The sequence below is a fragment of the Streptomyces fradiae genome, from assembly GCF_041270065.1.
GTDB lineage: Bacteria > Actinomycetota > Actinomycetes > Streptomycetales > Streptomycetaceae > Streptomyces.
Genome location: NZ_CP065958.1, coordinates 5,796,335 through 6,027,020, shown reverse-complemented (window position 1 = coordinate 6,027,020; position 230,686 = coordinate 5,796,335). Strand labels below are relative to the sequence as shown.

185 protein-coding genes, 2 tRNA genes, 3 rRNA genes, 3 pseudogenes and 1 riboswitch (2 of these 194 cut by a window edge) are annotated in these 230,686 nt (G+C 71.8%); of the genes and pseudogenes, 66 read left to right on the top strand and 127 right to left on the bottom strand.

Annotation, left to right across the window (positions count from 1 at the left end; translation table 11 throughout):
• Together JAO84_RS27565 and JAO84_RS27560 are read right to left on the bottom strand one after the other, a co-directional pair.
• Positions 1-498: the 5' portion of a DUF6215 domain-containing protein gene (locus JAO84_RS27565; RefSeq protein ID WP_370415235.1), read on the bottom strand. 195 nt of this gene lie to the left of the window's left edge; the window shows 498 of its 693 coding nt (coding positions 1-498); its start codon is at positions 496-498; its stop codon lies beyond the left edge, outside the window.
• 63 nt (positions 499-561) lie between these two features.
• Positions 562-1,104, bottom strand: a complete 543-nt coding sequence (locus JAO84_RS27560; RefSeq protein WP_370415234.1) for a hypothetical protein — start codon at positions 1,102-1,104, stop codon at positions 562-564.
• A gap of 136 nt (positions 1,105-1,240) precedes the next feature.
• On the opposite strand from JAO84_RS27560, the gene JAO84_RS27555 reads away from it, so the two are divergent.
• Positions 1,241-2,638, top strand: a complete 1,398-nt coding sequence (locus tag JAO84_RS27555) for a hypothetical protein (protein ID WP_370415233.1) — start codon at positions 1,241-1,243, stop codon at positions 2,636-2,638.
• A 73-nt stretch (positions 2,639-2,711) separates the two neighbouring features.
• Positions 2,712-2,784 (top strand) — tRNA-Gln (locus tag JAO84_RS27550).
• An 82-nt stretch (positions 2,785-2,866) separates the two neighbouring features.
• On the opposite strand, the gene JAO84_RS27545 is transcribed toward JAO84_RS27550, so the two are convergent.
• Both JAO84_RS27545 and nrdR read right to left on the bottom strand, forming a co-directional pair.
• A complete protein-coding gene (locus JAO84_RS27545; protein ID WP_370415232.1) occupies positions 2,867-5,761 on the bottom strand; it encodes a vitamin B12-dependent ribonucleotide reductase in 2,895 nt (964 codons plus the stop codon).
• A 177-nt stretch (positions 5,762-5,938) separates the two neighbouring features.
• A complete protein-coding gene (gene nrdR / locus JAO84_RS27540) occupies positions 5,939-6,448 on the bottom strand; it encodes a transcriptional regulator NrdR (RefSeq protein ID WP_265864879.1) in 510 nt (169 codons plus the stop codon).
• Positions 6,449-6,937: 489 nt separating this feature from the next.
• Between nrdR and lexA the strand changes: the two genes are divergently transcribed.
• Positions 6,938-7,726: a transcriptional repressor LexA gene (gene lexA / locus JAO84_RS27535; protein ID WP_265864878.1), complete on the top strand. Its 789-nt coding sequence runs from the start codon at positions 6,938-6,940 to the stop codon at positions 7,724-7,726.
• A 95-nt stretch (positions 7,727-7,821) separates the two neighbouring features.
• On the opposite strand, the gene JAO84_RS27530 is transcribed toward lexA, so the two are convergent.
• Genes JAO84_RS27530 through JAO84_RS27510 form a run of 5 tightly spaced genes read right to left on the bottom strand, consistent with a single transcriptional unit; the run spans position 7,822 to position 16,075 of the window.
• Complete coding sequence (locus JAO84_RS27530) at positions 7,822-9,801, bottom strand: ATP-dependent DNA helicase (protein WP_370415231.1); 1,980 nt, start codon at positions 9,799-9,801, stop codon at positions 7,822-7,824.
• A 50-nt stretch (positions 9,802-9,851) separates the two neighbouring features.
• Positions 9,852-11,651: an IucA/IucC family siderophore biosynthesis protein gene (locus tag JAO84_RS27525; protein WP_370415230.1), complete on the bottom strand. Its 1,800-nt coding sequence runs from the start codon at positions 11,649-11,651 to the stop codon at positions 9,852-9,854.
• A gap of 59 nt (positions 11,652-11,710) precedes the next feature.
• The gene (locus tag JAO84_RS27520; protein WP_370415229.1) at positions 11,711-12,448 is read right to left on the bottom strand and encodes a GNAT family N-acetyltransferase; all 738 of its coding nucleotides are present in this window, start codon (positions 12,446-12,448) and stop codon (positions 11,711-11,713) included.
• Positions 12,449-12,500: 52 nt separating this feature from the next.
• Entirely contained in the window at positions 12,501-14,408 is a 1,908-nt protein-coding gene (locus JAO84_RS27515) for an IucA/IucC family siderophore biosynthesis protein (RefSeq protein ID WP_370415228.1), read from the bottom strand.
• A gap of 50 nt (positions 14,409-14,458) precedes the next feature.
• Entirely contained in the window at positions 14,459-16,075 is a 1,617-nt protein-coding gene (locus JAO84_RS27510; protein WP_370415227.1) for a diaminobutyrate--2-oxoglutarate transaminase family protein, read from the bottom strand.
• A 336-nt stretch (positions 16,076-16,411) separates the two neighbouring features.
• Between JAO84_RS27510 and JAO84_RS27505 the strand changes: the two genes are divergently transcribed.
• Positions 16,412-17,587: a serine protease gene (locus tag JAO84_RS27505; protein WP_370415226.1), complete on the top strand. Its 1,176-nt coding sequence runs from the start codon at positions 16,412-16,414 to the stop codon at positions 17,585-17,587.
• A 168-nt stretch (positions 17,588-17,755) separates the two neighbouring features.
• Positions 17,756-18,931, top strand: a complete 1,176-nt coding sequence (locus JAO84_RS27500; RefSeq protein WP_370415225.1) for a serine protease — start codon at positions 17,756-17,758, stop codon at positions 18,929-18,931.
• A 101-nt stretch (positions 18,932-19,032) separates the two neighbouring features.
• Here JAO84_RS27500 and hflX read toward each other — a convergent pair whose 3' ends face one another.
• The 6 genes from hflX to miaA all read right to left on the bottom strand — a co-directional run bounded on the left by hflX (position 19,033) and on the right by miaA (position 27,278).
• A complete protein-coding gene (gene hflX, locus JAO84_RS27495; protein WP_265864871.1) occupies positions 19,033-20,526 on the bottom strand; it encodes a GTPase HflX in 1,494 nt (497 codons plus the stop codon).
• A gap of 122 nt (positions 20,527-20,648) precedes the next feature.
• Positions 20,649-22,232, bottom strand: coding sequence for a M1 family metallopeptidase (locus JAO84_RS27490; RefSeq protein WP_370415224.1), 1,584 nt, complete (start codon positions 22,230-22,232; stop codon positions 20,649-20,651).
• An 87-nt stretch (positions 22,233-22,319) separates the two neighbouring features.
• Positions 22,320-24,473 carry a bifunctional (p)ppGpp synthetase/guanosine-3',5'-bis(diphosphate) 3'-pyrophosphohydrolase gene (locus JAO84_RS27485; RefSeq protein ID WP_370415223.1) on the bottom strand — a complete coding sequence of 718 codons (2,154 nt, stop codon included), beginning with the start codon at positions 24,471-24,473 and terminating at the stop codon, positions 22,320-22,322.
• 228 nt (positions 24,474-24,701) lie between these two features.
• Positions 24,702-25,577, bottom strand: coding sequence for a diaminopimelate epimerase (gene dapF / locus JAO84_RS27480; protein WP_370415222.1), 876 nt, complete (start codon positions 25,575-25,577; stop codon positions 24,702-24,704).
• A 189-nt stretch (positions 25,578-25,766) separates the two neighbouring features.
• On the bottom strand, positions 25,767-26,231 hold the full coding sequence (locus tag JAO84_RS27475; protein ID WP_370416883.1) for a hypothetical protein: 465 nt from the start codon (positions 26,229-26,231) through the stop codon (positions 25,767-25,769).
• A gap of 108 nt (positions 26,232-26,339) precedes the next feature.
• Positions 26,340-27,278, bottom strand: coding sequence for a tRNA (adenosine(37)-N6)-dimethylallyltransferase MiaA (miaA, locus tag JAO84_RS27470; RefSeq protein WP_370415221.1), 939 nt, complete (start codon positions 27,276-27,278; stop codon positions 26,340-26,342).
• Between the two features lie 170 nt (positions 27,279-27,448).
• Between miaA and JAO84_RS27465 the strand changes: the two genes are divergently transcribed.
• On the top strand, positions 27,449-27,670 hold the full coding sequence (locus JAO84_RS27465; protein WP_370415220.1) for a gliding motility protein: 222 nt from the start codon (positions 27,449-27,451) through the stop codon (positions 27,668-27,670).
• A gap of 53 nt (positions 27,671-27,723) precedes the next feature.
• Positions 27,724-27,984 carry an antitoxin gene (locus JAO84_RS27460; RefSeq protein WP_370415219.1) on the top strand — a complete coding sequence of 87 codons (261 nt, stop codon included), beginning with the start codon at positions 27,724-27,726 and terminating at the stop codon, positions 27,982-27,984.
• Between the two features lie 85 nt (positions 27,985-28,069).
• Here JAO84_RS27460 and JAO84_RS27455 read toward each other — a convergent pair whose 3' ends face one another.
• The 5 genes from JAO84_RS27455 to JAO84_RS27435 form a co-directional block, all read right to left on the bottom strand.
• Positions 28,070-28,777: a class III extradiol dioxygenase subunit B-like domain-containing protein gene (locus JAO84_RS27455; protein ID WP_370415218.1), complete on the bottom strand. Its 708-nt coding sequence runs from the start codon at positions 28,775-28,777 to the stop codon at positions 28,070-28,072.
• Between the two features lie 148 nt (positions 28,778-28,925).
• Positions 28,926-30,458 (bottom strand): tRNA (N6-isopentenyl adenosine(37)-C2)-methylthiotransferase MiaB, encoded by a 1,533-nt coding sequence (gene miaB / locus JAO84_RS27450; protein ID WP_370415217.1) that lies wholly within the window; start codon positions 30,456-30,458, stop codon positions 28,926-28,928.
• Positions 30,455-31,201, bottom strand: coding sequence for a HisA/HisF-related TIM barrel protein (locus tag JAO84_RS27445; protein ID WP_370415216.1), 747 nt, complete (start codon positions 31,199-31,201; stop codon positions 30,455-30,457). Before JAO84_RS27445 ends, miaB begins: the two co-directional genes overlap by 4 nt.
• 11 nt (positions 31,202-31,212) lie before the next feature.
• Complete coding sequence (gene pdxA, locus JAO84_RS27440; protein ID WP_370415215.1) at positions 31,213-32,223, bottom strand: 4-hydroxythreonine-4-phosphate dehydrogenase PdxA; 1,011 nt, start codon at positions 32,221-32,223, stop codon at positions 31,213-31,215.
• On the bottom strand, positions 32,220-33,422 hold the full coding sequence (locus tag JAO84_RS27435) for a four-carbon acid sugar kinase family protein (RefSeq protein ID WP_370415214.1): 1,203 nt from the start codon (positions 33,420-33,422) through the stop codon (positions 32,220-32,222). Before JAO84_RS27435 ends, pdxA begins: the two co-directional genes overlap by 4 nt.
• Positions 33,423-33,682: 260 nt before the next feature.
• Here JAO84_RS27435 and JAO84_RS27430 point away from each other — a divergent pair, with 260 nt between their 5' ends.
• Together JAO84_RS27430 and JAO84_RS27425 are read left to right on the top strand one after the other, a co-directional pair.
• The gene (locus JAO84_RS27430; RefSeq protein ID WP_370415213.1) at positions 33,683-34,585 is read left to right on the top strand and encodes a LysR substrate-binding domain-containing protein; all 903 of its coding nucleotides are present in this window, start codon (positions 33,683-33,685) and stop codon (positions 34,583-34,585) included.
• A 306-nt stretch (positions 34,586-34,891) separates the two neighbouring features.
• Positions 34,892-35,890, top strand: a complete 999-nt coding sequence (locus JAO84_RS27425; RefSeq protein WP_370415212.1) for a TAXI family TRAP transporter solute-binding subunit — start codon at positions 34,892-34,894, stop codon at positions 35,888-35,890.
• A 14-nt stretch (positions 35,891-35,904) separates the two neighbouring features.
• Here the strand turns inward: JAO84_RS27425 and JAO84_RS27420 are convergent, their stop codons facing one another.
• Both JAO84_RS27420 and JAO84_RS27415 read right to left on the bottom strand, forming a co-directional pair.
• Entirely contained in the window at positions 35,905-37,341 is a 1,437-nt protein-coding gene (locus JAO84_RS27420) for an ATP-binding protein (RefSeq protein WP_370415211.1), read from the bottom strand.
• Positions 37,342-37,359: 18 nt separating this feature from the next.
• Positions 37,360-38,064 (bottom strand): response regulator transcription factor, encoded by a 705-nt coding sequence (locus tag JAO84_RS27415; protein ID WP_370415210.1) that lies wholly within the window; start codon positions 38,062-38,064, stop codon positions 37,360-37,362.
• A gap of 217 nt (positions 38,065-38,281) precedes the next feature.
• Between JAO84_RS27415 and JAO84_RS27410 the strand changes: the two genes are divergently transcribed.
• The 6 genes from JAO84_RS27410 (at position 38,282) to JAO84_RS27385 (ending at position 45,153) form a co-directional block, all read left to right on the top strand.
• Positions 38,282-39,079 carry an amino acid ABC transporter ATP-binding protein gene (locus JAO84_RS27410; protein WP_370415209.1) on the top strand — a complete coding sequence of 266 codons (798 nt, stop codon included), beginning with the start codon at positions 38,282-38,284 and terminating at the stop codon, positions 39,077-39,079.
• Between the two features lie 142 nt (positions 39,080-39,221).
• Positions 39,222-40,139 carry a glutamate ABC transporter substrate-binding protein gene (locus tag JAO84_RS27405; protein WP_370415208.1) on the top strand — a complete coding sequence of 306 codons (918 nt, stop codon included), beginning with the start codon at positions 39,222-39,224 and terminating at the stop codon, positions 40,137-40,139.
• Positions 40,140-40,290: 151 nt separating this feature from the next.
• A complete protein-coding gene (locus JAO84_RS27400; RefSeq protein ID WP_265864854.1) occupies positions 40,291-40,938 on the top strand; it encodes an amino acid ABC transporter permease in 648 nt (215 codons plus the stop codon).
• Positions 40,935-41,888: an amino acid ABC transporter permease gene (locus JAO84_RS27395; RefSeq protein WP_370415207.1), complete on the top strand. Its 954-nt coding sequence runs from the start codon at positions 40,935-40,937 to the stop codon at positions 41,886-41,888. Before JAO84_RS27400 ends, JAO84_RS27395 begins: the two co-directional genes overlap by 4 nt.
• A 170-nt stretch (positions 41,889-42,058) precedes the next feature.
• Positions 42,059-43,735: an FAD-dependent monooxygenase gene (locus JAO84_RS27390; protein WP_370415206.1), complete on the top strand. Its 1,677-nt coding sequence runs from the start codon at positions 42,059-42,061 to the stop codon at positions 43,733-43,735.
• Positions 43,736-43,821: 86 nt separating this feature from the next.
• Positions 43,822-45,153 carry a hypothetical protein gene (locus tag JAO84_RS27385; RefSeq protein WP_370415205.1) on the top strand — a complete coding sequence of 444 codons (1,332 nt, stop codon included), beginning with the start codon at positions 43,822-43,824 and terminating at the stop codon, positions 45,151-45,153.
• Positions 45,154-45,250: 97 nt separating this feature from the next.
• Here JAO84_RS27385 and recX read toward each other — a convergent pair whose 3' ends face one another.
• Complete coding sequence (gene recX, locus JAO84_RS27380) at positions 45,251-45,817, bottom strand: recombination regulator RecX (protein WP_370415204.1); 567 nt, start codon at positions 45,815-45,817, stop codon at positions 45,251-45,253.
• Between the two features lie 4 nt (positions 45,818-45,821).
• Positions 45,822-46,949: a recombinase RecA gene (recA, locus tag JAO84_RS27375; protein WP_265864849.1), complete on the bottom strand. Its 1,128-nt coding sequence runs from the start codon at positions 46,947-46,949 to the stop codon at positions 45,822-45,824.
• A 223-nt stretch (positions 46,950-47,172) separates the two neighbouring features.
• Between recA and JAO84_RS27370 the strand changes: the two genes are divergently transcribed.
• From JAO84_RS27370 to JAO84_RS27355, 4 genes are all read left to right on the top strand, one after another.
• On the top strand, positions 47,173-48,402 hold the full coding sequence (locus JAO84_RS27370) for a sensor histidine kinase (RefSeq protein ID WP_370415203.1): 1,230 nt from the start codon (positions 47,173-47,175) through the stop codon (positions 48,400-48,402).
• A complete protein-coding gene (locus JAO84_RS27365) occupies positions 48,399-49,064 on the top strand; it encodes a response regulator (RefSeq protein WP_370415202.1) in 666 nt (221 codons plus the stop codon). Before JAO84_RS27370 ends, JAO84_RS27365 begins: the two co-directional genes overlap by 4 nt.
• 136 nt (positions 49,065-49,200) lie before the next feature.
• Positions 49,201-50,490: a cytochrome ubiquinol oxidase subunit I gene (locus JAO84_RS27360; RefSeq protein WP_370415201.1), complete on the top strand. Its 1,290-nt coding sequence runs from the start codon at positions 49,201-49,203 to the stop codon at positions 50,488-50,490.
• A 35-nt stretch (positions 50,491-50,525) separates the two neighbouring features.
• A complete protein-coding gene (locus JAO84_RS27355; protein ID WP_370415200.1) occupies positions 50,526-51,305 on the top strand; it encodes a cytochrome d ubiquinol oxidase subunit II in 780 nt (259 codons plus the stop codon).
• Here JAO84_RS27355 and JAO84_RS27350 read toward each other — a convergent pair.
• Both JAO84_RS27350 and JAO84_RS27345 read right to left on the bottom strand, forming a co-directional pair.
• The gene (locus JAO84_RS27350; protein WP_370416882.1) at positions 51,296-52,471 is read right to left on the bottom strand and encodes an AI-2E family transporter; all 1,176 of its coding nucleotides are present in this window, start codon (positions 52,469-52,471) and stop codon (positions 51,296-51,298) included. The two genes, JAO84_RS27355 and JAO84_RS27350, sit on opposite strands and share 10 nt — an antisense overlap.
• 232 nt (positions 52,472-52,703) lie before the next feature.
• Complete coding sequence (locus tag JAO84_RS27345) at positions 52,704-52,898, bottom strand: DUF3046 domain-containing protein (RefSeq protein ID WP_265864843.1); 195 nt, start codon at positions 52,896-52,898, stop codon at positions 52,704-52,706.
• Between the two features lie 78 nt (positions 52,899-52,976).
• On the opposite strand from JAO84_RS27345, the gene JAO84_RS27340 reads away from it, so the two are divergent.
• Entirely contained in the window at positions 52,977-53,921 is a 945-nt protein-coding gene (locus JAO84_RS27340) for a hypothetical protein (RefSeq protein WP_370415199.1), read from the top strand.
• 39 nt (positions 53,922-53,960) lie between these two features.
• Here the strand turns inward: JAO84_RS27340 and JAO84_RS27335 are convergent, their stop codons facing one another.
• From JAO84_RS27335 to JAO84_RS27325, 3 genes and pseudogenes are all read right to left on the bottom strand, one after another.
• A complete protein-coding gene (locus JAO84_RS27335; protein ID WP_265864841.1) occupies positions 53,961-54,269 on the bottom strand; it encodes an AzlD domain-containing protein in 309 nt (102 codons plus the stop codon).
• Positions 54,266-55,036, bottom strand: coding sequence for an AzlC family ABC transporter permease (locus JAO84_RS27330; protein WP_370415198.1), 771 nt, complete (start codon positions 55,034-55,036; stop codon positions 54,266-54,268). The genes JAO84_RS27335 and JAO84_RS27330 overlap by 4 nt, the downstream gene beginning before the upstream one ends.
• Positions 55,037-55,113: 77 nt before the next feature.
• Positions 55,114-55,884: pseudogene (locus tag JAO84_RS27325) on the bottom strand (AraC family transcriptional regulator); the annotation flags it as partial.
• A gap of 352 nt (positions 55,885-56,236) precedes the next feature.
• On the opposite strand from JAO84_RS27325, the gene JAO84_RS27320 reads away from it, so the two are divergent.
• The 3 genes from JAO84_RS27320 (at position 56,237) to JAO84_RS27310 (ending at position 62,562) form a co-directional block, all read left to right on the top strand.
• Positions 56,237-60,874 (top strand): ATP-dependent helicase, encoded by a 4,638-nt coding sequence (locus JAO84_RS27320; RefSeq protein ID WP_370415197.1) that lies wholly within the window; start codon positions 56,237-56,239, stop codon positions 60,872-60,874.
• 72 nt (positions 60,875-60,946) lie between these two features.
• Entirely contained in the window at positions 60,947-61,756 is an 810-nt protein-coding gene (locus JAO84_RS27315) for a DNA-formamidopyrimidine glycosylase family protein (protein WP_370415196.1), read from the top strand.
• Positions 61,757-61,788: 32 nt separating this feature from the next.
• Complete coding sequence (locus JAO84_RS27310; RefSeq protein ID WP_370415195.1) at positions 61,789-62,562, top strand: SDR family NAD(P)-dependent oxidoreductase; 774 nt, start codon at positions 61,789-61,791, stop codon at positions 62,560-62,562.
• On the opposite strand, the gene JAO84_RS27305 is transcribed toward JAO84_RS27310, so the two are convergent.
• The 9 genes from JAO84_RS27305 to JAO84_RS27265 form a co-directional block, all read right to left on the bottom strand.
• Positions 62,510-62,779, bottom strand: a complete 270-nt coding sequence (locus JAO84_RS27305) for a hypothetical protein (protein ID WP_370415194.1) — start codon at positions 62,777-62,779, stop codon at positions 62,510-62,512. The two genes, JAO84_RS27310 and JAO84_RS27305, sit on opposite strands and share 53 nt — an antisense overlap.
• 292 nt (positions 62,780-63,071) lie before the next feature.
• Positions 63,072-63,455 (bottom strand): helix-turn-helix domain-containing protein, encoded by a 384-nt coding sequence (locus JAO84_RS27300; RefSeq protein ID WP_265864835.1) that lies wholly within the window; start codon positions 63,453-63,455, stop codon positions 63,072-63,074.
• 109 nt (positions 63,456-63,564) lie between these two features.
• Positions 63,565-64,107: a CinA family protein gene (locus tag JAO84_RS27295; protein ID WP_370415193.1), complete on the bottom strand. Its 543-nt coding sequence runs from the start codon at positions 64,105-64,107 to the stop codon at positions 63,565-63,567.
• Complete coding sequence (gene pgsA / locus JAO84_RS27290; RefSeq protein ID WP_370415192.1) at positions 64,104-64,805, bottom strand: CDP-diacylglycerol--glycerol-3-phosphate 3-phosphatidyltransferase; 702 nt, start codon at positions 64,803-64,805, stop codon at positions 64,104-64,106. The genes JAO84_RS27295 and pgsA overlap by 4 nt, the downstream gene beginning before the upstream one ends.
• Complete coding sequence (rimO, locus tag JAO84_RS27285; protein ID WP_370415191.1) at positions 64,802-66,313, bottom strand: 30S ribosomal protein S12 methylthiotransferase RimO; 1,512 nt, start codon at positions 66,311-66,313, stop codon at positions 64,802-64,804. Before rimO ends, pgsA begins: the two co-directional genes overlap by 4 nt.
• Before the next feature lie 124 nt (positions 66,314-66,437).
• Positions 66,438-67,274: a helix-turn-helix domain-containing protein gene (locus JAO84_RS27280; protein WP_370415190.1), complete on the bottom strand. Its 837-nt coding sequence runs from the start codon at positions 67,272-67,274 to the stop codon at positions 66,438-66,440.
• 267 nt (positions 67,275-67,541) lie between these two features.
• Positions 67,542-70,364 carry a DNA translocase FtsK gene (locus JAO84_RS27275; RefSeq protein ID WP_370415189.1) on the bottom strand — a complete coding sequence of 941 codons (2,823 nt, stop codon included), beginning with the start codon at positions 70,362-70,364 and terminating at the stop codon, positions 67,542-67,544.
• Positions 70,365-70,512: 148 nt separating this feature from the next.
• On the bottom strand, positions 70,513-71,181 hold the full coding sequence (locus JAO84_RS27270; protein ID WP_265864829.1) for a two-component system response regulator: 669 nt from the start codon (positions 71,179-71,181) through the stop codon (positions 70,513-70,515).
• Between the two features lie 318 nt (positions 71,182-71,499).
• Entirely contained in the window at positions 71,500-76,965 is a 5,466-nt protein-coding gene (locus tag JAO84_RS27265) for a HAMP domain-containing protein (RefSeq protein ID WP_370415188.1), read from the bottom strand.
• Positions 76,966-77,245: 280 nt separating this feature from the next.
• Between JAO84_RS27265 and JAO84_RS27260 the strand changes: the two genes are divergently transcribed.
• On the top strand, positions 77,246-79,897 hold the full coding sequence (locus JAO84_RS27260) for a SpoIIE family protein phosphatase (RefSeq protein ID WP_370415187.1): 2,652 nt from the start codon (positions 77,246-77,248) through the stop codon (positions 79,895-79,897).
• 98 nt (positions 79,898-79,995) lie between these two features.
• On the opposite strand, the gene JAO84_RS27255 is transcribed toward JAO84_RS27260, so the two are convergent.
• From JAO84_RS27255 to thyX, 7 genes are all read right to left on the bottom strand, one after another.
• Positions 79,996-80,068, bottom strand: a tRNA-Thr gene (locus JAO84_RS27255).
• A 5-nt stretch (positions 80,069-80,073) separates the two neighbouring features.
• Positions 80,074-80,190 (bottom strand): 5S ribosomal RNA (gene rrf, locus JAO84_RS27250).
• A gap of 73 nt (positions 80,191-80,263) precedes the next feature.
• A 23S ribosomal RNA gene (locus tag JAO84_RS27245) occupies positions 80,264-83,384 on the bottom strand.
• 285 nt (positions 83,385-83,669) lie between these two features.
• Positions 83,670-85,195, bottom strand: a 16S ribosomal RNA gene (locus tag JAO84_RS27240).
• Together the 16S, 23S and 5S rRNA genes with 1 tRNA gene alongside form the textbook arrangement of a ribosomal RNA operon.
• A 503-nt stretch (positions 85,196-85,698) precedes the next feature.
• Positions 85,699-87,384, bottom strand: a complete 1,686-nt coding sequence (locus tag JAO84_RS27235) for a ribonuclease J (RefSeq protein ID WP_370415186.1) — start codon at positions 87,382-87,384, stop codon at positions 85,699-85,701.
• Between the two features lie 141 nt (positions 87,385-87,525).
• Positions 87,526-88,425 (bottom strand): 4-hydroxy-tetrahydrodipicolinate synthase, encoded by a 900-nt coding sequence (gene dapA / locus JAO84_RS27230; RefSeq protein ID WP_370415185.1) that lies wholly within the window; start codon positions 88,423-88,425, stop codon positions 87,526-87,528.
• A gap of 206 nt (positions 88,426-88,631) precedes the next feature.
• Entirely contained in the window at positions 88,632-89,375 is a 744-nt protein-coding gene (gene thyX / locus JAO84_RS27225; RefSeq protein WP_370415184.1) for an FAD-dependent thymidylate synthase, read from the bottom strand.
• A 165-nt stretch (positions 89,376-89,540) separates the two neighbouring features.
• Between thyX and JAO84_RS27220 the strand changes: the two genes are divergently transcribed.
• Both JAO84_RS27220 and JAO84_RS27215 read left to right on the top strand, forming a co-directional pair.
• On the top strand, positions 89,541-89,780 hold the full coding sequence (locus tag JAO84_RS27220) for a hypothetical protein (protein WP_370415183.1): 240 nt from the start codon (positions 89,541-89,543) through the stop codon (positions 89,778-89,780).
• Between the two features lie 52 nt (positions 89,781-89,832).
• Positions 89,833-90,381, top strand: coding sequence for a hypothetical protein (locus JAO84_RS27215; RefSeq protein ID WP_370415182.1), 549 nt, complete (start codon positions 89,833-89,835; stop codon positions 90,379-90,381).
• Here JAO84_RS27215 and JAO84_RS27210 read toward each other — a convergent pair.
• The 6 genes from JAO84_RS27210 to eccD all read right to left on the bottom strand — a co-directional run bounded on the left by JAO84_RS27210 (position 90,378) and on the right by eccD (position 97,443).
• On the bottom strand, positions 90,378-90,830 hold the full coding sequence (locus JAO84_RS27210; RefSeq protein WP_370415181.1) for a hypothetical protein: 453 nt from the start codon (positions 90,828-90,830) through the stop codon (positions 90,378-90,380). The two genes, JAO84_RS27215 and JAO84_RS27210, sit on opposite strands and share 4 nt — an antisense overlap.
• A 5-nt stretch (positions 90,831-90,835) precedes the next feature.
• On the bottom strand, positions 90,836-91,588 hold the full coding sequence (gene dapB / locus JAO84_RS27205) for a 4-hydroxy-tetrahydrodipicolinate reductase (RefSeq protein WP_370415180.1): 753 nt from the start codon (positions 91,586-91,588) through the stop codon (positions 90,836-90,838).
• Between the two features lie 50 nt (positions 91,589-91,638).
• Positions 91,639-93,018, bottom strand: a complete 1,380-nt coding sequence (locus JAO84_RS27200; protein ID WP_370415179.1) for a M16 family metallopeptidase — start codon at positions 93,016-93,018, stop codon at positions 91,639-91,641.
• Positions 93,015-95,225, bottom strand: coding sequence for a polyribonucleotide nucleotidyltransferase (locus JAO84_RS27195; RefSeq protein ID WP_370415178.1), 2,211 nt, complete (start codon positions 95,223-95,225; stop codon positions 93,015-93,017). Before JAO84_RS27195 ends, JAO84_RS27200 begins: the two co-directional genes overlap by 4 nt.
• A gap of 271 nt (positions 95,226-95,496) precedes the next feature.
• Positions 95,497-95,784, bottom strand: a complete 288-nt coding sequence (gene rpsO / locus JAO84_RS27190) for a 30S ribosomal protein S15 (RefSeq protein WP_265864476.1) — start codon at positions 95,782-95,784, stop codon at positions 95,497-95,499.
• A gap of 183 nt (positions 95,785-95,967) precedes the next feature.
• On the bottom strand, positions 95,968-97,443 hold the full coding sequence (gene eccD / locus JAO84_RS27185; protein WP_370415177.1) for a type VII secretion integral membrane protein EccD: 1,476 nt from the start codon (positions 97,441-97,443) through the stop codon (positions 95,968-95,970).
• A 182-nt stretch (positions 97,444-97,625) separates the two neighbouring features.
• Between eccD and eccCa the strand changes: the two genes are divergently transcribed.
• The 9 genes from eccCa to JAO84_RS27140 all read left to right on the top strand — a co-directional run bounded on the left by eccCa (position 97,626) and on the right by JAO84_RS27140 (position 109,003).
• Positions 97,626-101,576 carry a type VII secretion protein EccCa gene (gene eccCa, locus JAO84_RS27180; RefSeq protein ID WP_370415176.1) on the top strand — a complete coding sequence of 1,317 codons (3,951 nt, stop codon included), beginning with the start codon at positions 97,626-97,628 and terminating at the stop codon, positions 101,574-101,576.
• Positions 101,577-101,686: 110 nt separating this feature from the next.
• Positions 101,687-102,370 carry a hypothetical protein gene (locus JAO84_RS27175; protein WP_370415175.1) on the top strand — a complete coding sequence of 228 codons (684 nt, stop codon included), beginning with the start codon at positions 101,687-101,689 and terminating at the stop codon, positions 102,368-102,370.
• Positions 102,371-102,447: 77 nt separating this feature from the next.
• The gene (locus tag JAO84_RS27170; protein ID WP_370415174.1) at positions 102,448-102,900 is read left to right on the top strand and encodes a hypothetical protein; all 453 of its coding nucleotides are present in this window, start codon (positions 102,448-102,450) and stop codon (positions 102,898-102,900) included.
• A gap of 52 nt (positions 102,901-102,952) precedes the next feature.
• Positions 102,953-105,220, top strand: coding sequence for a hypothetical protein (locus JAO84_RS27165; protein WP_370415173.1), 2,268 nt, complete (start codon positions 102,953-102,955; stop codon positions 105,218-105,220).
• 27 nt (positions 105,221-105,247) lie between these two features.
• Complete coding sequence (locus JAO84_RS27160; protein ID WP_370415172.1) at positions 105,248-106,231, top strand: hypothetical protein; 984 nt, start codon at positions 105,248-105,250, stop codon at positions 106,229-106,231.
• A gap of 119 nt (positions 106,232-106,350) precedes the next feature.
• The gene (locus JAO84_RS27155) at positions 106,351-107,004 is read left to right on the top strand and encodes a hypothetical protein (protein ID WP_370415171.1); all 654 of its coding nucleotides are present in this window, start codon (positions 106,351-106,353) and stop codon (positions 107,002-107,004) included.
• A 95-nt stretch (positions 107,005-107,099) separates the two neighbouring features.
• Entirely contained in the window at positions 107,100-107,612 is a 513-nt protein-coding gene (locus JAO84_RS27150; RefSeq protein ID WP_370415170.1) for a hypothetical protein, read from the top strand.
• A gap of 188 nt (positions 107,613-107,800) precedes the next feature.
• Positions 107,801-108,454, top strand: a complete 654-nt coding sequence (locus JAO84_RS27145; RefSeq protein ID WP_370415169.1) for a DUF5753 domain-containing protein — start codon at positions 107,801-107,803, stop codon at positions 108,452-108,454.
• Between the two features lie 315 nt (positions 108,455-108,769).
• Positions 108,770-109,003, top strand: a complete 234-nt coding sequence (locus tag JAO84_RS27140; protein ID WP_265864482.1) for a DUF397 domain-containing protein — start codon at positions 108,770-108,772, stop codon at positions 109,001-109,003.
• A 67-nt stretch (positions 109,004-109,070) separates the two neighbouring features.
• Here the strand turns inward: JAO84_RS27140 and JAO84_RS27135 are convergent, their stop codons facing one another.
• The 7 genes from JAO84_RS27135 to eccB all read right to left on the bottom strand — a co-directional run bounded on the left by JAO84_RS27135 (position 109,071) and on the right by eccB (position 115,813).
• Positions 109,071-109,379, bottom strand: a complete 309-nt coding sequence (locus JAO84_RS27135) for a WXG100 family type VII secretion target (RefSeq protein ID WP_370415168.1) — start codon at positions 109,377-109,379, stop codon at positions 109,071-109,073.
• Between the two features lie 17 nt (positions 109,380-109,396).
• Complete coding sequence (locus JAO84_RS27130) at positions 109,397-109,726, bottom strand: hypothetical protein (protein WP_370415167.1); 330 nt, start codon at positions 109,724-109,726, stop codon at positions 109,397-109,399.
• 34 nt (positions 109,727-109,760) lie between these two features.
• Positions 109,761-111,002: a S8 family serine peptidase gene (locus JAO84_RS27125; protein ID WP_370415166.1), complete on the bottom strand. Its 1,242-nt coding sequence runs from the start codon at positions 111,000-111,002 to the stop codon at positions 109,761-109,763.
• A 13-nt stretch (positions 111,003-111,015) separates the two neighbouring features.
• On the bottom strand, positions 111,016-112,395 hold the full coding sequence (locus JAO84_RS27120; protein ID WP_370415165.1) for a hypothetical protein: 1,380 nt from the start codon (positions 112,393-112,395) through the stop codon (positions 111,016-111,018).
• An 18-nt stretch (positions 112,396-112,413) separates the two neighbouring features.
• A complete protein-coding gene (locus JAO84_RS27115) occupies positions 112,414-112,857 on the bottom strand; it encodes a hypothetical protein (protein WP_370415164.1) in 444 nt (147 codons plus the stop codon).
• Positions 112,858-112,994: 137 nt separating this feature from the next.
• Positions 112,995-114,257: a type VII secretion-associated serine protease mycosin gene (gene mycP, locus JAO84_RS27110; RefSeq protein WP_370415163.1), complete on the bottom strand. Its 1,263-nt coding sequence runs from the start codon at positions 114,255-114,257 to the stop codon at positions 112,995-112,997.
• A 14-nt stretch (positions 114,258-114,271) separates the two neighbouring features.
• Positions 114,272-115,813, bottom strand: a complete 1,542-nt coding sequence (gene eccB / locus JAO84_RS27105) for a type VII secretion protein EccB (RefSeq protein WP_370415162.1) — start codon at positions 115,811-115,813, stop codon at positions 114,272-114,274.
• Positions 115,814-116,004: 191 nt separating this feature from the next.
• On the opposite strand from eccB, the gene eccE reads away from it, so the two are divergent.
• From eccE to JAO84_RS27065, 8 genes are all read left to right on the top strand, one after another.
• Positions 116,005-117,330: a type VII secretion protein EccE gene (gene eccE / locus JAO84_RS27100; RefSeq protein WP_370415161.1), complete on the top strand. Its 1,326-nt coding sequence runs from the start codon at positions 116,005-116,007 to the stop codon at positions 117,328-117,330.
• 200 nt (positions 117,331-117,530) lie between these two features.
• Positions 117,531-118,355 (top strand): hypothetical protein, encoded by an 825-nt coding sequence (locus JAO84_RS27095; RefSeq protein WP_370416881.1) that lies wholly within the window; start codon positions 117,531-117,533, stop codon positions 118,353-118,355.
• Between the two features lie 226 nt (positions 118,356-118,581).
• The gene (locus JAO84_RS27090; protein ID WP_370415160.1) at positions 118,582-121,407 is read left to right on the top strand and encodes an SCO5717 family growth-regulating ATPase; all 2,826 of its coding nucleotides are present in this window, start codon (positions 118,582-118,584) and stop codon (positions 121,405-121,407) included.
• A gap of 206 nt (positions 121,408-121,613) precedes the next feature.
• Positions 121,614-123,479 (top strand): ABC transporter substrate-binding protein, encoded by a 1,866-nt coding sequence (locus JAO84_RS27085; protein WP_370416880.1) that lies wholly within the window; start codon positions 121,614-121,616, stop codon positions 123,477-123,479.
• 3 nt (positions 123,480-123,482) lie between these two features.
• Positions 123,483-124,556: an ABC transporter permease gene (locus JAO84_RS27080; protein ID WP_370415159.1), complete on the top strand. Its 1,074-nt coding sequence runs from the start codon at positions 123,483-123,485 to the stop codon at positions 124,554-124,556.
• On the top strand, positions 124,553-125,455 hold the full coding sequence (locus JAO84_RS27075) for an ABC transporter permease (protein ID WP_370415158.1): 903 nt from the start codon (positions 124,553-124,555) through the stop codon (positions 125,453-125,455). The genes JAO84_RS27080 and JAO84_RS27075 overlap by 4 nt, the downstream gene beginning before the upstream one ends.
• Positions 125,452-126,426, top strand: a complete 975-nt coding sequence (locus JAO84_RS27070; RefSeq protein WP_370415157.1) for an ABC transporter ATP-binding protein — start codon at positions 125,452-125,454, stop codon at positions 126,424-126,426. The genes JAO84_RS27075 and JAO84_RS27070 overlap by 4 nt, the downstream gene beginning before the upstream one ends.
• Positions 126,423-127,439: an oligopeptide/dipeptide ABC transporter ATP-binding protein gene (locus JAO84_RS27065; protein ID WP_370415156.1), complete on the top strand. Its 1,017-nt coding sequence runs from the start codon at positions 126,423-126,425 to the stop codon at positions 127,437-127,439. Before JAO84_RS27070 ends, JAO84_RS27065 begins: the two co-directional genes overlap by 4 nt.
• 106 nt (positions 127,440-127,545) lie before the next feature.
• On the opposite strand, the gene JAO84_RS27060 is transcribed toward JAO84_RS27065, so the two are convergent.
• Entirely contained in the window at positions 127,546-128,448 is a 903-nt protein-coding gene (locus JAO84_RS27060; RefSeq protein WP_370415155.1) for a hypothetical protein, read from the bottom strand.
• Positions 128,449-128,608: 160 nt separating this feature from the next.
• Positions 128,609-129,742, bottom strand: coding sequence for a type III polyketide synthase (locus JAO84_RS27055; protein ID WP_370415154.1), 1,134 nt, complete (start codon positions 129,740-129,742; stop codon positions 128,609-128,611).
• Positions 129,743-129,931: 189 nt separating this feature from the next.
• Between JAO84_RS27055 and JAO84_RS27050 the strand changes: the two genes are divergently transcribed.
• Positions 129,932-131,173, top strand: coding sequence for a cytochrome P450 (locus tag JAO84_RS27050; RefSeq protein WP_370415153.1), 1,242 nt, complete (start codon positions 129,932-129,934; stop codon positions 131,171-131,173).
• A 71-nt stretch (positions 131,174-131,244) separates the two neighbouring features.
• Here JAO84_RS27050 and JAO84_RS27045 read toward each other — a convergent pair whose 3' ends face one another.
• The 9 genes and pseudogenes from JAO84_RS27045 to rimP form a co-directional block, all read right to left on the bottom strand.
• Positions 131,245-132,198 carry a bifunctional riboflavin kinase/FAD synthetase gene (locus JAO84_RS27045; protein ID WP_370416879.1) on the bottom strand — a complete coding sequence of 318 codons (954 nt, stop codon included), beginning with the start codon at positions 132,196-132,198 and terminating at the stop codon, positions 131,245-131,247.
• A 2,715-nt stretch (positions 132,199-134,913) separates the two neighbouring features.
• A pseudogene (locus JAO84_RS27040) lies at positions 134,914-135,309 on the bottom strand (trypsin-like peptidase domain-containing protein); the annotation flags it as partial.
• Positions 135,310-135,467: 158 nt separating this feature from the next.
• A complete protein-coding gene (gene truB / locus JAO84_RS27035) occupies positions 135,468-136,367 on the bottom strand; it encodes a tRNA pseudouridine(55) synthase TruB (protein WP_370415152.1) in 900 nt (299 codons plus the stop codon).
• Positions 136,364-136,804: a 30S ribosome-binding factor RbfA gene (gene rbfA, locus JAO84_RS27030; protein ID WP_265864508.1), complete on the bottom strand. Its 441-nt coding sequence runs from the start codon at positions 136,802-136,804 to the stop codon at positions 136,364-136,366. Before rbfA ends, truB begins: the two co-directional genes overlap by 4 nt.
• Before the next feature lie 29 nt (positions 136,805-136,833).
• Positions 136,834-137,127, bottom strand: coding sequence for a DUF503 domain-containing protein (locus JAO84_RS27025; protein ID WP_265864509.1), 294 nt, complete (start codon positions 137,125-137,127; stop codon positions 136,834-136,836).
• 157 nt (positions 137,128-137,284) lie between these two features.
• Positions 137,285-140,366, bottom strand: a pseudogene (gene infB, locus JAO84_RS27020) (translation initiation factor IF-2).
• Positions 140,367-140,536: 170 nt separating this feature from the next.
• Positions 140,537-140,815: a YlxR family protein gene (locus JAO84_RS27015; RefSeq protein WP_370415151.1), complete on the bottom strand. Its 279-nt coding sequence runs from the start codon at positions 140,813-140,815 to the stop codon at positions 140,537-140,539.
• Between the two features lie 101 nt (positions 140,816-140,916).
• Positions 140,917-141,918: a transcription termination factor NusA gene (gene nusA / locus JAO84_RS27010; RefSeq protein WP_370415150.1), complete on the bottom strand. Its 1,002-nt coding sequence runs from the start codon at positions 141,916-141,918 to the stop codon at positions 140,917-140,919.
• Positions 141,919-141,920: 2 nt separating this feature from the next.
• The gene (rimP, locus tag JAO84_RS27005) at positions 141,921-142,427 is read right to left on the bottom strand and encodes a ribosome maturation factor RimP (RefSeq protein ID WP_370415149.1); all 507 of its coding nucleotides are present in this window, start codon (positions 142,425-142,427) and stop codon (positions 141,921-141,923) included.
• Positions 142,428-142,588: 161 nt separating this feature from the next.
• On the opposite strand from rimP, the gene JAO84_RS27000 reads away from it, so the two are divergent.
• From JAO84_RS27000 to JAO84_RS26985, 4 genes are all read left to right on the top strand, one after another.
• Positions 142,589-143,149, top strand: coding sequence for a hypothetical protein (locus tag JAO84_RS27000; RefSeq protein ID WP_370415148.1), 561 nt, complete (start codon positions 142,589-142,591; stop codon positions 143,147-143,149).
• Positions 143,146-143,562 (top strand): ferritin-like domain-containing protein, encoded by a 417-nt coding sequence (locus JAO84_RS26995; RefSeq protein WP_370415147.1) that lies wholly within the window; start codon positions 143,146-143,148, stop codon positions 143,560-143,562. The genes JAO84_RS27000 and JAO84_RS26995 overlap by 4 nt, the downstream gene beginning before the upstream one ends.
• A gap of 74 nt (positions 143,563-143,636) precedes the next feature.
• The gene (locus JAO84_RS26990) at positions 143,637-144,521 is read left to right on the top strand and encodes an aminoglycoside phosphotransferase family protein (RefSeq protein ID WP_370415146.1); all 885 of its coding nucleotides are present in this window, start codon (positions 143,637-143,639) and stop codon (positions 144,519-144,521) included.
• A gap of 56 nt (positions 144,522-144,577) precedes the next feature.
• Entirely contained in the window at positions 144,578-145,558 is a 981-nt protein-coding gene (locus JAO84_RS26985) for a slipin family protein (RefSeq protein WP_370415145.1), read from the top strand.
• 55 nt (positions 145,559-145,613) lie between these two features.
• Here the strand turns inward: JAO84_RS26985 and JAO84_RS26980 are convergent, their stop codons facing one another.
• From JAO84_RS26980 to JAO84_RS26925, 12 genes are all read right to left on the bottom strand, one after another.
• Positions 145,614-147,317 (bottom strand): proline--tRNA ligase, encoded by a 1,704-nt coding sequence (locus JAO84_RS26980; RefSeq protein ID WP_370415144.1) that lies wholly within the window; start codon positions 147,315-147,317, stop codon positions 145,614-145,616.
• A 97-nt stretch (positions 147,318-147,414) separates the two neighbouring features.
• The gene (locus JAO84_RS26975; protein ID WP_370415143.1) at positions 147,415-147,957 is read right to left on the bottom strand and encodes a GNAT family N-acetyltransferase; all 543 of its coding nucleotides are present in this window, start codon (positions 147,955-147,957) and stop codon (positions 147,415-147,417) included.
• Positions 147,958-148,007: 50 nt separating this feature from the next.
• Positions 148,008-148,853, bottom strand: coding sequence for a GNAT family N-acetyltransferase (locus JAO84_RS26970; RefSeq protein ID WP_370415142.1), 846 nt, complete (start codon positions 148,851-148,853; stop codon positions 148,008-148,010).
• Between the two features lie 130 nt (positions 148,854-148,983).
• A complete protein-coding gene (gene ispG, locus JAO84_RS26965; protein WP_370415141.1) occupies positions 148,984-150,141 on the bottom strand; it encodes a flavodoxin-dependent (E)-4-hydroxy-3-methylbut-2-enyl-diphosphate synthase in 1,158 nt (385 codons plus the stop codon).
• Positions 150,142-150,278: 137 nt separating this feature from the next.
• The gene (locus JAO84_RS26960) at positions 150,279-151,583 is read right to left on the bottom strand and encodes an RIP metalloprotease (protein WP_370415140.1); all 1,305 of its coding nucleotides are present in this window, start codon (positions 151,581-151,583) and stop codon (positions 150,279-150,281) included.
• Positions 151,580-152,830 carry a 1-deoxy-D-xylulose-5-phosphate reductoisomerase gene (gene dxr / locus JAO84_RS26955; RefSeq protein ID WP_370415139.1) on the bottom strand — a complete coding sequence of 417 codons (1,251 nt, stop codon included), beginning with the start codon at positions 152,828-152,830 and terminating at the stop codon, positions 151,580-151,582. The genes JAO84_RS26960 and dxr overlap by 4 nt, the downstream gene beginning before the upstream one ends.
• A gap of 34 nt (positions 152,831-152,864) precedes the next feature.
• Entirely contained in the window at positions 152,865-154,118 is a 1,254-nt protein-coding gene (gene aroA / locus JAO84_RS26950) for a 3-phosphoshikimate 1-carboxyvinyltransferase (RefSeq protein ID WP_370415138.1), read from the bottom strand.
• Positions 154,119-154,209: 91 nt separating this feature from the next.
• Positions 154,210-156,138 (bottom strand): acyl-CoA dehydrogenase family protein, encoded by a 1,929-nt coding sequence (locus JAO84_RS26945; RefSeq protein WP_370415137.1) that lies wholly within the window; start codon positions 156,136-156,138, stop codon positions 154,210-154,212.
• A 143-nt stretch (positions 156,139-156,281) separates the two neighbouring features.
• A complete protein-coding gene (locus tag JAO84_RS26940; RefSeq protein ID WP_370415136.1) occupies positions 156,282-157,727 on the bottom strand; it encodes an aldehyde dehydrogenase family protein in 1,446 nt (481 codons plus the stop codon).
• Between the two features lie 222 nt (positions 157,728-157,949).
• The gene (locus tag JAO84_RS26935; protein WP_370415135.1) at positions 157,950-158,921 is read right to left on the bottom strand and encodes an EamA family transporter; all 972 of its coding nucleotides are present in this window, start codon (positions 158,919-158,921) and stop codon (positions 157,950-157,952) included.
• 106 nt (positions 158,922-159,027) lie between these two features.
• Positions 159,028-160,635: a PucR family transcriptional regulator gene (locus JAO84_RS26930; protein ID WP_370415134.1), complete on the bottom strand. Its 1,608-nt coding sequence runs from the start codon at positions 160,633-160,635 to the stop codon at positions 159,028-159,030.
• A gap of 284 nt (positions 160,636-160,919) precedes the next feature.
• A complete protein-coding gene (locus tag JAO84_RS26925; RefSeq protein ID WP_370415133.1) occupies positions 160,920-163,388 on the bottom strand; it encodes an ATP/GTP-binding protein in 2,469 nt (822 codons plus the stop codon).
• 255 nt (positions 163,389-163,643) lie between these two features.
• Between JAO84_RS26925 and gabT the strand changes: the two genes are divergently transcribed.
• On the top strand, positions 163,644-164,978 hold the full coding sequence (gabT, locus tag JAO84_RS26920; RefSeq protein WP_265864541.1) for a 4-aminobutyrate--2-oxoglutarate transaminase: 1,335 nt from the start codon (positions 163,644-163,646) through the stop codon (positions 164,976-164,978).
• Positions 164,979-165,104: 126 nt separating this feature from the next.
• On the top strand, positions 165,105-165,857 hold the full coding sequence (locus JAO84_RS26915) for a phosphatase PAP2 family protein (protein ID WP_370415132.1): 753 nt from the start codon (positions 165,105-165,107) through the stop codon (positions 165,855-165,857).
• Here JAO84_RS26915 and JAO84_RS26910 read toward each other — a convergent pair.
• The 8 genes from JAO84_RS26910 to JAO84_RS26875 form a co-directional block, all read right to left on the bottom strand.
• On the bottom strand, positions 165,826-167,637 hold the full coding sequence (locus JAO84_RS26910; RefSeq protein WP_370415131.1) for a chitinase: 1,812 nt from the start codon (positions 167,635-167,637) through the stop codon (positions 165,826-165,828). The two genes, JAO84_RS26915 and JAO84_RS26910, sit on opposite strands and share 32 nt — an antisense overlap.
• A 90-nt stretch (positions 167,638-167,727) precedes the next feature.
• Positions 167,728-168,246, bottom strand: a complete 519-nt coding sequence (locus JAO84_RS26905) for a hypothetical protein (RefSeq protein ID WP_370416878.1) — start codon at positions 168,244-168,246, stop codon at positions 167,728-167,730.
• 131 nt (positions 168,247-168,377) lie between these two features.
• The gene (locus tag JAO84_RS26900; RefSeq protein WP_370415130.1) at positions 168,378-169,796 is read right to left on the bottom strand and encodes an NAD(P)/FAD-dependent oxidoreductase; all 1,419 of its coding nucleotides are present in this window, start codon (positions 169,794-169,796) and stop codon (positions 168,378-168,380) included.
• Between the two features lie 53 nt (positions 169,797-169,849).
• Complete coding sequence (locus JAO84_RS26895; RefSeq protein ID WP_370415129.1) at positions 169,850-170,644, bottom strand: ABC transporter permease; 795 nt, start codon at positions 170,642-170,644, stop codon at positions 169,850-169,852.
• Complete coding sequence (locus JAO84_RS26890; RefSeq protein ID WP_370415128.1) at positions 170,644-171,570, bottom strand: ABC transporter permease; 927 nt, start codon at positions 171,568-171,570, stop codon at positions 170,644-170,646. The genes JAO84_RS26895 and JAO84_RS26890 overlap by 1 nt, the downstream gene beginning before the upstream one ends.
• Positions 171,567-172,715: an ABC transporter ATP-binding protein gene (locus JAO84_RS26885; RefSeq protein WP_370415127.1), complete on the bottom strand. Its 1,149-nt coding sequence runs from the start codon at positions 172,713-172,715 to the stop codon at positions 171,567-171,569. The genes JAO84_RS26890 and JAO84_RS26885 overlap by 4 nt, the downstream gene beginning before the upstream one ends.
• A gap of 49 nt (positions 172,716-172,764) precedes the next feature.
• Positions 172,765-174,012, bottom strand: coding sequence for a PotD/PotF family extracellular solute-binding protein (locus JAO84_RS26880; protein WP_370415126.1), 1,248 nt, complete (start codon positions 174,010-174,012; stop codon positions 172,765-172,767).
• A 76-nt stretch (positions 174,013-174,088) separates the two neighbouring features.
• The gene (locus tag JAO84_RS26875) at positions 174,089-175,606 is read right to left on the bottom strand and encodes a gamma-aminobutyraldehyde dehydrogenase (protein ID WP_370415125.1); all 1,518 of its coding nucleotides are present in this window, start codon (positions 175,604-175,606) and stop codon (positions 174,089-174,091) included.
• Between the two features lie 176 nt (positions 175,607-175,782).
• Here JAO84_RS26875 and JAO84_RS26870 point away from each other — a divergent pair, with 176 nt between their 5' ends.
• Positions 175,783-176,325 (top strand): NADAR family protein, encoded by a 543-nt coding sequence (locus JAO84_RS26870; protein ID WP_370415124.1) that lies wholly within the window; start codon positions 175,783-175,785, stop codon positions 176,323-176,325.
• An 89-nt stretch (positions 176,326-176,414) separates the two neighbouring features.
• Here the strand turns inward: JAO84_RS26870 and JAO84_RS26865 are convergent, their stop codons facing one another.
• On the bottom strand, positions 176,415-177,041 hold the full coding sequence (locus tag JAO84_RS26865) for a DUF4190 domain-containing protein (protein ID WP_370415123.1): 627 nt from the start codon (positions 177,039-177,041) through the stop codon (positions 176,415-176,417).
• Positions 177,042-177,123: 82 nt separating this feature from the next.
• On the opposite strand from JAO84_RS26865, the gene JAO84_RS26860 reads away from it, so the two are divergent.
• The 6 genes from JAO84_RS26860 to JAO84_RS26835 all read left to right on the top strand — a co-directional run bounded on the left by JAO84_RS26860 (position 177,124) and on the right by JAO84_RS26835 (position 182,803).
• Positions 177,124-178,149, top strand: coding sequence for an adenosine deaminase (locus JAO84_RS26860; protein ID WP_370415122.1), 1,026 nt, complete (start codon positions 177,124-177,126; stop codon positions 178,147-178,149).
• A 19-nt stretch (positions 178,150-178,168) separates the two neighbouring features.
• Complete coding sequence (locus tag JAO84_RS26855) at positions 178,169-178,861, top strand: glycerophosphodiester phosphodiesterase (RefSeq protein WP_370415121.1); 693 nt, start codon at positions 178,169-178,171, stop codon at positions 178,859-178,861.
• Positions 178,858-179,637, top strand: a complete 780-nt coding sequence (locus JAO84_RS26850) for an SAM-dependent methyltransferase (protein ID WP_370415120.1) — start codon at positions 178,858-178,860, stop codon at positions 179,635-179,637. The genes JAO84_RS26855 and JAO84_RS26850 overlap by 4 nt, the downstream gene beginning before the upstream one ends.
• A gap of 134 nt (positions 179,638-179,771) precedes the next feature.
• Positions 179,772-180,818: a sensor histidine kinase gene (locus JAO84_RS26845; RefSeq protein WP_370416877.1), complete on the top strand. Its 1,047-nt coding sequence runs from the start codon at positions 179,772-179,774 to the stop codon at positions 180,816-180,818.
• Entirely contained in the window at positions 180,815-181,537 is a 723-nt protein-coding gene (locus JAO84_RS26840; protein WP_370415119.1) for a response regulator, read from the top strand. Before JAO84_RS26845 ends, JAO84_RS26840 begins: the two co-directional genes overlap by 4 nt.
• Before the next feature lie 96 nt (positions 181,538-181,633).
• The gene (locus JAO84_RS26835) at positions 181,634-182,803 is read left to right on the top strand and encodes a serine hydrolase domain-containing protein (RefSeq protein WP_370415118.1); all 1,170 of its coding nucleotides are present in this window, start codon (positions 181,634-181,636) and stop codon (positions 182,801-182,803) included.
• Here the strand turns inward: JAO84_RS26835 and JAO84_RS26830 are convergent.
• The 3 genes from JAO84_RS26830 to JAO84_RS26820 form a co-directional block, all read right to left on the bottom strand.
• Positions 182,769-183,341, bottom strand: coding sequence for a hypothetical protein (locus JAO84_RS26830; RefSeq protein ID WP_370415117.1), 573 nt, complete (start codon positions 183,339-183,341; stop codon positions 182,769-182,771). The genes JAO84_RS26835 and JAO84_RS26830 overlap by 35 nt on opposite strands.
• A 31-nt stretch (positions 183,342-183,372) precedes the next feature.
• A complete protein-coding gene (locus JAO84_RS26825) occupies positions 183,373-183,921 on the bottom strand; it encodes an HXXEE domain-containing protein (RefSeq protein WP_370415116.1) in 549 nt (182 codons plus the stop codon).
• A gap of 97 nt (positions 183,922-184,018) precedes the next feature.
• On the bottom strand, positions 184,019-185,455 hold the full coding sequence (locus tag JAO84_RS26820) for a gamma-aminobutyraldehyde dehydrogenase (RefSeq protein WP_370415115.1): 1,437 nt from the start codon (positions 185,453-185,455) through the stop codon (positions 184,019-184,021).
• Positions 185,456-185,645: 190 nt separating this feature from the next.
• Between JAO84_RS26820 and JAO84_RS26815 the strand changes: the two genes are divergently transcribed.
• The 5 genes from JAO84_RS26815 to JAO84_RS26795 all read left to right on the top strand — a co-directional run bounded on the left by JAO84_RS26815 (position 185,646) and on the right by JAO84_RS26795 (position 190,720).
• Positions 185,646-186,152, top strand: a complete 507-nt coding sequence (locus tag JAO84_RS26815; RefSeq protein WP_265864573.1) for an Lrp/AsnC family transcriptional regulator — start codon at positions 185,646-185,648, stop codon at positions 186,150-186,152.
• The gene (locus tag JAO84_RS26810) at positions 186,137-187,516 is read left to right on the top strand and encodes an aspartate aminotransferase family protein (RefSeq protein WP_370415114.1); all 1,380 of its coding nucleotides are present in this window, start codon (positions 186,137-186,139) and stop codon (positions 187,514-187,516) included. The genes JAO84_RS26815 and JAO84_RS26810 overlap by 16 nt, the downstream gene beginning before the upstream one ends.
• A 207-nt stretch (positions 187,517-187,723) precedes the next feature.
• Positions 187,724-188,455 (top strand): ABC transporter ATP-binding protein, encoded by a 732-nt coding sequence (locus JAO84_RS26805; protein WP_370415113.1) that lies wholly within the window; start codon positions 187,724-187,726, stop codon positions 188,453-188,455.
• The gene (locus JAO84_RS26800) at positions 188,437-189,528 is read left to right on the top strand and encodes a hypothetical protein (protein WP_370415112.1); all 1,092 of its coding nucleotides are present in this window, start codon (positions 188,437-188,439) and stop codon (positions 189,526-189,528) included. The genes JAO84_RS26805 and JAO84_RS26800 overlap by 19 nt, the downstream gene beginning before the upstream one ends.
• A 55-nt stretch (positions 189,529-189,583) precedes the next feature.
• Positions 189,584-190,720, top strand: coding sequence for an LOG family protein (locus tag JAO84_RS26795; protein ID WP_370415111.1), 1,137 nt, complete (start codon positions 189,584-189,586; stop codon positions 190,718-190,720).
• Here the strand turns inward: JAO84_RS26795 and JAO84_RS26790 are convergent.
• The 10 genes from JAO84_RS26790 to rpsB form a co-directional block, all read right to left on the bottom strand.
• Positions 190,687-191,097, bottom strand: a complete 411-nt coding sequence (locus JAO84_RS26790; RefSeq protein WP_370415110.1) for a hypothetical protein — start codon at positions 191,095-191,097, stop codon at positions 190,687-190,689. The genes JAO84_RS26795 and JAO84_RS26790 overlap by 34 nt on opposite strands.
• 49 nt (positions 191,098-191,146) lie before the next feature.
• Positions 191,147-192,169 (bottom strand): ABC transporter ATP-binding protein, encoded by a 1,023-nt coding sequence (locus JAO84_RS26785; RefSeq protein ID WP_370415109.1) that lies wholly within the window; start codon positions 192,167-192,169, stop codon positions 191,147-191,149.
• Complete coding sequence (locus tag JAO84_RS26780) at positions 192,169-193,782, bottom strand: ABC transporter permease (protein WP_370415108.1); 1,614 nt, start codon at positions 193,780-193,782, stop codon at positions 192,169-192,171. Before JAO84_RS26780 ends, JAO84_RS26785 begins: the two co-directional genes overlap by 1 nt.
• 56 nt (positions 193,783-193,838) lie before the next feature.
• Positions 193,839-194,936, bottom strand: coding sequence for a thiamine ABC transporter substrate binding subunit (locus JAO84_RS26775; RefSeq protein WP_370415107.1), 1,098 nt, complete (start codon positions 194,934-194,936; stop codon positions 193,839-193,841).
• Between the two features lie 83 nt (positions 194,937-195,019).
• Positions 195,020-195,129, bottom strand: a riboswitch (TPP riboswitch).
• Positions 195,130-195,158: 29 nt separating this feature from the next.
• On the bottom strand, positions 195,159-196,271 hold the full coding sequence (gene rlmN / locus JAO84_RS26770; protein ID WP_265864591.1) for a 23S rRNA (adenine(2503)-C(2))-methyltransferase RlmN: 1,113 nt from the start codon (positions 196,269-196,271) through the stop codon (positions 195,159-195,161).
• Between the two features lie 215 nt (positions 196,272-196,486).
• The gene (locus tag JAO84_RS26765; protein WP_370415106.1) at positions 196,487-197,683 is read right to left on the bottom strand and encodes a phosphatidate cytidylyltransferase; all 1,197 of its coding nucleotides are present in this window, start codon (positions 197,681-197,683) and stop codon (positions 196,487-196,489) included.
• Positions 197,683-198,240 (bottom strand): ribosome recycling factor, encoded by a 558-nt coding sequence (gene frr, locus JAO84_RS26760; RefSeq protein WP_370415105.1) that lies wholly within the window; start codon positions 198,238-198,240, stop codon positions 197,683-197,685. The genes JAO84_RS26765 and frr overlap by 1 nt, the downstream gene beginning before the upstream one ends.
• Positions 198,241-198,371: 131 nt before the next feature.
• Positions 198,372-199,136, bottom strand: coding sequence for a UMP kinase (gene pyrH / locus JAO84_RS26755; RefSeq protein WP_265864596.1), 765 nt, complete (start codon positions 199,134-199,136; stop codon positions 198,372-198,374).
• A gap of 158 nt (positions 199,137-199,294) precedes the next feature.
• Positions 199,295-200,131, bottom strand: a complete 837-nt coding sequence (gene tsf, locus JAO84_RS26750; protein ID WP_265864597.1) for a translation elongation factor Ts — start codon at positions 200,129-200,131, stop codon at positions 199,295-199,297.
• Positions 200,132-200,241: 110 nt separating this feature from the next.
• Positions 200,242-201,123, bottom strand: coding sequence for a 30S ribosomal protein S2 (gene rpsB, locus JAO84_RS26745; RefSeq protein ID WP_265864599.1), 882 nt, complete (start codon positions 201,121-201,123; stop codon positions 200,242-200,244).
• Between the two features lie 253 nt (positions 201,124-201,376).
• Between rpsB and JAO84_RS26740 the strand changes: the two genes are divergently transcribed.
• Positions 201,377-201,871, top strand: a complete 495-nt coding sequence (locus tag JAO84_RS26740) for a M23 family metallopeptidase (protein WP_370415104.1) — start codon at positions 201,377-201,379, stop codon at positions 201,869-201,871.
• 862 nt (positions 201,872-202,733) lie between these two features.
• Here the strand turns inward: JAO84_RS26740 and JAO84_RS26735 are convergent.
• From JAO84_RS26735 to JAO84_RS26655, 17 genes are all read right to left on the bottom strand, one after another.
• Complete coding sequence (locus JAO84_RS26735; protein ID WP_370416876.1) at positions 202,734-203,294, bottom strand: TetR/AcrR family transcriptional regulator; 561 nt, start codon at positions 203,292-203,294, stop codon at positions 202,734-202,736.
• 57 nt (positions 203,295-203,351) lie between these two features.
• A complete protein-coding gene (gene whiG, locus JAO84_RS26730) occupies positions 203,352-204,194 on the bottom strand; it encodes an RNA polymerase sigma factor WhiG (protein WP_370415103.1) in 843 nt (280 codons plus the stop codon).
• Between the two features lie 254 nt (positions 204,195-204,448).
• The gene (dprA, locus tag JAO84_RS26725) at positions 204,449-205,696 is read right to left on the bottom strand and encodes a DNA-processing protein DprA (protein WP_370415102.1); all 1,248 of its coding nucleotides are present in this window, start codon (positions 205,694-205,696) and stop codon (positions 204,449-204,451) included.
• Positions 205,693-207,312, bottom strand: coding sequence for a YifB family Mg chelatase-like AAA ATPase (locus tag JAO84_RS26720; protein ID WP_370415101.1), 1,620 nt, complete (start codon positions 207,310-207,312; stop codon positions 205,693-205,695). Before JAO84_RS26720 ends, dprA begins: the two co-directional genes overlap by 4 nt.
• Positions 207,312-207,698: a YraN family protein gene (locus JAO84_RS26715; protein ID WP_370415100.1), complete on the bottom strand. Its 387-nt coding sequence runs from the start codon at positions 207,696-207,698 to the stop codon at positions 207,312-207,314. The genes JAO84_RS26720 and JAO84_RS26715 overlap by 1 nt, the downstream gene beginning before the upstream one ends.
• 120 nt (positions 207,699-207,818) lie before the next feature.
• Positions 207,819-208,127: a DUF2469 domain-containing protein gene (locus tag JAO84_RS26710; protein ID WP_008737534.1), complete on the bottom strand. Its 309-nt coding sequence runs from the start codon at positions 208,125-208,127 to the stop codon at positions 207,819-207,821.
• Positions 208,128-208,182: 55 nt separating this feature from the next.
• Positions 208,183-208,806 carry an NUDIX hydrolase gene (locus tag JAO84_RS26705; RefSeq protein WP_370415099.1) on the bottom strand — a complete coding sequence of 208 codons (624 nt, stop codon included), beginning with the start codon at positions 208,804-208,806 and terminating at the stop codon, positions 208,183-208,185.
• Positions 208,803-209,600: a signal peptidase I gene (gene lepB / locus JAO84_RS26700; protein WP_370415098.1), complete on the bottom strand. Its 798-nt coding sequence runs from the start codon at positions 209,598-209,600 to the stop codon at positions 208,803-208,805. Before lepB (JAO84_RS26700) ends, JAO84_RS26705 begins: the two co-directional genes overlap by 4 nt.
• Positions 209,601-209,663: 63 nt before the next feature.
• Complete coding sequence (gene lepB / locus JAO84_RS26695; protein WP_370416875.1) at positions 209,664-210,707, bottom strand: signal peptidase I; 1,044 nt, start codon at positions 210,705-210,707, stop codon at positions 209,664-209,666.
• The gene (gene lepB, locus JAO84_RS26690) at positions 210,619-211,737 is read right to left on the bottom strand and encodes a signal peptidase I (RefSeq protein ID WP_370415097.1); all 1,119 of its coding nucleotides are present in this window, start codon (positions 211,735-211,737) and stop codon (positions 210,619-210,621) included. The genes lepB (JAO84_RS26695) and lepB (JAO84_RS26690) overlap by 89 nt, the downstream gene beginning before the upstream one ends.
• Positions 211,730-212,596: a signal peptidase I gene (gene lepB, locus JAO84_RS26685; protein ID WP_370415096.1), complete on the bottom strand. Its 867-nt coding sequence runs from the start codon at positions 212,594-212,596 to the stop codon at positions 211,730-211,732. The genes lepB (JAO84_RS26690) and lepB (JAO84_RS26685) overlap by 8 nt, the downstream gene beginning before the upstream one ends.
• 38 nt (positions 212,597-212,634) lie before the next feature.
• On the bottom strand, positions 212,635-212,985 hold the full coding sequence (gene rplS / locus JAO84_RS26680) for a 50S ribosomal protein L19 (protein ID WP_265864619.1): 351 nt from the start codon (positions 212,983-212,985) through the stop codon (positions 212,635-212,637).
• Between the two features lie 129 nt (positions 212,986-213,114).
• Positions 213,115-213,936, bottom strand: coding sequence for a tRNA (guanosine(37)-N1)-methyltransferase TrmD (gene trmD, locus JAO84_RS26675; protein ID WP_370415095.1), 822 nt, complete (start codon positions 213,934-213,936; stop codon positions 213,115-213,117).
• Positions 213,936-214,538, bottom strand: a complete 603-nt coding sequence (rimM, locus tag JAO84_RS26670) for a ribosome maturation factor RimM (protein ID WP_370415094.1) — start codon at positions 214,536-214,538, stop codon at positions 213,936-213,938. Before rimM ends, trmD begins: the two co-directional genes overlap by 1 nt.
• Positions 214,539-214,616: 78 nt before the next feature.
• Positions 214,617-214,856, bottom strand: coding sequence for an RNA-binding protein (locus tag JAO84_RS26665; RefSeq protein ID WP_056566048.1), 240 nt, complete (start codon positions 214,854-214,856; stop codon positions 214,617-214,619).
• A 2-nt stretch (positions 214,857-214,858) separates the two neighbouring features.
• The gene (rpsP, locus tag JAO84_RS26660; protein ID WP_265864622.1) at positions 214,859-215,302 is read right to left on the bottom strand and encodes a 30S ribosomal protein S16; all 444 of its coding nucleotides are present in this window, start codon (positions 215,300-215,302) and stop codon (positions 214,859-214,861) included.
• A 154-nt stretch (positions 215,303-215,456) separates the two neighbouring features.
• Positions 215,457-216,062: a hypothetical protein gene (locus JAO84_RS26655; protein ID WP_265864623.1), complete on the bottom strand. Its 606-nt coding sequence runs from the start codon at positions 216,060-216,062 to the stop codon at positions 215,457-215,459.
• 335 nt (positions 216,063-216,397) lie between these two features.
• On the opposite strand from JAO84_RS26655, the gene JAO84_RS26650 reads away from it, so the two are divergent.
• On the top strand, positions 216,398-217,123 hold the full coding sequence (locus JAO84_RS26650) for a class I SAM-dependent methyltransferase (RefSeq protein WP_370415093.1): 726 nt from the start codon (positions 216,398-216,400) through the stop codon (positions 217,121-217,123).
• Between the two features lie 72 nt (positions 217,124-217,195).
• Here JAO84_RS26650 and ftsH read toward each other — a convergent pair whose 3' ends face one another.
• From ftsH to JAO84_RS26620, 6 genes are all read right to left on the bottom strand, one after another.
• Positions 217,196-219,127: an ATP-dependent zinc metalloprotease FtsH gene (ftsH, locus tag JAO84_RS26645; RefSeq protein WP_370415092.1), complete on the bottom strand. Its 1,932-nt coding sequence runs from the start codon at positions 219,125-219,127 to the stop codon at positions 217,196-217,198.
• A gap of 181 nt (positions 219,128-219,308) precedes the next feature.
• Positions 219,309-220,862: a signal recognition particle protein gene (ffh, locus tag JAO84_RS26640; RefSeq protein ID WP_370415091.1), complete on the bottom strand. Its 1,554-nt coding sequence runs from the start codon at positions 220,860-220,862 to the stop codon at positions 219,309-219,311.
• A gap of 90 nt (positions 220,863-220,952) precedes the next feature.
• Positions 220,953-223,460, bottom strand: coding sequence for a [protein-PII] uridylyltransferase (locus tag JAO84_RS26635; RefSeq protein ID WP_370416874.1), 2,508 nt, complete (start codon positions 223,458-223,460; stop codon positions 220,953-220,955).
• A 65-nt stretch (positions 223,461-223,525) separates the two neighbouring features.
• Positions 223,526-223,864, bottom strand: a complete 339-nt coding sequence (locus JAO84_RS26630) for a P-II family nitrogen regulator (protein ID WP_128977495.1) — start codon at positions 223,862-223,864, stop codon at positions 223,526-223,528.
• Complete coding sequence (locus JAO84_RS26625; RefSeq protein ID WP_370415090.1) at positions 223,861-225,207, bottom strand: ammonium transporter; 1,347 nt, start codon at positions 225,205-225,207, stop codon at positions 223,861-223,863. The genes JAO84_RS26630 and JAO84_RS26625 overlap by 4 nt, the downstream gene beginning before the upstream one ends.
• Positions 225,208-225,510: 303 nt before the next feature.
• Positions 225,511-226,986, bottom strand: a complete 1,476-nt coding sequence (locus tag JAO84_RS26620; RefSeq protein WP_370415089.1) for a hypothetical protein — start codon at positions 226,984-226,986, stop codon at positions 225,511-225,513.
• Between the two features lie 433 nt (positions 226,987-227,419).
• On the opposite strand from JAO84_RS26620, the gene JAO84_RS26615 reads away from it, so the two are divergent.
• A complete protein-coding gene (locus tag JAO84_RS26615) occupies positions 227,420-228,073 on the top strand; it encodes a bifunctional DNA primase/polymerase (RefSeq protein WP_370415088.1) in 654 nt (217 codons plus the stop codon).
• A gap of 105 nt (positions 228,074-228,178) precedes the next feature.
• On the opposite strand, the gene ftsY is transcribed toward JAO84_RS26615, so the two are convergent.
• On the bottom strand, positions 228,179-229,405 hold the full coding sequence (gene ftsY, locus JAO84_RS26610; protein ID WP_370415087.1) for a signal recognition particle-docking protein FtsY: 1,227 nt from the start codon (positions 229,403-229,405) through the stop codon (positions 228,179-228,181).
• A gap of 306 nt (positions 229,406-229,711) precedes the next feature.
• On the opposite strand from ftsY, the gene JAO84_RS26605 reads away from it, so the two are divergent.
• Positions 229,712-230,686, top strand: the 5' portion of a protein-coding gene (locus tag JAO84_RS26605; protein WP_370415086.1) for an LLM class flavin-dependent oxidoreductase. 3 nt of this gene lie beyond the right edge of the window; the window shows 975 of its 978 coding nt (coding positions 1-975); it begins with the start codon at positions 229,712-229,714; its stop codon lies off the right edge, out of view.

Here is a 230,686-nt window from a genome sequence, read left to right as displayed (position 1 = left end):
CGGGATCCGCAGCGCGATGGTGCGGTCCGAGTAGAGCACCGCCGGGCGCCCCTGGAAGGTCGTGGGCTCCGCGGTGTTGCCGAGCAGCGCGCCGAACTGCGCCACCCGGAGGCGGTCGTACGAGACCGAGAGCTCCACCTCGTACGTGGGCAGGGTGACGGTCCCCGACGGCGTCGGGGTCCGGTCGGCGCCCTCGGGGCCCTTCAGGGTGCCGTCGCTGCCCCAGGCGGTCTGCGCCTGCTGCCCGGGCGTTCCGAGCAGGGCGGGCAGGTCCGGCCGGTTCAGCGCCTCGCACAGCCGCGTCCCCGAGACGTACCGCGCGGGCAGCGTCCCGCTCGACGCCCTGCAGACGGCCGGCCGCGCTGCGGCCGCACCCTCCTGCGAGGTCTTCGCCATGTACCAGAAGCCGCCCGCGAGCCCCGCCCCGAGCACCAGCGCCAGGGCCACCTGCGCACCCGCGCTCGGCCCCTGGGCCGCTCCGGCCGTCCGTTCCGTCATCGTTCCCCCCTGCGGTGCGCGCCGATCGCGCGACCGCAGAGCCTACTCATGGGTAGTGCGCCGTTACGAGGGGATTCCCGCCTCCTTCTCCTGACCCGAGGCAGCCGCAGCGGCTGCCCGCAGCCGTGCCTCCGCCTCGGCCGGGGTGTCGTAATAGCCGGGGCGGGCCAGGAGCACGGAGCTGAAGAAGTGGCCGGGCTCGTCGTCCGGTTCGTCCTCCTCGGCCGCGTACGGCCGCCAGAATCCGAGCAGCAGGTCAGGCGCGCGGAAGCAGTCGGGATCGTCCGCGTCCTCCACCACCGGCGTGTACGCCCGTATCCGCCGGACCACCTCGCGCGCGGGCAGCCCGAACACGTCCACGTCACGGAAGAGGACCCGGTCGGCGGCCGTCGCCGGCCGCCCGAGCTCGACCGCGAGGAGCTCCCCGCGCATGCTGTGGATGCTCACCATCAGCCCGCTGGGCCGGAAGACGTGCTGCCCCGGCTGGTCGGAAGCCGACACCGCCGACGGCTCCCGCAGCGAGAGCAGCGCGCCGTCGGCCTCGTCGCGGGGCATGCCGATGCGCAGCGGGCCGACGCCGTGGGGCGGTTCGAGGAGGAAGTCCATACCGGCATGGTGGCAGGCCCCACTGACACTCCCCACGGGCATTCCCCACTGCCGCCTCTCGCCAGCACGCCCCTGGAACGCCCGGCGGCCGGATAACCGGTGGAGCCGTGGTCGCGCCGGTGACAAGGTGAGCCGTATGTCGTCGCCCGTGGTCGAACAACTGCTCCGTGAACTGCACGCCACACTCGTCCTCCGCAAGCGCCCCGAGGACGTGGCCCGACTCGTCCAGGATCTGTACGCCGCGCAGGGCACCGCCCTCGACCCGGCCACCGAGACGGCGCTCGCCAAGGCCGCCGAGAACTCCCTGCGCAGTCTCTGGCACGGATACACCTCCATGCGGGAGGAGTTCGCCCGCCCCGTCGGCGCGCAGCGCCAGCTCGCCCGGGCGGCGGACCTGTTCCCCGGTCTGCTCACCGGCCTCTTCCCCGGCCTGCCGGAGCTGCCGGACGACGCCGGGGACGATCCGGCGCGGATCCAGGCGGTGATCCGGCGCGCGGGCGAGGAGATCGGCAGGGCGTACGGGCAGAACGACTTCGGCCGGGACCGGCTCGACCGGGCGGAGCGCGCGGAGGCGGGGCTCGGTTCGCTGTCGAAGCGTCAGTACAACAAGCGGTTCCGGCTGCTGCGCCGGATGGAGGCCAAGCTGGCCCGGATCGTCCACGAGCAGCGGCGCCGCGAGGTGACGATGACCGGCAAGGGCGCGCTCGCCCATGCCCTTCCGTACGAGCTGTTCGCCGCCGACGCGGACACGGCGGCCTTCGTCGCGTACGTCACGGCGCGCGGCTACATGCGCAGCGTCTTCACCAACGGCCGGCAGCGGCAGGTCTACGACGAGGTCGCTGAGGCCCTGTTCCAGCGGCTGCGGGAGGCTCCCGAGCGGACGTGCTGGTACGCGGTCGCGCATGTCCACCCCACCGCCGAGGTGCTGGCGCACGTGTCGGACGAGGACCTCACGGGGCTGCTCGTCCGGTGGGGCCGCTTCCTGCGGCAGGTCGCCGACCTCCTTGAGGACGCCTGGAACCGGCATCCGCTGGAGCGCGACACGATGATCGTGCGCCGCGGCGACGACTCGTCCACGTGGAACCAGGCGGCCCAGGCGTGGAACACGGCGCGGGCCCATTGGTTCGCGCTGCTCGGCGAGTTGGGCCGGGACGAGATCCTGGACCGGGTCTGCCCGGGCAAGGTGCCGCGCCTCATGGCCGCCGACGTCGCGTACTGGCACCGGATGAGCGGCGGCGGACTCCACCCCGACACCTATGTGTGGGCCGAGCTTCCGCTGCCCTGGGAGGTCCTCCGGGGCGAGCAGGAATGCCCGCGCTCCCTCGTCGAGGCGGTCTGCGCCCGGCACCGGGTGGACCCGGTGGCCGGTGCCTGGACCGCCGCCCGGCCGGCCGCCGAGGCCGTGCCCTTCCGGCGTACCCCCGAGCTGGTGCACGGGGTCGCCGTGGCGGACCCCCTCATGGCGAGTGCGCTGCGGTCGGCGGGGGTCTTCTCCGGCAAGGGCAAACGTGCCGCCGCCCAGGAGTGGACGTGACCGGCGACGCCCGCCGCGCGCCGCGGCAATTCGGTTGACCCCTCCCCCGGCCCACCGCGATGATCGCCAAGGCGACGAGGAAGCTCTGCGGAGGAGCGCCCGGCTCTGATCCCGGGTGGACGCAGGTTCGAATCCTGCCCTCGTCGCCTTCCTTGCGTCGCACACCACGAAGGGGATCGACCTCCACGGTCGATCCCCTTCGCGTACTACCGGTCAGCCATCAGTGCGTCAGCTGCAGCCGCTGGTCGAGCCGCAGCCCTCGCAGATGTAGCAGGAGCCGGCGCGCTGCATCTTGGTGCCGCAGGAGAAGCAGAGCGGGGCGTCCGCGCTGATGCCGAGCTGCATCTCGACGAGCTCCGCGGAGGTGTGCGCCTGCTTCGGGGCCGGGACCTCGGCCTTGACGGCGGCGGGGGCGGCGACGGCCTTCAGCTCCTGGGCGCGCGGGGCCGACTGGGCCAGGCCCTCGACGTCGACCTCGTCGTCGGCCGCCTCGTACGAGCCGGTCTCCAGGTGGCGCTGGCGCTCCTCGGCGGAGTGGATGCCGAGGGCGGAGCGGGTCTCGAAGGGCAGGAAGTCGAGCGCCAGGCGGCGGAAGATGTAGTCGACGATCGACTGCGCCATCCGCACGTCCGGGTCGTCCGTCATGCCGGCCGGCTCGAAGCGCATGTTGGTGAACTTCGAGACGTACGTCTCCAGCGGCACGCCGTACTGCAGACCCACCGAGACGGCGATGGAGAACGCGTCCATCATGCCCGCGAGGGTCGAGCCCTGCTTCGACATCTTCAGGAAGACCTCGCCGAGACCGTCGTCCGGGTAGGAGTTGGCGGTCATGTAGCCCTCGGCGCCACCGACGGTGAAGGAGGTGGTGATCCCCGGGCGGCCCTTCGGGAGGCGCTTGCGGACCGGGCGGTACTCGACGACCTTCTCGACGGCCTCGCGGATCGTCGCCTCGGACTTCGCGGTGACCTCGGCCTTCTCGTCCTCCTTCTTCTTGGCGGAGAGCGGCTGGCCGACCTTGCAGTTGTCGCGGTAGATGGCGAGCGCCTTGACGCCCATCTTCCAGGCCTCGAAGTAGACCTCCTCGACGTCCTCGACCGTGGCCGTCTCCGGCAGGTTGACGGTCTTGGAGAGGGCGCCGGAGATCCACGGCTGGATGGCGGCCATCATGCGGACGTGGCCCATCGCGGAGATGGAGCGCTCACCCATGGCGCAGTCGAAGACCTCGTAGTGCTCGGTCTTCAGGCCGGGGGCGTCGATCACATTGCCGTGCTCGGCGATGTGGGCGACGATCGCCTCGATCTGCTCCTCCTGGTAGCCCAGGCGGCGCAGGGCCTGCGGGACGGTGCCGTTGACGATCTGCATCGAGCCGCCGCCGACCAGCTTCTTGAACTTGACCAGGGCGAGGTCGGGCTCGAGGCCGGTGGTGTCGCAGGACATCGCGAGACCGATGGTGCCGGTGGGGGCGATGACCGAGGCCTGCGCGTTGCGGAAGCCGTTCTTGGCGCCGAGGCGGATCACGTCCTGCCAGGCCTCCGTGGCGGCGGCCCAGATCGGCGAGTCCAGGTCGTCCATGCGGACGGCCTTGTCGTTGGCGTCGGCGTGCTGCTTCATGACGCGCTGGTGCGGGTCGGCGTTGCGGGCGTAGCCGTCGTAGGCGCCGACGACCGCGGCGAGCTCGGCGGAGCGCTTGTACGAGGTGCCGGTCATCAGGGAGGTGATGGCACCGGCGAGGGCACGGCCGCCGTCGGAGTCGTACGCGTGGCCGGTCGCCATCAGCAGGGCGCCGAGGTTGGCGTAGCCGATGCCGAGCTGGCGGAAGGCGCGGGTGTTCTCGCCGATCTTCTGGGTGGGGAAGTCGGCGAAGCAGATGGAGATGTCCATCGCGGTGATGACGAGCTCGACGACCTGGGCGAAGCGCTCGACGTCGAAGGACTGGTTGCCCTTGCCGTCGTCCTTGAGGAACTTCATCAGGTTCAGCGAGGCGAGGTTGCAGGACGTGTTGTCCAGGTGCATGTACTCGCTGCACGGGTTCGAGCCGTTGATGCGGCCGGACTCGGGGCAGGTGTGCCAGTTGTTGATCGTGTCGTCGTACTGGATGCCCGGGTCGGCGCAGGCCCACGCGGCCTCGGCCATCTTGCGGAAGAGCGCCTTGGCGTCGACCTCCTCGATGACCTCGCCGGTCATGCGGGCGCGCAGGCCGAACTTGCCGCCGGCCTCGACGGCCTTCATGAACTCGTCGTTCACGCGGACGGAGTTGTTGGCGTTCTGGTACTGGACGGACGTGATGTCGTCGCCGCCCAGGTCCATGTCGAAGCCCGCGTCGCGGAGGGCGCGGATCTTCTCCTCCTCCTTGACCTTGGTCTCGATGAAGTCCTCGATGTCGGGGTGGTCGACGTCGAGGATGACCATCTTGGCGGCGCGGCGGGTGGCGCCACCGGACTTGATCGTTCCTGCGGAGGCGTCGGCGCCGCGCATGAAGGAGACCGGGCCGGAGGCGTTGCCGCCGGAGGAGAGGAGCTCCTTGGAGGAGCGGATGCGGGAGAGGTTCAGGCCGGCGCCGGAGCCGCCCTTGAAGATCATGCCCTCTTCCTTGTACCAGTCGAGGATCGACTCCATGGAGTCGTCGACGGACAGGATGAAGCAGGCGGAGACCTGCTGGGGCTGCGGGGTGCCGACGTTGAACCACACCGGGCTGTTGAAGCTGAAGATCTGGTGCAGGAGCGCGTAGGCCAGCTCGTGCTCGAAGATCTCGGCGTCGGCGGGCGAGGCGAAGTAGCCGTGGTCCTCGCCGGCCTTGGTGTAGGTCTTCACGATCCGGTCGATGAGCTGCTTGAGACCGGTCTCGCGCTGCGGGGTGCCGACGGCCCCGCGGAAGTACTTGCTGGTGACGATGTTGACCGCGTTCACCGACCAGAAGTCGGGGAACTCGACGCCGCGCTGCTCGAAGTTGATCGAGCCGTCGCGCCAGTTGGTCATGACGACGTCACGGCGCTCCCAGTTCACCTCGTCGTACGGATGCACGCCGGGGGTGGTGTGGATGCGCTCGATACGCAGGCCCTTGCTCGCCGCCTTGGCTCCCTTGGTGCGGGAACCACGTGCCGGACCGCTCGCCGTCTCTGTCATGCCGCCTCCCATATACGGGCAAAACACCCTGGAGCGCCCAGAAAATTCCAGGGCGCCGTCTTCTGTACTGCGTTATGTAGTGCAATTGCCACGAGCGCCTCACGGACCGCTCGGGGCAGGTCTTCCGTCCGGCCGCGCGGCGGCCGGCAGCCGGACCGTGACGGTCCGGCGCGCCGCTCAGTCGGCGGCGTGGGCGGGAACGGGGACCGCGGGGGCTGCCCCGGGCTCGCCGTTCCCGGCGGGAGGCCGCTCGCGGAGTTCCGCGATGGCGGCCTCGAAGTCTTCGAGGCTGTCGAAAGCCTTGTACACGGATGCGAAGCGCAGGTACGCGACGAGGTCGAGCTCCTGCAGCGGGCCGAGGATGGCCAGGCCCACGTCGTGGGTGGTCAGCTCGGCGCTCCCGGTGGCGCGCACCGCCTCCTCGACCCGCTGGCCGAGCTTGGCGAGGGCGTCTTCGGTGACGGGCCGCCCCTGGCACGCCTTGCGCACGCCGGAGATGACCTTGGTACGGCTGAAGGGTTCGGTGACCCCGGACCGCTTGACCACCATGAGCGAACAGGTCTCCACCGTCGTGAAACGACGGGAGCAGTCCGGGCACTGGCGACGGCGGCGGATCGACGTCCCGTCGTCGGTGGTGCGACTGTCGACGACGCGGCTGTCGGGGTGCCTGCAGAAGGGGCAGTGCATGTGGTTCCGACCCTCCCTCAAGGCACGACTGAATAGCCCCGCCCGGCCCGTCAAGGCCCCGCGAAGCGACCACCAGCATAGGCGATCCGAGCTGCCCCGGAAGACCGGGACCACTACTTGTGGGTGGCTGATGCCATCCAACCACTAGATCTTGGGTCGGTCGGCATTTCGGCGCCCTGCGCGTGTCGCGCGTCCAGGGGCTCCGCGAGCTCTCCCGCGACCGGCCAAGAGGGTACGGGAAGGGCGCGGCGGCACCGCTGCCGGGGTCGCCGGTGCCAGACTGTGCAGCCGGCGCCCGCCCTTCCGGTCCGACAGCGAACGCTACCGTAATGACCGATTTGAGAAGGCATCCGGGTCTGCGTATACACCGACGCTCGTACATACGTAAGGCGAACTGCGAATTTTCACTCGAACGTGTGTTTGGCGCAACCTTTCGAAAGCAACTACCGTTGTGCCAGCCAGGGAGAACATTCGAGAGGGGCCGACGACGTGACCACCACCGCAGACAGTGCCACCATCACTGCCCAGGGCCGCTCCCAGGGCCGACTCGAGACGGTGCATGCGATGAATGACGCCGCCATGAGCGGGGAGGAGCCCGGCCGACCCGCGCGCTCGCTCCCCGGACGACCTCCAGGCATCCGGGCCGACAGCTCCGGCCTCACCGACCGCCAGCGCCGGGTGATCGAGGTCATCCGCGACTCCGTCCAGCGCCGCGGCTACCCGCCGTCGATGCGCGAGATCGGCCAGGCCGTCGGCCTCTCCAGCACCTCCTCCGTGGCACACCAGCTGATGGCTCTGGAGCGCAAGGGCTTCCTGCGCCGCGACCCGCACCGCCCCCGTGCGTACGAGGTGCGCGGCTCCGACCAGCCCAGCACCCAGCCCACCGACACCACCGGCAAGCCCGCCGCCTCCTACGTCCCTCTGGTCGGCCGGATCGCCGCCGGTGGGCCGATCCTGGCCGAGGAGTCCGTCGAGGACGTCTTCCCGCTCCCCCGGCAGCTGGTCGGCGACGGTGAGCTGTTCGTCCTCAAGGTGGTCGGCGACTCCATGATCGAGGCCGCGATCTGTGACGGCGACTGGGTCACGGTCCGCCGCCAGCCCGTCGCCGAGAACGGCGACATCGTCGCCGCCATGCTCGACGGCGAGGCCACCGTCAAGCGCTTCAAGCGCGAGGACGGGCACGTCTGGCTGCTGCCCCACAACTCGGCGTACCAGCCGATCCCCGGCGACGAGGCCACCATCCTCGGCAAGGTCGTCGCCGTGCTGCGACGGGTGTGACCCCACCTCGCCGGCCCTGAACCGGGCCCCGGGACCCACTGCGCCGGTCCCGGGGCCCTGCTGTGTCCGCAGAGCCCCCAGACCTTCCCCTACGGCTACGCCTCCGCGGCCGCCTTGGTGGCCGCCGCGTCAATGGCCGCCAGGCTCTTACGGACCTGGTTGCGGTCCGTCGTGTACCAGAAGTCCGGCAGCGAGGCCTTCAGGTAGCTGCCGTAGCGGGCGGTCGCGAGGCGCGGGTCCAGGACCGCGACGACGCCCCGGTCGCCCGTCGCCCGTACGAGACGGCCGGCGCCCTGGGCCATGAGCAGGGCCGCGTGGGTCGCCGCGACGGCCATGAACCCGTTGCCCCCGGCGTCCTCGACCGCCTTCTGCCGGGCGCTCATCAGCGGGTCGTCCGGGCGCGGGAAGGGGATCTTGTCCATGACGACCAGCTGGCAGTTCGGCCCCGGCACGTCCACGCCCTGCCAGAGGGAGAGCGTGCCGAAGAGACAGGTCTTCGGGTCCGCCGAGAAGTTCTTGATCAGCTCGCCGAGGGTGTCCTCGCCCTGGAGCAGGATCGGCAGCTCGGGGATCCGGGTGCGCAGCTCCTCCGCCGCCTGCTGGGCCGCCCGCATCGAGGAGAACAGGCCGAGCGTGCGCCCGCCGGCGGCCTGCATCAGCTCGGTCAGCTCGTCCAGCATGTCGCCGCGCTCCCCGTCCCGGGCGGGCCGGTTCAGATGCTTGGCGACATAGAGGATGCCCTGCTTGGGATAGTCGAACGGCGAGCCGACGTCGATGCCCTTCCACACCGGCACGTCCTCGCCCTGGGTGCCCTCGGGGGCGAGGCCCAGCGAGGCGCCCACCCCGTTGAAGTCGCCGCCCAGCTTGAGGGTGGCGGAGGTCAGCACCACCGAGCGGTCCGCGAAGAGCTTCTCCCGCAGCAGCCCGGAGACGCTCAGCGGCGCGACCCGCAGCGAGGCGCCGAAGCGGTCGTGCCGCTCGTACCAGACGACGTCCCACTCCGAGCCCTGGGTGATCCGCTCCGCGACCCCGTGCACGGTCTCCACGGAGGCGAGGGCCTGCTTGCGCACGGCGTCCTCGTCCTGCACGGAGCGGTCGCGGGTGGAGCCGAGCGCGGTGATCACCGCGCGGGAGGCGTCGCGCAGTGCCATCAGCGCGTAGCCCAGGTCCTCCGGGATCTCCTCGAGCCGGCCCGGCAGCGCCAGCTCCATCAGCTTCTCGAAGCCCTCGGCGGCGGTCTGCAGCTGGTCGGCGACCTTCTCGTCGACCAGCTTGGCCGCCCGGCGCACCGCCCGGTTCACCTGGCCCGGGGTGAGCTCGCCGGTGGCCACCCCGGTCACCCGGGAGACCAGCTCGTGCGCCTCGTCGACGATCAGCACCTCGTGCTGCGGCAGCACCGGGGCGCCCTCGATGGCGTCGATGGCGAGCAGCGCGTGATTGGTGACGACCACCTCGGCGAGCTTGGCGCGCTCGCGGGCGGCCTCGGCGAAGCACTCCGCCCCGTACGCGCACTTGCTCGCACCCAGGCATTCCCGCGAGGAGACCGAGACCTGGCCCCACGCCCGGTCGGAAACGCCCGGCGTCAGATCGTCCCGGTCACCGGTCTCCGTCTCGTCCGACCAGTCGCGCAGCCGCAGCAGGTCCTGGCCGAGCTTGCTGGTGGGGGCCGCCGCCTCGAAAGGATCGAAGAGGCCCTCCTCCTCGTCCTGCGGCACGCCCTCGTGGAGCCGGTGCAGACACAGATAGTTCGACCGGCCCTTGAGCATGGCGAACTCCGGGCGGCGGCGCAGCTGCGGGTGCAGCGAGTCCACCGTGCGCGGCAGGTCGCGCTCGACCAGCTGGCGCTGCAGTGCCAGCGTGGCCGTGGCGACCACCACGCGCTCCCCGTGGGCGAGGGCCGGCACGAGATAGCCGAGGGACTTGCCGGTGCCGGTGCCGGCCTGGACGAGAAGGTGGGAACCGTCGTCGATGGCCTCGGCCACGGCCTCGGCCATGGTGACCTGGCCGGGGCGCTCCACACCGCCGACGGCGGAGACGGCGGCGTGGAGGAGATCGGGGAGGGATGGCTTCGTCATAGCCCTTCCACCCTACGGGGCGGCACTGACACCGCGGTCCCTCCCCGCGCTCACGCGAGCGGGTTCGGGACGGTGCCGTCGACGGCCGCGTGCGGCCGCTCGGGGCGGTCGCGGTAGCCGTCGAGGTGGAGCCGGTTGCGGTTGAGACAGAGCCGCTCGATCCGCGGCACCAGCAGGTCGAACAGCTCGAAGCGTTCCTTCAGCTCCGGGAAGCGGCTCTGGTGGCGCAGGATCTCGGCGCGTACCAGGGTCCAGAACTCCTCCTCCGGGACGTCGAGTTGCTCCTCGCACAGCGGTGCCAGGTAGCGGAAGACGCCCACGAAAAGGCCCGAATGGATGAACTGGGTGAGGAAGTCGGGCTCCTCCGTGAGCAGCACGGCCCGTACGTCGTCGGGCATCGTGGCGTGCTCGGGGAGCGGCACGGCGCTGATGTTGACGTCGTCGACGAAGTCCTTGATCGCGAGGCGGACCGGCACGTCCTGCTCGTCGTAGACCACGATCGCGTTCTCGCCGTGCGGGGAGAAGACCGTGCCGTACCGGTAGAGGAAGTGGAGCAGCGGCGGCAGCAGGGCGGCGAAGAGGCGCTGCAGCCAGGCCCGCGGGGCGAGGCCGGAGCGCTCGACGAGCTCGGCGGCGAAGGCCCGGCCGTCGGGGTCGGTGTGCAGGAGCGAGGCGAGGGTGCGGGCGCGCTCGCCCGGGGGCAGCCTGAGGGGTTCGCGCCAGATCGCGCCGAGGAGTTCCTTGTACTGGTACGGCACTTCCGGCAGCCGGTCGTAGAGCGGGTGCTCGACGGTGACGGAGGCGACCTCGCCGAGGAGGATCACCCCGCACTCCTCGCGCAGGAAGGGGTCGGCGTCGCGCAGTCCGTGCACCCAGGCGGTGACGGCGGGAGCGGCGAGAGTGCGCTCGGTGGGCAGTCCGCGCCAGACCAGGGTGTTGAGGACGGAGAGCGGCAGTTTGACCGTGTGCCGGTCGGGGCGACTGGTGTTGAGGAAGGTACGGATGGACTGCTGCGGCAGCCGGAGGTCGCCGTCGGCGGGGAGCGGGACGACCGCTCCGGAGGCGATGGCGGGGGCGTACAGCGGCAGCAGGATCTCGTCCCACTGCCAGGGGTGGACGGGCAGCAGCAGATAGGCGTCGGGGTCGAGGCCCCGCTCGCGCAGCACGCCGTCGAAGGCGGCGCGGACCTCGGGGTCGAGCTCCCGCTCGTACAGCCGGTCGGGGGTGTCGAGGCCGGTCACACCCCGGTAGGCGGCCAGCCGGCTGCTGACGGCGATCCACGGCAGCCGGGTGGGGCGGCGGGCCTCGGGGGCCCAGCGGGCGGCGTCGGCGGCGGAGAAGCCGACCCGGCCCTTGTTGAGGACGAGCCAGGGGTGGCCGGTCTGGTGGCCCTCCAGTTCCGCGTAGCCGAGCTCGGCGAGCCGGGCGGCGGGCAGCGCGGTGCGGTCGAGCCGGACGTCGGCGGCGAGGGTGGTGGTGAGTTCGCGGATGAGGTGGCCGAGGGTGGCGCCGTCGAGGTCGAGCAGCCGGCGGGCGCGGACCAGGAAGTCGAGCGGGTCGCCGGCCGGCTTGCCGTCGAGGGTGAGCGAGCCGGGGTTGATCCGCCAGCTGTCGTACGCGCCGCGGCGGGCCGTGAAGGCGAGCACGCCGCCGTCGTCGAGGGCGAAGGCGTAGTGGCCGTCCGGTCCCGGCCGTACCGGACGGGGCTGGACGATGCCCTCGTACGCGAACTCGGCGACGGTCTTGGCGAGCAGCCGGGCGCCGGCCCGTGCCCAGGCCCCGGCGGTCAGTTCCGGGGGGCTGTGCAGGGTCGGCGGGGCGGAGTCGTGGGGTGCAGGGGACGTCGACACGGGGACTCCTCGGGGTGGGCACCGCGGTGGGTCGCGCGGTGGAGCTGAGTCGTGGGTGGTCAGAGCACGTGGCGCAGATCCCGGTCGCGGACCATGAGCGCGGCGCGCTTGTCGGGCAGGTCGACCTCCGCGGACAGCCGGAATCCGGCGCCGAGGAAGGCGGCGACGGACGGGGTGTTGCGCAGGTCGGGTTCGGCGAGGACCCGGGTGCACCGGGGCCGGTGGTCGAGGACGAGCTCGGCGACGGCGCGCAGCAGGGTGGTGCCGAGGCCGCGGCCGCGGTCGCGGGCGCCGCCGATGAGCAGGTGGACGCCGGTGTCGTGCGGGCGCGCCGGGTAGTGGCGGGCGAGCGGGTCGAGGTCGGCGCGGTAGATCTCGAAGTAGCTCATGGGGGTGCCGTCGAGGACGCCGAGGCAGGGCACGCTGCGTCCGTCGCCGTCGAGTTGGGCGCGGATGTGGTCGGCGGTGACGCTCTCGGGGCCCTGGAGCTCCCAGAAGGCGGCCACGGCCGGGTCGTTCATCCAGCCCGCGACGAGCGGCAGGTCGTGGTCGAGGCGTACGGGGACGAGCGCGAAGCGCCCGGCCGGGGTGTCGGCGGGCCGCCAGTCGGCGACGTGGTCGAGCAGGTCGTCGTCGGCACGGTCGGTGGCGGCCGGGGACCGTTCGCCGGGGGCGAGGAGGGCGAGGAACTCCTCGGGCAGGTGCAGGTCGAGGGTGTCGTCCGGGCTCGGCCCGGTGCCGGGCGGCGGCGCGGCACCAGGGCGGAGTGCTTCGGGGCGTGCTTCGGTGGGAGGCACGGGGCGCTCTCCTCTCGGCGGTCGGGGTGGGCTGGGCGGCGAGGGGGACCGGTCAGGCGCGCAGCGGGTTGGTCACGGTGACGTACACGGACTGGGTGTCGACGGGGCCGACGAGCTCGTCGAGGCCGTGCAGCCGGGTGAGCAGGTTGGCCTTGCAGCGCAGGGTGGCGGCCTCCAGGAGGCGGTGCGGCAGCGGGGAGCCGAGGCCGGTGGCGCCGGTGAGGAAGCGGCGCAGGGCGGCGAGCAGCACGCGTTCGTCGGCGAGGTGCTGGGAGCCGAAGGCGCCGATCAGGCCGAGGACGTTGTTGATGCCGAGGTAGTAGGCGAAGCGCTCGTCGGTGACCTGGTCGGAGACGAAGGTGTCGCTGACGGAGCCGATGCCGGGCAGCCGGCTCTCCAGTTCGTCGCGGCGGGACTCGCGGAAGTAGTAGCCCTGGTTGTCGCGGTAGCGGCCGCCGGTGGGCCAGCCCTCGGGGTCGAGGAGGACCAGGGTGTTCTGCTGGTGGGCCTCCAGGGCGACGCCGGCGTGGCCGTCCAGCCACAGGATCGGGCGGACCACGAGGTCGAGGTAGCGCAGGAACCACTCGGTGGCGACGGCCGTGGTGGGCCGGCCGGTGCGGGCGGCGAGCCGCAGGACGAGGTCGGCGAGACGGGAGCGCATCCGGGTCGAGCCGGGCCAGGGCCTCGGGGCGGTGAGCCCGGCGAGGCAGACGGCGTCGTCGGAGGGGCCGAAGGGGTTGTGCCGGATCATCACGTCGAGGCCGGGCAGCGGCTGTCCGTCGGGGGTGTCGACGGCGAGCCAGGCCGGGTCGCGGACGATGTCGAAGCCGGGGTGGGCGGCCTGCCACTGGTCGACGAGACCGGTGCGGAGGAGGCGGTGCACCTCGACGCCGCGGTGGAGTTCCTTGCGGAGGTTCTCCCGGCGGGAGTTGGTGATCCGGACGCCGAGGGAGAGCTTGAGCATGGCGCGGGCGCCGGGGCGGTGCACGGTGCGGACCGAGGAGGTGGGGTGCCAGGGGTCGCCGTACGGGCCGAGGTCGTGGAGGAGTCCGGCGTCGAGGAGGGCGGCGACGGCGGGGCGGTGCCGCAGCTCGCGGGCCTGCCAGGGGTGCAGGGGCAGGGCGACGGTGCCGGCCGGGAGGTCGAGCCCCTCGGCGAGTCCTGCGGTGAGCTGGGCTGCGGCGACCGGGCGGCCCTGTTCGGTCCAGGCGGAGTCGGTGGCGAGGACGGCGGTGTCGACGGCCATCCAGTGCAGCGGGAAGGAGCCGTGCAGTTCGGGTGAGTAGAGCCGGGCCTCGGCCTCGGAGAGTCCTTCGCGGCTCTTGGGGGTGGGGTGGAGGGGGTGGCCGAGCAGCAGGGACTGCTCGGCGCTGAGGAAGAGGTCGGCGCCGGGGGCGGGGCGCGGGTCGCGGCGGCGTTCGGCGATGAACTCGGCGGTGCGGCGGGCCGAGTCGGCGACCCGGCCGACGAGTTCGGTGGCCTCGGTGCCGCCCGAGCCGCCGGTCTCGCGGCCGAGCAGGGCGGCGAGGGTAACGGCGTCGACGGCGGGCGCCGTGCCGGGGAGCCCTTCGAGGGCGGGCGCACCGAAGCGGTGCCAGCCGGTGGGCGACCAGTGGCGGACCGGGACGAGGAGGGCGGTGCCGCTGGCGTCGAGCGGGACGCGCAGGGTGTCGCCCGCGCCGGTGGCGCCGGGCTCGGGCGCCGGCAGGTTCTTCTCCCGTACCCAGCAGCGCAGCAGGTTCTCGACAGCGGCGGCGTCGGCGGCGCGCGCGGGGTCGGCGTCGTCCAGCGGGTCGGTCTGCGCGTCCCTGACCGGGTCGCTCTGCCCGCCGGTGTACGGGCCGGGGTGCGGGCCCGGGAACTGGCGCGGGATCGGCGCGGTGGCGGTGGCGGTGCTCGTGGCCGTGGCCGGGGCCGGGGCCGCGGGGTCGGTCGTGGGGGTGGTCGTGGTGGGGTTCACGGGACTTCCTCGGGAGGGGGGAGGGGACCGGGCGGGAATCGGTCCGGGGTTCAGCGGGACGGCCCGGACGGGCGGGACCGGTGGGCGCGTTCGGCCGCGGCCAGGGCGTCGGCGAAGCGGTCGAGGACGGCTTCCGCCTGCTCGTCGGTGAGGGTGAGCGGGGGAAGCAGCCGGACGACGGCGTTGTGCCGGCCGCCGAGTTCGACGATCAGGCCCCGGTCGAGGCACTGGCGCTGCACCTCGGCGGCGAGCTCCGGGTCGGGCGGCGGGGTGAGGCCGGAGAGACCGGAGAGGTCGTCGGTACCGGGTCCGGTGGCCCAGGCGGCTCCGGACCCCGGACCGTCGGTCCCAGGACCCGCGCTCCGCGGACCGTCGAGCCCGGGACCCGCGCCTCGCGGACCGTCGAGCCCGGAGCCGTACCGCCCGGGACCGGACGTTCCGGATCCGGCGGCGCCCACGGTCCCGGGACCGCCGCCGCCAGGCCCCGTCCCGTACTCCGGGTCGACGAGCTCGACCCCCAGCATCAGCCCGCGGCCCCGGACGTCCCCGACGCACGGGTGGGCGGCGGCGAGGCCCTGGAGGCGGCCGATCAGGCGGGCGCCGAGCAGGCCGGCGCGCTCGGCGAGGCCGTTCTCCCTGACGTACGCGAGGGTGGCGGCGCCCGCGGCCATGGCGAGCTGGTTGCCGCGGAAGGTGCCGGCGTGGGCGCCCGGCTCCCAGGCGTCGAGCCCTGCCTTGTAGACGACGACGGCGAGCGGGAGGGAGCCGCCGATGGCCTTGGAGAGGACCATCACGTCGGGGACGACGCCGGCGTGGTCGACCGCCCAGAAGGCGCCGGTGCGGCCGACGCCGGTCTGGATCTCGTCGGCGATCAGCGGGATGGAGCGGGCCTCGGTGAGCGCGCGCATGCGGCGCAGCCAGCTGTCCGGGGCGGGGATGACGCCGCCCTCGCCCTGGACGGGTTCGAGGATCATCCCGGCGGGGTCGGGGATGCCGCTCTTGGGGTCGTCGAGGACGGTCTCGGTCCAGCGGGCGGCGAGTTCGGCGCCGCGCTCGCCGCCGACGCCGAACGGGCAGCGGTAGTCGCGCGGATAGGGCAGCCGGGCGACCCGGACGTCCTCGGCGCCGCCGGAGACGTCGAGGGCACCGGCCGTCATGCCGTGGTAGGCGCCGCTGAAGGCGAGGACGCCGCGCCGGCCGGTGGCGGTGCGGACGAGTTTGAGGGCGGCCTCGACGGCGTCGGTGCCGGCAGGGCCGCAGAACTGGATGCGGGCGTCGGCGGCGAGTTCGGCCGGCAGGGTGGCGAACAGCTCGGTGACGAAGGCGTCCTTGACCGGGGTGGCGAGGTCCAGGACGTGCAGCGGGGCGCCCGAGTCGAGGACCTTGCGGACGGCCTCCAGGACCACCGGGTGGTTGTGCCCGAGTGCGAGGGTGCCCGCGCCGGACAGGCAGTCGAGGTAACGGCGCCCGTCGGCGCCCTCGATGGTGAGTCCCCGGGCCCGGACCGGGACGATCGGCAGCGAGCGCGCGTAGGTGCGCGCGGCGGATTCGCGCTGCGCCTGGCGGCGCAGGATGCCCTCGTGGGCGCCCCCCTCGCCGGTCGCGCGCTGCTCCTCGCGGCTCCGCGCGCCCGGTGGTACGGCCGGAGCTGGTTCGGTCACGGCCACGGCTCGGCGTCCTCCCGCTGTAACGGTTGCGTTGCACATCGGTACGTTGCAGGGCGGCCCGGGAAGGGCGTCCTGAAGGCTGCCGGTGTGTCCCCCGTACGTACCAACGACGGTGTCTGCCGGGGATCACGGGCCGGAGCCAAGTTCCTTGGCGTGTCCCGGATCACGGCACGGCAACGGCCGTGCCGGGGGCGGAACCGCGGACCTGCGTCGTACCGTCCCCTCCGGCACCGGCATAGTGGGGGCTTCACGCGGCACGGTGCGCCGTGCCGCAGCTGTTCACTGATGCACAAGTAACTGATGCACAAGTTGACGTAGTCCCAGGGGGATCACGAGATGCGATCGATTCGTCCGCTGCTGGCCGCAGCGTCCGCCGTCGCGGCGCTGACGCTGACGGCGACTGCCTGCGGTCCGACCGAGGACAACGCGGGGGGTGACAAGCCCACCGCCGTGACGCCTTCCGCCGACGGCAAGATCACGATTCCGGACGACCTGAAGGACCGTCTGAAGGAGCACGGGATCGACGTCGACAAGTGGCGCGGCGGCGAGTGGAAGAACTGGGACCGCGACAAGTGGCTGCGCGAGGCGAAGGACTTCGTCAACCCGATCATCGAGGACCTCTGGGACCCGGACCGGATGCGGGACGCCGAGCGCCCCGACAAGCCGGTCGAGGAGGAGGACATCTCGGGTGACAAGGGCGTGACCGACCCGACGCCGGCCAAGGTGCCGGCGAAGGCCGTGCAGGCGCCGTACCACGAGAACTCCCCCGCTTCCGGCAAGGTGTTCTTCGACGGGCCCGAGGGTTCGATGGTCTGCTCGGCGACGGTCGTGCAGGACCCGGCACACCCGGGCAAGTCCAACATGGTCTGGACGGCCGGGCACTGTGTGCACGCCGGTCAGAAGGGCGGCTGGTACCGCAACATCGCCTTCGTCCCCTCGTACAACAACGACGGCAAGCCGACCTCCGCGCTTGAGAACGCCACCCGCGAGCAGATCGCTCCTTACGGCGTGTGGTGGAGCGACTGGGCGCAGACCTCGCAGCAGTGGATCGACGAGGGCGGCCAGACCGGCGGCAAGGGCGCGCCGTACGACTTCGCGGTGCTGCACGTGACGCCGGAGAAGGGCGGGAACGGCAAGTCTCTTGAGGAGACGGTCGGTTCGGCGCTCCCGGTGGAGTTCAACGCGCCGGCGGTGCCGAAGATCGCGAGCATGACGGCGACCGGCTACCCGGCGGGCAAGCCCTTCGACGGGCAGAAGATGTTCCAGTGCGCGGACAAGCCGGGCCGGCTGTCCATCAAGGCCGAGCAGCCGACGATGTACCGCATCGGCTGCACCATGACGGGCGGTTCGTCCGGCGGCGGCTGGGTGGCCGCCGGCCAGGACGGCAAGCCGGCGCTGGTGTCGAACACCTCGATCGGTCCGGTGACGGCGGGCTGGCTGGCCGGTCCGCGGCTCGGTGCCGAGGCGAAGGCGCTGTACGACGGTGTGAGCAAGAAGTACGCGAACCAGTAAGACCTTGTACGAAGTCGGGCGGGGCCCCCGGTCCCGCCCGGCTCCAAGGGCATTCCGCGGGCATACTGTGCACCGCAATGTGACGCGTCCATGGCGACAGGGCGGCAGCGGCGACGTGCCGTGTCCTCCCGGCCGGGCGCGCCGGACATCCCAGGGGGACACCACTTCATGCGTTCGATACGACTCCTGCCCGCCGCCGGCGGCGTCGCGGCCGCGCTCGCGCTGGCGCTGACCGCCACGGCCTGCGGCCCGACGGAGACTCCGGCGGCCGACAAGCCCGCCGATCAGACGGCGACCGCGAGCCCGTCCGAGGGCGGCTCCGGTGCCGATGCCGGCCTTCCGAAGGACCTCGCCGACAAGCTCAAGAAGCACGGCGTCGACCTGGACAAGTGGAAGGACGGCGAGTGGAAGAACTGGAACAAGGACACCTGGCTCCGTGAGGCCGAGGACTTCGTCAACCCGGTGATCGACGGTCTCTGGGACGGCGAGCGGATGCAGTCCGCGAAGAGCCCGGACCAGACGGTCGAGACCCAGGCGACCGCCGGGGGCAGCGACCCGACGCCGCGGCCGGTGACGGCGCAGCGCGAGAAGACCCCGTACCACCGCTACGCGGCGCCCGTCGGCAAGATCTTCTTCGACGCGCCCGAGGGCTCCATGGCCTGCTCGGGCACGATCGTGAAGGACCCGCGCCACCCCGGCAAGTCCAACCTCGTGTGGACCGCCGGCCACTGTGTGCACGCGGGCCAGCGCGGCGGCTGGTACCGCAACATCATGTTCGCGCCGGCCTTCAACGACAAGGGCAAGTCCCCGGCCTCGCTGCGCAACGCGCAGGGGTACGAGATCTACCCCTACGGCCAGTACTGGGCCGACTGGGCCGTGACCTCCGGCGAGTGGATCCAGCGCGGCGGCACCAACCAGGCCTGGCCGTACGACTACGCGGTGCTGCACGTGCAGCCGCAGAACGGCCGCAAGTCCCTGGAGGAGACCGTCGGCGCGGCCCTGCCGATCGACTTCTCGGCACCGCAGCCCGCGCAGGCCGGCACCATCGGCGCCTGGGGCTACCCGGGAGCGGCGCCGTACAACGGCGTGATCATGCACAAGTGCCTGGACCGGGCCACGCGCCTCAGCACGGCGCCGGCCACTCCGGTGATGTACCGGATCGGCTGCACGATGACCGCCGGTTCGTCGGGCGGCGGCTGGTTCCGGGTGCTGCCCAACGGCACCACGGCGCTGGTGTCGAACACCTCGATCGGCCCGGCCGGGAGCAACGGCTGGCTGGCCGGACCGCAGCTGGGCCAGGGCGCCAAGGCGGCCCACGAGATGATCAGCAAGAAGTTCCGCTGACCCGCTCGGGCAGCTCCGGCAGCTCGTAGAGAACGAAAGGCGCCGGCCGTCTCCCTCGCGGGAGGCGGCCGGCGCCTTCGTCGTGCCTGTCGCCTGTCGGCTCAGTGCGCGGCGGGGACGTACGACGCGAGGTGCGCCGCCAGTTCCTCGTGCACGCGGGCCTTGATCAGGGTGCCCTCCGCGGTGTGCTCCTCGGAGATCACCTCGCCCTCGCTGTGCACGCGGGAGACCAGACCACCCTGCGTGTACGGCACGAGGGCCTCGATCTCGATCTGCGGGCGCGGCAGCTCGGCGTCGATCAGCGCGAGCAGCTCGGCGATGCCCTCGCCCGTGCGGGCGGAGACGGCCATCGAGTGCTTCTCGATCCGGAGGAGCCGCTGGAGCACCAGCGGGTCCGCCGCGTCCGCCTTGTTGATCACCACGATCTCCGGCACGTCGACCGCGCCGACCTCGCGGAACACCTCGCGCACGGCGGCGAGCTGCTCCTCGGGGGCCGGGTGCGAGCCGTCCACCACGTGCACGATGAGGTCGGAGTCGGCGACCTCCTCCATGGTGGAGCGGAAGGCCTCGACCAGGTGATGGGGCAGGTGCCGGACGAAGCCGACGGTGTCGGCCAGGGTGTAGACCCGGCCGGTCGGCGTCTCGGCCCGGCGCACGGTCGGGTCGAGGGTGGCGAACAGCGCGTTCTCCACCAGCACGCCCGCGCCCGTGAGGCGGTTGAGCAGGGACGACTTTCCGGCGTTGGTGTAACCGGCGATGGCGACCGAGGGCACCTTGTGGCGCCGGCGCTCCTGGCGCTTGATGTCGCGGCCGGTCTTCATCTCCGCGATCTCCCGGCGCATCTTCGCCATCTTCTCGCGGATCCGTCGCCGGTCCGTCTCGATCTTGGTCTCACCGGGACCACGGGTGGCCATGCCGCCACCGCCGCCGCCACCCATCTGACGGGACAGCGACTGACCCCAGCCGCGCAGGCGCGGCAGCATGTACTGCATCTGCGCGAGGGCGACCTGTGCCTTGCCCTCTCGCGACTTGGCGTGCTGGGCGAAGATGTCGAGGATGAGGGCGGTCCGGTCGACCACCTTCACCTTGACGACGTCCTCGAGGGCGATGAGCTGGCCGGGGCTGAGCTCGCCGTCGCAGACGACGGTGTCGGCGCCGGTCTCGAGCACGATGTCCCGCAGCTCCTGGGCCTTGCCCGAGCCGATGAAGGTGGCCGGGTCCGGCTTGTCGCGGCGCTGGATGACGCCGTCGAGCACGAGGGCGCCCGCCGTCTCGGCGAGGGCCGCGAGCTCGGCGAGCGAGTTCTCCGCGTCCTGCACCGTCCCCGAGGTCCATACGCCGACCAGCACGACGCGCTCCAGGCGCAGCTGCCGGTACTCGACCTCGGTGACGTCCTCGAGCTCGGTGGAGAGGCCCACGACACGGCGCAGGGCCGCACGCTCGGAGCGGTCGAACTGCTCGCCGTCCCGCTCTCCGTCGATCTCGTGGCTCCAGGCGACGTCCTCTTCCATCAGGGCATCGGCCCGAAGGCTCTCGGTGCGGCGGGTGTCCGCGAAGCTCTGCTTGTCCTGGGAAGGGGATGAAGAGGAGGTCATTTGATCCTTACGTCGAAGAGAAATCCGTTGTGCCGGTCACAACGCGTGACGCGGCGGAAGAATTCCCGCCCGTCCGGCCGCGTCGCCGACCCGACGATGGTGACACGGCCGGAGGGGGCCCGTCACCCCGGTTTCGCGGCCTTCGGCGGCCGCTCGGCGACCGGCTGCCGCGCCTTCCAGTCGGGGTGCCCGGGCATGGGCGGGGTCTTCGCCCCGTACAGCCAGGCGTGCAGGAAGGCGCTCAGGTCGCGCCCGGCGATCTCGCCGGCCAGCGCGGTGAAGTCGGCGGTGGTGGCGGTGCCGTCCTTGTGCTGGGCCACCCAGCGGCGTTCCAGGAGGCCGAAGGCCTCGGTGCCGATCTCCTCGCGCAGCGCGTAGAGGGCCAGGGCGGCGCCGTCGTAGACGACGGGCCGGAAGAGGCTGATCTTCTCGCCGGGGGCGGGCGGCTTCGGCGCGGCGGGCGGGCCGCCGTCGGCGCGCCACCGGTCGGAGGCGGCGTAGGCGGCCTTCATGCGCCGCTCCAGGGTGGGCCCGCCGTTCTCCTCCGCGTACAGCGCCTCGTACCAGGTGGCGTGCCCCTCGTTGAGCCACAGGTCGGACCACGCGCGCGGGGAGACGCTGTCGCCGAACCACTGGTGGGCGAGCTCGTGGACCATGACGGACTCGACGTACCACTCGGGGAAGCCGGGCTCGGTGAAGAGCCGGCGCTCGAAGAGCGAGAGGGTCTGGGTCTCCAGCTCGAAGCCGGTGTCGGCGTCGGCGATCAGCACCCCGTAGTTCTCGAAGGGGTACGGGCCGACCCGCTGCTCCAGCCACTCCAGGTGTCCGGGGGTGCGCGCCAGCCAGGGTTCCAGGCGCTCCTTGTCGGCGGCGGGGATCACGTCGCGGACGGACAGGCCGTGCGGGCCGCTGCGGTGCACGACGGCGGACTCGCCGATGGAGACCTGGGCGAGCTCGGTGGCCATGGGGTGGACGGTGCGGTAGGTCCAGGTGGTGCTGCCGTCGTGCTGTTCCCGGCTCTGGGGCAGGCCGTTGGCGACGGCGGTGAAGCGGTCGGGGACGGTGATCCGGAAGGTGAAGTACGCCTTGTCGGAGGGGTGGTCGTTGGACGGGAAGACCCGGTGGGCGGCGTCGGCCTGGTTGGCCATGGCGAGGCCGTCGCCGGTGCGGACCCAGCCTCCGGAGTCGGCCGGGCCCCGGGGGTCGCTGGTGTGGGTGACGGCGATCTCGACGTCCTCGCCGGCCTCGACCGGGCGGGCCGGGGTGATCACCAGGTCCTCGCCGCTGCTCGCGAACTCGGCGGGCTCGCCGGCCACGGTGACGGCGGAGACGGTGCCGTGGGTGAAGTCGAGGTTGATCCGCTCCAGATCGTCGGTGGCCAGCGCCTCGATGGTGGTGGTGCCGGAGAGCGGTGTCGTGTTCTTGCCCGGGTAGGTGAGCGCGATGTCGTACGAGAGGACGTCGTAGCCGGGATTGCCGAGCTGCGGGAAGAGCGGGTCGCCGATCCCGAGGGGCGCGGGGGCGGGCAGCGCGGCGGCGACCAGGCCCGCGGAGAGGGCGACGAGCACGGCGGAGCGCAGCGCACGGGCACGCGCGCGTGGCGCCGGCCGGGACGCCGGTCGTGGGGTCGGTGGGGGGACCGGTCGTGGCGCACGCGCGCGTGGGGGCGGCTGCGGGGCGGGGACGGCACGGGAGGGGAGCGACATGCGCTACCGCTACCAGGGCCCGGGCCGCTCCCCGGGGCGACTCGCGCGGGCGCCACCCGAAGGTGTCACGCCCGGCGGGCCGCCCCCCTAGATCTGGGGCGTGGCGGGGTGCCGGGCGCGGCTCACGTCGTAGACGCCGGGCACGTCGCGCATGGCCCGCATGAGGGCGGGCAGCCCGGCGGCGTCGGGGAGCTGGAGGGTGTAGGTGTGGCGGACCCGCTGCTCGGTGGGCGGTTCGACGGTGGCGGAGACGACGGCGACACCCTCGGCCGCGATGGCCTCGGTGAGGTCGGCGAGCAGCCGGGGGCGGCCGAAGGACTCCGCGACCAGGGTGACCCGGCATTCGGCGGTGTCGCCCCAGTGCACGGTGACGGGGTCCCGGCCGAGCCGCTTCATCGAGTCGGCGGAGGCGCAGCCGGTGCGGTGCACGGTGACGGCGCCGCCGCGGACCACGAAGCCGGTGATCTCGTCGGGGGGTACGGGGGTGCAGCAGCCGGCGGGGCGTACGGCGGGGGGCGCGGCGCCGTCCGGTCCGCCGGGCAGTTCGGCGCGCAGCCGGCTGCCGGTGCGCCGGTCTGCGGTGACGCTGACGGGCGCACGGGGCGCCGCGGCGGGCACCTTGGCGGCCTCGGGATGGGCCCGGAGCCAGCCGGTGATGGCGATCCGGGCGGCGGGGGTGCGGGCGTGGTCGAGCCACTGCGGGGAGGGCCCGGAGGCGGAGTCCTGGGCGAGCAGCAGCTGCACGGTGTCGCCGTCGTGGAGGACGGTGCTCAGCGGGGCGAGCCGGCCGTTGACCCGGGCGCCCAGACAGCTGTGGGCGGCCTCGCCGTGCTCGGCGTAGGCGGCGTCGACGCAGGTGGCGCCCGCGGGCAGGCTGATCATGCCGCGGGCGCTGCCGTCCGTGTGGAAGACGGTGATCTCGTGGTCCTGGGCGAGGTCGGCGCGCAGCGAGGTCCAGAAGGTGTCGGGGTCGGGGGCGGACTGCTGCCAGTCGAGGAGCCGGGAGAGCCAGCCGGGGCGGGTGGGGTCGACGCGCTCGCCGTCCTCGACGGGCTCGCCGGTCTCCGGGCCGATGTACGGGTTGCCGAGGGCGACCACGCCGGCCTCGGCGACCTTGTGCATCTGGTGGGTGCGGATGAGGACTTCGGCGACGGCGCCGTCGGGCGCGGCGACGGCGGTGTGCAGCGACTGGTAGAGGTTGAACTTGGGGGCGGCGATGAAGTCCTTGAACTCGGAGACCACCGGGGTGAAGCAGGTGTGCAGCTCGCCGAGGACGGCATAGCAGTCGGCGTCCTCGGCGACCAGGACGAGGAGCCGGCCGAAGTCGCTGCCGCGGAGCTCGCCGCGCTTGAGGCGGACCCGGTGGACGGAGACGAAGTGCCGTGGCCGGACGAGGACTTCGGCGCCGATGCCGGCCTCGCGCAGCACGCCGGAGACCTGTTCGGCGACGCCGGCGAGGGCGTCGGCGGCGCCGGGGGTGCCGGCGATGAGGGCGCGGGTGGTCTCGTACTCCTCGGGGTGGAGGATGGCGAAGACCAGGTCCTCCAGCTCGGTCTTGAGGGCCTGGACGCCGAGGCGTTCGGCGAGCGGGATGAGGACGTCGCGGGTGACCCTGGCGATGCGGGCCTGTTTCTCGGGGCGCATCACGCCGAGGGTGCGCATGTTGTGCAGCCGGTCGGCGAGTTTGATCGACATCACGCGGACGTCGTTGCCGGTGGCGACGAGCATCTTGCGGAAGGTCTCGGGCTCGGCGGCGGCGCCGTAGTCGACCTTCTCCAGTTTGGTGACGCCGTCGACGAGATAGGCGACCTCGTCGCCGAACTCGCGCCGCACCTGGTCGAGCGTCACCTCGGTGTCCTCGACGGTGTCGTGGAGCAGGGCCGCGGTCAACGTGGTGGTCTCGGCGCCGAGTTCGGCGAGGATCAGGGTGACCGCGAGCGGATGGGTGATGTACGGCTCGCCGCTCTTGCGGAACTGGCCCCGGTGCGAGGACTCGGCGAGCACATAGGCGCGGCGCAGCACGGCCAGGCCGGCGTCCGGGTGGTGGGCGCGGTGGGCCTCGGCGACGTGCCCGATGGCGTCGGGCAGCCGGTCGCGGGCGGCCGGTCCGGCGGTCGCGCCGAGCAGCGCGGCGCGGCCGAGGCGGCGCAGATCGATCCTGGGGCGGGCTCGTCTGCGCCCGGGAGCGTCCGGGCCGGCGGCCTCGGCGTCGCTCACGGGGTTGGCGGCCTCTGCGCTCATGGGGCACCTCCGGCGGCGTCGACCGGCGGAGGGCCGGGCAAGGCGTGCCCGGCGGGCCGGTGCTTGATGCTACCGACCCCACCACGTGGCGCAGTCCCGCTCTCGCCGAGCGTGAACGGGATCACCCATTCGAGGGACGAATCAGTCGTTGACGGTTTCGATTCCAGCCGTCTCAGAAGGAAAGGATCACCCTCAGGAGCCGCCTCGGCCTCAGGAGCAGCCTCGGCCTCAGGAGCCGGCCAGCCACTCCGGCTCGACGGCGCCCTCGGCGACGATCACCGCGGGGCCGGTCATCTCGATCTCCCCGTCGGGGTGCTCGGTGATCACCAGGGTGCCGCCGAGGACGTCCACGGTGTACGTGACGGGGGTGCCGGTCTCGGCCGGGTCGACGCCGTCCCGGCGGGCGGTGGCGACGGCCACGGCGCAGGCGCCGGTGCCGCAGGAGCGGGTCTCGGCGGCGCCGCGCTCGTGGACGCGCATGGCGACGTGCCGGGGGCCGCGGTCGGCGACGAACTCGATGTTGACGCCGTCCGGGTAGACGGCGGCCGGCTCGTACGGCGGCTCGTCGTAGAGGGTGCCCGCGTGGTCGAGGGAGTCGACGAAGGCGACCGCGTGCGGGTTGCCCATGTTGACGTTGCGGGCGGGCCAGCTGCGCCCGTCCACGGTCACGGTGACGCCGTCCGCGGGCAGCAGGGCCTTGCCCATGCGGACGGTCACGGAGCCGTCCTTGTCGAGGTGCACCCGCTTGATCCCACCGCGGGTGGCGACGGCGACCTCGCCGGCGGTGACGTGCCCGGCGTGCTGGAGGTAGCGGGCGAAGACCCGGACCCCGTTGCCGCACATCTCGGCGACCGAGCCGTCCGCGTTGCGGTAGTCCATGAACCACTCGGCCTCGCCGGCCATCTCCCGCGCCTCGGGGTGCGCGGCGCTGCGCACGACGTGCAGCACCCCGTCCCCGCCGATCCCGGCCCGCCGGTCGCACAGCCGGACGACGGCGGCGGGGGGCAGGTCGACGGCGTTGTCCGCGTCGGGGACGATCACGAAGTCGTTCTCGGTGCCGTGGCCCTTGAGGAAGGCGAGCGGCGAGGTCTGCGCGCTGGTCATGAGATCAACTGTACGGGGCGGGTACGGGGACGGGCGGGGCCCGGGGCACAGGGGGCCGGGCTGGGGGCCATGGGCCGAGCCTTGGCTCAGGGGTCGGGGCCTGGCACCCATGGGGCGGGCCAGGGGCCCAGGGGCCGGGCCCGGGGATCGGGCGTCGGGCCTGGGGCCCCCGGGGCCGTGCCCCGGGGCTCAGCGGAGCCGGGCGACGCGCCAGACGGCCAGGGCCACCAGGACGGCGCTGAGGACCACGTACAGGGCGAGGGCGCGCCAGTTCGGGCGCTCGCCCGAGCCCCGTACCGGAAGGCCCGGCCAGGTGTGGCCGACCCGGCGGGCGGCCATCATGCCCCAGCCCGCCGCGCAGGAACTGATCAGCAGACCGAGCATGGCGACGACGGCGCCGCCGTCGCCCGAGCCGAAGGCGAGCGGGAAGGCGAACATCAGCGAGCCGACGGCGGCGAGCCCGACGATCGGGGCGAGCTGCCAGATCCTCAGGCGGCGCTGCGGGCGCAGTTCCACCTCGACCTCGGCGGCGTCGACCTCGACGGCGCTGCCCTCGGCCTCGTCCGGACCGTCCGGTGTCAGACCTCGCGCCTCACCGGGGACTTCGCCCCGGACGGCGGACTGCTGTTCGGTGTCGCGAGGGCCGGCCTCCATCGCCACGCGCCCTCCCCACTCGGACTCCACTTGGTCGATCGATGCTCGATGATGGCACGCTCCGCACCCCCGGAATGACGGGCATGACGTCCCGATGCCATCACGTGATCAGGCTGTAACCGCTCGTTCGACCAACGTCAGGGCCCGTCGCGGGAGTTCCCCGCGGTCCTCGGCGGCCCCGCTGAGCCAGTGCACCCGGGGATCGCGCCGGAACCAGGAGTCCTGGCGGCGCGCGAAGCGCTTGGTGGCGCGCACGGTCTCGGCCCGGGCCTCGTCCTCGGTGCACTCCCCCGCGAGCGCCGCGAGCACCTGCTGGTAGCCGAGCGCGCGGGCCGCGGTGCGCCCCTCGCGCAGACCGCGCGCCTCCAGGGCGCGCACCTCGTCGACGAGCCCGGCCTCCCACATGCGGTCCACCCGGGTGGCGATCCGCTCGTCGAGCTCGGGGCGGGCGACGTCGACGCCGATCTGCACGGTGTCGTAGACGGAGTCGTGGCCCGGCAGGTTGGCCGTGAAGGGCTTGCCGGTGATCTCGATGACCTCCAGGGCGCGCACGATGCGCCGCCCGTTGCTGGGCAGGATCGCGCGGGCGGCCTCGGGGTCGGCGGCGGCCAGGCGCGCGTGCAGCACGCCGGAGCCGCGCTCCTCCAGCTCGGCCTCCAGGCGGGCCCGGAGCTCGGGGTCGGTGCCGGGGAACTCCATCACGTCGAGGGCCCCGCGCACGTACAGGCCGGAGCCGCCGACCAGGACCGGCACCTTGCCCTCGGCGAGCAGCCGGTCGATCTCGGCGCGGGCCAGCCGCTGGTACTCGGCGACGCTGGCGGCCTCGGTCACGTCCCAGATGTCGAGGAGGTGGTGCGGGACGCCGCCGCGCTCCTCCACCGTCAGTTTGGCGGTGCCGATGTCCATCCCCCGGTAGAGCTGCATGGAATCGGCGTTGACGACCTCGCCGCCCAGCTCCTGGGCGAGGAAGACGCCCAGATCGGACTTTCCGGCCGCGGTGGGGCCGACGACGGCGATGACCCGCGAGGCGGGAGCTGCACTTCTCACCGCCCCAGTCTCGCAAACCTCGGGCGATGTCCCCGAATGAGCGACGTGACGGCCTCCGTCCGGCTTCGTTGCCTGTTCCGGAATGACGACCCTGAGTACGCTAGGGAGCAGATATGGGCGTTTTCGCACTGTTTCGACGTAAGAGCAAGGACGCCGTGGAGACTGCGGCCGTGACGGAGTCCGTCACGGAGGAGACCGAAGCGGCCGAGGAGACGGCCGAGGCCGGGACCGGAACGCCGGAGCCCGCCGCCGAAGCCGCTGCCGAGGCTTCCGCCGAGGGCGGGGACGACTCCGGCCCGGTGGTGAAGGACGGGACCGTGGAGATCCCGAAGCAGCAGTCGGCGGAGGAGGCCGCGGACAGCGGGGCAACCGGCGAAGGCGCCCGCAAGTAGGCCCTGGAGCAGGCCCTGAAAGAGGGCACGAGGAACGTAGGGACGGTGACCCCATGGGTTTCCTGGATTCACTGAAGGCAAAGCTAGCCCCTGCCAAGGACAAGGTCTCGGACCAGGTCTCCGGCCTCGCCGAGAAGCACGGGGGCAAGGTGGAGCACGGCCTGGAGAAGGCCGCCAGGAAGGTCGACGAGAAGACCAAGGGCAAGTACAGCGACAAGATCGAGTCCGGCACCGGCAAGGCCAAGCACGCCATCGACCGCCTCGCCCACAAGGACGTGGGCCCGTCGGGCCCGCCTCCGCCTCCCGCCGCCTGACCTCGGTCGCCCCGTTCCTCCCCCACGGCGGACGGCCGCGGAGCGCATCGCTCCGCGGCCGTCCGCCGTTGTGTGTGCGCCGGGCCTAGCTCCAGGCGGCGACGAAGTAGCCGACCCCGTAGGGGGCGTCCTCGTAGAGCAGCCGGCCCGCGAGTCCCGCGCCCTGCGCGGCGCCCGCCAGCACCTGCCAGGGCGCCCGGCCGGCCGCCTTCAGCTCGTACGCGAGCTCCGCGTCGAGCGCGAGCAGCGCCGCAGGGTCCGCCGCGCCCAGCGCCCGGCCGACGGCCGCGTCGAAGGGCTCGGCACGCTCGTCGAGATAGCCGGGGGCCTTCAGGGTGCGGCAGGCGCTGCCGTCGCCCATGACGAGCAGCGCGACCCGCTCCGCCGACGCGGCGATCTCCCGCCCGGTCGCGGCGCAGCGCGCCGCCTCCAGCGGCTCACCGACGCCCAGGCCTTCGATGGGCGCGTCCGCCCAGTCGGTGCGCTCCAGGAGCCACCCGGCCACCGCCAGGGACACCGGCAACGCCCGATCCCCACCGGGCCCCGCCCCGAGCCGTACGGTCACGTCGACGCCGAACCCCGCGAACGAGCCCGCCGACCCGGCCGGGAACGCCCCCCGCGCCCCCTCGTCCGCGGGCCCGATCACCACAAGCCGGTCGGGCCGGGACGCGGCGAGCACCCCGAGCGCGTCGGAACAGGCCGTACGAGCCTCATCGAGCTCGGACGCGGCCCCCGCCGCGACGGCGGGCACGAGGAGCGGTGGACAGGGACACACGGCGGCGGCGACAAGCATGATCCGCAGCCTACTGCGCGGGGCGCGTGCGGCGCGGGCCGGCGACTTGGCGGGCGGCCCGGGTGGCGGCCACCTCCGGCGGGCCGGGCCGGAGGGCCTGGCCCGACGTGCAAGCCGCCCGGCGGGGCGGCTTCGACCGGCTGGGCCGTCAGTGCGCGACCGAGCAGCCGTTCGTCGCCGGCGGCAGGGGCGCCGGGGCTCCGATCGTCGGGAGGCCGAGCAGGACGCCCGCCGGCTTCGCCGCCTCGGCGGCCGTGCGCTTCTCCCAGGCGTCGCCCGCGCGGGTGCGGCGGACGGCGGTGGTCGGGCCCTCGGCGAGGAGGTGGTGGGGGGCGGCGTAGGTGATCTCGACGGTCACCACGTCGCCGGGGCGCACGTCCTCGTCGGGCTTGGTGAAGTGGACGAGCCGGTTGTCGGGGGCCCGGCCGGAGAGGCGGTGGGTCTCGCCGTCCTTGCGGCCCTCGCCCTCGGCGACCATGACGTCCAGGGTGCGGCCGACCTGCTTCTTGTTCTCCTCCCAGGAGATCTCCTCCTGGAGGGCGACGAGACGCTCGTAGCGCGCCTGCACGACCTCCTTGGGGATCTGGCCCTCCATGGTGGCCGCCGGGGTGCCGGGGCGCTTGGAGTACTGGAAGGTGAAGGCGTTCGCGAAGCGGGCCTCGCGGACCACGTGCATGGTCTGCTCGAAGTCCTCCTCGGTCTCGCCGGGGAAGCCCACGATGATGTCGGTGGAGATGGCGGCGTGCGGAATGGCGGCGCGCACCTTCTCGATGATCCCGAGGAAGCGCTCCTGCCGGTACGAGCGGCGCATCGCCTTCAGGACCGTGTCCGAGCCGGACTGCAGCGGCATGTGCAGCTGCGGCATCACGTTCGGGGTCTCGGCCATCGCCGCGATCACGTCGTCCGTGAAGTCGCGCGGGTGCGGGGAGGTGAAGCGGACCCGCTCCAGGCCCTCGATCTCGCCGCAGGCCCGCAGCAGCTTGCTGAAGGCCTCGCGGTCGCCGAGGTCGGAGCCGTACGCGTTGACGTTCTGGCCGAGCAGGGTGATCTCGGAGACGCCCTCGCCGACCAGCGCCTCGATCTCGGCGAGGATGTCGCCGGGCCGGCGGTCCTCCTCCTTGCCGCGCAGCGCCGGGACGATGCAGAAGGTGCAGGTGTTGTTGCAGCCGACGGAGATCGAGACCCAGGCGGCGTACGCGGACTCGCGGCGGGTCGGCAGCGTCGACGGGAAGGCCTCCAGGGACTCCGCGATCTCGACCTGCGCCTCCTCCTGGATCCGGGCGCGCTCCAGGAGCACCGGCAGCTTGCCGATGTTGTGGGTGCCGAAGACCACGTCGACCCAGGGGGCCCGCTTGACGATGGTGTCGCGGTCCTTCTGCGCCAGACAGCCGCCGACGGCGATCTGCATGCCGGGCCGGGCGGCCTTCATCGGCGCGAGGTGGCCGAGGTTGCCGTACAGCTTGTTGTCGGCGTTCTCGCGGACCGCGCAGGTGTTGAAGACCACGACGTCGGCGTCGCCGTTGGAGCCCTCGGGGGCGCGGACGTAACCAGCGTCCTCAAGGAGGCCGGAGAGCCGCTCGGAGTCGTGGACGTTCATCTGGCACCCGTAGGTGCGCACTTCGTAGGTTCGCGAAACGCCCACTTCGTCCACTGCTCCGGTCCGGTCGCTGCTGCTGGTCATCCCTCAAGGGTAAGGGGGGCGCGGAGCTGCCCCGCCCGCTCGCCCCACGGCCCCGGGCGGGCCCCGTGCCGGCCCGGCCGGCCCGCGGCCGCGAGCACCGCCGTGAGCTGCGCGGCGAGGCCGCCGGCGGCGGGCCGGACGGTGCCCGCGAAGGCCGCCGAACCGACCGTGAAGGCGTCGGCGCCGGCCTCGGCGAGGGCGTGGATCTGCGCGTCGGTGGTCACCGAGCCCGCGACGACGAGCCGGCCGGTGGTCGCCGCGCGGGCGGCCCGTACCAGGTCGAGCGGGTCGGCCTCGGTGGCGCGGTGGGCGAGCAGGTCGACGCCCGCGCAGCCCGCCGCCTCGGCGCGGCGGCAGTCGGCGGCGATCCGGGCCGGATCGCCGGCCAGGCGGGTGGGGTGGCCGATCGGTTCGCCGACGAACGGGAGGTAACGGACCGGGGTGCCGGCGAGCAGGTCGAGGGTCTCCTCGACCCAGGTGCCGCCCATCAGCCAGTCCACGCCGAGGTCGACGGCGGCCCGGACCGAGTCGAGGGCCTGCTCGCGGGTGGTCGACACGACCTCCAGATAGCTGGCGGCGCCGAGCTCCCGGATCTGCTCGTGGAGGCGGTGCAGGGTCGCGGGGTCCACGCCGACGTCCTTGAAGCCGATGTGGGTGACGCCGAGGTCACGGACGGAGTCGAGGACGTGCAGGCAGTCGGTGACGGTCCGGTCGTCCCGGGTGAGCATGAAGACGAAGTCCATGGGCAGGGGGCCTATTTCTCGGGAGTGAGTCCGGCGGCGTGGCGCAGGGCGGTGAGCAGGCTGGTGTGGTCGGCGGTGCCGGTGCCCGCGAGGTCGAAGGCGGTGCCGTGGTCGACGCTGGTGCGCACGAACGGCAGGCCGAGGGTGATGTTGACGCCGTGCTCCAAGCCCAGGTACTTCACCGGGATCAGCCCCTGGTCGTGGTACTGGGCGACGACCGCGTCGAACTCCCCCTTCCGGGCGCGCAGGAAGACGGTGTCGGCGGGCCACGGACCGCTCGCGTCGATGCCCTCCGCACGGGCGGCGCGCACGGCCGGGGCGATGACGTCGAGGTCCTCGCGGCCGAAGAGACCGTTCTCGCCCGCGTGCGGGTTGAGTCCGGCGACGGCGATCCGGGGCCGGCCGCCGGGGATCCGGTGGGCGAGTGCCTGATGGGCGAGCCGGATGATGTCCAGCTCCCGCTCGACGGTGAGCGCGTCGATCGCCTCACGCAGGGCCTGGTGGACGGTGACCAGGACGACCCGCAGCTCGTCGTTGGCCATCATCATCGCGTAGCGCCGGGTGCCGGTGAGCTCGGCCAGGATCTCGGTGTGACCCGGGTGCGGGATGCCCGCGAGGCGCAGGGCCTCCTTGTTGATCGGCGCGGTGGTCAGGGCACGCACCTGGCCGTCGAGAGCGAGGGCGATGCCCTTCTGTACGTACGCGTAGGAGGCCGCGCCCGCGGTCGCCGCGACCGTCCCGAGCGCGAGCTCCTCGGGCAGCTCCGGCCCGGTGGGCAGCACGTCCAGGACGCCGGGCGTACGGCCGGCCCCGGCCCCGGCCGCGTCCCGTACGGGACGGACCCGGAGGTCCACCCCGGTGACGCGGCACGCGCGCGTGAGGACGCCGGGGTCGCCGATGACCAGGACGGGGGCGGGCAGCCGGGGGTCGGCGCAGGCCCTCACGGTGATCTCGGGGCCGATGCCGTGCGGGTCGCCCATGGTGACGGCGATGGGGCGGGTGCCGGTGCCGGGTCCGGTCATCGGGTCCCTCCCGCGAGGAGCGCGGTGAGGCGCACCAGGGTGCCGTCGTCGCCGAAGCCGCCGGCCTTGACGAGGACGGGGAGGCCGGAGGGGCCGGGGTGTGGGGAAGGTCCAGGGGCCCCACCGTCCGGCTCACCCGCCGACCAGCCGCCGGCTCGACGTTCTCCCGGGTCCGCCCAGTCCACCCAGCCGTCCGCACCCCCCGGCGGCCGCACGCCGTACAGCGTGCCGCGGGCGATGCCCGGTTCCGGTTCGTCGTACAGCTCGATGCCGGTGGCGCCGAGCGCGCCGAGGACGGCCGCGGCGGTCTCGCCGCCGGTGAGGACGAGGCCGTCGGCCCGGGCCTCGGCGACCGTGCGCCGCGCCTCCTCGACGAGCGCGTGCAGCAGTACACCCGGCTCGGGGCCGCGTTCCTCGGGGGTGTGGACGGCGGCGCCGGCCACGGCGCGCAGGGCGGCGAGTTGGCGGCGGCTGGCGGGGTTGGCGCTGCCGACGACGGCCAGGGGGCGGTGGACGGGCGGGAGTTCGGGGCGGGGTGCGGCGGGGGTACGGGGGTGGTGGCGGGCCAGGGCGTCGGCGAGGCCCGGGGAGCCGACCCACAGCACCTCCTCGGGGCGCGGCACGGCGGCCACGACCGCGTCGAGGTCGGCGTCGGTGCGAGCCGAGCAGACGAACACGCCGCCCTTCGCGACCAGTCGGGGCAGTTCGGCGAGCGCGCCGGGTTCGAGGAGTACGGCCTCCGGGAGGAGCCGGGCGAGGTCGGCCGTGCGGACCGGGTGCGCGGGGTCGCGGGCGAAGGCGCTCTCGTCGACCCGTACGCCGTCCACGTACTGCACGCCCGCCACCGTCGTGCGCCCCTCGGTGGGGAAGGCGGGGGCGAGGATCGCGGCGCGGCGGCCCGAACCGGCGAGCGCGCCGCGCAGTTCGGCGGCGACGTGGCCGCGCAGGGTCGAGTCGACCGTCTTGATCAGCAGGTCCGCGCCGGCGTACGCCCCGGCCGCGCGCCGCATCCGGGCCGCGGCCTCGTCGGGGCGGGCGGCGAGCCGGGTGCCGAGGTCGACGGCCGTGACGCCGTCTCCGAGGCGGGCGGGCGGTTGGAAGAGGACCAGGGCGCGGTGGCCGGCCCGGCGGAAGGGGGCGGCGCCGTCGGCGGCGCTGGTGAGGTCGTCGGCGAGGACGACGACGGTGGAAGGCGGCATCGCTGGGTGGGCCCCTCGGGTGGGTGCGGGAGCGGACGGCGGTCAGCAGCGCCGTACGACGACAGGCGGCAGGCGGCAGGGCAGGCGGGCAGGCGGGCGGATTGCAGTCGGCAGGCGGCAGACGGGCAGGTTGCAGGCAGCGGGCGCCCACCGCCGACACCCGCCGTAGGACGGCGACTGTGACGGGATCAACCATCACGCCGCACGAGGTCGCAGGACAAGCGATTCCTTCTCACACACCCTGTGACTAGATTTCACGCATGACCCGGCCGGATCTGCCCCCGCTGACCACCCTGCTGCCCTTCGAGGCCACCGTCCGCCACGCGAGCATGACCCGGGCCGCGCGGGAGCTCCATGTCACGCACGGCGCGGTCAGCCGGCAGGTGCGGAACCTGGAGCGGGCGCTCGGGACCGAGCTGTTCGAGCGCGGCCCGCGCGCACTGCGGCCCACCCCGCAGGCCCGCCGGCTCGCCGCGGCCGTACGGGACGCGCTCGATCTGGTGGAGGAGGCCGCCCGGGAGATCTCGGGCGGCCGGGAGCGCGGCGGCGGGCCGCTCGCCCTGTCCTGCGAACCGACCCTGCTCATGCGCTGGCTCATCCCGCGCCTGCCGGACCTCACGGCGCGCCATCCCGGTCTGACCGTCCATCTGTCGGCGGGCGGCGGGCCGGTGGACTTCGCCCGGGAGCCGGTCGACGCGGCCGTGCGCCGAGACGACTTCCCGGTCCCGGAGGGGGTGAGCAGGGTGCCGCTGTTCGAGGAGTGGATCGGCCCGGTGTGCCGCCCGGACCTGGTGGAACGGCTCCGGGCGGGCGAGCCCGTCACCCTGCTGCACACCGGCACCCGGCCGGCCGCCTGGGCCGACTGGCACCGCCTGACCGGCGAGACACCCGCAGTCCACGGCGAGCAGACCTTCGAGCACTTCTACCTCGCGCTCCAGGCCGCCGTGGCGGGCGTCGGCGTCGCCGTCGGCCCGTACGCACTCGTCCGCGACGACCTCGTACGGGGCCAGTTGGCGGCCCCGTACGGGTTCGTCGCGGACGGGACGGGCTACGGGCTGCTCACCCCGCGCCCGCCGGAGCGCGATCCCCGGCTCGCCGCGCTGCTCGGCTGGCTGCGCGAGCAGGCGGCGGACCTGAACCCGCCCGCCGGGTCGGCCAGTTGAGCGGGGCGGTGCGGAGCGCCCGTACCGAATCGGCGGCAGGCGGGGGCGGTCTTCAGCAGGCCCTTGTCGGAGGAGTGGGCGGCGGAGGCGGCGCCGACCGGGGTGGTGGTCATGGGCCGCTCGGCGGCGCACCGCTGCTTCTCCGCCTCCGCCATCGGCCCCGTGCGCTGGAGCAAGGTCCGGCTTCGCCTACTAGGGAGTAGCCCTGCCCGCGGGCACTCCCGGCACCCCCCGGCATCCCCTTCCCGGCCGGGAACGTGACGTCCGTCCTGGCCAGGACGGGGAGCGAGCTGGCAGGATCGCGGCATGCCCGCCGCACCGTCCCGTACCGCCCGCCGTCGCCTGCTCCAGGTCTCGGCGGCGTTGCTGGTCCTCGCCGGGCTGCTCGTCTGGTGGCTGGTTCCGTTCGGCGCGAAGACGCCGAGCGGGCATGTGACCTTCAGCACCGGGGTGCCCACGGGCGTGTACCAGCGCTACGGGGAGCTGCTGCGGCAGGCCCTCGGCCGCGATCTGCCGGATGTCTCGATAACGCTGAAGGACAGCGAGGGCTCCCAGCAGAACCTCGCCCGGCTCGCCTCCGGCGACGCCGATTTCACGGTGGCGACGGCGGACGCCGTGGGCCAGTACCTGCGGGACCGCAAGCCCGGCTTCGAGAAGCTGCGCGGCTGCGCCCGGCTCTACGACGACTACGTCCAGGTGATCGTCCCCAAGGGCTCGCCGGTGGAGACCGTGTCCGATCTGCGCGGCCTCCGGGTCGGCGTCGGGCAGCCGGGCTCGGGCGTGCGGCTGATCGCCGACCGGGTGCTCGCGGCGGCCGGGGTGACCCCGGACGTCGACGTCGTCCCGGTCTCGGCCGGCATCGACACCATGCCCAAGCTGATGGAGGAGCGGAAGCTGGACGCCTTCTTCTGGTCCGGCGGACTGCCCACCGCAGGCGTCCAGGCGCTGTCCGAGCGGCTCCCGGTCCGCCTGGTGCCGCTGGACGCCGCCCTGGTGGACAGCCTGCACGACGTGGGCGGCTCCACCCGTTTCTACCGCTCGGCGACCATCCCGGGCGACGCCTACAGCCTGGCCCAGAGCGGCAACCCGGTGGACACGGTGGCGGTGGCGAACATCCTGGTCACCACCGAGGACGCCGACCCCGACCTGGTCGAGGGCTTCACCCGTACGGTGATCGCCAGCCGCGACGGCATCGGCAACCAGGTGCACCCGGCGCAGCTGGTGGACCTGCGGACGGCGATCTACACGGAGCCGCTGCCGCTGCACGAGGGCGCCCGCCGCTACTACCGCTCCGTGAAGCCGTAGCCCCTCCGGAACCGCTAGCGGGTGTCCTGGCCCGTCCTCGGGTCCTGGCCCGTCCTCGGGTCCTCGCGCGGCACGCCCACCGTGACCCGCAGTCCGTGCGGCGTGTTCCGGGCGTACGCGATCGTGCCGCCGCCCGCCGCGAGCAGCACGCGCGAGATGGACAGGCCGAGGCCCGAGCCCTTGACGTTCTGGTGCCGGCCGGAGCGCCAGAAGCGGTCGCCGACGCGCTCCAGCTCCTCGTCGGTGAGTCCGGGGCCGCGGTCGGCGACCTCGATCTCGACGGCGGCGCGCTCCGGGGCGAGCCGGACCGCGATCGTGACGTCCTCGCCGGCCGGGGTGAACTTCAGGGCGTTGTCGATCACCGCGTCGAGCGCGCTGGACAGCGCCACCGGGTCGGCCCAGGCGGTGACGGCACAGGTCTCGGCGCTCAGCGTGACGCCCTTCTCGTCGGCGACCGGCCGCCAGGACGCGATCCGCACGTCGGTCAGCGCGCCGATGTCGGTGAGCCGCAGATCGGCGGCGGTGTGCTCGGCGAGCGCGAGGTCGAGCAGGTCGTCGAGGACCTGGGCGAGCCGCTTGCCCTCGGTGCGCACGGAGGCGATCTCCTCGTTGCCCTCGGGCAGCTCCAGGGCGAGCAGCTCGATCCGCAGGAGCAGCGCGGCGAGCGGGTTGCGCAGCTGGTGGGAGGCGTCGGCGACGAAGGCCCGCTGCTGGTCGAGGACGTCCTCGACGTGGTCGGCCATCTCGTTGAACGAGTGGGCCAGGCGGCGCAGTTCGGGCGGTCCGCCGGTGGCGGCGACCCGGGAGTTCATCCGGCCGGTGGCGATGTCGTGGGTGACGGCGTCGAGGACCCGGACCGGCCGGAGCACCCAGCCGGTGAGCCGGAAGGCGGCGCCGACGGCGAGCAGCATGGCGGCGGCCTCGCCGGCGAAGATCAGCAGCCAGCCGTGCAGGATCCGGGACCGCAGGTCCCCTGTGGGCGAGTCGGTGACGACCACGGCGACGACGTCCCCGTCCCGGACGACCGGGGAGGCGACGATCAGGCGTGCGTCGCCCTGCCAGGGCCAGACCTGGGAGGGGTCGTGGCTGCGGCGGCCGAGCAGCGCCTCGTTGAAGGCGCGCCTGGCCTCGCCGTCGTACGGCACGACCCAGTCCTCGGGCGCGACGGCCATCGACCGGTTGTCGCGGTAGAAGATGCCGGCCCGGATGTCGTACACCTCGTGGTAGCTGGCGAGTTCGCCGCTCAGCATGGCGCGCCGCTCGTCGGGCGCGAAGCGGCTCTCGTTGTCGACGAACTGGGCGAGCGCGGCGAACCGGGCCTCGTCGTCGAGCCGGTCGACGACCACCCGCTGCTGCTCGGAGGCGGCGGTGCTGGCGGCCAGCGGGAAGCCGAGGGCCAGCAGGACGCCGGCCATCAGCACGATGAGGAGCGGGAGGAGTCGGGTGCGCACGGGTGGGACGGCCGGGGCTCAAGCGGCGGGTGTGACGAGGCGGTAGCCGACGCCCCGCACGGTCTCGATCAGGGCGGGCATGCGCAACTTCGAGCGCAGGGAGGCGACATGGACCTCCAGGGTCCGGCCGGTGCCCTCCCAGTTGGTCTGCCAGACCTCGCTGATGATCTGCTCGCGTCGGAAGACCACACCGGGCCGCTGGGCGAGGAGGGCGAGCAGGTCGAACTCCTTGCGGGTGAGCGGGACGACCTCGTCGTCGACGCTGACCCGGCGGGTGGGGAGCTCGATGGTGACGGTGCCGAGCCGCAGGGTGCTGTCCTCGCCGGTGCCGCCGCCCTCGTCGCCGCCGGAGCTGCGCCGGCTGACGGCGTGGATCCGGGCCAGGAGTTCGCCGGTGTCGTAGGGCTTGACCACGTAGTCGTCGGCGCCGAGGTTGAGCCCGTGGATCCGGGAGCGCACGTCGGCCCGGGCGGTGACCATGATCACCGGGGTGCTGGTGAGCTTCCGGATGCGCCCGCAGACCTGGTAGCCGTCCTGGTCGGGCAGGCCGAGGTCGAGCAGGATCACCCCGTACGAGGGGCGCTCGCCGTGCGCGGCGGGCAGCACGGCCTGCAGTGCCTCCTCGCCGTTGCGGGCGTGGGTGACGGTGAAGCCGTGGCGGGCGAGGATCGCGGAGAGCGCGGCGGCGACGTGGTCGTCGTCCTCGACGAGCAGCAGTCTCATGGGGCCCTCCTTCGTGATCGCGCGCGGGCTCGTGGGGTGGGTGCGGCGGGTGATGACTATCTGTGTACCAGGGCGTGAACAGCAGGGCCATCCCGTTCACGCAGAGTGTCCGGATGCGACCGTATCGTTATGCTCAAACTTCGCTCAGATGTGGTGACGCTCCGTACGCCCGGTCTCTAGTGTCCTCTCCAACCGAGCAGGACGGAGCGAGAAGCCGATGAGCGGAGTGTCAGTGACCAAGGGTTCGGGTTCGGGTCCCGAGGGCGCCGTACCGGCCACGGACGAGCTGGTCGTGCTGTCCGACGTGAACAAGCACTTCGGCGCGCTGCACGTGCTGCAGGACATCGACCTGACGATCCACCGGGGCGAGGTCGTCGTGGTGATCGGGCCGTCCGGGTCCGGCAAGTCCACGCTGTGCCGCACGATCAACCGGCTGGAGACGATCGACTCCGGCAGCATCACCATCGACGGCCGGCCGCTGCCCCAGGAGGGCAGGGAGCTGGCGCGGCTGCGGTCCGACGTCGGCATGGTCTTCCAGTCCTTCAACCTCTTCGCGCACAAGACGGTGCTCGAGAACGTGATGCTGGGGCAGGTCAAGGTCCGCCGGACGGAGAAGAAGGCGGCGGAGGCCAAGGCCCGCGCGCTGCTCGACCGGGTCGGTGTCGGCACCCAGGCCGACAAGTACCCGGCGCAGCTCTCCGGCGGCCAGCAGCAGCGCGTCGCGATCGCCCGCGCGCTCGCCATGGACCCCAAGGTCATCCTGTTCGACGAGCCGACCTCGGCGCTCGACCCGGAGATGATCAACGAGGTCCTGGAGGTCATGCAGCAGCTGGCCCAGGAGGGCATGACGATGGTGGTCGTCACCCACGAGATGGGCTTCGCCCGCTCCGCCGCCAACCGAGTCGTCTTCATGGCCGACGGCCGCATCGTGGAACAGGCCGCCCCCGACGAGTTCTTCAGCAACCCGCGCAGCGACCGCGCCAAGGACTTCCTCTCGAAGATCCTGCACCACTGAGGACCGCCGAGGGCCACCGAGGACCTCTGAGGACCACCGAGGCGCGACGCCCGGGCCTCCTCGACGCCGGAACTCCTGAGTGACAGCGAGCGACTTGCTGCACACTGACGATCAACCAACCACGACCTGAGGGATGTTCACGATGAAGCTCCGCAAGACCGCGGCCGTGGCCGTCGCCGTGCTCGCCCTGACCGCGACCGCCTGTGGCGGCAAGGAGGGCTCGGCCGGCGACAAGCCCGCCACCAAGCCCGGCGACGTCAGCGCCCCCAAGCTCCCCACGTACACCGTGGCGAGCGGCGTGACCCTGGACTCGGCGACCTTCAAGAAGGCCAAGGAGCGCGGCAAGCTGATCATCGGCTCCAAGGCCGACCAGCCGTACCTCGGCTTCGAGGACCAGGCGACGAAGAAGCGCTCCGGCTTCGACATCGAGATCGCCAAGATGATCGCCGCCGACCTGGGCTTCTCCGAGGACCAGATCGAGTGGAAGACGGTCGACTCCAAGCTCCGCGAGACCGCCATCTCCACCGGCCAGGTCGACTACTACGTCGGCACCTACACGATCAACGACAAGCGCAAGGCGCAGGTCGGCTTCGCGGGTCCGTACTACCAGGCCGGCGCCGACCTCCTGGTCCGCAAGGACGAGACCGCGATCACCGGCCCGGAGAGCCTGAAGGGCAAGAAGGTCTGCTCGATCACCGGCTCGACCCCGCTCCAGGAGATCAAGAAGCCGCAGTACGGCGCGGAGACCGTCGAGCTCGGCAAGTACTCCGACTGCGTGCAGCAGCTGCTCACCAAGCAGGTCGACGCGGTCACCACCGACGACTCGATCCTCAAGGGTTACGCGGCCGCCAACGCCGGCAAGCTCAAGGTCGTCGGCAAGCCGTTCACCAAGGAGCCGTACGGCATCGGCATGAACAAGGACGACAAGGTCCTGCGCGACAAGGTGAGCGACATCCTGGAGACGCACGAGAAGGACGGCACCTACAAGAAGATCTACGAGGCCACCCTCGGCCTCTCCGGCTCGGCCTACACCGAGCCGCCGGCGCTCGTCCGCTACTGATCCGGCGTGAGCGCCCCGTAGTCCCGTCCCCCTCCCCTCGGGGCTGCGGGGCGCCCCGCCTCCCCCTGCCCGTACGCCTGTGCCCTGACGTACGCCTTGCCGTACACCTGCCGCACGCAAGCCCGCCGCCGACTGCCGACGCGGAGTCCTCATGAACGTACTGCTCGACCATTTCGCGGAGTTCCGCAACGGATTCATAGGAACCGTGGAGATCACCGCCGTCAGCTCGGTGATCGCGCTGGTCCTCGGCATCGTCGTGGCCGGCTTCCGGGTCTCCCCCGTCCCCCCGCTGCGCGCCTTCGGCACCGCGTGGGTGACGCTGCTGCGCAACACCCCGCTGACGCTGCTCTTCCTGGTCTTCTTCTTCGTCGTCCCGGAGATCCTCTTCCCGGGCATGAGCCCCTTCGTGCTCGCCTCGCTTGCGCTGGGCTTCTACACCTCCTCCTTCGTGTGCGAGGCCGTCCGCTCCGGCATCAGCACCGTGCCGCTGGGCCAGGCCGAGGCCGCCCGCTCGCTCGGTCTGACCTTCTCGCAGACGCTGCGCATGATCGTGCTGCCGCAGGCCACCCGCACCGTGCTGCCGCCGCTGAGCTCGATCTTCATCGCGCTGACCAAGAACTCGGCCATCGCCGGCGCCTTCAGCGTCACCGAACTCTTCGGCTGGCAGACGCTGATGAGCGAGCAGGGCTACGCGATCATCCCGATCTTCCTCTGGGTGGCCGCCGCCTACCTCGTCATCACCTTCGCCATCAGCGGCCTCTTCCGACTCTTCGAGCGCAACATGGAGGTCGCCCGATGAGCGCCAGCGTTCTCTTCGACGCGCCCGGCCCCAAGGCCAAGGTCCGCAACCGGATCTACGCGGTCGTCGGCAGCCTCGCGATCCTCGCCCTGCTCGCCGTCAGTGTGATGCGGCTGAGCGACAAGGGGCATCTCGCCCCCGAGATGTGGGACATCTTCAACTACGCGGGCATCCGGCAGAACATCGCCGACGCCCTGCTCTCCACCCTCAAGGCCTTCGGCCTGGCGGCCGTCGGCTCCCTCGTCCTCGGCGTGCTGCTCGCCGTCGCCCGGCTCTCCGACCACAACCCGGTCCGCTGGGCGGCCACCACCTTCATCGAGGTCTTCCGCTCCATCCCGCTGCTCATCACGATCTTCGCGGTCTGGGTCGCCTTCCTCACCGACTACTCGATGTGGGCGCTCGCCCTCGGCCTGTCGGTCTACAACGGCTGTGTGCAGGCCGAGGTGCTGCGCGCCGGCGTCAACGCGGTGCCGCGCGGCCAGCGCGAGGCGGCCTACGCGCTCGGCATGACCAAGACCCAGGTGATGACCAGCGTCCTGCTGCCGCAGGCGGTCCGGTCGATGCTGCCGACGATCATCAGCCAGCTGGTGGTGACCCTCAAGGACACCTCGCTCGGCTTCGTGATCCTCTACCCCGAGCTGCTCTACTCGGCCCGGCTGATCGCCTCCAACACGCTGGTCAACGGCCAGTACCCGTACGTGTCCGTGATCGTGGTCTTCGGCGCCATCTACATCGCGCTGTGCCTGGCCCTCTCCGCGCTCGCCACCTGGATCGAGCGGCGCGGCCGCCGGGCGAAGACCGGCATCAAGGTCGCCGACCCGGTCGTGACCGCCGTCCTGCCCGCGCAGGCCTCCGCGGAGGCCGTGGACGCCGCCGACGCGGCGGCGGCCGGTCCGGGCACGGGACCGGCCGCGGGACCCGCCGACGGCCCTGGCGTCACGAAGAACTGACGGCGTGTGACATCATCCGGGGGCAGTGGCGACGCCGCTGCCCCCGCTCACTTGACGCGGGCACCCCCAGTGGGTTGCATACGTTCTGTGATCAAGCTCCGGGCCAGCGCCACACTCTGCTGTGCAACCCGCATGACCGTACGGCCTCGCAAGCCTTCAGGAGCCGCGCCGTGGACCCGGTGATCATCGTGGGCGCGGGGCCCGTCGGCCTCGCGCTCTCCCTCGCCCTGGCCGCCCAGGACGTGCCCAGCGTCGTCCTCGACGAGAGCGCCGGCAAGGAGGAGCCGCGGCCCGCCCGCACCGTGGTGCTCCGCGCCGACATGGCCGCCCTCCTCGAACGCCTCGGCTGCGCCACCCTGCGTGACGAAGGGGTGCGCTGGGTCGGCTGGCGCTCGATGCGCCGCCGTCAGCAGACCCGGCACGTCCGGCTCGACCTGGGCCTGGGCGCGGGCGCCGGCGACGGCGATACGGAGGACCTGGCCGGGGAGCCCGCGGGACCCGCCGCCCCGCTGCACGTCACCCAGCACGCCCTGGCCCGCGGGCTGCGCGACGCCATCGCCCGCCAGGACCTGATCACCCTGGTCGCCGAGTCCCGGGTCGACACGATCGAGCAGGACGCGCACGGCGTCAGCGCCCACACCCGCGGCCCGGACGGCACCTGGTGGCGCGGCAGCCATCTGGTCGGCTGCGACGGCGCCCGTTCCACCGTGCGCAAGCTGCTCGGCATCCGCTTTCCCGGACGGACCGCCGTCGAACGGCACGCGGTCGCCGCGCTGCGCACCGAACTCCCCTGGGCCGGCGAGGCCCTGCTGCACCGTCAGCCGCCGTGGCGGGGCGCCGGCGACGAGATCAGCGCCCGGCCGCTGCCCGACGGGCTGTGGCGGATCGACTGGCTGCTGCCGCCGCGCGGCGAACTGGTCACCCCCGACGCGCTCGTCACCCGCATCCGGGACACCCTGGCCGGCTGGTGCGAGGGCGTCACCCCGCCGTACGACCTGATCGACACCGGCGTCTACACCGTGCACCACCGGCTCGCCCGGCGCTGGCGGGTGGACCGGGTGCTGCTCGCCGGCGACGCGGCGCACCTGCTCGGTGCGGTCGGCACCCAGGGCCTCGACGAGGGGCTGCGGGACGTCGACAACCTGGCCTGGAAGCTCGCGTACAGCTGGCACCACCGGGACGTCTCGCCGGTGCTGCTCGACAGCTACCAGAGCGAGCGCCGGGCCGCCGTCGCCGGGCTGCTGCGCGCGGCCGACCAGGCCCTTCCGGTGCTGCGCGGCGGCGGGGGGCTGCGCACGATCCTGCCCGGCGGCGGCCGGAGCCACGACGTCCTGCTCACCGACGGGCATCTGGGCCGCGGCCCGCTGGGCGCGCTGCCCGCCTATCCGCACTCGCCGCTTGCGCCCGAACCGGCCGAGGGCCGGATCCCGGTGGGCACCCCGGACGGCGGTCCGGTCGAGGACGTCCGGGTGACCGCGCCCGACGGCACGACGGTACGGCTCCGCGACCGCCTCGGGCAGGGCCGGCTCCTGGTGCTCCTGGTCGCCCCGGGCACCGGGGTGTGGGACCGGCGGCACTGGGTGAGCGCGGGCGTGATGCCCCGGCTCGCCGAGGCCGTGGACACCCTCCCGGCCCCGGCCGAGCTCCTGGTCACCGAGTCCTACCCCGGCGCCCCCGCCCACGCGGTCCTCCTGGTCCGCCCGGACGGCCACCTGGCCGCCGCTTTCGCCGGGGTGCGCCCGGAGGAGCTGCACGCGGCGGCCGACGCGGTACGGGGCGGCAGCGCGCCCTCCGAGGAGGAGCCGGTCCTGGGCGACCCCGCCATGGAGGCCGGCCGTCCCGCCTGATCCCACAGCCCCACAGCCCGACAGCCCGACAAAGGGCCTTCGTCCACCGGTCGGAGCCGCGCGGACCCGTTGTTAGGGTTCGCCGCATGAAACGATCATGGAAGCATATCGTCACCACGCTCGTGGCGGGCCTCGCCATCACCGCGGGATCCACGGTGGCGGCCGGACCCGCGCACGCCGCGATGGCGTTCTCGGAGTTGGATCCGGCGACGGTCGGGCAGTTCACCCTTGACCCGGTGTCATCCTTCGACGGGCAGTCGAAGAACTCCTTCGATGTCTACGGCGAGGCGATCAACGCCGTGGAGGCGGGTGGCGCGATCACCCGGCTGAACTCGACCGCGGTGCTCACCTCCGGTGGCCGGACCGGCACTTCCGGCCTGTGCCACGGCACGGGCCTGTCGTCGAGCCTTTCCCCCAGCGGTTTCTGCTGGGACAAGGGTGACGACACGTCCAACTCGTACACCGAGGCGGGCGGCTGGACCCCGCAGGGCCTCACCGGCTCGTACGACGCGCAGCCCGACGGGCTGGTGGACGGACACACCGCCTTCCTCGCCTCCTGGCACTTCAGCCGGAAGATGGGCACCGCCGAGGCCGTCCCGAACGAGTTCGCCCGGGTGAGTCTGGTCAACGCCGACAACGGGAAGATCAGCTACAACCATCTGCTGCTGGTCGAGCCGACCGGATCCGTCGCGGGCGGAGACGGCAACTTCAAGGCGGTCCAGGGAACGCATGCCGACGGTGTCGTCTGGTACGGCAACAAGGTGTTCGTGGCCAACGGGCGCTGGCTCCAGGTCTACGACCTCCAGCACATCTGGAAGGTCAACTCGAGCCAGGAGGCCGTCGGCATCACCGGAGGCGTGTCCTCGGCACGCTGGAGCAGCTACGCCCTGCCCATGATCGGCAAGTACCGGACCACCGGCGCCGACAACCAGGCCTGTGTCGTCACCAGTGGGACGACGCCCTGTCTGAACTCCCTCAGCCTCGACCGCACGGGCCAGGACGGCCTGGTCTCCTCCGAGTACGTCAAGGGCGGGTCCGGTGGGCGCGTCATCCGCTGGCCGCTCAACTACCTCACCGCCCTTCCCACCACCAGCGACCCGTCCGGCCACGGCGTCAGCCACGCCACGCGCGGCTTCGTCTCACCCGTGTGGGACATGGGGGGCGCCACCACCAACGGCACCTACTGGTACATGAGCGGCACCTGCCCGTCGGGCGTGGGCGGCGGCTCGGGCGACCCGAACGCCGACTACTCGTGCATCCACCGGGCCCTGCCCAACGACGCCCCGCACGTCTACACCACGTCCCCGATCTACACCCAGAACCTCGGCTACGCCCCGGTCTCCAAGCGAATCTGGGGCCTCAACGAACGCATCAACAGCACCACCGGCGTCAGGGTGGTCTTCTCCGTCACCGGCTGAGCCAGTAACGGATGAGCCGGTGACGGATGAGCCGGTGACGGATGAGCCGGTGACGGATGAGCAGCCGGCTCAGCGGCCACCGCACATGGCCGCTGAGCTAGAAGGGCTCGTCCAGCCCGTCCGTGTCCTCGCCCTCCGCCTCCAGAGCCTGGCGGACCACCCGTAGGGCCATGCCCTCCGGATAGCCCTTGCGGGCGAGCATGCCGGCGAGGCGGCGGAGGCGGCGGTCGCGCTCCAGGCCTCGGGTGGCCCGGAGCTTGCGGTCGACCAGCTCACGGGCGCGGGTCTCCTCCTGGTCTGAGTCGAGCTGCTCGACCGCCTCCTGGATCAGGGTGGGGTCGACGCCCTTGGTGCGCAGCTCCCGGGCGAGCGCGCGGCGGGCGAGGCCCCGGCCGTGGTGCCGGGACTCGACCCAGGCCCCGGCGAAGGCGGCGTCGTCGATGAGTCCGACGTCCTCGAAGCGGGAGAGCACCTCGTCGGCGATCTCGTCGGGGATCTCCCGCTTGCGCAGGGCGTCGGCCAGCTGCTTGCGCGTGCGGGGGGTTCCGGTGAGCAGGCGCAGGCAGATCGCCCGCGCCCGCTCAGCCGGATCCTGGGACGACAGCTCCTTCTCGGCCCTCGACGAGTCGGGGCTGTCGTCCGGCCATTCGGTGCGGCCGGTCACCGGGTCAGCTCTTGGCCGTGGTGGCCTTGGTCACCTTGCCGGCCTTGGCCGGCGCCGGGACGGACTTGGCGTCGTCGCCCGCCGCGTCCGCGCCGCTCGCCGCGTCCGCGCCCGGCTCGGCCGAGGGCTCCTCGGGCCGCACGCCGACGCCCAGCTTCTCCTTGATCTTCTTCTCGATCTCGTTGGCGAGGTCGGGGTTGTCCTTCAGGAAGTTGCGGGCGTTCTCCTTGCCCTGGCCCAGCTGGTCGCCCTCGTACGTGTACCAGGCACCGGCCTTGCGCACGAAGCCGTGCTCCACGCCCATGTCGATCAGGCCGCCCTCGCGGCTGATGCCCTGGCCGTAGAGGATGTCGAACTCGGCCTGCTTGAAGGGGGGCGCGACCTTGTTCTTGACGACCTTGACGCGGGTGCGGTTGCCCACCGCGTCCGTGCCGTCCTTGAGGGTCTCGATGCGGCGGATGTCGAGGCGCACCGAGGCGTAGAACTTCAGGGCGCGGCCACCGGTCGTGGTCTCCGGCGAGCCGAACATGACGCCGATCTTCTCGCGGAGCTGGTTGATGAAGATCGCGGTGGTCTTGGACTGGTTGAGCGCGCTGGTGATCTTCCGCAGGGCCTGGCTCATCAGCCGGGCCTGGAGGCCGACGTGCGAGTCGCCCATCTCGCCCTCGATCTCCGCGCGCGGGACGAGCGCGGCGACGGAGTCGATGACGATGAGGTCGAGGGCGCCGGAGCGGACCAGCATGTCGACGATCTCGAGGGCCTGCTCACCGTTGTCCGGCTGGGACAGGATGAGGTTGTCGACGTCGACGCCCAGCTTGCGGGCGTACTCGGGGTCGAGGGCGTGCTCGGCGTCCACGAAGGCGACCTGGCCGCCGGCCTTCTGCGCGTTGGCCACGGCGTGCAGGGTCAGGGTCGTCTTGCCGGAGGACTCCGGGCCGTAGATCTCGACGACGCGGCCGCGCGGCAGGCCGCCGACGCCGAGGGCGACGTCGAGGGCGGTCGACCCGGTCGGGATGACCTCGATCGGCTCCTTCGAGCGCTCGCCCATGCGCATGACGGCACCCTTGCCGAATTGCCGTTCAATCTGTGCGAGCGCGGCGTCGAGCGCCTTCTCGCGGTCGGTTCCTGCCATGGGTTCCACCCGGTTTGCTTGAGTCGATCGCTTCATGGGAAAGACGCTAACCCCTGCCACTGACAACGGGCTCCGACGTCCCCTCCGGCCTGTGGAAAACCCGGCCACAACCCCGTGTTCCCAAGGCCCTGCACCCCCATAAGAATGGATGTTCGATTTTCGTGTCAAGCGCACCACGCCGGTGTCCGGCAACGGCTCCCGGCCCGTGCCTATGCTTCGGAACATGCCCCTCAGCCTCCGGTCGCGCGACCTCCGCGACGCGCTCGTGGCGCTGGTCGTGTTCCTCGTCACGGCGGTCTGGACCCTGGTCGTGGCGCGCTACGAGCCGGAGCCGGCCGGGCGCACCGCGCTCGGCTGGGCGCTGATCCTGACCGGCTGCGGCGCCCTCGTCCTGCGCCGCCGGCAGCCCGTGGCGGTCGCCGTGGTCACGCTCCTCGCGTGCGCCGTCTACTACCCGCTGTCCGCCCAGGACGGCCCGCTCCTCATCGCCTTCGCGGTCGCGCTCTACACCACCGCGGCCGAGGGCCGGTTCGCCGCCGCCGTCGCACTGGCGGCCGTCACGCTGCTCGCGGTCGGCCTCGGCGAGATCCGGCAGCGGCCGGGGCACCGGCAGATCGACGACACCTCGCTCGCGATGATGGCCGGCTGGCTGATCAGCCTGGTCGCGGTCGGCCGCGCCCAGCGCAACCGGGTCGCCTATCTGCGCGAGGTGGAGCAGCGCGCCCTCGCCGCCGAGCGGGAGCAGGAGGCCCGGGCCAGGCAGAGCGCCACCGAGGAGCGGCTGCGGATCGCCCGGGAGGTGCACGACATCCTCGGCCACAGCATCTCGCTGATCAACGTGCAGTCCGGCGCCGCGCTGCACCGGCTCGGCAAGAAGCCCGCCGCCGCGCAGGGCCTGGCCGCCGCCGAGGAGGCGCTGCGGGCCGTACGGGACACCAGCAAGGAGGCGCTGCGCGAGCTGCGCGCCACCCTCGGGGTGCTGCGCGGGGCCGGCGAGGCGGCGCCGACCGCCCCGGCCTCCGGGCTCGCGCTGCTGCCGGAGCTGGTGGAGCGGGCGGCGAGCGCCGGTCTGGAGGTGCGCACCCGGGTCGGCGGGACGCCGGTGCCGCTGCCGCCGCCGCTCGACCTCGCCGCGTACCGGATCGTGCAGGAGTCGCTGACCAACGTCACGCGGCACGCGGCGGCCCGCTCGGTGCTCGTGGCGCTCGACTGGGGCCCGGACGCGCTGCGGCTGCGCGTCGAGGACGACGGCGGGGGCGCGCCCGATGACCGGCCGGCGGGCAGCGGCATCCGGGGCATGGCCGAGCGGGCCCGCGCCTTCGGCGGCGAGCTGACGGCCCGTAACATTCCCGGCGGCTTCCGGGTCGACGCCCGGCTCCCGTTCCCGCCGTCCGCGCCCACATCCGCGTCCGCGCCCGCGCCCGAAATCGCTCCCGAGGGGGACTCCGCATGATCCGCGTCGTGCTCGCCGACGACCAGACCCTGGTCCGGGCCGGCTTCCGGTCGATCCTGGCCGACGAGGACGACATCGAGGTGGTCGGGGAGGCCGCCGACGGCGAGCGGGCGGTGGCGCTCGCCCGCGAGCTGCGCCCGGACGTGGTCCTGATGGACGTCCGGATGCCGGTCCTGGACGGCCTGGAGGCCACCCGCCGGATCACGGAGGAACCGGCCCTCGAAGGGGTGCGGGTGGTCATCCTCACCACCTTCGACGTCGACGACTACGTGTACGGGGCGCTGCGCGCCGGCGCGAGCGGCTTCCTGGTGAAGGACACCGAGCCGGAGGAGCTGCTGCACGGGGTCCGGGTGGTGGCGCGCGGCGACGCCCTGATCGCCCCCGCGGTGACCCGCCGGCTGATCGCCGAGTTCGCGGGCCGCGCGCCCCGCCCGGACCCGAGCCCCCGGCTCAACGCGCTGACCGAGCGGGAGCGGGAGGTCATGGGCCTGGTCGGGGCGGGCCTGTCCAACGACGAGATCGCCCGGCGGCTCGTGCTCTCCCCGGCGACCGCCAAGACCCATGTCAGCCGGATCATGACCAAGCTGGACGCGCGGGACCGGGCGCAGCTGGTGATCCTGGCGTACGAGTCGGGGATGATCACCCCCGGCTGGCTGGCCTGAGCATCCCCTAGGGGACCAGGCCCGGCGGCCGCAACCACGGGGGTACGCGCCCGGCCGGGGCCGCAACCCGAGGGGTAGGACGGGTGTCCACCGGCGGGCGACGCGGCGCCCCTGGCCGTACCCCGACGCTGGGCGCGTGGATCCCGACGTACTCGATCTCGCGCGGCTGCAGTTCGCCCTCACCGCGGGCGGACACTTCCTCTTCGTCGCCCTCACCCTGGGCCTCGCGACGGTCGTCGCCGTGCTGCAGACCCGGGCGACCTTCTCCGGCAGGCCGCTGGACGCGCGTCTGGTGCGCTTCTGGGGCCAGCTGTACGTGATCAACTACGCGGTCGGGATCGTCACCGGCATCGTGATGGAGTTCCAGTTCGGCATGAGCTGGAGCGGGCTCACCCACTACGCGGGGAACGTCTTCGGCGCCTCGCTCGCCGTCGAGACGATCGTGGCCTTCTTCGTCGAGTCGACCTTCCTCGGCCTGTGGATCTTCGGCTGGCACCGGCTCAACCGCTGGGTGCACCTGGCCGCGATCTGGATCGTGGCGCTCACCGCGTATCTCTCCGCCTACTGGATCCTGGTCTCCAACGGCTTCCTCAACCACCCCGTCGGCCACCGCACGGAGGACGGGATCCTGGTCCTGGACGACCCGGTGGCGGTGCTCACCAACCCGTCCGCGCTGCTCGCCTTCGGGCACGTGGTGGCCGGGGCGCTGCTCACGGCGGGCTTCTTCATGGCGGGCGTGAGCGCCTACCACCTGTTCCGGCGCTCCCCGGAGTGGGAGTTCTTCGGGCGCAGCCTGCGCATCGGGGTGTTCCTGTCGTTCCCGGCGCTGATGGTGACGGCCGTCTTCGGCGGACTGCAGCTCTCCGCGCTCAGCACCTTCCAGCCGATGAAGTCGGCGGTGTTCGGGCAGCGGACCGCGGAGATCGCGCGCCTCCAGGCGGATCTGGTCGCCCGCTTCGGCCCCGGGGACTACGTCCCCTCGGTCGGCCTGACCCGCGGTGCGGGGCTGATCATGCTCATCTGCTTCGCGCTGATGATGTATTTCAGCTTCGCGGGTTTGATCCTCGCCTGCTTCAGAAGAGCCGTCTTCCGCTTCCGGCTCTGGCACCTGGCCCTGATGGCCGCGGTGCCGCTGCCGTATGTCGCCATGATCAGCGGCTGGGTGTTCCGCGAGGCGGGCCGCCAGCCCTGGGTGGTGTACGGCCTGCTGAAGACCGAGGACGCGGTCTCCGGCCTCTCCCCCGGCGCGATGCGCCTCTCGCTCGCCGTGTTCACCACGCTCTTCGGGCTGCTTGCCGTCCTCAACGCCTGGCTGCTCGCCCGGCACGCCCGGCGCGGCCCCGTCGAGGGCGGGCTCGGCCACGACGAGCGGGCCGGCGGCGACGCGCCGGACCCCGCCGACGCGCTGCCCGCCGCCCGCTACTGACCTCACAGCCCCTCCTGGGAAGGAGCCGCAAGCCCGTGGACACCCTCGCCCTCGCCCTGCTCGCCCTCTTCACCGCCGGCTGGTTCGTGCTGGGCGGCGCGGACATCGGCACCGGCATGCTCACCCCGTACCTGGGCCGCGACGCCCGCGAACGGCGGCTCGTGATCGCCTCCTTCGCGCCGTTCTTCCTGGCGAACGAGGTGTGGCTGGTCGCCCTCGCGGGCGTCCTCGCCGGCTGCTTCCCGGAGCTGGAAGGCCGGCTGCTCACCGGTCAGCTCCCGGTGCTCGTCGTGCTGCTCGCCGCCCTGGTCGTACGGGACCTGGGCCTGTGGACCCGGCAGCGCGGCCCCGGCCCGCGCTGGCGGGCGCTGTGTGACGGCGCCGTGACCGCCGGCAGCTGGGGCCTGGCGCTCGCCACCGGCTGGCTGCTCGCGGCGCTCCTCACCGGCCGCCCGTACGAGCCGGCCGGCGGGCCCGTCGCCGTGCTCACCGCCCTCGCGGTGGCCGCGCTGCTCGCCGCGCACGGCCTCGGCTTCGCCGCCCTGCGCCTGACGGGAGTGCCGTACGAGCGGGCCCGGCGGCTCGTCGGGCGGGCGGGCGGGCCCTGGCACCCCTTCGCGCTCACGGCGGTGCTGCTCGGCGGGCTGCCGCTCGCGGCCGGGAGCGTCCTGGCCCCGGGCTCCCACGCCGCCGGCCCGGCCACCCTGCGGCTGCTCGTCCCGGTGCTGCTCGCCGTCACCGTGCCGATGCTGGGCGTCCAGGTCTGGATCCGGCGCCTCTTCGGGGACCGGGTGACCGGCCCGTCCTACTTCTGAGCGCCTTCGCCCGCGGTGGCGCCGTCCGGTTCCGGCCCGGCGTCCCGTCCCGGCTGCTCCTTCTTGGCGTGCAGCGCCTTCTGGAGCCGGGCGACGACCGCCTCGCCGTAGCGCCGGTGGCCGTGGACGCGGGGGTCGTCGGTGACGTCGTACCGCTTCACATAGGCGCCGAGGAAGGCCTGCAGGGTGGCGACGGCGGGGATGGCGATCAGCGCGCCGACCGCGCCGAGCAGCGCGGTGCCCGCGATCACCGAGCCGAAGGCCACGGCCGGATGGATGTCCACGGTCTTCGAGGTCAGCTTGGGCTGCAGCATGTAGTTCTCGAACTGCTGGTAGACCACGACGAAGACCAGCACCCACAGCGCGTACCAGGGGTCCACGGTGAAGGCGATCAGCATCGGCAGGGCGCCCGCCAGATAGGTGCCGATGGTCGGGATGAACTGCGAGACGAGACCCACCCAGACGGCGAGCGCGGGCGCGTAGGGCACGCCCAGGATCTCGAAGAGCACGAAGTGCGCGACACCGGAGATCAGCGCCATCAGTCCGCGCGAGTAGAGATAGCCGCCGGTCTTGTCGACGGCGATCTCCCAGGCGCGCAGCACCTCGGTCTGCTTGGCCGGCGGGAGCACCGAGCACAGGGCGCGGCGCAGCCGGGGCCCGTCGGCGGCGAAGTAGAAGGCGAAGAGGAAGATCGTCAGCAGCTTGAAGAGCCCGCCGAGGAGCGTCGCGGAGACGTCGAGCACACCGGAGGCGCTGTTCTGCACGTACTTCTGCAGCCAGCCGGAGCGCAGCACGCTGTCCTGCACCTCGAGCCGGGACAGCTCGGTGTGGAAGTGCTGGTTGGCCCAGTTGATCAGCGAGTCGAGGTACTTGGGGAAGTTCTCGACCATGTCGACGATCTGGCCGGCGAGCATCGAGCCGAGGAGCACGACGAAGCCGACGCCGAAGACCAGGACGCCGAAGAAGACGATGAAGGTGGCGAGCCCCCGGCGCATCCCGCGCGCCGCCATCCGTCCGACCGCCGGTTCGATGGCGAGTGCCAGGAAGAAGGCGAGCAGGACGTTGACGAGCAGCCCGACGAGCTGGTGGAAGGCCCAGCTGCCGAGCTGGAAGCAGGCGTAGAGGGCGAGCGCGAGGACCAGGGCGCGGGGCAGCCAGCGCGGCATCCGCGACGCGGGACGGCCGGCGCCGGCGGCCGGGGCCGCGGGATCGGCAGGGGTCGCGGGGGTGGTGAGGGTGGTGGGCTCGGTGGGTGCGGTGCGGGCACCGGGGGCGGTGCGCGGGGTGCCGGGATCGATGGGGTCGTCCGTCTCGTCGGTCTTCTCGTCGTTCACGTCAGTCGGGGCCACTCCGCCAGTCTCGCGCACCGCGCGGACATTCCGTCCCGGAGCCGTCACATCATCTGTTCTCGGCGGGCACGCCGACGGCCGCGCAGACCGCCCGCCAGACGTCCTTGGCCTCCCAGCCCGCGTCGAGCGCCTGGTGCACGGTGCGTCCGCCCAGCTCCGCCATCACGTGGTCCCGGGCGAAGGACTCCACATAGGACGAACCGAAGTGTTCGGTCATCCGTTCCCAGAAAATCGTCAACCGCATGACCCCAGTATCCCGCCCGACGAGTGCAGCCCGGGCCGAAGCCCTTGTCAGCCGCGCTTTTCCTCCTACGGTCGGAACATGGCCGGAAATCCTCCAGAAACCCCCGCTCCGTCCGCGTCGCAGCCGTCTCCCCTGGCGCGGGCCGAGCAGTTCGTCTGGCTGACTGCCCGCGTGCTCGAACAGCGCCGGTTCGCCTACCACTTCCTGCGCGGCGGCGCCGACCCCGTCGAGACCGCGCTCAGCGCCTACCTCAACGAGGACGGCGGCTACGGCCACGCCCTCGAACCCGATCTGCGCGGTCCGGTCAGCCAGCCGCTGCACACCGCGCACGCGCTGCGCGTGCTCGACTCCATCGGCCGCTGCGGCGGGCTGCGGGTCGAGCGGATCTGCCGCTATCTCACCGAGGTGTCCACGCACGACGGCGCCCTGCCCGCCGTCCACCCCTCGCAGCGCGGCTACCCGACGGCCCCGTTCGTCCCGGTCGTCGACGACCCGCCGAGCGAGCTCCTCACCACCGGGCCGGTGGTCGGCCTGCTGCACCGCAACCAGGTCTGGCACGCCTGGCTGTTCCGCGCCACCGAGTTCTGCTGGGCGGCCGTGGACGCGCTCGAGAAGTCGCATCCGTACGAGATCCAGGCCGCCGTCGCCTTCCTCGACGGGGTCCCGGACCGGGCCAGGGCCCAGGCGGCGAGCGACCGGCTCGGGCGGCTGGTGCGCGAGGGGGGCCTGGTGGTGCTCGACCCGGACCGGCCCGAGGACTACCCGGTGGCCGAGGGCTACGCGCCGGGCGAGCGCCACTACCCGTACGACTACGCGCGCGTGCCGGACTCGCTGGCCCGCCGCTGGTTCACGGACGAGGAGATGGCCCGCTCCCTGGACCACCTCGCGGCGGCCCAGGAGGAGGACGGCGGCTGGCCGGTCAACTGGCGGCAGTGGGCGCCGGGCTCCGCCCTGGAGGCCCGGCCGGTGGTCACCGTGGAGGCGCTGCGCACGCTGCGGGCGCACGGCCGGTCCATCGGCTGACGCCTGAAGGTTGCGGTGGTCCAGGGGTCCGGGGCGGGGTCAGCCGCCGAGGGCCCGGACGCCGGCCGTGACCGCGACGGCCGCGCCGACGACCACCAGGAAGGGCGCGCGCAGGACGAGGGCGACGGCCGCGGCGGCGAGCCCGGCGGCGCGGGCGTCGACGGTCAGCGCGCCCTGGCTGCTGAAGGTCTGCTGGGCGGTGAGCGCGGCGAGGAGGGCGACCGGGACGAGCGCGGCGAGCTTGCGGACGAGCGGGCGCTCCAGGGTGTCGGCGGGCACGAGCAGGCCGAGCAGCTTGACCAGGTAGCAGCCGCCGGCGGTCAGCGCGATGGCGATCCAGACGTTCATCGGGCGTCCTCCTGTCGCTGCGAGGTCTTCGACGTCTTCGACCGGCCGCGGAAGCCGCGGAAGAAGAGCACGGCGGGGGCGGCGAGCGCGGCGGCGAGCACGGGCACGCCGGCCGGCAGCACCGGGAGCAGTCCGAGGCCGAGGAGTACGGCGAGGGCGGCGGTGGCCCGCTCGGTGGTGCTCTTCAGCATCGGCGCGAGCAGCGCGAGGAAGACGGCGGGCCCGGCCGCGTCCAGGCCCCAGGCGTCGGTGTCGCCGATGGCCTCGGCGCCGAGCGCGCCGAGCAGCGTGGTGACGTTCCACAGCAGGTAGAGGGTGAGGCCGGTGATGGTGAAGCCGATCCGCGCGGTGCGGCGGTCCGGCTGGGCGAGGGCGACGGCCGTGGTCTCGTCGATCACCCACTGCGCGGCGAACGGGCGGGCGAACCGGCGCAGCGCGAGCAGCTGGGACAGGCGCAGCCCGTAGAAGGCGTTGCGGGTGCCGAGGAAGAAGGCCCCGGCGGCGGCCGTGAACGGGTTGCCGCCCGCGGCGAGCGCCCCCACCAGCGCGAACTGCGAGGCGCCGGTGAAGACGAGCAGGCTGAGCGCGCAGGTCTGGAGCAGGCTGAGCCCGGCGCCCGCCGAGGTCACGCCGAAGGCGAAGCCGGAGAGCCCGACCGCGCTCCCGACCCCGAGCGCGTCCCGGACGACGGCGGCGTCGCTCTTCGTGTCGGCTGTGCCGAGGGTTGCCGGTGCGGTTGCTGGTGGGGTTGCTGTCTGTTCTGCCACGTCGGCGACGGTACGGGGCGGGGCGGCGGCCGGTCTTGTACGTTCTTGCGCCCCCCCGGGCGGCCTCAGCGCAGGCCGCGGGCCCGCTGGTAGGCCCCCGGGGGCACCCCGACGCTGCGGGTGAAGTGCCGGTTGAGGTGCGGCTGGTCGGTGAAGCCGACGGCGACGGCGGCCTCCGCCGGGGGCGTGCCCGTGTCCAGGAGGCGGCGCGCCCGCCGGACCCGGGCGTCGGTGAGCCAGGTGTGCGGCGGCATCCCGTACGCGGCGCGGAAGGCCCGCAGCAGCGCGAAGGGGCTGGTGCCGAGCTCGGCGGCGAGCCGCTCCAGGGTCGGCGGATCGGCCATCCGCTCCTCCAGGACGGCACGCGCGCGTGCCGCGTCCCGCGCTCCGGCGGCGAGCGGGGCCAGCGGCGTCACCCGGCCGCCGTGGCTGCGCAGCATCCGCGCGGTGACCAGGCGCAGCAGGCTGTCGGCGGCCAGCGCGTTGCCCTCCTCGGCGGCCCGGTGCACGCCGACGACGAGCCGGGCGGCGTACGGGTCGTCCACGACGGGCTGCGTGAATCCGGCGTCGCCGCGCAGCGCGAGGGTGTCGGCGGCGATGCCGCGGATCAGTTCGGCGTCGGGGTAGATCGTGCGGTAGGTCCAGCCCTCGGGCACGCCCGCGTGCCCGGTGTGCGGGGTGTCCGGATTGACGAGCGCGATCTGGCCCGGCCCGGCGTGCACGAGGTCGCTGCCGTAGTGGAAGGCCTCGACGCCCTCGGTGATCGCGGCGAAGACGAAGCTCTCGTGGGTGTGCCGGGAGAAGCTCTTCCGCACGTAGTGCGCGTGCAGCAGGTCCACCCCGGGCAGCCCGTCCGGCCGCCAGTACCGCGCCCGCTCCCCGGCCCGCCCGGAGGCGGCGGCGGGAGCCCCGCTGAGGTCACCCTCGGCGACGGCATGCCCACGCGGACCGCCGGCGCGGGCACCCTCGGCGGCGCCCTGTCGTGACTCGCGTGCCGGCCGGTCACCGACCGCGCCGGTGGCCCGGGAGCTCCCGGACGTCCCGGCGACGTCCGCCCGGCGGCCCGCGGCGGTGCCCGTCGGCGGGTTCGGCGCGTCGGGAGTGCTCATCTCCCCATTCTGCGCCCCTCCCCCGGGCCCGCCACCAGCGGGTTTTCCCAGGTCCGGGCCGTTGTCAGTGGTGGGGTGCACGATGGGGGACATGGTCAGGTCCGCACTCGACTCGTTCTCGCCCGCGACCCGGGGCTGGTTCACCGGGGCCTTCCACGCGCCCACCGCCGCTCAGGAGGGTGCCTGGAAGGCCATCGGCGCGGGTTCGGACGTGCTCGTCGTGGCACCGACCGGCTCGGGCAAGACCCTGGCCGCGTTCCTGGCCTCGCTCGACCGGCTGGCGGCGGTGCCGCCGCCCGCCGACGCGAAGAAGCGCTGCCGGGTGCTGTACGTGTCGCCGCTGAAGGCGCTGGCCGTCGACGTGGAGCGGAATCTGCGCTCGCCGCTGACCGGCATCCGGCAGGAGTCGGTCCGGCTGGGGCTTCCCGAGCCGGACGTGAAGGTGGGGATCCGGTCCGGCGACACCCCGCCGGCCGAGCGCCGGGCGCTGGCGACCCGGCCGCCGGACATCCTGATCACCACGCCCGAGTCGCTGTTCCTGATGCTGACCTCGGCCACCCGCGACGCGCTCGCGGGCGTGGAGACGGTGATCCTGGACGAGGTCCACGCGGTCGCCGGCACCAAGCGCGGCGCGCATCTCGCGCTCTCCCTGGAGCGGCTCGACGAGCTGCTGCCGCGCCCGGCCCGCCGGATCGGGCTCTCCGCGACGGTGCGGCCGGTGGAGGAGGTCGCCCGCTATCTGTCGCCGCAGCGCAAGGTGGAGATCGTCCAGCCGCCGTCGGGCAAGGAGTTCGACCTCTCGGTCGTCGTGCCGGTCGAGGACATGGGCGAGCTGGGCGGCTCCCCCGCCTCGGACGCGGGCGACGGCGGCGACCGGCCGTCGATCTGGCCGCATGTGGAGGAGCGGATCGCCGACCTGGTGCAGGCGCACCGCTCGACGATCGTCTTCGCTAACTCGCGTCGGCTCGCCGAGCGCCTCTGCAACCGGCTGAACGAGATCGCGTACGAGCGGGCCACCGGCGAGGCCCTGCCCGACGACAAGCCGCCCGCCGAGATCATGGCCCAGTCGGGCGCGGCCCGTGGGGCGCCGCCGCTGCTCGCCCGGGCGCACCACGGCTCGGTGTCCAAGGAGCAGCGCGCCCAGGTCGAGGAGGACCTGAAGGCGGGCCGGCTGCCGGCGGTGGTGGCGACGTCCAGCCTGGAGCTGGGCATCGACATGGGCGCGGTGGACCTGGTGGTGCAGGTCGAGTCGCCGCCCTCGGTCGCCTCCGGGCTGCAGCGGGTGGGCCGCGCGGGGCACCAGGTGGGCGCGGTGTCGACGGGCGTGGTCTTCCCGAAGTACCGGGGCGATCTGGTGCAGTCGGCGGTGGTCACCGAGCGGATGCGGTCCGGCTCCATCGAGTCGCTGCGGATCCCGGCGAACCCGCTGGACGTGCTCGCCCAGCAGCTGGTGGCGATGGTCGCCCTGGACTCCTGGCAGGTGGACGACCTGCTCGCGACGGTGCGCCGGGCGGCGCCGTTCGCGGCGCTGCCCGAGTCGGCGTTCACGGCGGTCCTGGACATGCTGGCCGGGCGCTATCCCTCGGACGCCTTCGCCGAGCTGCGCCCGCGCGTGGTGTGGGACCGGGTCGCGGGCACGGTCACCGGCCGGCCGGGCGCGCAGCGGCTCGCGGTCACCTCGGGCGGCACGATCCCCGACCGGGGCCTGTTCGGGGTGTTCCTGGCGGGCGCCGACCCGAAGAAGGGCGGCGGCCGGGTCGGCGAGCTCGACGAGGAGATGGTGTACGAGTCGCGGGTCGGCGACGTGTTCACGCTGGGCACCACGTCCTGGCGGATCGAGGACATCACCCGCGACCGGGTCCTGGTGTCGCCCGCGCCGGGCGTGCCGGGGCGGCTGCCGTTCTGGAAGGGCGACCAGCTGGGCCGCCCGCTCGAACTGGGCCGGGCGCTCGGCGCGTTCCTGCGCGAGGTGGGGGCCCTCGCGCCGGACGACGCCCGGCTGCGGCTGCTCGCCGCCGGGCTCGACGCCTGGGCGGCGGACAACGTCATCGGGTATCTCGCGGAGCAGCGCGAGGCCTGCGGCCATGTGCCGGACGACCGGACGATCCTGGTGGAGCGGTTCCGGGACGAGCTGGGCGACTGGCGGGTGGTGGTGCACTCCCCGTTCGGCGCGCAGGTGCACGCCCCGTGGGCGCTGGCGCTCGGCGCCCGGCTCGCCGAGCGGTACGGGATGGACGCGCAGGTGATGCACGCCGACGACGGCATCGTGCTGCGGCTGCCGGACGCGGATCTGATGGGTCTCGACCTGCTCGACAGCGAGCCGGTGGATCCGAGCCGGCTCGCCGACACCGTCTTCGACGCCGACCAGGCGCCGGTGGGCGCCGCCGACGCCGTCTTCGACCAGGGCGAGGTCGAGCAGATCGTCACCGACCAGGTCGGCGGCTCGGCGCTGTTCGCCTCCCGCTTCCGCGAGTGCGCGGCGCGCGCCCTGCTCCTTCCCAAGCGTAATCCGGGCAAGCGCACCCCGCTGTGGCAGCAGCGCCAGCGCGCGGCGCAACTGCTGCAGGTGGCGAGCGAGTTCGGCTCCTTCCCGATCGTCCTGGAGGCGGTCCGCGAATGCCTCCAGGACGTCTTCGACGTCCCCGGCCTGCGCGAACTGATGGGCGACATCGAGTCCCGCCGGGTGCGCCTGGTGGAGGTCACCACCCCGGAGCCGTCGCCGTTCGCCCGCTCCCTCCTCTTCGGCTATGTCGCCCAGTTCCTGTACGAGGGCGACTCGCCGCTCGCCGAGCGCCGGGCCGCCGCCCTGTCCCTGGACTCCCGGCTGCTCGCCGAGCTCCTCGGGCAGGCGGAGCTGCGGGAGCTGCTCGACGCCGACGTGCTGACGGAGCTCGAGCGGGAACTCCAGTGGCTGACCGAGGACCGGCGGATCAAGGACGTGGAGGGCGTCGCCGACGCCCTGCGCGTCCTTGGCCCCCTGACCACGGCCGAGCTGGCCGAGCGGGGCGCCGAGGCCGGCTGGGCCGAGGAGCTGTCCCGGGCCCGGCGCGCGATCCGGGTGCGGATCTCGGGCGCCGACCACTGGGCGGCGATCGAGGACGCGGGCCGGCTGCGGGACGCGCTGGGCACGGCGCTGCCGGTGGGCGTGCCGGAGGCGTTCACCGAGCCGGTGAAGGACCCGCTGGGCGATCTGCTCGCCCGGCACGCCCGCACCCACGGCCCGTTCACCTCCTCCGAGGCCGCCGCCCGCTTCGGCCTGGGCCCGGCGGTCACCGACGGCGCGCTCCAGCGCCTGGCCGCCGCCGGCCGCGTCGTACAAGGAGAGTTCCACCCCTCGGGCATCGGCCAGGAGTGGTGCGACGCCGCCGTCCTCAGACGCCTGCGCCGCCGCTCCCTCGCCGCCCTGCGGCACGAGCTGGAGCCGGTCCCGCCGGCCGCGCTCGCCACCTTCCTGCCCCAGTGGCAGCACCTGGGGAGCAACGGCCTGCGCGGGATCGACGGCCTGGCGCGGGCGATCGAGCAGCTGCAGGGCGCCCCCGTGCCCGCCTCGGCCCTGGAGAAGCTGATCCTGCCGTCCCGGGTGCGGGACTACTCCCCCGCACTCCTCGACGAGCTGACCACCACCGGCGAGGTCCTGTGGGCGGGCGCCGGATCGCTGCCCGGCAAGGACGGCTGGATCTCCCTCTATCTCGCGGACGCGGCGCCGCTGCTCCTGCCGCCACCGCACCCGCTGGAGCTGACCGGCCTCCACGAGTCCGTCCTCGGCATCCTCTCCGGGGGGTACGGCCTGTTCTTCCGCCAGATCGCCGACCAGGTCCGGGCCACCACCCACCCGGACGCCACCGACCCGCGGCTCGCCGACGTCCTCTGGGACCTGGCCTGGTCCGGGCGGCTCACCAACGACACCCTGGCCCCGCTGCGCTCGCTGCTCGGCTCGGGCCGCACGGCCGGCTCCACGGCGCACCGCGCCCGCCGCACGGTCCCGCGCGGGCGGTACGGGACGCTGAGCGCCGCCGCCCGTCCGGCCTCCCGCACCGGGCCGCCCACGGTGAGCGGCCGCTGGTCGCTGCTGCCGCCCCTGGAGCCGGAGCCGACCCACCGGGCGCACGCCCTGGCCCGTACGCTGCTCGACCGGCACGGCGTCGTCACCCGGGGCGCGGTGGCCGCCGAGGGCGTGGAGGGCGGCTTCTCCGCCACGTACCGGATCCTGTCCGCCTTCGAGGACAGCGGGCAGGCCCGCCGCGGCTATGTGGTGGAGGGTCTGGGCGCGGCCCAGTTCGCCATGGACGGGGCGGTGGACCGGCTGCGGGCCGCCGCGAACGCCCGGGACCGGGGCGCCGAGGAGGGCGCGGGCCCGAAGGCGGTGTTCCTGGCGGCGGCCGACCCGGCGAACGCGTACGGGGCGGCCCTGTCCTGGCCCGAGCCGCCCACCGGCGCCGGCCACAAGCCGGGCCGCAAGGCGGGCGCCATGGTGGTCCTGGTCGATGGCGAGCTGGCGCTCTACATGGAGCGCGGCGGCAAGACGCTGCTCTCCTGGCCCGCCGAGCCGGACTCCCCTGCGCTGAAGGCCGCCGCGGAGGCCCTGGCCGCCGCGGCCTCGGCGGGCTCGCTCGGCACGGTCACGGTGGAGCGGATCAACGGGGCGACCGCCCTGACCTCTCCGCTCTCCCGCCCCCTGGAGGCGGCCGGCTTCCACGCCACCCCGCGCGGCCTGCGGCTGCGCGCCTGAGCCCCGGCCGGGCCGGACGCCTGGCGCCCCTGAAGACCGCTGCCCCGGCGCCGGGCGCGGCATGATGGGCGCATGCCCGAAGGAGACAGCGTCTGGTTCGCGGCCCGCCGGCTCGACGAGGCACTCGCCGGCCGGGTGCTGACCCGCTCCGACCTGCGCGTCCCCCGGTTCGCGACCGCCGACCTCACCGGCCGCCGGGTCCTCGACGTCACCCCGCGCGGCAAGCATCTGCTCGCCCGGATCGAGGGCGGTCTGACCCTCCACTCCCATCTGCGGATGGACGGCGCCTGGCGGATCTTCCCCACCGGGGAGCGCCCGCGCGGCGGCCCGGCCCACCAGATCCGGGCGATCCTCGGCAACGCCGAGTTCACCGCGTACGGCTACCGGCTGCCGGTCCTGGAGCTGATCCGCACGGCGGAGGAGCCGAAGGCGGTCGGCCATCTCGGCCCGGATCTGCTCGGCCCGGACTGGGACCCGGCGGAGGCGGTGCGCCGGCTGTCCGCCGACCCGGCCCGCACTCTCGGCGAGGCCCTGCTCGACCAGCGCAATCTCGCGGGCATCGGCAATGTCTACAAGTCGGAGCTGGCCTTCCTGGCCGGCGTCACCCCGTGGCTGCCGGTCGGCGAGCTCGCCGAAGGTGTGCCCGAGCGGCTCGTCGCGACGGCGCACCGGCTCCTGGAGGCCAACAAGGACCGCCCGGACCGCCGCACCACCACGACCGGCCGGACCGGGGAGCGCCTGTACGTGTACGGCCGGGAGGGCCGCCCCTGCCCCCGCTGCGGCGGCCCGGTGCGGCGCGCGGAGCTGGGCGACCGCGTCACCTACTGGTGCCCGGGCTGCCAGCGCGGCCCGGACGGCAACAACCACCCCCGCACCAATTGACGATCCGTCAGATCCGGTCGTACGGTCCGGACATGACCCTCACCGTCCGCACGGCGTACGACCTCACCGGCCGCACCGCGTTCGTCACCGGCGCGGCGAGCGGCATCGGCCGGGCGACCGCCGTGCTCCTCGCCGAGGCGGGGGCGAGCGTGCACTGCGCGGACCGCGACGAGCCCGGTCTGAAGGAGACGGCGGCGCTGATCGCCCGCCGGGGCGGCACCGCGCACCTCCACCCGCTCGACGTCGCCGACCGGGCCGCCCTCGCCGCCGCCGTACGCGCCGCGGGCCCGCTGCACGTGATGGCCGCGGTCGCCGGGATCATGCACACCAGCAGCGTCCTGGAGACCCGCGACGAGGACCTCGACCGGATCCTCTCGGTGAACTTCAAGGGTGTGCTCTACGCCTGCCAGGAGGCGGCCCGCTCGATGATCGAGCACGGCGTGCCGGGTTCGATCGTCACCATGGCCTCCGGCGCCATGGACACGGCGAGCCCGGGGCTGCTCTGCTACAGCGTCGCCAAGGCGGCCGTGGTGCAGCTGACGAAGACCCTGGCGGCCGAGGTGGGCCGGCACGGCGTCCGGGTGAACGCGGTCGCCCCGGGCTGGGTGCGCACCCCGATGACGGACCGCCACGAACCGGCCGCCCAGGAGCAGGCCGAGGCGGCGATGGTCCGGGTGTCCCCGCTGGGCCGGGTCGGCGAGCCGGCCGACATCGCCCACGCGGTGCTCCATCTGGCCTGCGACGCCTCGTCGTTCACGACGGGTCAGATCCTGCGCCCCAACGGCGGCGTCGCGATGCCCTGGTGAACCGCGCCCTCGCGCCCGCGCGGCGCCGTGACGAGGCGGCCACGTGCACCGGCAACAGGCTCAGCCCCCAGCCGCCCGCGGCCACCGCCCCCTCGACCGGTCCCGTCTCCCCCGGCACCAGCAGCAGGCGCACCACCGCCCACCACCAGAGCCCACCGGCCACCAGTCCTGCCGCGACCAGCATGAGCGTCACCAGCGGAACCCGTCGCCGTACCATGGCCGCCTCCTCCGGTCGACGCTAGTCCCGCAGGATCACCCGGCGGGAGGGCGCACAGGAGGCAGACCCGGCGCACGGCTCGCGTATCGCCATGGTCCGGATTCCTTCCGATCGCTGCGCAGGCCGCCCGCGCGGCCCCGGCCCAGTCTCACCCGACCGGGCCGCGCCCGCATCCAGAGAAGCACTCACGCGGACGCGGAGCGTACGCACGGGTACGGGAAAGCCCCGGCCGGCGCCCCTTCCAGGGACCGACCGGGGCTCACCCCACTTCGCTTGCGTGCTGCCGCTCGGCTCAGGCCGCGACGACGTCGACCGCCTCGGCGGGCGCCTTGATGGTCACCCGCTCGGTGGACACACCGGCCACCGACGTCACCGACACCGAATTGAGCATCGGCCGTACCGGCGCCGGCACCGGTTCGCTCGCCGCTGCCGACTCGGCCAGTTCGGCCAGCGACAGCTCGTCGCTCACTTCACGCATGAGCTCGGACATCCGTACGTCCAGCGCGTCGCAGATCGCGGAGAGCAGCTCGGAGGAAGCCTCCTTCTGCCCCCGCTCCACCTCGGAGAGATAGCCGAGTGAGACTCGGGCGGACGAGGAGACTTCGCGCAGAGTACGGCCCTGGCGCTGGCGCTGCCGACGCAGCACGTCACCCAACAGGCGACGGAGCAGAATCATCGGTGGCTCCCTCCTCGGACCGCGTAGCCGCATCCTTCACGCCCCACCGTACCGCCTCGCGCCGCGGCCGTGCGGGGAGCGATGTCGTGTTCACTCATGGCTGCAAACATCAATCTCCCCCGTTCTGTTCCGTATCCTGTGCCCGCGCATTTTCCGAGTGTTCGTCGCGGAGCAGTTCCCACAGCAATTCGAGCACGCTCCGTACACTCTCTCTACGGATTTCCGCTCGGTCGCCGTTCAACCGCAACGCGGCCACCTTGCCCGCCCGGGCGGCCCCCGCGGCCTCGCGCGCGGGCCCGGCGACGGCCACGTACACGGTCCCCACCGGCTGTCCGTCCTGCGGTTCGGGACCCGCGACACCGGTCGTGGCGATGCCCCAGTCGGCGCCGAGCCGGGCCCGCACGCCGGCCGCCATCTGCAGCGCGACCTCGGGGTCGACCGCCCCGCGCTCCGCCAGAAGGGTGCCGTCCACCCCCAGGAGCTGCTCCTTCAGGGGCGTGGCGTAGGCCGTGACGGAGCCGCGGAAGGACTTCGAGGCACCGGGGACCCCGGTGAGCTCCGCGGCCACCAGACCGCCCGTGAGGGACTCGGCGACGGCCAGCGTGTGACCACGCAGCGCGAGCAGCTCGAGCACCCGGGCGGCGCCGTTCATCGTGACTCGGCCCCCGCGCCCGTCGTCGCGGCCGCCTCGGCGGCCTTCGCGGCCCGCTCCGCGGCGAGCCCCTTGCGGCGCAGGACCACCGCCTGTCGCACGTAATCCAGACCGGTGACGACCGTCAGCACGACGGCGATCGCCATCACCCACCAGCGCAGGGTGGCGAGTGGACCGACGAGCGCGAGCACGTACATGCCGACCGCCGTGCCCTGCGCGAGGGTCTTCATCTTCCCGCCGCGACTGGCCGGGATGACCCCGTGCCGGATCACCCAGAACCGCATCAGGGTGATGCCGAGCTCGCGGGCGAGGATCACGCCCGTCACCCACCACGGCAGGTCGCCGAGATAGGACAGCGAGATCAGACCGGCCGCCATGATCGCCTTGTCGGCGATCGGGTCGGCGATCTTCCCGAAGTCGGTGACCAGGTTGTACGTGCGGGCCAGGTGCCCGTCGAAGACGTCGGTGATCATGGCCACCGCGAACGCCGCCCACGCCCAGGCGCGCCAGGCCGGGTCGTGGCCGCCGTCCTGGAAGAGCAGCACCACGAAGCCGGGCACGAGCACCAGGCGGATCATGGTGAGGATGTTCGCGATGTTCCAGAGACTGGCCTGATTGACGGCCGCAGCCCCCAGCTTGCCGCGGGGCGCCGGCCTGCTACCGGTCCCGCCCGTCGCGGATGCCGGGACTCCGGTCATCTGCCCGCCTCCTCGATAAGACACTCGGCCACCAGGTCGACGCCCTCGGTGGCGACGACCTCGGCCCTGACCATACGTCCCGGGGCCAGGTCGGCGTCGTCGGTCGAGTCCATGGTGAGGATCACCTGGCCGTCCGTCTCCGGCGCCTGGTGCGCCGCGCGGCCGATCCAGCCGTCCTCCTCGTCGAAGGATTCCACCAGTACTTCCAGGGTCTCGCCGATCCGCTCCTCCGCGCGCTGGGCGGTGAGCTCCTCGGCGAGCCGGGACAGGTGGGCGAGCCGCTCGTCGACGACCTCCTGGTCGAGCTTGTGCTCGTAACCGGCGGCCTCGGTGCCGTCCTCGTCGGAGTAGCCGAAGACGCCGATGGCGTCGAGCCGGGCGTGCGTGACGAAGCGTTCCAGCTCCTTGAAGTCCGCCTCGGTCTCGCCAGGGAAGCCGACGATGAAGTTGGACCGGGCACCGGCGAGCGGCGCCTTGGAGCGGATGGTGTCGAGCAGCTCCAGGAAGCGGTCGGTGTCGCCGAAGCGGCGCATCGCCCGCAGCACGTCCGGCGCGCTGTGCTGGAAGGACAGGTCGAAGTACGGGACGACCTTGTCGGTCGAGGTCAGCACGTCGATCAGGCCGGGGCGCATCTCGGCGGGCTGGAGGTAGCTGACCCGGACCCGCTCGATGCCGTCGACGGCGGCGAGCTCGGGCAGCAGGCTCTCCAGGAGGCGGATGTCGCCCAGGTCCTTGCCGTAGGAGGTGTTGTTCTCGGAGACCAGCATGACCTCCTTGACGCCCTGCTCGGCCAGCCAGCGGGTCTCGTTCAGCACGTCCGAGGGACGGCGCGAGACGAAGGAGCCGCGGAAGGACGGGATGGCGCAGAAGGAGCAGCGGCGGTCGCAGCCGGAGGCCAGCTTCACGGAGGCGACCGGGCTGGTGTCCAGACGGCGGCGCAGCGGCGCGCGCGGCCCGGAGGCGGGCGCGAGGCCCTCGGGAAGGTCCGTCAGGTCGGCGGGCGTCTCCTCGGCGGCCGCGGGCGCCTCGGCGCCGTCGCCGTGTCCGGGCAGGGCCACGGAGGCGGCGGCCTGCTGACGCTCGACCGGCGACAGCGGCAGCAGCGTGCGCCGGTCGCGCGGGGCGTGCGCCTCGACGTTTCCGCCGCTGAGGATGGTCTGGAGGCGGCTGGAGATGTCCGCGTAGTCGTCGAAGCCGAGCACGCCGTCGGCCTCGGGAAGCGCGTCGGCGAGCTCCTTGCCGTAGCGCTCGGCCATGCAGCCGACGGCGACGACGGCCTGGGTCCTGCCGTGGTCCTTCAGATCATTGGCTTCGAGGAGGGCGTCGACGGAGTCCTTCTTGGCGGCCTCGACGAATCCACAGGTGTTGACGACGGCGACATCCGCGTCCTCGGCGTTCTCGACGAGCTCCCAGCCGTCCGCTGCCAAGCGGCCTGCGAGCTCCTCCGAGTCCACCTCGTTACGGGCGCAGCCAAGAGTGACAAGGGCGACGGTACGGCGTTCGGGCATGGACTCAAGACTACTTCGTCCCGGCCGTACCTCCGTCGCGCAGGGTTCACCTGCGCGACGGCCGTCACACACGGCGACGGAGGCGGGCGGAAGACCGGGCCGGGCCGGGCGGGCCGGCCGGGGCTCAGCCGGCCTGCGGGTCGCCCTTGGTGTACGACAGGCGCTCGACCTGACCGGACTCGAAGGTGTCCTCGACCTTCTTGCCGTTGACGTACAGCTCGATCGGCCCGGCGTTGCCGAGGATGAGGTCGATCCGCTCGTCGTCCTGGAAGGTCTTGGACTCGCCCGCGAGGAGCAGCCCGTCGAAGAGCAGCTTGCCGTCGTGGGCCTTGGCGGAGATCCAGCTCTTGTCGTCGGTCGCGGTCAGCTTGACGGTGACCTTGTCCAGCGGGGCCGCCGCGATGGCGGACTCGGAGGGCACGGGCTTGGGTTCGGGCTTGACCGGCTTGGGCTTGGCCGGGGCGGTGGTCTTGGTGGCGGGGGCCGGGCCCTCCGCCGCCGCGCCCGCCTGGCCGGCGCCGTCGTTCCCGTTGAACATCGTGAAGCCGACGAAACCGACGACGGCGACGATCGCCGCGACCATGGCGGCGGTCCAGTTGGGCCGGCGGGGCTCGGGGCGGATCCGCTCCGCCTCGAACAGCGGGGCGGCGGGGGTGGGCGACGGGCGGCCGCCGTGCTCGGCGTCGTACTGCTCGATCAGCGATGCCGGATCGAGCCCCACGGCGCGCGCGAGCGTGCGGATGTGCCCGCGGGCGTAGACGTCGCCGCCGCAGCGCGAGAAGTCGTCCTCCTCGATCGCGTGCACGATCGGGACGCGCACGCGGGTGGAGGCGCTGACCTCTTCAACGGTGAGACCGGCGGCGACACGGGCCTGCTGAAGGGCACGACCGATCGAATCCCGGTCATCTGCCGGGAAGTTCCGGTCGTCCTCGGGGGATTCGGGGGAGTTGCCGATGGACACGAGAGCGCCTTTCGAGCGTGTAGCCACCTGCTGGATGTTCAGTCTATGGGTGGTACGAAAGGGTGGGGCAACCGGGCGGGCGTCGTTTGTACGCCATGAGGCTGGGACAGGGTCCTGTCCCTCCCTCCAACTTGACGTACGCCCAAGGGAAACGGTTGCCCACTTTCCCTTACGAGTGAGTCTCGGCCAGGTCTCGATCAAGGTGCAGCTGCCCGGTCGGGCCTGCTCGGGCGGGTTCGTCCGGACGGGCCTGCCCGGCCGGGGTCCCTACTCCCCGCCGCGGATCCGGTCGAGCACCTCGTCCAGCTCGTCCGGCTTGACCAGCACGTCGCGGGCCTTGGAGCCCTCGCTCGGGCCGACGATGCCGCGCGACTCCATCAGGTCCATCAGCCGGCCGGCCTTGGCGAAGCCGACGCGCAGCTTGCGCTGGAGCATCGAGGTGGAGCCGAACTGGGTGGAGACGACCAGCTCCGCGGCCTGGCACAGCAGGTCGAGGTCGTCGCCGATCTCCTCGTCGATCTCCTTCTTCTGCTTGGTGCCGACCGTGACGTCGTCCCGGAAGACCGGCGCCATCTGGTCCTTGCAGTGTTGGACGACGGTGGCGACCTCGTGCTCGGTGACGAAGGCGCCCTGCATGCGGACCGGCTTGTTCGCGCCCATCGGCAGGAACAGGCCGTCGCCCTTGCCGATGAGCTTCTCGGCGCCGGGCTGGTCGAGGATGACCCGGCTGTCGGCGAGCGAGGAGGTGGCGAAGGCGAGCCGGGACGGCACGTTCGCCTTGATCAGACCGGTGACGACGTCCACCGAGGGCCGCTGGGTGGCGAGCACCAGGTGGATGCCGGCCGCGCGGGCCAGCTGGGTGATGCGCACGATCGCGTCCTCGACGTCCCTCGGCGCGACCATCATCAGGTCGGCGAGCTCGTCGACGATCACCAGGAGGTACGGGTAGGTCTTGAGCTCGCGCTCGCTGCCCGGCGGCAGCTGGACCTTGCCGTCCCGGATGGCCTGGTTGAAGTCGTCGATGTGCCGGAAGCCGAAGGCGGCCAGGTCGTCGTAGCGCAGGTCCATCTCGCGCACCACCCACTGCAGGGCCTCGGCGGCCCGCTTGGGGTTGGTGATGATCGGGGTGATCAGGTGCGGGATGCCCTCGTAGGCGGTGAGCTCGACCCGCTTGGGGTCGACGAGCACCATCCGGACGTCCTCCGGGGTCGCTCTTATCATCACCGAGGTGATCAGGCAGTTGATGCAGGACGATTTGCCGGAGCCGGTCGCGCCGGCCACCAGGATGTGCGGCATCTTCGCCAGGTTGGCCATCACATAGCCGCCCTCGACGTCCTTGCCGAGCGCCACCAGCATCGGGTGGTCGTCCTCGGCGGCCTCGGCGAGGCGCAGCACGTCGCCGAGGTTGACCATCTCGCGGTCGGTGTTGGGGATCTCGATGCCGACCGCGGACTTGCCGGGGATCGGGGAGATGATCCGCACGTCGGGGCTGGCCACGGCGTACGCGATGTTCTTGGTGAGCGCGGTGATCTTCTCGACCTTGACGGCCGGGCCGAGCTCTACCTCGTACCGGGTGACCGTCGGGCCGCGCGTGAAGCCGGTGACGGCCGCGTCGACCTTGAACTCGGCGAAGACGTTGGTGAGCGACTCGACGATGGCGTCGTTGGCGGCGCTGCGGGTCTTGCCGGGGCCGCCGCGCTCCAGGAGGTCCATGGAGGGCAGCGAGTACGTGATGTCGCCGGAGAGCTGAAGCTGTTCGGCGCGCGGCGGCAGGTCGGTCGGCTCGGGCGCCGGCTTGGTGAGGTCGGGCACCCCGCCGCCGGACCGGTCGCGGGCGGTGCCGCGGGCGGTGGGCACGGGCGCGCCGGGCCGCGGGTCCACCTCGGCCTCCGCGGCGTCGGCGGCCGAGGCGGCCACGGCGGCGGCCCGCTCGGCGGTGACGTCCCGGGTGAGGTCGGCGACCAGCGGGGACGGCGGCATGCCGTTGAGGACGGCGCCGTCGAGCGCGGCGGCCGCGGCGGCGGCCACGTCGACCGGGTCGAGTCCGGTGGTGTCGAAGGAGGACGCGGACGGGGCGGTACGGCTCCGCCGGCCGCGCCGCTCCAAAGCGGCGGCCTCGGCCCGGTCGGGGTCGTAGTCCGGGCCCGCGCCGGGCGCGCGCCGGCGCACGGGCCGGGCGGTGCGGGGCGCGTCCTCGCGCCACTCGTCGTCGTAGTCCTGCGCCCCGGCGGCCTCCTCGGGCCCGTACTCGGGCTCGACCAGGCCGAGCCGGGCGCCGAGCGCGCGCAGCCGCTGCGGGATGGCGTTGACGGGGGTGGCGGTGACGACGAGCAGTCCGAAGACGGTGAGCAGCACCAGGAGCGGCACCGCGAGGACCTCGCCCATCATGAAGATCAGCGGCTTGGATGCGGCCCAGCCGATGAGCCCGCCGGCGTCCTGCATGGCGTCGGTGCCGTCGCCGCGGCCGGGCGAGCCGCAGGCGATGTGCACCTGTCCGAGCACGCCGATGACGAGCGCGGACAGGCCGATCACGATCCGGCCGTTGGCCTCGGGCTTCTCCGGGTAGAGGATCAGGCGTACGGCGATGGCGCCGACGAGCAGCGGGACGAGCAGGTCGAGCCGGCCGAAGGCGCCGGTGACCAGCATCTCGACCAGGTCGCCGACCGGGCCCCGCAGATTCGACCAGGTGCCGGCGGCGACGATCAGGGCGACGCCGAGCAGCAGCAGCGCGAGGCCGTCCTTGCGGTGGGCCGGGTCGAGGCCCTTGGCGCCCCGCCCTATCCCCCGGAACATCGCCCCGACGGCGTGCGCGAGTCCGAGCCAGAGGCCGCGCGCCAGCCGGTAGACGCCCCCGGTGGGGGACGGTGCCGGGCGGGCCGCGGGCTTCTTCGCCGCCGTCTTGCGCGCGGGCGCGCGCTTGGCGGGCGCGGACTTCCTGGCCGGAGCCTTCTTCGCGGGGGGTTTGGCGGGCGACTTGGCGGCCGTCGTCTTCTTCGCGGCACCGCCGGCACCGCTCGTACGGCCGGCGGCCCGTGGTTTCGCGGTGCCCGCCGTGCCCTGGGAACCCTTGCCGGACGTACGTGAGGCCATGGTGCTGAGGTTACCTGCGCAACCCGCCGGGGAAACAGCGCTGTCCGCGCTCACCCGTTCGTGTCGCCCTTGCCGGGGCGTGAAACTGACGCCCGCTCACGGCGGGCGTCGGGCCCGGCCCGCTCCGGCCCGCTCCGGTGAGCGTGTGTCAGTTCTGCGCGGGCAGGGAGGGCGCGCCGCCGGTGCCGGGCTCGAGCGCGTCGAGCGCGCGGCGCAGTCCGGTCAGCTTGCGCTCCAGGTGCGCGGCGGTGGCGACGGCCGCGGCGTCGGCGGAGTCGTCGTCGAGCTGCTTGGACAGCGCCTCGGCCTGCTCCTCGACGGCGGCCAGCCGGGCGGAGAGCTCGGCGAGCAGCCCCGGGGACTCCTTGGGCTGGCCGGCGCCGCCCTCCAGCTGGAGCCGGAGCAGCGCGGCCTGCTCGCGGAGCTGGCAGTTCTTCATGTACAGCTCGACGAAGACGGAGACCTTGGCGCGCAGCACCCACGGGTCGAACGGCTTGGAGATGTAGTCGACCGCGCCCGCCGCGTACCCCCGGAAGGTGTGGTGGGGGCCGTGGTTGATGGCGGTGAGGAAGATGATCGGGATGTCCCGGGTCCGCTCGCGCCGCTTGATGTGCGCTGCGGTCTCGAATCCGTCCATGCCGGGCATCTGGACGTCCAGCAGGATGACCGCGAAGTCGTCGGTCAGCAGCGCCTTGAGCGCTTCCTCCCCGGACGATGCCCGCACCAGTGTCTGATCGAGCGCGGAGAGAATGGCCTCCAGCGCCAGCAGATTCTCCGGCCGGTCATCGACCAGGAGGATCTTGGCCTTCTGCACCATGCCCCGTCCTCCTCGCCCCGGCACTGGCTCGCTCCGGCTCTGCGTGCCGGGGGAAGCACCGGGCGCCGCCCCAGAAGACGACTCCCATGCGCCGTCCGTCCTTGTGCCGGTCATCGTAGCCGCACCCCACCCGTCGCCACACCCTGTCACCGCATTGTCACAGAACACGCAATCCGTGCCCGTACATCGAACGCGGCGGGAGACCAGAAGGTTCCCCGTCCGGCGGGCTCTCACACCCGGTTGGCGAGGGCCGGCCTCGGAGGGGTGCCCCGGCTCCGGCCGCGGGGCCGCCGCCGGAGCACCTCTCCAGGACCTTTCCTAGCGTCCCTCCCCGCGCATCCACTGCTCCATCACCGACAGCAGATAGTCCGGGTCGACCGGCTTGGTCACGTAGTCCGAGGCCCCGGACTCGATGGCCTTCTCCCGGTCGCCCTTCATCGCCTTGGCGGTCAGCGCGATGATCGGCAGCCCCGCGAACTGCGGCATCCGCCGGATCGCGGTGGTCGTGGCGTAGCCGTCCATCTCCGGCATCATGATGTCCATCAGCACCACCGAGACGTCCTCGTGCTGCTCCAGGACCTCGATGCCCTCGCGCCCGTTCTCCGCGTAGAGCACCGCGAGCCCGTGCTGCTCCAGGACGCTGGTCAGGGCGAACACATTGCGGATGTCGTCGTCGACGATCAGCACCTTCTCACCCGCGAACGTATACACCGGGCGCGGCGCGGCCTCCGGCCGCTCCTCCTCGGCGGCCGGCTGCTCGCCCTTGGGCGACTGGCCCGGGAGTTGCGGCCACTGCTCGGCCGTCTTGCGGCGGTGCCGGAACAGCGCGCCGGCCCCCGATCGGGCCTCGGTGTGCACCGGTGCGGGCGCGAAGTGCACGAACCCCTCGCCCAGCTCGTCGCCGGCCCCGGGACGCTCGTCCGGGTCCTGTGCGTCCGCCCCGTGCGCCGTCGCCGGCGCGACCGGGCTCAGCGGCAGGTAGAGCGTGAAGGTCGAGCCGCGGCCCGGCTCGCTCGCCGCGTAGATCTCGCCGCCGAGCAGCCGCGCGATCTCCCGGCTGATCGACAGGCCGAGGCCCGTACCGCCGTACTTCCGGCTGGTCGTGCCGTCGGCCTGCTTGAACGCCTCGAAGATCACCCGCATCTTGCCGGCGGCGATGCCGATGCCGGTGTCGGTCACCGAGAACGCGATCAGCTCGGCCTCCGGGTCGCGCATCGTCCCCGCCTCCAGGAGCTGTTCCCGGATCGACTGCGGCACGTCCGCCCCGGCCGGCCGGATCACCAGCTCCACGGCCCCGGTGTCGGTGAACTTCACCGCGTTCGACAGGAGGTTGCGCAGCACCTGGAGCAGCCGCTGCTCGTCGGTGTGCAGGGTCGCGGGCAGCTCCGGGGAGACCCGTACGGAGAAGTCGAGGCCCTTCTCGGCGGTGAGCGGCCGGAAGGTGGCCTCCACGTAGTCGACCAGCTGCACGAGGGCGATCCGGGTCGGCGAGACGTCCATCTTGCCCGCCTCGACCTTCGACAGGTCGAGGATGTCGTTGATCAGCTGGAGCAGGTCGGAGCCGGCGCCGTGGATGGTCTCGGCGAATTCGACCTGCTTGGGCGTCAGGTTCGTGTCCGCGTTGTCGGCGAGCAGCTTGGCCAGGATCAGCAGCGAGTTGAGCGGGGTGCGCAGCTCGTGCGACATGTTCGCGAGGAACTCCGACTTGTAGCGCATGGAGACCGCGAGCTGTTCGGCGCGCTCCTCCAGGACCTGCCGGGCCTCCTCGATCTCGGTGTTCTTCACCTCGATGTCCCGGTTCTGCCGGGCCAGGAGTTCGGCCTTGTCCTCCAGCTCCGCGTTGGAGTTCTGCAGCTCCTTCTGCCGGTGCTCCAGCTCCGCCGACCGCTCCCGCAGCTGCTCGGTGAGCTCCTGCGACTGCTGCAGCAGCACCTCGGTGCGGGTGTTGACGCTGATGGTGTTGACGGTGGTCGCGATCAGCTCGGCGATCTGGTTGAGGAAGTCCCGCTGGATCTGGGTGAACGGCTGGAAGGACGCCAGCTCGATCACGCCGAGCACCCGCCCCTCGAACAGCACGGGCAGCACGATCACATGGGCCGGGGCGGCCTCGCCCAGACCGGACGAGATCTTCAGATAGCCCGGCGGCACGTTGACCTGGATGGTCCGCTTCTCCTCGGCGGCCGTCCCGATGAGCGTCTCGCCCGGCCGGAACGAGGTCGGCATGGAGCCTGCGGAGTAGCCGTAACTGCCGCGCATCCGCAGCTCGTACGCGCCCTCGCCCTCCCCCACGGGTTCGGCCTCGCCGTGCGCGGAACCGGTCGGCATGGCCACGAAGAAGGCGCCGTGCTGGGCCGAGACGACCGGCGTCAGCTCGCTCATGATGAGCGAGGCCACGTCCTCCAGGTCGCGGCGGCCCTGCATCAGACCGGAGATGCGGGCCAGGTTGCTCTTGAGCCAGTCCTGCTCGTCGTTGGCGAGGGTGGTGTCGCGCAGGTTCGCGATCATGGTGTTGATGTTGTCCTGGAGCGCCTGGATCTCACCGGCCGCGTCCACACCGTCGATCTTGACGTTGAGGTCGCCGCGGGTCACCGCGGTGGCGACGGCCGCGATGGCGCGCACCTGCCGGGTGAGGTTCCCGGCCATCTCGTTCACGGACTCCGTCAGGTCGCTCCAGGTGCCCTCCACGTCCCGGACCCGGGCCTGGCCGCCGAGCTGTCCGTCGGTGCCCACCTCGCGGGCCACCCGGGTGACCTCCTCGGCGAAGTTCGACAGCTGGTCGACCATGGTGTTGAGGGTGTTCTTCAGCTCCAGGATCTCGCCGCGCGCGTCGATGTCGATCTTCTTGGTGAGGTCGCCCTTGGCGAAGGCGGTGGCGACCGCGGCGATCTGCCGCACCTGACCGGTGAGGTTGTCGGCCATCGAGTTCACCGACTCGGTGAGGTCCTTCCAGGTGCCCGAGACGCCCGGCACCCGGGCCTGACCGCCCAGGATGCCGTCGGTGCCCACCTCACGGGCCACCCTCGTCACCTCGTCGGCGAACGAGGACAGCGTCGTCACCATCGTGTTCACGGTGTCGGCGAGCTCGGCGACCTCGCCGCGCGCCTCGACCGTGACCTTCTTCGTCAGGTCGCCGTTGGCGACCGCCGCGGACACCCGGGAGATGTTCCGCACCTGGCTGGTCAGGTTGTTGGCCATCAGGTTGACGTTGTCGCTGAGGTCCTTCCAGATGCCGGTCACCCCGCGCACCCGGGCCTGGCCGCCGAGGATGCCCTCGGTGCCCACCTCACGGGCCACCCGGGTCACCTCGTCGGCGAAGTTCGACAGCTGGTCCACCATCGTGTTGACGGTCGTCACCAGCTCCAGGATCTCGCCCTTGGCGTCGACGGTGATCTTCTTGGACAGATCGCCCTTCGCGACCGCCGTGGTGACCTCGGCGATGTTCCGGACCTGGAAGGTCAGGTTGTTCGCCATCATGTTCACCGACTGGGTGAGGTCCTTCCAGGTGCCGGAGACCCCCTGCACCTCGGCCTGACCGCCCAGGATGCCGTCGGTGCCCACCTCACGGGCCACCCTCGTCACCTGCTCCGCGAACGCCGAGAGCTGGTCGACCATCGTGTTGAGGGTGTTCTTCAGCTCCAGGATCTCGCCGCGCGCGTCCACGTCGATCTTCTGCGACAGATCACCCCGGGCCACCGCCGTCGCGACCTGCGCGATGTTGCGCACCTGCGCCGTCAGGTTCCCGGCCATGCCGTTCACCGAATCCGTCAGGTCCCGCCACACACCGGCGACGCCCGGCACCACGGCCTGCCCGCCGAGCCGCCCGTCGGTGCCCACCTCGCGCGCCACCCGGGTCACCTGGTCCGCGAACGCGGACAGCTGGTCGACCATCGTGTTGATGGTGTTCTTCAGCTCCAGGATCTCGCCGCGCGCGTCCACGTCGATCTTCTGCGACAGATCACCCCGGGCCACCGCCGTCGTCACCTGGGCGATCTGCCGCACCTGCGAGGTCAGGTTGCCGGCCATGAAGTTCACCGAGTCGGTGAGCTCCCGCCAGCGCCCCGACACGCCGTCCACCCGCGCCTGACCGCCCAGCCGGCCCTCGGTGCCCACGTCCCGCGCCATCCGCGTCACCTGGTCGGCGAACGACGACAGCTGCGACACCATCGTGTTGACGGTGTTCTTCAGCTCCAGCATCTCGCCGGCCACGTCCACCGTGACCTTCTGCGACAGATCACCATTGGCCACCGCCGTGGTCACCTGCGCGATGTCCCGCACCTGACCGGTCAGGTTGCGGAACGCGGTGTTCACCGAGTCCGTCAGGTCCTTCCACGTCCCGGCCGCGCCCTGCACCTGCGCCTGACCGCCGAGCCGGCCCTCGACGCCGACCTCCCGGGCCACCCGGGTCACCTCGGAACCGAACGCCGAGAGCTGGTCCACCATCGTGTTGACGGTGTTCTTCAGCTCCAGCATCTCGCCGGCCACGTCCACCGTGACCTTCTGCGACAGATCACCATTGGCGACCGCCGTGGTCACCTGCGCGATGTCCCGCACCTGTGTGGTGATGTTCCGGAAGACCGTGTTGACCGAGTCCGTCAGGTCCTTCCACGTCCCCGCCGCACCCGGTACCTGCGCCTGACCGCCGAGCAGACCCTCCGCGCCGACCTCGCCCGAGACACGGGTCACCTCGTCCGCGAAGGTCCGCAGCGTCTCCGTCATCTGGTTGATGGTGTCCGCCAGCTGCGCGATCTCGCCGCGCGCCGACACCCGTACCTTCTGCGACAGGTCGCCGTTCGCGACCGCCGTGGTGACCTCGGCGATCCCCCTCACCTGATTGGTGAGATTTCCCGCCATCGTGTTGACGGAGTCCGTGAGGTCCTTCCACACACCGGCGACCCCGGCCACCTCGGCCTGACCGCCCAGCTCGCCCTCCGTGCCCACCTCGCGGGCCACCCGGGTCACCTCGGACGAGAACGAGGACAGCTGGTCCACCATCGTGTTGACGGTGTTCTTCAGCTCCAGCATCTCGCCGGCCACGTTCGCCGTGACCTTCTGCGACAGATCACCGTTGGCCACCGCCGTCGTGACCAGCGCGATGTCCCGCACCTGCGCCGTCAGCTGGTTGGCCATGGTGTTGACCGAGTCCGTGAGGTCCTTCCACGAACCGGACATGCCGCGCACCTGCGCCTGACCGCCCAGCTTGCCCTCGGTGCCCACCTCAAGGGCCACCCGGGTCACCTCGTCGGCGAACACCGACAGCTGGTCCACCAGGTTGTTCACGGTCCGCGCGACCTTCAGGAACTCCCCGCGCAGCGGCCGCGTCGACCCGTCGCCGCCCTCCGAGCGCAGCTCCATCCGCTGCCCGAGATCACCTTCGGCCACCGCGGACAGCACCCGCCCGACCTCGGACACCGGCCGCGCCAGCTCGTCGACCAGCGCGTTCGCCGCCTCGATCGTCGCCGCCCAGGAGCCCTCCGCGGCACCCGCCTCAAGGCGCTCCGACAGCTTGCCCTCGCGGCCCACCACCCGGCGCACCCGCGTGAACTCCCCGGTCAGATGCGACTGCCGGTCCGCGACCTCGTTGAAGACGGCGGAGATCTCCGCCATCATCCCGTCGCCCGAGACCGTCAACCGCTTGCGGAAGTTGCCGTCCCTCATCGACACCAGGGCGGCCAGGAGCCGCTGCAGCGCGGCAGCGTCCACCTGCACCGTGCCCCCGCCCCGGGACCGGCCGCCGCCCTTCGGCCGCGAACCGCCACCGCGCCGCGTCGTCGTGCCAGACTCCACCGTGTCCCTCCCGAAGGGGTCGACCGTACGCTCGGTCTCTCGCTATCAGCCTGCCCAAGTACAACCTGCCCAGTGTTTCACCGGGTCGGAACCAGGCCATAACAGTTCGGCACCTTCGCACAACGTCCCCACGTCCGGGGGACGGATCCGCGTGACCGGCATCCGCTGGGACAGCGAAGGTAAGTAACCTGGCATCCGGCTGTCCAACCGCCCCGGTCCGCCCGGCGGGGGCGGGACGGCGCGAGAAGCAGCACCGGGCAGCGGGAGGGGCAGACCGACCATGGCAGAGCCGGGCGTCGAGACGCGTACGAGGAGTTCAGTGATCACCGCGCGGGCGGCTGCCAGTTTCGAACCGATGGGCCGGTCCGTCGCGACCGCCCGCGCCTTCGTCCGGGACACCCTCCAGGGCTGGGGACACAACGAGATCGTCGACGACGCCGTCGTCCTCACCAGCGAACTCGTCACCAACGCCGTCGTCCACGCCGGCACCGCCGCCGACGTCCTGTGCCTGCGCGGCGACGACGGCGTCCGCATCGAGGTCGCCGACCGCTACCCCGAACGCGAGATCCCCCTCCAGCAGCCCCGCACCATGAGCAGCCCCGACCGCGAGAACGGCCGGGGCCTGCTGCTCTGCGCCGCGCTCGCCACCCGCTGGGGCGTCGACTACAGCCCCACCCGCAAACACGTCTGGTTCCACCTCGACCTCCCCGACCGCCCCGTCGGCACCCGCTCCGCGGGCCCCGTCCTGCCCGACCCGCTGCTCCCCGTCACCGACAGCCGGGTCCGCGTCGCCGTCGTCCAGATCGACGCCACCGGCGCCATCTCCGCCTGGAACGAGGACGCCGAGGAACTCTTCGGATACGGCTCCGAGCAGGTCACCGGCAAACCCCTCGGCGACCTCGCCGCCTGGCCCCACACCCCCGGCATCGGCACCGGCCTCGCCGAGGCCCTCCGCCTCTCCCGCTGGGAGGGCAGCTACGGCATCCGCTGCGCCGACGGCCGCGTCATCCCCGTCTACGCCTCGCACCTGCGGGTCCGCGACGCCCAGGGCGAACCCTCCACCGTCTGCCTCCTGGTCCGCGAGCACGAGCGCGCGGTCCTGCAGACCCCGCAGCGCCCCGCCGCCGAGACCGGCGCCGAGAGCCGCGGCACCGCCGCCGACCCCTTCGAGGTCTTCATCGGCTCCCCCGCCCCCGACGACCTCGACGGACTCCTGCAGCGCACCGTGGAACGCGCCCGCGACATGCTCGACGGCGACTCCGCCTTCCTGCTCCTCGCCACCGACGACGAGACCGAACTCGAGGTACGGGCCACCACGGGCCTGCCCTCCGCCCGCCAGCGCTTCGCCCGCGTCCCCGTCGAGACCGGCGCCAGTCGCTACGGCTCCGCCCGCATGCCCGCCGTCCACGAGGACCTGGCCGCCGTCCCCGGCGCCGTACCGCTCCTCGAAGGCACCGGCATGCGCTCGGTCGTCACGGTCCCGCTCAAGGTCGAGGGCCGCCTCACCGGCTCCCTCGGCGTCGCCGCCGAGAGCGCCAACCGCTACTCCAACGAGGAGGCCCTGCGCCTCCAGTTCGCCGCCGACCGCATCGCCCTCGCCGTCGAGTCCGCCCGCCTCGGCGAACTCGAACGGCTCCGCCGCGGCTCCCTCAGCTTCCTCGTCGAGGCCTCCGACCTCCTGGCCGGCACCCTCGACCGCGACCAGACCCTGGCCCTGATGGCCCAGATGACGGTCCCCACCCTCGCCACCTGGTGCGCCGTCTACACGATCGCCGACCAGGCCTCCGACCCGTACCTCTCCTATGTCCTGCACGAGGACGAGGACCTGATCGACGGTCTGAAGGCCCTGCTCGTCTCGATCTCGCCGCCCGACCCGGTGCCCACGCCCGGCGCCCGCGTCTGGACCGCCCCGGGCGAGGCCGCCCACCGCGCCGCGCTCAGCGCCTCCATGCGCGAACTCGGCGGCCCCGGCAGCCCGGTGTCCTCCGGCATCAACACGGTCCTGGCGACCGCGGCGGCCGTCGGCGGCGAGACCGTCGTCCTCCCGCTCGTCGCCCGCAACCGCGTCATCGGCATGCTCACCCTGGGCAAGCCCACCGACGACCACTTCCGCCAGGAGATCCTGGAGCTCGCCGAGGACCTCTCCCGCCGAGCCGCCCTGGCCCTCGACAACGCCCGCCTCTACTCCGAGCGCATGGCCATCAGCCGCTCCCTGCAGCGCAGCCTGCTGCCGCCCGGCCTGCCCGACGTCCCCGGCGTCGAGGTCGACGTCATCTACCGCGCCGCCGGCGAGGGCAACGAGGTCGGCGGCGACTTCTACGACCTCTTCCCCATCCGCGACGGCTCGTACGGCTTCGCCATCGGCGACGTCTGCGGTACGGGCCCGGAAGCGGCCGCCGTCACCGGCCTCGCCCGGCACGCCCTGCGCCTCCTCGCCCGCGAGGGCTTCGGCGGACCGGCGGTCCTGGAGCGCCTCAACGCGGCCATCCTCGACGAGGGCGCCCGCAGCCGCTTCCTCACCCTGCTGTACGGCGAGCTGCGCCCGCAGGACGACGGCTCGGCGGTCCTGAAGGTCGTCTGCGCCGGCCACCCGCTGCCGCTCCGCCTCAGCCAGGACGGCACGGTCCGCCCGGCCGCCGACCCACAGCCCCTGCTCGGTGTCATCGACGACCTGGAGCTGTACGAGCAGACCGTCACCCTCGACCCGGGCGACGTCCTGCTGTGCGTCACGGACGGCGTCACCGAACGCCGCGAGGGCACGAGGATGTTGGGCGACGACGGCCTCACCGAGGTCCTCAGGTCGTGTACGGGCCTGACGGCCGGCGCGATCACCTCGCGCGTGCTGCGGGCGGTCGAGCGCTTCGCCCAGGAGCCGGCCTCCGACGACATGGCGATCCTGGCCCTGCGCATCCCGGAGCCGCACCGGCCCTGAGGACGGGAAGAAGCCGAGCCGGCCCCTTCGGGGGCCGGCTTTGTGCAGGTCCTGAAACGCAAAAAGGCCCCCGCCTGGTGGCGGGGGCCTTTTCTCTGAGCCCTTTAACGGAATCGAACCGTTGACCTTCTCCTTACCATGGAGACGCTCTACCGACTGAGCTAAAAGGGCGGGTTGTTCGGCGGCGTCCTACTCTCCCACAGGGTCCCCCCTGCAGTACCATCGGCGCTGAAAGGCTTAGCTTCCGGGTTCGGAATGTAACCGGGCGTTTCCCTAACGCTATGACCACCGAAACACTATGAAGTTGAACTCAACCGGTATAGGGAGTTCGTTACTTCAGAACTAACACAGTGGACGCGAGCAACTGAGGACAAGCCCTCGGCCTATTAGTACCGGTCAGCTCCACCCATTACTGGGCTTCCACATCCGGCCTATCAACCCAGTCGTCTACTGGGAGCCTTACCCTCTCAAGGAGGTGGGAATACTCATCTCGAAGCAGGCTTCCCGCTTAGATGCTTTCAGCGGTTATCCCTCCCGAACGTAGCCAACCAGCCATGCCCTTGGCAGAACAACTGGCACACCAGAGGTTCGTCCGTCCCGGTCCTCTCGTACTAGGGACAGCCCTTCTCAATATTCCTGCGCGCACAGAGGATAGGGACCGAACTGTCTCACGACGTTCTAAACCCAGCTCGCGTACCGCTTTAATGGGCGAACAGCCCAACCCTTGGGACCGACTCCAGCCCCAGGATGCGACGAGCCGACATCGAGGTGCCAAACCATCCCGTCGATATGGACTCTTGGGGAAGATCAGCCTGTTATCCCCGGGGTACCTTTTATCCGTTGAGCGACGGCGCTTCCACAAGCCACCGCCGGATCACTAGTCCCGACTTTCGTCCCTGCTCGACCCGTCGGTCTCACAGTCAAGCTCCCTTGTGCACTTACACTCAACACCTGATTGCCAACCAGGCTGAGGGAACCTTTGGGCGCCTCCGTTACCCTTTGGGAGGCAACCGCCCCAGTTAAACTACCCATCAGACACTGTCCCTGATCCGGATCACGGACCGAGGTTAGACATCCAGCACGACCAGAGTGGTATTTCAACGACGACTCCACAACCACTGGCGTGGCCGCTTCACAGTCTCCCACCTATCCTACACAAGCCGAACCGAACACCAATATCAAACTGTAGTAAAGGTCCCGGGGTCTTTCCGTCCTTCTGCGCGAAACGAGCATCTTTACTCGTAGTGCAATTTCACCGGGCCTATGGTTGAGACAGTCGAGAAGTCGTTACGCCATTCGTGCAGGTCGGAACTTACCCGACAAGGAATTTCGCTACCTTAGGATGGTTATAGTTACCACCGCCGTTTACTGGCGCTTAAGTTCTCAGCTTCGCAACCCCGAAAGGTCACTAACCGGTCCCCTTAACGTTCCAGCACCGGGCAGGCGTCAGTCCGTATACATCGCCTTACGGCTTCGCACGGACCTGTGTTTTTAGTAAACAGTCGCTTCTCGCTGGTCTCTGCGGCCACCCCCAGCTCACGGAGTAAATCCGATCACCAGGTGTGGCCCCCCTTCTCCCGAAGTTACGGGGGCATTTTGCCGAGTTCCTTAACCATAGTTCACCCGAACGCCTCGGTATTCTCTACCTGACCACCTGAGTCGGTTTAGGGTACGGGCCGCCATGAAACTCGCTAGAGGCTTTTCTCGACAGCATAGGATCATCCACTTCACCACAATCGGCTCGGCATCAGGTCTCAGCCTTAACGTGTGACGGATTTGCCTACCACACGGCCTACACCCTTACCCCGGGACAACCACCGCCCGGGCTGGACTACCTTCCTGCGTCACCCCATCGCTTACCTACTACCACCTTGGTTCGCCGGCTCCACCACTTTCCATTCCCCGAAGGGTCCGGAACGGCTTCACGGGCTTAGCATTAATGGGCTCGATATTGGGCGTTTCAAAGCGGGTACCGGAATATCAACCGGTTGTCCATCGACTACGCCTGTCGGCCTCGCCTTAGGTCCCGACTTACCCTGGGCAGATCAGCTTGACCCAGGAACCCTTAGTCAATCGGCGCACACGTTTCTCACGTGTGTATCGCTACTCATGCCTGCATTCTCACTCGTGAACCGTCCACAACTCGCTTCCGCGGCTGCTTCACCCGGCACACGACGCTCCCCTACCCATCACAGCGGGCGTTGGCCCTCATGCTGCAATGACACGACTTCGGCGGTACGCTTGAGCCCCGCTACATTGTCGGCGCGGAATCACTTGACCAGTGAGCTATTACGCACTCTTTCAAGGGTGGCTGCTTCTAAGCCAACCTCCTGGTTGTCTCTGCGACTCCACATCCTTTCCCACTTAGCGTACGCTTAGGGGCCTTAGTCGATGCTCTGGGCTGTTTCCCTCTCGACCATGGAGCTTATCCCCCACAGTCTCACTGCCGTGCTCTCACTTACCGGCATTCGGAGTTTGGCTAAGGTCAGTAACCCGGTAGGGCCCATCGCCTATCCAGTGCTCTACCTCCGGCAAGAAACACACGACGCTGCACCTAAATGCATTTCGGGGAGAACCAGCTATCACGGAGTTTGATTGGCCTTTCACCCCTAACCACAGGTCATCCCCCAGGTTTTCAACCCTGGTGGGTTCGGTCCTCCACGAAGTCTTACCTCCGCTTCAACCTGCCCATGGCTAGATCACTCCGCTTCGGGTCTTGAGCGTGCTACTGAATCGCCCTGTTCGGACTCGCTTTCGCTACGGCTTCCCCACACGGGTTAACCTCGCAACACACCGCAAACTCGCAGGCTCATTCTTCAAAAGGCACGCAGTCACGAGATACAAGCAAGCTTGTATCCGACGCTCCCACGGCTTGTAGGCACACGGTTTCAGGTACTATTTCACTCCGCTCCCGCGGTACTTTTCACCATTCCCTCACGGTACTATCCGCTATCGGTCACCAGGGAATATTTAGGCTTAGCGGGTGGTCCCGCCAGATTCACACGGGATTTCTCGGGCCCCGTGCTACTTGGGTGTCTCTCAAACGAGCCGCTAATGTTTCGTCTACGGGGGTCTTACCCTCTACGCCGGACCTTTCGCATGTCCTTCGACTACATCAACGGTTTCTGACTCGTCCTGTCGCCGGCAGACGACAGAAGAGAGATCCCACAACCCCGCATGCGCAACCCCTGCCGGGTCTCACACGCATACGGTTTGGCCTCATCCGGTTTCGCTCGCCACTACTCCCGGAATCACGGTTGTTTTCTCTTCCTGAGGGTACTGAGATGTTTCACTTCCCCTCGTTCCCTCCACATGCCCTATGTGTTCAGGCATGGGTGACAGCCCATGACGACTGCCGGGTTTCCCCATTCGGAAACCCCCGGATCAAAGCCTGGTTGACGGCTCCCCGGGGACTATCGTGGCCTCCCACGTCCTTCATCGGTTCCTGGTGCCAAGGCATCCACCGTGCGCCCTTAAAAACTTGGCCACAGATGCTCGCGTCCACTGTGTAGTTCTCAAGCAACGACCAGCCACCCATCACCCCACCACTACGTGGCGAGTTCACTGGGGCCGGCATCGCGAAGGCAAGACCTTTCGGCCGTACCCTCAGATACCCAACAACGTGCCAAGCGTGAGCACCGTCCGTGCCGTTCCGTTCCACGCCGAAGCAGTACTAGGAAGACCATCAGGCCACTCACGCCAACTAATCAACGTTCCACCCATGAGCTGACCGTGCGAGACGTTTGCTCGCAATCGGTACTGTGCTCCTTAGAAAGGAGGTGATCCAGCCGCACCTTCCGGTACGGCTACCTTGTTACGACTTCGTCCCAATCGCCAGTCCCACCTTCGACAGCTCCCTCCCACAAGGGGTTGGGCCACCGGCTTCGGGTGTTACCGACTTTCGTGACGTGACGGGCGGTGTGTACAAGGCCCGGGAACGTATTCACCGCAGCAATGCTGATCTGCGATTACTAGCAACTCCGACTTCATGGGGTCGAGTTGCAGACCCCAATCCGAACTGAGACCGGCTTTTTGAGATTCGCTCCGCCTCACGGCATCGCAGCTCTTTGTACCGGCCATTGTAGCACGTGTGCAGCCCAAGACATAAGGGGCATGATGACTTGACGTCGTCCCCACCTTCCTCCGAGTTGACCCCGGCGGTCTCCTGTGAGTCCCCATCACCCCGAAGGGCATGCTGGCAACACAGGACAAGGGTTGCGCTCGTTGCGGGACTTAACCCAACATCTCACGACACGAGCTGACGACAGCCATGCACCACCTGTATACCGACCACAAGGGGGCACCCATCTCTGGATGTTTCCGGTATATGTCAAGCCTTGGTAAGGTTCTTCGCGTTGCGTCGAATTAAGCCACATGCTCCGCTGCTTGTGCGGGCCCCCGTCAATTCCTTTGAGTTTTAGCCTTGCGGCCGTACTCCCCAGGCGGGGAACTTAATGCGTTAGCTGCGGCACCGACGACGTGGAATGTCGCCAACACCTAGTTCCCAACGTTTACGGCGTGGACTACCAGGGTATCTAATCCTGTTCGCTCCCCACGCTTTCGCTCCTCAGCGTCAGTAATGGCCCAGAGATCCGCCTTCGCCACCGGTGTTCCTCCTGATATCTGCGCATTTCACCGCTACACCAGGAATTCCGATCTCCCCTACCACACTCTAGCCTGCCCGTATCGGATGCAGACCCGGGGTTAAGCCCCGGGCTTTCACACCCGACGTGACAAGCCGCCTACGAGCTCTTTACGCCCAATAATTCCGGACAACGCTTGCGCCCTACGTATTACCGCGGCTGCTGGCACGTAGTTAGCCGGCGCTTCTTCTGCAGGTACCGTCACTTTCGCTTCTTCCCTGCTGAAAGAGGTTTACAACCCGAAGGCCGTCATCCCTCACGCGGCGTCGCTGCATCAGGCTTTCGCCCATTGTGCAATATTCCCCACTGCTGCCTCCCGTAGGAGTCTGGGCCGTGTCTCAGTCCCAGTGTGGCCGGTCGCCCTCTCAGGCCGGCTACCCGTCGTCGCCTTGGTGAGCCGTTACCTCACCAACAAGCTGATAGGCCGCGGGCTCATCCTTCACCGCCGGAGCTTTCCAGTCTCGAAGATGCCCTCGAGACTCGTATCCGGTATTAGACCCCGTTTCCAGGGCTTGTCCCAGAGTGAAGGGCAGATTGCCCACGTGTTACTCACCCGTTCGCCACTAATCCACCCCGAAGGGCTTCATCGTTCGACTTGCATGTGTTAAGCACGCCGCCAGCGTTCGTCCTGAGCCAGGATCAAACTCTCCGTGAATGTTTACCGGTAATCCGGTGCAACACACACGAGAGCGGAACAGTCATGCCGGAATGTGGCCGACTGTTCACAGCGTCCTCGCTGTGCGCCTTCCTCGCGGAAGGACTTTTTCAAAGGAACCTCGACCATCCGAAGATGGACGGGGTATCAACTAATCTGGCGTTGATTTTTGGCACGCTGTTGAGTTCTCAAGGTGCGGACGCTTCCTTTGTACTCACCCTCGCGGGCTTTCCTCCGGGCGCTTCCTTCGTTTCCGACTCTATCAGATCTTTCCGATCCGATTTCCTCGGTGCTTTCCGGTCCCGATTACTTTCGTTTTCGAGGCCTTCCGGCGCGTTCCGACTTTATCAGAAGTTCTGAGTCGGAATTTCCGCCTCCCGGTTCATCCTCCAGGCACGCACTGGTGCCCGGAGCTTCCCCTCTGGCGGAGCCGTAAACGTACTGGAGGGGGGCGCCCCGATGCAAATCGAGGCGCCCCCCTCCCGGCCGTACGCGACGGGTCGTCAGACCTCCACGACCACCGGGAGGATCATCGGGCGGCGGCGGTAGGTGTCGGAGACCCACTTGCCGACCGTGCGACGGATCAGCTGCTGGAGCTGGTGGGGCTCGACCACGCCGTCCTGGGCGGACTTGTTCAGGGCCTGGTCGATCTTCGGGAGCACCGCGTCGAAGGCGGAGTCCTCGATGCCGGAGCCCCGGGCGTGGACGTTCGGGCCGCCCACGATCTTGCCGGTGGAGGAGTCCACGACGATGAAGACCGAGATGATGCCCTCCTCGCCGAGGATGCGGCGGTCCTTGAGGGATGCCTCGATGACGTCGCCGACCGAGAGGCCGTCCACGTACACGTAACCGGCCTGGACCTTGCCGGTGATGCGGGCGCGGCCGTCGACCAGGTCGACGACGACGCCGTCCTCGGCGATGACGATGTGGTCCTTCGGGATGCCCGTCATCGCGCCGAGCTCGGCGTTGGCGCGCAGATGGCGCCATTCGCCGTGGACCGGCATGAGGTTCTTCGGCTTGCAGATGTTGTAGAAGTACAGCAGCTCGCCGGCCGAGGCGTGGCCCGAGACGTGGACCTTGGCGTTGCCCTTGTGGACGACGTTGGCGCCCCAGCGGGTCAGGCCGTTGATCACGCGGTAGACCGCGTTCTCGTTGCCCGGGATCAGGGACGACGCCAGGATCACGGTGTCACCGGGGACGATCCGGATCTGGTGGTCGCGGTTGGCCATCCGGGAGAGGGCGGCCATGGGCTCGCCCTGGGAACCCGTACAGACGAGCACGACCTCGTCGTCCGGCAGGTCGTCGAGGGTCTTCACGTCCACGACGAGGCCGGCGGGGACCCGCAGATAGCCGAGGTCGCGGGCGATGCCCATGTTGCGGACCATCGAGCGGCCGACGAAGGCGACCCGGCGGCCGTACTCGTGGGCGGCGTCCAGGATCTGCTGGATGCGGTGCACGTGGCTGGCGAAGCTGGCCACGATGATGCGCTTCTGGGCGTTGGCGAACACGTTGCGCAGGACGTTGGAGATGTCGCGCTCGTGTGCGGTGAAGCCCGGGACCTCGGCGTTCGTCGAGTCGGTGAGCAGGAGGTCGATGCCCTCCTCGCTCAGCCGCGCGAAGGCGTGCAGGTCGGTGAGGCGGTTGTCCAGCGGGAGCTGGTCCATCTTGAAGTCGCCGGTGTGGACGGCCATGCCCGCGGGGGTGCGGATGGCGACGGCCAGGGCGTCGGGGATGGAGTGGTTGACGGCGATGAACTCGCAGTCGAAGGGGCCGAGCCGCTCACGGTCCCCCTCCGCCACCTCGAGGGTGAGCGGACGGATCCGGTGCTCCTGGAGCTTGGCCTCGATCAGGGCGAGGGTCAGCTTGGAGCCGATGAGCGGGATGTCCTGCTTCATGCGGAGCAGGTACGGCACACCGCCGATGTGGTCCTCGTGGCCGTGGGTCAGGACGATGCCGACGATGTCGTCGAGACGGTCCTGGATGGTGGTGAAGTCCGGCAGGATCAGGTCGACGCCGGGCTGCTCCTCCTCGGGGAAGAGGACGCCGCAGTCGACGATGAGCAGACGGCCGTCGTACTCGAAGACCGTCATGTTGCGGCCGATCTCACCGAGGCCGCCGAGCGGCGTGACGCGCAGGCCGCCCTTGGCCAGCTTCGGCGGGGCGCCGAGTTCGGGATGCGGATGGCTCAAAAGACTCTCCTCACCACACGCGCCACGTACCGCTCGGGCACGTGGCGCGCATGACATTCGTGCACTTGCTGTGTGTGTCTTCAGTTACGAGTGTTCATTTACGCGTGTTCAGTTACGGATCTTCGGTTGTGAAGTCTGTTGTCAGAGCTGTACCCCGCCGGCGGCCAGATCGACCTTGAGCTGGGCGGTCTCCTCGGCGGAGAGCTCGACGAGCGGCAGGCGCAGGGGGCCGGCCGGGAGGCCCTGGAGGGCAAGGGCGGCCTTGGTGGTCATGACTCCCTGGGTGCGGAACATGCCGGTGAAGACCGGAAGCAGCCGCTGGTGGATCTCGGTGGCCTTCTGGACGTCACCGGCGAGGTAGGCGTCGAGGAGGGCCCGGAGCTCCGGGGCGACGACGTGGCCGACGACGGAGACGAAGCCGCAGGCGCCGACGGAGAGCAGCGGCAGGTTGAGCATGTCGTCGCCGGAGTACCAGGCGAGGCCGGATCGGGCGATGGCCCAGCTGGCCCGGCCGAGGTCACCCTTGGCGTCCTTGTTGGCGACGATCCGCGGGTGCTCGGCGAGCCGGACGATGGTCTCGGTGTCGATCGGGACGCCGCTGCGGCCGGGGATGTCGTACAGCATCACCGGGAGCTCGGTGGCGTCGGCAATGGCCGAGAAGTGCCGGTACAGGCCCTCCTGCGAGGGCTTGTTGTAGTACGGCGTGACGGCGAGCAGGCCGTGTGCGCCGTCGCGCTCGGCGGCGCGGGCGAGCTCCAGGGTGTGGTGGGTGTCGTTGGTTCCGATGCCGGCGACGACGTGGGCGCGGTCGCCGACCGCCTCCAGTACGGCCCGTACGAGCTGCGATTTCTCCGCGTCGGTGGTGGTCGGGGACTCGCCGGTGGTGCCGTTGACGACGAGACCGTCGTTGCCGGCGTCGACCAGATGGGCGGCGAGTCGCTGGGCACCGTCGAGGTCGAGTGCGCCGTCCGCCGTGAAGGGCGTGACCATGGCGGTGAGGACCCGCCCGAAGGGGGTCTGCGGAGTGGAGATCGGAGCCATGGGTAACACGCTACTCGCTGCTCAGCGCCGGGGGTCCCCTCGGGGGACGCGATAAGGGGAGCCCGGCACTGCCTGCTCGGGGGTTCAAGCAGTGCCGGGTCCGTTTGATCAGCCTAGATGAACTTCACGAAACGTCGCAATACGGACACTTCGCCGGAGATGTTCGTACTTATGTGCGCCCCCGGCGTGCGCCCCCCGGTCACGGGTTACGGCGCGACCCGGCCGTTCTTGTTGAAGGCGGCGTGGGTCAGCGGCATCAGCCGGGCCCACTGCTCCTCCATCTTCTCGCCCACCATCTCGATCTCCCGCTGCGGGAAGGACGGCACAGCGGCCAGCTCGTGCTGGGTGCGCAGACCGAGGAAGTGCATCAGCGAGCGCGCGTTGCAGGTGGCGTACATCGAGGAGTAGAGACCCACCGGCAGGACCGAACGGGCGACCTCGCGGGCCACGCCGGCGGCCAGCATCTCCTGATAGGTGGCGTACGCCTGGCGGTACGAGTCCTCCATGGCGCGGCCGGTCAGCTCGTGCTGCGCCTGGGTGCCCTCGACGAACACGTACTTGCCCGGGCGGCCCTCCTGGACCAGCTTGCGGGACGCGTCGGGCACGTAGAAGACCGGCTGGAGCTCCCTGTAGCGGCCGGACTCCTCGTTGTACGACCAGCCCACCCGGTGCCGCATGAACTCGCGGAACACGAAGATCGGGGCGCTGATGAAGAAGGTCATCGAGTTGTGCTCGAAGGGGCTGCCGTGGCGGTCCCGCATCAGGTAGTTGATCAGGCCCTTGGAGCGCTCCGGGTCCTTCTGCAGCTCTTCGAGGGACTGCTCGCCGGCCGTGGACACCCGGGCCGCCCAGAGGACGTCGGAGTCGGCCGCGGCGCTCTTGACCAGCTCGACGGTGACGTCGCTCCTGAGGTCGATCTTCGCGTCGTGCTCGGTGGGGGTGTCGGTCACCAGCGGTCCTTCCCGGCGGGGCTCGTTGCAGTCGCCCACTCTATCCACCTACGTCTCAAGGATGAGATTGGGCCGCTTTGATGAAAAATCGGCACCAAAGCGCCCGATCGCTCGTCTGTACCTGTGACACACAGACGAACCCCACAACCCAGAGGAGAGTGCCCCATGCTGCGCCGGCGAGAGGCCGTCCCGTTCGCGTTCGTCGCGGAGTCCGACCACTTCCGCAGTAACGTCACTCCCCCGCCGAAGGAACGTCTCACCGCCTCCCAGTACCTCGGCCGCGGCCTCCTCGGTCTCACCGTCGTCGCGGGCCTCGTCGGCTCCCTGGTCTTCGGCATGCCGGCCCTCGGCGGCGGGGACGCGGGCGGCCGGCAGCATCAGTCCGAGGCATCCGACGGCCGCTGAGGTAGCCTCACCGGGCACAGCCACCGAACGTGCTTGTGAGTGAGGACCTGTCGTGCCCCTGCCCTTCCTGACGGCCGACCGCGACTTCGACGCGGCCGAGGACATCGCGCTGCCGTTCGTCGACCACGACCAGTGGCGGCGTCCGTACCGGCCCGGGCCGTGGCGGGTGGGGCTCGCCGCGCTCGCGCTGCTGCTCGCCTCGTTCGTGCTGCTCGCCGCCGTGATCATCGCCGCCGCGGGGGCGCCCGGCGGGGCCATGTTCACCTTCGGCTTCGCCGCGGTGATCATCGCCGCCGCGCTGCGCAGCCTGCGCATGGGCGTCTGGGTCAGCCGGGCCGGCCTGCGGCACGTCCGCTTCTTCACGACGAGCACCCTGCCCTGGCACCAGGCGGACGGCGTGCGCACCGTCCAGCAGCCCGTGCGCTGGCTGGGCCTCCCCCGCACCGTCCAGGGCCAGGCCCTGATCCTCGTACGGCGAAACGGCGAGCAGACGCCGCTGCTGACCGACCACAACGCCGACTTCCTCTCCCGCGTCGAGGCGTTCGACCGCGCGGCGGACACGGTCGAGGCCTGGAACGCGGAGTACGCGGGCGCGCGCTAGGACGTCGCCCGCGCCGCGTCGTGCAGCGTGATCGCGCGCTGCATCGCCTTGCGGGCGCGCGGGGTGTCGCGGGCGTCGTGGTAGGCGACCGCGAGGCGGAACCAGGAGCGCCAGTCGTCCGGGGCGTCCTCCGTCTCGGCCTTGCGACGGGCGAAGACCTCGTCGGCCGAGTCGCGGTCGATCCGGCCGCCCTGGGTGCGCTTCAGCTCGTCGACGGGCAGTCCGCCCTCGGCCTCCAACTCGGCGGCCAGCCGGTTGGCGCGGCGCGCGAAGCGGGTGTTCTGCCACAGGAACCAGGTGCCGACGACCGGCAGCAGGAACGCTATGGCGCCCATGCCCATGGCGGCCGGCTCGCCGGTGAGGAGCAGCAGGACGCCCTCCATGGCCACCACCCCGAAGACCAGCACCAGGATGGTGGCGAGGAAGACGTACGTGATCTTTCCGCCCATGGTCGTCAGCCCAGGTCCAGGAAGTGTTCCAGACCGAAGGTGAGGCCCGGGACGGTGGTCACGCGGCGGGCGGCCAGCAGGATGCCCGGCATGAAGCTGGAGTGGTGCAGCGAGTCGTGCCGGACGGTGAGGGTCTCGCCCTCGCCGCCGAGCAGCACCTCCTGGTGGGCCAGCAGGCCCCGCAGGCGTACGGCGTGCACCGGGACGCCGTCCACGTCCGCGCCGCGCGCCCCGTCCAGGGCGGTGGTGGTCGCGTCCGGCTGGGCGCCCAGGCCGGCCTCGGCGCGGGCCGCGGCGATCAGCTGGGCGGTGCGGGTGGCGGTGCCGGAGGGGGCGTCCACCTTGTTCGGGTGGTGCAGCTCGACGACCTCGACCGACTCGAAGTACGGCGCGGCGAGCTGCGCGAACTTCATGGTGAGGACCGCGCCGATGGAGAAGTTCGGGGCGATCAGGACACCGGTCTGCGGGAACTGGGCGAGCCAGTCCCGCAGCTGCGCGAGGCGCTCCTCGGTCCAGCCGGTGGTGCCGACGACCGCGTGGATGCCGTGGCGCACGCAGAAGTCGAGGTTGCCCATGACCGAGCCGGGGGTGGTCAGCTCGACGACGACCTGGGCGCCCGCCTCGACGAGCGTCTCCAGCTTGTCGCCGCGGCCGAGGGCCGCGACCAGTTCCATGTCCTCGGCGGCCTCGACCGCTCTGACCGCCTCGGAGCCGATCCGGCCCTGGGCTCCGAGGACCGCCACGCGCAGCTTGCTCATTGCTCTTCCTTACTCGTACTCGTACTCGTACTCGTCGAGGGACTCGGCGGTCAGGAGACCGCTTCGTGGAGGCGGCTCGCCTGCTTGTCCTTCAGCGGGCCTATCACCGAGAGCGAGGGCCGCTGCTCCAGTACATCGCGCGCCACCTCACGCACGTCGTCGGGGGTGACGGCGGCGATCCGGGTCAGCATGTCGTCGACGGACATCTGGGTGCCCCAGCACAGCTCGCTCTTGCCGATGCGGTTCATCAGCGCTCCGGTGTCCTCCAGGCCGAGGACCGTGGAGCCGGAGAGCTGGCCGATGGCGCGGGCGATCTCGTCGTCGGTGAGACCGTCGGCGGCCACCTTGTCGAGCTCGTCCCGGCAGATCTTCAGCACGTCGTGGACCTGGCTGGGGCGGCAGCCCGCGTACACGCCGAACAGGCCGCAGTCGGCGAATCCCGAGGTGTACGAGTAGACGCTGTAGGCCAGGCCGCGCTTCTCCCGGACCTCCTGGAAGAGGCGGGAGGACATGCCGCCGCCGAGGGCGGTGTTCAGCACGCCGAGGGCCCAGCGGCGCTCGTCGGTGCGGGCCAGGCCCGGCATGCCGAGGACCACGTGCGCCTGCTCGGTCTTGCGGCCGAGCAGCTCGACCCGGCCGGCCGTCCGCAGGGTGCGCCGGCCGTCGCGGGGGGCGATCGGCGCGGCGCCGTCGCGGCCGAGGGCGCCGGCCTGTTCGAAGGCGCGGCGGACCTGCCGTACGACGGTGGCGTGGTCGACGTTGCCCGCGGCCGCGACCACCAGGTGGGTGGGGTCGTAGTGCTTCTTGTAGAAGCGGGCGACCTGGTCCCGGGTGAGCGCGTTGATGGTGTCGACGGTGCCGAGGACCGGGCGGCCCAGCGGGGTGTCGCCGAACATGGTCTGCGCGAACAGGTCGTGCACCATGTCGCCGGGGTCGTCCTCGGTCATCGCGATCTCCTCGAGGATGACGCCGCGCTCGGCGTCCACGTCGGAGTCGAGGATGAGCGAGCCCGTGAGCATGTCGCAGACGACGTCGATCGCCAGCGGCAGGTCGGTGTCGAGGACCCGGGCGTAGTAACAGGTGTACTCCTTCGCCGTGAAGGCGTTCATCTCGCCGCCGACCGCGTCGATCGCGGCGGAGATGTCGAGGGCGGAGCGCTGCTTGGTGCCCTTGAAGAGGAGGTGCTCCAGGTAGTGGGTGGCGCCGTTCAGCGCCGGGGTCTCGTCGCGGGAGCCGACATGCGCCCAGATGCCGAAGGTGGCGGAGCGCACCGAGGGCAGGGTCTCGGTGACGACGCGGAGACCGCCGGGGAGGGTGGTGCGGCGGACGGTGCCGATGCCGTCCTTGCCGGGCAGAAGCGTTTGGGTACGGGCGACGGCCCGCCCCTCGGTGGAGGGGCGGGCCGTCGTCGCGGAACTGCGGGACGTCACTGGTCGGTGTCGTCCTTCTTCTCGTCCTCGCCCTCGATCACGGGGATGAGGGAGAGCTTGCCGCGCTGGTCGATCTCGGCGATCTCGACCTGGACCTTGGCGCCGACCGCGAGCACGTCCTCGACGTTCTCCACGCGCTTGCCACCGGCGAGCTTGCGGATCTGCGAGATGTGCAGCAGGCCGTCCTTGCCGGGCATGAGCGAGACGAAGGCACCGAAGGTGGTGGTCTTGACGACCGTGCCCAGGTAGCGCTCGCCGACCTCCGGCATGGTCGGGTTGGCGATGCCGTTGATCGTGGCGCGGGCGGCCTCGGCGGCCGGGCCGTCGGCGGCACCGATGTAGATGGTGCCGTCGTCCTCGATCGTGATCTCGGCGCCGGTGTCCTCCTGGATCTGGTTGATCATCTTGCCCTTGGGGCCGATGACCTCGCCGATCTTGTCCACGGGGATCTTGACGGTGATGATCCGCGGGGCGTTGGGGGACATCTCGTCCGGGGTGTCGATCGCTTCCATCATCACGTCGAGGATGTGGAGGCGGGCGTCGCGGGCCTGCTTGAGGGCCGCGGCCAGGACGGAGGCCGGGATGCCGTCCAGCTTGGTGTCGAGCTGGAGGGCGGTGACGAACTCCTTCGTACCGGCGACCTTGAAGTCCATGTCGCCGAAGGCGTCCTCCGCACCGAGGATGTCGGTGAGGGTGACGTAGTGCGTCTCGCCGTCGATCTCCTGGGAGATCAGACCCATGGCGATACCGGCGACGGGGGCCTTGAGCGGCACACCGGCGTTCAGCAGCGACATGGTGGAGGCGCAGACCGAGCCCATGGACGTCGAGCCGTTGGAGCCGAGGGCCTCGGACACCTGGCGGATCGCGTAGGGGAACTCCTCGCGGGTCGGCAGGACCGGCACGAGGGCGCGCTCGGCGAGGGCGCCGTGGCCGATCTCGCGGCGCTTCGGGGAGCCGACGCGGCCGGTCTCGCCGGTGGAGTACGGCGGGAAGTTGTAGTTGTGCATGTAGCGCTTGCGGGTCACCGGGGAGAGGGTGTCCAGCTGCTGCTCCATGCGGAGCATGTTGAGGGTGGTGACGCCCAGGATCTGGGTCTCGCCACGCTCGAACAGGGCGGAGCCGTGCACGCGCGGGATGGCCTCGACCTCGGCGGCCAGCGTACGGATGTCCGTGACGCCGCGGCCGTCGATGCGGACCTTGTCCTTGATGACGCGCTCGCGGACCAGGGCCTTGGTGAGGCTGCGGTAGGCGGCGGAGATCTCCTTCTCGCGGCCCTCGAAGGCCGGGAGGAGCTTCTCGCCCGCGAGGACCTTGACGCGGTCCAGCTCGGCCTCGCGCTCCTGCTTGCCGGCGATGGTGAGCGCCTGGGCCAGCTCGCCGCGGACGGCGTCGGAGAGAGCGGCGTAGACGTCGTCCTCGTAGTCGAGGAAGATCGGGAACTCGCCCTCGGGCTTGGCGGCCTTGGCGGCGAGGTCGGACTGCGCCTTGCAGAGGACCTTGATGAACGGCTTCGCGGCCTCGAGACCGGCGGCCACGATCTCCTCGGTCGGCGCCTCGGCGCCGCCCTTGACGAGCTCGATGGTCTTCTCGGTGGCCTCGGCCTCGACCATCATGATCGCGACGTCGCCGTCCTCCAGGACGCGACCGGCGACCACCATGTCGAAGACGGCGTCCTCGAGCTCGGTGTGCGTCGGGAAGGCGACCCACTGGCCGTTGATCAGGGCGACACGGGTGCCGCCGATCGGGCCGGAGAAGGGCAGGCCGGCCAGCTGCGTGGAGCAGGAGGCGGCGTTGATGGCGACCACGTCGTAGAGGTGGTCGGGGTTGAGCGCCATGATCGTCTCGACGACCTGGATCTCGTTGCGCAGGCCCTTCTTGAAGGACGGGCGCAGCGGGCGGTCGATCAGGCGGCAGGTGAGGATCGCGTCCTCGGAGGGCCGGCCCTCGCGGCGGAAGAAGGAGCCGGGGATCTTGCCGGCGGCGTACATCCGCTCCTCGACGTCCACCGTGAGGGGGAAGAAGTCGAGCTGGTCCTTGGGCTTCTTCGACGCGGTGGTCGCGGAGAGCACCATGGTGTCGTCGTCCAGGTAGGCGACGGCGGAGCCGGCGGCCTGGCGGGCCAGGCGGCCCGTCTCGAAGCGGATGGTGCGGGTGCCGAAGGCGCCGTTGTCGATGACGGCCTCGGCGTAGTGGGTCTCGTTCTCCACTAGCGGTTTCTCCTACGTTTCGTCTTTGCGTCCGCGGGCCCGTGTGGCGTGCGGACGGTGCGGGAGAAGCGGTGTCGTGGCGGGCCGGTCTTCGATCGAAGCTCCCGGGAACCATGCCCGGGGGCCACTACCGAGGACCGGCGGCGTGCCGGCTGCTTCTCGCGCGTGGATGTGGCGTTGTGTGACCAGACTAAGTGCCGGGAGGTACATCGCGCACGTACAGCAAAGGGAGCGGCCCCCTGAAAGTGGGAACCGCTCCCTTCACAGCGACTTACTTGGCGCCGGCCGCACCGCGGCGGATGCCGAGGCGGTCGACCAGCGTACGGAAGCGCTGGATGTCCTTCTTGGCCAGGTACTGCAGCAGGCGGCGACGCTGACCGACCAGGATCAGCAGACCACGACGGGAGTGGTGGTCGTGCTTGTGGGTCTTGAGGTGCTCGGTCAGGTCCGAGATGCGGCGGGAAAGCATCGCGACCTGGACCTCGGGGGAGCCGGTGTCGCCCTCCTTGGTGCCGAACTCGGCCATGATCTGCTTCTTGACAGCGGTGTCGAGAGCCACGCGGATCTCCTCTGGTTCGTGCGCCCGCGAGTGCCCCTGGTCTTGGTCTCAGGGGAAGCTTCGGTGACTCGGGGGCGAAGGTCCGATGAGCGCTGCTTCCCGATTCCCGTGGGGTTCCGGAAGCGCGTACACAAACGGCCGTCACACAGCGTACCAGGTCACCTCAGGGTCCCTTAGGTGACCTCAGCTGGTCAGCGAGCGGGCCCGCATGAAGACGTCGAGGACGGCGAGGCACAGCGGGACCAGGGAGAGCAGCACGAAGCCCTCGGTGAGGTCGAGCAGCCGGCCCCAGAAGGGCGAGAGGCCCTTGCGGGGGATGATCAGGCCGATCGCGGTGACCAGGGCGGCGCCGGCGGCGACGGCCGCGGTCAGCCAGATCGTACGGATGTCGAGGCCGCCGCGGTCCCCGTACATCAGGAGGTCCGTCACCAGGTCGACCGGCGGGTTCAGGGACAGGCCGAGGACCAGCAGGGCGATCGCGGCGAGGCCGGCGACCAGGACGCAGGCGACCTGCGAGGTGTAGCGGAAGAGGCGGGCGCGCAGCAGCATCGCCAGGCCGGCGGCGAGGGCGAGCAGCTGGCCCCACATGTTCCCGGCGAAGCCGAGGACGGCCGAGGCGCCGACGACGACGGCGGCGCAGCCGCCGACCAGGCCGAGCAGCATCTCGTGGCCTCGGCGGGCCTGGAGCGCGATCCGCTCGCCGTCGACGGGCTGCGCGTCGGGGGCGGCCGGCTGGTGCGGGTCGGCGAGGAACTCTTCGTCGGCGGCGCTGCGCGGGGAGGCGTAGCCGATGGGCAGCCGGGCGAAGCGGGCGGACAGGCTCGGCAGGAAGGCGACCAGGCCGATCGCGACGGGCACGCAGACGGCGGCCGTCTGGGTGGCGGAGGCCTCGGTGAGGATCGCGACGAAGGTGGCGAGGGTGCCGACGGTGGCCAGGAAGGTCGCGGCGACGAACGGGGCGTCACCGCTGGGGGTGAGCGCGACCAGGGCGACGGAGGCGACCAGGACGGTGACGCAGCCCATCAGGAACTGCAGCCGGCCGGGTCCCTGGCCGGCGTCCGGGGCGAGGATGCCGGAGCCGGCGATCAGCAGCAGCGGCAGCGCGCCGAGGCCGAGACCGACGGCGGTGGCCCGGTCCCCGTACACCCGGGCGCGGACGCCGGCGAAGGCGGTGAGGAGCACGCCGGCCGCGCCGGCGATGACGCCGGGCAGGCCGTGCATGTCGTGCCGGACCGGGTCGGCGAACCAGAGCACGAAGCCCATGAGGACGAGGAGCAGCACGCCGCCGACGAGTCCGGCGCCGCGCAGCAGGTCGTCGCTCCACAGGTGCCGGTCGCGGGTGACGGCGGAGGCGACGGCGTCGGACACGTCGTCGAAGACGGCCGGCGGGAGGGACTGCGCGAAGGGGCGCAGGCTCAGCACCTCGCCGTCGAGGACCTGTTGGGCGGCCAGCGTGCGGGCGCCGTCGAGGACGGTGCCGTCGCGGCGCACCAGGTGGTATCCGGTGGGGGCGCCGGCCGGCTGGCTCTGCCCGGTGAGCCGGAGGATCTCCGGGTAGACGTCGGCGACGGCGATGTCCTCGGGGAGTGCGACGTCGATGCGGCTGTCCGGCGCCACGACGGTGACGCGGCAGAAGCCGGTCGCTGCGGTCGTACTCACGTGTCTGGACCCCCTGATTCGCGGTTGCGCACACTGCGGCGACACCCTACCGGGGACCACCGACAGTGGCTGCAAGTAGGATCCTGCTCTCACGGGGGAGTCCGCATCGAAACACAGTCGACGGGGGCGCTGGTGCGGTGAATCCTCCCCGAGCCCGCCCGTAACGAGGGATTGATGCGCCGGTGAGCCAGATCGTCGTCAAACGCCCGCCGAGGTCTCTTCCTCCGGAAGTACCCGGTGAGCAACTGGTCCTGGAGTCCCCGCCGGAACTGCCGCGGGGGCAGCAGGAGTCCGCGTTGATGCAGCTCCTGCCGATGCTCGGCATGGGTTCGTCCGTGGTGTTCTTCTTCATGACGCCGTCGCCGATCATGCGCATCATGGGCACCCTGATGCTGGCGTCGACGGTCGGCATGGCCATCGCCCAGTTCGTCAGATTCCGCCGTGGGTCGCAGGGGCAAATGGCCGATGTGCGGCGGGACTACCTCAAATACCTCGCGCAGACCCGGCGTACGGTGCGGCGCACGGCGCGCAAGCAGCGCGACGCGCAGCTGTATCTGCACCCGGCGCCCGAGCAGTTGTGGTCGGTGGTCGCGGAGGGCTCTCGGGTCTGGGAGCGGCGGGTCGGCGACCACGACTTCGCGCAGGCCCGGATCGGGCTCGGCGCCCAGCAGTTGGCGACTCCGCTGGTGGCGCCGGACACGGCGCCGGTGGACGAGCTGGAGCCGCTGTGCGCGGGGGCGATGCAGCAGTTCCTGGCGGTACACGGAACGCTGGACGGGCTGCCGATGGCGGTCTCGATGCGCGCCTTCTACCACGTGACGGTCTCCGGCGATCCGGAGTCGGCGCAGTCCGCGGCGCGCGGTCTGGTGGCGCAGCTGGTGACCCTGCACTCCCCCGACGACCTGATGGTGGCCGTGGTGGCGGCGCGGGGCGCGCAGGAGCGCTGGGACTGGACGAAGTGGCTGCCACACACGCAGGTGCCGGGCACGGTCGACGGGGCGGGCACGAAGCGCCTGTTCGGCGACGACCTCGGCGAGCTGGAGCAGCTGTTGCGCTCTCGTCTGGAGGGCCGGCCGCGGTTCAGCCGGGAGAGCCAGCCGGTCCTGGACCAGCCGCATGTGGTGGTGGTCCTGGACGGCGGGCTGGTGCCGCCGGACTCGCTGCTCGCGGCGGCCGAGGGCCTGCAGGGCGTGACCATCGTCGAGGTGGTGTCGGGCGAGCTCGACGAGCCGCGCGGCGGTCTGTCCGTGGTGGTGCGGCCCGGGCGGCTGCGCCTGGAGTCGGGCGGCGGTTTCGCGTACGAGGGCGTGCCGGACGGCATGTCGCCGCAGGCCGCGGAGGCGTTGGCCCGGCAGCTGGCGCCGCTGCGGATGGGCGGCGGTGACGACGACGAACCGCTGCTCGCCAACCTGGACTTCACGGATCTGCTGAGCCTGGGCGACGCTGCCTCGGTGGACGTGGCGCGCACCTGGCGGCCGCGTTCGGTCGCGGAGCGGCTGCGGGTGCCGATCGGTGTCGGCGAGGACGGCTCGCCGGTCATGCTGGACCTGAAGGAGGCCGCGCAGGAGGGCATGGGCCCGCACGGTCTGTGCGTGGGTGCGACGGGTTCCGGAAAGTCGGAGCTGCTGCGCACGCTGGTGCTCGGTCTCGCGGTGACGCACTCCTCGGAGACGCTGAACTTCGTCCTCGCGGACTTCAAGGGCGGCGCGACCTTCGCGGGCATGTCGCAGATGCCGCACGTGGCGGCGGTCATCACCAACCTGGCGGACGACCTGACGCTGGTCGACCGCATGGGCGACGCGATCCGCGGAGAGCTGCAGCGGCGGCAGGAGCTGCTGCGCTCGGCGGGCAACTACGCCAACATCCACGACTACGAGAAGGCCCGGGCGGCGGGCGCTCCCCTTGAGCCGCTGGCCTCGCTCGTCCTGGTCATCGACGAGTTCAGCGAGCTGCTGACCGCCAAGCCGGACTTCATCGACATGTTCATCCAGATCGGCCGCATCGGCCGCTCGCTGGGTGTGCACCTGCTGCTCGCCTCGCAGCGCCTGGAGGAGGGCAAGCTGCGCGGCCTGGACACGTACCTCTCGTACCGGATCGGTCTGCGGACCTTCTCGGCGGCCGAGTCGCGCACGGCGATCGGCGTGCCGGACGCGTACCACCTGCCGTCGGTGCCGGGTTCGGGCTATCTGAAGTTCGGTACGGACGAGATGACCCGCTTCAAGGCGGCGTACGTCTCGGGCACGTACCGTACGGGCGGGCCGCGGCTTGAGGCCGGCAGCATGCCGATCGAGCGGCGGCCCGCGCTGTTCACGGCCTCGCCCGTGCCCGTGGTGTACGCGGCGCCGGACCCGGCGTATCTGACCGCGCGGCGCGACGACGAGGACGAGGCGCTCGCGGACACCGTCCTCGACGTGATCGTGCGCCGTCTGGAGGGCCAGGGTGTGCCGGCCCACCAGGTGTGGCTGCCGCCGCTCGACCAAGCGCCGTCGCTCGACCAGCTGCTTCCCGGGCTCGCGCAGACCGCGGACCGGGGCCTCACGGCGACCGAGTACACCCGGCCGGGCGGGCTCACCGTGCCGCTCGGCCTCATCGACAAGCCGTTCGAGCAGCGCCGCGAGGTGCTGTACCGGGACTTCTCGGGGGCGGCGGGCCACATGATGGTGGTCGGCGGCCCGCAGTCCGGCAAGTCGACCCTGATGCGCTCGCTGGTCGCGTCGTTCGCGCTCACCCACACCCCGGCCGAAGTGCAGTTCTACTGCCTCGACTTCGGTGGCGGCGGCATGTCCTCGCTGGCCGAACTGCCGCACGTCGGCGGGGTGGCCTCGCGCCTCGACCCGGAGCGGGTGCGGCGCACGGTGGCCGAGGTGCTCGGCGTGCTGAACCGGCGCGAGGAGTTCTTCCGCTCGCACAACATCGACTCGATGACGACCTACCGGCGCAAGCGCGCGGCGGGCGAGCTGCCGAACGAGATGTGGGGCGACGTCTTCCTGGTCATCGACGGCTGGGGCGGTTTCCGCACCGAGTACGAGGGCCTGGAGTCCGTCATCTCCGACCTCGCCTCGCGCGGACTCGGCTACGGCATCCACGTGGTGATCACCGCGGCCCGCTACATGGAGGTCCGGGCGGCGCTCAAGGACCAGATGCTGGGCCGGCTCGAACTGCGGCTCGGTGACGTCATGGACTCCGAGTTCGACCGCAAGGTCGCGGCGAACGTGCCGACCGGCGTGCCCGGCCGCGGCCAGGTCCCGGAGAAGCTGCACTTCATGGGCGCGCTGCCGCGCATCGACGGATCGAGCTCGGCGAGCGACCTGTCGTCAGGCACGGCGGCCTTCGTCGAGGCCGCCCGCACCGCCTGGCAGGGCCCCGGCGCCCCGGCCGTCCGGCTGCTGCCGCACAAGCTGCCGGCCGAACAGCTCCCGAAGGGCTTCGAGTTCCCGCAGCACGGCATCGCGATCGGCATCGACGAGACGCGCCTGGAGCCGGTCTTCGTCAACTTCGAGACCGACCCGTTCCTGCTGATCTTCGGCGAGAGCGAGTCCGGCAAGACCAATCTGCTGCGGCTCATCGCCAAGCAGATCGGCGAGCGCTACTCCCCCGACGAGGCGAAGCTGGTCGTCGGCGACTACCGGCGTTCGCTGCTCGGCGCGCTGCCGGAGGAGCACCTCCTGGAGTACGCGCCGATGGCGAGCTCCATGCAGATGCACATGGAGGCCCTGTCGGGCGTCTTCGCCCGCCGCCAGCCGCCGCAGGACGTGACGCCGCAGCAGCTGCGGGACCGCAGCTGGTGGTCGGGCCCGCAGGTCTTCATCATCGTCGACGACTACGACCTGGTGGCGACCAGCGCCGGCAACCCGCTGGCCCCGCTGGCCGAGTACCTGCCCTTCGCCCGCGACACGGGCGTCCGCTTCATCATCGCCCGCAACAGCGCGGGCGCCTCCCGCTCCCTGTACGAGTCCTTCATGCAGCGCATCAAGGAGCTGGGCGCCCAGGGCGTCATCCTCTCCGGCGACCCCTCCGAGGGCGACCTCGTCGGCACCGCCCGCCCCCGCCCGATGCCCCCGGGCCGCGGCTACTTCGTGGGCCGCCGGGGCCAGGCTTCGCTGGTGCAGACGGGGCGGCTGCCGGAGCGGTAGACCGCGGGTGCGGAGGGTGCGGAACTGCGCCGCACCCTCCCTACGTCTCCAGGCAAGGCGAGTGAGAGCGACGAGACGGACGCCCAGAAGCACGAAAGGTTCGGCAGGACATGAGGACCCGCGAAACCCTCGCCTTGCGCCCACCGCGACCCCCGCGCGCCCAGGTCGCGTGTGCCGCGGTGATCGTGGCCGCAACCGCGCTGACCGGATGCGGTGTGGTGCACGAGACGAACGACGAGATGCGTACCACGTCCTTCCACTCCTCCGGCGGCACGACGGCATTCGCCGGCGGATGGCAGGAGATGTGGTGGAACCCTGACCAGGGACTGCGGCTCAAGGCCACCTGGGTGGGCGGCTCCGGCGAGATGTACTGCAAGGACGGCACGACGTACACGAGTGCCGCGCTCCTCGCCGACGGGCTGGCGGAAGAGGGCCGGTCGACCACTCTGCCGGACCGGCTCACAGGGATGTTCGTGGTGTCCGAACTGCCCGACGACGCGGACTGCGACACGTACTTCAAGATCCCCGACCAGGCCGAACGCGCCTCCGACAACGATCGCACGTTCCAGGGCAGGGCCACCAAGGCCTTCACCATCGAGGCGGCACCCGACGCCACGGACACCTACTACGTGGCGACCGACACCTCACGCCTCGTCCTGCTGCAGTCGGAGCGGAACGGACGCTCCAGCACGACGACGTACGACTCGTACGGGGAGAAGTTCACGATCAGTCTGCCGGCGGCAGAGAAGACGATGCCGCTGGAGGAGTTCCGTAACCAAGCCCCGGAAGGATGATCCATCGAGTGAGTTCTCGGACACGGCGGATATCGCACATGTGGCCCTGAGCGGGCCGGAAACGGGGAGGGATCATCATGGGTTTCGACGAGGAGTGGGCCGCGCTGCGCGCTCAGGCGGCTGAGCGGCAGGAATCGAGCATGCGGCTGAACCAGGTGCCGGCCGATCCTTCAGGGCCGACGCCCGGAGGCGGTCCGGGTGTCTTCGGCTCGTCTCCGGCGGAGAAGCAGGCAGCGGCCAACACGATCGAGAACGAGCTCGAAGACAGCACGAAGAGGTCCACCGACTGGGCCGACGAGTCGTCCAACGCCGCCATCAAGGCTTTCGACGGCTGGCAGACGGCCGCGGGTCTGAAGAAGGTCCAGGAGACCTGGGACCAGCAGGTCAAGACCCTCATGGGCCGGCTGTCGTCGGAGAAGAACGCGCTGCGCGGGGCGTCCGGCTACTTCGTGCGGAACGACCTGGACATCCGGGGCCAGTTCGCGCCCTTGGCGCCATCCGGGATCGACGGCATAGAGCCGCCGCGATGACGGCGCAGCACACCGACGGGGGGAGAACCACATGCTGACGTACGCAGAAATCATGACCACCGACTTCGGGGCACTGACGACCTCCGCCGAGAAGTGGGAGTCGATGGCGGGCGAGATCAAGAAGGTCGAGGACCGCTACGGGGAGACCGTTCAGAAGATCACCATGGGTGGGACTTGGCTCGGCGCCAGCGTCGGCGTCGCCCACACCAACTTCGCCGGAACCCGCTACGAGTACGCCGCCGCCCAGACGCAGGCGAAGGCCGTCGCGTCCCTGCTGCGCGATGCCCACACGCAGTTCGTCGACCTCAAGGGGAAGCTCGACTCCGCACGGGCCGATGCCGTCGAGGCCGGGATGAGTGTCTCGGAGCAGGGAAACGTCACCTTCGACTACGCCCGGCTCTCCGAGGCCGACCGCCGGGCCTACACCCACGACCCCGACGGTCAGAGGTTCATTCGCGAAGGCATCGCCAAGTGGCAGAAGCACATCGATGATCGCGTGAAGGCCGTTTCGGACGCCGACGAAGGCGTCAAGATCGCTCTCAACGCCGTCGTCGTCGACAGCAACAAGGACATCGGCGGCAAGGGCGACGACCAGTTCAACGGCTTCAACGCCGGCGCCAAGGGCGACATCGAGCTCTACGAGGCCGAGAACGCCAAGGACATCGCCACCCGCATCAACAGCGGCGACAAGGTCTCCGCGGCCGACTACGCCGAGCTCAGCCGCTCCTTCCGGGACAACGCCGACAACAAGGCCTTCAGCCAGACCTTCATCGGAGGCATGGGTGCCGACGGCACCATCAGGCTCACGCAGCGTCTCAACCACAGCGCGGTGGACTCCGACAAGAAGAACAAGGATCGCTACCTGGACCTGGAGAAGGGACTCGCCAACACGCTGGCGAACGCCACGGAGGTGCCGGGCAAGGTCTCCGATGCGCCCCCCGGTTCGAAGGCCTTCAAGGAATGGCTGGACAGCCCCGACGGCACGTTCTACCGGGAGTTCACCGACGGTCTGAGCAAGGCCGGGATGAAGAGCGACGACAGCGAGACCGGCAATCCGCTCTACGGCTACCAGTCCTTCGTGAGCCTCATGCAGCACGCGGACACGAAGTACGACGACCAGTTCCTGTATGACCTGGGTGACGACCTGATCGCCGCGGAGAAGAAGCAGCCGGGGATCTTCACCATGTGGGGCCGCGGTCACGCGGGCGTGGAGACGGACGCCATCGACGGTCTCCTCGGTGTGATGAGCAAGAACCCGGAGGCCGCGACGGCGTTCTTCGACGCCAACGGCAACGGCACGGCAGGCGACAAGGTCACGAACGACCACCTGCACTACCTGGCGGGCAGCGGCGACGGAACCCGCGACTGGCCCCGCAACACGATCCTGGGCTACGCCGTCACGACTCTGGACGACCCCACCAGCCGCATCGGCCTCGGCGCCGCCCTGGAGGCGGCGACGACGGGCCACCCGCCGCTGGGCGCCAACCAGGACCCCTGGCCCACGGTGCCGCACACCGAGGCGCAGGCCCGGGTGATGCACGACGTCATCGGCGAGATCGGGCCCTCCCAGAGCATGCACGCGAACCTGCGCGAGCCGCTGTCGCGTGCCCTGGCCACGTACACCGAGGACACCCATCAGATCCTGGGAGGCATGGGCGACGGAAGGTATGTCACCTCGGCGACGGGCGACGGCTTCTTCCGGGACGGCGACAAGACGCATATGGCCGTGACGCAGAAGGACCTGGTCCAGTTCATGAGGGGGCTTTCCGACGACCCCGAGGCCTACGCGAACCTGCACAAGGCGGAATCCCGCTACATCAGTCTCGAGATGGAGAAGATCCCCAACGGGGCCGGCGGCTTCGAGCAGAGCAACCCGCTGAGCAACGCCGGCGCGACCCTGGGCGCGTACAGCGCTATCCGGGAGGACGTCATGAACGACGACCGCATGGCGGCGTACAGCAAGGCCGACTGGCAGTCGAAGATCGCCTATCACATCATCGGCGGCATCGTGACGCCGATGACCATCCCGACCGCAGGCGGCTCCATCGTCGTCGGCGACGCGCTGCAACGTGGTGTGGACACCTGGGCCTGGCAGTTCGGCAACGGGTTGAAGGCCGAGGCTGACACCAAAGCCAATGTCGAGATCGCCGACCACTATCTCAACGCCACCAACCAGATGCAGGTCATGGTCGACTCCTGGGCGGACGGACGACAGGACATCGACAAGAACGAGCGGGCCGGTCTGAAGAACTCGATCCTCGACGGTCACGACCGTGGAGCGAACGCCGCTCAGAAGTATCTGACCGACACCACCAACTGACGCGGACCGGAGGTTGAGCAGCAAGCCATGCGACAGGAGACCAATGGCCGGAAGTTTTCGGCCAGGACGCTGATCGTCATCGCGGCGTGCCTGGCCGTACTGGGCGGAATCGGAGCATGGCTGCTGTTCGGCCGCGAGACGGCCGAGCCGTGCAACGGCGTGCCCGGGAACGAGCGCGTACAGAAGTCGATGGGCAAGGCCGTGCAACCCGACATGAGTTGTGCCGCGTTCGGTGAGGCTCTGGTGAAGGCGACGGTCGGCGACAAGCCCGGGCACCATACGCAGCAGCAGGCCCAGGCGCTGAAGGACGTGCTCTTCGCGCTGGGGTTCACGCAGCCTGACGACTTCACGCTCGATCCGGCGCTGCGGCTCCCGCTCGCCACCGCGTTGGCGGACTACGCGCCCGATGTCCACGAGACGCTCGCCGGCCTCGACAGCAAGTACATCGTCGAGTCGGACCAGGAGGACCCGCCGTGGGAATCCGGGGGCACGTATCACCTCGCGGTCTACAACACGTTCTTCCGGGACATCCTGCGCGCGATCTCCGAGAATCCTGACGCCTACGCTCTGCTGCGCGTGGTCGAGACCAGGCAGGTGGCGCAGGAACTGGACGCTGTCCCCAGTGATGCCAAGGACGCGGCCTTCCGGTTCCCCCCGAAGAAGGGTGCTCGCGCCCTCGGTGTCCTTGACGGCGTCGCCTCCGTCGTCGTGAAGCACCAGGACGAGGACGAAGCGCGGACTTGGCGGACGACGGTCGTGGACGCCCTCACTCGCGGCCTCGGCACGCCGGTCGAGGTGAAGGAGTCTCCGAGCGGGCGTCTCACGAGTGCCTGGCTGCGGGACTTCGAGAAGACCGGCGAGGAGGAACGTTTCGATCGTCTGAGTGATCAGGGCGTCGACCTCGCCCGCATCTGGCTGAAGAGCAGGAACACCGACGCGACGACGCAGCAGGGCCTACTGGCGGAGGTGGCGGACAGCGCACTCGGCGGCTCTCGCGAAGTCACCTGGTGAATCGACGCCGCGTCGTAGACCGGCGCTCCGGCCTTGCGACACCGCCCGGCCCTTCACCGTGCTCTGCTCCGGGCCCGGAGCACGAAGGCCCAACCGAGCGAAGAGAGATGATGCACACGATGAGGAAGTCCGTCGGCGCAGCGACCCTGGCCATCGCTCTGGTCGGTCTGGTCGGGTGCCAGAGCGGTGAGTCAGGCTCCGGTGACCACGACGCTCTGAGCGTGGAGCGGCTGGCGCTGCTCGCCGATGGCGTGGGAAAGGGCAGTTCCAAGGACTGTCCTCTTCCCTACGACGTCGCAAAGGCTGCCGCGAAGGTCGGCCTCGGCAACGACATCGTGCCGGGTGCCCCCGACGACCAGGACGCCGTGGTGGCCACGGCGGAGAACGGCACGCAGCCCGAGAAGGACAGCGCCTGGGCCGCCAATCCCGGCGCCCTGGTCCGTTGCACGTACCACGTCGGCGAGGACGCTCTGAAGATCTACACCATCGGTGGCCGGAAACCGGGCGTGGTATCTCTCCTGGTGCCCGTCATGCAGCAGGCGGGCGGCATGGACGTCTCCAGCGAACTGGCTCCCTACGTCGAGGAGACCAAGAAGGCGGCGCCCGGAGAGGCGGTGCAGAGCGCGGGAGGGAACGTGGTGACCGTCCCGCTCAGCACTGACGACGCAGACCATGTCGCGATGGTCCTGACGGTCGGGAACATGGGGAAGACCTCGCTGAAACCCGGGCAGATACTGGAGCTCGCGAAGACGTTCGCCGCGCAGGCCGAGTGAACCGGTGGGGCTGATGTAGTCCTCACTCGACCACGACACCGTGCTGCGGCACACAATGGCGCGGCGCGCCCGAACACAGGGACGGAGGCCCGACGATGGGTCTGCTGGACAGGTTCACCGGAACCCAGCACCCGGACAGGGGCGTCACACCGCTGTCCGCCATGGAGGTCCGTGAGGCGCTGCTCGCCGTGAACAGCGCGGACAAGCCGTACGTCGTACGCAACGCACGCCCAGCGGAGAAGGCCGACCTCGTAGCGGAGTTGCGGGTCCTGGAGCCCGCCTGGCGGGCCTTCTTCCTCAGGTCCCGGCTGGACCGGACCCTCAAGATCAAGATGCGTCTGGACGCCGACAAGCACGAGGTGCGGGCTCTCGACGAGCAGCTGGAGATCAGCTGGGTCGGGGACACGCCCAGGCCGGCCACGTCGGCCGAGTTCAGCCATGGGCAGGTGACCACGACGTCCAGGCGGTGGACGATCGAGCGGGGTGCCGACGGCCGCCGGCATCTGGTCGGGGACTTCGCCTTCGACACCCAGCAGCTGAAGAATCCCCTGCGCGAGGCGGTCCTCGGCGCGGGGTGGACCTGGCGGGGAATGCTCGTCAGGCTGTGATCGGCCCAAGGAAGTACTTCATGACTCAAGGAATCGGCCGAGACGAACCTGAGGGGTGATTCTGGGCACGCTGAGCGCGAGCGGAGAGGACACATGGCACCAAGGCAGGCACCAACGATCTCCAACATCGAAGCCGGCCGGTTCGGGATCAGCGAGGAGCGGCCGCGGCGCCTCGCGAGCATCTACGAGTGCACGGACACCGAGCTGATCGACGCGCTGGCAGCGATGACAGGCGGGGCAAGGCCGGCTGGTGGGACGAGTACCGGGACAAGATCCCTCCGGGGTTCCTCGACGTCTCGGAGATCGAGCACGACGCGGTCCGGCTCAGGACCGTCCAGACAGCACACCTGCCCGGTCTGTTCCAGACGGAAGACCATGCGCGGGCGACCTTCGCGCTCCCCATCCCGCCGCTGCCGCGGTTGGAAGTGGAACTGCGGGTCGCGCACCGCCTCGCCGGACAACGAGTGATCAGCGGCCCGAGCCCTGTCCCGTACGTCGGGATCGCCCACGAAGCCGCACTGCGCATGCAGTTGGGCAGCTGCGAGATCACACGCGCTCAGCTCCTCCATCTCGCAGAGTCGAGTGAGCGCCCCAACGTCACGCTGCTGGTCATCCCCTTCGGGGCCTGCGGCTTTCCGCTGCTGGACTACTCCGTCCTGTACGCCGAGGCCCCGACCAGCCTTCTGGACACGGTGCAGATGGACTCACCGACCGGCGCGTTGTTCATCGACTCGCCCACGCAACTGATCAACTGCCGCACACGACTGGACATGTCCGAGGAGGTCGCGTTGACTCCCACCCCTTCGAGGGATCTCATCAACGCCATCCTCAAGAAGCTGTGACGGTGTCGTATGCGGACGGTCCGACCTGGGTCAAATCCTCCTACTTCGACAGCGGCAACGACTGTGTCGAGCTGCCCACTGGGGCGACGGCAGCGCGGCCGTCCGGGACAGCGCGTTTCCCGCCCGGGTGATCCCGGTCCGCCGGGCCGCGCTCGCAGCCTTCGTCGCCGGGGTACGCGATGGTCTGCCCGACGGTTCGCCGAGCGCGTAGGGGCAGGGTGATTCCGCAGGATCCGGGTGACAGGCAGACCCGTCAGCACCCATGATTGACCTGCAAGGACGCCGTTCCATCGCAGTATGAAGGAGCAGAGCCAGATGGGCACTCAGCAGGAGAAGGACGAGCTGTACGCGCTCGACATCAGCGACGTCGAGTGGCAGGGCGCCCCGGGCACGAGCGCGGACGAGGAGCGCGTGGAGATCGCCCATCTGCCGGGCGGCGGGATCGCGATGCGGTCGTCGCTCGACCACGAGACGGTGCTGCGGTACACGAAGGCGGAGTGGGACGCGTTCGTACTCGGCGCGAAAGACGGGGAGTTCGACCTCCGCTAGCCGGCCGGCCAGAGCATGAGAAGGGCCCGCTCCGGGAGGAGCGGGCCCTTCTCATGGACCGGGTCGGTCAGTACGACTCGGTGAAGAGGCGCGAGGCCTTCACGTCGGTGGCGCGGTAGCTGTCCTTGCCCTGCTCGACGATCTGGGCGATCTTCTCGAGGCGGGCCTTCATGTCCTCAGCGCGCTTCTTGTACTTGCCCTGAAGGATCTCGTACTCGCGGTGCGCGTCACCGTCCCAGGTGTCGGTCACGGTACGGAGCGCCGTGTCCATCGTCGTGAGGTCGTTGACGATCTGCTGCGAGACCGCGCGGATGCGGTTCGCCATCTCCTGAACGCTTTCGTACCGGACCTTGGTCCCGTTGGCGTCGACAGACATGTTGATCCCCCTTTTCGTCAGATGTTGTTGAGCGACGAGTGGTTGACGGCGGCGAAGGTGGCGCGCACATCGTCGTCGTTCGCGTTGCTGAGGTTCTTCGTCTCGCCCACGGCGTTGAGGAGGACGTTCAGCAGACGACGGATGGTGTCGTGGTCCTCGTTGAGGTTCGTCTGAGCCGTCTTGAAGCCGATCGCACCGACACCGGTCCAGCCGGCGGCGCAGGTCTCGAGGATGTTGGCGAGCTCGCGCGCCTGCTTGGAGACCGCGCTACCCGTCTCGATGATCTTGTTCTTGGCCTGAGTGATCGGATCGTCTGCGAGTCCGAACCCACCAGCGGGAGTGCTCATGTGATGCTCCTCTTGTTGTCGATGCTGCAGTTGTTCATGCGTCTGTCGACGCTCTCCTGCGTACTCCCGCCACGACGCCGAAGCCGATCAGGGCGACGACTGCGACGGCACTCGCGGCGATGGCCCAGAGCGGAAAACCGCCCTCGTCGGGCTCTGCGGCCTGGTTGTTGTCCTTGGCCTGGCCGTTGCCGCTTGCCCCCGTGTTCTCAGGAGAGGGGGAGGTCTGGGATGCGTTGGATGGCTTCGATGTCGGCGCCTTGCTCGCTCCCTGCGCGGCGAGCAGCGGGTCGACGTTGGGGTCGCCCGGGTTGCCCTTGCCCTCCAGGAGGACCTGGGCCGGGCGGATGGTTCCGTAGCCGATGTACTTCGAGGGGACGGGTCCGTCGTGGCCGGCCGTCTCCATCATGACCCGGAGGACCTGGTTCCTTGTCCAGTCGGGGTGAGCGGACCAGATGAGCGCGGCGGTACCGGAAGCGATGGCCGCGGAATGACTGGTGCCCCAGAAGCCGCAGAATTTGTTCTTGTCATTGGGGCAGCGCCCCGGCATTTCGATACCGGGAGCGACGAAGTCGACGTAGGAGCCGTAGTCGGAGAACTTGGCGACTTTGCCCTTGGTGTCCACTGCGCCTACTGCAACCACACCAGGAACGGAGGCAGGGTAGACGTTGCGCCGCTCTCTACCGTCGTTGCCGGAAGCGGCAAAGATCAGTGCGCCTTTCTGCACCGCGTAGTCGACAGTGCTCTGCCACTCGCGGGCTTCGGCTTCGTCCGCCACACCACCGGACGAGATGTTGATCACCCGAGCTCCGTTGTCCACTGCGTAACGGACGCCCTGGAGCATAGTTTTCCACCCGTTGAAGGCGTAGTCGCCCGTCTTGACCGGCAGGATCCCCGCTCCGGGCGCGATGCCCTTCACACCACCGTCGACCCCAGTCCCTGCGATAGCGAGGGCCATGTTCGTGCCGTGACGGTCCCTATCCTTCTCATCCACACGGCCAAGCCCTCCCGTGTCGAAGTTGCGTCCGGGCAGAACCTTTCCACGCAGCTCCGGCAGCGTCGAGTCGACGCCGGTGTCGAGCACCGCCACGGTGATGCCCTTGCCCGTGGCCACCTTCCACAGCTCGTCGGCCTTCATCGCGTCCAGGTACCACTGGCGCGACCGCATGTCGTCCGCCGTCGCGGCCGGCGCCGCGACGGTCCATGTCGCGACGACGGCCGACATGGCACCGAGCAGGGCTGCTGCGCGGCGCCCGGCGACCCGGGTGAGGGGGGACATCAGGGAAGTGCTCCTAGTCGATGACGGGCGGGACGATCTGGCGCTGGCCCGAGGTCCACGTCTCCTCGTCCTCGGACAGATAGTCGGGGCGGTGGCCCGGCTGACGCCGTTCCTCCCCCTCGTGCTGCGACGAAGCGGGCGGACGCACCAGACCCGTGCCGCCGGGCGTGAAGGCCGAGCGTCCACTCACACCGGACGCCGTGGGCGCACCCACGGTTCCACCCGGCTGGCTCGCCAGACGACGGCCTGCGCCGCCCTGGCCGCCGGTCTGGCCGCCGTGCATGCCGCCGGCGCCCGGGCCGTGCATGCCACCCGCGCCACGGCCGTACGGCATCGAGGTCCGCTCCTCGCCGACGACCATGCCCTTGGGCATGCGGCCCATCTGCTGGTTCGTCAGCGGACGGCCGGGCACCTGACGGCCACCGGTGATGCCCTCGGTACGGCCCATCGGGCCGAGCGTGCTCGGACCGGGCAGCCCGGTGCGGTTCGCGGTGCTCGGCAGGCCGGTGATCGGCGCCTTGGGCAGCTGGTAGCCGCTCTGCTGGCCCATCGGCGGCGCCGTGGGCGGCAGCGGCAAGGGCATCGGGTTGGTGGTGACCGGCGGCGTCCCGGTGGTGGTCACCGGCGGCTGAACCGGCGGCCGGTTCGTCGTCTCCGGCGGCGGCGTCAGCGTCACGGAGTCGAGGTTGGTGTCCACCTCGGACTCCGGCGGGAGCGCAGGCGGGGTCGACGGCGGGTTCACCGGGTCGACGATCTGCCGATGCGTGCTGGTCGGGTACGACACATCAGCTCGCTGGAGTGTCGTGTGCCCGGCCGGAGCACTGCCTGTACCAGAACCCGAACCCGAATACGTCCCGGAGCCGGTACCGCTCTCCGAGCCGTACTCGTTGTATCCACCGTCCCAGCGGCCTTCCACAGGCTTGAACTCCGGCTGCCGCTCCGCCGCGAGACGCTCACTCGTCGTGTCGTAATACGACGAGAGCCGCTCCATCTGCTGGATGGCTTCCTGCAGCTTCGGGCCGGTCTCCGCCTCAAGGCGGGCCTTCTCCTTATCCGGGTCCGCGAAACACATGCCCGCCGGCTTTGGCACAGCCGACTTCGCCTCGGACAGCGCGTTTCCCGCGCGCTTCATCTCCTCTGACACGACCTTGGTGAAGTCACCGAGGACGAGTGTCTCCCGAACCATGCCCTCGCCCCACAGGCGGAAGGCATCGCCGCCCTCACCATCCCAGTGCACGTGGGAGATGTAGTGCCTCAGGTCCGTGGCGATGTCGAGAATCTTCGGCACCGCCGCCGCGAGCGCCGTACCCGCGCCGACAACCTCTTCGGGCTTGGCCGACGCGATCATCGCGTACAGAGCGTCCAGGGACTTCCCCTCGAACTCTCCAGACATCGTGTTGTCCTCCCCCGTTTAGCTGAAGCCGCCGGAATCAGTGGCGCTGGGCGCCGGCTTGGCCGGGTCCTCGACACTCGTTTCGGTGTGCTTCTCGTAGTCCTCTTGCGTGCTCTTCTGGATCTGCTGGAAGCGGTCCCGCTGTTCCTGGTTCACGCTGTCGTAGCCCTTGTCGGCGATCTGCGCGCGAATCCCCATCGCCTCGATCGTCTCGCCGAAGATCTTCGTCAACTCTTCGAGCCGCGTGTGCACCTTCTCGTACGCCCCGTGCAGCTCACTCGCCGCGCTGAAGCCCGTGCCGTACGACGCGGCCGTGACCTTCTGCTCGCCGATCTTCGTGTGCTCGGCCGGCGAACCTTTCAGGTCGTCGACCAGCTTCTGCATACGCGTCTGGAAGGTCAGGAGCGTCACTTCGCCGACATCGAGCCCCTGCTTGCCGCCGTCCCCGTTCGGCCCTGCCACTTCGGTTTCCCCCTCGTCACACGTACGAACTCGACCACTCTATCGATTCGGTACGACAGTTCCAACTGCAAAGCTACCTAGGGGTTCCCTAGGTATTCCTACTCATCCGACGACTCGTCCAAGGCATATCTGACGGCTCATCGGGCCACCTTCCGGCGCCGTCCGTCCCTGATCACCACGGCCGTTCCCGCCACCACCGCGACCAGCACCCCCGCGATGCCCAGCGCGTACGTCGCAAGGCGCTCCGAGCGCTCCTGCGGGGTCTCCGACATGGCCATGTGGGCCGGTTCGGGCGCCTCGGCCTTTGGCGGGCCCGGGTCCGGGGTCGGGCCGGTCAGCGGGGGTTCCGGGCCGTCGGCGAGGGCGCGGACCGGGTCGACGACGCCCCAACCCACGTGGTTGTCATGGCCGTTGACCGCGCGGATGGCCGTCTGCTCGATCCGGGTGGCGATCTGCGCGGCCGTCCACTTCGGGTACTTGGCGCGCAGCAGGGTCGCCACGCCCGCGACGTACGGGGCGGAGAAGCTGGTGCCGTTGTCGACGCACTGGCCGCCGCCGGGGACCGTCGAGACCATGTCGACGCCCGGGGCCGCGACGCCGACGAAGGTGCCGGACTGGGAGAAGGCGGCGCGTTCGTTGTTGCGGTCTGAGGAGGCGACGGCGAGGACCCCCGGGAAGGCCGCGGGGTAGGTGTTCTTGAGTTTGCCGTCCATGCCGTCGTTGCCCGCGGACGCGACGACCACCACGTTCTTCTCGATCGCCTTGGCCACCGCCTTCGCCAGCGAGGACTCGGGGCCGAGCGGCTGGGTGGTGTCCTGGGAGATGTTGATGACCTGGGCGCCCTTGGAGACCGCGTAGTCGATGGCCTGGGCCATCGTGTCCGACTTGCCGCTGTTCTTCTCGTCGTTCTGGCGGATCGGGATGATCGTCGCCTCGGGCGCCAGGCCCACGAAGCCCGTTCCCTTGCGCGGGCGGGCGGCGATGATGCCGGCGACCTTGGTGCCGTGGCCCACCTCGTCCACCGTGCCGTCGGTCTTGCCGCGCTGGTCGTTGCCCGCGCCCGGGTTCTTCTTGTCCGGCTTCAGGTAGTCCTTGCCGGCCTTCGCGTCCACCGCGGGCTTCAGTTGCGGGTTGACGTCGTCGACGCCGGTGTCGATGACCGCGACGCGGACGCCCTTGCCCTTGGTGTCCTGCCACAGCTCGTCGAGCAGCACCCGCTGGAGCGACCAGGGGATGCCCTCGATCTGCTTCTTCATCGGGAACGTGCACTCGCCGCTGCCGTCCACCCCCAGGGAGGGGCGCGGTTGCGGTTCCGCCGTGGTGGCAGCCGCCGGAGAGACGGTCAGTACGCCCGTCAGGGTCGTCGCCGCCAGCAGGGCGGCAGTCTTCCGGGTAGTCACCCGTACCTCCCCCCTCACGAACCCTGCGGCTGGCGCGCGCTGTTGGTGTCCAGGCGCGGGCCCTTCGACAGGAACTCCGACCACTCCATCGGTACGAGCACGGGCGTGACCTTCTCGTAGCCGAGCCGCTTCTGCGCGTCCGACGGCTCCGGGCGCCCGTCCGAGGGCTTCTGCTGGTTGCCCGTGCCGATGTCGGAGTGGCCGGCGTCGCTGTCGCCGTTGGCCTGGACGGCGTAGCGCAGTCCGGTGTCGGTGACGAGGAAGAGCGAGCCGTCGGGGGCGGACTGCTTGCCCTGGATCTGGGTGTAGAGCAGTCCGGTGCCGGGGGTGACGTACGTGCTGGTGCCGCCGGCCGTAATGTCGGCGGGGTACTTGGGGCCGGCCCAGGTGGACAGGGTGGTGCCGCCCTTGGCGTCGACGCTCTCCAGGACGGAGCAGACGGTGTCGCGGGAGCCGGGGCCGCCGACCGAGTTGATCTGGGTGGACTTCCGCTCGGGCCAGCGCAGTTGGGCGCCGAAGGCGGTGCTGTCCGGCGTGAGCGACTGGAGGTCGACGGGGGTGGCCTTGCCGGCCATGTCGAGGGAGTCGGTCAGCGGCGACTGGATGAGCAGCCAGGCGGTGAACTCGGAGACCGGCTGGACCTTGCCGTCCAGGACCACGTAGTGCTGGGGGCCGGAGCCGGTCTGGGCGAGGAGCACCATGCCGACCTTGTCCTGCTCGGGGGTGAGGCCGCCGCGGACGTGGGCGTCGGCGCCGACCGTGCCGGGGATCGGCGGGAAGTCGACGGGGCTGCCGGTCTTCAGGGTGGCCAGCCAGTCGTCGGTGACCTGCTGCGGCTGCCGGCTGCCGAACAGCGCGTTGGTGAGCTTCTGGTTGTTCTCGGCGACGTGGTACTTGGTGCCGGAGTGGTCGACCAGGTACTGGGCGCTGTCCTTCTGGCCCTTCACGTACATGACCTGACCGGCCTTCAGCTTGTTGCCGTTCTCCGTGCGGCCGAGGTCGCGCTTGGCGAAGAGGAAGGTGGCCTTCTGGACGCTGCCGCCGTTGCCGCCGCCGGGCTGCTCGCAGACCGCCCAGCGCTTGGCGGTGCCGGCGTCGTCGGCGCCGGGGAGGCGGTCGGGGGCGTACGGGATGCCGAGGATGGGACCGCGCGGCGGCTTGCCCTCGTCGAGCGTCTTGTCGTCGACCTGGATGACCTGGAAGTCGTCCGGGTTGAGCAGCAGGCGCGCGGAGGCGAGGTTGAGCACCGGGTGGAGCAGGGTCTTCTTGTCCTTGCCCTTGCCGGTGGTGAGGACGACATAGCGGGTGGTCGACTGCTTGCCGACGATCACCTTCTTGCCGGGGTCGTCCCAGCCCTTGGGCGCGGTCGGCTTGAACATGCCCCAGGCGCCGAAGCCGGCCATCACGAGCGCGCCGACGATGACTCCGGGGAGCACCGCGCGCAGCGGCCTGGGCGCCCCCTCCTCCGTACCCGAGGGAGAGGGTTGGAGGAATGCCGCGACCGTGCGCTTCTTCGCAAAGGTGTACGCGTTGAGCTCGTCCCGCCGTGATGCCATGAGTCCCCGTTTCCGTCAGGCGCAGTCTTCGCTCGGGAGTCCGGGGAGCATGGCGCCCGGGCCCCGGCTGTCGGACCGGCCCCCTACTATGCCTGCTGTCCGCCGGTGCGTGTGGGGCGGGTAGGGTGATCCGGCCGCCAAAGGCCTGGCGGGCCAGGGTGATCGGGACGAATTGAGGGGGATTCTCCATCATGGCTTCCGCGACGCGGACACGGTCCGCTGCGGGCGGGTCCACTTCCGCGGCCCCCGTCTCCTCGGGTACGGGGCCCGGTTCGCCCGTTGTGCCCTCGGTGTCTCCGCGCCTCCAGGCGCGCCCCGGACACTTCGGGGCGTTCCGATTGCAACAGCTCGTACTGATCGAGGTGGCGGCCGCCGTCCTGGTCGTGGCCGCGGTCGTCGACAAGCTGATGCTGGTGCCCGCGGGCGTGGTGGCGGCGCTGCTGGTGCTGCTCGCGCTGCTGCGCCGGCACAAGCGCTCGCTGCCGGAGTGGCTGGGGACGTTCCTCGCCCTGCGCGCCCGCACCCGCCGCGCGGCGGCCTTCGCCGTGCCGGAGGGCACGGAGCCGGGGCTCGCCCCGGTGGTGGAGTGCGATCCGGCGCTGCGCACCTACGCGTACAGCGACCGTGACCGGCGTCCGATCGGGATGATCGGCGACGGGACCTTCCTCACCGCGGTCGTACGGGTCGAGTCGGAGTCCTCGGCGCTGCGCCCGGACCGGGGCGCGCACCCGCTGCCGGTGGCGCTGATCGGCGACGTGCTGTCGGTGGACGGCATCCGTCTGGAGTCGGCGCAGATCGTGCAGCACACCCAGCCCGCGCCCGCGCCGCACCTGCCCGCGCAGTCGATGGCGGCCCGCAACTACGGCCCGCTGCAGGCGCAGACGGGTTCGCCGGCGCTCCGGATCACCTGGGTCGCGCTGAAGCTGGACCCGGAGCTGTGCCCGGAGGCGGTCGAGGCGCGCGGCGGCGGCATGGCGGGCGCGCAGAAGTGTGTCGTACGAGCGGCCGACCAGCTCGCGAGCCGGCTGGCGGGCGCGGGCTTCAAGGCCACGGTCCTCACCGAGCAGGAGCTGACCTCCGCCATCGCCACCTCGACCTGCGCGAGCCCGATGGCGATAGCGCAGGCCGGCCGCGGGCAGGCGCAGGTCCGGCGCACCCAGGAGACCGCGCGCACCTGGCGGGTCGACGACCGCCGGCACACGACGTACTGGGTGGGGCGCTGGCCCCAGTTGGGCGGCGCGAGCGGGGCCGGGGCGTCGATGCCGCAACTGGTGGCGCTGCTGACCTCGCTGCCTGCGCTGGCGACGACGTTCAGTCTGACGCTGAGCGGGGGTGACCGTCAGGAGGTGACGGTCACCGGACACGTACGGATCACCGGGCGCAGCGACGAGGAACTCCTCGCGGCCCGGCACGAACTGGAGCGCGTGGCGCGCGGCGTGAAGACGGGCCTGGTGCGGCTCGACCGCGAGCAGGTGCCGGGCATGCTGGCGACGCTGCCGCTGGGGGGTGCGCGCTGATGACGACTCCGGGGAACCCGGCGGGCCAGGGGCCGATGGGCCAGGCCGGGTACGTGGGCCAGGGCGGGCACGTCGGTCAGATGGGCCAGGCGGGCCAGGCGGGCCAGATGAACCCTGCCGGGCAGATGAGCCAGGTGGGCCAGGCCGGGCAGACGGCTCCCGTCGGCCAGGCCGGGCAGATGGCTCCGGCGGGACAGCCCATGGGCGCCGGGCCCGGCGGGCCGGTCGGGGGCGTGAGCGGCGGCGTGCCGGGCGCGGCCCCCTCGCGGCGGGCCCGGCCGAGCGGCGGCGGCCGGGCCGCCCGGCGTACGGGACGCGGCGGCAAGCCGCGGCTCGGCTTCGGTCTCATCGGGCCGCGGCGCGACCGCCATTCCGCACCGATCGACCAACTCGGCGCGCTGGCGCTGCCGGTGGGCGACGACGGCGTGGTGATCGGCGTGGACGCCGAGAGCCGGCCTGCGGTGCTCGGCATCAACCGGCCCAGTGCGTACGACGTCACGCTCATCGGCGGTCTGTGGACGGCGCAGGTGCTCGCGCTGCGGGCGGCGGCGACCGGCGCCCGGGTCGCGGTGGAGACCGGTCGCGCACCCGCCTGGACGGCGCTCGCCCAGGCGGCGGGCGGCGGTCAGCCCTGCATCACCCTGCACGACGTGGGCCGGGTTCCGCCGCAGGGCGCGTCCGCGGGCAGCCCTGTGGTCGTCGTCCGCGACTGCGGCATGCGGCCGCCGCGGGGCCGGGTCGTCTCCGCGCCGTGGCAGTCGGTGGTGACCCTGCTCCCCTATCTGAGCCCGGTGGCGCCGCGGCTCCTGGAGAAGTCCTCGCTCGTCGGCGTGCAGCGGGTCTCGCCCGACGAGGCCGCGCAGATCGGCCGGATCATGGGGCTGCAGCGCGCGGAGTGGGAGGCGTTGTCGACGCTGGCCGACGGGGTGACCCTGTGGTGCACGCCGAACGACCGCCAGTTCGTGATGACGCAGGCCACGGACGCCGAGACCGGATTGTTGGGCGCCGCCCGCCGGATGGACTGACCGGGCGAAGCCCACACGTCACCACCCAACCTGTCCCTTTTTGTGCAGGTTTCATGGACCGGGGTTCTCACTCTCCGGTACTCGTGGGTCACTTGGGGGACCCGGCCCGTCCGCGCACCGGGGAGCGGCGGGCCGTCGGCCCTGCCCGGCGGGCAGGGTTGGCGTTTAGGGTGGGATGTGCCCGCCCACGACTGCACAAGGGTGCGCGACCACACCAGGAGGCAAAGTGAACCGCGATCGGGACGAGATCAACGGGGGTTGGAACGTGCCCGTCGACGATCAGTCCGACGCAGATCCCGCCGAGATGACGGGTGAGTTCACCATCGACTACACCCCGCCGGCCTGGTACACGCAGAACGCGTCGGGCGGTACGGGCGGCGGGGCGCCGACGCCTCCGCCGCCGACCGGTGCGCCGGTCGCGGTGCCCGGTGCCCCGGCGCCCGGCGTTCCCGCCCCCGGAGTTCCCGCGCCCGGCGGCTACGAGTCGACCTGGACCCCGACGCCCCCGCAGGCCCCCGCGCCGGAGGCCCCGGCCCCGGTCGCACCTCCGGTCGCTGCTCCGGCGCCGGCTCCGGCTCCTGCCCCCGCCCCGGCCCCGGCGCCTGTCGCCGAGGCTCCCGTGGTCCCCGCCGCGCCGGAACCGGCCCCCGCAGCCCCGCCCGCCCCTGCCCCCGCCGCACCCTTCGGTGGCGGCGATCTGGAGAGCGGCGCGACCATGCGCTTCTCCCCCGCCGCGCTGAAGCGCGAGATGGCGGAGATCGCGGCCGCGCAGGAGGCGCCGAAGGCTGCGGAGGCCCCGGAGGCCGCGGCCGCCGACGCCCCCGCCGAGGAGCCCGAGGCCACTCCCGAGCCCGAGGCCGCCGCCCCGGCGGAAAGCCCGGAGAGCCCGGAGAGCGCCGACGAGACTCCGGAAGCCACGGAGACCCCGGCCGCCGCCGAGCCGCAGGCCGAGACCACGCCGGAGCCCGAGCCTGAGGCGCCCGCTCCCGCAGCTGCCCCGGCCCCTGCCCCCGTCCCCGCTCCTCAGGACGCCGCGCCCGGCGCGCTGCCGCCCGTGGCTCCGGATGTGCCGGTGCCCGGGAGCGGACTGCCGCCGCTGCCGCCGTCGTTCCAGCCGGCGACGCCGGCGCCCGCGCCGCAGTGGCCCGCGCAGGCGGCCCCGGCCGAGCAGCAGGTGCCGCAGGCCCCGGCCGCTCCGCTGCCGCCCGCGACGGACGCCTGGCCCGCCCCCGTACCGCCGCAGGGTGGTTACGGCTTCCCGCACCCCGGCCAGCCCCAGCCCCAGACGCCCCAGCCCCAGGCCCCGCAGGCACCCCAGGGCTACGGCTTCCCGCAGCCGCCCGTCCCTCCGCAGCCGCAGGCTCCGCAGGCACCCCAGCCGCCCCAGGCCCCGCAGCCGCCTCAGGGCTACGGCTTCCCGCACCCGGCTCAGGCCCCGTTCGGCCAGCCGCAGCCGCCCGTCCCCCCGCAGCCCCAGGCACCCCAGCAGCCCCAGGCGTCCCAGCCCCCGCAGGGTTACGGCTTCCCGCCGCCCGCACCCGGCGGCCCCACACCCGGCGCTCCCGCGCCCGACTCCCCCGCCATCGACCCCCGTACCGGGGCCGCGTGGCCGTCGGCCGTGACGCACGACCAGCGGGAGCGGTCGGTGCCGGGCGCGCCGCTCGGGTACAACGCGGCCGTCGAGCTGTCCTCCGACCGGCTGCTGCGCAACAACAAGCAGAAGCCCAAGTCGAGCCGGAACCCCGGCGCCGCCAACCGCTTCAAGCTGGGCGGAAAGAAGGAGGAGGCGGAGCGGCAGCGGAAGCTGGAGTTGATCCGGACGCCGGTCCTCTCCTGCTACCGGATCGCGGTCATCTCGCTCAAGGGCGGTGTCGGCAAGACCACGACGACGACCGCGCTCGGCGCGACGCTCGCCACCGAGCGGCAGGACAAGATCCTGGCGATCGACGCCAACCCGGACGCCGGCACGCTCGGCCGCCGGGTGCGGCGCGAGACCGGGGCGACCATCCGCGACCTGGTGCAGGCGATCCCGTACCTCAACTCGTACATGGACATCCGCCGGTTCACCTCGCAGGCGCCGTCCGGTCTGGAGATCCTCGCCAACGACGTGGACCCGGCCGTCTCGACGACCTTCAACGACGAGGACTACCGGCGGGCGATCGACGTCCTGGGCAAGCAGTACCCGATCATCCTGACCGACTCGGGCACCGGTCTGCTCTACAGCGCGATGCGCGGAGTGCTCGACCTCGCCGACCAGCTGATCATCATCTCCACGCCGTCGGTGGACGGCGCCTCCAGCGCCTCCACGACGCTGGACTGGCTGTCGGCGCACGGGTACGCGGAGCTGGTGCAGCGCTCGATCACGGTCATCTCCGGGGTCCGCGAGACCGGCAAGATGATCAAGGTCGAGGACATCGTGCAGCACTTCCAGACCCGTTGCCGCGGGGTGGTCGTGGTGCCGTTCGACGAGCACCTGGCGGCCGGCGCCGAAGTCGACCTCGACATGATGCGTCCGAAGACCCGCGAGGCGTACTTCCACCTCTCCGCGATGGTGGCCGAGGACTTCGTACGGGCGCAGCAGGCGCAGGGCCTGTGGACGGCGGAGGCCCAGGGCGCGATGCCGCCGCACATGGCCCCGCCGGTGCCGGGCCAGCCCCAGCCGTACCCGGGGCAGCCCGGCCAGCCGGGACATCCCTACCCACCCCAGCAGCCGGCGCAGCCCGCCCCCGGCCAGCCGTACGCGTACCCGCCCCAGCAGCCGCCCGTACCGGGTCAGCCGGGTCAGCAGCCCGGTCAGCCGTATGGCGGACCCCCCGCCCCCGGACAGATGTACGGGGCGCAGCCGGGTCAGCCGCCGATGCCGCAGGGCTGGCAGCAGCCGGGGCAGCCGCTCCCGCCGCACACCGATCCGCAGGCGCAGGTTCCCGGCCAGGCGCCCGGGCAGTTCCCGGGGCAGCTGCCCGGACAGGTTCCGGGGCAGGTCCCGCCGCCGAACTGGCCGCAGCAGGCCCCGCAGCAGCCTCCGCAGGCGCCGCCAGCCCCTCAGCAGTAGGGCGTCACAGGAGTAGACCAATGAGGCCCCGTACCGGTGTTCCGGTACGGGGCCTTTCGGCATTCCCGCAGACCACACGGTGTTTGAGACATCGTTGACGACGGCAGACCACCGCTGATACACCTTCGCTTCATCCATCGTCAGCCCAAGATCCACGGCACTTCCCCCGACGCACGCATCCCGACGCGAGGTCACGCCCCATGGTCATGGTCACGAAGGTTCCACCCCGTCAGGCAGCCGCCCGCAGACCCCTCCGGCCGCTCCGTCCGGTCCGCCCGCTCCGTCTTCTGCTCGCGACCGGCGTCACCGCCGCCTCGCTCGTGGCCGTCCCCCAGGCTGCCCAGGCGGAGGACGGGAAGACCGGCGGCACCACACTCACCGTCGCCGTCTCGCAGAGCGTCGACTCGCTCTCGCCGTTCCTGGCCCAGAAGCTGGTGTCGACGAGCATCCACCGCCTCGCGTACGAGTACCTGACGAACTACGACGCGAAGGACGCGCACACGATCCCGGGCCTGGCGACCGAGTGGAAGTCCTCGCCGGACAAGCTCACCTGGACGTACACGATCCGCAAGGACTCGATGTGGTCCGACGGGCAGCAGGCCACCGCCGAGGACGCGGCGTGGACCTTCAACAAGATGATGACCGACCCGAACGCGGCCACCGCCAACGGGAGTTTCACGGCCAACTTCAAGAAGGTCACTGCGCCCGATCCGCAGACCCTGGTCATAGAGCTGAAGCAGCCGCAGGCGACGATGACGGCGCTCGACGTGCCGATCGTGCCCAAGCACGTGTGGGAGAAGGTCTCCGACTTCTCCAAGTTCAACAACGACCAGCAGTTCCCGATCGTCGGCAACGGCCCGTTCGTCATCACCGACTTCAAGGTCGACCAGTACATCAAGCTCAAGCCGAACAAGAAGTTCTGGCGCGGGGCGCCGAAGTTCGACGAGCTGGTCTTCAAGTACTACAAGGACGGTGACGCGGCCGTCGCCGCGCTCCAGAAGGGCGAGGTGTCCTTCGTCCCGAACCTGACGCCCGCTCAGGCCGCCGCGCTGAAGACCCAGAAGAACATCAAGGTCAACGACGCGCCGGGCCGCCGCTTCTACGCGCTGGCCACCAACCCGGGCGCCCGCGCCAAGGACGGCAAGACCTTCGGCAACGGCAACAAGGCGCTGCTCGACCCCGAGGTGCGCAAGGCGCTGTTCCTCGCCGTGGACCGCACGACGCTGGTCGACAAGGTCTTCCAGAACCACGCCGTGGAGGGCGAGGGCTACATTCCGCCGCGCTTCGGCTCGTACTTCTGGAAGCCGGCCGACACCCAGAAGCGGACCTATGACCCGGCCAAGGCCGAACAGGTCCTGGACGCGGCCGGGTACAAGAAGAACGCCGAGGGCAAGCGGCTCGGCAAGGACGGCAAGCCGCTCGACTTCCGCATCCTGTGCCACGCCACCGACCCCAACGACAAGGCCTCCGCGAAATACCTCCAGGAGTGGTGGGGCAAGCTCGGCATCGGGCTCAAGGTCGACTGCCTGGACAGCGTCTCCGACCCGTGGGTGAAGGGCGACTACGACCTCGCCTTCGACGGCTGGTCGGTCAACCCGGACCCGGACTACGTCCTCTCCATCCACACCTGCGGCACGCTGCCCGCGACCCCGAAGGACACCGGGGCCACCGACAACTTCATCTGCGACCCGCAGTTCGACGCGCTGTACGCGCAGCAGGCCGTCGAGTACGACGCCGCCAAGCGCTCCGACCTGGTCAAGCAGATGCAGTCGCGGCTGTACGACACCGGGTACATGAACGTCATCGCGTACCCGAACGCCCTGGAGGCATACCGCACCGACCAGATCGGCTCCATCACCACCATGCCCGAGGCCGCCGGCAACCTGTGGGGCCAGGACGGCTACTGGAGCTGGTGGTCGGCGGCCCCGGCCGCGCAGGCGGCCTCCGCCGACACCTCGAACGGCTCGAACACCGGCGTGATCATCGGGATCGGCGCGGCCGCCGTGGTCGTCGTCGGACTCGGGGTCTTCCTCGGCATGCGCCGCCGCTCCACCGCCGACGACCGCGAGTAGCCCGTGACCAGCGCAAGCACGCCCGCCCCCTCCGTGGTCCCGGCCGATCCGGCCCGGACCACGGAGGGCGGCGCCCCCCGCACCCGTACCGCCGCCGCCCTCCCCTACCTCCGGCACGCGGCGGCCAAGGCCGCCGGCGCGGCCGTGTCCCTGCTCGCCGTCCTCGTCACCAGCTTCTTCCTGTTCCGGATCATCCCCGGCGACCCGGTGAAGACGATGACCCACGGCATGCCGACCACCGCCGAGCAACTGGCCACCCTGCGCCACCAGTTCGGCCTCGACCTGCCGCTCTGGCAGCAGTTCACCGACTACTGCGCCAAGGCGCTCACCGGCGACCTCGGCACCTCCTTCCAGTTCCGGGCCCCGGTCGGCGAGCTGATCGCGCAGAAGCTCCCGGCGACGCTGCTGCTCACCGGCACGGCCGTGGTGCTCTACTCGGCCCTCGGCCTGTGGCTGGGCACCCGCTCCGCGTGGCGGCACGGCAGCCTCGGCGACAAGCTGAACACCGGAGTGGCGCTCACCCTCTGGTCGGTCCCGTCCTTCTGGCTCGGACTCCTCCTGATCATCGTGTTCTCGGTCGGCATGGGGCCGATCCCAGGCCTGTTCCCGACCGGCGGCATGGAGTCCGGCACCGGCGAGACCGGCTTCGCGTACGCCCTCGACGTCGCCCACCACATGGTCCTGCCGGTACTGACCCTGGTGGCCGTGGGCTACGCCCAGACCCTCCTGGTGATGCGCTCCTCGCTCCTGGACGAGATGGGCAGCGACTATCTGACCACCGCGCGGGCGAAGGGCCTGCGCGACGACGCGGTACGCCGCCACCACGCCGTACCGAACGCGCTCCTGCCCACCGTGACCATGGTGTTCATCAACCTCGGCCATGTGGCCGCCGGTTCGATCCTGGTGGAGACGGTGTTCTCCTGGCCGGGCCTGGGCGGCCTGTTCTACCAGGCGCTCAGCGTGCCCGATCTCCCCCTCGTACAAGGCCTGTTCGTGGTCTTCGCCGGCGCGATGATCGTGATGAACCTGATCGCCGACCTGCTCTATCCGCTGCTCGACCCCCGGGTGGGCCGATGACCTCACACACCACCGCCGCCTCCCTCGCCCGGCAGCGCCGGCGCAGCTCGCTCGCCCGCTTCTGGAGGCAGTACCGCACCCACCGGGCCGGCCTCTGGGGCCTGACCGGCCTCGCCCTGATCGGGCTGATCGCCCTCACGGCCCCGCTCCTCGTCGGCGCGGACGTCCAGTCCGTCACGAACGCCCCCGGCACCGCCCTGGAGTCACCGAGCGCCGAATTCCCGCTCGGCACCGACCAGTTCGGCCGGTCACTGCTCGGCCTGCTGATCTGGGGCGCCCGGATCTCGCTCCTCGTCGGGCTGCTCGCCGCCGCGCTCTCGGTGGCCATCGGCACCCTGGTGGGGATCGTCGCGGGCCACTACGGCGGCTGGTTCTCCACCGTCGTCATGCGGATCACCGACTGGTTCCTGGTGATGCCGGCCCTGGTCCTGGCGATCGTCCTGGCGACCGTGATGTCCCGGTCGATGTGGACGGTGATCCTGGCGATCGGCGTGACCAGCTGGCCGACCACGGCCCGTCTGGTGCGGGCGCAGACCATCGCGGTCGAGTCCCGCCCCTACATCGAACGCGCGACGGCCCTGGGCGGCGGACACGGCCACATCATGACCCGGCACGTCCTGCCGAACGTCATGCCCCTCGTCCTCGCGCAGACCACGCTCGGCATCTCCACGGCCATCCTCACCGAGGCGACCCTCGCCTTCCTGGGGCTCGGCGACCCGACCGTCGTGTCCTGGGGCGGAATGCTCCAGGACGCACGCGAGGCGGGCGCGGTGTCGTCCGGCCACTGGTGGTACCTGGCGCCGCCCGGCATCGCCATCGCGCTGGTCGCCCTGGCCTTCACCCTCTGCGGCCGGGCGATCGAGTCCGTCCTCAACCCGAAGCTGGGAGTGGCCCGTTGAGCACGAACCACCTCCTGGAGGTCCGCAACCTCAGCGTGACGTACGGAACGGGCTCGGCCGCCGTCCCGGCGGTCCGGGGCGTGGACCTCACCCTCCCCGCCGGCCAGAAGCTCGGCGTCGCCGGCGAGTCCGGCTGCGGCAAGTCGACGATGGCGCTCGCACTCCTGCGCCTCCTGCCCGCCTCGGCCCGCACCAGCGGCGAGATCCTGCTGGACGGCGAGGACGTGCTCGCCATGAAGTGGGGGCGGCTGCGGGCGGTGCGCTGGGCGGGCGCGTCGATCGTCTTCCAGGGCGCGATGCACTCGCTGAACGCGGTGCGCCGGATCGGCGACCAGATCGCGGAACCCTTGCTCGTGCACGGCCGCTCCACCCCCACCACAGCCCGCAGACGCGTCAGCACCCTCCTGGAGCAGGTAGGCCTCCCGGCCGCCCGCGCAGCGGCGTATCCGCACGAACTCTCCGGCGGCCAACGCCAACGCGTGATGATCGCGATGGCGCTGGCCTGCGACCCCCACCTCATCGTGGCGGACGAGCCGACAACGGCCCTCGACGTGATGATCCAGGCGCAGATCCTGCGCCTGATCGAGCAACTGGTCGCCGAGCAGGACATCGGCCTGCTGATGATCAGCCACGACCTCGCCGTGCTCGCCGACACCTGCGACCGGCTCGCCGTGATGTACGCGGGCCGAGTCGTCGAAGAAGGCCCGGCGAAGGCGGTGTACGAGTCGGCCGCCCACCCCTACGGGCAGGCGCTGTCCTCGGCGTTCCCCCGGATCGGCGACCCGTCCTCCCGGCGCGCCCCGCGCGGCCTGCCGGGCGACCCGCCGGACCCGGCGGACCTGCCGGGCGGCTGTGCGTTCCGCCCGCGCTGCCCGGTGGCCGTAGAGCGGTGCGCGGCGGAGGACCAGGAACTGCGGGACGCGGGCGCGGGGCGCCGGGCGGCCTGCGTACACGTGGGAGGCACGGCATGAGCACCACGGAGGAACCCCTCCTCTCGGCCCGGGGCCTGCGCGTCGCCTTCCCGGGCCGCCGGGGCGCGCCGGCCGCCCGGGCGGTGGACGGGGTGGACCTGGACATCCGTCCGGGCGAGATCGTGGCCCTGGTCGGCGAGTCCGGCTGCGGCAAGACCACGCTGGCCCGCTCACTGCTCGGCCTGGTCCGCCCGACCGGGGGCGAGGTCCGCTTCACGGGCGCCCCGCTCACGTACACGGCCAAGGCGCTCAAGGCGTACCGCAAGCGCGCCCAACTGGTCCTCCAGGACCCGAGCGGCTCGCTGAACCCCCGGCACACGGTGTACGACGCAGTAGCGGAAGGCCTGCGAATCCACGGATACACGGGCGACGAACGAACAGCAGTCGCCGAAGCCCTCTCCCGCGCCGGACTCCGGCCCCCTGAGCGCTTCTTCCTCCGCTATCCCCACGAGCTGTCCGGCGGCCAGCGCCAACGCGTCGTCATCGCGGGCGCACTCGTCCTGGAACCCGAACTGATCGTCGCGGACGAGCCGGTGGCCTCTCTCGACGCCTCCGTACGGGGCGAGATCCTGGCGCTGCTCCTGCGGCTGCGCGACGAACTGGGCCTGTCGGCCCTCGTGGTGACCCACGACCTGGGCCTCGCGTGGAACATCGCGGACCGGGTGGCGGTCATGTACCTGGGCCGCATCGTGGAGACCGGCCCCGTGGAAAAAGTCCTCACCACCCCCCACCACCCCTACACCCAGGCCCTCCTCTCGGTCCTCCCCGAGTCATCAGACGCACCGGTCGTCCTCACGGGGGAACCCCCGGACCCCACCCACATCCCTCCGGGCTGCCGCTTCCACGCCCGCTGCCAGGTCCTCGCATCCGGCGCGGCAGACGCGGTGGCGGACCGCTGCCGTACGAGGGACCTGCCGGTCCTGGACAGCGGCGGGGCAGCGGCGGCGGCCTGCCACTGGTCGGGCGCACGGACGGAAGCGGGGGACGGGCGGGGGGCCGTGTTCGGGACGTAAAGCGTGATTTGTGGCGCGGAACAAGGCCGTTCACCCGTCAAGGGCCGGCCCCGCGCCGTAAATCATGCAGTCCAGAACACGGCCCCCCGCCCGGCCCACGCGACCCCTACGGCTTCGCCGCAGGCTTCCCGGCAGGCTTCTCCGCCGGCTTCGCCGCAGGCTTCTCGGCCGGCTTCGCCGGCTTGCCCGCCTCCTTCGGCAGGATCTCGCACGACGAGATCGACGTCCGCGTGGACACCGACTTCACCGTGCAGGTGTCCTTGCCGACGCCCGCGTCGACGGTCCCCCAGTGCTCGCCGACGATCAGCAGCGCGCCGTCGTGCCCGCTGATGGTGTCGTCGCCGGGCCCGGCCTGGATGAGCCCGCCGGACTCGGGCCCGAGCCCGGCGGCCTCGATCTTGTCGTTCTCACTGCCGCCCAGGACCCGCCCGGAGAAGTCGATGATCCCGGTCGTGATGGTGTCCTTGCCGTCGTTGCCGGTGACGATGCCGCCGCCCCGGTTGAACTGCCCGGGCGCGCCGAACACCGACCCGGTGGTGATCTTGTCGTCGCCGTCGTCGCCGTGGACGATCGCGCCGTGTTCGGCGCCGTCGCCATGCACGGTGGCGACCTTGATGACGTCGTTGCCGCGGTTGCCCCGGACCATGCTGAACGAGGTCTGCGGCACCAGGTGCTTGGTGCGGATGACGTCGTCGCCCTCGCCGCCGAGCACGGCCGAGTCGATGACGAGGCCGCGCACCTCGATCTTGTCGTTGCCCGCGCCGCCGGAGACGGTGACACCGTCCAGGTCGCTGTCGCAGAAGATGTTGTCGTCGCCGTTGGTACCGCTGACGGTGTCGCCGGGGGGCGCGGCGACACCGTTCACCCAGCACTGGTGCATGGGCACCCGCGCCGAGGCCTGTGCGGCGTGAGCGGCGGGCGCGCCGGTGAGGGTGGCGGCGGCGAGCAGGACGGCGAACGCGGCGGGGCCGCGCGCCGCTCTGCCCAAGGAGGGCGGCGTGACGGACATGCGAATCTCCTCTGTGGTGCTGGTGCTGGTGCGAGTGGTCGTGCTGGAGGTGAAGCCGGCGCCGGGGGCGAAGCCGGTGCCGGAAGCGAAACTGGCACTGGAAGCGAAACCGGAGAGAAAGGCGCGACGGGCGGCAGCCCAGGCAGCAACCGCCCCACCGTCAGGCGACGGTGCGCGCCGGCGCCGCGTGCCGCGGCGAGTACCCCACGATCCGCCGCGCGTCGAGGCGCGGCTCGGCCGCGCTGTCGCCGTTGGTCCAGCGCCCGAGGCACATCTCGGCGGTGATGCCGGGACCGAAGCCGGCGAGGATGCCGCGGGCGCCCTCGGCGAGCCCGCCCTCGTCGAAGAGCCGGCGCACCGCGTCGAGGACGACGGCGCTGGCGATGTTGCCGTACTCGGTCAGCGTGGCCCGGCTGAACCGGAAGTCCTCCGGGGGGACTTCGAGGTAGCGGCTGAGGTCGTCGAGGATCCGCGGGCCGCCCGCGTGGATGATGTAGAAGTCGAGGTCGCCGGCGTCCCAGCCGTGCTCGCCCGCGAGTTCGCGCAGGGCGGGGGCGAGCGGCTCCATGGTGCCGGGGACGCGCTTGTCGAGCAGGAAGTGGAAGCCGGTGGCGCGCACGCTGTAGGCGATCCAGTCCTCGGTGCCGGGCACCAGGTAGGAGTTGTTGCGCTCCAGGCGGATGCCGGCGCCGCCGCGGCCGCGGACCACGGCGGAGGCGACGGCGTCGCCGAACAGGCCGTTGGAGAGCAGCGTGCCGACGGCGAGGTCGGTGGGCTGGTAGCAGAGCGAGCAGAACTCGCAGGCCACGATGAGGACGTTGGCGTCCGGGTAGGCCGTGCAGAAGTCGTGCGCGCGGTTGACGGCGGCGCCGCCGCCCGCGCAGCCGAGCTGGGCGATGGGCACCTGCCGGGTGTGGCTGGGGAAGCCCATCGTGTTGATCAGCCAGGCGGTGAGCGAGGGCATCATGAAGCCCGTGCACGACACGTAGACGATCATGTCGATGTCGGCGGGGGTCAGCCTCGCGTTGGCCAGCGCCTCCTTGACGACCCCGGGGACGCGGGCCTTCGCCTCGGCCTCGTACAGCGCGTTGCGCTCCTCGAATCCGGGGTGTTTGAGGGTTTCCTCGATCGGCTGCACGATGTGCCGGCGCGTCACCCCGGTGTTCCCGATCAGCCGCAGGGCGAGGGGCAGTTGGGGGTGGTCGGCATGGCGTGCGCGGGCGAGGTCGAGGGTCTCCTCCATCGTGATCACGTACTCGGGTACGGCCACCGCGGGTTTGCACAGAGTCACCACGACACGCGCTCCTTCGTCTCGTTCGCCGTGAACTGGGCCCACACTCGCCCGGCGGTCGCGAGCCCGCAACCGCGAGCGCGACCACCCGGTCACGGACGGTCACCGCACCGCGAGAGGTGCGTGCTCCGTACGGGGGGCTGTCGGCGTCCGGCGTGTCGTGATCACGGGCGGCCGGGAACACCGTCCCCCATGACCTCCGAACCCACGGCCATGGCCCCCGAACAACCCACGGCCGCACCGCGGCCGGTCCGCACCTGGGCGGTGGAGGACCTCCCCGCCCTCGACTTCGATCCGCTGCTGCTGGAACTGCTCCACGAGGAGCCCGTGTCCCGGATCCGGCTGCCGTTCTCCGCGGAGAACGAGGCGTGGCTGGTCACCCGGTACGACGACGTCCGTCTGGTGACGTCGGACCCGCGGTTCAGCCGGACGGCCCTCCTGGACCACCAGGTCACCAAGATGACCGGCCACATGGTGGCGTCGAAGGCCGCCCTGAACTACGCCGATCCGCCGTATCACACGCAGTTGCGCAAGGCGGTGACGAAAGCTTTCACCGGCCAGTCGACCAAACGGCTGCGGCCCCTCGCGCAGGCGACCGCCGACCGGCTCCTGGACGCCATGGAGGCGGCCGGCCGCCCCGCCGACCTGATGAAGCACCTGCACGGGCCGCTGCCGATGTCGGTGGTGTGCGATCTGCTCGGCATCCCCGAGGAGGACCGCGCCGAGCTGGCCTCCTGGCCGGACCTGATCCTTTCCTCGGGCCCCGGCCCGGAGGGCAGCAAGGCGGCCAAGGCGCAGATCCACGCGTACATCACCCGGCTGCTCGACCGGCGCGCGGCCGAGCCGTCCGACGACCTGGCCGGGGTGCTCGCGGAGTCCCTCGCCGAGGGCCATGTCGACGCCGACGAGGCCGTGTCGCTCGCGATGGCGATCCTCATCAGCGGCGCGCACGCGGTCCGCAACAACAGCGCCAACATGGTCTATCTGCTGCTGACCCGGCCGGACCTGGTGAAGCGGCTGCGGGCCGAGCCGGAGCTGCTCCCGCAGGCGGTGGACGAACTCCTGCGCTGGATCCCGCACCGCAACGGCGTGGGCCTGCCCCGGATCGCCCTGGCGGACGTCGAGGTCGGCGGGCAGCTGGTCCGGGCCGGTGAGGCGGTCTACGCCTCGTATCTGGCCGCGAACCGGGACCCGGCGGTGTTCGCGGACCCGCACACCGTGGACTTCGACCGGACCGGCACCGGTCACGTGTCCTTCGGGCACGGGCCGCACCACTGCATGGGCGCGATGCTGACCCGGATGGAGTCCGAGGTGATCGTGTCGACGCTGCTCACCCGCTATCCGGAGCTGCGGCTCGCGGGCCGGCCCGAGGACGTGCCGTTCCAGTCCAAGGGCCTGATCCGCGGCCCGCGGGAGCTGTACGTCACCTGGTGACGTCCGTCCGGGGACTCACGGCCGGGGACTCACGGCCGGGGACTCACTGCCGGGGACTCACTGCCGGGGACTCACTGTCCGTCGTACGCGGCGGTGAGCTCCCGGCACTTCTTCACGTCGTCGGCCATGGCCACGAGCAGGTCGTCGAGGGTGTCGAACTTGAGCATCCCGCGTACGTAGGCGAGGAAGTCGACCGTCACGTGCAGCCCGTACAGGTCGAGGCCCTCGCGGTCGATCGCGTACGCCTCCACGGTCCGCTCGGTGCCGTCGAACTGCGGGTTGGTGCCCACCGAGATCGCGGCGGGCATCCGCTCGCCGGCGGCGGTCAGCCAGCCCGCGTAGACGCCGTCGGCGGGGATCGCGGTGTGCGGCAGGGTCTCGACGTTGGCGGTCGGGAAGCCCAGCTCGCGGCCCCGCTGGGCGCCGCGCACGACGATGCCCTCGACGCGGTGCGGCCGGCCCAGGATCTCGGCGGCGCCGGCCATGTCGCCCTCGGCGACGAGCCGCCGGGTGAGCGTGGAGGAGAACGGCTCGCCGCCGCCGGCCGCGCCGCTCACCCGCAGGTCGATGACCTCGACCTCGTAGTCGTAGGTGGCGCCGAGCTCGGCGAGGAACTCCACGTTCCCGGCGGCGCGGTGGCCGAAACGGAAGTTCGGGCCCTCGATGACGCGGCACGCGTGCAACTTGTCGACCAGGACCTTCACGATGAAGTCGGCCGGGGACAGCTGCGAGAACTCCGCCGTGAACGGCAGGACGAGGACCGCGTCCACGCCGAGCTCGGCCATCAGCTCGGCGCGCCGGTGGTGCGGGGCGAGCAGCGGCGGGTGGCTGCCGGGGCGGACGACCTCGGAGGGGTGCGGGTCGAAGGTGACCACGACCGAGGGGACGCCCAGCTCGCGGGCGCGCTCCACGGCCCGCCCGATGATCAGCTGGTGTCCGCGGTGCACTCCGTCGTAGGAGCCGATGGTGACGACGCTGCGCCCCCAGTCCTGGGGGATGTCCTCCAAGCCACGCCAGCGCTGCACTGTGACCGCTCCTCGTCCGCCTGTACCCATGTCCGCGTGTACGCCTGTTGGCGCAGGTCTAAGACTGCCATGAGCATGCGGCTGCGACGGCATCGGCATGGTGTGCGCCTTGTCTCGCGGCGCGTGGAAAGGCTCCCCGGAGGCACCTTCCAAGGGCGTATCCGGTGGTACGACGCGGAGTTCGGCACCGAGCTCGGCACGGAGTTCGGCGCGCAGGAAGCGGGAGGCGCCGGTGCCGGGCGCGGCGAGGACGGGGGCGAGGGCGGCCCGCTGGGCGGGCAGCGCGAGCAGCCCCAGGACCAGCGGATGCAGCACGCACCGCACCTCGGGGCCCCGCTCCAGGCGCCGGTCGACGAAGGTGGCGACCAGCGACGCGCCCTCGGGATAAGTGTGGGCGTACTCGGCGACGAGGGCGGCGGCGCGGCGGGCGAGCCGGGGGGTGTCGACCGCGGCGAGCGCGCGGAGCACGGGCGCGGCTCCGGCCCCGCCCGGGTCGAGGAGCCGGGCGCGCAGGACGTCGAGGACGGGTTCGGGGTGGCTGGGCAGGGCGGCGGCCAGGGCGTCGGCGGGTACGACGGGGTCGGCGAGCGCGCGCGGCAGGAACCGTTCGCGGGTCTCGGGGTCGCGGAGCAGCAGGCCGAGCGCGGCGCCGTGCAGGGCCCGGTCGCCGGGCCGGGCGAGCAGCGCGAGGGCCGCGTAGCGCAGGGTGCTCCGGTCGGCGGGGTCGGTGGCGTGCCGGGCGACGAGCTGTCCGTACGCCGCTGCCGCCGCCCGCCGTTCGGGGCGCCCGTCGTCGTGCGCCCAGCGGTCCACGGCCCGGCACAGCGCGGCCGGTTCGTCCTCGGCGAGGGCGGCGAGCAGGCCTTCGGCGAGCGGGTGGGCGGTGGCGACCAGGGCCTCGCACAGGTCGTCGACGGCGAGGCCGCGCCGAGTGTGCAGCAGGGCCTGGGCGGCGGTGCCGACGGTGGCACCGGGCGCCCCGGACAGCGCCCGCCCGTCGCCGAACCAGCGGCAGAGCAGTGGCTGCACCCCGCGCGGGTCGGCGGTGAGCCGGGAGGCGGCGAGGTCGAGGAAGCGGCCCTCGGGCGCGGGGTCGGCGGCGACGAGCCGGCGCAGCAGGTCGAGCCGCTCGTCCTCGGCGACCGGCAGGTCCCGCCAGTAGCCGGCGCCGAAGCCGGGCAGCACCCCGCGTTCGCCGATCCGGTCGGCGAGGGTCCGGAGCACCGGGAGGTACGGGCGGAGGTCGGCCGGGGCCGCGAGCGCCCCGCGCAGCAGCCGGGCGGCCCACCAGCGCCCCTCATCGGCCTGGTCGTCGCCCTCCCCCGGCTCCGGCTCGCGCGGCTCCGCGAGGGCCTCCACCAGGGCGGTGAGCCGGGGGATCAGGCCCTCGGCCCCGTGGTCACGGTCGAGGTGGTGCAGGGACTGGAGCACCGGGCCGATCCGGTGGCGCGGCACGGGCAGCGCCGCCGGGTGGTGGATCAGGGCGTCGAGGGCCCGGTCGATGTCGAGGTGGGTGCCCTGGAGCCAGTCGGCGAGCTCCTCGTGGGCGAAGCGGTAGCCGACGCCGGCCGGGACGAGCAGGGCCTCGGTGAGGACGGCGGACGCCCAGCCGGTGCGCCAGGGGAACAGCTCCTCGAAGGACTCCCGGTCGAGTTCGCCCTGGCCGGGACCGAGGCAGCGCCGGGCGGCCTCGTGGACCCGGCCGCTGACCTTGGCGGCCAGCCGGCGCACTGCGGTGCCGCGCAGTACCGGCCGTCCCGCGGCGGCGATCCGGACCGCGATCTTGAGGCACATCAGGTCCAGGTGGGCGGCGAAGATCTCGTCCCGGCCGGGCCGGCCGGGGAGGTCCCCGCGGGCGGCGGCCCGGACCTCGCCGAGCAGCCGCAGGGCGAGCGGGTGGCGGGCGTCGGCCTCGGCGATGGCATCCTCGGGCACGTCGTGCCGGCGGCGGGCGGCGACGGCCTCGGCCTCGGTGAGGTCGCCGAGCAGGACGACGGCGGGCGGGGCGGTGTAGTGGGTGCGGGCCTGCTCCCAGTGTTCGGGGCGGCAGGCGAGGGCGAGTCGGGCGCCGTGGGCGGCCAGCCACTCCTCGGTGGCGGCGGTCCAGGGCCCGAGCCGGTGGGCGAGCACCGGCGGCATCTCCTCCGGCCCGTCGAGCAGCACGAGCAGCGGCCGGCCGGCGTCCCGGGCGAGCGCGGCGGCCTGTTCCGGGGTGACGCTCTCCGGTTCGCCGGGGGTGCCGGAGGCGGCGGCGACCCGGCCGGCCCGGCGCAGCGCGCGGCCGACGGCGGCGGCGAGCGAGGGGTCGTCGGCGTGCAGGTCGGCGCCGCGCAGACAGACGGTCGGCGCGGGTTCGGGGCCGCGGGCGCGGGCGGCGGCGAGGCCCGCGAGGGCGGTGCTGCGGCCGGTGCCGGGCGCGCCGACGACGGCGAGCACGGCGGTGCCGGCCTCGTCGCGGACCCGCGGCTCGGGCAGGTCCTCGGAGGTGCCGGTGGTGGTGCCGGTGAGCTCCAGGACGGCGCCGAGGTTGAGGTGGCGGCCGTAGCAGGGGACGGTCGTGGCGTTGCGGCGAAGCAGCGCGGCGAGCGGGCCGGTGGCGGGCACCGGCAGGGCGTGTCCGGCGGCGCGCCGGTCGCCGTGGGCGGCGGTGCCGAGGACGGCGAGGACGGCCCCGGTGGCGGGGTCGAGGACGGGTCCGCCGGCGGCCGGGCCGCCGTCGAGGAGGGCCTCGGCGCCCTCGGTGCCGATGGCGAGTTCGAGGGCGGGGCCGGTGCCGCCGCCGAGCACCCGGGCCTCGCGCCAGCCGTACGCGCTGATCCGGACGTACCGGCCGGGCTCCAGGTCCGGGCGGGTGGCGAGCGGCAGGGGGCGGGCGGCGATGCCGGGGCAGCGGACCAGGGCGAGTCCCTGCGCGGGCAGCGGGGTGACGTCGGCGTCGGTGACCGGCCGCGGCGGTCCGGTGGGGGCGCGGAGCACCATGCTGCGGTGGCCGGCGACGACCTCGTGGCCGGTGAGCAGGGTGCCGCGGTGGTCGGCGAGGAATCCGGTGCCGAGTGACCGCCCGGCCGGATCCTCGATCCGCACCAGTGTCCCCAGGTCCCCGCTCCCCATGGGTCGACCGTAGGTCGGCGGTGATCCCCGGGTGAAGCGCGTCGGACGAACGCGCCCCCTCGCACCCCCGGGTTCGCTTCGAGCGCTTCCCCGATGGGGTGAAAAACGGCGATGGGGCGGACACCAGCGTGTCCGCCCCATCTCGGGGTTCAGGCAGCTCAGCCGAAGACGGCCAGGCTCTTCGCCTTGCCCCGCTGGTCCTCGACCAGCGCGAGCAGCTTCCCGTCCGGCCCGAAGACGGCGACCGGCCCCTTCGGGTACTCCGGCATCTCCAGGCGTACGCCGTTGAGCAGCAGCCGGGCCCGCTTCTCGTCGACGTCCCAGCGCGGGAACGCCGCCGCGGCCGCCTCGGCGACCGGCATGACCGTCAGCTCCTCCTGGAGCTGGTCCAGGGTCCTGGCGCTGTCCAGCTTGTACGGGCCGACCCGGGTGCGGCGCAGCGCGGTCAGATGGCCGCCCACGCCGAGTCCGGCGCCCAGGTCCCGGGCGAGCGCCCGGATGTACGTACCGGAGGAGCACACCACCGAGACCACCAGGTCCACGACCGGGGTCCCGTCCTCGGCGGTCGCCTCGCGCACGTCGTACACCTGGAACGAGGAGACGGTGACCGGCCGGGCCGGGATCTCGAACTCCTCGCCGCCGCGCACGCGCGCGTACGAGCGCTTGCCGTCGATCTTGATCGCGGAGACCTTCGACGGCACCTGCATGATGTCGCCGGTGAGCTCGGCCACGCCGGCGTCGATCTGCTCGCGGGTGACCTTCGACGCGTCGACCGACGCCGTGATCTCGCCCTCGGCGTCGTCCGTGATGGTGGTCTGGCCCAGGCGGATGGTGCCCAGGTACTCCTTCTCGGTCAGCGCGAGGTGACCGAGCAGCTTGGTCGCCCGCTCCACGCCGAGGACGAGGACGCCCGTGGCCATGGGGTCGAGCGTGCCGGCGTGACCGACGCGGCGGGTCTTGGCGATCCCGCGCATCTTGGCCACGACGTCGTGCGAAGTGAAGCCCGACGGCTTGTCGACGACGACAAGACCATCGGGCGTCTTTCCAACAGTGCTCATTCGGCGGCTTCGTCCTCGCCCTGCTTCTTGTAGGGGTCGGCGTCACCGGCGAAGGTGGCGCCGGAGGACGCCTGCCGCACCTTGGCGTCGGAGGCGCGCGCCTGGTCGAGGAGGTCCTCGATGTTCTTGGCGGTCTCCGGGAGGGCGTCCGCCACGAAGGTGAGCGTCGGGGTGAACTTGGTGCCCGCGGCCTTGCCCACGGCCGAGCGCAGGATGCCCTTGGCGCTCTCCAGGCCGGCGGCGGCGCTCACGCGCTCCTCCTCGTCGCCGTAGACCGTGTAGAAGACCGTGGCCTCCCGCAGGTCACCGGTGACGCGGGTGTCCGTGATGGTCACGTGCGTACCCAGGCGCGGGTCCTTGATGCCGCGCTGCAGCTTCTCGGCGACCACCTCCCGGATGAGGTCCGCCAGCTTCTTCGCCCGCGCGTTGTCGGCCACTGGTCCGTCTCCTTCTTTGCCTTGCTCATTCAGTCTTCATCAGTGTGGAGCCTTCGGCGCACCGAAAGGAGCTCCACCTCGGGCCGGGCCGCGACCAGCCGCTCGCAGCGGTCGAGCACGTCCGACACGAACCCCGCGTCCCCGGACACCAGCGCGACCCCGATGAGGGCCCTGCGATGGAGGTCCTGGTCGCCGGTCTCGGCCGCGCTCACGGAGAACTTGCGCTGGAGCTCGGCGACGATGGGCCGGACGACGGAGCGTTTCTCCTTCAACGAATGAACGTCGCCGAGGAGCAGATCGAAGGACAGAGTCCCCACGTACATGCGGTGCCGGATGTCCCGCCGGTTCGGGTTCGACGTCCCACCGGGCGCACGCCCGGCGGGGGAACATCAAAACCGTACACGCAACGGCCGGGGCCGATCGACGGAATACTTTCCGCCGACCGGCCCCGACCTGAGCCTCGCGGCTCGGCCTCGCGTGTTACACGCGCGGCTTCTCGCGCATCTCGTACGTCGCGATGACGTCGTCGATCTTGATGTCGTTGTAGTTTCCGAGGTTGATACCGCCCTCGAAGCCTTCACGAATCTCGGTGACGTCGTCCTTGAAGCGGCGCAGACCGTGGATGGTGAGGTCCTCGGCGATGACCTTGCCGTCGCGGATGAGGCGCGCCTTGGTGTTGCGCTTGACCTCGCCGGAGCGGATGAGGACACCGGCGATGTTGCCCAGCTTGGACGAGCGGAAGACCTCGCGGATCTCCGCCGTACCGAGCTCGACCTCTTCGTACTCGGGCTTGAGGAGGCCCTTGAGCGCCGCCTCGATCTCCTCGATCGCCTGGTAGATGACCGAGTAGTACCGGACGTCGACGCCCTCGCGCTCCGCCATCTGCGCGGCACGGCCGGCCGCACGGACGTTGTAGCCGATGACGATGGCGTCGGAGCCCATGGCCAGGTCGATGTCCGACTCGGTGACCGCACCCACGCCACGGTGCAGCACGCGGATGTCGACCTCCTCGCCGACGTCGAGCTGGAGCAGGGAGGACTCCAGGGCCTCGACCGCACCGGACGCGTCGCCCTTGATGATGAGGTTGAGTTCCTGGACCTGACCGGCCTTGAGCACCTTGTCGAGGTCCTCGAGGGAGACCCGGCGGACGCGCTTGGCGAAGGCGGCGTTGCGCTCACGCGCGGCGCGCTTCTCGGCGATCTGGCGGGCGGTGCGGTCCTCGTCGACGACCAGGAAGTTGTCGCCGGCACCCGGGACGTTGGTGAGACCCAGGACGAGGACGGGAGTCGACGGGGTCGCCTCCTCGACGTTGTTGCCCTTGTCGTCGAGCATCGCCCGGACACGGCCGTACGCGTCGCCGACGACCATCGTGTCGCCGATGCGCAGCGTTCCGCGCTGGACGAGGACGGTCGAGACGGCACCGCGGCCGCGGTCGAGGTGGGACTCGATCGCAATACCCTGCGCGTCCTGGTCCGGGTTGGCCCGGAGGTCGAGCGAGGCGTCGGCGGTGAGGACGACGGCCTCCAGCAGGGAGTCGATGTGCAGACCCTGCTTGGCGGAGATGTCGACGAACATCGTGTCGCCGCCGTACTCCTCGGCCACCAGACCGAACTCGGTCAGCTGACCGCGGACCTTGACCGGGTCGGCACCCTCGACGTCGATCTTGTTGACCGCGACGACGATCGGGACGCCGGCGGCCTTGGCGTGGTTGAGCGCCTCGATCGTCTGCGGCATGACGCCGTCGTTGGCCGCGACCACGAGGATCGCGATGTCGGTCGACTTCGCACCACGGGCACGCATGGCGGTGAACGCCTCGTGACCCGGGGTGTCGATGAAGGTGATGCGACGCTCTTCGTCGTTGACCTGGGTCGCGACCTGGTAGGCACCGATGTGCTGGGTGATGCCACCGGCCTCGCCCGCGACCACGTTGGTCTTGCGGATCGCGTCGAGGAGCCGGGTCTTACCGTGGTCGACGTGACCCATGACGGTCACGACCGGCGGACGGGAGACCAGGGCCTCTTCGCCGCCCTCGTTCTCGCCGAACTCGAGGTCGAAGGACTCGAGCAGCTCACGGTCCTCCTCCTCGGGGGAGACGATCTGAACCTGGTAGTTCATCTCGTCGCCGAGGAGCTGCAGCGTCTCGTCGGAGACGGACTGCGTGGCCGTGACCATCTCGCCGAGGTTCATCATGACCGCGACGAGCGACGCCGGGTTGGCGTTGATCTTCTCCGCGAAGTCGGTGAGGGACGCACCGCGCGACAGGCGAATGGCTTCGCCGTTGCCGCGAGGCAGCATCACGCCGCCCACGGACGGGGCCTGCATGGCCTCGTACTCCTGGCGCCTCTGCCGCTTCGACTTGCGACCGCGACGCGCGGGACCGCCGGGACGACCGAAGGCGCCCTGCGTGCCACCACGGCCACCCGGACCACCGGGACGACCGCCGAAGCCGCCGGGACGACCGCCGAAGCCGCCGCCACCGCCACCGGGACCACCGGGACGACCGCCGCCGCCACCCGGACCGCCGGGACGGCCGGCGAAGCCGCCGCCGCCACCGCCGGGACCGGCCGGACGGCCGGCGAAGCCGCCGCCGGGACGACCGCCGCTGCCACCCGGGCGACCGCCGGGGCCACCGGGGCCACGGCCGCCGGGGCCGCCACCGGGACGCGGGCCGGCAGCGGGACGCTGCGGCATCATGCCCGGGTTCGGACGGTTGCCGCCGGGGCCGCCACCGGGACGCGGGGCCTGCGGACGGGGCATGCCACCCGGGGTCGGGCGCGCAGCGCCGCCCTGGGGACGCGGGGCGCCGGGAACGCCGCCCGGGCCCTGCGGACGCGGGGCGCCACCAGGCGCGCCGGGGCCGCCGGGACGCGGGGCGCCGCCCTGCGGACGGGGCGCCTGCGGGCGCGCCATGCCGGTGGAGCCACCGGACGTGAAGGGGTTGTTGCCCGGACGCGGGCCGGCCGGGCGACCGCCCGGACGCGGGGCCTGCTGACCGCCGGGACGGGGAGCCTGCTGACCCGGACGCGGCGCCTGCTGGCCCGGACGGGCAGCGGGACGCCGGGGGCGGCACCACCGGTGCGCGGACCGGCGGCCGGGGCCGACGGGGGCGCGGTGAACTCCGGGGCGGCCGGAGCCGGGGCGGCGGGCGCCGGCTTGGGCGCGCGGGCTTCGGACCCGGGCGGGGGCCCGACGCGGCCGGAGCCGGAGAGGGAGTGCTGCTCGCGGGCGCGGCCGGGGTGACCGGGGCCGCAGGCGCGGCGGGGGCCGGCTTGGGGGCCGGGGCGCCGGGCTTGGGGGCAGCGGGACGGGCCGCGGCGGCCGGAGCCGGTGCCGCGGGCTTGGGGGCGGGCGCCGCCTTACGGGGGGCACCCGGCTTTGCTGCGGTCTTGCCGGCGTTGCCGCCGGGACCCTGCAGCGCATCAGTCAACTTGCGCACGACCGGCGCCTCGATCGTCGAGGACGCCGAACGGACGAATTCACCGAGTTCTTGGAGCTTGGCCATGACGACCTTGCTCTCCACACCGAACTCCTTGGCGAGTTCGTATACCCGGACCTTAGCCACTTCGCTCCTTTTAGGTCCGGTTACCGCCGGACCGTTGCTACTTCATGGGCGTACTCATCGCGTACTCATCGAGTGCTCATCGCAATCTCGACCTACTTCCAACTCGCGAGGTACCTGACCGCACGGTGTTCCGTGCCGTACATCTTTTGTGCAGTACTTCCGTACTTCATCTACGGTGCGGCCTGCTCGACGTGCGTGCGAAGCGCCGCGGTGTCGAGCGGACCCGGGACCTTGAAGGCCCGCGGGAACGCCCGGCGGCGCACCGCCAGGTCGAGACAGACCGAGGCGGGGTGCAGATACGCACCCCGGCCGGGCAGCGTACCGCGATGATCGGGAACGCACTCGTCCTTATTCATCACGATCCGCAGCAGCTCGTCCTTGGCCGCTCGCTCCCGGCATCCCACACAGGTTCGCTCAGGGCACACGCGGGCATGCGTCCGGCCAGACACGTTAAGTCTACCTCCCCGTACCGACCTCACCCGTTCGGGGCAAAAATCGAACAGTCGTTGGCCAAAAAGGATCAGTGCCGGTACGGGACCGGGCCGCCGTGCTACTGGGCGGCAGCGTCGCCCTGCTGCTCGGTGTCCGGACGGATGTCGATCCGCCAGCCGGTCAGCCGCGCGGCCAGACGGGCGTTCTGCCCCTCCTTGCCGATCGCGAGCGACAGCTGGTAGTCGGGCACCGTCACCCGGGCGGACCGGGCGGCCAGGTCGACGATCTCGACCTTGGAGACCCGCGCCGGGGAGAGCGCGTTGGCCACCAGCTCGGCCGGGTCGTCCGACCAGTCGACGATGTCGATCTTCTCGCCGAGCAGCTCGGCCATCACGTTGCGCACCCGGCTGCCCATCGGGCCGATGCAGGCGCCCTTGGCGTTCAGGCCCGAACGGGTGGAACGAACGGCGATCTTGGTGCGGTGGCCGGCCTCGCGGGCGATGGCGGAGATCTCGACGGAACCGTCGGCGATCTCCGGCACCTCCAGGGCGAACAGCTTCTTCACCAGATTGGGGTGGGTGCGCGAGAGGGTGACGGACGGACCGCGCACGCCCTTCGCCACCCGGACGACGTACGTGCGCAGCCGCAGACCGTGCGTGTAGTCCTCGCCCGGCACCTGCTCCTGCACCGGAAGGATGGCCTCCAGCTTGTCGTCCAGCTTGACGAGGACGTTCTTCGGGTCCTTGCCCTGCTGCACCTGGCCGGCCACGATGTCGCCCTCGCGGCGCGCGTACTCGCCGAAGGTGACGTCGTTCTCGGCGTCCCGCAGCCGCTGCTGGATGACCTGGCGGGCGGTGCTCGCCGCGATCCGGCCGAAGTCCGACGGGGTGTCGTCGAAGTCCTTGGGCTCCTGGCCCTCCTCCAGCTCGGAGGGGTCTTCCTTCGCCCACACCGTCACGTGACCGGTCTGCCGGTTCAGCTCCACGCGCGCGTGGCGGCGGGCGTCGGGGGTGCGGTGGTAGGCGATGAGGAGGGCCGACTCGATCGCCTCGACCAGCATCTCGAAGGAGATTTCCTTCTCCTGTGCCAAGCCCTTCAGGAGCTTCACGTCGATGTCCACGGCTACGCCTCCTCTTCCTTCTTGTCCTTGCGGTTGAACTCGATCTCGACACGCGCCTTGACGATCTCGGCGAACCCGACCCGGCGGGCGGTGGCCTTGCGGCCCTTCACGCCCGGCACCTCGGTGTCCAGACCGTCCTCGTCCACGGCGAGGATCCGGGTGACCAGCTCGCCGCCGCCCGCCTCGGGGCTCAGCTGCAGCTTGACCAGACGGCCGATGGCACGCTCGTAGTGACGGTGCTGGGTGAGGGGGCGGTCCGCGCCCGGGGAGCTGACCTCGAGGACGTACTCGCCCTGGCCCATCACGTCGGTCTCGTCGAGCTTCTCGGAGATGACGCGGCTCAGCTCCGCGCAGGCGTCCAGCTCGACGCCCTCGTCTGAATCGACGATCACCCTCAGCAGTCCGCGGCGCCCGGCCCGGGACAGCTCGATCTCCTCGAGGTCGAGGTCCTTCGCGTGAACGAGCGGCTCCAGAAGACCGCGCAGCCGTTCGTTCTGGGTGGTGCTCATCCGGGTGACTCCTCGGCCGCGTGTGCTGTTGTGGGTTCGTCGCGTGTCAGATCAAAGGGTATCCGGTCCCGGAGTGTGTTGCCGTCCACCGGCCGGGGGACCGCGGGTACGCTCGCCTGCGGCGATCTTCGAGGTTTTCGAACACCTGAGGGAGGAGAGGCGTGACGACCCTGGGCAGGCGCGCGCTCCTGACCGCCGGCGCCGCGGGCGCGGCGGGGGCACTGGCCGGCTGCACGTCCGGCGATTCCGGCGGCGGCCCGCGACGGCCGACCGCGGCCGACCGTGCGGCCGCCGCCGAGGCGGCGCTGCGGCGCCGTTCGGCGACCGCCGGCCGGGACCTGGTGGTGCGGTACGACGCCGTCATCGACGGCCACCCCTCGCTCGCGGCCCGGCTCGCGCCGCTGCGGGCGTCGGCGGCGGCCCATGCGAAGGCGCTGGCCGAGGGCGGCACCGCCCCGGCGCCCGGCCCGTCCGGAACCGCCTCCGGGACCGCGTCCCCCTCTCCCTCCCCCTCCCGGTCACTGGCCCTCATCCGGGTGCCGGCCGAACCGGCGGCCGCGCTCAAGGACCTCGCCGCCGCCGTACGGGCGACCGCCGACACCCACACGGCCACGCTGCTCACCGCGCCGCCCGAGTACGCCCGGCTGCTCGCCTCCGTCGCCGCGGCCGGCGCCGCCCACGCCTATCTGCTCACCGAGCCGACCGAAGGGGGCCGCGGATGAGCGCGCTCGAAGCGGCCCAGGCCGCGCTGGCCGCCGAGCACGCCGCCGTGTACGGCTACGGGGTCGTCGGCGCCCGGGTCGGCGACGGCCGGCGGGCCGAGGCCGCCGAAGCCCACCAGGCCCACCGGGGCCGGCGCGACGCGCTCCGGCGCACGGTGCGCGACCTGGGCGGCGAGCCGGTCGCCGCGGCGGCCGGGTACGCGCTGCCGTTCGAGGTCCCGGACCCGGCCGCCGCGGTCCGGCTTGCCGCCGTCCTGGAGGACCGGGTCGCGGGCGTCTACTCCGACCTGGTGCGCTCCGCCGACGGCCCGCTGCGCCGAGACGCGGCGGCGGCGCTGCGCGAGGCGGCGGTGCGGGCGGTCCGCTGGCGCGGCAGCGACGTAACCTTTCCTGGGCTCGCCGAGCGGGCCTGACAGGCCGCACTCCTGGATAGCGGCGCTATCCAGGAGCTCGCCGCACCGCAGGAGACGAAGGAATCAACGCACGCATGGCTTTCGAACCGCCGCAGCGACTGGTGCGGGCTCTCGGCGAGACGTACGGGGACGCTGCCGCGGCTGAATGGCTGAAGGCGCTCCCGGAGCTCGCCCAGGACACCCTCGACCGGTCCGGTCTGGCCGCCGAACGGGTGGTGGCCCCGGGCGGGCGCAGCAGCCTCGTCGTGCTCGTGCCCGAGGGCGTCGTGAAACTGGCGCCCGCGTTCGCCCGCCCCGACCTGGAGCGGGACGCGCTGGCGCACTGGAACGGCTGGGGCGCCGTACGGCTGCTCGGGGAGCCGGCGGCCGGGGCGCTGCTCCTGGAGCGGCTGCAGCCGGAGGTGTCGCTGCGCTCGCTGCCGGAGGCGAAGGCGCTCCTGGAGGCCGCCGACACCGTGCGGAAGCTGTGGGTGGAGCCGTCCGCCGGGCACGGCTTCGAGTCGGTGGCCGAGCGCACCGCGCGCCAGGCGGCGCCGATGGAGGCGTACCGGGCGGATCCGGAGGCCGGGGCCCTTGTCGCGGCCGCCCTGGAGGCCCGTGGCGAGCTGCTCGCGGGGTCCGCGGAGGCGCTGCTCCTTCACGGGCAGTTCCGGCAGGGCAAGGTGCTGGCCGGTGACCGGGCGCCGTGGCTCGCGGTCGGTCCCGAGCCGCTGGTCGGCGAGCGGGCGTACGACCTGGCGCGGCTGGTCAGGGACCGGGTGGAGGACCTGGTGGCCGCGTCGGCGGGCGCCTCGGCGGCCCGGCGGCGGGTGAACAAGCTGGCCGACTCCCTGGAGCTGGACCGGGACCGGCTGCGCGGCTGGACGCTGTTCCGTGCCGTGGAGTCCGCGACCCGCGCGCTCACCGCCGGGCGGCGGACGGACGCGGAACTGCTCCTGGAGTTCGCCGGCTGGCTGTGAGTCGCGGCCCGATTGAGGGGAATACCCTTTCTGTATCCCTTTGTCAGGGGGCCGTGATGATCCAGGAAGTCTTGATGGCGGTCGTCGGGGCGGCCGCGGCCGTAGGCGTGTACGCGGCTGCGGCGGCTCGGGTGGTGAAGCAGTACGAGCGCGGGGTGGTGTTCCGCTTCGGGCGGCTGCGCGGGGACGTGCGCAAGCCGGGCTTCAACATGATCGTTCCGGGCGTGGACCGCATGCACAAGGTGAACATGCAGATCGTCACGATGCCGGTGCCGGCCCAGGAGGGCATCACCAGGGACAACGTGACGGTGCGGGTGGACGCGGTCGTCTACTTCAAGGTGGTCGACGCGGCGGAGGCGCTGATCCGCGTGGAGGACTACAAGTTCGCCGTCTCGCAGATGGCGCAGACCTCGCTGCGGTCGATCATCGGCAAGAGCGACCTGGACGACCTGCTGTCGAACCGGGAGAAGCTCAATCAGGGCCTGGAGCTGATGCTCGACTCGCCGGCCATCGGCTGGGGCGTGCAGATCGACCGGGTCGAGATCAAGGACGTGTCGCTGCCGGAGACGATGAAGCGCTCGATGGCCCGGCAGGCGGAGGCGGACCGGGAGCGGCGGGCGCGGCTGATCAACGCGGACGCGGAGCTGCAGGCGTCGAAGAAGCTGGCGGAGGCGGCCCGGCAGATGGCCGACACGCCGTCGGCCCTTCAGCTGCGGCTGCTGCAGACGGTGATGGCGGTCGCCGCCGAGAAGAACTCGACGCTGGTGCTGCCGATCCCGGTCGAGCTGCTGCGCTTCCTGGAGCGCGCGCCGCTCTCCGAGACCTCCTCCCGTCCCACCCCGCCGGTAGCCGCTCCCGACGCCCCTTCTGTGACCGGCCCTCCCCCGGTCCCGCCGGAGGCTCCGGAGCCGCCCGCGGTCGAGCCGCCGCGCTCGGACGCGTACCTGGTGGGCCGGGGCGACGCGGTCGACGCCATCGAGGACCTGGCGGGCGCCCCGGTGGACCCGGCGCCGCGGGAGGACGACAGCGGGTCCTGAGCGGTACGACGAAGGGGGCGGGTCCGGTACCGGACCCGCCCCCCTCACGCGTGGCTTACGCCGACAGGCGGGCGATCGCCTCGTCCACCGTGAGTTCCTCGCGCTCGCCGGTGCGGCGGTCCTTCAGTTCCAGGACGCCCTCGGCGGCGCGGCGGCCGGCGACGAGGATCTTGGGGACGCCGATGAGCTCGGAGTCGGTGAACTTGACGCCCGGGGAGACGCCGGCGCGGTCGTCGACCAGGACGCGCAGGCCGGCGGCGGCGAGCTTGTCGGAGACCTCCAGGGCGAGCTCGGTCTGGAGGGCCTTGCCGGCGGCGACGACGTGGACGTCGGCCGGGGCGACCTCGGCGGGCCAGCACAGGCCCTTCTCGTCGGCGGTCTGCTCGGCGAGCGCGGCGACGGCGCGGGAGACGCCGACGCCGTACGAGCCCATGGTGACGCGGACGGGCTTGCCGTTCTGGCCGAGGACGTCGAGCTTGAGGGCGTCGGCGTACTTGCGGCCCAGCTGGAAGATGTGGCCGATCTCGATCGCGCGGTCGAGCTTCAGGCCGGTGCCGCACTTGGGGCACGGGTCGCCCTCCTGGACGACGACGACGTCGACGTACTCCTCGACCTCGAAGTCACGGCCCGCGACGACGTTCTTCGCGTGCATGCCGTCCTTGTTGGCGCCGGTGATCCAGGCGGTGCCGGGGGCGACGCGCGGGTCGGCGAGGTACTTCACCTTCTCCAGGCCCTGCGGGCCGACGTAGCCGCGGACCAGGTCGGTGCGGACCGCGAAGTCCTCCTCCGTGACCAGCTCGACCGTGGCCGTCGGCCCGAAGTGCTCCTCGACCTTGCCCATGTCGACCTCGCGGTCACCGGGCACGCCCACGGCCACGATCTCGCCGTCGACCTTCACCAGGAGGTTCTTGAGCGTGGCGGAGGCCGGGACGCCGAGGGAGGCGGCGAGGGTCTCGATCGTCGGGGTGTCGGGGGTGGGGATCTCCTCGGCGGCGGGGACCGCGGAGCCGTCGACCGGCTTCACCGCCTGGTACACCGCCTCCGTGTTCGCCGCGAAGTCGCAGTTCGGGCAGTCGGCGAAGGTGTCCTCGCCGGCCTCGGCCGGGGCGAGGAACTCCTCCGACTTGGAGCCGCCCATGGCGCCGGCGGTGGCGGCGACGATGCGGTAGTCGAGGCCGAGGCGCTCGAAGATGCGCTGGTACGCCTGGCGGTGCAGCCCGTAGGAGGCGGCGAGGCCCTCGTCCTCCAGGTCGAAGGAGTACGAGTCCTTCATGAGGAACTCGCGGCCGCGCAGGATGCCGGCGCGGGGGCGGGCCTCGTCGCGGAACTTGGTCTGGATCTGGTACAGGATGACCGGCATGTCCTTGTAGGACGAGCACTGGTCCTTGACCAGGAGGGTGAAGATCTCCTCGTGGGTCGGGCCGAGGAGGTAGTCGCCGCCCTTGCGGTCCTGGAGGCGGAACAGCTCGGCGCCGTACTCGTCCCAGCGGCCGGTGGCGTCGTAGGGCTCGCGGGGCAGCAGGGCGGGCAGGGAGACCTCCTGCGCGCCGATGGCGTCCATCTCCTCGCGGACGATCCGCTCGACGTTGGAGAGCACCTTCTTGCCGAGCGGCAGCCAGCTCCAGATGCCGGCGGCGGTGCGGCGGACGTAGCCGGCGCGGACGAGGAGCTTGTGGCTGAGGACCTCGGCGTCCGCCGGGTCGTCGCGCAGCGTCTTCGCCATCAACTGGGACATGCGCTGGACCGGTGCGTTGGCCATGGTTCTCGTACTCCTGCCGGGACTGACGGTGATGGCCCCGAGGTTAGCCGGGCCGCCCCTGGCAGGTGAAATCAGTTCCTCCGGCCTGCCTTCCGGCCTACCGGCGCTTGAGCGGCAGCGGGGCGCCCATCACCGCGTACGGGCGGGGCGCGCTGGGGAAGTGGACCTGGCGGGCGAGGTCGGTGTAGCCGAGGGAGCGGTAGAGGCCGCGGGCCGGGCTCTCGGTGTCGATCGCGGAGAGGATCGAGCGGGGCAGGTCGGACCGGTCGGTGATGGTGGTGATCAGTCCGCGGCCCACGCCACGCCCCTGGAAGTCGGGGTGGACGTGCAGTTCGGTGATGACGAAGGAGTCGTCGAGCCAGGCGTCGAGGCCGCCGGCCCGCAGATACGGTTCGACGACGGTGGACCACCAGTGGGTGCGGTCGTTGGGCATGCCGTAGACGAAGCCGGCGAGCCGTCCCCCGGGGGTGATGGCGCCGTAGGCGAGGGCACCGGGGCACAGGAGGTGGCGCAGCACGATGTGCCGGCGTACGGCCACCTCGCCGGCGTCGAGGCCGAAGGCGACGGCCTGGACGGCGAGGGCCTCGTCGACCCGTTCGGCGAGATTGACCGGCGCGATCACGACCTCGGTGTCATCCATGCGCCGCACCCTACAAGCCGGTCGTATGGTCCGGTCACATCAGCACGCTGTCAGAAGAGCACGCTCATGAAGGCGCCGACCTCTTCGAAGCCGACCCGGCGGTACGCGGCGCGGGCGGGCCTGTTGTAGTCGTTCACGTAGAGGCTGACGACGGGTGCGACGTCGGCGAGGGCGTACTTCAGGACGGCGGCCATGCCGGTCTCGGACAGGCCCTTGCCGCGGTGTTCGGGGGCGACCCAGACGCCCTGGATCTGGCAGGCCTGGCGGGTGGCGGCGCCGATCTCGGCCTTGAAGAGGACCTTGCCGTCCTCGATGCGGGCGAAGGAGCGGCCGGAGCCGACGAGTTCGGCGACCCGGGCCTGGTAGAGCAGTCCGCCGTCGGCGGCGAGGGGGGAGACGCCGACCTCCTCGGTGAACATGGCCACGCAGGCGGGCATGATCACGTCCATCTCGTCCTTGCGGACCCGGCGCACCAGCGGGTCGGCCCGGACGGTCGTGGAGGGCTGCTCGGTGACCATGAGCGGCTGGTGTGCGCGGACGTCGCGGGCGGGTCCCCAGCCGGGTTCGAGGAGCCGCCACAGCTGGGCGGTGGGTCCGGCCGGGCCGACGATGGAGGAGCAGCGGCGGCCGGTCCTGCGGGCCCGGTCGGCGAAGGCGCGGACGGCCTCGGGGGTGGCGCAGATGGGCACGAGGTTGGCGCCGGAGTAGCAGAGCGAGGTGAGGTGTCCGTCGCTGTACCAGCCCCACATCTCGCCGCCGAGCCGCCAGGGGTCGAGCCCGGCGAGCTGGACGCGGGCGGCGACGAAGGCGTTCTCGACGGGGGCGCTCTCCAGGACGGCGAGCGCGGCGCCGAGGTCGGCGGGTTCGAGGACCCGCGTCGATGATTGCGTCAACACGAGGGCCTCACCGGTGCGGTTTCTGCTGGTCCTGGCACTCTACCCCCCGCACCTGCCGGTGCGGGGGGTACGAAAAAGCCCCTCCGTGGCCGGAGGGGCTTCTTGCGTGGGCGGGCCGGTTGGCCGTGCTTCAGCCGGCGACCGAGACGGTGGGCTCGCCGGAGGCGATGCCGTCCTTCTCCATCTGCTCGGCGATCTTCATGGCCTCGTCGATGAGGGTCTCGACGATCTTCGACTCGGGGACGGTCTTGATGACCTCGCCCTTGACGAAGATCTGGCCCTTGCCGTTGCCGGAGGCGACGCCGAGGTCGGCCTCGCGGGCCTCGCCGGGGCCGTTGACGACGCAGCCCATGACGGCGACGCGGAGCGGCACCTCCATGCCCTCCAGGCCGGCGGTGACCTCCTCGGCGAGCTTGTAGACGTCGACCTGGGCGCGGCCGCAGGACGGGCAGGAGACGATCTCCAGGCGGCGCGGGCGCAGGCCGAGGGATTCGAGGATCTGGTTGCCGACCTTGATCTCCTCGACCGGCGGGGCGGAGAGGGAGACCCGGATGGTGTCGCCGATGCCCTCGGAGAGCAGGGCGCCGAAGGCGACGGCGGACTTGATGGTGCCCTGGAAGGCGGGGCCGGCCTCGGTGACGCCGAGGTGCAGCGGGTAGTCGCACTGGGCGGCGAGCTGGCGGTAGGCGTTGACCATGACGACCGGGTCGTTGTGCTTGACCGAGATCTTGATGTCGCGGAAGCCGTGCTCCTCGAAGAGGGAGGCCTCCCAGAGGGCGGACTCGACGAGCGCCTCGGGGGTGGCCTTGCCGTACTTCGCGAGGAGCCGCGCGTCGAGCGAGCCGGCGTTGACGCCGATCCGGATCGGGGTGCCGGCGGCGGAGGCCGCCTTGGCGATCTCCTTGACCTTGTCGTCGAACTGCTTGATGTTGCCCGGGTTGACGCGGACCGCGGCGCAGCCGGCGTCGATGGCGGCGAAGACGTACTTCGGCTGGAAGTGGATGTCGGCGATGACCGGGATCTGCGACTTCCTCGCGATGGTGGCGAGGGCGTCGGCGTCGTCCTGGGTGGGGCAGGCCACGCGCACGATCTGGCAGCCGGAGGCGGTGAGCTCGGCGATCTGCTGGAGCGTGGCGCCGATGTCGGAGGTGCGGGTGGTGGTCATGGACTGCACCGAGACCGGGGCGTCGCCGCCGACGGCCACCGAGCCGACCTGGATCTGGCGGCTCTTGCGCCGTTCGGCGAGCTTGGTCGGAACGGACGGCATACCGAGAGAGATCGCGGTCATCAGCTGTACAACCCCAAGGTGTGGTTCATCGGGCGCGTCGGGCTCAGGTCTTCGAGCTCAGGTCTTCGAGATTACCGCTCCTGCGGCGGGCGGCCGGACACCACGGGGGTGTCCGGCCGTGGGCGTGCGCGGGCGCACTACGTCAGCTTCACCGGGTTGACGATGTCGGCGACGAGGACGAGCAGGGTGAAGCAGACGAACACGCCCGCCACCACGTAGGCGGCCGGCATCAGCTTGGCCACGTCGAACGGGCCGGGGTCGGGCCGCTTGAAGATCCGCGCGGTGTGGCGGCGGATCGACTCCCACAGGGCGCCGGCGATGTGGCCGCCGTCGAGCGGGAGCAGCGGGAGCATGTTGAACAGGAACAGCGACACGTTGAACATGACGACGAGGTTGAGGAAGAAGACCAGCCGGGTCTGCGGCGGTGCCTCGATGGCCATCAGTTCGCCGCTGATCCGGGCGGCGCCGACGACGCCGACGGGTGAGTCCTTCGCGCGTTCGCCGTCGCCGAAGGCGGCGTTCCACAGGGCGGGGATCTTGCCGGGCAGGGCGATGACGGACTCGACGCCGGCCTGCAGCTGGTCGGACATCCGGTCGACGGACTGGCCGAAGGTGAGCGGCTGCACCTCGGTCTTGGAGGCGAAGCCGAGGTAGCCGGCGGGCTCGGTCTTCAGCGGCTGGATCACCCGGCCGTCGGCGTCCTTCTTGTAGACGTCGTTCTTGATCAGCGTGGGGTGGAGGTCGATCCGCTGTCCGCCGCGCTCGACGGTGACGGTGGCGGGGCCGATGGTGGCGCGGATGCGGTCGGAGAGGGTGTTCCAGTCGGAGACCGGGGTGCCGTTGAAGGCAACGATCTTGTCGCCGTCCTTGAGGCCGGCGGCGAAGGCGGGCGAGACCGGGTCGCCGGCCTGGCACTTCTCGCGCTTCTCGGACTGGGCGATGACGCACTTCTGGACGCCGCCGACCTTGGTCGTCTGGGTCTCGAAGCCGATGGCCATGGCGCTGCCGAAGAACAGCACGACGGCGAGCACCAGGTTCATGAAGGGTCCGGCGAACATGACGATGACGCGCTTCCACGGCTTGCGCGTGTAGAAGAGGCGGTCCTCGTCGCCCTCCTGGAGTTCCTCGAAGGAGGCCTCGCGGGCGTCCTCGATCATGGAGCGCCAGGGAGAGGTGGAGCGGGCCTCGATCCGGCCGTCCTTGCCGGGCGGGAACATGCCGATCATCCGGATGTAGCCGCCGGCGGGGATGGCCTTGACGCCGTACTCCGTCTCGCCCTTCTTCCGCGACCAGATGGTGGGGCCGAAGCCGACCATGTACTGCGGCACGCGGATGCCGAACAGCTTGGCCGTGGACAGGTGCCCCAGCTCGTGCCACGCGATGGAGACGAGGAGTCCCAGCGCGAACAGCACGATGCCGAGGACGGTCAGGAGTGTGGTCATGCGCGCGCCTCCGCGATTGCCTTCGCCGCGAGTTCCCGGGCCCGGGCCCGTGCCCAGGTCTCCGCTTCCAGGACGTCCGACACCGTGAGCGAGGTTCCCCGGGTGGGCCGGCCGTGCTCGGTGACGACTGCGGTGACCGTATCCATGATTCCGTTGAACGGCAGCTTTCCGGCGAGGAAGGCGTCCACGCACTCCTCGTTGGCGGCGTTGAAGACGGCGGGCGCGGTGCCGCCGAGCTCGCCGACGTGCCGGGCCAGGTTGACCGCCGGGAAGGCCTCGTTGTCGAGCGGGAAGAACTCCCAGGTGGAGGCCTTGGACCAGTCGAAGGCGGGGGCCGCGTCGGGGACCCGCTCGGGCCAGCCGATGCCGATGGCGATGGGGCCGCGCATGTCGGGCGGGGTGGCCTGGGCGAGCGTGGAGCCGTCGGTGAACTCGACCATGGAGTGCACGTACGACTGGGGGTGGACGACGACCTCGATGCGGTCGAACGGGATGTCGTAGAGCAGGTGGGCCTCGATCACCTCCAGGCCCTTGTTCACCAGGGTGCTGCTGTTGACGGTGATGACCGGCCCCATGGCCCAGGTGGGGTGGGCGAGCGCGTCCTCGCGGGTGACGCCTTCGAGGTCGGCGCGGGTGCGGCCGCGGAAGGGGCCGCCGGAGGCGGTGACGACCAGCTTGCGGACGTCGGCGCGGGTGCCGGCGGCGAGCGCCTGGAAGAGCGCCGCGTGCTCGGAGTCGACCGGGATGATCTGGCCGGGCTTGGCGAGCGCCTTCACCAGCGGGCCGCCGACGATCAGCGACTCCTTGTTGGCGAGCGCGAGGGTCCGGCCGGCCTCCAGGGCGGCGAGGGTCGGCGCGAGGCCGATGGAGCCGGTGATGCCGTTGAGGACGGTGTGGCAGGGCGAGGCGGCGAGCTGGGTCGCCGCCTCGGGCCCGGCGAGGATCTCGGGGAGCTGCTCAGGGCCGTAGAGCGCCTTCAGGGCCTCCTTGAGCTCGCCGACCGCGTCCTCGCGGGCGACGGCGACCGTGCGGACCTTCAGCCGGTGCGCCTGCTCGGCGAGCAGCCCGATCCGGCCGCCGGAGGCGGCGAGGGCGGTGACCCGGAACCGGTCGGGGTTGCGCAGGACCAGGTCGATGGCCTGGGTGCCGATGGACCCGGTGGAGCCGAGGACGACGATGTCCCGGCGGCCTTCGGACACGTCGAAGGCGATGTGCGGGTCGGCGAGAGGAGAGGGGCGGTCGCTCATGCCCCCCATTCTTGCCGCAAAGACCGTGCGGCTTTCACAGGGCCTGTGAGAAGCGGGCGAAAACGGGGTGGAAGTCCGGGAAGGTCTTCCGTACGCAGCCGGGGTCGTCGAACGTGATCCCGGGGGTGCGCAGGGCGGTGACCGCGAAGGACATGACGATGCGGTGGTCGCCGTGGGTCGCGATCTCGACGGGGCCGGCCGGGGTGCCGGGCCGGATCTCGATCCAGTCGGGTCCGGTGGCGACGTCGATGCCGAGCCGGCGCAGGTTCTCGGCGCAGGCGTCGAGCCGGTCGCACTCCTTGACCCGGGTGTTGGCGACGTCCTCGATGCGGACCGGTCCTTCGGCGAAGGGCGCGAGCGCGGCGAGGGTCGGCATGGTGTCGGAGATGTCGCGCATGTTCACGGTGAGGCCGTTCAGACGTCCGGTGGAGCGGACGGTGGTGGCCCGGTCGGTGATCTCGACCTCGGCGCCCATGCGGCGCAGCACGTCGACGAAGGCCAGGTCGCCCTGGAGGGCGCCGGTGCCGAGTCCGGGGACGGTGACCTCGGCGCCGGGGACGAGGGCGGCCGCGGCGAAGAAGTACGAGGAGGTCGAGGCGTCCGGCTCGATGGCGTACGTACAGGCGCGGTAGCCGGTGGGGGCGACGGAGTACGTACGGGTGCGGCCGTCGGCGCCGTCCGCGCGGGTGATCTCGGCGCCGAAGGCCCGCATCATCGCGAGGGTGATCTCGACGTACGGCTCCGAGACCAGGTCGGTGACGGTGATGTCCAGGCCCTCGGCGGTGAGCGGGCCGAGCATGAGCAGCGCCGTCAGGTACTGGGAGGACAGCCCGGCGTCCAGCGTGAGCGCCCCGCCCTTGACGCCGGCGGCGTGCACGGTGAGCGGGTGGTGCCCCTCCTGCTCGCCGTGGGTCAGCCGCACTCCGAGTTCCCGCAGGGCGGTGGTGAGCGGCCCGAGCGGCCGGCGGCGCATCTGCGCGGAGGCGTCGAAGCGGAAGGTGCCGTGCCCGGCGGCGGCGAGCGCGGGCAGGAAGCGGGCGGTCGTGGCGCCGTCCCGGCAGTAGACGTCGGCCTCGGCGACCCCGGGCCCGGCGGGCCGCCCCTCGATGTGCCAGGCGCCGGGCTCCTGCCGTACGGCATAGCCGAGGGCCTTGAGGCCTTCGGCGAAGCCCTCGCTGTCGTCGGAGTGCAGCGGCCGGAGCAGGGTGGTGGTGCCTTCGGCCGCGGCGGCGAGGAAGAGGGCGCGGGCGGTGACGGACTTGGAGCCGGGGATGTCGATGACGGTCACGCCCGCCAGTCTGCCGTGGCGGGCGGGCCGGTCGCGGCCCGGTCCGGTGGGTGGACGGAGCGGTCCGCGGAAGCCGGCTGGCAAGGCGCGGTCAGGTGATCTTCCGGTGGAGGTTCTCCTTCTCCGACGGGCCGGGGGTGGTGTCGGCGATCCAGGGGCCGTCGTCGCTCGGGTCGAGGATGCCCTCCTCCAGCCAGGTGTACGAGCCGGCCAGGACGCCGTCGACGACGCGGCGGTCCAGGTCGTCGGTGTTGGCCCACAGGCGCCCGAAGAGCTCCTCGATCCGCAGCCGGGACTGCCGGCAGAAGGCGTCGGCGAGCTGCCGCGCCTCGCGGCCGTGCGGTCCGGTGGTGCGCAGGAGTTCGGCGCGGACGCAGACGGCGCTCATCGCGAAGAGTTCGGCGCCGATGTCGACGATCCGGCCGAGGAAGGCCTGCTTGAGCTCCATCTTCCCCTGCCAGCGGGACATCGCGTAGAAGGTGGAGCGGGCCAGCTTGCGGGAGGTGCGCTCGACATACCGCAGATGGGTGGCGAGCTCGCCGAACTCCCCGTACGCGCCCGGGAGTTGTCCCGGTCCGGCGACGAGTTTCGGCAGCCAGCGGGCGTAGAAGCCGCCGGCCCGGGCGCCCGCCCTCGCCTTGTCGGCGAGCGGCTTGTCGGGGTCGATGAGGTCGCCGGCGACGGAGAGGTGGGCGTCGACGGCCTCGCGGGCGATCAGCAGGTGCATGATCTCCGTCGAGCCCTCGAAGATCCGGTTGATGCGCAGGTCGCGCAGCACCTGCTCGGCGGGGACGGCGCGTTCGCCGCGGGCGGCGAGCGAGTCGGCGGTCTCGTAGCCGCGGCCGCCGCGGATCTGGACCAGTTCGTCGGCGATCTTCCAGGCCATCTCGGAGCCGTACAGCTTGGCGAGGGCGGCCTCGATGCGGATGTCGTTGCGGTCCTCGTCGGCCATCTGGGAGGCGAGGTCGACGACCGCCTCCAGGGCGAAGGCGGTGGCGGCGATGAAGGAGATCTTGGTGCCGACGGCCTCGTGCCGGGCGACCGGCTTGCCCCACTGCTCGCGTTCGGCGGCCCATTCTCGGGCGATCTTCAGACACCACTTGCCGGCCCCGGCGCAGGCGGCGGGCAGCGAGAGGCGGCCGGTGTTGAGGGTGGTGAGGGCGATCTTGAGGCCTGCGCCCTCGGGGCCGATGCGGTGCGCGGCCGGGACCCGCACCTGGTGGAAGCGGGTGACGCCGTTCTCCAGGCCGCGCAGGCCCATGAAGGCGTTGCGGTGCTCGACGGTGATGCCGGGCGAGTCGCCCTCGACGACGAAGGCGGTGATGCCGCCCTTGTGGCCCTCGGAGGCGGGCACGCGGGCCATGACGACGAGCAGGTCGGCGACGACCCCGTTGGTGGTCCACAGCTTCACGCCGTCGAGGACGTACGTGTCGTCTCCGTCGGGTACGGCGGTGGTGGCGAGCCGGGCCGGGTCGGAGCCGACGTCGGGCTCGGTGAGCAGGAAGGCGGAGAGGTCGCTGCGGGCGAGCCGGGGCAGGAAGGCGTCCTTCTGCTCCTGGGTGCCGAACAGCTTGAGCGGCTGCGGCACGCCGATCGACTGGTGCGCGGAGAGCAGCGCGCCGAGCGCCGGGCTGACGGAGCCGACCAGGGCGAGGGCGCGGTTGTAGTACAGCTGGGTGAGGCCGAGGCCGCCGTACTTCGGGTCGATCTTCATCCCGAGCGCGCCGATCTCCTTGAGGCCGCGGACGGTCTCGTCGGGGATGCGGGCCTCGCGCTCGATGCGCGCGCCGTCGACCCGGGTCTCGCAGAAGGCCCTGAGGGTGGCGAGGAAGGCCTCGCCGCGCCGTACGTCCTCGGCGGCGGGCAGCGGGTGGGGGTGGATGAGGTCGAGGCGGAACCGGCCGAGGAAGAGCTCCTTGGCGAAGCTCGGCTTGTGCCAGTCCTGCTGGCGGGCGGCCTCGGCGACCTGCCGGGCCTCGCGCTCGGTGACCTTGGGCGGCCGCTGGGTGGGTGCGGACATGGACGCCTCCTTGGGCTTCCTGTCCGTCGTACCCGATTTCGGGGGGTTCGGAAAGACGAAGGGCGGCCTGAGCCCCCGCACAGTGGGCTCAGACCGCCGGTCTCTTCGTCCGTACGGAGGTACGGGCCGGGGAGGCGTTCGGGTTAGAGCGAGAGGCCCGTCAGGACCAGGACGCGCTCGTAGGTGTAGTCGTCCATCGCGAACTTGACGCCCTCGCGGCCGACGCCGGAGCGCTTGGCGCCGCCGTACGGCATCTGGTCGGCACGGTAGGACGGGACGTCGCCGACGATCACGCCGCCGACCTCGAGGGTGCGGTGGGCGCGGAAGGCGGCCTGCACGTCGTGGGTGAAGACACCGGCCTGGAGGCCGAAGTCCGAGTCGTTGACGGCGGCGAAGGCCTCGGCCTCGCCGTCCGCCTTGGCGATCGTGAGGACCGGGCCGAAGACCTCGGCGCGGGCCAGGGTGACGCCGGCCGGGAGCTCGGTGAGCACGGTCGGGGCGTAGGAGGCGCCCTCGCGCTTGCCGCCGGCGAGCAGCTTGGCGCCGGCCGCGACGGCCTCGTCCACCCAGGACTCGACGCGCTTGGCGGCGTTCTCGTCGACGAGCGGGCCGACGTCGGTGGCGTCGTCCGCCGGGTCGCCGGTGACCTGGGCCTCGACGGCCGCGACGATCTTCGGCAGCAGGCGGTCGTGGACGGAGGCGTCCACGATCACGCGCTGCACGGAGATGCAGGACTGGCCGCCCTGGTAGTTGGAGAAGGTGGCGATCCGGGTCGCGGCCCAGTCCAGGTCGGCCTCGGAGGACCAGTCGGAGAGGACGACGGCGGCGGCGTTGCCGCCGAGCTCCAGGGTGCAGTGCTTGTGCGGCACGGACTCCTGGATGGCGAAGCCGACCTTGTCGGAGCCGGTGAAGGAGATGACCGGGAGGCGCTCGTCCTGGACGAGGGCGGGCATCCGGTCGTTCGGCACGGGCAGCACGGACCAGGAGCCGGCCGGCAGGTCGGTCTCGGCCAGGATCTCGCCCAGGATCAGGGAGGAGATCGGGGTGGCCGGGGCCGGCTTGAGGATGATCGGGGCGCCGACGGCGATGGCCGGGGCGACCTTGTGGGCGCCGAGGTTCAGCGGGAAGTTGAACGGCGCGATGCCGAGCACGACGCCCTTGGGGATACGGCGGGTCAGCGCGAGCCGGCCCACGCCGCCGGCCTCGGTGTCGAGGCGCTGCGCCTCGCCGGCGTTCCAGCGGCGGGTCTCCTCGGCGGCGAACCGGAACACGGACACGGCCCGGCCGACCTCGCCGCGCGCCCACTTGATGGGCTTGCCGTTCTCGGCGGAGATCAGCTGGGCGATCTCCTCGGTGCGCTCGGCGAGCCGCTTCGACACGTGGTCGAGGGCGGCGGCGCGGACGTGCGCCGGGGTCGCGGCGAACTCGTCGACGACGGCGTGCGCGGCGGCGACGGCCTCCTCGACCTGGGCCTCGGTGGGCACGCTGACCTTGCCGACCAGACGTCCGTCGTACGAGTTCGTGACGTCGAAGGTGGCCTCGCCGGTGGCCTCGCGGCCGGCGAGCCAGAAGGCGTGGGTGGTCGTCATTGCGTCCCGGCCCTTTCGTAGGGGGTGTACGAGGAGTGCCCGAGGGGTGCCTCGCGCTCTGCTGACACGGTAGGGCGAACCGGGCGGACAGGCGCTTGTCCGCGGTGGAGTGGTGGCGCGGGTGCTCCTGTCCGCTTTGGCCCAAGCGGGTCGGGAGCAGGCCCGTCACCAGCTCCCGTCACCAGGTCCGGTACGCCGAGAAGGGCCGGCGCTTCAGGTCGCTCAGCGGCGCCGCTCCGTCGAGACGATCAGGCAGACGCCCGCCACCACGATCGCGCCGCCGAGGACGATCGGCCAGGTCAGCGACTCGTTCAGGATGAGCGCGCCGAGGGCGACGGCGACGACCGGGTTGACGTAGGCGTAGGTGGCGACGAGGGAGAGCGGCGCCGTGTGGAGGAGCCAGGCGTAGGCCGTGAAGGCGATCAGGGAGCCGAAGACGATGAGGTAGGCGAGGGCGGCCCAGGAGCGGCCGGTGACCGCGGACGGGTCGAAGCCGTGGTGTTCGCCGCGGAGCAGGGCGACGCCGAGCCCGGCGAGGCCGCCGGCGATCATCTCGTACGCACTGGCGGTGAAGGGGTTCGCGGGCATCTCGATCCGCGAGGACGCGAACGAGCCGGTCGACCAGGCCAGCGTGCCGAGCACCACGAGGACCACGCCGCCGGTCTGCACCTCGCCGCTGAGCCCGGGCAGCATCAGCACGGCGAGCCCGGCGAGGCCGAGCAGCACGCCGGCGAGGCCGCCGGCGCTGGGCCGTTCCCCGAAGCAGGCCTTGAGGACCACGACCCAGGCGGGGACGACCGCGATGAGCAGCGCGGCAAGGCCCGAGGGCACGGAGGTCTCGGCGAGGACGACCAGGCCGTTGCCGCCGAGCAGCAGCAACAGGCCGACGAGCGCCGCCGACGCCAGCTGCCGCCCGGTCACCTTCAGGGCCGCGGGCCCCTGCCGCCAGGCGACGACCCCCAGGAGGATCACGCCGGCCGCCACGAACCGCATGCCCGCCGACAGGAACGGCGGCAGGCTCTCCACCACGACCCGGATCCCGAGGTACGTCGAGCCCCACACCACGTACACGATCCCGAGGGCCACCCATACGGCGGCGGGTATGCGCCGCCCGGTGACCGAGCCCGGGGTGGGGACATCGGTGGCGGTGGGGGTCGGGGCGGAGGCGGCCGGATCGGCGGCGGGGCTTGTCATGCGCAGGAGATTACGGAGCGAGGGGCTCCCAGGCCAGGAATTCTGCCCGCCATCGGGCAGGACGGCGGGGAAACCGGGCCGATCCCCCGTCCTCGGTCCCCCGTCCTCAGTCCTTCGAGCGGGGTGCCGGCGAGGACGACGGCGGAGGCGTGTCGCCCGTCGCCTTCAGCGCCAGCCACAGCTCCATGCGGACGTCCGCGTCGTCGAGCGAGCGGCCGAGGATCTCCTCGACCCGGCGCATCCGGTAGCGCAGGGTGTGCCGGTGCACACCGAGGTCGGCCGCGGCGGCGTCCCACTGGCCGTGCCGGGAGAGCCAGGCGCGCAGCGAGGCGACGAGGTCGCCGCGGCCGGTGGCGTCGTGTTCGTACAGGGCGCGCAGCAGGCCGTCGGCGAAGGCGCGGACGGCGTCGTCGGCGAGCAGCGGCAGTACGGAGCCGGCGGCGAGCTCCTCGTGCTCGACGAGGGCGCGGCCGCGCCGCCGGGCGACCGACAGGGACTGTTCGGCCTGCTTGTAGGCGGCGGCCGCGGCGATCGGGCCGGTCGGGGCGGAGAGTCCGACGACCAGGCCGGCCTCCTCGGCCTCCCGGCTGGCGTAGCCCTCGCACGCGGTGACGACCGCTCCCCCGTCACCGGCCAGGACGACCAGCCGTTCGCCGCCCTCCGGACCCTCGGGCACGGTGAGCGCCGACTCCCCGGCCCGCGCCGCCGCGGCCTCCAGGGTCTCGGCGAGCACGGCGAGCGGCGACTCGCCGTCCTTCGGCTCGCCGCCCGATGCCGGCACGGCCTCGGCGATCAGCAGTCGGAAGGGCGCGTCGAGCAGCCCGCCGTACAGGTCGCCCGCCACCGCCCGGGCGTGGTCCGGCTGCCCGGCGAGCAGCATCCGCAGCACGGCCGCGCCGAGCCGCTGCTCGGCGGCCTGGAGCGAGCGGGACCGCTCGGTCGTGAGGGTGAGGAGGGCGATGGCGGAGTGGACGGCGTAGCGCTCGGCGGTGCCGAGCGGCGCCCCCGTGCCGACCGCGAGCGCGCCCCGCACCCGCCGCCCGGTGCCGAGCGACTGGAGTTCGATCCGGTCGTCCGTGCCGCCGACCACGGCGCTGGCGGGCGCGGGCCGCTCGCGCAGCCGCTCCACGTCGGGCGTGAGCCGGGCCGCCCGGCGGGCCGCCCACTCGGGCGCCGCGGCGATCACGGTGCCGGAGGTGTCGTACAGCGCGGCCCAGCCGTCCACGTGCGCGGCGAGCCGGGCGACGACCGCGTCCGGGCCCTCGGCGAGCGCCGCCCGGGTCAGCTCGCGCTGCGCCTCGAAACCGGCGGTCACGGCCCGGTACTGGTCGGCGGCGATGGCCGCCGAGACCGCCTTGCTGATGGCGAGGAACGGCGTCCGCCGCGGCACTTCGAGCAGCGGCAGATGCTCCTCGCGGGCCGCTTCGAGCAGCGCGCCCGGGATGTCCTCGTAGTTGACGCCGACGGCGAAGCCGAGGCCGACGACCCCGGCGCCGAGCAGCCGCCGCACATAGCGCCGCATGGCCTCCGGGTCCTCGGCGTCGAGGGTGAGCGCGGTGGTGAGCAGCAGCTCGCCGCCCTCCATGTACGGGACGGGGTCGGCGAGCTCGCTGACGTGCGCCCAGCGCACGGGGGTGTCGAGGCGGTCCTCACCGGCGCGGACGGTGAGTTTGAGCGCCGAGTGCTGGACGAGCGAGGCGAGGGTGGGCGGCATTGGGGACCGTCGGACCTTAGAGGTTCTGGGGGGAGGGAGCGCGCGTCGGGCGTGGGGAGGGCGCGGGCCGCCCGTGGGGGCGGCGTGCTCCCGATTCTGCCAGCCCGTCCGGCGCCCCGCCGTCAGCGCCTGTCTTTCGGATCTTGCCGGGCTCGCGCGCCCTGGCACGCACGCTCGCCGCGTTGTCGTCGGTCGCCAACGCTCCGCGTTGTCTCCCTCCTCCGCCTTGCGATCGCACGCGCCAGACCCCGCTCCCTGATCCGGCCTGAGCCGAAAGACAGGCGCTAGCTCCGCAGGTCCACGAGCAGCGGCGGGGTGTGCTCGCCGCGCACATGGGTGAGGGAGAGGACGGCGTGGCCGGGCGGCACCTCGTGCGCGAGCTCCGAGGCGGACCACCGCTCGCGCTCCACCTCCCGTACCGTCACCGCTTCCGTGGTGACGGCCTTGCCGGTCATCAGCTTGCGCAGGGCGTGCAGGGCGCGGGTCATCGGCTGGTCGGCGAAGACGGTGTGGTGGGCGACCTCGGTGGTCTCGACCCGCTCGGTGCCCCAGGCCTCGGCGAAGGCCCGCCCGTCCCAGTTGGGGATGCCCGCGAGGGCCATCCGGCAGCCGACGCCGGCGAGCAGCGGGCCGTGCAGTTCGGCGGGCACCTCGGCGAGGGTACGGAGCGCGAGCACGGCCCCGGCGTTCTGCGGGCGCAGCCGCTGCAGGCCCCGTACGGTCCCCGGAGTGAGCGCCCCGGCCGCGTCGTCGAGCACCAGGCAGGCGAAGTGGCCGCGCGGCGAGCGGTCCCGGACGACGGTCTGGAACTGGGCGAGCAGCAGCCGGTTCAGGAGCCGGGCGGCCTCCTCGTGGGCGCCGTCGTCGGGCAGGCAGATCCGTACCCGTACGGGGTGCTGGGCGACGGCCCGCAGCGAGAACGGCCGGCTGCTGTCCCCCTTGTCGGTGACTCCGCCCGTGCCGAAGAACTCGGCGAAGGCCGGGCGGTCGAGGGCCGCGAGCCGGTCGGCGAGCACGGGGCCGAGGTCGGTGGCGGTGCCGACCTGCCGGATCCGCGAGTCGAGCTCGCGGCGCATGGTCGGGGCGCCGTCCTCGGGCAGCAGGTCGTGGAGGGTCCGCAGGGTCTCGGGGCGGGCCTCCAGGAGCTCGCGAAGGACCGGGACGGTGGGGAAGCGGCCGTACGCGGCGCGGTACGGGCCGACCAGCTGGGCGAGCACGGTGGCGGCGCGGCGGGTCTCCACGCCGGGCATGTCGCCGACGAGGCCCTCGGCGAGGAAGGCGGCGGCCTCGTCGGGGTCGGTGGCCCCGGCGTACAGGTCGAGGTCGTGCGCGGAGGCCGGGTCGCCGAGCCGGATGACGACGTCGTAGGCCGTGTCGGGCCCGAGCGGGGCGCCGGCCCCGGCGACGGCCACGACGGAGCCGGCGCCGGCGAGGGCCTGGAGGGTGAGCGACTCGACGACGGGGGCGACCAGGGCGCGGGTCTTGCCGGAGCCGGAGGGTCCGACGGCGAGCAGCGAGGTGCCGAGCAGCCCGGGGTCGAGGGCGAGCCCGGCCCGCCGGTACGGGTGCGGGGTGCGCTCGCCGTCCGCGTACCGCCCGACCCGGACCTGCCCGAGCAGCAGGTCGTGGGTGGCGGCGCGGCCCGGCAGGTCCCGCTCGCCGGAGGGGTGCGCGCCGGCGGCGGCGCCGTCCCGGAGCAGCTTCCCGACGAGCGCGGCGCGGCGCACCTGGTCGCGCTCGCTGTCCCGCCAGGCGCGGTTCACCCGGGCGCAGTCGACGTCGTTCATGCGCCCCTCGGCGACCTCGGCGGCGAGCACGTCGGCGGCGCGCTGCTCGCCGGCCGCGCGCAGGGCGGGCCACTGGGAGGGCGGGACGACGGGGCCGGTGGGTGTGCTGGGGACGACGGGTGTCTTGCGGGCGCGGTGGGCGCGCAGCAGGCCCCACCAGTCGCCGAGGCGGGCGAAGGGCCAGAGGACGAGGAGGGTGATCAGGGTGTAGAGGGTGTAGACGGCGAAGGGCGACGTGAAGAGGTCCAAGCTGCCCGTGAGAAGGGCGGCGAGCAGGAGTACTGCCTTCACGAGGGGCACGGGGTCCCAGCCGAGGCCGAAGGTGTCCGGCCACACGAGAGCCAGAGCACCGATTGCCATCACTACCGTGATGGCGCCACGCATTCTTGGGCGGAACCGGTTGAGATAGTGCCGAACGACCGTGCTCCAGGAACCGAGGAAGGCCATCATGCCGACGAGAACGAAGAAGATCACCCCGTCGTAGATGGCACGCGCGGCCTCACCGTGCCAGTCCACCGGGGAGAGGCTGCCCGGGTACCACCAGTCCCGGGGGGTCAGCGCCCACAGCAGCTCCCCCTGGTAGGGGAAGCTGTTGGAGTTCCAGGCCGACCAGGCCAGAAGCAGAACGACCAACGGGATCAGCATCCCCGCGACCGTCACCGGCGCGAGCCGCTCCGGCGCCTCTTCCACCTCCTCGTGCCGGTAGCGCCAGATGCCGACCCCCGCTTCCGGCCTCGGCGCGTCCAGCCAGGCCGCGACCCGGCTCACCGGGACCCCGGACGCGCCCGGCGCGCCCACCGGCTTCGGCGGTGCGGAGGGCACGGGCGGGGCCGCGGACGGCGCCGGGGGCGCGGACGGCACCGGCGGGTGCACGGGTGGCGGAACGGGTGCCTCCGGCGGGGTGGCCGGGCGGGGGACGCCCGCGCCCCGGGTGTCGCTCGGCTCGTACGTACCGTCGGTCTCCATGAACCCCTGCCCCCTGACCAGCCAGGTCGCCGCCACTGTGCCACCGTCAATCTAGTGGGCCCGGGCCGCCCCGGAGGGGATTCGCCGGACCGGCGCCCGAGCGCCGGCCCGTACGCCGCCATGTCCACCACGGACAACGACACACCCCGCAACACTCCCTATCGGCGCATGCCTCTCCCCCTCCGCCGCGCCTAGCCTGCGGAGGAAACCCGCAAGTGCGTCCAGAACACCCCCGGAACATCCCAGGAGCCCCGCATGAACGCTGTCCCGCAGGAGCGGCGCGTCGTCACCGCCATCCCCGGCCCGAAGTCGCAGGAGCTTCAGGCCCGCCGCCTCGACACGGTCGCCGGTGGCGTGGGCTCCACGCTGCCGGTGTTCACCAAGCGGGCCGGCGGCGGCATCATCGAGGACGTCGACGGCAACCTGCTGATCGACTTCGGTTCCGGCATCGCCGTGACCTCTGTGGGCGCCTCCGCCGAGGCCGTCGTGCGCCGCGCCTCCGCGCAGCTCCAGGACTTCACCCACACCTGTTTCATGGTGACGCCGTACGAGGGTTACGTGGAGGTCTGCGAGGCGCTGGCCGAGCTGACCCCGGGCGACCACGCCAAGAAGTCGGCCCTGTTCAACTCGGGCGCCGAGGCCGTCGAGAACGCGGTGAAGATCGCCCGCTCGTACACCAAGCGCCAGGCCGTCGTCGTCTTCGACCACGGCTACCACGGCCGTACGAACCTCACCATGGGCATGACGGCGAAGAACATGCCGTACAAGCAGGGCTTCGGTCCGTTCGCGCCCGAGGTCTACCGCGTGCCGGTCGCCTACGGCTACCGCTGGCCCACCGGTGCCGAGAACGCCGGCCCCGAGGCCGCCGCCCAGGCGATCGACAACATCACCAAGCAGATCGGCGCCGACAACGTCGCCGCGATCGTCATCGAGCCGGTCCTCGGCGAGGGCGGCTTCATCGAGCCGGCCAAGGGCTTCCTGCCGGCGATCGTGAAGTTCGCCAACGACAACGGCATCGTCTTCGTCGCCGACGAGATCCAGGCGGGCTTCTGCCGCACCGGCCAGTGGTTCGCGTGCGAGGACGAGGGCATCGTCCCGGACCTGATCACCACTGCCAAGGGCATCGCGGGCGGTCTGCCGCTCGCCGCCGTGACCGGTCGCGCCGAGATCATGGACTCCGTGCACGGTGGCGGCCTCGGCGGCACCTACGGCGGCAACCCGGTGGCCTGCGCCGGTGCGCTCGGCGCCATCGAGACCATGAAGGAGCTCGACCTCAACGGCAAGGCCAAGCGCATCGAGGAGGTCATGAAGGGCCGCCTCACCCAGATGCAGGAGAAGTTCCCGGTCATCGGTGACATCCGCGGCCGCGGCGCCATGATCGCCATCGAGCTGGTGAAGGACCCGGCGACGAAGGAGCCGCACGCCGAGGCCGCCGCCGCGCTCGCCAAGTACTGCCACAACGAGGGCGTGCTCGTCCTCACCTGCGGCACCTACGGCAACGTGCTGCGCTTCCTGCCGCCGCTGGTCATCGGCGAGGACCTGCTCAACGAGGGTCTGGACGTCATCGAGGCAGCGCTCGCCACGATCTGACGATCCGACCGGATCTGACGGCCGACAGCGGCTTCTGACACCCTGTGTGAAGAAGCTGTGGGGGGCCGATGGCGGGATGGAGTTCCGGCTGTCGGTCCCCCTCTTCGTGCCGTACGGTTTCTGCAGATGAGAGAAACACCCTGGGCGGAGCCTCCCCAGCCCCGTCCGCACCGTGCCTTCGCGCACACCACTGGAGCCCTGGGCTCCGGAACTCCTCACCGATCGGATGGCCGCCCGCCCCACACCCCCCGGGGCGCGCGGCAGCCCGGTCCAGGCGACCGCCCCGGAACCACCCCCCCTGTTCCGGGGCTGTCGGCTGTCTTCTGGGCGATCGTCGTTCTCTCCGTCGCCACCTGGCAGGTCCTGGTCGGCGGCCCGCTCGCCCGGCTGGACGAACGCCTCTCCCGCGCCCTGGTGGACACGGTCCCGCGCGGGCTGAGCGAAGCCGCCTCCGACCTCGGCAACATGACGGTCGCCCTCCCGGTCCTCGCCGCCGCCATGGCGTACGCCGTCCGGCGCGGCCGCCGGCTCGCGGCCCTGTACGCGGGCCTCGCGATGGCCGCCGTCCCCCTCCTGGTGATCCCCCTGAAGGAATGGACGGCCCGCCCCGGCCCCCTGGAGCCCTGGGCGCACGGCTACTACCCCTCCGGCCACACCGCCACGGCGCTGGTGGCGTACTTCGGCGCGGCCTTCCTGGTGTCCCGACGCCTGGTGCCCGTCGCCGCCGTGCTCACGGCGGTGACGGGCACCGGTCTGGTCCTGCGGGGCTTTCACTGGCCGCTGGACGTCCTGGCCAGTCTCTGCCTCGGGGTGCTGATCCTGCGGGTCAGCTCCACGTGGCAGCGCTCTACGGGAAGTACGAGTCGAAGTTCCGGCTGAACTCCCAGCTGTTGTAGCGGTCCCAGTTGATCGACCAGGTCATCAGGCCGCGCAGGCCGGGCCAGGTCCCGTGGGTCTGGTAGCTGCCGCAGTTGGTCTTCTTGGTGAGGCAGTCCAGGGCCTTGTTCACCTCGGAGGGGCTGGTGTGGCCGTTGCCTGCCTGGGTGGAGGCGGGCAGGCCGATGGCGACCTGGTCGGGGCGGAGGGCCGGGAAGACGTGGTCGGTGTTGCCGGCCACCGGGAAGCCGGTGAGCAGCATGTCGGTCATGGCGATGTGGAAGTCGGCGCCGCCCATGGAGTGGTACTGGTTGTCGAGGCCCATGATGGAGCCCGAGTTGTAGTCCTGGACGTGCAGCAGGGTGAGGTCGTCGCGCAGGGCGTGGATGACCGGCAGATAGGCGCCGGCGCGCGGGTCCTGGCCACCCCAGGGGCCGGAGCCGTAGTACTGGTAGCCGAGCTGCACGAAGAAGGTCTCCGGGGCCATGGCGAGCACGAACTTCGTGCCGTACTTGGCCTTGAGGGTCTTCACCGCGGAGATCAGGTTGACGATGACCGGGCTGGTCGGGTTGCGGAAGTCGGTGTCGCCGGTCTGCAGGGAGAGCGAGTGGCCCTCGAAGTCGATGTCGAGGCCGTCGAGGCCGTACTCGTCGATGATCTTCGAGACCGAGGAGACGAAGGTGTCGCGGGCGGCGGTGGTGGCGAGCTGGACCTGGCCGTTCTGGCCGCCGATGGAGATGAGGACCTTCTTGCCGGCGGCCTGCTTGGCCTTGATGGCGGCCTTGAAGTCGGCGAGGGATTCCACGTTCGGGCACTCGGTCTGCGGGCACAGGCTGAACCGGATGTCGCCGGAGGTCACCGAGGTCGGCTCGCCGAAGGCCAGGTTGATGACGTCCCAGGAGTCGGGCACGTCGGCCATCCGGGTGTAGCCGGAGCCGTTGGCGAAGCTGGCGTGGAGATAGCCGACGAGGGCGTGCGCGGGCAGCTGCCCGCCGCCCCCTCCCCCGCCGCCTCCGGATGTGGTGGTGGCGGTGACGGCGGCGGACTTCGCCGACTCGCCCGCGCTGTTGGCGGCGGAGATCTGGAAGCTGTACGCGGTGGCGGCCGCGAGTCCGGTGGCGGTGTACGAGGTGCCGGTGACCGTCCCGGCGAGCGCGCCGTCCTTGTAGACCTTGTACGAGGTGGCGTTGGCGACGGCCGGCCAGGACAGGCTCACCGAACTGGAGGTCGCGGACCCGGCGGTGAGCCCGGTCGGGGTGGCCGGTATCTGCACCGGGTCGCCGCCGGGGCCGAGCAGCGACAGGTCGTCGGCGACGTAGGCCCCGGTGCCGTACCAGCCGTGGGTGTACAGCGTCACGGAGGTGGTGGACGCGCCGGTGGTGAAGCTGGTGGAGAGCTTCTGCCAGTCGGGCGCGGACTGGGTCCAGGTGTACGGGTCGCCGGTGGCGGCGCCGGTGCCGGACGCGCCGAGGTAGACGTAGGAGCCGCGCACCCAGCCGCTGAGCGTGTAGGTCGAGTTGGGCTTCACGGTGACGGTCTGGGAGCACTTGGCGTTGTCGTTGCCGGCCGGGGTGGCCTGCAGGGCCTTCGTCCCGCCGTGCACGGGTGAGGAGACGACGGCTCCGCTGCCGGCCGTACAGCTCCAGCCGTCCAGGCCGGATTCGAAGCCTCCGTTGCGGGCGAGTTCGGTGTCGGCGGCCTGGGCGAGGGGGGTCAGGGCCACGAGGCCGCCGGCGGCGAGCACGCCCGCCACGGCGAGGGAGAGAGGTCTGGTGCGGGCCACAACTGCCTCCGGGGGTGGGGGAATCGAGGGGGAGCGCGCCACAGCATGGTCCAGACCAATCGAGTGGTCAAGACCTCTGGACGCGACCGGTCACCCCTGCCCACGGGCCAGTTGCCCGGCGGCCTCGTGCATCGCGAGTTCGAGCAGCGCGGGGTCGGTGAGGGTGCCCGAGGCGTCCGGGGTCACCAGCCAGCGCACCCCGCCGGTCACCCGGCCCGGGTACGGGACGACGATCCAGGTGCCGGGGCCCGCGCTGCGCACACCGGTGCCGAGCCAGCGGGTCGCGGTGCCCGGTGGCACGAAGAAGCCCATCCGGGAGTCGCCGAAGTCGGCCAGGACCGGGCCGGGCCGGTCGACGAGCCGGGTGAGCACGTCGAGCGTGGGATAGCCCAGCTCGGACGGCAGGATCAGCACGTCCCAGCGGCGCCCGGCGGGCAGCAGGGCGACCCCGTGCGGGTTGCGCTCCCACTCCCAGCGGCAGGCGTCGGGGTCCGGCGCGACCGAGGCGAGCCACTCCACCACGGCCCTGGCACCCGCCGAACCGGTCCCCGCGCCCGAACCGGTGCCCGCGCCCGAACCGGTTCCCGTCCCCGTACCCGTACCAGTCATCACGAAAAACCCTCTCCTCGTACGGACCCGCCAGGTGCGGTGTCCGTACGGAGAGAGGGCGCGGGCCCGCGGCTATGACGCGGGTTTCCTACCTGTCGGTTGTGACCTGCGTCACACCTCCTGATGCGGGGTCAGCTGTCGAAGCCGAGCCCCAGCTTGTCCATCGTCTTCAGCCACAGGTTCCGCCGGCCGCCGTTCTCGTCGGCGCGCGCGAGCGACCACTTGGTCAGCCCGATGCCCGCCCAGGCGATCGGCTCCGGCGGGAACGGCAGCGGCTTGGACCGCACCATGTCGAGCTCGGTCCGCTCGGTGCGCTCCCCCGACAGCAGGTCCAGCATCACGTCGGCGCCGAAGCGGGTCGCGCCCACGCCGAGGCCGGTGTATCCGGCGGCGTACGCCACCTTGCCCTGGTGGGCCGTGCCGAAGAAGGCCGAGAAGCGCGAGCAGGTGTCGATCGCCCCGCCCCAGGCATGGCTGAAGCGCAGGCCCTCCAGCTGCGGGAAGCAGGTGAAGAAGTGCTGGGCCAGCTTCAGATAGGTCTCCGGGCGGTGGTCCATCTCGGCCGCCACCTTGCCGCCGAAACGGTAGACCGCGTCGTAACCGCCCCACAGGATGCGGTGGTCGGCGGTGATCCGGAAGTAGTGGAACTGGTTGGCGGAGTCGCCGAGGCCCTGCCGGTTCTTCCAGCCGACCGCGGCCAGCTGCTCGGCGCTCAGCGGCTCCGTCATCAGCGCGTAGTCGTACACCGGGACGGTGTAGTGCCGCACCCGCTTGACCAGGGACGGGAAGACATTGGTGCCGAGCGCGACCCGGCGGGCCGCGACCCGGCCGTACGGGGTGCGCACCGCCATGCCGCCGCCGGCCGGCAGCAGGTCGAGCGCCGGGGTGTTCTCGAAGATCCGCACGCCGAGCTCGCGGCAGGCCCGCTTGAGGCCCCAGGCCAGCTTGGCAGGGTGCAGCATGGCGACTCCGCGGCGGTCCCACAGGCCGCCGAGGAAGGTGGGCGAGTCGACCTCGGCGCGCAGCGCGTCGCGGTCCAGGAGCTCCAGGCCGCCGGCCAGACCGAGTCCGTCGGCCTCCTCGTACAGCTCGTGCAGCTCGTCGAGCTGGTAGGGCTCGGTGGCCACGTCGATCTCGCCGGAGCGCTCGAAGTCGCAGTCCAGGGAGTAGCGGGCGACGGCGGCCTCGATGGCGTCGAGGTTGGCCTCGCCCATCCGCTCCAGCTTCGCGAGCTCCCGCGGCCAGCGGGCGAGCCCGTTGCCGAGGCCGTGGGTGAGGGAGGCGGCGCAGAAGCCGCCGTTGCGGCCCGAGGCGGCCCAGCCCACCTCGCGGCCTTCGATGAGTACGACGTCCCGGGAGGGGTCGCGCTCCTTGGCGAGGAGCGCGGTCCACAGTCCGCTGTAGCCGCCGCCCACCACGAGCAGGTCGCAGCGCTCGGTGCCGGTGAGGGCGGGCAGGGCTCCGGGCTTGCCGGGGTCTTCCAGCCAGAAGGGGACGGGCTGGGCGTCGGAGAGAGATTGTGCAGCGAGACGCATGGCGACTGGGGCCATGGTTTCCAACTCCTTCGGTGCCCGGCCCGCTCGCCGCGGGCCGGGCGCTGATGTCAGGCTGTTGCCGTTTTCTTGCGCCGGTTCGTGACGATCTGACCGGCCACGACCACCAGTACCGCGATGACGAACATCGCCGTGCCGATGACGTTGATCTGAACGGGTGTTCCGCGCTGCGCCGAGCCCCAGACGAACATGGGGAAGGTGACGGTGGAGCCCGCGTTGAAGTTGGTGATGATGAAGTCGTCGAACGACAGCGCGAAGGCGAGCAGCGCGCCGGCCGCGATGCCGGGCGCCGCGATCGGCAGGGTCACCCGCAGGAAGGTCTGCGCCGGGCCCGCGTAGAGGTCGCGCGCGGCCTCCTCCAGACGCGGGTCCATGGACATCACGCGCGCCTTGACGGCGGTCACGACGAACGACAGACAGAACATGATGTGGGCGATCAGAATCGTCCAGAAGCCCAGCTCCGCGCCCATGTTGAGGAACAGGGTGAGCAGCGAGGCGGCCATCACGACCTCGGGCATGGCCATCGGCAGGAAGATCAGCGAGTTGATCGCGCCGCGCGCCCGGAAGCGGTAGCGGACCAGCGCGAAGGCGATCATCGTGCCGAGCACGACCGCGCCGACCGTGGCCCACGCGGCGATCTGCAGCGAGAGGGTGAGCGACTCGCACATGTCGGCGACCCCGCAGGGGTCCTTCCAGGCGTCGAGCGAGAACTGCTGCCACGCGTAGTTGAAGCGCCCGTTCGGCTTGTTGAACGAGAAGACCATGACCACGACGTTCGGCAGGATCATGTACGCGAGCGTCAGCAGGCCCGCGATGACGACGAGGTGCTGTCGGATCCAACGCATCAGACCAGGTCCTCCGTTCCCGCCCGGCGGATGTAGACGGTGACCATGAACAGCACGATCGCCATGAGGATGAAGGAGAGGGCGGCGGCCGTCGGGTAGTCCAGGACGCGCAGGAACTGCGACTGGATGACGTTGCCGACCATCTTGGTGTCGGTGGAGCCGAGGAGTTCGGCGTTGACGTAGTCGCCGCTGGCCGGGATGAAGGTGAGCAGGGTGCCGGAGACGACGCCGGGCATCGACAGCGGGAAGGTCACCTTGCGGAAGGTGGTGGCGGGCGAGGCGTAGAGGTCCTGCGCGGCCTCGTGGAGCCGCCCGTCGATCCGCTCCAGGGAGGTGTAGAGGGGCAGGATCATGAAGGGCAGGAAGTTGTACGTGAGGCCGCAGACCACGGCCATCGGGGTGGCGAGCACCCGGCTGCCCTCGGTCCAGCCCAGCCAGCTGGTCACGTCGAGGACGTGCAGCGTGTTCAGCGCGTCGACCACCAGGCTGTCGTCGGCGAGGATCGTCTTCCAGGCCAGCGTCCGGATCAGGAAGCTGGTGAAGAAGGGCGCGATGACGAGCACGAGCAGCAGATTGCGCCAGCGGCCGGCCTTGAAGGCGATGAGGTACGCCAGGGGGTAGCCGAGCAGCAGGCACAGCAGGGTCGCGGTGCCGGCGTACAGCAGCGAGCGGACGAACTGCGGCCAGTACTCCTGGAAGGCGTCCCAGTAGGTCTGGAAGTGCCAGGTGACCTCGAAGCCCTTCTCCAGGGAGCCGGTCTGCACCGAGGTGGAGGCCTGGTAGACCATCGGCAGCGCGAAGAAGACGAGCAGCCACAGGATGCCGGGCAGCAGCAGCCAGTAGGGCACCAGCCGCTTGCGGGTGGAGGGCCTGCGCAGCACCGGCTCCTCGGCCGGCGGCGCCTCCTTTATCAGGGTCGCGGTCATGCGGCGTCCTCCACCGTCTCCACGCCCGCGTCGATGTCCTGGGCCGCGTCGAGGCCGAAGGTGTGCGCCGGGTTCCAGTGCAGGACGACCTCGGCGCCGGGCACCAGGCGGGTGTCGCGCTCGATGTTCTGCTCGTACACGTGCAGCTCGGCGCCGGCGGGCGAGTTCACCACGTACTGGGTCGACACGCCGATGAAGGAGGACTCGGCGATCCGGCCGGTGACCCGGTTGCGGCCGTCGGCGATCTCACCGGCGTCGTCGGCGTGCGCCAGGGAGATCTTCTCGGGCCGCACCCCGACCAGGACCTTGCCGCCCACCCGGACGGCGGCGGTACAGCGCTCGCCGGGCACCTTGAGCTTGCCGCCGCCGGCGGTGACCAGGAGGTCGCCGCCGGTCTCGGCGACCTCGGCCTCGATGAGGTTGGAGGTGCCGAGGAAGTTGGCGACGAAGGTGGTCTGCGGGTTCTCGTACAGGTCGGCGGGGTCGCCGAGCTGCTCGACCCGGCCGCCGTTCATGACCGCGACCTGGTCGGCCATCGTCATGGCCTCCTCCTGGTCGTGGGTGACGTGCACGAAGGTGATGCCGACCTCGGTCTGGATGCGCTTGAGCTCCAGCTGCATCTGGCGGCGCAGCTTGAGGTCGAGGGCGCCGAGCGGCTCGTCGAGGAGCAGCACCTGCGGGTGGTTGATGAGCGCGCGGGCGACGGCGACGCGCTGCTGCTGGCCGCCGGAGAGCTGGTGCGGCTTGTGCCTGGCCTTGTCGCCGAGCTGGACGAGCTCCAGCATCTCGTCGACCTGCTTCTTGACCGACGCGATGCCGCGCCGGCGCAGACCGAAGGCGACGTTCTCGAAGACGTCCATGTGCGGGAAGAGCGCGTAGGACTGGAAGACGGTGTTCACCGGCCGCTTGTACGGGGGGAGGTCGGTGACGTCCCGGTCGCCGAGGAAGACGGTGCCGGTGGTCGGGTCCTCCAGGCCGGCGATCATCCGCAGCGTGGTCGTCTTGCCGCAGCCGGACGCGCCGAGCAGGGCGAAGAAGGAGCCCTGCGGGATGGTCAGGTCGAGCGGGTGGACGGCGGTGAAGGAGCCGTAGGACTTGCTGATGCCGGCCAGACGGACGTCGCCGCCGGTGGTGTTCTCAGTCATGGGTTGCGGTCCCGGTTCGTGAAGGGGAGGGCAGGCGGGCGGCGGGCGGTCAGGCGCCGATGAGCTTGGCGAACTTCTCCTCGTACGCCGTCTCCTCGGCGCTGCTGAGCGAGCGGAAGGCGCGGGACTTCGCGGCCATCGCCTTGTCCGGGAGGATCAGGGTGTTGGCGGCCAGCTCGGGGTCGATCTTGGCGAGTTCGTCCTTCACGCCGTCGACCGGGCACACGTAGTTGATGTACGCGGCGAGCTGGGCGGCGACCGGGAGCTCGTAGTAGTAGTCGATGAGCTTCTCGGCGTTCGTCTTGTGCCGGGCCTGCGCGGGGACGAGCAGGTTGTCGGTGGACGTGATGTAGCCGGCGGACGGAATGGCGTAGCGGATGTCCGGGTTGTCGGCCTGGAGCTGGATGATGTCGCCGGCCCAGGCGAGACAGGCCGCGAGGTCGCCCTTGTCGAGGTCGGAGGTGTAGTCGTTGCCGGTGAAGCGCCGGATCTGCTTCTTGTCGACGCCCTTCTGGAGGCGCCCGATCGCCGCGTCGTAGTCGGCGTCGGTGAAGTGGCCCGGGTCCTTGCCCATGTCGAGGAGGGTCATGCCGACCGAGTCGCGCATCTCGGTGAGGAAGCCGACCCGGCCCTTGAGGGCGGGGTCGTCGAGCAGCTGGGTGACCGAGTCGACCTTCTTCCCGCCGGTCGCCTTCACGTTGTAGGCGATGACGGTGGAGATGCCGGTCCAGGGGTACGAGTAGGAGCGGCCCGGGTCCCAGTCGGGGCGGCGGAACTGCGGGGAGAGGTTGGCGTAGGCGTTCGGCAGGTTGGCCGGGTCCAGCTTCTGCGCCCAGCCGAGCCGGATGATCCGGGCGGCCAGCCAGTCGGTGACGCAGATCAGGTCACGGCCGGTGTCCTGGCCGGCCGCGAGCTGCGGCTTGATCTTGCCGAAGAACTCGACGTTGTCGTTGATGTCCTCGGTGTATTTGACCGTGATCCCGGTCCGCTTCCGGAACGCGTCCAGCGTGGGGCGGGATTTCTCGTCCTCGCTCACGTCCATGTACTCGGTCCAGTTGGAGAAGGCGACGCTCTTCTCCTTGGCCGACACGTCGATGGACGCGGGACCGTTGCCCTCCCGCTTGGCCGGCGGGATGCCGCAGGCGCTCAGCCCGGCGAGGCCGCCGAGGGTGAGCGCGCCGACGCCGCCGGCGCGCAGCATCGAGCGGCGGCTGAGGGCGCCCCGGCCGCTGGTGAGGCTGCGCCGTATCGCCGCCGTCTGCGCGGCCGACAGGCTGTCGGACTGGTACTGCTCCATGCGCTGTGCCCTTCCGGAGGGGTGAGTGGATGCCGCTGGTCGGACGGCGCTCCCACGCGGCGGTAGCCGCATATCGTTACGGACGGTCCCCGAAGATCGTGCGGTGCCAGTCCTTGGCCGCCACCGCCGTGTTGTCGTACATGACGTGCTTGACCTGCGTGTACTCCTCGAAGGAGTAGGCCGACATGTCCTTTCCGAAGCCCGAGGCCTTGTAGCCGCCGTGGGGCATCTCGCTGATGATCGGGATGTGGTCGTTGACCCAGACGCAGCCGGCCTTGATCTCGCGGGTGGCCCGGTTCGCCCGGAAGACGTCGCGGCTCCAGGCGGAGGCGGCGAGGCCGTACGGGGTGTCGTTGGCGAGCCGGATGCCCTCGTCGTCGCCGTCGAAGGGCAGGGCCACCAGGACCGGCCCGAAGATCTCCGACTGCACGACCTCGCTGTCCTGCGGGGCGCCGGTGATCAGGGTGGGTCGGTAGTATGCGCCGTTCTTGAGTTCGCCACCAGGGGCTTCGCCGCCGGTGACGACGGTCGCGTAGGCGCGGGCCCGCTCCACGAAGCCGGCCACCCGGTCGCGCTGGGCGTGGCTGACGAGCGGGCCGAGGTCGGTCGACGGGTCGAAGGGGTCGCCGAGGCGCACCGTCTCCATGAGTTCGGCGACCCGGGCGACGAAGGCGTCGAACAGCGGCCGCTGGACGTAGGCGCGGGTGGCGGCGGTGCAGTCCTGGCCGCTGTTGATGAGGGAGGCGGCGACGGCGCCGTGCGCGGCGGCCTCCAGGTCGGCGTCGTCGAAGACCAGGAACGGGGCCTTGCCGCCGAGCTCCAGGTGGAGCCGCTTGACGGTGGCGGTGGCGATCTCGGCGACCCGCTTGCCGACGCCGGTGGAGCCGGTGAAGGAGGTCATGGCGACGCCCGGGTGTCCGACCAGGTGCTCGCCGGCGACCCGTCCGGCGCCGTTGACGATGTTGATCACGCCGTCGGGCAGGCCGGCCTCGGTGGCCGCCTGGGCGAACATCAGCGAGGTCAGCGGGGTCAGCTCGGCGGGCTTCAGGACGACGGTGTTGCCGGCGGCGACGGCCGGCAGGATCTTCCAGGCGGCCATCTGCAGCGGGTAGTTCCACGGGGCGATGGAGCCGACGACGCCGATCGGCTCGCGCCGTACGTACGAGGTGTGGTCGCCGGAGTACTCGCCGGCCGACTGGCCCTGGAGGTGCCGGGCGGCGCCCGCGAAGAAGGCGGTGTTGTCGACGGTGCCGGGCACGTCGAACTCGCGGGTCAGCTTGATGGGCTTGCCGCACTGGAGGGACTCGGCCTGCGCGAACTCCTCGGCCCGCTCGGCGAGCACTCCGGCGAAGCGGTGCAGCGCGTCGGAGCGCTCGCCGGGGGTGGCGCCGGCCCAGCCGGGGAAGGCCTCGGCGGCGGCGGTCACGGCCGCGTCGACGTCGTCGGCCGAGGCGAGGGTGTACGTGAGGACGGTCTCCCCCGTCGCCGGGTCGACGACGCCGTGCTCGGTGTCCGAGGTGCCGGGGCGGAGCCGCCCGCCGATGTACTGCGCGCCGTCCGCGAAGCGGTCCGACGCCTGGAAGCGGTTGCCCATGACGCTCTCCGTTGTTCCAGCTCGAGTTGAGTGCCGATCCTGACAGAGGGCATCCGGTCCAACAAGTGATTCCGTTGTTGCCTTTTGGTTACGCGACGGATTCGGTCGATCAATGTGTCGAGGACGGCGGGAAATTGCCGTACGGAGTGTCCGTGGCAACTGGAACAGTGGCGTGCATGAACGATCTCGAATCCTTGAAACAGCAGGTCAGAAGCGGCGGACGGGTGAAGTGGCTGCACTTCTGGGGGCACCGGCCGCACCCCGACGGGCGTCTGTCGGCGAGCTGTCTGAGCCAGTGGTGGCCGGCGCCCTTCGTGGTGGACGGCGTGCGTTACGCGACCGCCGAGCACTGGATGATGGCCGGCAAGGCGCGGCTCTTCGACGACCCCGAGGCGGAACGGGCGGCGCTCGCGGCGGCCTCTCCGGCGCAGGCGAAGAAGGCGGGCCGGCTGGTCCGCGGCTTCGACGAGGAGGTGTGGCGGCGCGAGCGCTTCGGCATCGTCGTGGCGGGCAGCGTCCACAAGTTCGCCTCCGACCCGGCCCTGCAGGCCTTCCTGCTCGGCACCGGCACCCGGATCCTGGTGGAGGCCAGCCCGGTGGACCGGATCTGGGGCATCGGGCTCGCGGCGGACGACCCGCGCGCCATGGACCCGGACCGGTGGCGCGGCGAGAACCTGCTGGGCTTCGCGCTGATGGAGGCGCGCGAGCGGCTGCGGTGAGCGGCACTGGAGAAGGCCGGAGACGGGGACGGGGGCCGCGTGAGCAGCCCCCGTTCACCGGTGTTTCGAGCGTGCGGCGCCCTCAGGCGCTAGCGGCGCCCCTCGACGACGAGCGACGTCTCCCAGGGGTCCTTGCCGCTCTCCTCCCACTCGTCGGCGTTGGCGAAGATCCAGACGTAGAAGACGATCATCGCGATGCCGAGCACGATGCCGATCGCGCCGAGCACGATGCCCGCGGTGGCCTGGCCGCTGTTGTTGGCCTCGCCGCGCTGCACCCGCTTCTTGCCGACGATGCCGAAGATCAGGGCGAGGATGCCGAGGATCAGGCTGGGCAGCCCGTAGAAGCAGAAGATGACCACGGCGATGATGCCGACGACCATGCCGGCCGTGCCCATGCCGTTGGACGGGGACTGGCCCCAGCCCGGCGGCTGACCGCCGTAACCCGCTCCGTAACCGGGGTACGGGGCGGGGGCCGGCGCCGGCGGGTAGCCGTACCCGGGCGTGCCGGCCGCGGGCGTGGGCGTCGGCGGGGCGGTCGGGTATCCGAAGCTGCCGCCCGGCGCGGCGGGCGGCGGCGGCAGCTCGGCGCCCGGCATCGCCGCCATGGTGGGCTGGTCGTGCACCGGCGGCGGTGTGGGCGTGGGCTTGCTCAGTTCGACGCCGTCCTGGTTCGGCGGCGCCCACGGGTCCACCGGCTGGTCGTTGTTCTCGGACATGGGCCTCCCCCATCGTGGTCACGCCATGCTACGGCCTACGCCATACGGGGGACGGGTCAGCCCTCCGGCCTACGATGACCTGATGACCGACCTTCACGCCTTCATCGCGGGGCTGCCCAAGGCCGAGCTGCACGTCCACCACGTCGGCTCCGCCTCGCCCCGTATCGTCGCCGAGCTGGCGGCCCGTCACCCGGACTCCAAGGTTCCGACCGATCCCGAGGCCCTGACGGACTACTTCACCTTCACCGACTTCGCCCACTTCATCGAGGTCTATCTCTCCGTCGTGGACCTGGTCCGCACCCCGGAGGACGTGCGGCTGCTCACCTTCGAGGTGGCCCGGGACATGGCCCGGCAGAACATCCGCTACGCGGAGCTGACCATCACCCCGTACAGCTCGACCCGCCGCGGCATCGACGAGCGCGCCTTCATGGCCGCCATCGAGGACGCCCGGCTCGCGGCCGAGAAGGAGCTCGGCGTGGTGCTGCGCTGGTGCTTCGACATCCCCGGCGAGGCGGGTCTCGAGGCGGCCGAGGAGACGGCGCGGCTCGCCGTCGAGCTGCGCCCCGAGGGTCTGGTCTCGTTCGGCCTCGGCGGACCGGAGATCGGTGTGCCGCGCCCGCAGTTCAAGCCGTACTTCGACCGGGCGCGGGCGGCCGGGCTGCGGTCCGTGCCGCACGCCGGCGAGACCACCGGCCCGGAGACGGTCTGGGACGCGATCAACGAGCTGGGCGCCGAGCGCATCGGCCACGGCACCAGCTCGGTCCAGGACCCGGAGCTCCTGAAGTACCTGGCGGAGCACCGGATCGCCCTGGAGGTGTGCCCCACCTCGAACATCGCGACCCGCGCCGTGGAACGCCTGGAGGACCACCCCGTCAAGCAGATGGTGGAGGCCGGGGTGCTCGTCACGATCAACAGCGACGACCCGCCGATGTTCGGCAGCGACCTCAACAACGAGTACGCGGTGGCCGCCCGGCTGCTCGGTCTGGACGAGCGCGGTCTCGCGGCGCTCGCGAAGAACGCGGTGGAGGCCTCCTTCCTCGACGAGGCCGGCAAGGCGCGGCTCACCGAGGAGATCGACACGTACACGGAGCGCTGGCTGTCGGCCTGACGCCCGGGAGAATGGGGCCATGGATACCCCAGTCACCGTCGTCGGCCATCGCGGCGACCCCTACCGCGTCCGCGAGAACACCGTCCCCTCGATCGTCTCGGCGTTCGAGCGGGGCGCGGACGCGGTGGAGGTCGACGTCCGGCTCACCGAGGACGGCGTCCCGGTGCTGCTGCACGACGACACCCTGAAGCGGCTGTGGGGGTTCGACCGGCGGCTGGCCGGGCTGACCCTCGACGAGCTGCGGGAGATCACCGAGGACGGGGTGCCGACGCTGCGCGAGGCGCTGATCGCGGCCGGCCCGCACCGGCTGATGCTGGACCTGCCGGGCGGGAACGACGCCTCGGTCCGGAAGATCGTCGGCACGGTGCGCGAGTGCGGCGCGAGCGAGCGCGTCTACTACTGCGCGGGCGGCACGGCCATGCTCGACGTCCGGGCCGCCGACCCGGCCGCGGAGATCGCGCTGACCTGGAACACGCTGGCCCCGCCGCGCCCGGTGCTGCTCGACGCGGTGCGCCCGAGGTGGCTCAACTACCGCTTCGGCCTGGCGAGTCGGCAGCTGGTCGAGCGGGTGCACCGGGCCGGCCTCCTGGTCTCGGTGTGGACCCCCGACACGAAACGGAACATGCGTAAGCTGATCGGGAACGGGGTCGATTCGATCACCACCAATCGGATCGACACGCTGGCCGCCGTCGTGCGAAAGGGCCGTGCATGAACGACAGGATCCGCACCGACATCGCGCACAACGCCCGCGTGTGGAACTACTGGCTCGGCGGCAAGGACTACTACCCGGTGGACCGGGAGGTCGGCGACCGGGTCACCGCCTTCCACCCGAGCATCGGCGCCGTGGCCCGCGCCGACCGCGCCTTCCTCGGCCGGGCGGTGACCCGGCTGACCGCGGAGGCCGGCATCCGCCAGTTCCTGGACATCGGCACCGGACTGCCCACCGCCGACAACACCCACGAGGTCGCCCAGCGGATCGCGCCGGACTCCCGGATCGTCTACGTCGACAACGACCCGATCGTCCTGACCCACGCCCGCGCGCTGCTCACCGGCACGCCCGAGGGCCGTACGGAGTACGTGGACGCCGACGCCCGCGACCCCGGGCGGATCCTCGCGGCGGCCGCCGGCACGCTCGACCTCTCGCGGCCGGTCGCCGTGCTGATACTGGGCATCCTCAACTTCGTCCTCGACCTCGACGAGGCCCGCGCGATCGTCCGGACCCTCATGGACGCGGTGCCGTCCGGGAGTTATCTGGTCGTCACGCATCCGACGTACGACCCCGAGTTGGGCGGCGAGGCCAACGTGGCGGCCATGGAGTTCTGGAACGCCAACGCCACCCCGCCGATCACCGCCCGCAGCCGCGCCGAGTTCGCCTCCTTCCTCGACGGCCTCGACCTCCTGGAGCCGGGCATCGTGTCCTGCGCCCGCTGGCAGGCGCCGGAGGCGGCGGACGTCGCCCAGTACGGAGCGGTGGCGCGCAAGCCGTAATGCGGATACGGGGGACGGCGGGAACGCGGGACGCGGGGGCCCGCGCACGGCTGCTCCGGGACCGGCTGCGGTCCCGGGCCGAGGCCAATCCATGGGCGGTCGACATCGGCCTGGCGCTGCTCGTGCAGGCGGCGATGACGATGCCGTTCGTGGTGCCGCGCGGCCCGGAACTCGAACCGGCGACCTGGCCGGCGTACGGACTGACCACGCTCACCGTCGTCCCGCTCGTGTGGCGGCGCAGGGCCCCGCTGGCGGTGCTGCTCGCGGTGATCGCGGCGAGCGGGCTCTACCGGCTGGCCCTGGAGGGGCCGGGACAGCCGCTGCCGTACACCGGCCTGGTCTGCCTCTACACGATCGCGGTGCTCTCGCCGCCGTGGAAGCGGCTCGCCGCCGGGATCCTGGTGGCGGTCGCGGTGCCGGTCTCGGTGTGGCTCAACACCCAGTCGGCGCGCGAACTCACCTTCTCCCTCTTCGTGTTCGGCGCCGCCTACGCCTTCGGCCGGCTCACCGACGCCCGGCAGCGGGCGCACCGGGTCGACGCCGAGCGGGCCGCGGCCCGCGAACGGGCCAGGATCGCCCGGGAGATGCACGACATCCTGTCGCACGCGGTGAGCCTGATGATCGTGCAGGCGGAGGCCGGGCCGGTGGCGGTCCGGGCGGCGCCGGAGCGGGCCGAGGCCGCATTCGACGCGATCTCCGCGACCGGCCGGGACGCGATGGTCCAACTGCGCCGGATGCTGGGCGTGTTGCGCGAGGACGCGGGCGGCCCGGCGGCTCCGCGCGCGCCGCAGCCGGACCTCGCGGACCTCCCGGTGCTCCTGGAGCGGGTGCGGTCGGGCGGTCTGAGCGTCGGGTACGCGACGGAGGGCGGGGTGCGGGCGCTGCCCGCGGCGACCGGGGCGAGCGTCTACCGGATCGTGCAGGAGGCCCTGACGAACGTGGTGAAGCACGCCCGGGCCCGTACGGCCGAGGTCCGGCTCGCCCACGCCGACGGCGTCGTGCGGGTCACGGTGACCGACGACGGGCGCGGCCCGCAGGGCGGCCCCGGCGGGCACGGTCTCGTGGGCATCCGGGAGCGGGCCGCCGCGCACGGCGGTACGGCGGAGACGGGCCCCGGCCCGGACGGCCGGGGGTTCGAGGTGCGGGTGCTGCTCCCCGTACCGGCAGAGGGGGAGAGATGACGATCCGGGTGGTGGTGGCGGACGACCAGGAACTGGTCCGCAGCGGCTTCGCGATGATCCTGGACGCGCAGCCGGACATCGAGGTGGTGGCGGAGGCCGGGGACGGCACGGCGGCCGTCGAGGCGGTGCGGCGGCTGGCGCCGGACGTGGCGCTGCTCGACATCCGGATGCCCCGGACCGACGGCATCGAGGCCTGCCGGACGATCAGCGCGGAGTCCCGCTGCCGGACGGTGATGCTGACGACCTTCGACACCGACGCGTATGTGTACGAGGCGCTGCACGCGGGCGCGAGCGGCTTCCTTCTGAAGGACGTGCGCCGCGACGACCTGGTGCACGCGGTACGGGTGGTGGCGGCGGGCGACTCGCTGCTCGCGCCGTCCGTGGCGCGGCGCCTGGTGGAGCAGTACACGGCGGGCGGGCCGCGCCCCGGCGGCCCGGCCCGGACCGCCGATCCCCGGCTCGACGTCCTCACCGGGCGGGAGCGCGAGACGCTGCTGCTGCTCGCCAGGGGCCTGTCGAACGCGGAGATCGCGGCGGAGCTGGTGGTCAGCGACCACACGGTGAAGACGCACGTCGGCAACGTGCTCGCCAAGCTGGGGCTGCGGGATCGCATCCAGGCGGTGATCTGCGCGTACGAGACGGGCCTGGTCGCGGCGGGCTCTCCCCCGCCGGGGGGAGGTGGCGGCGCGGGCGCCTCCCCCGGGCGGGCGAGGAAGTAGCCGGGGGAAGACCGCCGGTACGGGCGATCCTCCGGTCGTCGCAGGTCAGCAGGATGGAGCCATCGAGAACAACGGCTCAGACCCATGGAGTTGACCATGCGGAAGTCCACCCGCGCCCTGCTCGCCGCCGCCCTGGTCCTGGGCGTCACCGCCGGCCCGATGTCACTCGCCCCGGCCTTCGCCGCCCCGGCCCGGCCGGTGGCCCAAGCCCCGACGGCGCCCGACCTGTCGGCGGTGATCGGCGGCCTTCCGTCGAAGGACACGACGGCGGCCCTGGTCCGGGTCGGCGGCACCGAGGGCGCCTGGCAAGGCAGTGCGGGCGTGCACGACCTCACGACCGGCCGCCCGGCGGACCCGGGCGGCCGCTTCCGGGCCGGTTCGGTGACCAAGGTGTTCACGGCGGCGGTCGTCCTGCAGCTGGCGGGCGAGGGCCGGATCGACCTGGGCCGCCCGGCCCGCTCGTACCTCCCGGAGCTGATCCCGGCGGCGTACGGAGGCGTCACCGTACGCCAGTTGCTCAACCACACCCACGGCATCCCGGCGGCGCACCTGCCGGGTGAGACGGTCGAGGAGTGGTACGCGCGCCGCTTCGTCGAGCACGACCCGCGCGACCTGGTGCGCGACGCGACCGCGCGGCCGCGGGAGTTCGCCCCCGGCGAGAAGCAGCACTATCTCAACATCGGCTACACGATCGCCGGTCTGATCGTCGAGCGCGTCACGGGCGACTCGTACGAGCACCAGGTGGCGGCGCGGGTGCTGCGGCCGCTCGGCCTGAAGGACACGTACTTCCCGGGCGGCAGCCCGCGGATCGAGGGCCGGCACAACCACGGGTACCAGTGGATGCGGCTCGACGACGGGACGACCGGGCTGCGCGACGTCACCGTGTGGGGCGCCACGGACGGCTGGGCGGCGGGCGATCTGATCTCGACCACCGCGGACCTGGAACAGTTCACGCGGGCCCTGTTCGGCGGCCGGGTGGTGCGCGGACCGCTCCTGGAGGAGATGTTCACGCTGCCGAAGGTGGCGGACTTCGGGTCGGGCGCCCCGGCCGCGTACAGCGTCGGTCTGTCGATGAAGAAGCTGGGCGGGCGCGAGGTGTGGGGCAAGACCGGTGGCCGCTGGGGCTACAACGCTGCCATCGCCTCCACCCGCCACGGCGAGCGGACCCTGGTCTACAGCGTCAACTCGACGGACGCCAAGGGCCAGGAGATGAACAAGGTGGCGATGGGGGTCATGCTGGCGACGTTCGGGGCGCCGTCGGAGTGACCGCGCCCGGTGCTTCCGGCGCCTCCAGGGCTTCGAGCGCTTCGAGTCGCTTGATCAGCCGGCGTACGGCGAGCAGCGGCAGGATGCCGAGGACCCCGAAGGACATGTCGATCACCGACCACCAGAAGGGGATGCCGCGGATCGGTCCGCAGATCAGGGCGAGCGGGATGATGCCGACGCAGGCGATCATGCCGAACTCGATCACCCAGATGTTGCGGACCGGGTCGCGGTAGGGCCCGTAGAAGGCCACGGCGATGACGAGGTGGGCGAAGGCCAGCCAGTCGGTGCCGTAGAGGAGGTACGGGGCCCCGGCGTCGGCCCCTTCGAGCCCGGTCCGCACCCGGGAGATCCACTCGGCGAGGCCGGGGAAGGCGTCGGCGAGCGGGGCCGCCCAGGTGTCCAGGGCCCCGTCGGCCAGGCGGAGTTCGGTGACCAGCGGGAACGCCGTGGCCCCGCTGAGCACCAGACAGACGATGAAGACGACCAGCCAGACGCGGATGCGCTTGAGGAGGGCTCTGGGCCCGTTCGTGTCGCTCATGGAAGGCAGCGTACGCCTCCCGTGAACGCGTTCAAAAACGGGGTCGCCGGGTGAGCCGGCGGGCCACCGCGTGCGAGACGGCGGTCGCCCCGCCCGCGAGCGCGAGTCCGGCGAGCACGTCCCGGCCCCGGGTGGGCCGCAGCACCCCGGCGCGGCGCAGCCGCCCGCGCGCCCAGAGGGTGAAGGGGATGACCAGCAGCGGCGAGGTGACCGAGCCGGGGGTCACCCCGCGGACGGCGGCGGCCTGCGCGAGGTGCACCAGGCCGTGCAGTCCGAAGCCGTTCAACGCGCCCTGGTAGAAGGCGGACCGGCCGCCGGTGCGGTGGCCGGCGACGGCGGCCGCACCGACGATCGCGGCCATCACCCCGACGGCGGCCCGGAATTCCCGGTCGTCGACCGACCCGAGGGCCTGCCACACCGCGTCGGGCACACCCGGAAAGCGTTCCTTGAGGCCCGGCAGGTTCTCGCGCATCCAGCCCGGCCCGTACACCACCTCCTCGGTGTCGTGCAGCGCCCAGGCGGCGAACAGTCCATAGGTGACGGCTGAGTTGATCGCTGAGTCGATCCCCGTATCGGTCATGGGTACGGCTTACCACGGCGCGGCGGCGCACCGACGGGCGCGGCCCCGGCACCCTGTCGATCAGGGTGCCGGGGCCGCGTCGCGGGGCCGCGAGGGGTCAGCCGAGGGAGGTCATCACGTGCTTGATGCGCGTGTAGTCCTCGAAGCCGTAGCCCGAGAGGTCCTTGCCGTAGCCGGACTTCTTGAAGCCGCCGTGGGGCATCTCGGCGACCAGCGGGATGTGGGTGTTGATCCACACGCAGCCGAAGTCGAGCGCCTTGGACATGCGCATGGCGCGGGAGTGGTCCTTCGTCCAGACCGAGGACGCCAGGGCGTACTCGACGCCGTTGGCGTAGTCGAGGGCCTGGGCCTCGTCGGTGAAGGACTGGACGGTGATGACGGGGCCGAAGACCTCGTTCTGGATGATCTCGTCGTCCTGCTTGAGGCCGGAGACGACGGTCGGGGCGTAGAAGTAGCCCTTGTCGCCGACCCGGTGGCCGCCGGCCTCGACCTTGGCGTGCGCCGGGAGGCGGTCGATGAAGCCGGAGACCTGCTTCAGCTGGTTGGCGTTGTTGAGCGGGCCGTAGAGCACGTCCTCGTCGTCCGGCTGACCGGTCTTCGTCTCGGCGGCGGCCTTGGCGAGGGCGGCGACGAACTCGTCGTGGATGGACTCGTGCACGAGCACGCGGGTGGCGGCGGTGCAGTCCTGGCCGGCGTTGAAGAAGCCGGCGACGGAGATGTCCTCGACGGCCTTGTCGATGTCGGTGTCCTCGAAGACCACGACCGGGGCCTTGCCGCCGAGCTCCAGGTGGACGCGCTTGACGTCCTTGGCGGCGGACTCGGCGACCTGCATGCCGGCCCGGACCGAGCCGGTGATGGAGGCCATCGCCGGGGTCGGGTGCTCGACCATGGCGCGGCCGGTCTCGCGGTCGCCGCAGACGACGTTGAAGACGCCCTTGGGGACGATCTGCCCGATGATCTCGGCCATCAGGACGGTCGACGCCGGGGTGGTGTCCGAGGGCTTGAGGACGACGGTGTTGCCCGCGGCGAGCGCCGGGGCGAACTTCCACACGGCCATCATCATCGGGTAGTTCCACGGCGCGACCTGGGCGCAGACGCCCACCGGCTCGCGGCGGACGATCGAGGTCATGCCCTCCATGTACTCGCCGGCCGAGCGGCCCTCGAGCATCCGGGCGGCACCCGCGAAGAAGCGGATCTGGTCCACCATCGGCGGGATCTCCTCGCTCGCGGTGAGGGCGACCGGCTTGCCGGTGTTCTCGACCTCGGCGGCGATCAGGTCCTCGGCGCGCTCCTCGAAGGCGTCCGCGATCTTCAGGAGGACCTTCTGGCGCTCGGCGGGCGTGGTGTCGCGCCAGGCGGGGAAGGCGGCCGCGGCAGCCTCCATGGCGGCGTCGACGTCTGCCTGGCCCGACAGCGGGGAGGTGGCGTACACCTCACCGGTGGCCGGGTTGATCACGTCGATCGTGCGGCCGTCGGCCGCGTCCCGGAACTCCCCGTTGATGTAGTTGCGCAGCCGGCGCAGCTCGGTGGTCACTTGCCACCCCTCCTGTCACGTTCTGTCTCCGCACTCCGTCGTGCGGTGTCCCGATGTGCGAGACACCTCAGCCTAATCGGTCCACTGACGCTTTCAACAGGCCCGACCCTCGCCAACTTCGGATTCAGTGTGATCGAGAGCCTTGAACAACGAATTTCATCGCTCTGGGGTTGCGAGAACGACAGGTTCGGTGCACAGTGAAGTCGTGGCCAGTCGAAGCACAGACTCCAGAACCGGAACCGGTTCGTCCCCGACGATCGATGCCGTCTCCCTGGCGATCATCGAACAGCTCCAGCAGGACGGACGCCGTCCCTACGCCGCCATCGGCAAGGCCGTCGGCCTGTCCGAGGCCGCCGTACGGCAGCGCGTCCAGAAGCTGCTCGACCAGGGCGTCATGCAGATCGTCGCCGTCACCGACCCGCTCACCGTGGGATTCCGGCGCCAGGCGATGGTCGGCATCAACGTCGAGGGTGACCTGGATCCGGTCGCGGACGCGCTGACGGCCATGGCCGAATGCGAGTACGTGGTGATGACCGCGGGCTCCTTCGACCTCATGGTGGAGATCGTCTGCGAGGACGACGACCACCTCCTGGATGTGATCAACAAGCGCATCCGCACCCTCCCCGGGGTGCGCTCCACCGAGAGCTTCGTCTACCTGAAGCTCAAGAAGCAGACCTATATGTGGGGAACCCGATAGCCGTGAGCAAGGACCTCTCGAAGACCGCCTACGACCACCTGTGGATGCACTTCACCCGCATGTCGTCGTACGAGAACAGCCCCGTCCCCACCATCGTCCGCGGTGAGGGCACCTACATCTACGACGACAAGGGCAGGAAGTACCTCGACGGCCTCGCCGGCCTGTTCGTGGTCCAGGCCGGTCACGGCCGCACCGAGCTCGCCGAGACGGCCGCCAAGCAGGCCCAGGAGCTCGCCTTCTTCCCGGTGTGGTCCTACGCCCACCCCAAGGCCGTCGAGCTCGCCGAGCGTCTCGCCAACGAGGCCCCCGGCGACCTGAACAAGGTGTTCTTCACCACCGGCGGCGGCGAGGCCGTCGAGACCGCCTGGAAGCTCGCCAAGCAGTACTTCAAGCTGGTCGGCAAGCCCACCAAGTACAAGGTCATCTCGCGTGCGGTCGCCTACCACGGCACCCCGCAGGGCGCCCTCTCCATCACCGGTCTGCCCGGTCTGAAGGCCCCCTTCGAGCCGCTGGTGCCCGGCGCCCACAAGGTCCCGAACACCAACATCTACCGCGCCCCGCTGCACGGCGACGACCCGGAGGCCTTCGGCCGCTGGGCCGCCGACCAGATCGAGCAGCAGATCCTCTTCGAGGGCCCCGAGACCGTCGCGGCCGTCTTCCTGGAGCCGGTACAGAACGCCGGCGGCTGCTTCCCGCCGCCGCCCGGCTACTTCCAGCGGGTCCGCGAGATCTGCGACCAGTACGACGTGCTGCTCGTCTCCGACGAGGTCATCTGCGCCTTCGGCCGCCTCGGCACCACCTTCGCCTGCGACAAGTTCGGCTACGTGCCGGACATGATCACCTGCGCGAAGGGCATGACCTCGGGCTACTCCCCGATCGGCGCCTGCATCGTCTCCGACCGCCTGGCCGAGCCGTTCTACAAGGGTGACAACACCTTCCTGCACGGCTACACCTTCGGCGGCCACCCGGTGTCCGCCGCCGTCGGCCTCGCCAACCTCGACATCTTCGAGAAGGAGAAGCTGAACCAGCACGTCCTCGACAACGAGGGCAACTTCCTCTCCACGCTGCAGAAGCTGCACGACCTGCCGATCGTCGGCGACGTCCGCGGCAACGGCTTCTTCTACGGCATCGAGCTGGTCAAGGACAAGGTCACCAAGGAGTCCTTCAACGACGAGGAGACCGAGCGCGTCCTGTACGGCTTCCTCTCCAAGGCGCTCTTCGACAACGGCCTCTACTGCCGTGCCGACGACCGCGGCGACCCGGTCATCCAGCTGGCTCCGCCGCTGATCTCGGACCAGTCCACGTTCGACGAGATCGAGCAGATCCTCCGCGCCACCCTCACCGAGGCGTGGACCAGGCTCTGATCCCGCGACATCACGCCGCCCTCACGGCGTGACCCCGGCCCGGGCATGCCGCCATCCGAGTGGATGGCGGCGGCCCGGGCCGCGTGCTGTCCGTACCAGCGGATCTGAATCCTTACGGTGCCGAGTGACCCACGTGACCCACAGGCCCGTCTCCTCGTTCCCCCGTACGGGGGAACACACATCAGATCCGACATCGAGGTGTACGCGATGGTGGCCCCACCGGACAACGACGTGCTCTGGGCGCGTTCCCTGCGCTGCGCCCTGGGCGGCTCCGACGTGCTGACCGGAGTCTCCGTCGGCGCGCGCGAAGGCGAGATCCTCGCCGTCACCGGACCCCGCGGCAGCGGCAAGACCACGCTGCTGCGCTGTCTGTCCGGCCAGACCCTGGCCCAGGAGGGCGAGGTCTGGTTCAACAGCGCGCCCGTGCACACCATGACCCGCGCGCAGCGCGAGCGGCTGCGGCGCGAGCGCTTCGGCTGGATCGACCCCGAGCCCGGGCTCGTCCCCGAACTCACCGGCTGGGAGAACGTGGCCCTGCCGCTGCTGCTGCGCGGCGTGTCCCACCGGGCCGCCCGCACCGCCGCCGTCGAGTGGCTGGAGCGCCTCGACACCGGGGCCGCCGCCAAGCGGCGCCCGCACGCCCTCACCCAGTCGCAGCGCCAGCGGATCGCGATCGCCCGCGCCCTGGTCACCACCCCCTCGGTGCTGTTCGCCGACGAGCCGACCGCGACCCTGCACCGCGCCGACGGCGCGCAGGTCCTGCGTACCCTGACCGCCGCGGCCCGTTCGCACGGCATCACGGTGCTGCTCGCCAGCGGCGACCCCGAGGTCGCCGCGCTCGCCGACCGCACGGTCGCGCTCCTCGACGGGCGCCGCGTCGGCGCCGTACCGCCGGCCACCGGGGCGGAGGGCGTCACCGCGTGCTCGCTCTCCGTCTAGTCCGCGGCACCCACCCCGTCGTCCAGCTGCGGCGGCTGTGCGTCGCCGCGGCCGCCGCCGGGGTGGGTTTCCTGCTCCTGTGCTCCCTCGGCTACGCGGTGGGCCACCCCGGCGACTCCTCGGCGGCCGTGCTGCGGCTGCTGTGGTGCGCGCTGCCGCTGGCCGCGACGGTGCAGTTCGCGGTCGCGGTGGCCCGCACCGACCCCAGCATCCGGCCGCGCCCCGGCCTGTCCGCGATCGGCCTCGGCCCGGCCCGGCTCACCGCGATCGCCGCGACCTCCACCGCCGTCGCCTGCACCCTCGGCTCGGCCGTCGCCCTGCTGTTCTATCTGCACCTGCGCGGCGACATCACGGGCCTGCCCTTCGACGGCGCCGCCGCCGACCTGCTCGCCGCCGACCAGCCGCTCCCCCTCGCCGCCGCCCTCACCCTGCTGGCCGTCGTCCCGGTGGCGGGCGCCACCGCGGCCGGCCTCGCGCTGCGCCCCCGCAAGACCGCGGAGACCCCCGCCGCCGTACGGTCCGCGACCGCCGGGCTGCCCTGGGGCGTCGCCCTGCTCGCCGTGGGCCTGGCCGTCGAGACGTACGCGGCGCGCGGCGACGGCGGCGGGGTGCTTGCCGGCTGGGTGCTCACCGCGGTCGGCCTGGCGATGGCCGGCCCCGGCCTCACCCACGGCTGCGGCCGCCTCCTCCAGATGGTCCGCCCCGGCGCCGTACGCCTGCTCGCCGGCCGGGTCCTCATGGACGAGGCCCGCCGCATCGGCCGCCCGCTCGGCGTGGTCTCCGCCGTCGGCTCCGGCGCGGTCGCCGGCTACGCCCTGTACGGCGGCGAGCTCGGCCCGCTCTCCTGGCTGGGCGTCACCGTGGTCGTCGGCTGCACCACCGCGACCCTCCTCTCCGCCGCCCTGGAGTCCAAGCAGTCCCGCACCCACACCACCGAGGCCCTCCTCCGCCTCGGCGCCCCACCCACGGTCCTCCGCACCACCGCGCTGCTGCGGGCGGGCGTGCTGCTGGCGGTGTTCGTGCCGCTTACGTGGGCGGTGGGGGCGCTGGCGGCGGTGCCGCTGCGGGGCTGAGGGCCCCCGGCCCCCGGACAGGGCCTCGCGGCCGTGCCCGGCCTATCGTGGGCGCATGAGCCAGCCCCTGGGGAGGCCGGACCGGCCGCGCGGACATGAGCGGGAGATCCACTCGCTCGACGAGTTCGACGCGGCGCTGGGCGCGCGCGGGTCGTTGCGCGGGCACCGGATCCAGTCGGTGGACCTCACCGACCGCACGTTCGCGCTGCTCGCCGCGTCCACCGCCGACGCCGTGTTCCTGGGGTGCGCGATGGCGCCGGAGGCGGCGGCAAAGGTGCGGGCGGACGGGGCGCTGGTGTTCCCGCCGGTGCCGGATCTGCCGTTCGATCCGTACCGGTCCCGGCTGTACTCGCCCGGCGAGCTGTACGAGGGCATCGCCGGGCAGCCGTACGAGGAGACCCCGGACGCCCGCTCGTACACCTGGTTCCAGCGGACCCGCGCGGACGGCGACATCTTCTCGTCGATGCTGCGCTCGCTGCACGACGACGCCATCTCGGACGCCCTCGACGAGGCCCTCGCGGGCGCGCGGGTGGTGGGCGTGATGGGCGGGCACGCGATGGTGCGGGGCGGCACGGAGTACGCGGGGGCGGCCCGGCTGGGACGCTCGCTGAGCCGGGCGGGCCTGACGGTGGCGACGGGCGGCGGCCCCGGCGCGATGGAGGCGGCGAACCTGGGCGCGTACGCCGCTCCGCTGCCCGACGCGGCCCTCGACGAGGCCCTGGAACTCCTCGCGAAGGCCCCGTCCTTCACGCCGTCGGTCACCGACTGGGCGCGGGCCGCCTTCGAGGTACGGGCCCGGTGGCCGCGCGGCGGCGACTCGGCCGGCATCCCGACCTGGTTCTACGGCCACGAGCCGCCGAACGCGTTCGCGTCGCGGATCGGCAAGTACTTCGCCAACGCGACCCGCGAGGACGGGCTGCTCGCCCGCTCGACGGCGGGCGTGGTGTTCCTGCCGGGCGCGGCCGGCACGGTCCAGGAGATCTTCGACAACGCGACCCCGAACTACTACGCCTCGCGCGGCGCCCCGGCCCCGATGGTCCTGGTCGACCGCGCCCACTGGACCACGCGCCTGCCGGCCTGGCCGCTGCTCGCGACGCTCGCCGAAGGCCGCCCGATGGCGGCGCGGATCGCCCTCGTCGACTCGATCGACGAGGCCCCTCAGGCGCTGGAACGGCTGGCCGCCGCCGAGTAGTCGATCGTGTCCATGATCGGCCGGGCGAGCGGCCACCCGTCGAGCTCGGTGTCCCGCTCCGGGACCTCACGCCCGAGGACGCCCTGCGCGGCCTCAAGGAGGCGGCGGGCCGTCCCCGGCTCGTACAGGTTGAGGTAGTGCTGGTCGGGCATCCGGATCACGGTCCCCGACTCGAACCAGTCGTTCGAGATGACGCCGGTGTCGGTGGGCGCGAACACGATCGCGAGCCGCCGCCGCTCCCGGCGCGGCCGGTCCGCGGGATAGAACGCGAGCGTCAGCCGGCAGTCCTCGTACACCGGCCGCGGCCGCTGCCGCACGGTCCACAGCCACGGCCTGCCGTCCACGACGAGCGGGCGCAGGCGTCGGTCGTTCCTCATCCGCGCACCGTAACCGCCGTGCGGGGCACGGGCGCAAGCGGATTACGGCCTACGCCTCCTCAAGCACCACCACGTCCTCCGCCCGGAACTCCACGTCCACCTCGGCGCCCTCCTCCGGCGCGTCCCGGAGCGTGAACTCGGCTTCCAGGGGCGGGCCTTCGGCCGGGAGGAGGGTGACGGCGACGTGGTCGCCGCGGAAGGTGCGGGTGGCGGCGCGGCAGGCGAGGCCCTCGCCGGCGGGGACGCGGCGGAGGGCGGCGGGCCGGACGAGGAGGCGGTGCTCGCCCTGGGGGGAGCCGTCGGGGACGGGGATCTTGCCCCAGACGGTGTCGGCGGCGGCGCCGGTGACGGTGGCCGGGACGACGTTGTCGAAGCCGAGGAAGCGGGCGACGAACTCGGAGGCGGGGCGCCGCCACACGTCGACGGGCGTGCCGGTCTGGGCGATCCGGCCGTCGTTCATGACGACGACCCGGTCGGCGAGGGCGAACGCCTCGCCCTGGTCGTGGGTGACGGCGAGCACGGTCGTCCCCAACCGGGCGAACAGGGCGCGGAGTTCGACGACGAGCCGTTCCCGCAGGCCGCGGTCGAGCTGCCCGAGCGGCTCGTCCAGCATCAGCAGCCGGGGCCGCGGCGCGAGCGCCCGGGCCAGTGCGACGCGCTGCTGCTCGCCGCCGGACAGCGCGGACACGGCCCGCCGCCCGGCGCCGGGCAGCCCGACGAGGTCGAGCAACTCGGCGACCCGCGCGCCCTGTTCGCCCTTCGGCACGCCGTGCATGCGCAGCCCGAAGGCGACGTTCCCTGCGACGTCCCGCTGCGGGAACAGCTGGTGGTCCTGGAACATCAGGCCGACCCCGCGCCGGTGCACCGGCACCCCGGCCTGGTCGGCGCCGCCGAGCAGCACCCGGCCCGCGTCCAGCGGCTGGAGCCCGGCGACCGCCCGCAGCAGCGTCGACTTGCCGCTGCCGCTGGGCCCGAGGACGCACACGATCTCGTGCTCGGCGACCTCCAGGTCCACCGCGTCGAGCACGGCCCGGTCCCCGAACCGTACGGTCGCGCCGGTCAGCGAAAGCATCAGAACTCCCCCGAGGTCCGGTCGGAGCGCAGCCGTTCGAGCAGCAGCAGGGACACCGCGCACACCACCATCAGAATCGTCGAAAGGGCCATCGCCTGGCCGTAGTTGAGCTCACCTGGCCGGCCGAGCAGCCGTGCCACGGCGACCGGCAGGGTCGGGTTGTCGGGCCGTGCGATGAACACGGTCGCCCCGAACTCGCCGAGCGACACGGCGAACGCGAACCCGGCGGCGATCAGCAGCGCCCGCCGCACCAGCGGCAGGTCGACCTCCCGCCAGGCCCGCCACGGCGACGCGCCGAGCACGGCCGCCGCCTCCCGCAGCCGCTCGTCGACCGCGCGCAGCACCGGCAGCATGGTCCGCACCACGAACGGCACCCCGACGAGCGCCTGCGCGAGCGGTACGAGGATCCAGCTGGCCCGCAGGTCGAGCGGCGGCTCGTCGAGGGTGATGAGGAAGCCGAAGCCGACCGTCACCGCGGACACCCCGAGCGGCAGCATCAGCAGCGCGTCGAAGCCGCGCACCAGCCGGCCCGCCCGCCGGGTGAGGGCCGCCGCGGCGAGCCCGCCGATGACGACGGCGATGCCGGTCGCGGCGAGCGCGTACTGCAGCGAGTTCACGATCGTGTCGGTCAGCGGTACGAGGAAGGTGCCGCCCTCGTCGACCTGCCCGAGCGCCCGGTAGTAGTCCAGGCCGTAGCCGTCGGAGGTGGCGAGGGAGCGCTCCACGAGCACGCCGAGCGGGGCGAGGATCAGCAGTGCGACGGACAGCAGGACGCCGCCGAGCAGCGCCCACTGGCCCGCGCCCTGCGGGCGGCGGGCGGTGCGCTCGGCCGGGACGAGGCGCAGCGCCGTCTCCCGGCGCCGTACCACGCGCGCGTGCACCGTGAGGATCGCGCCGACGGCGACGAACTGCACCATGGTGAGCACGGCGGCCGTGGACAGCTGGAGCCGGTCGGCGGTCTGCCGGTAGATCTCGGTCTCCAGGGTGGAGTACGCGGGGCCGCCGAGGATCTGCACGATGCCGAAGGAGCTCGCGGTGAACAGGAACACCATGAGCGCGGCGGCGGCCACGGACGGCCCGAGCGCGGGCAGCGTCACGGTCCGCCAGGCCCGCCAGCGGGACGCGCCGAGGACCCGGGCGGCCTCCTCCTGGCGCGGGTCGAGCTGCGACCAGAGGCCGCCGACGGTGCGGACGACGACCGCGTAGTTGAAGAAGACATGCGCGAGGAGGATCGCCCACACCCCGGTGTCGAGGCGCAGCCCCCACCAGTCGTCGAGCAGCCCGCGCCGCCCGACGAGCGCCAGGAACGCCGTGCCGACCATCACCGTCGGCAGCACGAACGGCACCGTGACCACGGCCCGCAGCACCCGCTTGCCGGGGAAGTCGAACCGTGCGAAGACATACGCGCCGGGCAGCGCGACGAGCAGGGTGAGCGCCGTGGAGGCGAGCGCCTGCCACAGCGTGAACCACAGGACGTCGAGGATCTCCGGCCGGCTCAGCGTCTCGCCGAACCGCCCGAGCTCCCACCGCCCGTCCGGCCTGAGCCCGCGCTCCACGATGGAGACGACGGGCCAGGCGAAGAACACGGCGAAGAACACGACGGGCAGGACCATCAGTCCCAGCCGCGTCGCGCTCCCCGCCGCGCTCCCCCGACGCGTACGGCGGGCGACTACTTCAGGACGAGCGAGGTCCACTGCTGGATCCACTGGTCACGGTTGTCGGCGATCTTCTTCGGCGCCATCGTCTCGGGCTTCTCGATCACCACACCGTGCTTGGTGAACAGCTCGGGGAGCGTCGCGTCCTTCGTCACCGGGTTGACGAACATCTGCAGCGGCATGTCGTCCTGGAACTTCTTCGAGATGAGGAAGTCGATCAGCTTCTTGCCGCCCTCGGGGTTCTTCGCCCCGTTCAGCAGGCCCGCGAACTCGGTCTGCCGGAAGCAGGTGCCAGTGGACACGCCGGTCGGCGCGACCTTCGGCTGCGGCTCGGCGTACAGCACCTCGACCGGCGGGGACGACGCGTACGACACGACGAGCGGGCGGTCGCCCTTGGCCTTCTTGCCGCCGGCCGAGCCGGAGAACTCCTGGTTGTAGGCGAGCTCCCAGCTGTCGACGGTCTTCACACCGTTGGCCTTGAGCTTCTTCCAGTAGTCCTGCCAGCCCTCGTCCCCGTACTTCGCGGCCGTGCCGAGCAGGAAGCCGAGGCCCGGGGAGGACCGCTCCGGGTTCTCCGTGACGAGCAGGTCCTTGTAGGCGGGCTTCGCGAGGTCGTCGAAGGTCTGCGGCGGCGCCAGCTTCTTGTCCGCGAAGTACTGCTTGTCATAGTTGACGCAGATGTCGCCGGAGTCGATCGGGGTGACCCGGTGCTGCTCCTTGTCGAGCTGCAGCTCGGCCGGGATCCGGTCCAGGCCCTGCGCCTCGTACGGGACGAAGATGCCGTTGTCGAGGGCGCGGGACAGCAGGGTGTTGTCCACGCCGAAGAAGACGTCGCCCTGCGGGGAGCCCTTGGTCAGGATCTCCTTGTTGACGGCCTCGCCGGCGTCGCCGCTCTTGAGCACCTTGACCGTGAGACCGGTCTGCTTGGTGAACTCCGCGAGCACCTCCTTGGAGGCGTTGAAGGAGTCGTGGCTGACGAGGGTCACGGTCTTCGGCATGGGCTGGTCGGTCTCGCCGGCCGCCTCCCGAACGTCGTCCGTGCCGCACGCGGCGAGGGTGGTGACGCCGAGCGCCGCGACGAGCGCGGCGGCGGCCGCCTTCCTGATGTTCACGTGAATGTCCTCCTGGGTGTGACCAGAAGGAGACGCGGCCCTGCCCGCGCCCGGGGAGACCGGGCGCGGGCAGGGCGCAACAGCTCGAGTTACGACCGAACTTCCTACCCGGAATGACCCGGGCGAGGTTCAGAGGGTCTGCGGTCTACGGTTACCGCACTCTCAGCGCTGTGGCGCTCCCCTGTCGGATTATGAAGATGTGTTCGAGCTCAGAGTACAAGGTCAGCGTTCGGCGGCGGCCAGCTGTCCACAGGCGCCGTCGATCTCCTGACCGCGGGTGTCACGGACGGTGACCGGGACGCCGTGGCGGGCGATCGCCTCGACAAACGCCTTCTCGTCCTCGGGGCGGGACGCCGTCCACTTCGAGCCGGGCGTCGGGTTCAGCGGGATCAGGTTGACGTGCACCCGCTTGCCCTTCAGGAGGCGGCCGAGGAGGTCGCCCCGCCAGGCCTGGTCGTTGATGTCCCGGATCAGCGCGTACTCGATGGAGATCCGGCGGCCCGACTTCTCCGCGTACTCCCAGGCCGCGTCGAGGACCTCACGGACCTTCCAGCGGGTGTTCACCGGTACGAGGGTGTCGCGCAGCTCGTCGTCCGGCGCGTGCAGCGACACGGCGAGCCGGCACTTGAAGCCCTCGTCGGCGAACCGCCGCATCGCCGGCACCAGGCCGACCGTGGACACGGTGATCCCGCGCTGCGACAGGCCCAGGCCGTCCGGCTCGGGGTCGGTCAGGCGGCGGATCGCGCCGACGACCCGCTTGTAGTTGGCGAGCGGCTCGCCCATCCCCATGAACACGATGTTCGAAAGGCGCGCCGGGCCTCCCGGCACCTCGCCGTCGCGCAGCGCGCGCATCCCGTCGACGATCTGGTGCACGATCTCCGCCGTCGACAGGTTCCGGTCGAGACCGGCCTGCCCCGTCGCGCAGAACGGACAGTTCATGCCGCAGCCGGCCTGCGAGGAGATACACATGGTCACCCGGTCCGGGTAGCGCATGAGCACCGACTCGACGAGCGTGCCGTCGTGCAGCCGCCACAGCGTCTTACGGGTGGTGTCGTCGTCGCACGACACGTGCCGCACCACCGACATCAGGTCGGGCAGCAGCTCCCCGGCGAGCTTCTCGCGTGACGCGGCGGGAATGTCGGTCCACTCCGCCGGGTCGTGCGCGTAGCGCGCGAAGTAGTGCGTCGACAGCTGCTTGGCGCGGAACGGCTTCTCGCCGATCGCGGCGACCGCCTCCTTGCGCTCGGCGGGCGACAGGTCGGCGAGGTGCCGCGGGGGCTGCTTGGCTCCCCGCGGGGCGACGAAAGTGAGTTCTCCGGGAAGCGGGCGGGCCACGACGGGTGTCTCCTCAGAACGACGAGGTCTGACGCCACCCACGGGGGGCGGGGAGCACGGCGGGACGTTGCCGGAGCCGGAGCCAGGAGACCTCACGGGATCGTCCCCGCGGGCGGCGGGGCGTACGAAGGGCCCGCGACACCGGGTCGCGAGCCCTTCCAGAGTACCTGTTGCGCGCCCGTCGGCCGCTGCCGACGAACAGCACGCCCGGTCCGTCAGCCGCTGCCCACGAACAGCACAAGCAGCAGCCACACCACCGGCGCCGTCGGCAGCAGCGAGTCCAGCCGGTCCATGATGCCGCCGTGGCCCGGGAGCAGCGTGCCCATGTCCTTGATGCCCAGGTCGCGCTTGATCATCGACTCGCCCAGGTCGCCGAGCGTCGCGCTCGCCGCCACCGCGAGGCCGAGCAGCAGACCCTGCCACCAGGCACCGTCGTCGATCAGGAACTCCATGCACAGCGCGCCCGCCGCCATCGCGAACGCCACCGCGCCGACCAGACCCTCACGGGTCTTGCCGGGGCTGATCCGCGGCGCCAGCTTGTGCTTGCCGAACCGCCAGCCCACCGCGTACGCGCCGGTGTCCGACACCACCGTGAGCAGCAGGAACGTCAGCACCCGCTGCGGACCGTCGTCCGCGGTCAGCAGCAGCGCCACGAACGTCGCCAGGAACGGCACGTAGAACGCGGCGAACACACCCGCCGTGACGTCCTTCAGATAGCCCTCGGGCGGCTCCGTCATCCGCCACACCAGGACCGCGAGCGCCGTCAGCGCCATCGCCACCCACGCGCCCTCCGGGCCGCGCACATAGCCGGCGACGACCATCGCCGCACCGCCGACCGCGAGCGGCACCAGCGGCGCCTTGATGGACTTGCGCTCCTGCAGCCGCGAGGTCAGCTCCCACAGGCCCACGACCACGGCGACCGCTATCACGCCGACGAACGCCGGCTTCCAGATGAACAGCGACGCGACGATCACCGCGCCGAGCCCCAGGCCGACCCCTATCGCCGCGCCCAGGTCACGGCCCGCGCTCTTCTTCTGCCGCGGCTGCTGCCGGGGCGAAGGAGCGGGCGGCGGCTGGGAGGGGCTGGACATGGGCTCCTGCGAGAACTCGTACGGAGGGTGCTCGTGCGTCGGATGCTCGTACTGCGGGTGCTCGTACTGCGGATGGTTCCGGGGGTGCTCGTGCTGCGGGTGCTCGTGCGGCGTCTCGTCACGGAACAGGGGACCGCTCGGCAGAGCGGCCCCCCGGTCGTGATCGTCCTGGTTGTCGCCGGCGGAAACGTCGGACACGATGGGCATGGGCCGAGTCTGCGCCGCCTGCCGCCCATCGTGGGCGGGACCCGCCGGGGCAGGCCCCTGGTCGGGTCCCCCGAAGCCGGATCCGGCCGGGGACCCCCAGGATGAGTCGTTCATCAGACCTCGAGGAGCTCGGCTTCCTTGTGCTTCAGCAGCTCGTCCACCTGCGCCACGAACTTCGCCGTGAGGTCGTCGAGCTCCTTCTCCGCGCGGCGGCCCTCGTCCTCGCCGACCTCGCCGTCCTTGACGGCCTTGTCGATCGAGTCCTTGGCCTTGCGACGCACGGCGCGGATCGAGATCTTGGAGTCCTCGGCCTTGGTCCGGGCGACCTTGATGTAGTCGCGGCGGCGCTCCTCGGTCAGCTCGGGGAAGTTGACCCGGATGATGGTGCCGTCGTTGCTGGGGTTGACGCCCAGGTCCGAGTCGCGGATCGCCTGCTCGATGTTGCGCAGCGCGCTCTTGTCGAACGGGGTCACCACGGCCATGCGCGGCTCCGGCACCGAGAACGACGCCAGCTGGTTGATCGGCGTGAGGGCACCGTAGTAGTCGGCCACGATCTTGTTGAACATCGCCGGGTGCGCACGACCGGTGCGGATCGCCGCGAAGTCGTCCTTGGCGACCAGGACGGCCTTCTCCATCTTCTCCTCGGCCTCGAGGAGGGTCTCTTCGATCACCACATGCTCCTGCGTGTCGTCGCGTTGTGTCCTGCACGGTGTACGACCGGCAGGGCTCTGTCCATCCCCCTCGCGGAGCGCGTCCCCCTCACGGAGGCGGGTACCCCGCGCGGGGCGGTTCCCGGTTCGGGTCAGGCCCGGGTGCCCTGGTCGCTCACGAGCGTGCCGATCTTCTCACCCTTCACGGCGCGCGCGATATTGCCCTCGGCGAGGAGCTCGAAGACGAGGATCGGGAGGTTGTTGTCGCGGCACAGGGTGATGGCGGTGGCGTCGGCGACCTTCAGGTCGCGGGCGAGCACCTCGCCGTACTCGAGCGCGTCGAACTTCACCGCGTCGGGGTTCCGCTTCGGGTCGGAGTCGTAGACCCCGTCGACCCCGTTCTTGCCCATCAGCAGGGCCTCGGCGTCGATCTCCAGGGCGCGCTGGGCGGCGGTCGTGTCCGTGGAGAAGTACGGCATGCCCATGCCGGCGCCGAAGATGACCACGCGGCCCTTCTCCAGGTGCCGCACGGCGCGCAGCGGGATGTACGGCTCGGCGACCTGCCCCATGGTGATGGCGGTCTGCACGCGCGAGTCGATGCCCTCCTTCTCCAGGAAGTCCTGGAGGGCGAGGCAGTTCATCACGGTGCCGAGCATGCCCATGTAGTCGGACCGGGCCCGGTCCATGCCGCGCTGCTGGAGCTCGGCGCCGCGGAAGAAGTTGCCGCCGCCGATCACGATCGCGATCTCGGCGCCGTCGCGGACGACGGCGGCGATCTCGCGCGCGATCGCGTGCACGACATCCGGGTCGACCCCGAGGCCGGTGCCCCCGGAGAAAGCCTCGCCGGACAGCTTCAGCATGAAGCGGCCGGCCTTTTTGCCGTTGTTGTCGTCGCCCTGTGCGGCGCCCTGATTCATGGAGATCTCCTCGTGCACATACGAAGAAGGCCATTGCCCTGGGGTCCTTGCGGTTTCCCGTACGGCAATGGCCTCCTCGTCAGATCTGCGGCCGTCCGGCGCGAACGCGGGCGGCTGCTTCAGACCCTACCGGGGTCCGGTGTCCGTTGCGTACGGACTCAGATGCCGACCTTGATGCGGGTGAAGCGCTTCAGGGTGACACCGGCCTCGTCCAGAACCTTCTGGACGGTCTTCTTGTTGTCCAGCGCGTACGGCTGGCCGAGCAGCGTGGCGTCCTTGAAGAAGCCGTTGACGCGACCCTCGACGATCTTCGGGAGCGCGGCCTCGGGCTTGCCCTCGGCGCGGGTGGTCTCCTCGGCGACGCGACGCTCGGTCTCGACGACCTCGGCCGGGACGTCCTCCTTGGAGAGCCACTTCGGGGCGAACGCGGCGATGTGCTGCGCGACGCCCTTCGCGACCTCGGCGTTCTCCTTGTCCAGCTCGACCAGGACACCGATCTGCGGCGGCAGGTCGGGCATGGTGCGGTGCATGTACGCGGAGACGAAGCCGTCGCCGTACTGCGCGAAGCGGTCGAGGACGATCTTCTCGCCGAGGTTGGCGTTGGCCTCGTCGACGAACGCCTGGACGGTCTTGCCGGCCTCGATCTCGGAGGCGAGCAGGGCGTCGAGGTCGGCCGGGGAGGTGGCGGCGACGTGCGCGGCGAGCGCGTTGGCGACGGCCAGGAACTTCTCGCCCTTGGCGACGAAGTCCGTCTCGCACTTCAGCTCGACCAGGACACCGGAGGTGTTGTCGTCGGCGATGAGGGAGACCACGGCGCCGTTCTCGGCGGAGCGGCCCTCACGCTTGGCGACACCCTTCTGGCCCTTGATGCGCAGGGCCTCGACGGCCTTGTCGACGTCGCCGTCGGCCTCGTCCAGGGCCTTCTTGCAGTCCATCATGCCGGCGCCGGTGAGCTCGCGGAGCTTCTTGACGTCAGCGGCGGTGTAGTTCGCCATGAGTCTGTTTCTCTCTCGAAGTCTGAAAGATCGGGCGGGTCACGGGTGGACGGCGGGGGCTTTGTGGGCCCCCGCCGTCGTCACCCGCGAGTCCTGAGGGACCGGAAGGGTCAGGCCTGCTCGGCGTCCGCGGCCGGAGCCTCGGCGGTCTCGGCAGCGGCCTCGGCCGGCTTCTCGGCCTCGGCGGCGGCCGGGGCAGCCTCGTCGGCCTTCTTCTCGCCCTCGAGCAGGTCGCGCTCCCACTCGGCGAGCGGCTCGCCCGCGGCCTTCTCGCCCGGCTTCTGGTCGCCGGTCGCGGCGCCGGAACGGGCGATGAGGCCCTCGGCGACGGCGTCGGCGATCACGCGGGTGAGCAGGGTGACGGAGCGGATCGCGTCGTCGTTGCCCGGGATCTTGTAGTCGACCTCGTCGGGGTCGCAGTTGGTGTCGAGGATCGCGACGACCGGGATGTGGAGCTTGCGCGCCTCACCGACGGCGATGTGCTCCTTCTTGGTGTCGACGATCCAGACGGCGCTCGGCACCTTCTGCATCTCGCGGATACCACCGAGGGTCTTCTCCAGCTTGGCCTTCTCGCGGGAGAGGACCAGGAGCTCCTTCTTGGTGAGGCCGGAGGCGGCCACGTCCTCGAAGTCGATCTGCTCGAGCTCCTTGAGACGCTGCAGACGCTTGTAGACGGTCGAGAAGTTGGTGAGCATGCCGCCCAGCCAGCGCTGGTTCACGTACGGCATGCCGACGCGGGTCGCCTGCTCGGCGATGGCCTCCTGGGCCTGCTTCTTCGTACCGACGAACATGATGGAGCCGCCGTGCGCGACGGTCTCCTTGACGAACTCGTAGGCGCGGTCGATGTACGACAGCGACTGGAGCAGGTCGATGATGTAGATGCCGTTGCGCTCGGTGAAGATGAAGCGCTTCATCTTCGGGTTCCAGCGACGGGTCTGGTGACCGAAGTGGACGCCGCTCTCCAGCAGCTCCCGCATCGTGACGACGGCCATGGCCATCTCCTTGGTTTCTCGGTTGTGTTCCTGACGCCCCGGCGCGCCGTGCCACGAGGGACCGAAAGGCGCTGCCACCCGTCACGAGGGACCGGTGGCGGGGCGTGCGAAGTCGACCCGGTGACCCGGGTCGCCATGGAAAGTGTACGGGACCCCGGGAGCGCCGGGTGACGCCGTTGTCCACAACCGGGTGCTTGTCCACAGATTCCGCCGATGCCCGTCATGCGGTTCCCGGCCCGGGCAACCTGCCCTCATGCCTCAGATTCCGATGACCCTGCTGAACGCGCTGTCCCTGCTGACCCTGCTCACGGCGACCTGGCCGATCGGCCCGCCCCGCCCCGACATCCTCCGCGGCTGGGAGCCCCCACCGGGCCCGTACGCCGCCGGCCACCGCGGCCTCGACCTCGCGGCCCCACCCGGCACCCCGGTCCACGCCCCCGCCGCCGGCACCGTCACCTTCGCCGGCCCGGTCGGCGGCCAGGGCGTCCTCGTCCTCACCCTTCCGGACACCGGCGACCCACCCCTCCGCACCACCTACGTCCCGGTGGACCCCCTGCTCCCCGTCGGCACCACGGTCCCCCAGGGCACCCTCCTGGCCCACGTCACCGAGTCCCCCCACTGCCCCCGCAACTGCCTCCACTGGGGCCTCCTCCGCGGCGACACCTACCTGAACCCGCTGGCCCTGCTGGGCGGAGGCCCGTCGCGGCTGCTGCCGGTCTGGGGGCACCGGCCGTTGCCTCTGCCCTGATCTGCTTGGATGCGCGGATGACCGACCCGACCACGCCCCCGCCCTGCCCGTGCGTGCTGTGCGATCCCGCCACGTCGGCGGCTCTGCGAGAACGCCCGCACCAGGAGAAGTTCTGGTCCCGGGTGGTGGCGGACGTCCGCGAGCACGGCTGGCACGTGGTGGGCGTCGGCGGTGGCGACATCCCGGACTGGTCCTTCACCGTCGGTCGGGGCGGCCACGGAGCCCGGAACGCTGCTCCCGGGCGTCATCGAGGGATACGAGGTCCGGCTCCAGCCCGTGGACTCCGGCTGGCTGCCGCGCCCAGCCCAGCCTCTGGCTGCCGGTCGACGAGCACCCGCCGGGCGTCTGGACCAGGGAGGCCGCCGAGGCCTAGGGCCTGTCGCGAAAGTGGATCTTGTTCGTTGGTGATCACGTCCGTGGGCCGTGGGGATCTGGCGAACGGACAGTGGGCCCGGCTTGACCCTCTGCTGCCGACAGGCATCAAGCCGGACCGGCCGCAGGTGTGGACGCGGCGGCAGCTGACAGACGACATACGGTGGCGGACCCGGACCGGTGCGGGCCGACGAGGCGTACGACTCCCGCCGAAACCGCTCCTACCGCGACAAGGTCGACCACAAGCAGCGGCACGCGGTCGAATGCGGCATCAACCGGCTCGAGCGCCATCGCGCGGTCGCCACGAGATACGACAGGCTTGCCGTCCGCTACGAGACCACCGTGCTCGTCGCAGTCGCTCAGGTATCGTCCGTCCCGGCTGCAATCCCGGTGCTGCAAAGACGGGCGATCGTGCAACGGACAACCGGGAGTTCCCGTTGCGTGCGCCCGTACCAACCTTCTTCAGTCACAGCCACTCGTTGAGGGCGGTTCACGCGCCGCGGATGCCGCCGAGGGCCATGGAGACGGCCGCGTTCGTGATCGTGGTCGGGTCCTCGGCCGCGCCGAGTTCGATGCGGCGGACGGCGGCGTCGACGACGCCCTGGAGGAGCATGGCTTCCAGGCGGGGCTGGGGGCGGCCCAGGGTGGTGAGGGCGGCGACGATCATGGTGACCAGGCCGCCGTGGGCGGCGCGGATCTTCTCGCGGGCGCCTTGGTCGAGCTCGCTCGCGGAGATGGCGACGACGGCGCGGTGGCGGCGGTCGCCGACCAGGTCGAGCTGGCTGCGGACGTAGGCCTCGATCTTGCCCTCGGCGGTGTCGGCGGCGGCCATGGCCGCTTCGACCTCGGCGGCCCAGACGGGGAAGTCGACGGCGCAGAGTTCCTCGACGACGGCGGCGCGGGAGCGGAAGTACTCGTAGACCGACGAGCGGGCCAGGCCCGTGCGCTCGGCGAGGGCGGGGAAGGTCAGTGCTTCCGTTCCGCCCTCGGACAGCAGGGAGCGCGCTGCGTCCAGCAGGGCGGCGCGCTGCATCGTCCGGTGCTCGGCCACGGAGGCCGCTCGAATCCTTGGCACGGCTCCACTGTACGGCGGTGGAGCGGGGTGGCGTCAGCGGCCCACGTCGGCCAGTTTGGCGCGCAGCTGGAGGACGGACTTGGTGTGGATCTGGCTGACGCGGCTCTCGGTGACGCCGAGGACGTGGCCGATCTCGGCGAGGGTGAGGCCTTCGTAGTAGTAGAGCGTGACGACGGTCTTCTCGCGCTCGGGGAGGGTGTTGATGGCGCGGGCGAGGAGCCGGCGCAGTTCGCGGTCCTCGGCGACTTCGACGGGGTTGTCGGCGGCGGTGTCCTCGAGGGTGTCCATGAGGGAGAGGCGGTCGCCGCCTTCGCCGCCGACGTGCAGGAGCTCTTCGAGGGCGACGACGTTGGCGAGGGACAACTGGCTGAAGACGGAGTGGAGTTCTTCGAGGGTGACGCCCATCTCCTCGGCGACCTCGGGCTCGGTGGGGGTGCGGCGCAGCTGGGCTTCGAGGGTGGCGTAGGCGCGTTCGACGTTGCGGGCCTTCTGGCGGACGGAGCGGGGGATCCAGTCGAGGGCGCGGAGTTCGTCGATCATGGCGCCGCGGATGCGGGTGATGGCGTAGGTCTCGAATTTGATGGCGCGCTCGACGTCGAACTTCTCGATGGCGTCGATGAGTCCGAAGACTCCGGAGGAGACGAAGTCGGCCTGTTCGACGTTGGAGGGCAGGCCGACGCTGACGCGGCCGGCGACGTATTTGACGAGGGGCGAGTAGTGCAGGATCAGCTGTTCCCGCAGCCGTTCGTCGCCGGTGTCCTTGTAGGAGCGCCACAGTTCGTCGAGCGAGGTCGGTGCGGGCGGTCGCACGGTGCCGGTGCCCCGGGCTGCTGGGGGCACCGCGGCGCGGTCAGACCCGGAGGTGTGCTGGGGCATGCGTCGCCTTGAGCCGTTCTGCTGTCGGGTGCGAAGGAGTCGTTCCGGTTGTCGGGCGGGGAATTCTCGTGAGCGTAGCGTGAGTGGGCTGTCGCGGTGAGCGAACGCCGGTGGATCGCGCCGGTCCGGGTGGCTGTGGTCGCCCGCATCTTCGAACGGGGGTCGTGGCACGCGTCGGCCCCTCGGGGGCGATCGGGTGCCCTCGGTTGCTCTTCGTCTTCACCGTCTTCACCTTTTCACCCGAATGCTCCGGGTCAAGTACCGCCATGCCGGGCGTTCGACGGTTCTGTCGGCATGTTCGTCAACCGCCAGTGGTCCTGGTGTCGCTCGACGAACCCGAGGGAGTGGAGTTCGTACAGCTTGGCGAGGGTGTGGTCGGGGTGGGTGCCGGCGCGGGTGGCGATGTCGGCGAGGGGTGCGGGGTGGTGGCCGGGCAGGGCTTCGAGGACACGGGCGGTGTCGGGGGCGAGCAGGTCGCGGGGCAGGACGGGGCCGCGGCGGGGTGGGGCGAGTTGGCCGATGTCTCCGACGAGTTCGACGATTTCGGCGGCGTCCGTGACGAGGGTGGCTTCGCCGCGGAGGAGTTCGTGGACTCCGGCGGAGAGTCCGCTGGTGACGGGGCCGGGGACGCCCATGGTGTGGCGGCCGAGGCGGGCGGCGGCGCGGGCGGTGACGAGGGAGCCGCTGCGGTATTCGGCTTCGATGACGACGGTGCCGCGGGTGAGGGCGGCGATGACGCGGTTGCGGAGGACGAAGCGGCTGCGGGTGGGGTGGCCGCCGGGTGGGAGTTCGCCGAGGACGAGGCCTTGTTCGGTGATGCGGCGGATGAGGCCGGCGTGGCCGCGGGGGTAGGGGACGTCGACGCCGCAGGCGAGGACGGCGATGGTGGCGCCGCCGGTGCCGAGGGCGCCGCGGTGGGCGGCGCCGTCGATGCCGAAGGCGGCGCCGGAGACGACGACCCAGCCGTGTTCGGTGAGGCCTGCGGCGAGGGTGGCGGCGGTGTGGGCGCCGTACGGGGTGCAGGCGCGGGCGCCGACGAGGGCGACGGAGCGGAGGGCCCAGGCGCGGAGGTCGGCGGGTCCGCGGACCCAGAGACCGATGGGGCGGGCGTCGGCGAGGTCGTCGAGTTGGCGGGGCCATTCGGTGTCGCCGGGAATGACGAAGCGTCCGCCGAGTCGGGTGATGTGGTCGAGGTGCCGTTCGGGGGTGGCGGTGCGGGCGCGGCGTCGCCAGCCGGCGAGGCGGGCTTCGCCGGTGCCGGGGAGTGTGGTGCTGTCGCGGGGGTCGGGGGCCGGTCCGGGGGTGTCGGGTTCCCAGAGGCCGGGTTCCGTGGTCCTGCCGTCCTCGTGCAGGAGGCGGAGGAATCCGGTGGCGCCGTGGTGTCGGAGGGCGCGGCCGGCGTGTTCGTCGCCGGGTTCGACGATGTGGCTGAGGGCGGCGCGGGCGAGGCGTTCCTCGTCGAGGGAGTGGGTGGAAGCCCGTTTGTCGTCGTACCGGGTCATGTCCACTCCCCCGCCCCCGCGGGTACGGGGACGCCGCGGGTGATGCCGGTGCGGAGTTCGAGGGCGAGGGCGAGGTCTTCGGGGCCGGGGCGGTCGTGGCCGGCGAGGTCGGCGACGGTCCAGGCGACGCGGAGGACGCGGTCGAGGCCGCGGGCGGTGAGCAGGCCGCGTTCGATGTCGCGTTCGGCGGCGGCGAGGGCGCCGGGGGCGGCTTGGTAGCGGGTGCGGAGTTCGTGGCCGGGGATTTCGCTGTTGACGGTCCAGGGGGTGCCGTCGAGCCGGGCGGCGGCACGGGCGCGGGCTTCCCGAACGCGGTCGGCGACGGTGGCGGTGGGTTCGCCGCGTCCGCCGTGGCCGAGGAGGTCGGAGCGGGTGACGGGTTCGACTTCGACGCGCAGGTCGACGCGGTCGAGGAGGGGGCCGGAGAGGCGGGCCTGGTAGCGGCGGATGAGGGAGGCGGGGCATTCGCAGCCGGTGCCGAGGAGGGTGTGGCGTCCGCAGGGGCAGGGGTTGGCGGCGAGGGTGAGGAGGAAGCGGGCGGGGAGGCGGACGACGCCGGCGGCGCGGGCGATGACGACGTGTCCGGATTCGAGGGGCTGGCGGAGGGCGTCGAGGACTTTGGTGCTGAATTCGGGTGCTTCGTCGAGGAAGAGGACGCCTCGGTGGGCGAGGGAGACGGCGCCGGGGCGGGGCAGTCCGTTGCCGCCGCCGACGAGGGACTGCATGGTCGCGGAGTGGTGGGGTGCGCAGTAGGGCGCGCGGCGGACGAGGGGCTCGCCGGGCGGGAGGATGCCGGCGACGGAGTGGACGGCGGTGACTTCGAGGGATTCCTGGCGGGTGAGGGGCGGGAGGATGCCGGGGAGTCGTTCGGCGAGCATGGTCTTTCCGGCGCCGGGTGGCCCGGTGAGCAGCAGGTGGTGGCTGCCGGCGGCGGCGATCTCCAGTGCGCGGCGCGCGGTGTGCTGGCCGGCGACGTCGGCGAGGTCGGGTCCGTCGGCGGGGTCGGCGGCGAGTCCGGTGCCGACGCCCGCGCCGGGGACGAGGAGTCCGGCGAGCATCGGGTCGGGGCGGCCCTCTTCGTGGGGTTCTTCTTCGGGGACGGGTTCGTCGGCGAGGACGGCGATGAGCTGGCCGAGGGTGCGGACGCCGAGGACGGATACGCCGGGGACGAGGGCGGCTTCGCCGGCGGTCTGTTCGGGGACGACGACGTGCCGGTAGCCGGCGTCGGCTGCGGCGAGGACGGCGGGGAGGACGCCTCGGACGGGGCGGACCCGGCCGTCGAGGCCGAGTTCTCCGATGAGGACGAGGTCGGCGATGCTGCGGGGGTCGATGCGTTCGGCGGCGCCGAGGACGGCCGCGGCGACGGCCAGATCGAAGCCGGAGCCTCCCTTGGGGACGGAGGCGGGGCTGAGGCCGACGGTGAGTTTCTTCTGGGGCCATTCGGCGCCGGCGTTGACGATGGCGGCGCGGACCCGGTCGCGGCTTTCGGTGAGGCTCTTGTCGGGGAGTCCGACGAGGGTGAAGGCGGCGACTCCGGCTTCGAGGTCGGCCTGGACCTCGACGACGACGCCTTCGACGCCGACGAGGGCGACGGAGCAGGTGCGGGCGAATCCCATCAGGCCACCCCCTGGGCGTGGGTGACGACGGGTGCGCCGCGGCGGGGCAGGAGGACGCCGACGAGGTCGATGCGGACGGCGCCGCTGGTGGGTCCGCCGGCGGGTCCGCCCGGTGGTCCGCCGTGCCGGTCGAGCCAGCAGGCGGCGAGGTGCCGGAGCCGTTCGGCCTTGCGTGGGGTGACGGCTGCCATCGGGTGTTCGAAGGCGCCGTCGCGGCGGGTCTTGACCTCGCAAATGACGAGGGTGTCGCCGTCGCGGGCGACGATGTCGATTTCTCCGGTCCGGCCGCAGCGCCAGTTCCTGGCGAGGATGTGCAGGCCGGTGTCGGTGAGCCGGCGGGCGGCGATGTCTTCGCCGTACCGTCCGAGTGCTCGGGTCGCGTTCATGCGGTACCACCTCCGGCACCGACTGTGACGCATTGTCACGCTGCGTGTGCACGGCTGTGGACAACCCACCGCTTGTGGAAAACCCCCTCCCTCTTTCGAGGGATTGCGGTGCGACCCGGGTCAGCTGCCGGGGAGCTCCAGGTCCGTCTTGTTGAGCTCCTCGATGTTGACGTCCTTGAAGGTGAGGACGCGGACCTGCTTCACGAAGCGGGCGGGCCGGTACATGTCCCAGACCCAGGCGTCGGCCATGGAGACCTCGAAGAAGACCTCGCCCTGGACCGAGTGCACCTGCATCTCGTAGTCGTTGGTGAGGTAGAAGCGCCGCTCGGTCTCGATCACGTATTTGAACAGCCCGACGACGTCGCGGTACTCCCGGTAGAGCTTCAGCTCCATCTCGGTCTCGTACTTCTCGAGGTCCTCGGCGCTCATGGCATGTTCCCCTTCAGCCGTGCGTCCCCCTATTGTGCGCCAGTCGCCCGGGCCCCTAAACGATTTCCGGGGCCAGATCGAGCGGCGGGCTCGGGGGTCCTTCGTCGAGCAGTGTGTCAAGCAGCTCGGCGAGTCTGTCGGGGTACACCGTCTCACGGGCCACCGACAGTTCGGCGGAGGTCCACCATCTCAGGCCGGAGACGCTGCGGGTCTCCAGCTCGGTGAGGCCGCTCGGGGCGGTCGCCGTCTGGGTCGTACGGGCCAGGTAGTACCACTCGTCCTGGTCCCAGCGGCGGCCGGCGAACGGGAACGAGCAGTAGCGCCGCCACAGCACCGGCCCGAGCTCGATGTCGGTGATGCCGGTCTCCTCGGCGAGTTCGCGCAGCGCGGCCTGCTCGCGGCTCTCGTCGCCCTCCAGGCCGCCGCCGGGGGTGAACCACCAGGTCCGGTCGGGGTCGTCGGGCTCGTGCCCGTGCAGGAGGAGGATCCGGTCGTCGGGGTCGAGCAGCACGACCCGCGCCACCCGCCGGACCTCCGCCGCGCCGGCCTCCGGCCCCGCCGCGCCGCCGCGAGCGATGTCCGTGCCCGCCGCGCCTCCGCGCCCGGTCGCCGTGTCCGCCGTACCCGCGCGCCCGATCGCCGTGTCCGCCGCGCTCTCGCGGCCGCCGCTCTCCGTCATGCGCTCACCGCGTCCCTCTCCCCCACCCCCGCCTTCGTCTTCGGCGGCGCGGGCTTGCGGCCGCCGCCGATGCGCCGGGCCACCGGCCCGTACGCGGCACCCGCCAGGATCAGTACACACCCGGCGACGATCGCGGTGAAGAGCGGCACGACCGGGCCGGGCGTGGAGATGCCGCCGGGCAGGGCGGCGAAGCCGGCGGGCCGTTCCACGACGCCCGGGGCGGGCCAGGCGACAGCGTCGACCCGGCCGAGGACGGACGAGCGGGGTACGAAGCCGTGGGAGGCGTCCTGGAGGTGGGCGCGGGAGTCCAGCGAGTTGTGCCGCTCGTCGCCGAGGAGGAAGAGGCTTCCCTCGGGCACGGTCACGGTGAACTTCTCCGCGGAGGGGGTCTTCCCGGCGCGCAGGTAGGTTTCGTCGACCGGTTTGCCGCCGAGGGTGAGCCGCCCGTCGGTGCCGCAGCAGGCGAGAGTGTCGCCGCCGACGCCGACGACCCGCTTGACCATGGGCACGTTGCCCCACAGCGGGTCCTGGAAGACCACGATGTCGCCGCGCTGCACGTCGGCGCCGTCGACGCGCTCGGCGAGGACCTTGGAGCCGACCTCGAGCGTCGGGGTCATGGAGTCGCTGGGCACGGTGTACGGCTGGTAGAGCACCGCGCCGGCGACGAAGCCGCCGAGGAACAGCACACAGCCGACGGCCACGGCGAGCCCCGACAGAACACTGCCGAGGCGGCCGCGGCCGTCCTTGGTACGCGATGAACGCGCTGCGGGCGATGTGCGCGGTGTGACGCTCATGGGCACCTCGGGGGATCCGCGGACCGTCCGTGCGACGGTCCGGGACGGCACCCTACCCGCGGGTCACCTCTCCGCGGTATGGCTGACGGTCTCCGCGCCGTGGTCGGCGTTCTGCTCGCCGTGGCCGGCGCTCTGCTTCCTGCGCCGCCGCCACAGGACCAGCGGCAGCGCTCCGGCGAGGCCGAGGGCGGCCGGGGCGGCGCCGGGGGCCGCGGCCAGCGCCTGGTTGAGGCCGGGCTGGTCGAAGGTGTCCGGGACGGGCAGGGTGGACCAGCGGGTGACCGGCCAGGCGATGACCACGGCGCGGCCCACGACCTCGTCGTTGGAGACCGTGCCGCCGCCTGGGAGCTCCATGTGGAAGCGGGAGTCCAGCGAGTTCTGCCGGTTGTCGCCCATCACCCAGATGCGGCCCTCGGGAACCTTGACCGGGCCGAACGCCGGGTCGCAGGGCACCGAGCCGGGGTGCAGGTAGGCGCTCTCGTCGAGCTCCTTGCCATTGACGACGACCTTGCCGCCCTCCTTGCAGGAGACGGTGTCGCCGCCGACCGCGATGACCCGCTTGATCAGGTCCTTCTCCTCGGCGGACGGCATGAGGCCGATGAAGCTGAGGACCTTCTGCACGACGTTCGGCTCGGGGGTGTTGGCCTCTTCCAGCCAGCCGCCCGGGTCGTGGAAGACGACGACCTCGCCGCGCTCGGGCTCCGAGCCGAACCACGGGGTGAGCTTGTCGACGAGGACCCGGTCGCCGCGCTGCAGCGTGTTCATCATCGAGTCGGAGGGGATCGAGAAGGCCTGCACCAGGAAGGTCTTGATCAGCAGCGCGAGCACGAGCGCGATGCCGATGAGCAGGGGCAGTTCCTTCCAGAAGGAACGGGGCCGGTTCGGGCCGCGGCCGCCGTGCCCGGAACGCTCGTCGTCGCCGTCCCCGTCGCCGTCCCCGTGGTCGCCGGAGCCGCCGTCGGCGGGGCCGTCCACCGGACCCGTGCCCGGGTCCGTACCGCCCTGGTCAAAGCCTCGGTCAGGACCCTGCTCGGGGCGCTCGGGGCTCGCGGAGCGCTCGGGCCTCTCGTCGGGCTCGTCGTGTCCTGATCGCGCGCCGACGGCCAAATCCCCCACATCCACTCCTCAGTCCGTGCCACCGCCCGTCCCGGAACAGGGACAGGCCCACCACTCCCATAACGAGCAGAAGTTCCGCAGGGGTCGGGAGCCCGGGCAATCCGTTGAGATTGCGCTGGGACACCCTATGCGACAGACCTGTGGATTCGGCCGCGGCCGCCCCGTGCCCCGCAGCCGGATCCGGGTTCGTGTTCGGGTTCGCGTTCGGGTTCGGATCCGGTACGGAGGCGAAGGTGGCGCGCTCCTCGAGCCGGCGCCAGTGGCCGACCGGCCAGGCGATCACCACGGCCCGGCCGACGATCTGGTCCACGGAGACCGTGCCGTGCTCCGGCTCGTCGAGGTGGAAGCGCGAGTCGGCGGAGTCGGAGCGGTGGTCGCCCATCACGAAGACCCTGCCCGCCGGGACCTTCACCTCGAACGGAATCGTCGAGGGCACGTTCCCGGGGTGCAGATACGGTTCGTCCAGCGGTACGCCGTTGACCGTGAGCCGCCCGTCGGCGCCGCAGCACTTCACCGTGTCCCCGCCGACCGCGACGACCCGCTTGATCAGGTCCCGCTCGTCGGCCGAGGGCAGCAGGCCGATGAAGGTCAGCGCCTGCTTGAGCTGCTTGACGCCCACCGGGTCGTCGGACGGCGGCGCGGTCTCCTGCTGAAGCCAGTTGCCAGGGTCCTTGAACACCACGACGTCGCCGCGTTCCGGCTGGGCGCCGAACCAGGGTGTCAGCTTGTCGACCAGCACCCGGTCGTCGATCCGGATGGTCTGCTCCATCGAGCCCGAGGGGATCACGAAGGCCTGCACCAGGAAGGTCTTCAGGACCAGTGCGATCAGTACGGCGACGGTGACGAGCAGCGGGATCTCGGTGATCGCGGAGCGCCGCCGGCGCCGCTTGACCTTGCGGGCGAGCTTGCGCCGCTCGGCCCGCCCCGCGGGCGCGCGGCCCCCGTCGTCCGGCAGCCCGGAGCCCTCGGCGGCGCCCGGGGTGCCGCGGCGGCCGGCGGGGGCCTTGCCCCGCCTACCCATGCCCGCCCGGTCCCGTCCACTGCGGTACGGCGTCGAAGGCGTCGGTGTCCGGGACGGTGGACCAGCGGCCGACCGGCCAGCCGATCCAGTCGGCGCGGCCGATGACCTGCTCGACCGGGACCACTCCGCCGCCGGGCTGGCCGAGGTGGTCGCGGGAGTCGCTGGACTGGCTGCGGTGGTCGCCCATCACCCACAGGGTGCCGTCGGGGACGACGATGTCGAAGGGCACGTCGGAGGGGCGGTCGCCGAGCTTCACGTACGTCTCGGTCACGGGCACGCCGTTGACGGTAAGCCGGCCGGCCTTGTCGCAGCAGACCACCCGGTCGCCGCCGGTGCCGACGACCCGTTTCACGAAGTCGGTCTCGTCGGGCTCGGCGAGGCCGAGGGCGGCGGCCGCGTCGTGCAGCAGACCGGTGACCGGGTTCCCGGCGGGCTGTTCCTGGACGAAGGAGCCGGTGCCGTCGAAGACCACCACGTCACCGCGGCGCGGCTCATTGCCGAAACGGTACGCCAGCTTGTTGACCAGGATCCGGTCGCCGACCTGGAGGGTGGGCTCCATCGAGCTGCTGGGCACCAGGAAGGGCTGGAGCACGAAGTGGCTGAAGAGCAGCAGGAAGACCATGCAGGCGACGCCGATGAGGCCCGTACGCCGCCAGGTCAGCACCCCGCCCGGCTGCTCGCTCTCCTCCGACGCGTCCTCCGGGTCCCCCTGCTCCTCCGGGTCCTCCGGTCCCTCCGGCTGCGCCGCCCCGCCCTCGGGACCCGCTTCGCCGTCGGGCCCGGAAACGCGCGCGGAGCGCGACCGCTCCTCCTCGCCGGAGGAGCGGTCGCGCTCCGTGTGCTGTGCTTCGGTGTCCATCGGGGGCGAGCCTATCCCGCCACCCTGTGGGCCGATGCTCAGTTGTCGCGCTTCTCCTTGATCTTGGCAGCCTTGCCGCGCAGCTCACGGAGGTAGTAGAGCTTGGCGCGACGGACGTCACCGCGGGAGACGAGCTCGATCTTCTCGAAGATCGGGCTGTGCACCGGGAAGGTGCGCTCGACGCCGACGGAGAACGAGACCTTGCGGACCGTGAAGGTCTCGGAGACGCCCGAGCCCTGACGGCGGATGACGACACCCTTGAACTGCTGGATGCGGGAGCGGTTGCCCTCGATGACGCGAACGTGGACGTTCACGGTGTCGCCGGGGCGGAAGGCCGGAACGTCGGAACGCAGGGTGCCGGCGTTGACCTGGTCGAGCAGGGAGGCCATGGAGGTCTCTTTCCTCGCTGATGCCACAGGTCATCAGCGGTACGTACGAACGGATGGAGAGGGTCGTCCGTCCCTGGCAGGCGTCCATCCCCCTGTGGCAGGGGCGCGCGCCGGACGTACGACAGCGGCCTATTCTTCCACGGCCTCCGGCCCGCGCCAAAATCGGCCGCCGGGCTCGGGGGCCCAGCCAAGCATGGAGAGGATCTCCCGGTCCTTCTTGTCGAAGGCGGCCGGGTCGGTGCGCTCGACGAGATCGGGGCGGTGGGCGACGGTACGGCGCAGCGCCTCGTCCCGGCGCCAGCGGGCGATCTTGCCGTGGTGGCCGCTGAGCAGCACGTCCGGGATGCCGCGGCCGCGCCACTCCGGGGGCTTGGTGTAGACGGGGCCTTCGAGGAGGTTGGCCATGGCGCCGGGGGCGAAGGAGTCGTCCTGGTGCGACTCGGCGTTGCCGAGGACGCCGGGCAGCAGGCGGGCGACGGCCTCGGTGATCACCAGGACCGCGGCCTCGCCGCCGGCCAGGACGTAGTCGCCGATGGACACCTCGTAGACCGGCATCCGGGTGGCGTACTCGTCCATCACGCGCCGGTCGATGCCCTCGTAGCGGGCGGGCGTGAAGATCAGCCAGGGCCGCTCGGAGAGCTCGACGGCGAGTTCCTGGGTGAAGGGGCGGCCGCTGGGGGTGGGCACGACGAGGACCGGGCCGTGGGCGCCGGCCTCGAAGCCGTCGGCGAGGGTCTGGTCGAGGCAGTCGCCCCAGGGCCCGGTCTTCATGACCATGCCGGGGCCGCCGCCGTACGGGGTGTCGTCGACGGTGTTGTGGCGGTCGTACGTCCAGTCCCGCAGGTCGTGGACGTGCACGTCGAGCTGGCCGCGGGCGCGGGCCTTGCCGACCAGCGAGACGTTCAGCGGTTCGAGGTATTCGGGGAAGATCGTGACGACGTCGAGGCGCATCAGACCGCGTCCTTGCCGGAGTCGTCGGAGCCGTCGGAATCGGCGCCCTCGTCACCCTGGTCCTCGTCGCGCGACGAGTCGATGACGGCCTGGCTGTCGTCGATCAGTCCGGGCGGCGGGGTGATGACGGCACGCTGGTTCTCCAGGTCGATCTCGGTGACGATCTCCGAGACGAAGGGGATCATGACCTCGCTGCCGTCGGGCCGCTCGACGATGAACAGGTCCTGGGACGGCAGGTGGGAGATCTCGCTGATCACGCCGATCTCGGTGCCGTCGGCGAGGACGACGTCGAGGTCGACCAGCTGGTGGTCGTAGTACTCGTCCTCCTCCTCGGGCAGCTCGTCGGGGTCGACGTCGGCGATGAGGAGGGTGTTGCGCAGGGCCTCGGCGCCGTTGCGGTCACGGACGCCCTCGAAGCGCAGCAGCAGCCGGCCGCTGTGCACCCGGCCGGTCTCGATGGTGAGCGGCCCGGCGGAGGCCGGGTCCGTGTGCAGGACGGCGCCGGGTCCGAGCCGCAGCTCGGGCTCGTCGGTCCGCACCTCGACGGTGACCTCGCCCTTGATCCCGTGGGCGCGGCCGATCCGCGCGACTACCAACTGCACTGATAACACTCCTGTCGATACGGCAACGGGCCGGGGCGGGCGCGTGCGCCCTCCCCGGCCCGTGCCGGTGTCAAACTTTCAGCGGACCTGGTCCACGTCGACGAGGTCGACGCGGATGCCGCGGCCGCCGATGGCACCCACGACGGTGCGCAGGGCGCGCGCGGTGCGGCCGTTGCGGCCGATCACCTTGCCGAGGTCGTCCGGGTGGACCCGGACCTCGAGAACGCGACCCCGGCGCAGGTTGCGCGAGGCGACCTGCACGTCGTCGGGGTTTTCGACGATGCCCTTCACGAGGTGCTCGAGAGCCTCCTCGAGCATGATCAGGCCTCGGTCGACTCGGTGGACTCGGCCGCGGCCTCGTCCGCCTTCTTGTCGGCCTTCTTGGCCTTCTGGGTGATGGCCTCACCCTTGGTGTCGTCACCCTCGAGAGCCTTGGCGAACTCGTCGAAGGAGGCGCGCTTGGCTTCCTTGGTCGCCGGGGCCAGCAGCGGCTTCTCCGGGGCCGGGAGGCCCTTGTGCTTCTGCCAGTCGCCGGTGAGCTTCAGGATGGCGAGAACCGGCTCGGTCGGCTGGGCGCCGACGGACAGCCAGTACTGCGCACGCTCGGAGTCGACCTCGATGCGCGACGGGTTGTACGTCGGGTGGTAGAGGCCGATCTCCTCGATCGCACGACCGTCCCGGCGGGTGCGGGAGTCGGCGACGACGATGCGGTAGTGCGGCTGGCGGATCTTGCCGAGGCGCTTGAGCTTGATCTTGACTGCCACTGGAGTGGTGTCTCCTGAACTTGACGTGGTTGGGCACTTGAGATGCCACGTGGGGTTGCGGTACTCGGGTGCCCGATGGACGCGTCAGCCGGAGGAGAGAGGGGTCCTGTGCGACTGTCGAGTACAGCTAGCCATTGTGCCACACCCCGGAGGGTCAGCTTGCGGCGCCCACGGTCTCGCCGACGCTGTCCGGGATGCGGAAGGGCTTTCCGCAGCCGCCGCACATGATGGGCGCCTGGGCGAGCACGGAGGGCACCACGCGCACATTGCGCCCGCAGTCGCAGACGGCCTTCACGCGCACGCCGCCGCCCGAGGAGCCGTGCCGGGCGGCCGGTCCGCGGAAGGAACGCTTGGTGTCGGCGGCGGTGGCGACGGTGTGGGCCTTCAGGGCGCGCTGGAGCCGCTCGATGGTGGTGCGGTAGCGCCGCTTGGCCTCCGGGTTCAGGGTGACCAGGGAGAAGCCGCTGCTGGCATGCGGTTCCTCGGGGTGGTCGAGGCCCAGTTCCTCGGCGATCGCGAGGAATCTGCGGTTGTGATAGCGGCCGGCGCGGGAGGTGTCGCGGACTCCTCGGGCGGCTGCGATGCCGTGGACTGCCTCGTGGAGCAGTCGCTCGAAGGAGAGCTCGGCGCCGCAGGCGGACGAGGACTCTCCGATCAGGGACTCGGGCGCGGCAAGGTCCGGCAGCTCGGGGTGGTGCCGCTGAATGTCGGCCCACGCCTGTGCCAGCTCTGCGGCGAGAACAGGTGGTGTCGTGCTCACGTCGGGTACAACGAGCCGGATCCCTTCCGGGTTCCATTCCGGGGCAACTGAAATATTTTGCACGTACCCGTCAGTCAAGACGGCTTCCCTTCGCGTCGGACGGCACTGCCGGGCGGGGTGTGCGAGGGACAGTACCGGGCGTCTGCCCGAACTCGGGCATCACCCCCCGCCGATGGCCGAAGCTCGACGTCGGCCGACGGCGACCCACCCGTGTCTCGTGGGCGACTCGTCCGTCGCGAGCACTGGACGGGGAGCGCGTTGCGCAGTTCCCTGGCTACGGGGGGTCGTCGTCCGTGTACGCATCCGAGTTCCGAGTACGGATAGGGGCGCTTTCCATGACACCTACGCTCGTCCCGCACCATCCCGCGCGCGACTGGGCCGAGATCCAGGAACGGATGCTGGTCCCGCTCTACGAGGCGGTGTACGACCGGATCGGCGTGGGGCCCGGGTCGCGTGTCCTCGGCCTCGGCTGCGGCTCCGGACTGGCGCTGCTCATGGCGGCGGGCCGGGGGGCGCGGGTGGCCGGCGCGGACCCGGACCCGGCGCGCCTGGCGCTGGCCCGGGAGCGGCTGCCCGAGGTGCCGCTGGCGCTGTCGGGGCTGCCGGAGGGCGGTCCGTACGACGTGATCACGGCGCTCCACGGGGCGGCGGCGCTCGGCTCGAATCCGGCGGCCGTCACCCGGCTGGCGGAACGGGGCGGGGCGATCGTGCTGGCGTGCTGGGGTCCGGCGGAGCGGTGTGCGACGGCGTCGGTGCTGCGGGTCGCGGCGCGGCTCGCGGGCTGGGGTCCGGCGGAGCGGAAGGGCCTGGAGGCGGCGGTGGCCGCGGCGGGGCTGTCGGTGGCGGGTTCGGGCCGGGTGGCGTGCCCGTTCGGCTACGCGGACCGGGACAGCGCGGTGCGGGGGCTGCTGTCGACGGGCGAGTTCGACGCGGCGCTGGCGGCGACGGATCCGGACCAGGTGGAGAAGGAGCTCCTGGAGGCTCTTGAGCCGTATGTGCGCGGGGACGGGACGGTGTGGATGCCGAACGTCTTCCGGTACGTGGTGGCGCGCACGCCCTGACGTGCCGGGCGTCCGGCCGCTCAGGGCCCGGCCCGCGGGGTCACCCCTCCCGCTCTTCTCACCCCTCCCCCGTCACCCTTCCTCCCCCTCGCCCTTGGCCAGGCGCGGGATGCCCGCCGCCCGGTAGGCCTGGTCCTCCTCCAGGGTCTCGTTCTCCAGGAGGGCCGCGGCGAGGGCGTCGAGCTTGGCGCGGTGCTCGCCCAGCTGGCGTACGGCGCTCGCGTAGCACTCGTCGACGATGCGGCGCATCTCCTCGTCGACGGTGTCGAGGGTGGTGGGGGCGGCGGAGAGTCCGTAGGCCTGCTGGGCGTCGGCGGGGATGGCGGTGAGGCGGCCGACGCGTTCGCTCATGCCCCAGCGACCCGCCATGCCGCGGGCGATGTTGGTGACCTGTTCGAGGTCGCTCTCGGCGCCGGTGGTGATGACGCCGAAGACGACCTGTTCGGCGGCCATGCCGCCGAGGGCGCCGATGATCCGGCCCCGCAGATAGTCCTCCGTATAAGCGTATTTATCGGACTCGGGTGTGGACAACGTGACACCGAGGGCGCGGCCGCGCGGCACGATGGTGACCTTGCGGACGGGATCGGCGCCGGGCTGGAGCATGCCGAGGAGGGCGTGGCCGCTCTCGTGGTAGGCGGTGCGGCGGCGTTCTTCGAGGGGCATGACGAGGGGGCGTTCGGCGCCGAGCTGGACCTTTTCGAGGGCGTCGGAGAGGTCGGAGCGGGTGACGGTCTTCTGCCGGCGTTTGACGGCGAGGAGGGCGGCCTCGTTGGCGAGGTTGGCGAGTTCGGCGCCGGTCATGCCGGGGGTGGTCTTGGCGACGTGCTGGAGGTCGACGTCGTGGGCGAGCGGGATCTCGCGGGTGTGGATCCTGAGGATGGCCTCGCGGCCGCCGCGGTCGGGCGGGTTGACGTGGACGATGCGGTCGAAGCGCCCGGGGCGGGTGAGGGCGGGGTCGAGGACGTCGGCGCGGTTGGTGGCGGCGAGCACGATGACGCCTTCGGAGCCGGTGAAGCCGTCCATCTCGGTGAGGATCTGGTTGAGGGTCTGTTCGCGTTCGTCGTGGCCGCCCATGCCGGAGCCGGCGGCGCGGGCCCGGCCGATGGTGTCGATCTCGTCGATGAAGATGATCGCGGGGGCGACCTTGCGGGCCTCGGCGAAGAGTTCGCGGACGCGGGAGGCGCCGACGCCGACGATCATCTCGATGAACTCGGAGGCGGAGGCGGAGAAGAAGGGCACGCCGGCCTCGCCGGCGACGGCGCGGGCGAGGAGGGTCTTGCCGGTTCCGGGCGGGCCGGCGAGGAGGACACCGCGGGGCATCTTGGCGCCCATCTCGCGGTAGGCGCCGGGGTTCTTGAGGAAGTCGACGACGTCGTTGAGTTCACCCTCGACCTCGTCGATGCCGGCGACGTCCTCGAAGGTGGTGCGTTTGCCGCCTTCCAGCTCGACGGGCTTGGGCGGGGCCTTGCGGCCGAGCATGCCGCCGGCGCCGCCCATGCCGCCGCTCATCCGGCGGGCGATGAACACCCACAGCAGGACGAGGAGGAGCATCGGGGCGAGGGAGATGAGGAGATTGGCCAGGAAGCTGCGTTCCTGGACGACGGGCTCGGCGGTGACGGTGACGTTGTTCTTGCTGAGCTGGGCCCACAGCTCGTCGTCGGCGAAGGCGGGCCGCTGGGTGGTGAACTTGGTGTAGTCGCCGTCGCCGCCGGGGACGGGCTGTTTGTTCTTGAGCTGGCCCTGGATGGCGTCGCCCTTGGAGTAGATCTTGGAGACGTTGCCGGCGGCGACCTGTTTGTCGAACTCGGTGTAGGAGATCGTCGGCCCGTCCTTCTCGTTGAAGAAGGACAGCACGAGGTTGGCGATGAGGTAGACGACGAGCGCCATGAGGATGAGGCCGCCCCAGCCTCCGGGCATCTTCTTCCGGGACGGCGCGGGCGGCGGTGCCCCTTCCGAGCGCCAGGGCTGATCGGTCCGGTCGCGCGGCGGTACGGGGTTGGCCACGGGCTCTCCTCGGGGCTCGGGGCGGCAGTGGCCCCAGTATCGAAGAACCGGGCAATCACGGCATTACGGGTGGGCCGAGCGAACGAAAAGAGGCCCGCGGCGGTTTCGCACCACCACGGACCCCTCACGGACCCCTCGTCGGGCGAACGCCCTTCGGGCGTCAGCCCATCAACGTCGTGGCTCAGCCCATGAACTTCTTGAACTCGTCCGGGAGCTCGAAGTCGCCCGGGCCCTGACCCGGCGCCGGCAGCCCGAAGGCGCCGCCGGCCTGTGCCTGCTCGCGCTTGGCCTGGGCGGCCTGCTCCTCGGCCTTCCGCTTCATCGGGTTGCCGCTCTTGCGCTTGCCCTTGGCCTGCTTGATCTGCTTCTTCTGCCGGCCGGGGCCGCCGCCCATGCCAGGCATCCCCGGCATGCCGGGCATGCCGCCGCCCTGGGCCATGCGGGACATCATCTTGCGGGCCTCGAAGAAGCGCTCCACCAGGCCCTTGACCGCGCTGACCTCGACTCCGGAACCCTTGGCGATACGGGCGCGGCGGGAGCCGTTGATGATCGTCGGGTCCTGGCGCTCGGCCGGGGTCATCGACTTGATGATGGCGCCGACGCGGTCGACTTCCTTCTCGTCGATGTTGGCAATCTGCTCCTTCATCTGGCCCATGCCGGGCAGCATCCCGAGCAGCTTACTGATGGAGCCCATCTTGCGGACCTGCTCCATCTGGGCCATGAAGTCGTCGAGCGTGAACTCCTGGCCCTTCTTGGACGCCAGCTTGGAGGCCATCTTGGCGGCCTCTTCCTGGCTGAAGGTCTGCTCGGCCTTCTCGATGAGCGACATGATGTCGCCCATGCCGAGGATGCGGGACGCCATGCGGTCCGGGTGGAACGCGTCGAAGTCGTCCAGCTTCTCGCCGTTGGAGGCGAACATGATCTGCTTGCCGGTGACGTGCGCGATGGAGAGCGCGGCACCACCGCGGGCGTCGCCGTCGAGCTTGGAGAGCACCACGCCGTCGAAGCCGACGCCGTCGCGGAAGGCCTCGGCGGTGTTGACCGCGTCCTGACCGATCATGGCGTCGACGACGAAGAGGACCTCGTCGGGCGAGGTGGCGTCGCGGATGTCCGCGGCCTGCTGCATCAGCTCCTGGTCGATGCCGAGGCGGCCGGCGGTGTCGACGATGACGACGTCGTGCATCTTCGAGCGCGCGTACTCGATCGAGTCCTTGGCGACCTGGACCGGGTCGCCGACGCCGTTGCCCGGCTGCGGGCCGTAGAAGCCGACGCCCGCGCGGTCCGCGACGACGGACAGCTGCGTGACGGCGTTGGGGCGCTGGAGGTCACAGGCGACGAGCAGCGGGGTGTGGCCCTGGCCCTTGAGCCAGAGACCGAGCTTTCCGGCGAGGGTGGTCTTACCGGCACCCTGGAGACCGGCGAGCATGATCACGGTCGGCGGGGTCTTGGCGAACCGCAGCCGGCGGGTCTCGCCGCCGAGGATGCCGATGAGCTCCTCGTTGACGATCTTGATGACCTGCTGGCTCGGGTTCAGGGCCTTGGAGACCTCGGCACCGAGCGCCCGCTCCTTGACGCTGGAGATGAACGCGCGGACGACCGGGAGCGCGACATCGGCCTCGAGGAGGGCGATACGGATTTCCCGGGCCGCGCTGTCGATGTCCTGCTCGGAGAGGCGGCCTTTACCCCGGAGGGACTTGAAAGTCGCGCTGAGGCGGTCGGAAAGCGTATCGAACACGGTGGTCGCGATTCCTCGGGTCGGGGTGGGCAGTCACCCAAGGGTATCCGGCCCGTACGGCACCCTGTCGGCGCCCGGTCGGCGGCCCGGTCACCGCAGGGCCTCCTCCAGGGTCTTCGCCAGGGCCGCGGCCTCCTCCGGGTCGGGCGGGGAGCCGTCCGGGCGGGTCACGTACAGGGTGTCGACGGCGTTCGCGCCGAGCGTGGAGACATGGGCGCTGCGGACCCGGACCTCGGCGCCCTCCAGGGCGCGGCCGATGCGGTGGAGCAGGCCGGGGGCGTCCTGGGCGCGGACCTCCAGGACGCAGGCGTGGCGGGAGGCGGCGGGGGCGACGGTGACCCGGGGCGGGGGCGCGGTGACACCCCGGCGGCGCGGCTGGGCGGCGTCGCGCTCTGTGAGGCGCGCGGACACGTCGAGGGAGCCGTCGAGGGCGCGCACCAGGTCGGCGCGCAGCCGGTGGGCCTCGGGCAGCGAGCCGTACTCGGCGGCGACCCGCCAGTCCAGGAGGAGTACGGGGCCGTCGCCGAGCTCGCCGGGCAGGGCGACGGCGCGCAGGTCGGCGGCACGGACGGTGAGGCGGTGCAGGGCGAGGACGCCGGCGACGGCGGGCAGCACGCCGGGGCGCTCCGGGAGGGCGACGAGGAGTTCGACGCCGACGGGCTCGGGTTCGCCGGCGCCGTCACCGTCGCCGTCACCGTCGCCGTCGGCCGGCTCGGCTTCCGTACGGAGGGTGAGGACGGGTTCGCCGGTGCGCAGGGCCTCGATCGCGAGGCGTTCCTGCTCGGCGCTGGGGGCGGCGGCCTCGGGGTCGGGCGGTTCCTCGCCGGCGAGGACCCCGGCGACCCGGCCGACGAGCTCGTCGACGAGCCGGGCGCGCCAGGTGGACCAGGCGGCGGGCCCGGTGGCGAGGGCGTCGGCCTCGGTGAGGGCGTGCAGGAGCTCCAGGGCGCCGTGGGTGCCGACGGCGTCGGCGACGGTGCGGACGGTGGCGGGGTCGTCGAGGTCGCGGCGGGTGGCGGTCTCGACGAGCAGCAGGTGGTGGCGGACGACGGTGGCGAGGACTGCGGTGTCGGCGCGGTCGAAGCCGATGCGGGTCGCGACGTCGCGGGCGATGGTCTCGCCGGCGACGGAGTGGTCGCCGGGCCAGCCCTTGCCGATGTCGTGCAGGAGGGCGGCGACGAGGAGCAGGTCGGGGCGGTGGACGCGGCGGGTGAGGGAGGCGGCGCGGACCGCGGTCTCGACGAGGTGGCGGTCGACGGTCCAGGTGTGGACGGGGTTGCGCTGGGGGCGGCAGCGGACCCGCTCCCAGTCGGGAAGCAGCCGGGTGATCAGGCCTTCGGCCTCCAGGGCCTCCCAGACGGGGACGGTGGGTTCGCCGGCGCCGAGGAGGGTGACGAGGGCCTCGCGGGCCTCGGCGGGCCAGGGCGTGGGCAGCACCGGTCCTGCGGCGGCGAGGCGGCGTACGGCGTGCGGGGAGAGCGGCAGTCCGGCCTGGGCCGCGGCCGCGGCGGCGCGCAGCGGCAGGACGGGGTCGCGTTCGGGGCGGGCGCTGAGGGCGAGGACGGCCTCGCCGTCCATCTCGACGACGCCCTCGGCGAGCGGGGTGCGTTCCTGGGCCGGTTTGGTCCCGCCCGTACGGCCGCCGGCGCGTCCGCCGAGCAGGCCGCGGAACCGGGGGCGGGCGGTGCGGGCCCGGACGACGCGGCCGACCTCGCGCCAGGTGACGTCGGAGGCGTACGCGATGGTGCGCCCGGCCTCGTACACCTCGCGGAGCAGGGTGTCGGCGTCGAGGAGGCCGAGTTCGGCGGCGACGGCGGCCTGCTCCTGGAGGGCGAGCCGGTCGGTGGCGCGGCCGGTGGCGAGGTGGAGGGCGTCGCGGGCGTCGAGGAGGCGGCGGCGGGCGTCGTCGAGGCCCTCGCGGGGCGCGTCGGCGAGCCAGGAGGCGGCGACGGCGCGCAGTGCCTGGGCGTCGCGGAGGCCGCCGTGGGCCTCCTTGAGGTCGGGTTCGAGGAGGTACGGGAGCTCGCCGGAGCGTTCGTGGCGTTCCCGGCACAGGGCGTGCAGCTCGGGCAGCCGGCGGGTGGCCTGGTTGCGCCAGTCGGCGAGGACGGCGGTGCGCAGGGCGGCGGCGAGGGCGGTGTCGCCGGCGACGGGCCGGGCGTCGAGGAGGCCGAGCTGGACCTTGAGGTCCTCGCCGGCGGTGCGACGGGCCTCGGCGGTGGTGCGTACGGAGTGGTCGAGGGCCAGGCCGAGGTCCCAGACGGGGTACCAGAGGCGGTCGGCGAGGGCGGCGATCGTCCGGGCGTCGGCGCCGCCGTCGTGGAGGAGGAGCAGGTCGAGGTCGCTGCGCGGGGAGAGTTCGCCGCGGCCGTAGCCGCCGACGGCGACGAGCGCCGTGCCGGGCGGTGGGTCGGCGGCCTGCCACAGTCCGGCCAGCCACTCGTCGGTGAGCCGGGCGAGCGCGGCACGGCGCGGCGGCCCGGACCGCGTCTTCTCGGTGAGAAGGCGCAGTCGGGCCGCCGCGTAGCCGCCGGGTCCGGTCTCGTCGGTGTGGTCGGGCTCGTCGGTGTTCTCGGGACCGTCGTCCCGCACGTCGATGCTCGTCACCAGCGGCTCCTTAAAGGATCAAGCGCTTTACAGGGCGTCCGTGCGGCGTCCGGGCCCTACAGGGCGTCCGGTCCGCGTTCGCCGGTGCGGACCCGTACGGCGGTCTCGACCGGGACGCTCCACACCTTTCCGTCACCGATCTTGCCGGTGCGGGCGGCCTTGACGACGACCTCGATGAGCTGTTCGGCGTCGTCGTCCTCCACCAGGACCTCGATGCGGATCTTGGGGACGAGGTCGACGGTGTACTCGGCGCCGCGGTAGACCTCGGTGTGGCCGCGCTGGCGGCCGTATCCGCTGGCCTCGGTGACGGTGAGGCCGTGGACGCCGAAGGCCTGCAGGGCCTCCTTGATCTCGTCGAGCCGGTGCGGCTTCACGACCGCGGTGATGAGCTTCATGCGTCCACCTTCGTGTTCTGCGCCGGGGCGGCGGCGGGTGCGGCGGCGGTGCGCGGGGCGATGCCGCCGCCGGCGCCGCTGAAGTCGTACGCGGTCTCGGCGTGCTCGACCTGGTCGATGCCGGAGACCTCGTCGTCCTCGGTGACCCGCATGCCCATGGTCTTGTCGATGATCAGGGCGAGGATCGCGGAGGCGATCAGGGAGTAGGCGAGGACCGCGAAGACGCCGATCGCCTGCTTGCCGAGCTGCTCCAGGCCGCCGCCGTAGAAGAGGCCCTTGGCGTCGGACTGGACGCCGCCGGTGGCGAAGAGGCCGACGAGGAGGGAGCCGACGACGCCGCCGACGAGGTGGACGCCGACCACGTCGAGGGAGTCGTCGTAACCGAGCTTGTACTTCAGGCCGACGGCCATGGCGCACAGCAGACCGGCGATCGCGCCGATGGCGATGGCGCCGAGCGGGGAGCAGGAGCCGCCGGAGGGGGTGATGGCGACGAGGCCGGCGACCGCGCCGGAGGCGGCGCCGAGGGTGGTGAAGGAGCCGTGGCGGAGCTTCTCGTACGCGAGCCAGGCGAGCATGGCGGCGGCGGTGGCGACCTGGGTGTTGACGAACATGACGGCGCCGACGCCGTCGTCGTTGCCGAGCCACGAGCCGGCGTTGAAGCCGAACCAGCCGAACCACAGCAGGCCCGCGCCGAGCATGACGAGCGGGAGGCTGTGCGGGCGCATCGGGTCCTTCTTGAAGCCGACGCGCTTGCCGATGACGAGGATCACGCCGAGGGCGGCGGCGCCGGCGTTGATGTGGACGGCGGTGCCGCCGGCGAAGTCGATGACGCCCAGCTCGAAGAGCCAGCCGCCGGCGCCCCAGACCCAGTGGGCGACGGGGAAGTAGACGACCGTGACCCACAGGGTGATGAAGAGGGCCCAGGCGCTGAACTTCACGCGGTCGGCGAGGGCGCCGCTGATGAGGGCCGGGGTGATGACGGCGAACATCAGCTGGAAGACGGCGAAGACGTACACCGGGATGGTGTAGCCGTCCCAGAGTTCGGTGAGGCCGATGCCGCTGAGGCCGACGTAGTCGGAGGACCAGCCGAAGAGGGAGGCCGAGTCGGTGCCGAAGGCGATGCTGAAGCCGAAGAGCACCCACAGGATCGTGACGATCCCGAGGCTGATGAAGCTCATCATCAGCATGTTGAGGGTGGACTTCACGCGGACCATGCCTCCGTAGAAGAAGGCGAGGCCGGGGGTCATCAGCATGACCAGGGCGGAGCAGATGAGCATGAACCCGGTGTTGGCGGCGGACAGCGTGGGCGTGTCCGCGGCCAGGGTCGTGATGGCTGCTGCCATCGGCGTCTCCTCGTCGTCGTACGGCCTGTGCGGGGCGGGGCCGGTTATGAGCCAGAGATTCGCGCAGGCCGGTTTCCGCCGATGCCGCTCGATGTTTCGCCGCAGTGACGAAGGACGGGGGCGTGTTACGCGACCGTGAACGGCAGGGTCACAGCCAGGTAACGGCCGTACCCTCCACGGGCCCGCGCAAAGCCCGGCCGCGCCGGTCGTCCGTGTGTCCTTGCGGCGGGGGAGCCGAGTCGGGCTTTACGGGGCGGCCGGCGCGGCCGGTGTCTGCGGGGTGGTGCGGCGCTGCCGCCCGGGTCAGACGGCCTCCGCAGTCTCCGGGAGCAGCGCGGTGAGCCGGTCGGTGAGGTGCACGACCTCGGCGACGTCGCCGAAGTCGCGGGCGGCGGTGTCGACGGTCTTGCGCAGCCGGGTGTTGACCCGCTCGGAGCGCACCTTCTTGGCGATGACGAGGGCCTTCTCGGCCAGCGCGACGGACTGCTCGGGCTCGCGCTTCAGCAGGTGCACGGTGGCCATGCCGATGAGGTTGAGGGCGTACGAGCGCTGGTGCTCGGTGTCCTTCTCGAAGAGCTGGACGGCCCGCTCCATGACGGGTTCGGCGAGCGAGGCGTAGCTGGGCGAGCGGCCGGCGACATAGGCGAGGTCGCGGAAGGAGTGCGAGTTCTCGCCGTTGAGCTCCGCCTCGGAGAAGAAGCGGATCCAGTCGGGCTCGGGCTCGCCATCGAGGCCGATGTCGGAGAAGGTGTCCTCGGCCATCCGGACGGCCCGCTTGCACTTGGAGGGCTGGCCCATGTTGGCGTAGGCGCGGGCCTCCATCGCATACAGCATGGCCTGGGTGCGGGAGGTGGCGCAGTCCCGACTGCCGTACTGGGCGAGGTGGATGAGTTCGAGGGCGTCGTCGGGCCGGCCGAGGTGGATCATCTGGCGGCTCATCGAGGACAGGATGTACGAGCCGAGGGGCTTGTCGCCGGCCTCCTTGGCGGCGTGCAGGGCGAGCACGAAGTACTTCTGGGCGGTGGGCTGGAGGCCCACGTCGTAGCTCATCCAGCCGGCGAGCTCGGCGAGCTCGGCGGCGCACTTGAACAGGCGCTGGGAGACCGGTCCCGGCTGCGGTTCCTGGAGGAGGTCGGTGACCTCGTGGAGCTGGCCGACGACCGCCTTGCGGCGCAGGCCGCCGCCGCACTGGGCGTCCCACTGGCGGAACATCGCGGTGGTGGACTCCAGGAGGTCGAGCTCGACCGGGGAGAGCCGGTGCGGGCGCCGCTCGATCTCGCCGGGCCCGGGCCGGTCGGCGTCACCGGCCGGGGTCGGCACCAGCCAGCGCTGCATGGGCTCGATGAGGGCGGGTCCGGCGGCGAGCTGGAGCGAGGAGCCGAGGAAGCCGCGCCGGGCGAGCATCAGATCGCTGCGGGAGAACTCGCTGAGCAGCGAGACGGTCTGCGGACCGGCCCAGGGCAGGTCGACGCCGGACACGGAGGGCGACTGGTGGGCGGTGCGCAGGCCGAGGTCCTCGATGGCGACGACGGAGCCGAAGCGCTCGGAGAACAGCTCGGACAGGATCCTCGGAATGGGTTCGCGGGGCTGCTCGCCGTCGAGCCAGCGGCGCACCCGGGAGGTGTCCGTCGAGATGTGGTGCGCGCCCATCTGCCGGGCCCGGCGGTTCACCTGGCGCGCCAGCTCGCCCTTCGACCAGCCGCTGCGCACGAACCACGAGCTCAGCTGCTCGTTCGGGCGCTTGCCGACAGCCGTACCGTCTGCGCCGCTGTCGCCCACTGGAACGCCCCCATCCATCCGATGTCCTCGTGCGTACCCCTGCCAGCATGCCGTGTCTCGCGCTGTCCGTCCGGCGATTGCGCCGCTTCGAACGGAGAACCGGGTTGCCTCCGGCATACCCACGCGTGCCATCGCCCGGGGTTCGTGTACCGAAGGTAATCCTACGATCACCCGTCCGGGCACGGCGTTTCAAGAAACGCCACCATTCGCCACCCCTTCGAATGAACTCGCCGCGTGCGGAACACGATTCACTTGACATGCGACGGAGCGGGGTCGGCGAACCGGGGCGCGAGGAGGCGCGTGTCGCGGTCCGCACCACCGGCCGCACCACCGGCCGCACCACCGCACGCCCGTGTGGCGGCGCGATGTGGCGGATCGTGACGGTGGACCTCCGGTCCGTAACCACCGGCGCGTTCGACCCGTTGGAGGGGGCATGGGCTTCACGATCGGCGGCATTCGTGAGAAGCGGTCCGGCTCACGTCGCCGCGTACGCACGACGGAGTGCACAGCGGTGGCCGAGTACACCGGACTGTGGGGCTGGGACGTCGTCCCGGGGGCGCGGGCGGCCGCCGGCCGCTGCTCCTGCGGCGATCCGGTCTGTACGGCGCCGGGGGCGCACCCCCTCCCCTTCGCCGAGCCGGTCCCGGCCGGCGCGGGTCTCGACGTCGCGACCAAGGCGTGGTCGGAGTACCCCGGGGCGGCGCTGCTGCTGCCGGTGGGCCGCTCCTTCGACGTGATCGAGGTCGCCGAGGCGGCGGGCCGCCGGGCGCTTGTCCGGCTCGAGAGGATGGGGCTGCCGCTGGGCCCGGTGTGCGCGACGCCGGCCGGCCGGGCGCAGTTCTTCGTGGCGCCGGGCGCGGCGGCCGAGCTGCCCGGGCTGCTGTACCGGATGGGCTGGGACGACGCCGATCTGGACCTGCACTGTCTGGGCCCGGGCGGGCATGTGACGGCGCCGCCGTCGGATCTGGGCGGTCTCGGGCCGGTGCGGTGGCTGCGGCCGCCGACGCTCGACACCGCGGGGGCGCCGCCGCAGGCCCGGCTGCTGCTCGGCACCCTCGCGTACATCTGCCACCGCACCCACCGCTGACCGGCGCCGGCCGGCGTGCGCCGGTCCCGGTACGGAGAAGGGCCCCTGCCGTTGAGCTGCGGCAGGGGCACTTCTCCGTGTCGAACGGTCTCGGTTCGAACGGTCTCAGTCGCCGATCAGGGCGTCGACGAACGCGCCCGGCTCGAACGGGGCCAGGTCGTCCGGGCCCTCGCCCAGGCCGATCAGCTTGACCGGGACGCCCAGCTCGCGCTGGACGGCGACGACGATGCCGCCCTTGGCGGTGCCGTCGAGCTTGGTGAGGACGATGCCGGTGATGTCGACGACCTCGGCGAAGACACGGGCCTGGATGAGGCCGTTCTGACCGGTGGTGGCGTCGAGGACGAGCAGGATCTCGTCGAGCGGGCCGTGCTTCTCCACGACGCGCTTGACCTTGCCGAGCTCGTCCATGAGGCCGGTCTTGGTGTGCAGCCGGCCGGCGGTGTCGATGAGGACGACGTCGGCCTTCTCGGCGATGCCCTCCTTGACCGCGTCGAAGGCGATGGAGGCCGGGTCGCCGCCCTCCGGGCCGCGCACGGTGCGCGCGCCGACCCGCTCGCCCCAGGTCTGCAGCTGGTCGGCGGCGGCGGCGCGGAAGGTGTCGGCGGCGCCGAGGACGACGGACTTGCCGTCGGCGACCAGGACGCGGGCCAGCTTGCCGGTGGTGGTGGTCTTGCCGGTGCCGTTGACGCCGACGACCATGACGACGCCGGGGACGTCCTCGGGGCTCTCGGTGCGCACCGAGCGGTCCAGGTCGGCGCCGAGGAGGGTGATCAGCTCCTCGCGCAGCAGGCCGCGCAGCTCCTCGGGGGTGCGGGTGCCGAGCACCTTGACGCGCTCGCGCAGCCGCTCGACCAGCTCCTGGGTGGGGGCGACGCCGACGTCGGCGGTGAGGAGGGTCTCCTCGATCTCCTCCCAGGTGTCCTCGTCGAGGTGCTCGCGGGACAGCAGCGAGAGCAGTCCCTTGCCGAGCGAGTTCTGCGAGCGGGCGAGCCGGGCGCGCAGCCGGACCAGCCGCCCGGCGGTCGGCTCGGGCACCTCGATCTCGGGGGCGGCGAGCTCCTCGACGGATCCCTCGACGGGCTCCTCGACGACGACCGGGGCCTCGGCGGTGGGCGGGAGCTCGACCTCTTCGACGGTGCGGCGTGGTTCTTCCCGCGGTGTCTCCGCCTCGTCGCCGATGTGCGGTTCGGCGGGCGGAGCGGTGATGGTCGGGGCGGTGGACGGCGGCTCGGCCGGCGGCAGCTGCTTCTTCTTGCGGCCGCTGATCACGAGCCCGCCGGTCACGGCGACCGCGACGACCAGAGCGATGACTACAGCAAGGATGAGTTCCATAACGCTTCTAAGTATGCGGCGTGACCGGGATGGACTCGCCGTCGTTCTCCAGTGGGGTACTGCCCCGCGGGCCGGGCTGGTCCGCCGTTCGGCGCCACGCCGACGGGAAGCCCAGTGGGCGGAGTCACAACCACTCCAGTATGGCGAGTCGGTTCAGGCGCGCTCAGCGCACCCAGGGGGTGTGTCGGCCCATTCAGTGGGCCGACACACCCCCTGCCCCGAGGTCGTCGACCCGGTTCTCATCTGACGCCACGTCAGCTAACCTCCCTCCCGCCTGCGCCACCCACCCACCGCGGAGGGGTCCCCATGCCGTTCACCGTCGTCCGCTTCAACCTCGTCGACCCGCACGCCGACCCGGTCTCGCTCTCGGCCCGCTACCGGGCCGCCGTGGAGATGGCCGCACACGCCGACGCGCACGGGGTCGACACCGTGCAGACCGAGGAGCACCACGGGGTCGCGAACAACTGGCTGCCCTCCCCCTTCGCCTTCGCGGGCGCGGTCTTCGGGGCGACGAAGCGGATCGCGGTGACCGTCTCGGCGATCATCGGGCCGCTGCACGATCCGCTGCGGCTCGCGGAGGAGATCGCGGTACTGGACCTGCTGAGCGGCGGGCGGCTCGTGACGGTGGCGGGGATCGGCTACCGGCCGGAGGAGTACGAGGAGCGCGGGGTCGACTGGGGGCGCCGGGGCAAGCTGCAGGACCTGCTCCTGGAGACCCTGCTGGCCGCGTGGTCGGGCGAGCCCTTCACGTATCAGGGCCGTACGGTACGGGTCACCCCGCGGCCGTTCACCCGGCCGCACCCGCTCCTGCTGGTCGGCGGCTCGTCGCGGGCGGCGGCCCGGCGGGCGGCGCGGCTGGGGCTGCCGCTGTTCCCGAGCGCGCATCTGCCGGAGCTGGAGACGTACTACCAGGAGCAGTGCGCGGCGTACGGGACGGAGGGCTGGACGATGATGCCGGCCCGCGAGACGCCGCTGCTGCACGTGGCGGAGGATCCGGACCGGACGTGGGCGGAGTACGGGGAGCACTTCCTGCACGAGGCGCGGACCTATGCGTCCTGGCAGTCGAAGGACATCCGCTCGGCGGTGCGGTCGACGGCGGGGACGGTGGCGGAGCTGCGGGCGGAGGGCGTCTACCGGGTGGTGACGCCGGACGAGTGCGTGGCGCTCGGGGCGGAGCTGGAGAGTCTGGTGCTGCATCCGCTGTGCGGCGGGATGCCGCTGGAGGAGGGGTGGCGGAGCGTGCGCCTGTTCGGTGAAGGCGTACTGCCCCGGCTCAAGGCG

What these genes read in the sequence shown, in the direction of transcription:
- JAO84_RS26975 (WP_370415143.1), bottom strand. Translation starts at nt 147,957, where the DNA reads ATGGATGACACCGAGGTCGTGATCGCGCCGGTCAATCTCGCCGAACGG.
- JAO84_RS27050 (WP_370415153.1), top strand. Translation starts at nt 129,932, where the DNA reads ATGACCTCCGAACCCACGGCCATGGCCCCCGAACAACCCACGGCCGCA.
- JAO84_RS27350 (WP_370416882.1), bottom strand. Translation starts at nt 52,471, where the DNA reads ATGCCGCGCTGGCTGCCCCGCGCCCTGGTCCTCGCGCTCGCCCTCTAC.
- JAO84_RS26790 (WP_370415110.1), bottom strand. Translation starts at nt 191,097, where the DNA reads ATGAGGAACGACCGACGCCTGCGCCCGCTCGTCGTGGACGGCAGGCCG.
- JAO84_RS27305 (WP_370415194.1), bottom strand. Translation starts at nt 62,779, where the DNA reads ATGGTACGGCGACGGGTTCCGCTGGTGACGCTCATGCTGGTCGCGGCA.
- JAO84_RS26845 (WP_370416877.1), top strand. Translation starts at nt 179,772, where the DNA reads ATGACGATGCCGTTCGTGGTGCCGCGCGGCCCGGAACTCGAACCGGCG.
- JAO84_RS27345 (WP_265864843.1), bottom strand. Translation starts at nt 52,898, where the DNA reads ATGCGGTTGACGATTTTCTGGGAACGGATGACCGAACACTTCGGTTCG.
- JAO84_RS26995 (WP_370415147.1), top strand. Translation starts at nt 143,146, where the DNA reads ATGAGCGCGCTCGAAGCGGCCCAGGCCGCGCTGGCCGCCGAGCACGCC.
- JAO84_RS27140 (WP_265864482.1), top strand. Translation starts at nt 108,770, where the DNA reads ATGGGCACTCAGCAGGAGAAGGACGAGCTGTACGCGCTCGACATCAGC.
- dapB (WP_370415180.1), bottom strand. Translation starts at nt 91,588, where the DNA reads ATGAGCAAGCTGCGCGTGGCGGTCCTCGGAGCCCAGGGCCGGATCGGC.
- truB (WP_370415152.1), bottom strand. Translation starts at nt 136,367, where the DNA reads ATGAGCACTGTTGGAAAGACGCCCGATGGTCTTGTCGTCGTCGACAAG.
- gabT (WP_265864541.1), top strand. Translation starts at nt 163,644, where the DNA reads ATGAACGCTGTCCCGCAGGAGCGGCGCGTCGTCACCGCCATCCCCGGC.
- JAO84_RS27300 (WP_265864835.1), bottom strand. Translation starts at nt 63,455, where the DNA reads ATGATTCTGCTCCGTCGCCTGTTGGGTGACGTGCTGCGTCGGCAGCGC.
- JAO84_RS27150 (WP_370415170.1), top strand. Translation starts at nt 107,100, where the DNA reads ATGGGTCTGCTGGACAGGTTCACCGGAACCCAGCACCCGGACAGGGGC.
- rimP (WP_370415149.1), bottom strand. Translation starts at nt 142,427, where the DNA reads ATGAGCACCACCCAGAACGAACGGCTGCGCGGTCTTCTGGAGCCGCTC.
- JAO84_RS26905 (WP_370416878.1), bottom strand. Translation starts at nt 168,246, where the DNA reads ATGACTGGTACGGGTACGGGGACGGGAACCGGTTCGGGCGCGGGCACC.
- JAO84_RS26780 (WP_370415108.1), bottom strand. Translation starts at nt 193,782, where the DNA reads ATGGTCCTGCCCGTCGTGTTCTTCGCCGTGTTCTTCGCCTGGCCCGTC.
- JAO84_RS26710 (WP_008737534.1), bottom strand. Translation starts at nt 208,127, where the DNA reads ATGAGCGCCGAGGACCTCGAGAAGTACGAGACCGAGATGGAGCTGAAG.
- JAO84_RS27500 (WP_370415225.1), top strand. Translation starts at nt 17,756, where the DNA reads ATGCGTTCGATACGACTCCTGCCCGCCGCCGGCGGCGTCGCGGCCGCG.
- hflX (WP_265864871.1), bottom strand. Translation starts at nt 20,526, where the DNA reads ATGACCTCCTCTTCATCCCCTTCCCAGGACAAGCAGAGCTTCGCGGAC.
- JAO84_RS26865 (WP_370415123.1), bottom strand. Translation starts at nt 177,041, where the DNA reads ATGTCCGAGAACAACGACCAGCCGGTGGACCCGTGGGCGCCGCCGAAC.
- JAO84_RS27395 (WP_370415207.1), top strand. Translation starts at nt 40,935, where the DNA reads ATGAGCGCCAGCGTTCTCTTCGACGCGCCCGGCCCCAAGGCCAAGGTC.
- JAO84_RS27460 (WP_370415219.1), top strand. Translation starts at nt 27,724, where the DNA reads ATGGGTTTCCTGGATTCACTGAAGGCAAAGCTAGCCCCTGCCAAGGAC.
- JAO84_RS26855 (WP_370415121.1), top strand. Translation starts at nt 178,169, where the DNA reads ATGGATACCCCAGTCACCGTCGTCGGCCATCGCGGCGACCCCTACCGC.
- JAO84_RS27475 (WP_370416883.1), bottom strand. Translation starts at nt 26,231, where the DNA reads ATGGAGGCCGGCCCTCGCGACACCGAACAGCAGTCCGCCGTCCGGGGC.
- JAO84_RS27320 (WP_370415197.1), top strand. Translation starts at nt 56,237, where the DNA reads ATGGTCAGGTCCGCACTCGACTCGTTCTCGCCCGCGACCCGGGGCTGG.
- JAO84_RS26765 (WP_370415106.1), bottom strand. Translation starts at nt 197,683, where the DNA reads ATGAACGACTCATCCTGGGGGTCCCCGGCCGGATCCGGCTTCGGGGGA.
- ispG (WP_370415141.1), bottom strand. Translation starts at nt 150,141, where the DNA reads ATGACCGCGATCTCTCTCGGTATGCCGTCCGTTCCGACCAAGCTCGCC.
- JAO84_RS26615 (WP_370415088.1), top strand. Translation starts at nt 227,420, where the DNA reads ATGGGCTTCACGATCGGCGGCATTCGTGAGAAGCGGTCCGGCTCACGT.
- JAO84_RS27155 (WP_370415171.1), top strand. Translation starts at nt 106,351, where the DNA reads ATGAGGAAGTCCGTCGGCGCAGCGACCCTGGCCATCGCTCTGGTCGGT.
- JAO84_RS27435 (WP_370415214.1), bottom strand. Translation starts at nt 33,422, where the DNA reads ATGCCGCCTTCCACCGTCGTCGTCCTCGCCGACGACCTCACCAGCGCC.
- JAO84_RS27135 (WP_370415168.1), bottom strand. Translation starts at nt 109,379, where the DNA reads ATGTCTGTCGACGCCAACGGGACCAAGGTCCGGTACGAAAGCGTTCAG.
- JAO84_RS26935 (WP_370415135.1), bottom strand. Translation starts at nt 158,921, where the DNA reads ATGACAAGCCCCGCCGCCGATCCGGCCGCCTCCGCCCCGACCCCCACC.
- miaB (WP_370415217.1), bottom strand. Translation starts at nt 30,458, where the DNA reads ATGACCAGCAGCAGCGACCGGACCGGAGCAGTGGACGAAGTGGGCGTT.
- JAO84_RS26925 (WP_370415133.1), bottom strand. Translation starts at nt 163,388, where the DNA reads ATGGAGACCGACGGTACGTACGAGCCGAGCGACACCCGGGGCGCGGGC.
- rpsB (WP_265864599.1), bottom strand. Translation starts at nt 201,123, where the DNA reads ATGGCCGTCGTCACGATGCGGGAGCTGCTGGAGAGCGGCGTCCACTTC.
- pdxA (WP_370415215.1), bottom strand. Translation starts at nt 32,223, where the DNA reads ATGACCGGACCCGGCACCGGCACCCGCCCCATCGCCGTCACCATGGGC.
- dapF (WP_370415222.1), bottom strand. Translation starts at nt 25,577, where the DNA reads ATGACCAGCGCGCAGACCTCGCCGCTCGCCTTCCTCAAGGGCCACGGC.
- JAO84_RS27545 (WP_370415232.1), bottom strand. Translation starts at nt 5,761, where the DNA reads ATGACAGAGACGGCGAGCGGTCCGGCACGTGGTTCCCGCACCAAGGGA.
- JAO84_RS26960 (WP_370415140.1), bottom strand. Translation starts at nt 151,583, where the DNA reads ATGACCACACTCCTGACCGTCCTCGGCATCGTGCTGTTCGCGCTGGGA.
- JAO84_RS26895 (WP_370415129.1), bottom strand. Translation starts at nt 170,644, where the DNA reads ATGCGTTGGATCCGACAGCACCTCGTCGTCATCGCGGGCCTGCTGACG.
- JAO84_RS27275 (WP_370415189.1), bottom strand. Translation starts at nt 70,364, where the DNA reads ATGGCCTCACGTACGTCCGGCAAGGGTTCCCAGGGCACGGCGGGCACC.
- JAO84_RS26705 (WP_370415099.1), bottom strand. Translation starts at nt 208,806, where the DNA reads ATGACGGAGAGCGGCGGCCGCGAGAGCGCGGCGGACACGGCGATCGGG.
- JAO84_RS27405 (WP_370415208.1), top strand. Translation starts at nt 39,222, where the DNA reads ATGAAGCTCCGCAAGACCGCGGCCGTGGCCGTCGCCGTGCTCGCCCTG.
- nrdR (WP_265864879.1), bottom strand. Translation starts at nt 6,448, where the DNA reads ATGCACTGCCCCTTCTGCAGGCACCCCGACAGCCGCGTCGTCGACAGT.
- JAO84_RS27160 (WP_370415172.1), top strand. Translation starts at nt 105,248, where the DNA reads ATGCGACAGGAGACCAATGGCCGGAAGTTTTCGGCCAGGACGCTGATC.
- JAO84_RS26850 (WP_370415120.1), top strand. Translation starts at nt 178,858, where the DNA reads ATGAACGACAGGATCCGCACCGACATCGCGCACAACGCCCGCGTGTGG.
- JAO84_RS26940 (WP_370415136.1), bottom strand. Translation starts at nt 157,727, where the DNA reads ATGACGACCACCCACGCCTTCTGGCTCGCCGGCCGCGAGGCCACCGGC.
- JAO84_RS27220 (WP_370415183.1), top strand. Translation starts at nt 89,541, where the DNA reads ATGCTGCGCCGGCGAGAGGCCGTCCCGTTCGCGTTCGTCGCGGAGTCC.
- JAO84_RS27075 (WP_370415158.1), top strand. Translation starts at nt 124,553, where the DNA reads ATGACCTCACACACCACCGCCGCCTCCCTCGCCCGGCAGCGCCGGCGC.
- JAO84_RS26915 (WP_370415132.1), top strand. Translation starts at nt 165,105, where the DNA reads ATGAGAGAAACACCCTGGGCGGAGCCTCCCCAGCCCCGTCCGCACCGT.
- pgsA (WP_370415192.1), bottom strand. Translation starts at nt 64,805, where the DNA reads ATGACCGGAGTCCCGGCATCCGCGACGGGCGGGACCGGTAGCAGGCCG.
- JAO84_RS26805 (WP_370415113.1), top strand. Translation starts at nt 187,724, where the DNA reads ATGGTGGCCCCACCGGACAACGACGTGCTCTGGGCGCGTTCCCTGCGC.
- JAO84_RS27485 (WP_370415223.1), bottom strand. Translation starts at nt 24,473, where the DNA reads ATGAGCGCAGAGGCCGCCAACCCCGTGAGCGACGCCGAGGCCGCCGGC.
- JAO84_RS26785 (WP_370415109.1), bottom strand. Translation starts at nt 192,169, where the DNA reads ATGCTTTCGCTGACCGGCGCGACCGTACGGTTCGGGGACCGGGCCGTG.
- whiG (WP_370415103.1), bottom strand. Translation starts at nt 204,194, where the DNA reads ATGCCCCAGCACACCTCCGGGTCTGACCGCGCCGCGGTGCCCCCAGCA.
- JAO84_RS27430 (WP_370415213.1), top strand. Translation starts at nt 33,683, where the DNA reads ATGACCCGGCCGGATCTGCCCCCGCTGACCACCCTGCTGCCCTTCGAG.
- JAO84_RS26875 (WP_370415125.1), bottom strand. Translation starts at nt 175,606, where the DNA reads ATGGGCAACCGCTTCCAGGCGTCGGACCGCTTCGCGGACGGCGCGCAG.
- JAO84_RS26900 (WP_370415130.1), bottom strand. Translation starts at nt 169,796, where the DNA reads ATGGCCCCAGTCGCCATGCGTCTCGCTGCACAATCTCTCTCCGACGCC.
- JAO84_RS26650 (WP_370415093.1), top strand. Translation starts at nt 216,398, where the DNA reads ATGACACCTACGCTCGTCCCGCACCATCCCGCGCGCGACTGGGCCGAG.
- JAO84_RS27295 (WP_370415193.1), bottom strand. Translation starts at nt 64,107, where the DNA reads ATGAACGGCGCCGCCCGGGTGCTCGAGCTGCTCGCGCTGCGTGGTCAC.
- JAO84_RS27210 (WP_370415181.1), bottom strand. Translation starts at nt 90,830, where the DNA reads ATGGGCGGAAAGATCACGTACGTCTTCCTCGCCACCATCCTGGTGCTG.
- JAO84_RS27260 (WP_370415187.1), top strand. Translation starts at nt 77,246, where the DNA reads ATGGCAGAGCCGGGCGTCGAGACGCGTACGAGGAGTTCAGTGATCACC.
- JAO84_RS27170 (WP_370415174.1), top strand. Translation starts at nt 102,448, where the DNA reads ATGGGTTTCGACGAGGAGTGGGCCGCGCTGCGCGCTCAGGCGGCTGAG.
- rplS (WP_265864619.1), bottom strand. Translation starts at nt 212,985, where the DNA reads ATGGCCTCCCTGCTCGACCAGGTCAACGCCGGCACCCTGCGTTCCGAC.
- JAO84_RS27415 (WP_370415210.1), bottom strand. Translation starts at nt 38,064, where the DNA reads ATGAGACTGCTGCTCGTCGAGGACGACGACCACGTCGCCGCCGCGCTC.
- recA (WP_265864849.1), bottom strand. Translation starts at nt 46,949, where the DNA reads ATGGCAGGAACCGACCGCGAGAAGGCGCTCGACGCCGCGCTCGCACAG.
- JAO84_RS27335 (WP_265864841.1), bottom strand. Translation starts at nt 54,269, where the DNA reads ATGAACGTCTGGATCGCCATCGCGCTGACCGCCGGCGGCTGCTACCTG.
- JAO84_RS26885 (WP_370415127.1), bottom strand. Translation starts at nt 172,715, where the DNA reads ATGACTGAGAACACCACCGGCGGCGACGTCCGTCTGGCCGGCATCAGC.
- JAO84_RS27400 (WP_265864854.1), top strand. Translation starts at nt 40,291, where the DNA reads ATGAACGTACTGCTCGACCATTTCGCGGAGTTCCGCAACGGATTCATA.
- pyrH (WP_265864596.1), bottom strand. Translation starts at nt 199,136, where the DNA reads ATGAATCAGGGCGCCGCACAGGGCGACGACAACAACGGCAAAAAGGCC.
- JAO84_RS26985 (WP_370415145.1), top strand. Translation starts at nt 144,578, where the DNA reads ATGATCCAGGAAGTCTTGATGGCGGTCGTCGGGGCGGCCGCGGCCGTA.
- JAO84_RS26945 (WP_370415137.1), bottom strand. Translation starts at nt 156,138, where the DNA reads ATGTCCGCACCCACCCAGCGGCCGCCCAAGGTCACCGAGCGCGAGGCC.
- JAO84_RS27490 (WP_370415224.1), bottom strand. Translation starts at nt 22,232, where the DNA reads ATGTCGCTCCCCTCCCGTGCCGTCCCCGCCCCGCAGCCGCCCCCACGC.
- JAO84_RS27125 (WP_370415166.1), bottom strand. Translation starts at nt 111,002, where the DNA reads ATGTCCCCCCTCACCCGGGTCGCCGGGCGCCGCGCAGCAGCCCTGCTC.
- JAO84_RS27455 (WP_370415218.1), bottom strand. Translation starts at nt 28,777, where the DNA reads ATGCTTGTCGCCGCCGCCGTGTGTCCCTGTCCACCGCTCCTCGTGCCC.
- JAO84_RS27120 (WP_370415165.1), bottom strand. Translation starts at nt 112,395, where the DNA reads ATGTCTGGAGAGTTCGAGGGGAAGTCCCTGGACGCTCTGTACGCGATG.
- JAO84_RS27410 (WP_370415209.1), top strand. Translation starts at nt 38,282, where the DNA reads ATGAGCGGAGTGTCAGTGACCAAGGGTTCGGGTTCGGGTCCCGAGGGC.
- JAO84_RS26720 (WP_370415101.1), bottom strand. Translation starts at nt 207,312, where the DNA reads ATGGGATTCGCCCGCACCTGCTCCGTCGCCCTCGTCGGCGTCGAAGGC.
- JAO84_RS26630 (WP_128977495.1), bottom strand. Translation starts at nt 223,864, where the DNA reads ATGAAGCTCATCACCGCGGTCGTGAAGCCGCACCGGCTCGACGAGATC.
- JAO84_RS27370 (WP_370415203.1), top strand. Translation starts at nt 47,173, where the DNA reads ATGCCCCTCAGCCTCCGGTCGCGCGACCTCCGCGACGCGCTCGTGGCG.
- ftsY (WP_370415087.1), bottom strand. Translation starts at nt 229,405, where the DNA reads ATGGAACTCATCCTTGCTGTAGTCATCGCTCTGGTCGTCGCGGTCGCC.
- JAO84_RS26795 (WP_370415111.1), top strand. Translation starts at nt 189,584, where the DNA reads ATGAGCCAGCCCCTGGGGAGGCCGGACCGGCCGCGCGGACATGAGCGG.
- JAO84_RS27445 (WP_370415216.1), bottom strand. Translation starts at nt 31,201, where the DNA reads ATGGACTTCGTCTTCATGCTCACCCGGGACGACCGGACCGTCACCGAC.
- JAO84_RS26840 (WP_370415119.1), top strand. Translation starts at nt 180,815, where the DNA reads ATGACGATCCGGGTGGTGGTGGCGGACGACCAGGAACTGGTCCGCAGC.
- lepB (WP_370415096.1), bottom strand. Translation starts at nt 212,596, where the DNA reads ATGGACACCGAAGCACAGCACACGGAGCGCGACCGCTCCTCCGGCGAG.
- dxr (WP_370415139.1), bottom strand. Translation starts at nt 152,830, where the DNA reads ATGAGCGACCGCCCCTCTCCTCTCGCCGACCCGCACATCGCCTTCGAC.
- dprA (WP_370415102.1), bottom strand. Translation starts at nt 205,696, where the DNA reads ATGACCCGGTACGACGACAAACGGGCTTCCACCCACTCCCTCGACGAG.
- JAO84_RS26665 (WP_056566048.1), bottom strand. Translation starts at nt 214,856, where the DNA reads ATGCTCGAGGAGGCTCTCGAGCACCTCGTGAAGGGCATCGTCGAAAAC.
- JAO84_RS27315 (WP_370415196.1), top strand. Translation starts at nt 60,947, where the DNA reads ATGCCCGAAGGAGACAGCGTCTGGTTCGCGGCCCGCCGGCTCGACGAG.
- lepB (WP_370415097.1), bottom strand. Translation starts at nt 211,737, where the DNA reads ATGGGTAGGCGGGGCAAGGCCCCCGCCGGCCGCCGCGGCACCCCGGGC.
- JAO84_RS27175 (WP_370415175.1), top strand. Translation starts at nt 101,687, where the DNA reads ATGAGGACCCGCGAAACCCTCGCCTTGCGCCCACCGCGACCCCCGCGC.
- eccE (WP_370415161.1), top strand. Translation starts at nt 116,005, where the DNA reads ATGGCTTCCGCGACGCGGACACGGTCCGCTGCGGGCGGGTCCACTTCC.
- JAO84_RS26740 (WP_370415104.1), top strand. Translation starts at nt 201,377, where the DNA reads ATGCCTCAGATTCCGATGACCCTGCTGAACGCGCTGTCCCTGCTGACC.
- JAO84_RS27165 (WP_370415173.1), top strand. Translation starts at nt 102,953, where the DNA reads ATGACCACCGACTTCGGGGCACTGACGACCTCCGCCGAGAAGTGGGAG.
- JAO84_RS27555 (WP_370415233.1), top strand. Translation starts at nt 1,241, where the DNA reads ATGTCGTCGCCCGTGGTCGAACAACTGCTCCGTGAACTGCACGCCACA.
- JAO84_RS27270 (WP_265864829.1), bottom strand. Translation starts at nt 71,181, where the DNA reads ATGGTGCAGAAGGCCAAGATCCTCCTGGTCGATGACCGGCCGGAGAAT.
- JAO84_RS27340 (WP_370415199.1), top strand. Translation starts at nt 52,977, where the DNA reads ATGGCCGGAAATCCTCCAGAAACCCCCGCTCCGTCCGCGTCGCAGCCG.
- JAO84_RS26980 (WP_370415144.1), bottom strand. Translation starts at nt 147,317, where the DNA reads ATGGCCAACGCACCGGTCCAGCGCATGTCCCAGTTGATGGCGAAGACG.
- JAO84_RS27060 (WP_370415155.1), bottom strand. Translation starts at nt 128,448, where the DNA reads ATGTCCGTCACGCCGCCCTCCTTGGGCAGAGCGGCGCGCGGCCCCGCC.
- JAO84_RS26825 (WP_370415116.1), bottom strand. Translation starts at nt 183,921, where the DNA reads ATGACCGATACGGGGATCGACTCAGCGATCAACTCAGCCGTCACCTAT.
- JAO84_RS26715 (WP_370415100.1), bottom strand. Translation starts at nt 207,698, where the DNA reads ATGAACGCGACCCGAGCACTCGGACGGTACGGCGAAGACATCGCCGCC.
- JAO84_RS26860 (WP_370415122.1), top strand. Translation starts at nt 177,124, where the DNA reads ATGACCGACCTTCACGCCTTCATCGCGGGGCTGCCCAAGGCCGAGCTG.
- JAO84_RS26835 (WP_370415118.1), top strand. Translation starts at nt 181,634, where the DNA reads ATGCGGAAGTCCACCCGCGCCCTGCTCGCCGCCGCCCTGGTCCTGGGC.
- tsf (WP_265864597.1), bottom strand. Translation starts at nt 200,131, where the DNA reads ATGGCGAACTACACCGCCGCTGACGTCAAGAAGCTCCGCGAGCTCACC.
- JAO84_RS27560 (WP_370415234.1), bottom strand. Translation starts at nt 1,104, where the DNA reads ATGGACTTCCTCCTCGAACCGCCCCACGGCGTCGGCCCGCTGCGCATC.
- rimO (WP_370415191.1), bottom strand. Translation starts at nt 66,313, where the DNA reads ATGCCCGAACGCCGTACCGTCGCCCTTGTCACTCTTGGCTGCGCCCGT.
- JAO84_RS26990 (WP_370415146.1), top strand. Translation starts at nt 143,637, where the DNA reads ATGGCTTTCGAACCGCCGCAGCGACTGGTGCGGGCTCTCGGCGAGACG.
- JAO84_RS27365 (WP_370415202.1), top strand. Translation starts at nt 48,399, where the DNA reads ATGATCCGCGTCGTGCTCGCCGACGACCAGACCCTGGTCCGGGCCGGC.
- JAO84_RS27130 (WP_370415167.1), bottom strand. Translation starts at nt 109,726, where the DNA reads ATGAGCACTCCCGCTGGTGGGTTCGGACTCGCAGACGATCCGATCACT.
- JAO84_RS26625 (WP_370415090.1), bottom strand. Translation starts at nt 225,207, where the DNA reads ATGGCAGCAGCCATCACGACCCTGGCCGCGGACACGCCCACGCTGTCC.
- JAO84_RS26830 (WP_370415117.1), bottom strand. Translation starts at nt 183,341, where the DNA reads ATGAGCGACACGAACGGGCCCAGAGCCCTCCTCAAGCGCATCCGCGTC.
- lepB (WP_370415098.1), bottom strand. Translation starts at nt 209,600, where the DNA reads ATGAGCGTCACACCGCGCACATCGCCCGCAGCGCGTTCATCGCGTACC.
- JAO84_RS27085 (WP_370416880.1), top strand. Translation starts at nt 121,614, where the DNA reads ATGGTCACGAAGGTTCCACCCCGTCAGGCAGCCGCCCGCAGACCCCTC.
- JAO84_RS27065 (WP_370415156.1), top strand. Translation starts at nt 126,423, where the DNA reads ATGAGCACCACGGAGGAACCCCTCCTCTCGGCCCGGGGCCTGCGCGTC.
- JAO84_RS27530 (WP_370415231.1), bottom strand. Translation starts at nt 9,801, where the DNA reads ATGACGAAGCCATCCCTCCCCGATCTCCTCCACGCCGCCGTCTCCGCC.
- trmD (WP_370415095.1), bottom strand. Translation starts at nt 213,936, where the DNA reads ATGCGCCTCGACGTCGTCACGATCTTCCCCGAATACCTCGAACCGCTG.
- JAO84_RS27025 (WP_265864509.1), bottom strand. Translation starts at nt 137,127, where the DNA reads ATGTACGTGGGGACTCTGTCCTTCGATCTGCTCCTCGGCGACGTTCAT.
- JAO84_RS27310 (WP_370415195.1), top strand. Translation starts at nt 61,789, where the DNA reads ATGACCCTCACCGTCCGCACGGCGTACGACCTCACCGGCCGCACCGCG.
- JAO84_RS27095 (WP_370416881.1), top strand. Translation starts at nt 117,531, where the DNA reads ATGGGCGCCGGGCCCGGCGGGCCGGTCGGGGGCGTGAGCGGCGGCGTG.
- eccB (WP_370415162.1), bottom strand. Translation starts at nt 115,813, where the DNA reads ATGGCATCACGGCGGGACGAGCTCAACGCGTACACCTTTGCGAAGAAG.
- JAO84_RS27385 (WP_370415205.1), top strand. Translation starts at nt 43,822, where the DNA reads ATGAAACGATCATGGAAGCATATCGTCACCACGCTCGTGGCGGGCCTC.
- JAO84_RS27505 (WP_370415226.1), top strand. Translation starts at nt 16,412, where the DNA reads ATGCGATCGATTCGTCCGCTGCTGGCCGCAGCGTCCGCCGTCGCGGCG.
- JAO84_RS27425 (WP_370415212.1), top strand. Translation starts at nt 34,892, where the DNA reads ATGCCCGCCGCACCGTCCCGTACCGCCCGCCGTCGCCTGCTCCAGGTC.
- dapA (WP_370415185.1), bottom strand. Translation starts at nt 88,425, where the DNA reads ATGGCTCCGATCTCCACTCCGCAGACCCCCTTCGGGCGGGTCCTCACC.
- JAO84_RS26870 (WP_370415124.1), top strand. Translation starts at nt 175,783, where the DNA reads ATGAACGATCTCGAATCCTTGAAACAGCAGGTCAGAAGCGGCGGACGG.
- JAO84_RS26930 (WP_370415134.1), bottom strand. Translation starts at nt 160,635, where the DNA reads ATGCCGCCCACCCTCGCCTCGCTCGTCCAGCACTCGGCGCTCAAACTC.
- JAO84_RS26890 (WP_370415128.1), bottom strand. Translation starts at nt 171,570, where the DNA reads ATGACCGCGACCCTGATAAAGGAGGCGCCGCCGGCCGAGGAGCCGGTG.
- JAO84_RS26880 (WP_370415126.1), bottom strand. Translation starts at nt 174,012, where the DNA reads ATGGAGCAGTACCAGTCCGACAGCCTGTCGGCCGCGCAGACGGCGGCG.